Origin of the sequence: Lysinibacillus telephonicus, assembly GCF_039654155.1 — a bacterium.
Lineage (GTDB): Bacteria > Bacillota > Bacilli > Bacillales_A > Planococcaceae > Ureibacillus > Ureibacillus telephonicus.
This window is the reverse complement of record NZ_CP155468.1, coordinates 3,882,843-4,112,500: the sequence shown is the minus strand read 5'-3', so window position 1 is coordinate 4,112,500 and position 229,658 is coordinate 3,882,843. Positions and strand designations below refer to the sequence as shown.

The window sequence follows — 229,658 nt, the reverse complement described above, 5'->3', positions numbered from 1 at the left end:
CGACTGAGTCGAAAACCTGTTTTCGAACGAAGGCGCGAAATCAGCGTACGAGCTGGTGTTTGAAGCTAGACAATACGGAATGATTAAGCTTGGCTTAATCAACATTAACGTTTTGTGTTCAGTTTTGAAGAGTTCATGTAAATGAATTATCTTCAATTTAGTAATTTCGTTCTTTGAAAACTGGATAAAACGACATTGAAACAAACAAAGTTCAAGAAATTTATTGTAAGTTCTTAAGTCTTTTCTTTATAGAAAAGCTGTAACTAACTTCAAGGGTTTCGAGACACGAGCAGTACAAGGAAATGAACGAGTGAGGACCGGAGCGTACCTACGTACGTGAGGATTCGAACGAGTGAAATTGACGTAGTAATGCGATGTGTATCGGAAGCCGCAATTAGGTTAAGTTATGAAGGGCGCACGGTGAATGCCTTGGCACTAGGAGCCGATGAAGGACGGCACTAACACCGATATGCTTCGGGGAGCTGTAAGTAAGCTTTGATCCGGAGATTTCCGAATGGGGGAACCCACTGTTCGTAATGGAACAGTATCTTGACGTGAATTCATAGCGTCATGAAGGCATACCCAGGGAACTGAAACATCTAAGTACCTGGAGGAAGAGAAAGAAATTATTCGATTCCCTAAGTAGCGGCGAGCGAAACGGGAAGAGCCCAAACCAAGAGGCTTGCCTCTTGGGGTTGTAGGACACTCAATACAAGAGTTACAAAAGAATGAATTAGGCGAAGCGATCTGGAAAGGTCCGCCAGAGCAGGTAAAAGCCCTGTAGTCGAAAGTTCATTCCCTCTTGAGTGTATCCTGAGTACGGCGGAACACGTGAAATTCCGTCGGAATCCGGGAGGACCATCTCCCAAGGCTAAATACTCCCTAGTGACCGATAGTGAACCAGTACCGTGAGGGAAAGGTGAAAAGCACCCCGGGAGGGGAGTGAAATAGAACCTGAAACCGTGTGCCTACAAGTAGTTAGAGCCCGTTAATGGGTGATAGCGTGCCTTTTGTAGAATGAACCGGCGAGTTACGATTACGTGCAAGGTTAAGTTGTAGAAGACGGAGCCGCAGCGAAAGCGAGTCTGAATAGGGCGAATGAGTACGTGGTCGTAGACCCGAAACCAGGTGATCTACCCATGTCCAGGGTGAAGGTGAGGTAACACTCACTGGAGGCCCGAACCCACGCACGTTGAAAAGTGCGGGGATGAGGTGTGGGTAGCGGAGAAATTCCAATCGAACTTGGAGATAGCTGGTTCTCTCCGAAATAGCTTTAGGGCTAGCCTCGTGATTAAGAATACTGGAGGTAGAGCACTGTTTGGACTAGGGGGGCATCTCGCTTTACCGAATTCAGACAAACTCCGAATGCCAGATATTTATACACGGGAGTCAGACTGCGAGTGATAAGATCCGTAGTCAAAAGGGAAACAGCCCAGACCACCAGCTAAGGTCCCAAAGTAATCGTTAAGTGGAAAAGGATGTGGCGTTGCTTAGACAACCAGGATGTTGGCTTAGAAGCAGCCATCATTTAAAGAGTGCGTAATAGCTCACTGGTCGAGTGACGCTGCGCCGAAAATGTATCGGGGCTAAACGATTCACCGAAGCTGTGGATGGACATCGTAGATGTCCGTGGTAGGAGAGCGTTCTAAGTGCGTTGAAGTCAGACCGGAAGGACTGGTGGAGCGCTTAGAAGTGAGAATGCCGGTATGAGTAGCGAAAGATGGGTGAGAATCCCATCCACCGTATGACTAAGGTTTCCTGAGGAAGGCTCGTCCGCTCAGGGTTAGTCGGGACCTAAGTCGAGGCCGACAGGCGTAGACGATGGACAACAGGTTGATATTCCTGTACCACCTCCCCGCCGTTTGAGTAATGGGGGGACGCAGTAGGATAGGGTAAGCGCGCTGTTGGTTATGCGCGCCCAAGCAGTAAGGCGTGGAAGTAGGCAAATCCGCTTCCTAATACGCCAAGCTGTGATGGGGAGTTCGTATGAGCGAAGTACCTGATTTCACGCTGCCAAGAAAAGCCTCTAGCGAGGCGGGAGGTGCCCGTACCGCAAACCGACACAGGTAGTCGAGGAGAGAATCCTAAGGTGTGCGAGAGAACTCTCGTTAAGGAACTCGGCAAAATGACCCCGTAACTTCGGGAGAAGGGGTGCTCTCGTGAGAGAGCCGCAGTGAATAGGCCCAGGCGACTGTTTAGCAAAAACACAGGTCTCTGCAAAACCGTAAGGTGACGTATAGGGGCTGACGCCTGCCCGGTGCTGGAAGGTTAAGAGGAGGGGTTAGTGGCATCACGAAGCTCTGAATTGAAGCCCCAGTAAACGGCGGCCGTAACTATAACGGTCCTAAGGTAGCGAAATTCCTTGTCGGGTAAGTTCCGACCCGCACGAAAGGCGTAACGATCTGGGCACTGTCTCAACGAGAGACTCGGTGAAATTATAGTACCTGTGAAGATGCAGGTTACCCGCGACAGGACGGAAAGACCCCGTGGAGCTTTACTGTAGCTTGATATTGAATTTTGGCACAACTTGTACAGGATAGGTAGGAGCCAGAGAACTCGGAGCGCCAGCTTCGAGGGAGGCGTCGGTGGGATACTACCCTGGTTGTGTTGAAATTCTAACCCATACCCCTTAGCGGGGTAGGAGACAGTGTCAGGTGGACAGTTTGACTGGGGCGGTCGCCTCCTAAAAGGTAACGGAGGCGCCCAAAGGTTCCCTCAGAATGGTTGGAAATCATTCGTAGAGTGTAAAGGCACAAGGGAGCTTGACTGCGAGACCTACAAGTCGAGCAGGGTCGAAAGACGGGCTTAGTGATCCGGTGGTTCCGCATGGAAGGGCCATCGCTCAACGGATAAAAGCTACCCCGGGGATAACAGGCTTATCTCCCCCAAGAGTCCACATCGACGGGGAGGTTTGGCACCTCGATGTCGGCTCATCGCATCCTGGGGCTGTAGTCGGTCCCAAGGGTTGGGCTGTTCGCCCATTAAAGCGGTACGCGAGCTGGGTTCAGAACGTCGTGAGACAGTTCGGTCCCTATCCGTCGTGGGCGTAGGAAATTTGAGAGGAGCTGTCCTTAGTACGAGAGGACCGGGATGGACACACCGCTGGTGTACCAGTTGTCTTGCCAAAGGCATCGCTGGGTAGCTATGTGTGGACGGGATAAGTGCTGAAAGCATCTAAGCATGAAGCCCCCCTCAAGATGAGATTTCCCATTACGCAAGTAAGTAAGATCCCTCAAAGACGATGAGGTAGATAGGTTCGAGGTGGAAGTGTGGCGACACATGGAGCTGACGAATACTAATCGATCGAGGACTTAACCAAATAATTGAACGAATTCAATGTCTTTATCCAGTTTTGAGAGAACGAACTCTCAATTAAATAAAGGAACTTCGCCTAAGAGCGCAACATCCTGTTGCAACGGCGAAGCCAGCACATCCATGTGCAAGTGAAGTGATGATGGCAAAGAGGTCACACCCGTTCCCATACCGAACACGGAAGTTAAGCTCTTTAGCGCCGATGGTAGTTGGGGGCTTCCCCCTGTGAGAGTAGGACGTCGCTTCGCGCAAATGAAACCGCTGATATTCAGCGGTTTTTTTATATGTAGAAAAGGAAGCCCCCAACTACCAAAAACCGAAGGTTTGGTCGGCGCGATTAGTAAAAATAATTTAAACAGTAGTATTCGAGAAGTGTGAGGACCAACAAGGAATCAAGGAGGCACGAAGCGGAGTGTACTATGTACACGAGCATCGTACCGAGGAAGATGACGAAGGTTTCCGCAGTGTCATCACTCTTCGCAGATAGCGCCGATGGTAGTTGGGGGCACCCCCTGTGAGAGTAGGACGTCGCTTCACGCAAATGAAACCGCTGATATTCAACATTTTACTACAAAACCATAGGTTGGGAAAAAAGAAGCAAGTTTGACACGGGAATCCAGTGCGTTAATGTGCCTTGGGAGAGAGGGACATTGCTTTATGCCTTGCAATTAGATAGGGATTAATAATTTTTTTTAAGCATAGCATGTATATACTTATTTTCCTCTATTTTCCACGTTCTAATAAATAATATAACCAGCTTGCTATCAATTAATCAGTGAAAAAAATTACTAATATTTTTATAAAAAATATTGTAAAAACACCTATTTAATGCTATATTATTAGATGTCTGATAGAAACGGTCCCGTGGTGTAGCGGTTAACATGCCTGCCTGTCACGCAGGAGATCGCCGGTTCGATCCCGGTCGGGACCGCCATACTAATAGAATTTATGTCCTTATAAAGCATAGGCTTTATAAGGATTTTTTTATTGATAAAATAGTTTACAATTTTCAATTCGAAAGTTGCCTCCTTTTTCCCATTCTAAAACCCCACGATTCATTGAATGGCCCAAAAAATACGACTAAATATTCAAGAGATATGTAAAGTCACATGATTATAAAACTACATAAATATAGTAGTAGTATGTCATTTTTTGGGGTGATTTTTTTGAAACAACGATATCGGAGAAACATCTTAGTCCTTCTTTTTATAATAATTGCTGCGATTATCGTTTTAATTTATGAACATTCATATGAAGTAAATAAGATTTATAATATTGAAGATTCAAATGCATACTATTGGCAAAAATATATGAATGAAGAAGAGTTCGCAAAACTAAAAAATGGAATGTCGTATATGGACGTTGTTGGAATTGCAAAAGGAGGGGGCGAACAAGTTTCCGCAGGTGTTTTCAGATGGGATGATGAACTTCTTATGACACAAGGGTATGAAATTCATTTTGAGAATGATAAGTTAATTGATAAAAAAATTTATGAAAAACGTGGATACTCTACACGCTAACGATTTTGGAGGCACATCCCGAATCGTATTTTTAGGGATGTGCTGTATCTTTACTTGAAAGTATTACCAACCTATGCTGTGATCTACAAAATGTTTTCCTTAGCAGATGCAAATACTTTGCAACGAGGGAAAATTGATTTTTGAGAAATTAGGTAATACATTTTGAACATTTAACATTGTTTAGGTAAACTTAAGGTAATGTGATGGTGAGAGGAAAAAGTAAAATGATATTTGAAAAAGAGATAATGTCCTTAGAAGAAACTCAAAGCTTAGCACAAAATATTGCTGATTTACTTGAACCACAGGATACTATTACTTTAGAAGGCGATCTTGGTGCAGGTAAAACTACCTTTACACAGGCATTGGCAAAGGCTTTAGGAATTACAAGAACAGTCAATAGCCCAACTTTTACAATTATGAAACAATATGAAGGCAGGCTGCCGCTTAATCACTTAGACGTATACCGTTTATCTGATAGTGATGAAGATCTTGGTTGGGATGAAATATTTTACGGTGATGCAGTTACTGTTGTAGAATGGGCACATTTAATTAAGGAAGATTTGCCTGAGGAACGATTAGCAATTGAAATTTATCGTATAGATGATAATAAAAGAAAATTTGTATTAAAACCAATCGGAAAGCGTTATGAACGATTGTGTGAGGAGTTATTTTAAATGATTTGGTTAGGGATAGAAACTTCAAATTCACCGTTGTCGATTGCAATAGTAAAGGATGGACAAGTACTTGCTGAAGTAGTGCAAAATATAAAATTAACTCATTCTGTTACAGCTATGCCGACAATTGAGGAGCTTTTAAACAAAGTAAATATAAAACCAGCTGATATTGATGCAATCGCTGTATCAGAAGGACCAGGTTCATATACTGGTATTCGAATTGGCGTAACGTTGGCAAAAACGCTTGCATGGACGCTAAAAAAGCCATTGGTTGGGGTATCAAGTTTAAAAGTGCTTGCTGCAAATGCACAATTATTTAATGGGGTCATTTGCACCTTATTTGATGCACGCAGACAAAATGTTTATGCTGCTGCGTATAATGGAATGAATTTAGAAACTATAATTGAAGACCGTCATGATTCAATTGACGCGATCTTAGTCCAATTACAGCAATTGAATGAGCGTGTAGTATTTGTTGGAGTAGATGCAGCGAATTTTAAAGATCAAATAGTTCAATATTTAGGAGATAATGCATTTTTTGCACCGTTTTCTCTTCATTTGCCGAGAGCTTCAAAGTTAATTGAAATAGCGGAAAATGAACCACTGCTTAATGCAGCAGAAGTGCATTCTTTTGTTCCTAAATATCACCGTATTGCACAGGCAGAGGCAAATTGGGTAAAGGAACAGAAGAAGGGGCAGCAATAGTTATGGTACTTTATCGCAGGATGACTCCAGAAGATGTAGAAGCAGTTCATGCAATTGAAGTTGCCTCCTTTCCAACTCCATGGACGTTGGATTCCTTTCACTATGAAATGAGAGAAAACAACTTTGCGCATTATGTAGTAGCAGAAGATGACAATGGCAACATTATTGGCTTTTGTGGTATGTGGCTTGTCATTGATTCGGCTCAAATTACAAATGTTGCTGTATTAGAAGAAGCTCGGGGTAGAAAAATCGGAGAAGGACTGATGCGTGAAGCAATGGACATTGCAAGAAACCATGGAGTTGAAGTCATGAGTCTAGAGGTCCGCGTATCTAATACGGTTGCACAAAACCTTTATCGTAAACTTGGTTTTCAAGAGGGCGGTATAAGGAAAGGATATTATACAGATAACCAAGAGGATGCTCTTGTAATGTGGGTGAACTTATAATGGAAGAGTGTATTATTTTAGCAATAGAGACAAGCTGTGATGAAACTGCAGCAGCTATTATTCGAAATGGTAATGAAATTGTCTCAAATGTCGTAGCGTCACAAATTGAAAGTCAAAAAAGGTTTGGTGGTGTAGTTCCTGAAATTGCATCACGTCATCATGTTGAACAAATTACAATCGTTATTGAAGAAGCTTTGCAAAGAGCAAATATGGAGCCGTCGGACTTGACTGCTGTTGCAGTTACGGAAGGCCCAGGATTAGTTGGAGCACTGTTAATAGGTATTAATGCGGCTAAAGCATTTGCGTTTGCACATGGATTGCCTATTATTGGTGTGCACCACATTGCTGGACATATTTATGCGAATGCGCTCGTCCAACCAATGCAGTTTCCTTTGTTGGCACTAGTTGTTTCTGGTGGGCATACAGAATTAGTATTAATGAAGGAACATGGCAGTTTTGAAGTAATTGGAGAAACACGAGACGATGCAGCTGGAGAAGCTTATGATAAAGTAGCTAGAGTTTTGAATATGCCGTATCCTGGAGGGCCGCATATTGATCGAATGGCTCATGAAACTAATGAAGCTGTAGAGTTTCCTCGTGCATGGCTTGAGGACTCCTATGATTTTAGTTTTAGTGGATTGAAATCTGCCGTAATTAATTATAAGCATAATATGGATCAACGAGGGGAAGAAATTATCCCAGAGCAAGTCGCAAAAGGTTTTCAGGACAGTGTTGTGGAAGTACTAACAACAAAAACAGTTCGTGCGGCACGTGAATTCCAAGTGAAGCAAGTAATTGCAGCTGGTGGAGTTTCTGCAAATAAGGGCTTAAGGACAAATTTAGAACAAGCTTTTGAGGCAGAAAATATTCCTTTTACTGTACCACCATTGAAGCTTTGTACAGATAACGCTGCGATGATAGGTGCAGCTGCAGCTTATATGTATAATGCAGGTGTTCGAGGGGATTTATCCATGAATGGTCTGCCAGGTAAAGAACTGAAAAGCTGGATAAAATAATAAGTAGGAGGCATCCAAAAAGTCATAGTTGGATGCCTCCTTTTTTGAACAGTTTATAGAAAAAGTGTGGCGACCCAAATCGTATTCTAGCATCAGACAAAAAAAGTGCTTTCATCTCGGAATATGTATAAAAACGTTATATTAACATATTTAGTATCATACTCTAAACTTATTTGTAATTTCATTTTGTATAATTTTTCTGAAAACTTATCCACAGTTTCAACAATATTTTTCTTTAATTGTCAAGGCGAACATTCGTACTTATGCACAAATTGGGGATAACTTGTGGGTAACTTGTGGTAAACCTATATGTAGTGTTAGTTTTTACACACATAAATGTTGATAAGTCAAAATAGATTTGTGGATAATGTGGAAAAGTGTGTTGATAGGTTGATATTACTAAGATAATAATGTGAATAAATTTGTGGAAATAATTTATCGAAATTTGTCTATTGACCAAGATGTATGTAAAATATTTGCGAATAATATAAAAAGACATCTAAAAAGCAAGGGCAATTCGGTAGTACTTGAATGGTACTCCATTTTCTTAACCAGGATAAAGCAGTAATAGATGGCTTTTCATTTTTCATATCTTATTAGACAGCAAGTTAGGAGTATTATCCGTTCCTTTATACTTGAATAAAAAGAAGATTCCAAACACAGTTGCTGCATAAAGAAAAAGAGGGGCATGTTTAGAAAATTTTCTTTCTGGACATGCCCCATCTACTATTACAAAGTCATATTTTCAAGCTCTTCATTTAAATCCAGCCATTGTAATTCAATTTCTTCATGTTCTGATTTAACAGAATCAAGCTCCGTCTGAAGTTTCATTACTTTTTCGTGGTCTTTAAAAATTTCAGGATCACATAATTTCTCCTCAATAATTGCAATCTGTTCGGACAAATCGTTCATTTTTTTCTCAATTTCTTCAATTGCACGCCGGATTTGGCGCTCACGTTTTTTCGCATCTTTATCAATTTGAGAATTAGCTGATTTTGAAGGAGTAGGCGATTCTACCACTTGTGAAGATGAAGCAGCCTTCAAGTGTGCTAATTCCTCCAGCTCCTGTTTTTTCTCAATATAATAATCATAGTCGCCTAAGTATTCAAAAGAGCCTTTTCCTGATAACTCAACTACTTTTGTTGCAATTCGATTGATAAAATAGCGGTCGTGGGAAACAAATAGCAATGTACCAGGATAGTCTATTAACGCATTTTCTAATATTTCCTTACTATCTAAATCGAGATGGTTTGTCGGTTCATCGAGCACAAGTAAATTCGCTTTTTGCATCATTAATTTTGCTAATGCTAAACGTGCCTTTTCACCACCAGATAAAGAATTAACAGACTTTGAAACATCATCACCGCTAAATAAAAATCGGCCTAGAATTGTACGAATATCTTTTTCATTCATTAGCGGCCATTCATCCCAAAGTTCTTGAAGAACTGATTTATTTCCCGTTAGTTTAGCTTGTTCTTGGTCATAGTAACCAATTTGTACGTTTGCTCCATAACGAATATCTCCAGAGAGGATTGGTAGGTCTTTAACAATTGTTTTTAGTAGAGTAGATTTCCCAACCCCATTAGGCCCTACTAATGCTATGCGATCTTCACGGAAGATGCGCATTGAGATGTTCTGTGAAATTGTTTTTCCATTATAGCCAATTGTTAAATCATCAATTGATAGTACATCATTGCCGCTTTGGCGCTCGATTGTAAATCCAAAATTAGCAGAGCGTTCATTCCCATCAGGTGCATCCATCCATTCAGTACGTTCAAGTACTTTACGGCGGCTTTGAGCCATTTTTGTAGTGGATGCGCGGGCAATGTTTTTTTGTATAAATGCCTCTAACTTGGCTTTTTCATCTTGTTGACGTTCATATAATTTTAAATCTCTTTCATAATTTCTTGCCTTCTCTTCTAAATAAGCGCTATAGTTCCCCATATATTTTGTGACATGGGTTCTAGATACTTCATAAACAATCGAAACAACTTGATCTAAAAAATAACGGTCATGAGAAACGATTAAGATTGCTCCATCATATGCCTTTAAATAATTTTCAAGCCAACTCAATGTTTCAATATCTAAATGGTTGGTTGGTTCATCTAAAATAAGCAGGTCAGGCTTACTTAATAAAAGTTTTGCAAGAGCTAAACGAGTACGTTGACCTCCTGATAAGGAAGCAATTAGTTTATCATAGTCTTCTTGAAAAAACTGCATTCCATGGAGAACGGAACGAGTATCAGCTTCATATTGATAGCCACCAGCATCCTTAAAATCGTGCTGTAATTGGTCATATTCCGCCATTACCCTGCTGTATAAATCCTGATTTCCATAGACTGCTGGATCCGACATTTGAAGTTCTAGTGCACGTAAGCTCTTTTCTTTATCGCGCAGCGGTTTGAAAATGGTCATCATTTCATCCCAAATAGATAAAGTCGATTCTAAACCAGAATGTTGTTCCAAATATCCAATCTTCACATCTTTTGGGATAATAATATCACCAGAATCATATGACATCTGACCAGCAATAATTTTCAGCAATGTTGATTTTCCTGCTCCGTTGCGCCCAACTAACGCAACACGGTCTCGATGTTGAACTTCTAACTTTACCCCACTTAATATTTCATTTGTCACAAACGATTTATATAATTGATTTACTTGTAATACAATCATTTTTACACCTCAGTTCACTATCATTAGTGTACTGGAAGGGGAAAATGTACGCAATCGGATGCTTTACTTATTTGTACATGTTTAGTAAGATGAAAACGATTTCCAATTGCATATAGGGAGGGATTGTGTGAAACAAGAAATAAAAATTCCACAAGCAACGACAAAAAGACTTCCTCTTTATTATCGTTTTTTGCAAAACTTTGCAAATGAAGGAAAAAGAAGAGTATCTTCACAAGAACTAAGTGAAGCAATGAAAATAGATTCTGCAACGATTCGAAGAGATTTCTCCTATTTCGGAGCGCTTGGTAAAAAAGGATATGGATACGATGTTCTTTATTTGCTTGAGTTTTTCAGACAAACGCTGGATCAAGATGAAGGAGCAAATGTTGCGTTAATAGGTGTAGGGAATTTGGGGAATGCATTTTTAAAATATAATTTCCAAAAGAACCATAATACAAGAATTGTTGTAGCTTTCGATTCGAAAGCGCCTCATGACGGGGAAGTAGTAAATGGTATTCCTGTTTACCATCCGGATCGATTAGAAGAAATGTATCATGAATATCATGCGGAACTCGCAATATTAACAGTTTCGTCTCGCTCAGCTCAAGTAATGGCCGATCGTCTAGCTGCAATCGATGCAAAGGGAATTTTAAACTTTACACCGGTTCGACTTAATGTACCAGATTCGATGAAGATTATGAATATCGATTTATCGGTCGAATTAGAGGCATTAATCTATTTAATTCGCAATAGTGAATGACGAAAAGTATTCACAATATATAATTAGCAAATTGCGACAATATACGATAAAATGTACATAATATTAGAGGAGGTGGCTATCATGGTTGTGCATTTAAATGCAATTGGACCAGTAAGCCTAGTTATTATTGGTGTTGTAGCTTTATTAATTTTCGGGCCGAAAAAACTTCCAGAGCTTGGAAAGGCTTTAGGTTCAACACTTCGCGAATTTAAAAAAGGTACAAGCGGATTAATCGATGATGAGGACACTAAAAAAACAGTCATTGAGCATAAAGATATAGATAAAGATAAAGAAAACAAGTAAGTTAAGGATGTCAACTTATTATGAATCCAAAAGAACTCACTGTTATTGAACATATAGAAGAGTTAAGAAAACGTTTATTTATTTGTGCGATTTTCTTTGTTCTTGCATTAGTGGGAAGCTTTTACGTAGCAGAACCGATAATAAAATTTATTCAACATACGGGAGAAAAAGAGCAGCATTTAACATTAAACGCATTCAATGTAGGCGATCCACTTACAGTTTATTTAGAGGTAACCTTTATTGTAGCATTAATTGTCACATCGCCAATTATCCTGTATCAGCTATGGGCTTTTATTACGCCTGGTTTACATGAAACAGAACGTAAAGCCACTTTAAAATATATTCCATATGCCTTTTTATTGTTTATTGGTGGCCTTGCATTCGGCTATTTCATTCTATTTCCAAATATTATGAATTTCATGATGAATTTATCAAATGAGCTTGAAATTCAACAAACAATTGGTATAAATGAATATTTCTCCTTTTTATTTAAACTTGTCGTTCCTTTTGGTTTAATATTTCAATTACCGGTAGTGACGCTGTTCTTAGCGCGGCTCGGCATTTTAAATCCAAAGCTGATGGTGAAGTTCCGTAAGTACTCATATTTTGTATTATTTGTTTTAGCGGTACTACTTGCACCACCAGATCTTATATCAAATTTACTGATAGCAATTCCGCTATTTATTTTATATGAAATTAGTATTGTAATCGCACGAATTGGTTATAAAAAATATAAAATCGCGGAAGCAATACGTCAGCAGGAAGAGAAAGAAGAAGCTCAAAACCAGCAAGTAGAAGCATTGCTGGCAGAACAGCGGCGCCAAATTGAAGAGATGACAAAGCAACAATAAAAATTAAGCCTATTTTCGGACAAGAAGTTCGAAAATAGGCTTTTTCATTTTTAATTATTAAACTTTTAAAAGTCTTTCACATTAGAAAACAACGGAAAGCTGTTCCCAAAGCGCAATACTTCAAGTGAAATACGCTAGAAGTGGTTGATGATATTTATTTAGGCACTTGATCCATAATTTGTTGAAGCTTATCAGCATTCATTTGAACTAATGTAACAAAACCATTTAACATCATATGGGCAATAATAGATGTAAGTAATCGCTTCGTTTTATAATAGAGAAATGCAAAAATAAAACCGCTAATTGTATAAAGAATGATATGGGTAAAATCTAAATGAATTACAGCGAAAACAATGGAACTAACGATACCGGCCACCCAAAAGCTTTGAGTTTGTATTAACGAGCCAAAAACAACCCGTCGAAAAACTAACTCCTCTAAAATCGGACCAAAAAATACAGAGGCTAATATCATGATAGGGGCAATTTCCGTTACAAGCAATATGGTTTCCGTATTTTCCGAACCGAAGTCAATCCCAAGGGCTAACTCAATCATTGCTCCAATCGATTGACCTAGATATACTAGGAAAAAACCGATAATTCCCCAGCCGATTGAAACGGGTATAGATGCTTTTTCCCCTTTAAATATGTTCCAAAAATTTTTATTTTTATTAATTAAAATAATACAAACGATGAAAGCAATAATTGCCGATATAGCGGACCACCAGCCTGCTATCGCAATACCTGCCTCTGCCCCGTCTTTATTTATAAAATGAAGGAAAACCTTCCTCACAGGTGGAATAAGTACTATAAAGCCGGATAATTGAAATCCAATGTAAGTAAGCAATACGTAAAATGCAGTTTTTTGTGTTTGAATATTAGTAGTAGTACTCAATAGAGAAAATCCCTCTTTCTAAAAATAGAGTTTAAAACATAGTATAAGTAGATAAACTATCAGAGGCGTCTGAATAAGATTATCCAACTAAATTCTATTGTAGATGAATATGGAAAGAAAACAAAATTTTTTACGCTTCGTACTTGCAAAAATAAATTGAATTCTTTATTATAATAATTGTGTTAGCACTCATATGAAGAGAGTGCTAATAATGATATTTAAACTAAAATTTGTAGGAGGTTGTTTCACTTGTTAAGACCATTAGGTGATCGTATCATTATCGAACTAGTTGAGGTGGAAGAAAAATCACAATTCGGAATTGTACTTCCAGATTCAGCAAAAGAAAAACCACAAGAGGGTAAAGTTGTTGCTGTGGGAACAGGTCGTGTACTAGATAACGGCACACGTGTCGAGCCTGAAGTAAAAGAAGGCGATCTTATTATCTTCTCTAAATACTCAGGCACAGAAGTGAAATATGAAGGTAAAGAATATTTAATTCTCCGCGAAAGTGATGTACTAGCAGTAATCGGCTAAAAATGTAAAAAATGAATCTTAAGCAATGGGCGCCTTTACATACTATGAATTGTTTGGCGCTCGCATGCTACTTTTGATTTTTGAATAGAATATAAAATTTGGAGGTTAGCAAAATGGCAAAAGATATTAAATTCTCAGAAGAAGCTCGTACGCTTATGCTACAAGGTGTTGATAAATTAGCAAACGCAGTAAAGGTAACATTAGGTCCAAAAGGCCGCAATGTAGTATTAGAAAAAAAATTCGGTTCTCCATTAATTACAAATGATGGTGTAACAATTGCAAAAGAAATCGAACTTGAAAATCCATATGAAAATATGGGTGCAAAACTTGTTGCTGAAGTTGCTTCAAAAACAAATGAAATTGCTGGTGACGGTACAACAACAGCGACAGTTCTAGCACAAGCAATGATTCGTGAAGGACTTAAAAATGTAACGGCTGGTGCTAACCCAGTAGGTATTCGTAAAGGTATGGACAAAGCTGTTGCTGCAGCAATTCAAGAGTTGCAAGTTATTTCTCGTCCAGTAGAAAACAAAGAAGCGATTGCACAAGTTGCTGCAATTTCTGCTGCTGATGAAGAAGTAGGGGAATATATTGCTGATGCAATGGAACGTGTAGGTACTGACGGTGTTATCACAATCGAAGAATCTAAAGGTTTCACTACTGAACTTGATGTAGTTGAAGGTATGCAATTCGATCGCGGCTACGTATCTCACTACATGGTAACTGATACAGATAAAATGGAGGCTGTATTAGAAAATCCATATATTTTAATTACTGATAAAAAAGTTTCAAGCATTCAAGAAATTCTTCCTTTGCTTGAACAAGTTGTTCAACAAAGCCGCCCATTATTAATCATTGCTGAAGATATTGAAGGGGAAGCTTTAACTACATTAATCTTAAATAAACTACGTGGTACATTTAATGTAGTAGCAGTAAAAGCTCCTGGCTTTGGTGATCGTCGTAAAGCAATGTTAGAAGACATTGCAATTTTAACTGGTGGTCAAGTGATTACTTCTGATCTTGGCTTAGAGTTAAAAACAGCTGATGTAACTTCTTTAGGTCGTGCCGGTAAAGTAGTAGTATCTAAAGACTACACAACAATTGTTGAAGGTTCTGGAAATAGTGATGCAATTGAAGCACGTGTTAACCAAATTCGTTCTCAAATCGCAGAAACTACTTCTGAATTCGATAAAGAAAAATTACAAGAACGCCTTGCAAAATTAGCTGGTGGTGTAGCAGTAATCAAAGTTGGTGCTGCAACTGAAACAGAATTAAAAGAACGTAAACTTCGCATCGAAGACGCATTAAACTCAACTCGTGCTGCTGTTGAAGAAGGTATTGTATCAGGTGGTGGTACTGCACTTCTTAACGTATACGGTGCAGTTGAAAAAGTACTTGATGAAGTAGAAGGCGACGTAGCAACTGGTGTACGCATCGTGTTGCGTGCTTTAGAAGAACCAGTTCGTCAAATTGCAAACAATGCTGGCCTTGAAGGATCAATTATCGTTGACCGCTTAAAACGTGAAGAAGCAGGTATTGGCTTCAACGCTGCAAACGGTGAATGGGTGAACATGATCGAAGCTGGTGTAGTTGACCCTGCAAAAGTAACTCGTTCAGCTCTTCAAAACGCTGCATCTGTAGCTGCTTTATTCTTAACAACTGAAGCAGTTGTAGCAGATATCCCAGAACCAGCTACTCCAGCAATGCCTGACATGGGTGGCATGGGCGGAATGGGCGGCATGATGTAAGGCCAACACGAAGTTGGTCACTCGGACGTTGCGACACGATGTCGCGGTTTTAGTCCGAGTTCCTCTGCCCGTCAATGCCTTGATATATAAGGGTTTGTATGTAAAATGAAAGTGGTTTGCTAACATAGAGGATTTTAATCGAGGCTTCTCATTAGTTGTGAAAACTTTTGGGAAGCCTCTTTTTTCATGTCTATTGTAACGTGGGGATAGGTGTTTTTAGTGAACGAACCGGGGGCTTTATTATGCCCCCTATAGCTTTCTTCGTAGACAGGTTCTCTAGTCATTGAATCACTCGAGAGAGTTTACTCACAGGGCTTGGCTGCGAATTATGAAATAGTTCATCCACACCATTTTAAACTATTGTGCTTACCGTTTCTTAGTGGTGGTTAATGAAGTTTTAGTAGTTTTAGCAATCCAGCAGCTTTTAATTTGTGATTATAAGCTGCTGTCACTAGAACGATTGCGCGGCTTATTAAGTGCATCATCTACAAAATTGTGAAACTACGAAAATGTAAGAACTGTTTCTGTGAATATCTTACTTACTGAACGATTTTAAATTTTGCTTACCCCAATCATACATCATTAAAACAATGGGCATTAAGCTTTCGCCTAGTTCTGTCAATGAATATTCCACTCGTGGAGGAACTTCGGGGAAAACTCTTCTTTGAACAATACCATCTTCCTCTAACTCTCTAACTTGGGTTGTTAACACCTTATGTGTGATTTTGGGAAATAAGTGTTTAATTTCACTAAAACGTAATGTCCCATTAGTTCCTAAATAGTAAATAATCGTAATTTTCCATTTGCCGCTAATGATGGATAAGGTTAATTCCTTTTCACAATTAAATTCACCATTCTCAATTTTCTTTCTAACTTCCTTTCGTAAATCGTGCATAAAATACTTCTCCCCCTTTTTATCAAAAAGTATCCTTTAAGTAACTTTCTCACAAAAAAGTGCGTTCTTCCAAAGAAAGGAATCATTTTTTAGAATAAATTTAAGATAGGGAATATTCAAAAAACAGACCCTCTATAAAAGAGGAGAAAAAACTTTGATAACTCTATCAATGGGGATGTAAAAACTTCGTAGTTAAGGTAAGAAAAATGAAGGGGGAAAATGAATGACAGGAAACAGAGCCGTAGTTTATAGAGGGGCAGGGAAAGTAGCTGTTGAAGATATTGGCTACCCAGACTTGATCCTAAGAGATGGGCCAGGAGTAAATCCTTTAAATGTAGGTCGTAAGTGTGACCATGGCGTAATTCTAAAGGTTGTAACAACGAATATTTGTGGAAGTGACCAACATATGGTTCGAGGCCGGACCACTGCTCCTGAGGGGCTTGTTCTTGGTCATGAAATTACGGGTGAAGTCATTGAAGTAGGGCGAGATGTCGAATTTATAAAAAAAGGAGATCTTGTATCCGTACCATTTAATATTGCTTGTGGTCGTTGCCGCAGTTGTAAAGAACAGAATACACATATTTGCGAAAATGTTAATCCAGATCGTCCCGGTTCCGCATACGGTTACGTGGACATGGGTGGATGGGTAGGTGGGCAATCCGAGTATGTAATGGTTCCCTATGCAGACTTCCAGTTGCTGAAATTTCCAGATAAAGATCAAGCTCTGGAAAAAATCCTTGATTTAACTATGCTTTCTGATATTTTCCCAACAGGTTATCACGGTGCGGTGAGTGCTGGTGTAAAGCCTGGTTCTACTGTGTATGTTGCTGGAGCTGGACCAGTTGGCTTGGCTGCAGCCCATTCTGCCCAACTCTTAGGGGCCTCTGTAGTTATCGTTGGTGATTTAAATAGTGAGCGACTAGCACAGGCTAAGAGCTTCGGTTGTGAAACAGTAAATCTTAGAGAACATCCAAATCTTGGAGAACAAATTGAACAGATTTTAGGAAGTCCAGAGGTCGATTGTGCGATTGACTGTGTCGGTTTTGAAGCCCACGGACATGGTAAAGGGACCGGTGAAGCTCCAGCTACTGTATTAAACTCCATAATGGAAGTTACCCGTGCTGGAGGGCGACTGGGTATTCCTGGTCTATATGTTACAGGTGATCCGGGGGCAGTCGATGAGGATGCGAAAATCGGTACATTAAAGGTTCGTTTGGGGCTTGGATGGGCTAAAGCTCATACGTTTGTAACTGGTCAAACACCGGTTATGAAATATCACCGTGACTTAATGATGGCTATCCTGAGCGGGAAAGCGCAAATTGCTAAAGCTGTAAATGCAACACCAATTTCTTTAGATCAAGCACCAGCTGCATATGCTGAATTTGATCAGGGAGCTTCCAAGAAGTTTGTCATTGATCCTCATGAAATTTTAAATAAATAAGTTAGACAAATGGCCTATTATTATGAGTAATATTACATTAGATTTAGCTAAAAAATTATTTCAGGTGTGAGAAGCGAAAAATTTGAAGTTTCCATGGTTATTTCAATTGTTGATGAGGGTAGAAATTCACCGAGATGATGACTAATTAGTAAGCGCTGACATTGCCCCAAATAAGGCATGGACATCTGTTGCGTTAAAATGCCTTGTAACTCAGAGAGCATGCTGTAAGGCAAACAGTGTTTGAGCGGTTATCAAGAAGCTTGAATTAGCAATCAAACTTTAAATTAAATAGTATTACTCTTAACGCCATCTCTCAGCAATTAACCTAAGAGATGGTGTTTTTTTGATTTTCAGGCTTACTCATTCTAATAGAGGAAGGTACTGTTCTAATAGATCAGAGAAGGAGTCTTTTTCATTTAGCCATAGAACCTTCGTATTGCATTTACAATAGTATTTCTAGGAAGATTTAATTATCCCGATTATAATATAGTGCATAGTTTTTCCTGTAGAAAATAATAAGTATTTTGGTTTTATTGTCATAAATTATTGAAATTTGTATAATTACATGCGATTATTATAAGAGATGAGTTTAATCTTATATTTATGGAAGATAAAGGCAAACTATTCCGAAAGGGTAGGACGCAAAGCCTAGGGTCTAAGGTTTAGTAGGATGAATCAAAATCCTGCAATTTAAACGATGATCGCCTGGTTACCAAATTTACGGATTCTTACTAATTTAAATCCTTTGGCTATTCTATGAAAAATAGAGTAGTTTTTTTTTGGCAAGTTTTATTCCATAAGCTAGATGATTGCTAATTATAAAACAAGCTTTTGTACATTTATAATATTTAGCAATAACTTTGTGTAGTGAAAGTTTTAGAGAGGGATGATAACAGTTTATTGACGTGCAAGATGTGGAAATTCTAATAGTTTCACTAAAACAATAGAAAGGTTTGGCAATATGAATAAAAGAAGATTTTCATTTAAAGCAAAAGTTTTAATTTATTCTTTATTACTATCGTTAGTACCGATCATCTTTGTTGGATTTTTAGTAAATAATACAGTTAGCAAAATAACTGAGAAAGATTATCTCAATTTTAGTGAAAGAGAAATTAAACAGGTTGATAATGGAATTTCTATGTATTTTGAATCTATTAGGGAAAACGTGAGTTTACTAGCTACCAACCCATCTGTTATAAATGCTGATTCAAGTATTACCTCCTATATGGATGTAGCAGGGGAAGATTCAATTGACATGACTCCTTCTACTAATGGGGAAAAAGAGCGAGCAATATATGAGGTGTTTTCTCAATTTAGTGAGAGTCATCCAAATGCAGCTTATGTTTATATAGGCACATCGGATGGAGGTTATGTCCAATATCCAGAGGGTCCTGTGCCAGCAGGCTTTGATCCAAGAGATCGTCCTTGGTATACGACAGCAGCTGAAGATCCAGGAAAAGTAAAGTTAACAAGCGCCTATGCAGCAACTGGAATAGAGGGAATTATCGTAAGTAATGTTGTTACGATTGAAAAGGACGGAAAAGAAATAGGTGTGTTAGGTCTGGATGTAAGTCTAGATGGTTTAACAAATATGATTAAGGAAATCAGCATAGGAGAAAATGGTTATGTAATTCTAGCGCAAGAGGATGGAACAATCCTTGCAAATCCAAAGAATCCAGAACTGAATTTCCAACCAATTTCCGAACTGAATGTTCCGGAACTAGAGGATTTAAGTAAAGATGGTTCATTTGAAGCAATAATTGATGGAAAAGAATATGTATTAAACACAGTCACATCAAAAAATGAAGGCTGGAAATATATCACTGTCATCGAAAAGAGTGAACTTTTAGCGACGGCAAACTCCATCCGCACAAATATCTCTATTATTGGTGGAATTATTGCAGTAATAGCTATAATCGTTTCTATTTTCGTGAGTCAAGGTATAACACGAAGAATCAAAAATATTGGTGATGTATCATTAGCCATGTCTCAAGGTGATTTAACTCAATTAGTTGAGATTAAATCAAATGATGAAATTGGAGATATGGGTAAGAATTACAATATTATGTCTAATAGTTTAAAAGAAACGATTAAAAAGATTTCATTAGAATCTCAGGCATTATCAGCTACATCTGAGGAACTGGCAGCATCTTCTATTGAGAATCAAAAAGCCTCGAATCAAATATCTGATTCTATCCAAAGCGTCGCCTCTGGAACAGAAGAACAAAATGTGGCAATGAAGAATGCTGTAGGGATTATAAATGAAGTGTTTAAGCATGTTGATGATGTGTCAATGAGCATGGACAATGTAAGTCAGTCTGTTCATTTTTCAGCAGAAACTGCTAAACAAGGTAGTGATGTTGTTTATCAAACTGTAAAGCAAATGGGTGAAATAGATAAAAATGTGAGCTCTTCTGCTGAAAAAATTGGCCTATTAAATGAGAAGTCGAACGAAATTAGTCAAATTAGTTTGATGATACAGTCAATTTCAGAGCAAACAAACTTATTAGCTTTAAATGCTGCAATCGAAGCGGCAAGAGCTGGCGAACATGGAAAGGGATTTGCGGTAGTAGCAGACGAAGTACGAAACCTTGCAGAGCAATCTAGTCATTCAGCATTGCAGATCAATGAAATTATTAATGATATTAAAGAAGGAATTAAAGATTCAATGAGTCTTGTTAATCAAGGGGCAAACTCGGCTAAAGAAGGAATGAAACTTGTAAATGAAAGTGGAAGAGCCTTCGGAGAAATTAAGGATGCCGTACTTGATGTCACAACAAGAATATCTGATGTTAGTGTAGCAATGGGCAACATGAAAAAACATATAGCGGAAGTTGTAGCCCATATAGAGGAAGTTTCGAAAACAAGTTTAGAGGTTAACGATCATTCACAAAATGTTGCTGCATCATCACAACAGATGAGTGCCTCAATGGAAGAGGTTTCATTAGCAGCTCAAGAGTTAGCTAGAATGTCAGTTGAATTAGAGGAAGTTATACAGCAATTTAAACTATAAAAATCCACTTTACAGTACTTAATTTATTGTTAGATGATCTAATGATTCCTAATGATTAGATCATCTAGTTTAATAATCCAGAATATTTAAAAGTGTATTAGTTTACTATTTCGAATCATTATAAAAGGGAGGAAACACTATGTTTAAAACAATTTATCAGCTTAAAACCCTGATTGCTTTTATTTTTGTAATAGCGACGCTTCCATTAGTAAGTGTTTCTGCAGAAGAAATGGAATTTGATCCATTTGAAAAGAGTATTAGTGAAATTTCTGATGCTTTAAATAACAACCAAATTACTTCTGAACAATTGGTTGAGTATTATCTAGAGCGTATAGAGGCATATGACAAGCAAGGCCCAGCGATTAACTCAATCATTACAATTAATGATCAAGCTGTTGAGATTGCCAAGCAATTAGATGAAGAAAGACAAAATAAAGGTCCAAGAGGCATTCTTCATGGTATTCCGATTGTTGTGAAGGATAATATTGACGTAAAAGGAATGCCTACATCTGCGGGTTCTGTGGCACTAAAGGATGCTTATCCGACAGAAGATGCTTTTGTTATTCAGAAACTAAAGGACGAAGGAGCGATTATCCTAGCTAAAACAAATATGTCAGAGTTTGCAGCATCTTATGGCAGATTAGGATACAGCTCATTGGGTGGCTTAACTTTAAACCCTTATAATCTTAACCGAGATGCTTCAGGATCAAGTAGCGGAACGGCAGCGGCAGTTACAGCAAACTTTGCTGTATTTGGATTAGGTACAGATACATCTGCTTCAGTGAGAGGTCCAGCGAATGTAACTGGTCTAGTTGGTATAAGACCGACGATAGGTTTAATAAGTCGCAGTGGGGTAATTCCATCCTCGTTAACTTTTGATACAACTGGTCCGATAGCAAGATCAGTTGAGGATGCAGCGATTGTATTGAGTGTAATGGCTGGGGTTGATGAGAAAGACGCTAAAACGTTGCCTGCAAAGGAACACATCGTCGAAGACTATAGTAAATCCTTAGATAGCACTGCTTTACAAAACGCAAGAATCGGCGTAGCAGTTGACTTTTTTGGCGACAACGAAGAAGTGGATGCGATTGCGAATGAAGCTATAGCAAAAATGGAAGAAATGGGTACAGAGGCTATTCCGGTGTCTTTCTCAGAGCTAACTCAATATTTATGGACACCAATTGTTGGACCGATTAATGATGCGGACTTTAAGGTGCAATTAGAAGAATATCTTGCACAGCTCCCAGAGGGTCAGCCAAAAACACTAGAAGAAATTATCAAAATTAGTGAATCTCCTGAAGTTTTAAATTCGGCAACGCCAGTAAATCCAGGGCGTGTGGAAGGTTTTAAAACTTCGATGGAACAGGCAGAATTTAAAGACAGCGCAGAATACAATCAAATCATAACAAACGAAATGCCTAAAGTACGTGATGAAATTCAAGCAATTATGGAAAATGAAAATTTGGATGCAATCGTTTTTCCAACGATGTCATGTCCAGCGTCACCAAGATTTGATCAGGAAGACCCTACATATGTATGTGAAGCATATGATACTTATGCCGCTAGTTATGTAGCTTCAGCAACAGGATTCCCTGAAATTACTGTGCCAGCTGGTGTTACGAAGGAAGAGGTACCTGTTGGGATTTCTTTCTTCGGGCTAGCATTTAGTGAACAATCTCTATTAGATTTAGCCTATTCATTTGAACAAGCAACAAATGCTAGAACGTTGCCAAAAACAACGCCTAATTTCGCGGTTGATTTAGTTGATGAAACTAAATTTAAAGATGTTAATTCTTATGAAGATGAAATTGAGTATTTAACAGATAAAGGCATAATTCAGGGTTATGCTGATGGAACATTTAAACCAAACAATCCTATTACTCGTTTACAAGCTATAAAAATGATTTTAAGAGAAAAGGGAATTAAAGACTTTTCTAACGTTACAAATCCAGGATTTATTGATGTGAAGCCAGGCGATAATGGATATGAGGAGATTGCTAAAGCTGTAGAATTAGGTATAATCAACGGTTACGTAAATGCTCAGGGCCAAAAATACTTCGATCCAAACGGAAAATTAACTAGATCACATGCAGCTAAGATTTTAGTATTAGCCTATGACTTAGAGGGAACTAATCCAACCGAATTTAAGGATGTCCCAAAAGAGTATTGGGCATATGATGAAATTTCCGCACTAGCAGCAAATAATATAGCTGGTGGTTATGAAGATGGAACTTTTAAGCCTACTAATAATCTTTCACGTCAAGATTTTGCCGTATTATTGGCTCGATATTTAAATGATGATTTTAAGACATCAAAGTAAATCATAAAACAATAGTTAAGTATTCGTTATCTTTTGTCGAGATAAACTGATAGTTATAAATGCTTTGGAAGCTTCTCAAAAGTTAAAAAGACTTTTGGGAAGCTTTTTATATTTACTTTTTTATCATTTTTAAATTTTTAATACACTGATAAATCATCAATTAATCCTTAAACGTATGAAGGATATAAATTGGGAAAACCTAAAGCTTAAAGAAAAAGAAAGGAAGATGTTTTTTGAAGAGAACAAAAGCTTTTTTCATTAAGCTAGCTATGACTTTTGGGGTCTTATTATTAGTGTTAGGGTTATTCTTTGGTGTTTCTTTAGCAGATATTCTTATTATAACTTTCGTTTTAACAATCGTAGCATTTGTTGGAGATTTGTTTATCTTACCTAGAATTGGGGGAGCCTCAGCTGCAGGAGCTGATTTAGTACTCGCCTTCTTAGTTATATGGGCACTAGGTGCATTTCTATTTGATCCAGATATTTCAGTATTTTCAGCAGCATTATTATCATCATTATTTATTGCAGGTGGCGAATTTTACTACCATAAATATTTAGTGGATCATTTATTTGAAAATGAAACTGAACATGTTGTACGCACCCCAAAAGATAATTTAATTACACAAGCAGAGTTTTCAGAGGACTTTGATAAAGGTACAGATAACTATAAAGAAAAGCAACAAGATGATGCTAATATGAGTTAACTTGACCTTAGAAGTTTTCCTAAGTTCACTGAGCTAGGGGAAACTTCTTTTTTATTTCGCCGTACATTGACATGTATAGGTTATCGAAAAGGCTAAGTTTGTTCATAATACCTTAACCTAGAGTAATGGGTGAATTGTATTAGCTCTAATTAGAATAAGCGTTATTTAAATTATGATTTAGTCCACAGAATTAAAAAAACGCTCAAATGTTAATGTCAGGCCTATTCGAACAAAGTAATAATGGCTATAACCCATACACCAGCGACAATAATTAGAAACCACCATCCCATAAACACGAGGAATTTCTTTAGCAAAGGATTGTTGGTAAATTTCTTTGAAAAGGAAGTCGTTTTTAAGACACTATCAGTATTTTTTAACAATAAGTAAGAAAATGATCCAAAAATTAAAGTAAATAAAATTGCCACTATGAACATCTCCATTGATTTGCATCTCAACCTTTCTATATTTTTCTATAAGTAGTTTACAAGTACTTGAAGTAGTTTTCCAGTATATCATCAATAAAGGGGGACGGCAGGAGAAGTAAAGATGCCAAACTCCCATTAAACAAAAGCAAAAATATCAAGACAATTACCTAATGCAGGTAGTTGGCCTTTTTGATTTGAATATAGAAATTATTGTAGAAATATTCAATCTTTAATTATGTTATGATAATAATAATTTGATATAAAAATATTGCATTTACGAGTATGTATATAAAAACATCCATATTTATAGTTGGATCTAACAAATCAATATTTAAAAGAAGTGGTGAACGAAAATGGGATAACTGTAAAGGATTTGCTGCACTTGCCGTCCTTTAGGGGAGCGGAAGTTTTAACCGGAAAAAATAATCTTAATCGAACAGTCTCATCTTTATCTGTACTGGAAGTCTCTAATGTAGATTTTTTCTCACAAATTATCCAAACGGTTCAAGAAGAATGGTATGCTGAAGAACTTGTCATAAGCTCCTTTTACTCAATCAGAGATAGTGTTGAAAAACAGTGTGAAACCATTCAGCACCTACATGATTTAGGGGAATTGGGCTTAATTTTATATTATGTGGGAATTGTTTTGCCAGAAATACCAGAAGAGGTTTTGCAATTAGCAGAATCTAAAGACTTTATTATTATTTGTATGCCTAAAAACGATTATTCTCTTCGCTATAATGAAGTTATCTATGAAGTGATGGAAGCGATTATAAGTAATCAAACAGTAAATGATCATTTCGTGAAGGAAACTTTAGAAAAGGTTTCTTTGCTTCCAGAACATTTGCAGAGTGTGGAGATTACGCTTAAATTGTTATCAGATCGCCTAAAAGCAAATATTCTATTGACAAATACAAACTTTGAAATTGTAAATCAAGTGATGTGGCCCCGAAATTCATCCTTAGATGTTTTAAACGCTGTCCAGGAATTTTCAAAATATAATTTGAATGATGGAAAGAAAAAGAAAGAAATAGAAAGTAGCACCATTCCTTGTTTTATAGAATATAAGACGATCCATCAAAAAAACGGAGATTTGCTTTATTTATTTCTTATTAAAGAAAATACGAAATTACCAGGAAAAACTATTGAAAAAATAAGTGAAGTTGTACAAGTCGCTATTAATTTATGGGGCGATAAGCATGATGAAGTGAGTGAATATGCTTTAGTCAAAGCAATCATTAATGATGAAAGTGAAAAAATGCGAAGGTTAGCTAATCAACTTCATATCGATGTTTCTGCTATTCAAATAATGTGGCTAGTTTATATAAATGATTTATCCGAAGAAAAGGCAATTAGAGATGAGTTGGAAGAGCATCTTTCGAAATATTATAAAACGGCAGTAATTCAAACCATCGATCATTGTATTATTGTTCTTTTAGGAAATTGCTCATATAGATACAATGAATATGAGATTGCTAGTGAGTTTATCGAAACAACAAATTTTATTTCCCATATATCAGAAATCACTTATTCTCCTAGAATGAGAAACACTCAAGACGTACGCCGAATGTATCAGTTAGTAAATAATGTTGGAAAGAAGGTTCATTCGATCTTTAAAGACCGTAAGTTGTATACAGCAGCTGAAATTCGGTCGATGAAGCGTGCGATTGATTTCAGTACACAAGGGGAAGAAATGATTGAAGAAAGTTTATCAGTAATTGCCCCAATTCTAAATGATACAGAATCTTTAAGAACATTGATGACGTTTCTTCTAGATGCGAATGGGAATTTTGAAGAATGTGGGAAGCTTTTATTTATTCACAAAAATACAGTGAAATATCGGATTAAAAAAATAAGTGAACTTATTGGAAATGATGTAACGGTTTATTCCGAATTTTATGATGTATATATTGCATGTATGATATACCGATTAATAAATAGTTAGAATCATCCGAATTTTTGTCTAAAAGAACAAAAATTCGGATTTTTTTTTCAATTTTGAAAAAGACTTGTTCTTAAGCCTCCTTTTATAATAGAAAAATAAATTGTTCAGAACAAAGGAGGGTCAATATGAAAAATGATGGAGAGCATCAGTCTTGGTATAGTTTAGGGATTATTTGGGCTGGTGCGATGATAACGATACCAAGTTTATTAGTAGGGAATACACTTATTTCCGGAATGAGTTTATCAAAAACATTATTAGTAACTGTTATTGGGTATGCCGTTGTCGTTATACTCATGATTTTACAAGGAATTCAAAGTACTGACTTAGGAAAGCCAACAGTTCAAGTGGCAGGACAAGTTTTTGGTAAAAAAGGCTCTCGCACGATTATTTCAATAATTTTAGCTATTGCCTGCTTAGGTTGGTTTGGAATTCAAGCAAATGTTTGTGGGGCGGCATTAGCAAATTTATTAGCAGTATACGATATTATTGTGCCTATTCCATTAGCCTCTTTCTTTAGTGGGTTGGTGATGGTAATTTCGGCTATCTACGGAATTAAAGTACTTCGTGTATTAAGTTATATTGCTGTTCCTTTATTGGTTGTAATGTGTGTTATTGGTTTAGTACAAACATTGACAGGGGATAATTTACAGACCATTCAGGAGTATAAACCTAAAGGTAATATGAGTTTTATGGATGGATTAGCAGTAACACTCGGTTCATTTGCATTAGGGGCGGTAATAGCTGGTGATTATTCGCAATATTCCAAAAAACGTTCGGATGTGTTAAAAGCAGCAATCTTTGGCATCATACCAGCTGGGGTACTTATGATCGGCACAGGAGCTGTTTTAACGATTGCCTATCAAACTAGTGATATTACCGCAGTCTTTTTGAATATCGCCACTCCATTTATAGGTGGTGTTGTATTAATCTTAGCGACATGGAAAACAAATTTAGTCAATGCCATCTCGGGTGGAATTGCCTTAGTTAATGTGTTTAACGTTTCTAAGAAAAAAGAAAAAATGGCGGTTGGAATTGCTGGAACAGTAGGTACTCTGTTAGCGGTGGTAGGTATATTAAATTACTTTACACCGATAATGTCGATATTATCAGCGATGATTCCACCAGTTGCAGGCGTCATGATTGCTTCTTACTGGGTTATGAATAAGGGGGATAAAAATAACTGGAGAGAAGTTGATGGTGTAAACCGGTTAGGTATTGCTTCTTGGCTTGTAGGAGCTGTTATTGCCAGTACTCCTGTAGTTTTATCGTTATTTCCAAGCTTGCCGCAAGTACCCAATCAACCTTTAATAGGAATTGTTATATCATTTGTTATTTATTTTATTGGATATCGTATATCAGCACAAAACACTGTCATGTTGGAGGAAAATAGATGAGATATTTAGATAAAGAAGCGATTGAAAATATTGCTATAGGAGCAGCTTTTCTTGGAACAGGTGGGGGAGGAGACCCTTATATTGGTAAGTTAATGGCTCTTTCCGCTATTGAAAAAAATGGACCAGTAAAATTGTATTCAGTAGATGAAATAGAGGATGGAGACTTTTTTATTCCAGCCGCTATGATGGGAGCACCTTCTGTATTAGTAGAGAAATTTCCCCGCGGTGATGAATTTGTTAAGGTTTTTCAAAAACTAGCGAACTATTTAGGAAAAGATAAAATTGCTGGAACGTACCCGATGGAAGCAGGGGGAGTTAACTCGATGATTCCAATAGTGGTAGCCGCACAATTGGATTTGCCTCTCATTGATTGTGATGGGATGGGACGAGCATTTCCTGAACTGCAAATGGTGACCTTCCACTTAGATGGGATTCCGGCGACACCGATGGCTATAACTGATGAAAAGGGGAACATCGGTATTTTTGAAACCATCGATAATAAATGGACAGAGCGAATAGCTCGAGCAGCTACTGTTGAAATGGGAGCTAGTTCATTGGTTAGTTTGTATCCAACAACTGGTGCTCAAATTAAAAAAAGTGGTGTGCATAATATTATTACACTTTCTGAAAAAATTGGAGCAATTATTTCCTCAAAAGATAGAGATCCGAACGAAAAACTCGAAGAATTATTAAAGTTAGTTTCTGGATATGAATTATTCCAAGGGAAGATTGTGGATGTTATACGAGAAACAAAGGGTGGATTTAATTTAGGAAAAATGAATCTTGAAGGTATTGCGGTAAATAAGGAAGAAAATATGAAGGTTCATTTTCAAAATGAAAATTTGATAGCAGAAAAAGATGGTCAAGTTATAGCGATGACCCCAGATTTACTATGTTTAGTTGACTATGAAACTTTATTGCCAGTAACTACTGAAAGTTTAAAATATGGGAAACGAGTACGTGTGTTGGGGTTACCGGCCAATGAAAAATGGAGAACTAAAAAAGGAATTGAAACAGCAGGTCCGAAATACTTTGGGTATGATTACGATTACGTTCCAATCGAGGAACTTGTTAAAAAGGTGGTAGCGAAACATGTATAAAATAGGAATAGATGTTGGTGGAACAAATACAGATGCTATTATTTTAGATGAAAATCGTAATTTAATTCATAGTGTAAAATCGCCAACAAGTTTAGATATTAAAACAGGTATTGAAAAGGCTTTAAGAAATTTATTAAAAGAAGCGAATATCGATAGAACAAAAATAACTCACGCGATGTTAGGGACAACACAATGTACAAATGCGATTGTAGAACGCAAAAAGTTAGCTCGTGTTGGCGTCATTCGATTAGGATATCCCGCAACTGCTTCTGTCTTACCGTATACTGCTTGGCCCACAGATATGGTTGGAAAACTATCTGGGAATTATGCTTTAGTGCATGGTGGTTATGAGTATGATGGACAATTATTGGGACAACTCGACGAGACTGAGATAAAGACACTTCTAGAAAAATGGCAAGATAAAGTTGAATCCATTGCTGTGGTTGGCGTTTTTTCCTCTATTAAAAACGATCAAGAGCTTAAGGTTCGCGATATTATACAAGAAGTTTATGGAGAAGATTTTCCAGTTTCTTGTTCTTCATTAATTGGTTCTGTTGGTTTAATCGAACGTGAAAATGCGACAATTTTAAATGCTGCATTATGCAAAGTAATTGAAACGACAACAACAGGCTTTGCTCATGCTTTAGAGGAAGAGGGAATTTCCAATGTAGAGGTATACTTATGCCAAAATGACGGAACATTGATGTCAATTGACTATGCAAGACAATTTCCTATATTAACAATTGCGTGTGGACCAACGAATAGTATACGTGGTGCTTCTTATTTGGCACAAATTAAGAATACAATGGTTCTTGATGTTGGTGGTACAACTTCAGATATTGGGGTTTTACAAGACGGTTTTCCTAGAGAATCATCTGTAGCAGTTGAAGTAGGCGATATCCGTACAAATTTCAGAATGCCGGATATTATTTCTGTTGGTCTAGGTGGAGGAAGTATTGTAAGAGAAGACAATGGCAAAATTACAGTTGGGCCTGATAGCGTAGGATACAAAATCGGTCAGGAAGCTCTTGTCTTTGGAGGAAAAACTCTCACTACAACAGATATTGCTGTTCGATTAGGATTGGCTGATGTTGGGGATAAAAGTCTTGTTGCACATATAGAAGAAGACTTTGCTAGAGAAGTTTTAGTAGAAATCTCCTCTTTATTAGAACAAGCCATTGATAAAATGAAAACCTCTTCAGAAGACGTACAGCTTGTTTTAGTCGGTGGAGGAAGTATCATTGTTCCGGATACGATTCGAGGCGTATCAAATATTATAAAAGCTGAGAATGGTAATGTTGCAAATGCAATTGGTGCTTCGATTGCTCAAATTAGTGGGCAATATGAACAAATCTATATCTATTCGAAAGAACCACGTGAAGCTTCATTGAAAGATGCTCAAGAAAAAGCAGTGAAGCAAGCTGTATTAGCTGGAGCTGTTTCAGATACAATTGAATTAGTTGAAGTAGAAGAAACGCCGCTTGCATATCATCCAGAAAACGCAACAAGATTAAGAGTGAAAGTTGTAGGGAAAATGCAGTAACAGCGATGGGAACAAAAAATAACTAAATTTCATATAAAAGAGAGTCCCCAAAGTTAAAACGATAAACTTTGGGGATAATTTTTTTATTAAGGTTCTACAATTTAAATAGTTGTACTTAATTCTTTTTGATACGCTGATTTTTTACGGGTTATCATTCTACGTAGCTTTTGGAATCAATCTATATAATTTCTTTTAAAAAATAAGAATAAATTATTAACTATCGCCAAACTATAAATAGGAACTGAAAATATAAATTAATTATTACCCCCACATTTTTTTATATGTAAATAGCGCCAAAAAGCAATAGTGATTTCATTTGCTTCTGCCTCATGTGGTGTATTCTTAAATGGTTTACTAAAGGAGAGTAAAATTGCTTCTAATACGTATATTTTTTCCTCTGTACTTTGTAGTTCCTTTAATAAATAATTAGAAAGTTCGATGCCATTTTCAGGAAAATCATTTGGCAATTTTTCAATAAATCCTTGCAGTTGTTCTATTAACGATTCTTTTGTAACAAGCTGTTCTTCAATCTTTAGATGTAGTGCTTGGATAATATCCGGTGTTATCGTTAAATTTTTTGTTTCAAGAAGACGCGGAATCATAGCATCTATATAGTCTAATACAGATTTTATTACAGCTTCAGGTGAAACTAACTGATTTGTTGCAATGGTAATAGTGCGTATTGTTTGTTGAATCATTCCAGTTGTTTGGACAGCACATTCATAGGCGATATCTCGGATTTTTTCTCCATAAACATCGATAAATCTGCTAGCAAGCCATTCCAATTCAAGAATCATATGTTTTTCAAGTAAAGCTTTTATTTCTTTATCAGCATTACCAGCAAGGGTTTCAAATATTTGTACTAGATTTCGCTTTCGATTGACATGAATTAATAAAGAAATTTGCTTTATGAGAACCGTTTTATCATTTAGTTCTTTATTAACTGCAACTTGATAACGAGCACTGATCGTCTCTTCTCTCGTTTCTTCTAGAATTGCGATTAAGCACTCGCTTTTAGAAGTGAAATGGTTATAAAATGTACCTTTTGAAATATTGGCTGCGGAAATAATGTCATTTATAAATGTATTATTGTATCCTTTTTCAATAAAAAGTTGACGTGCTGCATGGATGATTTGTCGTTTCCTCGTATTCATATCTTCACCTTTTGACTATTTTTTATACTACGAGTATAGTCTGAAAACACTTACATTTCAACATTTTAAATTATGTTTGCTTTTTTATTGAAAAAAATAGACTAGGGGTATAGAATGTATTTCGGGGATTGAAATGAATACAAGAGAGAGAGTGACATACAAAAATGAATTCTGAACAGACGCTGAAAAAGCCCCCTTATTTAATGATTGCTATTTTATTTGTGGGTGCTTTTGTTTCTTTTTTAAATAACACGTTGCTTAATGTTGCTCTACCAACAATGATGGTAGATTTAGATGTTACTTATGCAACGATACAATGGCTTGCTACAGGGTATATGTTAGTAAGTGGAGTTTTAATTCCGGCATCTGCGTTTTTAATTACGCGTTTTAAGACAAGACCGTTATTTATCTTTGCGATGACAATTTTTGCTATAGGGACATTATGTGCCGCAATTGCCCCTAATTTTGCCGTACTATTGACAGGTCGTATGATTCAAGCAGTAGGTTCTTCAGTTATGGGACCTATTTTAATGAACGTTATGTTAATAAGTTTCCCTGTTGAAAAAAGAGGGGCAGCAATGGGGATGTTCGGTTTAGTTATGATAAGTGCACCAGCAATTGGACCAACATTATCTGGTTGGATCGTTGAACATTATGACTGGCGCGTTTTATTTGAAATGATTTTACCGATTGCGATAATTAGTTTACTTTTAAGTATTTGGAAATTGGAAAATGTTCTACCTAACCGAAAAGTTACATTAGATTATTTCTCAATAGTTTTATCATCTATTGGTTTTGGTGGGATTTTATATGGTTTTAGTACTGCAGGTAACGATGGATGGTCTGATCCGATTGTTCTTACAACGATAATCATCGGGGTAATAGGTGTAGTAGCTTTTGTAATTCGACAAATAAAACTGGAATCACCTGTATTAAATATGGAAATCTTTAAGTCTCCACTATTTTCATTATCGGCCATAATCAGTGCAGTTCAAGCAATGGCAATGATGGGTGGAATGATTTTAACTCCAGCCTACGTTCAAAATGTAAGAGGGATTGAACCTTTTGAATCTGGATTAATGATGTTGCCAGGTGCTATCGTAATGGCGATCATGTCACCAATAACAGGACGACTGTTTGATAAGTTTGGTCCAAGAATTTTAGCGGTGACTGGACTTATTATTACATCCGTTTCAACTTTCTATTTATCAAAGTTACAAATTGATTCAACTTATTTCTACATCATCTTTATTTATACAATTCGAATGGTTGGGATCTCTTTAGTTATGATGCCAATTATGACAAACGGTTTAAACTCTTTACCAAGTCGATTAAATCCACATGGTACTGCAGCTAACAATACGATTCAACAAGTAGCTGGTTCAATTGGAACTGCTATTTTAATAGCTGTTATGAATGCACGCACAACTTCTTCTGCCGAAGAATTGGCAAGAGAAGCACAAGCGGGAGCTACTGGTCCTGTGACAAAAGAACAAATGGCAACATTAAAAGCACAAATCACACAGCAAGCATTACTTGATGGAATCCACTTATCATTTATAGTAGCAACTTTAATTACAATTGTTGCTTTAATCTTGTCATTCTTCTTAAAACGAGCAAAAAGTCCAGACAAGATTGAAGCACAATAATTAAATAGAAATGTAAAGGGGCTGGGACATAACTAGCTTCAAATAAAGAGAAAGGTGAATTTGAGTTCCCTCAAATTCACCTTTCTCTCTTTTTTCACATTAGTTCTTCTGTTCCCTTAGTTAATGGCCGTGAATTTTCTTAAATTCACGGCCATTAACGCAAGACCCATTTCATTTTCAACCTTCGATTTTCCTCGCACAGAAAATCGAGTGAAACGCAAATTAGCCTTCAAGAATCCAAAAACTGGCTCCACATCGATTTTGCGTTTTCGGTAGATGGCACTCGTTTTCTCTTCTGAAAGCTTCATTCTTACATATTCTTTTTGTTGTTCCCATTTTTCATTTACTATTAATTTTCGATTGTTGCCTTCTTTTGCTTTTGTACACAATGAACGGAATGGGCATCCAGAACAGTCTTCGCATTCGTAGATTTTGAACTTCCGTTGGAAGCCTGTACGGTCATTACGGATAGAATCATATTGAAATTCAAGACGTTTCTGATTAGGGCATGTATATGTATCTGTTTCTTCATCATATTCCCAGTTGTCGGGATTAAATTTGTTCTGTTTGTACTTTTTCTTTTGTTCCTTCAAATACATGTTATACGTAATTAGTGCTTCTCGTTTTCTGTTCGAAAGGATATCATGATAATTTTGTTCACTACCATACCCTGCATCTGCGACAATGTATTTCGGTAGTTCGAAATAATGTTGCTCAATTTCATCTAGAAATGGAATTAACGTACGTGTATCTGTTGGATTTGAAAATAAACTATAGGCTAAAGCGTATTGTCCCTCTGTCGCGATTTGTATATTATAACCAGCTTTCAATTGCCCGTTTTGCATATAATCATCTTTCATTCGCATAAATGTCGCATCGCGATCTGTTTTAGAATAGCTATTACGTGCGCCAAAAGTTTCAAAGTCTTGTTGGTATTTCTGCTTTCGTAAGACAAAATCAATCAACTGATTACGCACTTGTTTCGGATATTTGCGTGCACTTCTTAAAATTTTTCGTTTTTGGACATCTGATGAAGCCTCAATTTCCTTATCATACTCGGTTACGATATCGTCAACTTGTTGAACCAAATGAGCGAGTTCTTTTAATGATAACTGTTCATCGCTTTCACGTTCGATTTCAGGGATAATTTCTTTCTCAAGTAATTCATTGTATAGCTGGTTGGACTTTTCAATTAAACTTTGATGATATTTCTCAATCGATTTCTTCCATACAAACGTAAATTTATTTGCGTTCGCTTCAATCTTTGTACCATCGATAAAAATGGCTTCTTGATGGATTAGTTTTTCTTCAATCAATTGGCACCGGAATTGGACGAAACATTGGCGAATCAATTCTTTTACTTTTGGATGGACACGAAAACGATTGATTGTACGGTAGCTTGGTTCATACCCTTGAGCTAACCACATCATCCGAATACTATCTTTTAATAACGCTTCAATTTTGCGTCCTGAGAAGACAGATTGTGTGTAGGCACATAAGATAATTTTAAGCATCATGCGTGGATGATAGGCAGGACATCCCTCATTTCGGAGAAATGGTTCAAATGCTTCTGGAGGAATACTTTCCACTAAATGATGCACGTGGTAAGCAATATCATTTTTTTGTAATTTTACTTCTAATTCTAAAGGCAAAACGATTTGATTCATGTTATAATTTTTAAACATAAGGATCCTTCTTTCTGTATAATTTTGTTGTGGTGACTTAATTTTATCAGAAGTGGTCCTTATTTTTTATTTAAAATAATCAAAGCCGGTGAAATTTTACTTATCGTAAAATTTCACCGGCTTTTTCATCAGAGACGGGTTTTGTCCCAGCCTCTAGATTTTGGCAAATTTATTATTTTAGAAGGGTATTGTCTTAATTCATATAGTAGTTCTATCAGTCGAATTTAAACAGGCAACTAATGTAATAAAATTAAATGATGCTACCAGGATAAGCTAAGGTGAATTAGTATGTTTTCAATTCAAAGGAGTTAGCTGTCCTTTCTTTTTCATAAACCTATTTATTCCTGATTAAATTATTATATAAAAATGATAATATGCTGTATCATTGAGTAAATTTACTAAAGAAGTTATTATTGAGGAAGAAAATTTCAAAGGTTGTAAGTTAAAGGATATATTATTTAAATATATCTAAATTTTTTGACATGAAAGGGGCATTTAAATTGGATTCAAAATATTACGAACAATTTTATAAAAATTCTCCAACAGCCTATTCATGTCAAAAGGTCATTTATGATAATGATGGAGTGCCAATGGACCTTGTCTTTTCTGACTATAATAAAGCCTTTGAAAATTTGATGGAATTGCAAGGCGCCGAAACTTTAAACAAAAGATTTATTGATGTCTTTCCTAACTGTTTGGAAAACATAAATGATTGGAACAAATATATTTTAGATGCAGTCATAAATAAAAAGTCTATTCAATTTGATATAATTCCTTTTTCCTCGCAAAAGTGGATTAGAATGATGATCTTTCCATTACAAAGGGACACTCTTGGGTGTATTTACTCTGATGTAACAAAAGAATATATACAGGACAATGAAATTGAGGGCTTTTTAAATGTAAATATTGATATGCTTTCTGTTGTGAATAGTAATGGCTATTTTTTAAGGGTCAACCAAGCTTTTGAAAGAATACTAGGATATAAAGTGGAGGAACTTGAAGGAAGCAGCTTCACAAAACTTGTTCATGAGGATGATTTATCTTCGACTTTAAATAGAATAAAAGATTTGCAAAACCAAAAACATATTTCTACGTTTATAAATAGAGTGCGTAGAAAGGATGGTGTTTATCGGTATTTAGAATGGCATTCACAACTAAATGGAAAATATATTTATTCATCAGCCAGAGATATTACAGAACGAAGAACATTAGAGGAACAGTTATTTGAAAAAAATAAAAATCTTGCTCAACTAACAGAAGAGTTAAAAGAAAAAAATAAAATATTAAAAACACTTGCACTAACAGATGAATTAACAGGGTTATATAATCGGCATTTTTTAGATCAGAAAATAGTTGATGAAATGAATCAATCAGATATAGATAGGCAATCTCTGTCTATGATTATTATTGATATTGATTTCTTTAAACAAGTGAATGACACTTGGGGGCATCCAGTTGGTGATGAGGTGCTTAAACAAACAGCTCAAATATTGAAAAAAATGCTGCGACATTCTGATACTTTAATTCGTCTTGGTGGAGAAGAATTTATGATTATATTACCAGATACAAACCTTGATAAAGCAATAAATATTGCAGAAAGAGTTCGCAAATCGATTGAACAATTTAAGTATCCTATCGCAGGTCAATTAACGGCAAGCTTAGGTGTTGCACAAAGAGAAATGCTTGAGTCGTTCAATGACTGGTATATAAGAGCGGATAATGCACTTTATAAAGCAAAAGAAATGGAAAGAAACTGTGTGGTAAAGGCGTAATTTAGAAAATAAAATTTATAAAAATTCAATCTACTGATTAAATAATCAATTATATTTATAGTATCATATAAACTTCACTTAAAGAATAAATAAATAAAATGTGTATTCTATAATCGAAGCACATTTGATTATGTTATATTTTGTGACACGAATTTTAGTGTATAATTGATGTAATAAAGTAGTCAGAATTTTTATGTGGGGGTTATATGGATGGATGTTCTGGATTTTTTAGATAAATTAGATGAAATCGACGTTTTATTTGAACCAATTTACAGTGCGGATGAACATGTAATTGTGGCGTACGAAGTTATTGGGGAATATACAAACGAGGGGATAACTTTTAACATTACAGATATTACATATGATGAGTCAATTCCTGCAGATATACGATCAGAAATTGAACAATTTTTAGTAATCAAAGCAATTGAAGCTGCAAAAGACGAGTTGTTACAAAAACAAGTAAAACTCTTTCTACCGTGCAATCCAAATTTATTAATGTTAGATTTCGGGGAAAAATACTTCCAAACTTTAAAAGAATCGATGGATGAAAATCTTTTAAGCTATATTTATTTAGTAATTCCTGAGCATAAGTTTAAAGGGGAGTTTGAGCAGCTTCAACATCCAATTCGTTATATTAAAACATACGGTGTAAAGGTAGCCTTGGACAATATTGGATCGGACAGCAACCTTGACCAAATATTAATGCTGGAACCAGCAGTATTGAAAATCAACGTAAGCCAGCTAAATTATAATGCATGGGGAGCTCAAAACCATGTTTTTACTACAATTCAATCACTTGCAGTAAAAATAGGTGCAGCATTAATGTTTGATAATATTCAAACAGACTATCAATTACATCATGCATGGAAAAGTGGAGCCCGCTATTTTAAAGGCGTTTATTTACAGCAGCCATCAAAACGTTTTATTCCAAGAGATACATTAAAAGAACGATTCCGCAATGAGTGTAAGCAATTTATTTCTGCAGAAAAACGATTATTAGAATTAAAGTATGAAGAAATGAAAAAATTACAAAGAACAATTGCAACAATCGTTGAATATACGAAGCCCGATAGTAACGATGTCGAAACATTGTTGCAACTAGCAAATCAATTAGAGAATTATGCATTCCGATTTTATATTTGTAATGATGAAGGTTTTCAGATTTCACCTAATATCGTTCGTAGAAATGGAAAGTGGGATGTTGAAGAAAAGGCTGTAGGGAAAAACTGGAGCTGGCGTCCATATTTCTTATTTAATATTATAAAGCTAAGAAATGATGTAAAAGGCGAGCTTTCTAGTATTTATAGTGATATTGAAACCGGTGAACTAACACGAACTTATTCAATGGCTTTAAATGAACATGAATATTTATTTGTCGATGTTACCTATGACTATTTATATGAGCATAATTTAGTAAACTAAAAATGGATAAACCTTATATGCTTCTCATAGTTTTGATGATTAAATCAAAAACTATGAGAAGTTTTTTTGTTAGATATTTTTTATCGGGAAGTTTCTTATAAGAATTTTAAAAGTATATAGGTGAGTGAATAGGCTTAGAGTCCAACACGATGTTGGTCATGGGAGCGATGTCGCATGGACGCGACGTTCTCTCTCCCCACATAAGCCGCAGATACTGAAACGTATTGATTAAGTAAAAGACAATCTAGTATGAACAATATTTATATGTGTAGACATTTTGTTGTTTTCTGATGTTATGTTCCGGGAAGCGGAAACATAGAATGATAGGTGTAATTACCAATGAACGACAAAAGGGAGGGAAATAAGATTCAAATACATGTTGTTCAACCGGGGCAGTCGTTATGGGGAATAGCACAAGCATATGGTTCAACGGTAGAAAACATTATTCAAGCAAATCAAATAGAAAATCCAGAGCGTTTAGTTGTTGGTGAAGCATTGGTCATTCCAATATACGGGAGCTTTTACTGGGTGCAATCGGGAGATACTTTATACTCTATCGCTCAGCGTTTTGGCGTAAATTATACGACCTTAGCTCAAATCAATGGCATCAACCCGGATGCACCATTAACTGTTGGGATGCGCTTATATATACCACCGATGCAAAGACGAGATGCAGAAGTAAACATTTATATTGAACCAATTGGCGAAACTGTAAGCGAGGAATTATTAAATGAAGCAAGAGCAGTAGGTCCATACTTAACTTATTTAGCGCCGTTTAGTTATGAGGCAAGAAGGGATGGCAGCCTAGATCCTATACCGGTAGAAGGGATTCCGGAAGCTGCAGCTGCTTCAGGAACCACGTTAATGCTTGTTGTCACGAATTTAGAGAATGGTCAATTTAGTGGCGAACTAGGTAGAGCGATTTTACAGAGCTCGGCAGTTCAAGATGTACTTCTTGAGAATATTGTAGAAGAAGCAAGAAGAATCGGAAGTGTTACAGATATTCACTTTGACTTTGAATTTCTTCCGGGAGATCAACGCGAGGCATACAATAACTTCTTAAGAAAAGCGGCGGATTATTTGCATGGAGAAGGGTTTATGATTTCAACTGCTCTAGCGCCAAAAACAAGTGCAGAGCAAGCAGGTCAATGGTATGAAGCACATGATTATAGGGCACATGGAGAAATAGTTGATTTTTCTGTATTAATGACATATGAGTGGGGATATTCGGGTGGCCCACCCATGCCAGTATCGCCAATTCAAGAGGTTGAAAGAGTGTTGGACTATGCTTTAACTGAGATGCCAGCAAATAAAATTATGATGGGGCAAAATTTATATGGATACGATTGGACTCTTCCGTTTGTAGAAGGGGGTCAATATGCGAGAGCTCTAAGTCCTCAAAGAGCAATCGAGCTTGCTAAACAACATGATGTTGTCATTCAATATGACTATACGGCCCAAGCTCCTCATTTTAATTATGTGGATGATGAAGGAAATGCGCATAAAGTTTGGTTTGAAGACGCACGTTCAATCCAAGCAAAATTTAACTTGATGAAAAGATTAAATCTTAGAGGAATTAGTTTTTGGAAATTAGGATTCGCATTCCCGCAAAACTGGCTCTTAATTAATGAAAATTTCAATGTAGTAAAGAGATAGATAACATAAAATTGAGCAGTCACTTAGGCTGCTCTTTTTTAACGCTTATAATAAAACTATTAAGCTTAGTCTTTTTGTAATTCTTAATGCATAGGATAAGTGGGATGAAAATATAAACAGAAATTCCTATTTTTTATCCTAGATAAATATAATAGAATGTTACTAACAAATATTAGGAGGGTTATTTTGGTGAAAATAAATAAAATTGGATTCTCAATAACAGCTGCGGTAATGTCTTTTGGTATGATGTCAGCAGCAAGCGCTGACACAAATAGTGTTGAACAGCCTAAACAAATCGAAATTAAAGTGGCGTCAACGGAAAACACGGTTACTAAAAATGACTTAATAAAAAAATTAAATGAAGTTTTTCCGAATAAATTCAACTTTTTATCAGCAAGCGATTTTCAAATGAGTAGAGGTCATTACTACCCTGAGGATAAGACAGTACGATATGATTTAAACTTTTCGAAAAAAGTACAGGGCAAGGATGTTTATGGCTATATCACCTTTGTAGGTGAGGATTTAGAAATTGAAAATTTTGATTATCAACCTGCAAATGTTGCTGATGCGCTCTTCCCAGCAAAAATCTCTAAGGAAGAAGCACAAAAAATTGCAGAGGATTTTATAAAGAAGTTTCCGAACGGGGAACAATATCAATTTGATAAGAATAATAGTGACTCATACTCTTATTATTCAAATAATCTACTGACGGAGCCAATTCGTTATTCATTTTCATTTATACGCACTAAAAACCAAGTTGAAATTTTTGATCAAAGAATACATGTAACTGTACTTGGCAATGGTGAAATAGTTCAATTTTATAGCTATCCTATGGCAAGTAAGTCTGTAGGATTTGATGATGTTCAAAAAGTGAAAAATAAAGATGAAATATTGGAGAAGATAAAAGAGAATCTTCAAGTTCAATTGCAATATCAAATTAACTATGAATATCCATATGATAAACGAACTGTGGAACTAGTGTATAGTCCATCAGGCCAATTTACCGGTGTACATGCTTTAACAGGACAGTGGCAGACGGAAAGCGGGTTCACTCAAGACTTGCCGAAAGCTAAAGAAATTGAAACAATTGTCCCTAAACCATTAGCGCCAAGACAAGAAGGTATTACTCCTGATGAGGCAAAAAATATTGCAGAAAAACTGCTTAAGGTGGATTCAGATGAAATAACCTTAACAATTGATAGTGTTGAAGAACAAACAGATTATAACGGTAGAGAAGTTTATAGTATTAGTTACATGTATAACTACAAAAATGGCGGCCATGGGACAGTACTGCAAATTGATAAAAATACAGGAGAACTAATTGACTATTACGATATAAAAAATGATGTCTTAGGAGAGCTTGGAAAAACGGATAATAAAAATAAAATAACAAGCGACCAAGCGTTAACAAAAGCAATAAATTATTTAAAAGAATATGCGCCGTCTTATCTACATGAATATGCTTTACCGATCAATGAGCCGTATGCCGATGAAGTAAGTGGCATCTATAATTTTTCATTCCCAAGAGTTGTGAATGGAATTATTGTGTCAGGGGATGGAATCCACATTGGAATTAAATTCGATGGTTCATTAAACAGTTTATCTATAAGTCATCTAGAATTTGAAAATTGGCCGTCAACTAGCAATATTATTTCCGAAGAAGAGGCACTACAACGCTTTAAAGATGGATTAGGTTTGAAGCTTCAATATATAATGCAAGGAAGTAATGATGAAGAAAGTCATTATTCTCTAGTTTATACACCTATCTTTAATGACAAAGGCACAAACTCTTTTGATGCAACTAACGGAGAATGGACAAGCATGTTCAATGAAAAAGATTACCCTGTAATTTCGCATCCAACTGCAGAGCAGGAATTAAATTATCTAATTCAAAATAACATTTTAGAAGTAAAAGATAGTAGCTTTAATGCAGATGCTACGATTACAAAAGGGGAAGCGTTAAAAACAATCGTAAAGTCTTTAACGTATTTCTATGATGAGTATAATATTAGATATGAGGAGCAGGTACATCCTCAAACATTTGAAAACATTGGCCCTGACCACCCTTATTATAGTGTTGTTGAACAAGCTGTATCTATGGGGATTCTAAATCCTAATAACCAAGATTTAAATACAAGCGCCCTAGTTACTCGTGAAGAGCTTGCCGTTTGGTATGTACGAGCACTAGGTTTAGAGCAAGCAGCATCACATAATGATATTTATAAGCTTGATATAAAAGATGCAAAAGAAGTAACTTATACGGGTTATGTTGCATTGGCAGATGCACTAGAATTATTACCAACAGAGAATGATTTATTTAAACCGAAAGAAAATGTTACTTATGCTGAACTAGCAGTTTCAACAATCCGTCTAGCACACAAAGTTTATGAAAACCGAGTTAATGGTTACCGATACTATTAAAGTAAAAATTATTTTAAAAATTTGTTTTACAATTGAGAATCTGCTCATCCTAGTTTTTGAGGATGTGCAGATTTTTCGCCTATTTAGGACTCGTTTATGGAGAATTTTGGCCGAAAATGAGAAGTCTAAATTCGGAACGTTTTATAACAGATTTTTTTCTTATAATTGGTAAAATTAAATGGACAGAATGAACTTTTAAGAATAAAATATTCATATATGAATACATAATCATATACGAATTTATAAAAGGAAGAGGAGATTCAAATTGGAAGAAATGAAAGTTAATCCTCATGATTTAGATGAAGAAACATTGTTTCTTGTATCGCAAACGTTTAAAGCATTAAGTGATCCAACTCGAATTCGTATATTAAATTTACTCTTTAATAAAGAGTATTCAGTAAATGAAATTGCTGAAACATTGGATTTAAGACAATCTACTGTTTCGCATCAGCTTCGTTTTTTAAAAAATTTGCGATTAGTGAAATATCGTCGTGAAGGGACATCTTTATTTTATTCATATGACGATGAACACGTAATGAACATGTTAAAGCAAACGATTGAGCATGCTATTCATAGTTAAATTAAAAACAAACTAACAAATATGATTATATGAACATATAATAATTTATAACGAAGGAGGAGTATCATGGGACATGGACACGACCATGCACATCACGATCATTTACATGGCGCAAATAAAAAAACATTGACAATAGCGTTTTTTATTATAGCTGTTTTTATGTTACTTGAAGTAGTTGGTGGTTTATTGACAAATAGCTTGGCACTGCTTTCTGATGCAGGACATATGTTAAGTGATGCTATCTCACTTGGAGTAGGTGTTTTAGCGTTTAAATTTGGCGAAAGAGTAGCTAACTTTAGTAAAACATATGGATATAAACGATTTGAAATATTAGCTGCGGTTTTTAATGGAGTCACATTAATACTTGTTTCTGTTTTTATTTTTATCGAAGCAATTAAGCGATTTACGTCTCCTCCTGAGATTGCTTCAACTGGAATGCTAGTCATTGCAATTGCAGGGTTGCTTGTAAATATATTAGTTGCTTGGATTTTATTACGTGGTGGGGATACTAAAGAAAATTTAAATTTACGTGCAGCATTTCTTCACGTCGTAGGGGATATGTTAGGTTCTGTAGGTGCTATTGTTGCAGCACTTCTTATAATGTTCCTTGGATGGGGATGGGCGGATCCGCTTGCAAGTATAGTGGTAGCGATAATTGTCCTTATGAGCGGATATAGAGTTACAAAAGATTCCATCCATGTTCTAATGGAAGGTGTACCAAGCAATATACAAATGGATGAAATTATTCGTGTTTTTAAAAATAAAGCTGGTGTAATAGATATACATGATTTACATGTATGGTCCATTACAAGTGGCCAAAATGCGCTTTCCTGCCATGCTGTTGTCGAAGATGATTTGTCGCTCCATGAAAGCCAAGCGCTCTTAAAATCAATTGAACACGATCTAGCCCATTTAGGAATTGGTCATATAACGGTTCAAGTTGAATGCAGTCACCACTCACACGAAAACTCGATCTTATGCAAACACGATAGTTCATTAAATCATCATCATGTTCATAGCCATTAAACATAAACATTAATCTCCACAAACTTGTGGAGATTTTTTCTTTGGAAAACGTAGCCCAACTTATAGATTTTAAGTAATTTGGATAAAATTTGTTTGTTAGAGTATTTGATTAAGGGTGAGCGATGTTATGCAAAAACGGAAAAGTCATACTGATATATCGTTTAATATTTGGTCGGGAATATTTTTTGGTTTAGGGGCTGTTGCTTTTATAGATGAAGCTGTTTTTCATCAACTTTTGCATTGGCACCATTTTTATGATTTATCTACAACTAGTATAGGTCTGATATCAGATGGCTTGTTTCATGCTTTTAGCTGGTTTGCAACAGTTGCATCACTATTTATGGTTGCGGATTTAAAAAAGAGAAGGGTGTTTAATTTTAAACTGTGGATGGGTGCAGAATTATTAGGTGCTGGTTCATTTCAATTGTACGATGGAATCATTCAACATAAGTTAATGAGGATTCACCAAATTCGCTATAATGTTGAGATTATTTATTATGATATTGCTTGGAATGTATTAGCAGCAATTCTTATTGTAATTGGATTTGTATTAATTAAAAAACAAATAAATCTAATCAAAAAGTAGGCGAGGTTTAATGCATACACATCACCAACCAATTTCTGAGAATAATGTATTTGATACTATTATTTTAAGCATACCATTTATGTTTATTATTTTTATATTTATAATGGCTGTTTACATGGCGAATAAAAAATATCAAAGATGGCCTGTTTATCGAATTGTTTTTTTTATTGTTGGGATTCTTTGTATTGCTTCTGCATTAATAGGGCCAATTGCAGAACGTGCCCATACAAGTTTTCAAGCACATATGATAATGCACTTGCTCCTTGGAATGCTGGGGCCGCTGTTAATTAGTCTATCAGCACCGATGACGCTTGTATTAAGAAGCTTATCTATAAAGCATGCAAGACGGCTTAGCAAATTGTTAAAAAGCGCTTATGTGCAATTTATTTGTCATCCGATAACTGCCACGATTTTAAATATAGGCGGGCTATGGGTGTTGTATACTACTGACTTATTTTCGATGATGCATTCTTCAATAATTATTTACACGCTGGTCCACTTGCATATATTTTTAGCTGGATATGTATTTACTATTTCCATGATTTATATTGACCCGACACCACATCCGACAAGTTTTTATTTGCGTGCTTGTATTTTAGTAATTGCAATGGCAGGCCATAGTATATTATCAAAATGGATTTATGCAAATCCCCCAGCCGGTGTCGAAAGTACTGATGCAGAACTGGGTGGGATGATGATGTATTATGCGGGAGATGCAATTGATTTAGTTATAGTTGTAATATTATGTTATCAATTTTTTAAAGGAAATAGTTATTGGGCTAAAAAAGCACACTTGTTATCTTAAAAAGATAATAGTAAAAACCTCCACAGGCCGATGGAGGTTATTTCTTTTTTATAAGCTTTTGAAGAGAGGTTAGTACTGGTTTGAAGTTTTGCACTTTGCCAATTTTAAAGAAATCTTTAAAAGGATCGCCAATTGAATTAATTCGATCTAGTATAGCAGGGATTGGAAATAAGCTTGGGTTCAATTTTTCATTTACTTCATGCCATTGTATAGGTGTTGCAATTAGTCCTCTTTCATTTCCTCTTGGGGAATATGGGGCAATAATTGTTTTCCCTTCAGCATGTTGTACATAATCTAAATACAATTTATTACCACGGTTCTTTTTCAAACGCTCAGTCGTAAACCAACGGGGTTCCTGCTCGCATAAAAAATTACAAACAAACTCTGTGAAAACCCGAGTTTCATCGTAAGAAAATGTATCCTTCGGCAAGGGAATATATACTTGCAATCCTTTTCCACCAGACGTTTTAATAAATGACAGCAGCTTAAAATTATCAAATATTGATTTCATTCTTAAGGCCGCCTCGATTGCAAGCGAAAATTCTTCAACTGATGGCGGGTCTAAATCAAAAACAATTTCAGTTGGATATTTCGTGTCAATCGTTTGAAAAGGTATATGAAATTCTAATGCCAGTTGATTTCCCAACCATAATAAAGAATCAATATCATTACATACAATATAATCAATATCCTCTTCCCTTTTTGTTTCAATAAAATCTGGTATATAGTCAGGCGCGTTTTTTTGATAAAAGCTTTCTCCAGGAACACCATGTGGAAATCGAATGGCTGTTAGTAGTCGATTGTTTAAAAATGGTAGAAAAAATGGAGAAACTTGCTGAAGATAATAAATATAATCATCCTTTACTAAGTTAAGGACAGGCCAAACTGGTTTATCAGGATGAGTAATCTCTACTTTTTCTGGGATTGGATTTAATTGCCGCAGCATCGTTTTCCAAGTTACCTCAGTAGGGTTAACATCAAACCGAAACCCTGCAAAGCGCGGTTCTCGCAACTTATCACCTGTAAGGCTAATACAAGCAACATCAACACAAATGGAAGGTGGAATCTCCCAAGTCATTGAGGAGGTTTGTTTGCCGTTAGATTGAAAAAACTTTGCTAAAGTTTTTAACTCTTCATCAGATAGTCCGTGGCGAAAAATTGTTACTTCTTCTAAGGTTTCTCCCCCAAAAACCGCTCCATTAAAATAGCCATTCTCTTGATCATACTTTGTTAGTACAACTGTAACAATAAGCCAATTTTTCACTTTCAGCCATTGGTTTGAGCGTTTTCCAATTTCCCATAAACTTGTTTTTTTCTTAGCAATTACACCTTCGCCATTATATTTTTTTACTTCATTCCAAACCAAGTTTTCATTTTCAAATATTTCTATCGACTGGATTTCTCCCTTAACTTGAAAATTTGGTTGAAGCGAAAATTGTAATAATTGAAAGATGTCAGTTAAAACCTTTTTTCTTTCTGTTAGTTGGGATTGAGTTAAATCCTTTCCTTTATAACGGAGGACATCAAACACAATTAGACTGCAAGGGAATGTTTTGCTTGCCTCGGTTATTGTTTTTTTTGCTCTCATTTTCCCTCGAGATTGAACAATCGAAAAGTTACTTTTGAAATTATTCACTAGGTAAACAATCTCTCCGTCGAGTGTAATTGGCAACAGAGGAGCGATTCGTTCATATTGTTCATTACAAAATTGAACAATTTCGGGAAAAAGGTGTGTAAGCTCTTTGCCGTTGCGACTAATGAAGATTGGCCCATTTTCTTCTAAATGCAGGATGCATCTATAGCCATCATATTTCACTTCATAAATCCAATCATTTCCGTTAGGTAATGAATCAGCAGAAGTTAAAAGCATTGGTTTCATATTAAAATCCTCTTTTTTCTCTTAGTTTTTTGACTGATTTGCTTCTGTTATACATAGAAAAGAGGTATATGCGTGCATAATAAGAAAAAAGAAGGTGAAGTTTATGCATACAGTGTGGAAAGGCAGTATTAGCTTTGGACTCGTGAATATCCCAGTAAAGCTCCACACAGCAACAGAAAATAAAGATATAAAGCTGCGCCAACTGCATAAAGAATGCAATAGTCCAATCAGTTATCAAAAGGTTTGTCCTGTTTGCGATAAAGAAATTAAAAATGAAGATATAGTAAAAGCATATGAGTACTCAAAAAACAAATTCGTAGTACTTGATGATGAAGAGTTAGAAAAGCTAAGGAAAGAAAATGAAGAGAAAGCTGTAGAAATTATTGAATTTGTAAAATTGGAAGAAATAGATCCGATCTATTTTGAACGTAGTTATTTTTTGGCGCCTGATAGTGGTGGAGGGAAAGCGTACGCATTGTTAAGAAAGGCATTAAGCGATTCAGGTAAAATAGGTGTCGCAAAAATAACAATTCGTTCAAAGGAGCAGCTGGCAATTGTTAGAGTTTATGGACAAACTCTGTTAATGGAAACAATCCATTTTCCTGATGAAGTTCGTAATGTTGAAGAAGTACCGAATATTCCAAGCGAGGATAAAGTTGTTCAAAAAGAACTTGATACTGCATTAATGTTAATTGATCAGCTGACCGCAAAATTTGAACCAGAAAAGTATCAAGATGATTATCGCACTGCATTGCTTGAATTAATAGAGCAGAAGAGATCAGGAGAGGTTACAGTTACAGCTACTGAAAAAGAAGCGGTAGTGCCATCTGATATGACAGATTTGATGGCTGCATTACAGGCTTCTCTCGATAGAACATCAAAAAAGAAACCTACTGTTCGAAAAAGAAAGACAAAAGAAAAGAAGGAAGCATAAAGATAAAAGGTGTAGAGAGAAGCAAATATATTTTTGCTTCTTTCTACACATTATAATTTTAAATTTATTAGAGGAAATAACGTAGTCCAAAAGTGCTATTTTTAATAAAATATAAAAATATTGTAAAATATACTTTTTAGAAATATTTCCTAATAAAAGTATAAAAAATACATACTAAATAATTATTTGATCTAGACATATATATGTTAATTATTTAAGTGAATAAGCTAGAAATTGTCTCTGAAGGTACGCTATTACCTTTGGGGATTTTTTTATTTCTTATATGAAAATTGTAAATGAAGGTACTCTATCTTTACAAATTCTTCACAATAGATAATCGCTTATTAACGTTTAAATGTAACCTATAATTTATATTTACACATTAAAAGCATTGTTTTCTATTGAAATAGTTGGGTTAAACAATTTATTATAATTTTCACTATATTAGAATAATAATGCGTGATGGTGCATAAAAAAACTGATTGAAATCTTTTGACGATTATGAATAAAATAAAAAATATAAAAACTCGATTTCAAATTTTGAATTACCGATTTCACATTTTGAAATCGATGCCCGGTTAATTAGCATATAATGATTTAATTTAAAGATCTAAAAAAAGATTGCAATATGTAATCTTCTTATTTAAGGGGTGAATCCTATGACAGAAAGTGTACTGCAAGTAAAGGAATTAAAACTTGGAATAAGCAATGGCAAGCATAAAATTCCAATTGTTAACGGCGTATCATTTAACTTAAATAAAGGCGAGACATTAGGAATTGTTGGTGAATCAGGCTGTGGCAAAAGCTTAACATCACTGGCATTAATGGGACTGTTGCCTCCTGGGATTGAGTGGCAGGATGGGGATATAAAAATAACTGAGCAAAGTATGAAGGGAGTAAGCCATAGAGTTTGGCGCTCTGTTCGCGGACAAAAAGTTGCAATGATTTTTCAAGAACCAATGAGTTCATTAAACCCTGTTTTTACAATTGGAAATCAAATAGTTGAAATGATACAAAGCCATAACAAAATGCCGAAAGAAGAAGCGAAACAACATGCAATACATATGTTAAAAACACTTGGTATACCAAGAGCCGAAGCAGTTTTTAATGAATACCCCCATCAACTTTCTGGTGGGATGAGACAAAGGGTTATGATTGCGATGGCACTATCTTGTAACCCTGATATTTTAATAGCAGATGAACCAACAACTGCTTTAGACGTAACAATCCAAGCACAAATCTTAGAATTAATGAAAGATCTACAACAAAAAATGGATATGTCCATTATTTTAATAACCCATGACTTAGGGGTTGTAGCAGAAATGTGTGACCGTGTAATTGTTATGTATGCAGGTGAGATTGTAGAACAGTCCACAGTTGTAGAAGTGTTTGATAATCCTAAACATCCTTATACAAAAGGGCTACTGGCTTCCCTGCCAAAAATTGAAGAGAGGAAGGAATATCTATCCTCTATCAAAGGTGTAGTTCCAACAGCAGGAAATATGCCGGGGGGATGCAGATTCGCTCCAAGATGTACTGCAAGACATGAAAAATGTGATGTAAAACCTGTTTTAAGAAATTATAATGATCAGTCCATGGTTCAATGCTGGCTCTATTCTGATAATTAGGAGGTGTTTGATGGTGACGTCCATAAAAGAAAGAGAAACTTTGTTAAAAGTAGAGCATCTTTCAAAGCATTTTATCGTAAAGAAGGGCTTTGGCAAGGAAAATGTCCAAACGATTAAAGCGGTAGATGATGTTTCATTTGAAGTGAAAAAAGGAGAAACATTTGGAATCGTTGGTGAATCGGGCTGTGGAAAAAGTACAACGGGAAGAACGATTCTTAGATTATTGGAACCTACTTCAGGAAATGTAATTTTCGATGGTGAAAATATCGCAGCATTAAATAGTAAAGAAATGCGTTCTAAAAGAAGGGATATGCAAATCGTATTTCAAGATCCATTTGCTTCTTTAAATCCTAGAATGAAAGTTTATAACATTATTGAAGAACCACTAATAAATTTTGGAGTAAAAGATTCTACTGAAAGAATGAAGAGAGTCTATGAAGTAGCTGAACATGTTGGATTATCAAAAGCACAGCTAGATAGACTTCCACATGAATTTTCCGGAGGGCAGAGACAAAGAATTGGAATTGCGAGAGCGCTTGTTTCTCGACCAAAATTAATAATTGCAGACGAACCTGTTTCAGCTCTTGATGTTTCGATTCAATCACAAGTATTGAATTTAATGAGGTCCCTTCAAAAGGAAATGGATTTAACATATATCTTCATTTCCCATGATTTAAATGTTGTAAATCATTTCTGTGATCGAATCGGTGTTATGTATTTAGGGAAGATGGTAGAAATTGCAGATAAAGATGAGTTGTTTAAAAATCCTATGCATCCATATGCAAAAGCGTTGTTTTCTGCACTTCCTAAGTCCCATCCTTTGCAAAAAAAGGAGAGAATCGTATTACAGGGAGATGTACCAAGCCCTGCAAATCCACCTAGTGGATGTATGTTCCATACCCGTTGTTTCGAATGTATCGATAAATGTAAAACCGATATTCCAGTATTGAAAGCAATAAACAATCAACATAGAGTATCATGCCACCTTTATGCAGAATGATAAGAGAGTAGGGGTTGCTCCATGAGTAAAACACTGGAAAAAGCAATTCAATTATTTGATCTTTTTACAAACGAAAAACCAACATGGACAATGGATGAAATCTCTGAATATACGAAAATTCCAAAGCCAACAGTTTATCGTCTATTAAAAATCTTTGTAGAAAATGGGTTTTTACAAAAAACGCCTTTTGATAAATCTGAGCAAAGTTCAGAAGGTTACCGATTTTCACTGGGATTGAAGTTTTTAGAGTTGGGCAATATCGTGTCTGCAAATTTAGATGTTCGCAATATAGCATTACCACATATGAAATCCCTTCAATTAGTATTTAATGAAGCAGTTCAACTTGCTTTTAAAGATGGACATGAAGGTATCTATGTTGAAAAGGTAGAAAGCACGAGGCCAGTGCGTTTATACACAAGGACCGGAAGAAGGGCTCCCCTCTATGCTGGAGCATGTATGAGGACTATTTTAGCTTTTCAATCGAAAGAAGAAATTGACCAAATTCTATCCGAACCACTTACTAATTATGCAAGTGGAACACCTAAAACAAAAGAAGAAGTGTACAGGCTTTTAGAATGCTGTCGAAAAGAAGGATATTCTTACAGTGTATCGGAGCTTGAGGAAGGAACGGTATCTATAGCAGTACCGGTATTTAATCACGAAGGTAAAGTGTTGTATTCGTTAAGTATTGCGGGGATCATCACATCTATACCGGAGAAAGATAGAAAGTATTTTGTTCAAGAATTATGGAATGCTGCTGCTATCATTTCATCACTTATTGGTTATAAACAACCTTATCCATATGGGGTTTTATAATAAAAAACTAAATATCATATTTAACAAATAGGGAGGAAAGAGAAGATGCAAAAAATGAAACATTTATTTTTGTTATGTTCACTATCAATAGTTTTAGTTCTAGCTGCTTGTTCTGGAGGAAACTCTAGTTCGTCAGAAGCCGGCGATAATGCTGCGGGTTCTTCTGAAAACCCAGCGAGTTCAAGAGGAAATGAACTAGTAATTGGGGTATCATCTGAACCGCAAAACTGGGATCCAATTGATACGTTCTTACTAGATTGGAGCACAGTTGCAACATCAGTATTTGAAGGTTTAGTAGATCGCAATAATGATTTAGAAATTCAACCAGGATTAGCGGAATCATGGGAGTATGTTGATGATAAAACTTTAGTATTTAAACTTCGCCAAGGTGTAACATTCCATAATGGTGAAGCTTTTAATGCAGATGCAGTTAAATATACATTCGATCGTTTATTAGGAGAACAAGGTCAACAAGGACCGCAATATTCAAACTATACATCTATTGAGAGTGTAGAAGTAAATGATGAATATACTGTTACTTTCCACTTAAACACGATTGACCCTGTAATACTAACAAAATTAGCTAGTTATGGAGCAGTAATAGTTCCTCCAGGCTATATTGAAGAAAATGGCGAGGAATATTTTGATACACATCCAGTAGGTACAGGGCCATTTAAAATGACTGGTTATGAGCGTGATCAACAAATCGTTTTAGAGAAAAATGAAAACTATTGGAAAGAAGGATTACCAAAGTTAGATAAGGTAACATTTAAAGTTATCCCAGAAGCTTCAACTCGTTTAGCTGAATTACAAACAGGTTCAATTGACATTATGAAACGAGTAGAGGTATCACAAGCAGAAACGGTTAAATCGACTGATTATTTAGAATTAATGGAAACAGGTACTCCAACAGTATTTGCGCTGCGTTTTGATACTAGTATAGAACCTTTTGACGATGTGAAAGTGCGTCAAGCATTTAACTATGCAATAGATCGTAATGCGTTAATTGAAGAGATTTTAGGCGGATATGGAATACCAATTGCAACTTTCCAAAGTGAATTATCATTTGGTTATAACCCTGACTTAGAACCATATCCATATGATCCAGAAAAGGCGAAGCAATTATTACAAGAAGCCGGCGTTACAGAAGGTACAACTGTTGATGTTTATATCCCTGGTTCTGACGGGAACTTTAAAGAAATAACTCAGGCGGTTGCTTTCTACCTAGAGCAAGTGGGTATTAAATTAAATATTAATACTGTTGATGTAACTACTTTGAACTCTGATTTAATTCCAAATGGCAATGCTGGAGGTATGTATCGTAATGGTTGGGGAGGCTGGACTCTAGACTTTGATAATACAGCGTACCAAATGTACCACTCCGGTGAATTTTGGAATCCAACATTCTATGATGAAGAAATTGAACGTTTGTTAGAAGAACAACGAAATTCAGTTGACCAAGAAGAGCGTGAAGCAATCTTTAAGCAATTAACACAAAGACTATATGAATTAGCTCCAGAGGTTAACCTTTATCAAGCAGTAGATTTATATGCAGTAAATAAACGTGTAGTGGACTTCAACCCTCCACATGATGACCGTCTACGTTTAGAAGAGGTTAGTGTGCAATAGGTTTTAAAACTGGAGAGATAGTATGGTTTCACCGTACTATCTCTTTTATTCCATCAAGTAAGGATGTGAAAGTGTTGCTATCTTATATTGTTAAAAGAATTTTTCATGCAATTTTAGTTGTAATTGTTATTTCACTTATTGTGTTCTTTTCAATACGACTAACAGGAGACCCTGTAGCCATAATGTTTGGAGCGGGTGAGCCAAGCCAGGAAGCAATAGATCAGTTAACTGCAGAATTAGGTTTAGACCAACCATTACATATTCAATATGGGCTGTTTATGAAAGGATTGTTAACTTTCGATTTAGGGGAGTCTTTTAGAAGTGGTATTCCTGTAATGACGCTTATTGCAGAAAGAGTATGGCCGACTATGCTGCTGGCTTTTGGTGGAATGGTAGTAGCACTGTTAATTGCATTTCCAGTTGGTATTATTTCTGCAGTTAAACGGGATACTTTTTTAGACTTCGGTGGTCGAGTATTTTCACTTATTGGTATATCGTTCCCAAACTTTTGGCTTGGTATTATGTTAATTTTAATTTTTGCAGTAAATCTCCAATGGCTGCCTGCGTCTGGGTTTGAAGGATTTAAATACTTAATCTTACCATCGATAACGCTTGGACTTATTTTATCTGGTGTATTGGCTAGGTTGGTGCGTTCCTCAATGTTGGAAGTATTAAACCAACAATATATTCGTACAGCAGAATCAAAGGGAATCAGTAAATGGGTAGTCATATTAAAACATGCATTTAGAAATGCATTATTACCAACTACAACATTTATTGGACTTCAATTTGGTGCGCTATTAGGCGGAACAGTTATTATAGAGCAAGTATTTGCTTGGCCGGGAATTGGCCGTTTAATTATTGATGCTATCAACCAACGTGACTATCCAGTTGTTCAAGGTGGAGTCGTATTTTTAGCACTTGTAATGGTAGTAGTTAATTTAATCGTCGATCTAAGTTATTCACTTATTGACCCTCGAATTAAAGCTGGAAAGGGGAAATAGATATGGAACAAGTAGCTGAAGTTACAAATTCTTCTCCTAAGAAGACATCAATCCTTTCAAAGATTTTTAAATTTATAAGAAAAAATCCTATAGGAATTTTAGGGATGATACTTGTTGCGGGAACGGTGGTTTGTGCTGTTTTCGCACCATGGATTGCACCCTATGATCCATCTCAAGCAAGCTTAACTGCGAGATTAGATGTTCCTTCTTTTACTGATGATACAGGAGAGTCACAGTATCTTCTTGGTGGAGACCAATTGGGTCGGGACTTATTAAGTAGAATGATTTATGGAGCAAGAATATCACTAATTGTAGGGATATTTGGTGTTCTTATTTCTCTTGTAATCGGAACGATAATGGGATTAGTATCAGGTTATTTTGGTAAATGGCTTGATGACCTAATTATGCGTATAGCTGATATTCAATTGGCTTTTCCATTTATGTTATTTGCCATTGTTGTAATGAGCGTTTTAGGTACTGGAATATGGAAAATTGTCATTATTTTAGGTCTCACATATTGGGTTGGATTTGCTCGCCTCATTAGGGGACAAGTAATTTCATTAAAGGAACAAGAATTCGTACAAGCAGCAAAAGCAATCGGTGGATCGAATACACGTATAATTTTGAAACATATTTTACCGAATGTGTTATCGTCAATTTTAGTTCTTAGTACGATGTATATCGCAGAATTTATTTTACTGGAAGCTTCCTTAACGTTCTTAGGTTTAGGTGTAGACCCTACAATTCCTTCTTGGGGAGGAATGTTAGCAGACAGCAGAAATTATATTACGACTGCATGGTGGACTTCTGTATTCCCTGGTATTTCAATAATGCTGACAGTTCTAGGATTTAACCTGCTTGGTGATTGGTTAAGAGATAAGTTTGACCCTAATTTAAAGACGTAGGTGATGAATATGGAGGATTTATGGACATTAGAAGGCTTGCTGCTCGATAAAAATAATGATGGAGTACCTGATGGTGTTTCACTTTATATTGATTTACCCGATAATCTATATCCATTAGGTTTATTAGATTTTATGGTGAGAGTAGGACTTGAAACTACTGCCTTGTCTTTTAACTTTTTTGAGTTTACAAATCAAAAAGTAGTCATGAGTTTTGAGAAAAATGAAACTGAAACAAGAGCAAGTTTTGAATCAGGAAAACTTCATATTTATTATACATCTGAAGAAGCACTTTCCAGTCTATTAAGCTCAATTGCTGGAACTGAATTGAGAGAGAATTTAGTTAAGGACAATGCACAATCATCTATTACTAGTATAAGTGACATTTGGACATTATCTGGATTTGGTTATTTACAAGAGGCAAGCCCACAGCAGCATCTTAATATTAATATAGGCTGTGAAAAATGGAACAAGCAGCTATTTAAAGCAACATGTAATTTTGCAGCAAGATTGGGTTTAGTAAGTACTTCTATTACTTTGCCAATTGCTCAAAATAAAAACGCAGAAATCCAGTTTATTATTCAACAGCACAATCAATCATTTATTGAAGTGCCAAAAGAAAATATTATCCAATTAAATGGTTCACTAGACCAATGTGCAAATATGATGGAATGGTTAGCGAACGAAAGAAGCTGGAAAGAGAATGGGGTTTTAGGTGCCTGGGAAAATGCATTTCATTACGCTCATTTTAAAAATAAAGAAGAAACAATGCTTGAAGTAAAGTGGGATAACCCCTCTGAAATAGAACTTGCTGAAAAGCACTTGGAATCTTTGGCAAATAATCAAATTCAGAAAGTAGAAGTTTATGTCTCGGAGCCTTTAGAGATTAGAAGCTTACTAAAAAATAAATGGTCTGAAAAATATAAAAATATTCAAGAGATTACTGTAAGATCATCATTCAAGCCTGGTTTTCATTGGATAAAAGAAGAGCTGATCCATCAAATACCTGCCAACGCAAAAAAGATAAAGATAAAAGTTAAAGAACATCATTTAGAAAATAGTCTTGAGCTGCCGATTCGTTGGATTCAAGAACTTTACCCTATCGATGCCATTATTGAAAACGAAACATCAATTAGTAAAGAAAATGTTCAATTCGAACTAGATAATCAATTAAAGCACACTTATGAAGTAGTCACCTTATTAGATGATGGGACGGTCTATCATTTAGGAAGTTTAGATGTTGAATGCAGCAAAGTTCCTTATGTGGATGGAGAGAGATTTGCTGCACCAACGACAAGCTGTATTGTATTTAGTTCTGAAACAGGTAAAGCGGTAATGCATTTCCCATCAGATCGGGAACGTTTTTATCAATTTTATCTGACAGATTTTTTACCTCAATTATTAGATGGAATCGGTGAAATAAAAGGGGAAAAAGGACTTACACAGCCTCTATTTGATCAAATGGAAGTAGAGGTTTGGATGAGTGAAGAGGAAGAAAGACTTTCAGTTAATGAAGAAAGAACATCTCCTTTAGAAGCGCTCTATGAAGATATTTATTTTAATACGTTAGATTACTTCGAAGATTTAGGAACAAAATTAATTGGAAAACCCTACATAGCGGTTGGTGCTGTTGTTCCTATTATGCATGTTGCAAAAGGTGAGAATCCTAGGGCGTCAATTAAAGTAACAAAATGGCACCAATTAAATAAAAATGAAGTTAAAACAAAAGAACTTTTCTTCGAAAAAAATGTGCCAACAAAGGTTAGGTTAGAAGTTAATGGCCATATCGATTTGTGGGATATTGATGAATTATTAACAATGTGGGAACAAACAAAAATTGATGATACAACAGTACCCAATAGTGTATTAGTTGATTATTCGTTTCGAGGGCGTCCAATTCATGTAATAGAAAAGTATTTACCATCAAATGAACAATTTGATAATCCTTTAAAAATGACTCTGTTTAAACCTACAGTGTTAATTGAATGTGCACATCATCCTAATGAAGTTTCAAGTAATATTGCAGTTCATAGATTATTAGAACGGTTAGAATCCAACAATGAACTGCTGAAAAAAATTAATATCGTTGCAATTCCATTGGCAAATCCTGATGGACATTATTTACTAAAAAAATTAACAAAGGAACATCCAGAATGGAAACATCATGCTGCTCGTTATAATGCAGTTGGACTTGAATTCGCCCATATCAGATATAAAAATACTATCTTTGGGGAATCAAATGTTCTGCCGGAATTAATGAAAAGATGGGCACCAGACGTTGTCATTGATAATCATGGAATTCCTGCTCATGAATGGGTACAGCCATTCGCAGGGTATAATAGCCCTCCACGTTTCCCAGTGTCATATTTTATTCCGAGCGCTAAAATATACGGAATTGGTAGATATTCAAATGAACTTGGTACAGATGTAGCCCGAGAAAACCTAGAGAAAATTGTAAAAGACATGAGTGAAATCTATGAAACAACTAATATTCCTAAACAAAATGAATATTGGAGAAGTAGATTCCGTAAATATGGCCATGATTGGCTGCCTGAGATATTCCCTCTCGAAGTGCATGGCAACATTAACTTCTATAAAGAGAGAATTGTAACACCTACTTACTCTGCAGTAAGTATTTTAAGATATCCTGAATGGGTAGCAGCAGATATTATTTCTGAAGTGGCAGATGAAGTAGTATATGGTGACGTGCTGGAGGAATGCGTAGAAGCACAGTATTTATTTAATTTATCAATACTTCAAACAGTTTCAAATTCGAATGTAGACATGAAACGTAACGGAAATACCTTATACAGAGAGAGACCACTAGAAATAACAATTAGGGGGGAGTACATATGAAAAAAATACTTTTAACAGGTTTTGAACCTTTTCTAGATTATAAAATAAATCCAACTATGACAGTTGCTAAGGAATTGGATGGCAAAACAATTGAAGACTATGAAATTGAAAGCTTTATTTTACCTGTAGATTTTAATCAATCTGAAAAACTTATTATAGAGAAAATGGAACAATTAAAGCCAGATATTGTAGTTTCCCTTGGTTTAGCAGCTGGCCGATTTAAAATTACACCAGAAAGAATCGCGATTAACGTAAAGGATGGAGATCGCGATAATAATGGTTTTGCTCCTTTAGATCAATTGATTAATAGCAATGGTCCAGATGCTTATTTTTCAACTTTACCGGTTAGATCAATTATCAATAATCTAATTGAAAATGGCTTCCCAGCAGAAATGTCAAATACTGCAGGAACATATTTGTGTAATAACATTATGTATAGCGTATTAGATTATATTAAAGTCAATGACTTACGTTGTAAAGCTGGTTTTATTCATATGCCTGCTTGTCATGAATTAGCTATTATACATGGTAAAATTCCTAGCTGGTCCCAAAAAGATTTAATATCAGCAATTGAAATTAGTTTAGAAGTGATAGCTAAAGAGGGGGATTAATGTGATTCCTGTCATATCAATACAGGATAAAACAATTGCCTCGTTCATTTTTGGACAAGAAATTAATTTATCAACTTTTCAATTAGTAACAGCATTTGACCAATTTATTAACAAAAATTGTAAACGGTATATAATTGAAACAGTACCAAGCTATCATATGGTAACCGTTTTTTTTAATAGGACTATTTCGAGTGATCTACTAACAAAAGAAATTTTAGCAATGTGGGAAAAATATCCTGTTGGAAATGCTTTAAATACTACAAAACAAATTACAATACCTGTTTGCTATGAGGAACCTTTCGCTTTAGATTTAGATCGAGTATCCAAAGAAATCAATTTATCGAAGGAACAGATCATCGAAAAGCATTGCGAACCACTCTATACCGTTTTTTTTATTGGCTTTTTACCTGGTTTTCCTTATCTAGGGGGGCTACAAAAAGATTTATATATTCCTAGACTTGAAATACCAAGAAAAAATGTACAAAAAGGCAGTGTAGGGATAGGGGGACAGCAGACGGGAATATATCCAGTAGACTCCCCTGGAGGGTGGAATATTATTGGCAAAACCCCTATTGATTTATTTAATGTGAAAAGAAAGCATCCTTTTTTATTGCAAGCAGGTAATCAACTAAAATTCGAAAAAATATCGAAAGAACAATTTGATGAACTTGAACAACAACTAAGTAAGGATTCAGAATATGTTTTTGAATTATTAAAAATGAATTGATTTTTGTTGACGCATAGTTGAAGTAGAAAGTGGAGATAAAAGTGAAACAGTTACTTAAGGTTTTGAAGAAGGGGGTATTTTGTTCATTACAGGATAATGGACGATTTCATTTTCGAAAATTTGGTATACCTACAGCTGGTCCAATGGATAAGTTATCTTTTGAATTGGGAAAAAAAATTTTAGGTAACGATAATAATATAACTGCTTTAGAAATCTTTTATGGGGGAATGTCATTTGAAGCACTATCGAAACATGAATATGTGTTAGTAGGCGCTGATATGAATGCTAAAGTTAATGAAAAAGAAATTGAGTCTTGGAAAACTTTTATTTTAAATGAGGGGGATATTTTAAAAGTTCAATTTTCTAAACAGGGGTCAATCGCTTACTTAATACCAATTGGTGGATTTAAGGAAGAATCTATTTTAAATAGCTGCTCAACATACCTAAAGGCGAATTTAGGCTGTAATATTCAAAATGGAACCATTTTATATGGAGAGGATTATCCAATTTTTAAAAATCGTCGAGGACTATTTTATAAATTTATCCCTCAATTTCCAAGCCACCATCAAGTAAGAGTTGTTCCTAGTTATCAGCTGAATTATTTTGAAGAAAAGGATGTCAATCGCTTTTTTTCTGAGGAATTTCAATTGTCCTCCGGTGATCGAATGGGATATTTTTATAAAGGTCCAAAATTGAAAATGAAATGTAAAAAAGACATTCTCTCTGAACCGACAATGTTTGGTACTATTCAAATTCCGCCAGAAGGGCAGCCAATTATTTTAATGGCTGATGGCCAAACGGTAGGAGGATACCCGATTGTAGGGAAAATACTTGATGACGATTTATGGAAGGTAGCTCAACAACGGTATGGTGACCGAATCTCGTTTATAAGGGAGAATATTAATGAATAAACAATTAACGATTGATTTAAATTGTGATTTGGGTGAAAGCTTCGGTATATATAAAATTGGCAACGATAAAGAAATGATGAAATATGTTTCATCTGTAAATATAGCATGTGGGTTCCATGCAGGAGATCCATCTGTAATTAGAAAGACAGTAAACCTAGCATTAGAGGCAAATGTCGCTGTTGGGGCACATCCTGGATATCCGGATTTACAAGGTTTCGGTAGAAGAAACATTAATTATACACCTGAAGAAATTTTTGATTTAACTTTATATCAAATAGGTGCTTTAAAAACATTAGTAGAAGTTGAGGGAAGTAAATTACATCATGTAAAACCTCATGGAGCACTCTATAATATGGCTGCGAAAAGTGAAGAAATAGCAAATGCAATTGTACAAGCGATATTAAAAGTAGATGAAGAACTTATTTTATATGGATTATCTAATAGTTATTTAATTTCAGAAGCGAAGAAATTAGGGTTGAGAGTTGCAAATGAAGGGTTTGTTGATAGAACATACAATGAAAATGGACAATTAACCCCTCGTACACATCAAAATGCTGTCATTACTGATGAAGAAGCTTCATTAAAACAAGTGATTAAAATGATTTCTGAAAAGAAAGTTATTGCGACGTCAGGAAAAGAGATAAATATAGAAGTCGATACATTGTGCATCCATGGTGACGGTGCAAAGGCAGTTGAATTTGCTCAAAATGTAAGCAGTATTTTAAAAGGAAATAATATAGAAATAAAAACAATTTAATATTAATGTTTTCCATAACAAGGGAATAGCGAGAAGTCTTCTTCTAGAAAATAGATATTAAAGCATTATAGAGATTATTTCGCCTTATAAATATCGAAACAGTAGCAATAGGTTTGATTTCTATTGCTACTTTTCATAGTTATAGGGCATTTTTTATCCTTTAGTTAGTGATCACTTAAAATCATTTATAATAGCAAAAAGCAAAGCGTTTTAAATTTAGTTACGCTTTGCTTTTGCTATATTTATAGAAGTCCTTTTAAACTATCATTCATAATCCAATTTATAATCTTCATCTTTAATCATTTTAAGCTTCTTCTTAAATACGTAAATAAAGAATAGATTTAAAATCAAAGGTAAAATAAGGAACATGCCAAGCATGATGGCGATGTTTGTTGCAGTCCATCCACCCTCAGCTAATTTAATATAATTCAATGGTCCAACTAATCCAGATAAACCAAATCCAGCACTATACGGAGTACCTTGTACATTTAATACCCCAGCGAGTCCACCAAGGATTGCCGCAGTTATTAACATTGGGAAGGCAATGGAAGGTTTCATAAAGAAGTTGCGCATCTGGATTTTTGGTGAACCTAAAACATGGGCTAATGCTGTTCCAAGCGAATTTGCCTTGAAGCTTGCAAAACATAATCCCATACCAACAGCTACAATTCCTAAGTTTGCAGCACCTGAACCGATGCCAGATAGCATAATTACAGTAGCAACACCAACAGTTGAAATTGGCGATAAAATAATAATTCCGAAGACAACTGCGATTAACGCACCCATAATCACAGGTTGTAAATTTGTTAAGTAGGCTACTCCTTGACCAACTAACCCTGCACTTGTTTTTACAAAAGGTAATATCATTGCACCAATCATGCCTGGAATTACTACTGTTAATGTGGGAACAACTAGGATTGAATATTCTCTTAATCTCTCACCTACTAATTGAACAAATAATACTGCTAATGCAGCAGTAATCCCTGAGTTAATTACTACACCAATTCCGCTAATTGTAAATAATCCATCTGCAGTTTTACTAACAACGCCGCTACCTATAATAGTTGCAATTCCAACACTAGCAGTTTGAATCTGAGTTAATTTAAATTGCATACCAACTAATATCCCTACTAATATTGGCAGCATGCTCATAACAATCACTGTCGCATCTAAAAGATGCTGCAGTACTGGTACAGAAGGAATTATTAATTTTAATATTTCCCCTAATAGTGCATTTGGAATGAGCGCACAAACGATAGCGATGCTCATACCGTTTAATAATTTACTGAAGAAATCTTTCACATTGATTGCCTCTTTCTATTAATAATTTATTAGAATAATTATATAGAATATTGTGAATAAATCAACAAAAAAATTTAGCGATTCAACGCGCTAAATCGAAATTGGTAAACTTTTCTACTAATTTAAAGAAATTTTATTTAAATTAAGGGATAAATTTTTCACTTTAAAGGAGAAAATAATTAGTGTATTTAATCTTTTGAAGGAGAGGGAAAGAATGAATAAAGTAAAATTTCTTTTAATGATAATGTTTACGCTTGGTATCTTATACGCTTGTAATAATAATGATGACCAAGAAGAAGTAGTGACAGAAAACAAGCAAAATAACCAAACAGATGAAATAACAGAAGAAATTGAAAACAATACAGCTCTTCAAGCAGATGAAACGATGGATCCTGACCAAACGGTGGCAGATAAAACACAAAATGGCGGCTTAAGTTCGAAGTTCACTAATTTTGATTTAGACGTAGAATATAAAAATGATATTTCTTTTGATGTTGAATATACGAATAACCAAAATAAAGTAACAGCAGAAATTGAAGATGAAATTAACAATGTTCATTTACAAGGTGATGAAGCCAATAAAAGATTAATGGAGGCTTTTGAATTACTCAATTTTGAAGAAAATACAAATGATGAGGAAGTAAGAAGTCAAGTATTAGAAGCCTTTAATTTAGATGAAAATTTTAAGGAATTCGAACTTGAAATTAAATTCGAAACCGGAGAAGTGAAAAAATATAATTTTAATAATAACTCAGGGCAATAAAGAATTAGTATTCTAAGAAGCCCTTTATGCAAGGGGACCCTAAAAGATTTTTAGGACGTCCCCTTGTTTTTTATACAACGAAAAATATATAGTTAAATTGAAAATACATAGAAGGGGCGTTTTTATGAATATTCTATTGTTAATAGGAACATTACTTGCTTTTTTAGGTGTGGCTCTAGGTGCCTTTGGGGCACATGCCCTAAAGGATAAATTTCCAGAACCACGATACGAGCAATATTGGAATACGGCAGTACAATATCAAATGTACCATGCACTTGGAATTATATTACTCGCAATTCTTTCAATGGACTCGTTAGTAGGGCCAACAGGTTTGATTGTTTGGGCAGGTTATCTAATGTTTGTAGGTGTGATTTTCTTTTCAGGTAGTTTATATGTTCTTTCCGTTACGGGCGTTAAGAAGCTTGGGGCAATTACACCAATTGGAGGAGTTTTATTTTTAGTTGCATGGGTGCTGGTATTTATCGAGGCTATAAATTAAAAACTGCGAGGGCTCATTAGCTGAGACCTCGCTTTTTTACTGAAAGACGTGTATAACACTAGTTCCTGTAAGGACTAAGAAGACTCTCCCGCTTTTTGGTTAAAGGTGGGTTAGTAACCAGTATAAAGAAATGGCATCAACCCACTTTTTGGTGCGAGTTGTGTATTTCTATTTATCGTTCGTGAACTTTATTTCCTTGAATCCAGACTTGTTGAATATTTTCAGGGCGTGCAAGATAAATAATTTTTTGGAAAATATCGTATAGATCGTCCCCGAAAATAGGTAGCTTAGCAGAAGGAAGTTTTGTATTAATAATTTGTACATCCCAAGTATAGTTTTCTTCAATTCGGCCGATTGGCAAGCTTAAAGATTCTCCTCCACCGGCAGTTGCAAAATAAAATGCTTCATTCGTTGTTAGACGTGACGAAGGTACTCCCCGATTATCTGCTGAAACAGTAGTGTCCACACCCTCTTCCAGCATTCTTGAAGAGATGACAGCCTGCCTTACATTATCAAAAAGGCTAGGAGAGAAGCCGCCAGAAATATCTGTACCTAATCCAATATCTACGCCTTTTTCGTGCAAATGTGCGGCAGGGAGTACACCATTGGAAAAGAATACATTTGAAACCGGGCAGTGGCTTATTGCCGTCCCTGTTTTTGCAAAAAGTTCTGCATCTTCATCATTTAAAAAGTTACAATGCGCCATAATCGATTTTTCTTGTAAAAGACCGAAATCGTTTAATGCAAATGCATCATGTTTTTGAAAACGATCAATCACATATTCATGCTCCCAATCGCTTTCGCTGCAATGCGATTGAATATACGTATCGTATTTTGCAGCGAGTTCTCCTAAGCCTTTTAATGCTTCGTTCGTACAACTTGGGATAAAACGAGGCGTAACAACTGGATAGACGCCTTGTTTTGTTTGCTTGTTAAGTTGTTGTACAGCTACAATAAATTCTTCTGTTTGTTGTAAAGCAGTTTTTGTATCCGCATCTCGATAATAGTCAGGACATTGATCTGGATTATCCATCACTACTTTTCCAACCAAGCCGCGTTGACCAAGTTTAGCGCAAATTTCCGCAAGCAAAAGACTAGACTCCTTATGTACCGTGGCGAAATAAAGAGCAGTCGTTGTGCCGTTTGCAATTAAAGTTTTAACTAAATCTTGGTAAACAGTTTGAGCATAGTCAATGTCGGAAAACTTTGATTCAACAGGAAATGTGTAAGTGTTCAGCCAATCGTATAGAGGAAGGTCTAGAGCAGTGCCTAATTGAGCCCACTGAGGCGCATGAACATGTAAATCAATAAATCCAGGGAGCAGGTATTCTCCATCTTCTAAACGGTGGAAATTTTCCTTCCCCTCATAAGCGCCTAATAGTGCAAGGTATTGTTCGTCATCAGGAGAGACCATTTTTTCAATAAATCCATCTTCATTAATACAAAAAATAAAGTCTTTTAAAATGTTTACTTCTTGAAACGTCTTGCTGGAAAATGCAGTTCCTTGAAAAACGTGGGCATACTTTTCCATAAATGATCCTCCTTTAATTTCCATATTTAGAAAGCTTATTGTCATTATAGAGGATTAAGAAATTAGAGTCTAACAAATAACTATTTCGGAATATAAACATTTCTAAATTGCAGACCTGTAACAAAGTTTGCCGTTTAGGGTATTCTTAAAATAAAAATCTTTATTGAGGACGTGTCTTATTTGTTAAAACATTTTTATGCGGATTTACATATTCATATAGGCCGGACTGAAAGCGGCAGGGCTGTAAAAATTACTGGAAGCAAAAATTTAACGTTAACAAATATTTTGCATACAGCAGCCTCTAGAAAAGGTTTAGACTTAGTTGGAATAATTGATTGCCATTCGCCAGAAGTGATAAACGAGCTGGAAAAACTCATAGTTGAAGAAAAAGTTACTGAGCTTTCAGGTGGAGGATTGCGCTATGAAGAGACGGTATTAATTCCTGGCTCAGAAATTGAAATTTACGATGAAAATTGCCATGGACCTATACATGTACTTGCATTCTTTCCAACGCTTAATACAATGAAGCGGTTTTCTAATTGGATGAGCAAGCATTTAAAAAATATTCACTTAAGCTCTCAAAGAATTTATTGTGATGGGCGAACTTTACAACTGAAAGTTCATGAACTAGGTGGGATTTTTATACCTGCTCATGTGTTTACTCCTTTTAAAAGTCTTTATGGAAAAGGCGTTGTAAAAAGTTTAACTGAGGTTTTTGATCCAAATAGAATTGATGGAATTGAACTTGGTTTAAGCTCGGATACTTATATGGTAAATGGAATAAGTGAATTAGATCCGTATACTTTCCTAACTAACTCAGATGCCCATTCTCTAGGAAAACTTGCTCGTGAATACCAAAAAATTCAGCTGGAAGAAGCGAATTTCCAGGAATTAAAAATGGCGCTGCAGCAAAAAGACGGTAGAGAAGTTATTGCAAACTATGGCTTAAACCCGAAGTTAGGAAAGTATTATGAAACGGTTTGTGCGAATTGTGGAGAACAGGCTACGGAAACTTTCCATAGATGTCCGTACTGCGGAAAGGAACATTTCATAAAGGGCGTATTGAAACGTATTAAGGAGCTATCGGATGTAAATCATTTACAACGTAGACGGCCGCCTTATATTCATCAAATACCATTAGATTTTATCCCTGGAATAGGACCGAAAACAATTGATAAAATGCTCGATGTATTTGGAACAGAAATGAATATACTTCATCATGCGTCTGTTGAGGAGTTGCAGCAGGTAATTCCGAAAAAACATGCCCATACTATAGACTTAGCGAGAAAAGGACTTCTTGAAATAACGGTTGGTGGTGGTGGGACTTACGGGAAGGTTCAGCAAGGAGAGTAAAATTTGAATATAGCTAACATTTGGACAAGCACCATCGTTTGAAAATAAAAAACAAGCTGCAAAATAAGACGGGGAATCTTAGTCGCAGCTTGTTTTAAAGGGATGTATGTCACTAGGACATATATTTTATAGCAAATTGGGGAATCTGCGACTTTGGCTTAGCCATTTGCCGCATAAATTTGCTAGGGGATACATTAATAATATGGACAAGTTTCTTAAATTTCATATCATGAAATTTAAAATCTTATCTTAACTTGCTGTAAAGTACTTTATTCTTTCCATTTAAGTCCTTCAAAGAAATGATAAATTTCTTCAAAAACAAGTTCACGTTCTTCATCAAGAGTAAGAATATGCCCGGAATTAATAAAGCTTTTAACAGATTTGATTCGTGATTTCACAGAGTTATAAATTAAATCTGCACTTTCACAGTAATAATCATCATCTCTTAATCCACGTAATATATGGACTGGAGTTTGAATTGTTTCTAATTTTGAACTAGTTTCATTAATCATGCCTTGTAAATACTCTAGTGAAGGCATGCGGAATTTTTTTGCAAGTTCTTGTGGGCTATCAGTATCTTCATTAAAAGTTCCTGATAATTTTTTATATTTAATCGTATAGTCAATAATACGATTTTGTAAACTATCTACACTTTTTGCAAGTGCAGGAGCAGACATTGCGACGATTGCTTTTGTTGGTCGTTCTTCACCAAGCTTTAAAGAGAATATTCCTCCTAGTGAAACACCGGCAACTGCGATTTCTTCATAACCTCTGCTTCTAAGTTCATCATAACCTTCAAGAACACTGTTCCACCATTCGATTGGGTCTGTTTGAATTAACGTGTTAGGATCGCCACCGTGTCCTTTGTATAATGGGGCGTGTACAGTATAATTACGCTCTGATAAATATTTACCTAAACGTTTAACATCATTAGTATTTCCAGTAAAACCATGAAGTAAAAGAACGGCACGTTTACCTTTCTCAATTGTAAATGGTTTTGGCGGAATAATTTTCATTTTTTTGAACTCCTTTAATTTCTTACTTGTGACAAATATAAGGAAATTTTCTGAAAAGTATTGTTTTCTTTATTAGAATTTGATATGCAAACTGATTGTTTAACATTATTATAGTGTTAACGATACATAAGTACAATTTATTGTTTTTATCATTTTCATTCCAAACAGTTATCAATTAAAGAGAGGTTTTCAAATATGGAAATTCAGCAGCTAGAATATTTTAAAACCGTTGCGGAGATGCAGCATATGACACAAGCAGCAGAGAAGCTTAATATCTCCCAACCAGCTTTAAGTAAATCAATTTCGAACATCGAACAAGAAATTGGAGTGCCTCTTTTTGATCGACAAGGCCGTTCAATTAATCTAAATCGCTACGGTAAACTTTTTTTGGAAAGTGTTGAAATTATTTTAAAGGAATATGAAAAGGCGAAAGAGGAAATAGGCGGTCTAGTAATGCCAGGGTATGGGGAAGTTGCATTCGGATTTATTCATACTCTAGGAATGGAAGTTGTACCAGAGTTGATGGCACATGTCCCTGACAAATATCCTAATATGAGATTTACACTTACCCAAGCAACTTCTTATAATCTACTGAAGGGACTTGAAGAAGGGGTTATTGATTTATGTTTATCTCAAAGAATTGAATCGAAAACAATAGACATCGAGTGGATTGAGCTGTGGAATGAAGAATTGTTTGTTATTGTACCTAAAAACCATCGATTTGCTAATCGAGAAACAATTAGGCTTGAAGAAATAAAAGATGAATCGTTTATTTCTATTAAAAGAGGAAATGCGCTGCGACAAATTGTCGATAAATTTTTTAAACAAGCGGGTGTAACAACAAATATTACATTTGCCGGGGAAGAAATGCATACTGTTGCAGGATTCGTTGGTGCGGGGCTTGGAGTATCACTTATTCCTAATATAAAAGGTTTAAATGAATACAATGTGTGTAAAATTCGAGTAAGTGATCCAATCTGCGAAAGAAAAATCGGAGTATCATGGTCAGGAGGACGTTATCTATCCCCTGCAGCAAATCAATTCAAAAATTATTTAGTTGAATATTTTAAAGGAAAATAAGCAATAAATAGAAAACTTATTAATTACTTATAAAAGGTGAAGATAACGTTGCAGTATGATCGAGAAATGTTTGAACAATTGCTGTATGAGCATAAACATATATTTAACAATGAAGAAATAGAAATGGCTCTTGCATTTTATAATCTCGCAATAGATGGAGATGTAGACTCTATGATTGAAATAGCGCATATTTACCGACAGCTTGAAAATTTTAGAGCGGCAGTTTTCTGGTTGAGCGAAGCGACCGTCGAAGGGAATATAGAGGCAATGTATGAGCTGGCAAATTGTTATTTTGAAGGACTTGGTGTAGAAGAAAACTATACAGAGGCATTTAAATTATATAAAAAAGCCGCGGAAAAAGGCCATGCAGATGCGGCGAATAATTTAGCAGATATGTACTTGAACGGGGAAGGTGTCCCGGTTAATGAGAAGGAGGCGTTATATTGGTTTGAAACCGCTGCAAAGCATAATGTAGTTGAGGCTATGTTTACACTTGGAATTATTTATGAGCAGGGAATTGGCATTGAAGCTGATGAAGAAAAGGCTTTAAGCTACTATTTAGCATCTGCTGAAGGGGGCTATAATGAAGCACAATACCGAGTTGGTTCCATCTATTTAGACGGACTGCTAGGACAGCAAAGCAACATTTCTTTAGCTTTAGAATGGTTTGAGAAAGCTGCGGAATCTCACCATATTGATTCTATTTATAATCTTGGCTTTTTATTTGAAAATGGTATAGGTGTTGCTAGAAATGGCAAGAAGGCGCTCCACTATTATAAAAGAGCGGCTCTTATGGGCGATTATCAAGCAAAACTAAATATCGCCAGTATTTACGAGCAGGGATTAGATGTGCCTAAGGATAAAAAAGAAGCTGCACGTTGGCGTAAATCGGCTATGTATCAAATGAAAAGTACGGAATAGAAAATATTTTAATTTGAATTGAAATAAGGGATGTACAGAAAGAGGAATTTCTGTACATCCCTTTTCTTCGTTATAAAGTGAAAATTTAAAGGCTATTTCTTCTTCATCAGCAACAGCCATATTCTTTGTACTAATTTTGTAAAGTAACATACAAGCTCTATATTGAAAAAAAGTTTATACTATTAGTAAGAGTTAAATTGTTCGGATAGGGAGTTGTAATGATGAAAACGGTTGTTGTAGTTGGAGGCGGAATAACAGGATTATGTACAATGCATTATTTGAGAAGATATGCCCAAGAATTAGATGCACCTATTCGTCTTATACTAGCGGAAAAAAATGATTATTTGGGCGGTAAAATGCATACTGAATATGAGAATGGCTTCATTATGGAAACTGGTGCAGATTCTATAGTAGCCCGTTACCCTGGAGTGCTGGACCTTGTTAAAGAGCTTGATTTTGAATCGGAGCTTGTATATAACGAAACAGGAATTTCTTATATACATACAAACAACGAATTGCATGCAATACCAGCAGGGTCAACCTTTGGAATTCCTATGGATATTGATTCATTAAATGCTAGCACATTGATTTCAGAAGAAGGTAAAAAAAGAGTATTAAAAGATTTTGAGTTGCCGAATACAAAGTTTACGAAAGAAAGCTCTATAGGGGAATTTTTAGAATACTTTTTAGGGAAAGAAATTGTTGAAAAGCAAATAGCGCCTGTATTAGCTGGTGTTTATTCAGGCGATCTTTATCAGCTTTCTCTAGCATCAACATTGCCTTACTTAGTTGATTATAAAAATAAATATGGAAGTATTATAAAAGGCTTTGAAGCAAATCGAGAGCAGTTCGAGAAAGCCGCAAATAAAAAATTCATCTCGTTTAGAAATGGTTTAACTGCATTAATTAATCGACTTGAAGAATTAATGCCAGAAGTAAAGTTTTATAAAAATACTGCAACAATTAGTGTTGAAAAGCATAATAACGGTTATGAAGTGTCATTTGATAATCGACCTTCCGTTTTGGCTGATGCTGTTGTATTAGCTGTACCGAACCAAGTTGTTCGATCTGTACTGAACGATAAAGAATTAGATAACCAATTATCAAAATTTACAAATGCCTCTGCAATTACTATGTATTTAGGGTTTGATGTACCTGACTCAATATTGCCAGCTGATGGAACTGGTTTTATTGTTTCACACAATAGTGATTTAGTATGCAATGCATCAACATGGACAAGTCGTAAATGGAAACATACATCAGTGAATGGCAATTTACTTATCCGCTTGTTCTATAAAAATAATAATCCAAAGTATGAAGAACTTGCTGCTATGTCAGAAGAGGAGCTTACAAAAGTAGCTCTAAATGATGTGAAAAGAAGCTTGAATATCGAAGAAGAACCTGTTGTTGTTAATGTTGAGAAGTGGATTGATTCAATGCCTAAATATGATTTGGCGCATAATGAAGCTTTGCAGGTTGTTCAGAATGAACTTGAAGATAAATATCCTAATCTTTTCATCGCTGGCTGCTCTTACTTTGGCGTAGGAATAGGTGCATGTATTGAAAATGGAAAAAATACTGCAGAGAAAATTTCTAACATATTATTGCAATGATTCACAAAAATCTGATTATAGTATTGACGAAAGAGCTATTTCAAGATATGATTCAACTTAATATAATAAAAAACAACTCTTATCAAGAGAAGCAGAGGGACTGGCCCGATGAAGCTTCAGCAACCAACAAAATGTAAGGTGCTAAATCCAGCTGGCAAAGAGCCGAGAGATAAGAAGGAAATCTAATTAGCATGCTAAGCCTTCTTTTCGAAAAAAGAAGGCTTTTTATTTTTTGAAGTTTAACGGATGAAGGAATTCTCTAAGTTGAAGTCTACTCCTCCGTAAACGCAAAGGCTCTTTCATATAAGAGGAGTAAACGGCGGTATAAGGGTCAAGCAAAAGCATAATATTACGTTTAAGATGCATAGCTTTAGGAGTTTATGCTTTTCTCGTAAAGAGACAGAATTTTTTAAAAGTAACCGATGGGGGATGAGTGAAAGAAATGAGATTATTGGAAGCTTTAAAATCAAAAGTTTTAACTGCAGATGGTGCAATGGGAACACTATTATATTCGTATGGACTAGATAATTGTCATGAAGAAATGAATCTCGTAAAGCCTGACGTAATTGAAAAGATTCATAGAGAATATATTGCAGCTGGAGCAGATGTCATCCAAACGAATACATATGGTGCGAATGCGATTAAGCTTGCACGCTATGGACTTGAATCGAAAGTTGTAGAAATAAATGCAGCCGCAATTGCAATAGCAAAAAATGCTGTTTCAAATGGAAACCAATTTATTGTTGGTTCAATCGGGGGCATTCGAGGAGTTCGAAAGAGTGATTCTACTTTAGAAGAAATATTAGCATCGGTTCGAGTTCAAGCAGAAGTATTAATTAATGGCGGTTTAGACGGTCTATTATTAGAAACGTATTATGATTTTGAAGAATTATCAGAAACTATAAAAATGCTGCGTATTATAACTGATATACCGATTATCGCTCAGGTTTCGATGCATGAACCTGGTGTTTTACAAAATGGGCTCCGATTGAATGCTGCATTAAATGAACTAGAGAGTATTGGGGCGGATGTAGTTGGTGTGAACTGCAGGCTAGGACCGTATCATACAATACAAGCATTTGAATGTGTAGAGCTTCCCGAAAACGCGTATTTATCAGCATATCCCAATGCATCGTTATTAGATATAGAAGATGGTCGTGTCATTTATGAGTCAGAGGTCGATTATTTTGCGCGTGCATCTGTTCAATTACGAAATCAAGGTGTTCGTTTAATAGGCGGATGCTGTGGTACGACGCCAAAACATATTGAATCTGTAAAGAAGAAACTGGAAAAACTAAAGCCTGTTGAATCGAAAGAGACTAAACTGCAACAAGAGATCTTTATACAGGATCCAGAACCGCGTAAGCTTGAGCCACTTCATGAAAAAGCGAAGCGGGAGCGTTCAATTATTGTGGAGCTTGATACTCCAAGGCATTTAGAAATTGACCCCTTTGTAGAGGGGGCAAAGGCGCTTTACGATGAAGGTGCGGATATTATTATGATGGCAGATAATTCACTTGCTTCCCCTCGCATCAGCAATATTGCCATGGGATCAATTTTAAAATTGCAGCATGGTATTCGTACAATGCCGCATATTACTTGCCGAGATCGAAATTTGATTGGGCTGCAATCTCATCTTATGGGGTTAAATGCATTAGGTTTACACGATATTTTAGCAGTTACAGGCGACCCGACAAAAGTAGGGGATTTCCCAGGAGCAACAAGTGTTTATGATGTTTCATCCATGGAGTTAATCTCGTTAATTAAGCAATTAAATGAAGGGATATCTTTCTCAGGTAAAACATTGAGAAAAAAAGCAAACTTCTCAGTTGCCGCTGCGTTTAACCCAAATGTTCGTGTGATTGACAGAGCTGTAAGCAGGCTAGAAAAGAAAATTGAACATGGAGCAGATTATTTTATTTCCCAACCTGTTTATTCAAAAGAAAAAATCGTAGAAATTTATGAGGCAACAAAACATATAGAGGCGCCTATTTATATTGGAATAATGCCGTTAACTAGTTTCCGCAGCGCGGAATTCTTACATCATGAGGTTCCTGGTATTAAGCTTTCTGATGAAGTGTTGGAAAGAATGAAAGCTTGTGAAGGGGATAAAATTCGTGAGGCGCAAGAGGGAGTTGCAATAGCAAAAGAGTTATTAGATACAGCTGTTCAGCATTTCAATGGTATATATTTAATTACTCCATTTTTACGATACGATTTAACAATACAACTAATGCAATATATCAAACAACTTGATGAGCAAAATAAAGGGGTAAAGGTAAATGTTTAACCATCCGATAGAAGCACAATTGCAAAAACGCATCTTAATTATTGATGGTGCAATGGGAACGATGCTGCAGCAAGCAAATTTAACAGCAGAAGATTTTGGCGGAGAAGAATTAGAAGGTTGTAATGAAAATCTAGTACTAACAAGGCCAGATGTTTTAACAAATATTCATCGTGCTTATTTAGAAGCCGGTGCTGATATTATTTGTACAAATACGTTCGGCGGGACACCGCTTGTATTAAATGAATATAATTTAGGACATAAAGCTGAGGAAATCAATAAACGTGCGGTAGAACTAGCGTTAGCAGCTGTAGATGAGTTTTCAACAGATGAATGGCCTCGTTTTGTTGCAGGAGCGATTGGACCAACAACAAAGACACTATCAGTAACTGGAGGAATTACATTTGATGAATTAACGGAGAACTTTTATGTCCAGGCGAAAGCATTAATCGATGCTGGTGCACATTTACTTCTACTTGAAACGAGCCAAGATATGTTAAATGTAAAAGCAGCGTCCCTTGCTGTAAATCGCGCTTTTGAAGAAACTGGAAAGAAACTGCCGATTATGGTTTCAGCAACGATTGAACCGATGGGAACTACACTTGCTGGTCAAACGATCGAAGCATTTTACATTTCAATTGAACATATTAAGCCGCTTTCCATCGGACTAAACTGTGCTACTGGTCCAGAATTTATGACCGACCATATTCGTTCATTATCGGATTTGTCAACAAGCTATATAAGCTGTTATCCAAATGCCGGACTGCCAGACGAAGAAGGGCATTATCACGAAACACCAGATTCACTATCTATTAAACTACGAGGTTTTGCAGATAAAGGCTGGCTTAATATTGTAGGAGGCTGTTGTGGAACAACGCCTGATCATATTAAAGCTATTCGGGAAGCAGTTGATGGATACGCACCAAGAGCACTTCCGGAACAAACACATGGCCATGCTGTTTCAGGAATTGATCCGCTATTATACGACGATTCGATGCGCCCGTTATTTATCGGTGAACGTACAAACGTCATTGGTTCTCGCAAATTTAAGCAATTAATTATTGACGGGAAATTTGAAGAGGCAGCAGAAATTGCACGTGCTCAAGTGAAAAATGGAGCTCATGTTATTGATATTTGTTTAGCGAACCCGGATCGTGATGAGTTGGAAGATATGCGCAATTTCATGCAAGAGGTTGTGAAAAAAGTAAAGGTTCCTTTAGTAATTGACTCTACTGATGAACGTGTTATTGAGGAAGCATTGAAATATTCCCAAGGGAAAGCAATTATTAACTCAATCAATCTTGAAGATGGTGAAGAACGATTTGATGCGGTCATGCCGATTGTCAAAAAGTATGGTGCATCCATCGTAGTTGGAACAATTGATGAAGAGGGAATGGCTGTAACGCGTCAAAGAAAGCTGGAAGTTGCACAACGATCTTATCAATTATTAACGGAAAAATGGGGTATCGACCCAGAGGATATTATATTCGATCCGCTTGTTTTCCCTGTTGGAACAGGTGACGAGCAATATATAGGAGCGGCGGAAGAAACAATCGAAGGGATTAGGTTAATTAAAGAAAAATTCCCCAAAGCATTGACGGTGCTTGGTGTAAGTAATGTTTCATTTGGATTGCCTCCAATAGGTCGTGAAGTATTAAACGCTGTCTTTTTATATCACTGTACACAGGCTGGATTAGATTATGCAATTGTAAATACAGAGAAATTAGAGCGTTATGCGTCAATTCCAGAAGAAGAAATAGAGCTTGCGAATGATTTAATCTTCAATACAAATGATGAAACACTCGCCGTATTTACTGATTTTTATCGTGATAAGAAGAAAGAGAAATCTGTAGCCAATATTCCTGCAACGGTGGAAGAACGTCTTGCTTATTATATCGTTGAAGGAACAAAGGAAGGGTTAATCCCAGATTTAGAGGAAGCTAGAAAGATGTTTGATACGCCATTGGATATTATTAATGGTCCTTTAATGAAAGGGATGGCGGAAGTTGGTCGACTCTTTAATGATAATCAATTAATTGTTGCTGAAGTATTGCAAAGTGCTGGCGTGATGAAGGCTGCCGTTGCTCATTTAGAGCAGTATATGGAAAAATCAGATGAGAGTGCAGGAAAAGGCAAAATTGTACTTGCTACTGTAAAAGGTGATGTACATGATATTGGGAAAAATCTTGTTGACATCATTTTAAGCAACAATGGCTACAAGGTTGTAGATCTTGGCATCAAAGTTACACCTGCCCAGTTAATAGAAGCAATTCGAAAAGAACAGCCTGATTTTGTTGGGTTGTCGGGATTGCTTGTTAAATCAGCACAGCAAATGGTGTTAACGGCACAGGACTTTAAGGAAGCTAATATAGATGTGCCAATATTAGTTGGAGGAGCGGCATTATCAAAGCGATTTACTGAAACGAAAATTGCTGCTGAATATGATGGTCCTGTTATTTATTCAAAAGATGCGATGCAAGGGTTGGAGCATGCAAATCGTTTAATTGATGTGAAGGAGAGAGAAGCATTTTTACAGGAGCTTCGAGAATCACGGGAAAAACGCCTGCTTGCAGATGAGAAACGCGCGGCTAGACCAGCAATAGAACGTACTGAAAAAGCGGTAAAGACAGTTGAGGATGCACCAGTCTTCAAACCAAAGGATTTAATACAGCACATTAAACGCAACTATTCTGTTGCTCACTTGCAGCCGTATGTCAACATGCGTACATTAATTGGTCATCATTTAGGCTTAAAAGGCAATGTGGAAAATCTATTAGCAGAAAAGGATGAACGTGCTACAGAATTATACAATCTAGTTAGTGGTTATTTGAATTCAGATTTACTAAAGCCATCTGGAATGTACCAATTCTTCCCTGCTCAAGCTGATGGTGATGATGTTGTCATTTATAGTCCGGAAGATGGCAAAACGGAAATTGAAAGATTCCATTTCCCTCGACAAAAAGAAGCGCCTTATCTATGTCTTTCTGACTTCTTAAAAACAGTAGAAAGCGGTGAAATGGATTATATCTCTTTAATGGTTGTAACTGCTGGTCATGGAGTTAAAGATGCAGCAGATGAGTTAAAAGAGCAAGGCAAATTTTTAGAAAGCCATGCATTGCTTGCAACGGCGTTGGAACTTGCAGAAGGATTCGCTGAACGTTTACACCAAGAAATTCGTGATGTATGGGGCTTCCCAGATGCTACTGACTTTACGATGCGGGAACGTTTTGCAGCAAAATATCAAGGACAGCGATTCTCCTTTGGCTATCCTGCATGCCCTAATTTAGAGGATCAAGAAAAGCTATTTAAATTGCTGCAGCCTGAGCAAATCGGCGTTCAATTAACTGAAGGCTATATGATGGAACCAGAGGCAAGTGTTTCAGCCATTGTCTTTGCACATCCAAACGCAAGATATTTTAATGTATAATTAAAAAACTGACCATGGAATGGGCTGTTCAGAAATATCTGGACAGCCTTTTTTCATGGTTTTACTTTTTATGCATAAAATGAAATTTTATAAGAATATATTAAGTAAACAACTCAGAGTTAAAGAATTGTAGATGTAGCAAGAAAATTATTGAGGGGAGGAAATGTGTGAAAAAGATAATATGTTTTTTGCCATTCATGTTTGTCTTGATCGTATTAGCTGCTTGTACGAATAATTCATCAACCGAGAATGAACAGTCCGCTGAAACAGAGGAAGGCACAAAGGAAACTGGGACAACTTCTAATGGGGAAAGCAAGGAATTAACGATTGCCATAGGATCTGACATGCTAGGATTTGATATTCATAACCATAACAATACATCGACTGAATCTATACATCAAAATATGTTTGATTATTTATTTAAACGCGATGAGAACAATGAATTACAGCCTTGGCTGGCCGAATCTTATGAAATTCTCGATGATATGACAATTGAGGTTAAATTAAAACAAGGTGTTAAATTCCATAATGGAGATGAATTCAAGGCAGAAGACGTGAAGTTCACGTTAGAACGTGTAGCAACTGATGAAACATTGAAAGAAAATCCAAATTATAAGCAAATTAAAGAAGTGAAAATTATTGATGATTATACAGTGCAAATTATTACACATGCCCCGGAACCATCTATCATTCACCGACTGTCACGTTTAGGTTCGGGAATGTTGCCAAAAAAATATATTGAAGAAAATGGCTGGGATTATTTCTTAGAGAACCCTATTGGTACAGGGCCTTATAAATATGTAGAGTGGGTTCGAGATGATCGAATTGTTATGGAGCCATTCGAGGATTACTTCCAGGGAAAAGTGGGAGAATGGGATAAAGTAACATTCCGTATTATCCCTGAAGATTCAACACGAGTTTCGGAACTATTGACTGGAGGAGTGGATATTGCAACAAATATTCCTCCAGCTGATTGGGAACGTGTAGAAAGTAATGAAGGAACATCGCTAAAACAAGAAGTTTCAAATCGAACACTTTTCATTGTTCTCCGTGCTACAGAAAGCTATCCAACTGCTGATGTTCGAGTGCGGCAAGCTATTGATTATGCAATAGATGATGGAACTTTAACTGAATTCGCTCTACAAGGAGCTGGGATTCCAACACTTTCAATGGTGGGACCAGGAAACTTTGGCCATGAAGCAAGTTTGTATGATACTTACAACTATGACTTGGAAAAGGCAAAACAATTACTTGAAGAAGCTGGATATTCGGATGGGTTCGAAATGACGCTGCATGCTCCGAAAGGGCGTTATTTACAAGATGCTGAAGTAGCAGAGTTAATCGTCGGTATGCTTGCTCAAGTAGGTATAACAGTTAACCTAGAATTCATGGAATGGAGTAACTTTGTTGAGCTGCGTAATGCAAATGAAAACAAGGATGCATATTTATTGGGATTAGGAAACTCTATGTATGATGGGGCTTATTCTGTAGACTGGTATCGTTCTACTCGTATGGAGGGACATACGGATTATAAAAACGAAGAGATTGACCAGTTATTAGCAGACTCTCAAGTAAATATGGATCCTGCAACCCGAGAAATACAAATTCAAGAAATCCAGAAAATTGTTGCAGAGGATGTACCTCATATCAATTTATACCTTGAAAAAATTAATACAGGTGTCAGCGACCGTATTAATTTTACGCCAACTTCTGATGAGATGTTGTATGTTCCAACAATAACGAGAAATTAACGAACGATAAGAGGTCAGAGGTAGAGGACGCCTCTGACCTTTCCTTACTTCATAAGAAAGGTTATAAATTTTGAAGCCAATCTTGCGCAAGCCAGCAAGCCCCTCGAGGTCGCCATCTCTTTTGACAAAGAAAAATAGCGCCTTCTTTTGAAGGAGACGTTGCAGCTGTTAAGACTTATACGAGGTGAGGTATATCGTGCAGCGGCATGTTTTGCCTACTCAGGGTTATAGAATGCTTACGCTTTTTTATAAAGGGGGGGAAACATGATTAAATTTTTAATAAAACGGTTGTTGGAATTTATACCAGTATTATTAATTATTTCATTTATTGTCTTTACATTAGTTTTTGTAGCCGGAGATCCAGTTGCCTTGCTATTGCCAGAGGATGCTAGTCAAGAAGATATTGAAAATTTACGTGAAGCTTTAGGCTTAGACAGACCATTTATCGTTCAGTATGGAACTTATTTAAGCGGCTTATTGCAAGGAGACTTTGGCAAATCGTTCCGCTACAATTCTGATGCATTGCCCATTGTACTAGAGCGGTTGCCTGCAACTATCGAACTTGCCCTTAGTGCAATGGTAGTTGCTATTATTATTGCAATTCCAATGGGAGTATGGTCCGCTTCGAAACGAAATTCATTTGTCGATCTATTTGCAACAGGTGGTTCTGTTTTAGGGAAGGCAATGCCAAATTTTTGGTTGGGTATTATGTTAATCTTATTGTTTTCTGTAACCCTCGGATGGTTGCCTGTATCTGGTAGGGGCTCATGGATGCATTTAATTTTACCAGCTATCACTCTTGGGACTGGAATTGCTGCAGAGATGACTAGACTCATCCGATCCAGCATGCTTGAAATTTTAAGTCAGGATTATATTCGAACAGCAAAAAGCAAAGGTTTGCGTAAGTTTCTTGTCATTTATAAACATGCTTTTCGTAATTCTTTAATACCTGTTATAACAATTACCGCTCTTCAAACCTCTACTTTAGTAGGTGGAGCTCTAGTGACAGAAACGGTTTTTTCTTGGCCAGGCCTTGGTCAATTATTAATTCAGGCTATCAATACAAGAGATATGGCAATTGTACAGGCAAGTGTATTTGTTATTGCGATATTAGTAATCTTAATGAATTTAATAGCAGATATATTATATCGTGTTCTAGATCCGCGTATTAAATATAATTAAGGGGTGATGCTATGACGCTAATTAGAAGTAAAACAGAAACACCGAATACTCAAAAATTATCAATTAGTCTATTAAAATCCCTTTTAAAAAGTAAAACTGGAATTGTCGGTTTTATTATTCTCGTCGCAGTTGTAGTCGTTGCAATATTTGCTCCCATACTAGCCCCATATGATCCTACACTTATAAACCCAACAAAAATGTTAAAGCCACCTTCCTGGATAGAGGGAGGTGATCCTAGTCATCTATTTGGTACAGATAATCTAGGACGAGATATTTTAAGTCGAATTATATACGGTTCCCGTGTTTCATTGCTTGTTGGAATTTCTGCAGTAGTATTAGCAGGAATAATTGGTATGTTGGTTGGATTAGTCGCAGGGTTTTATGGGGGCTGGGTTGACATGATCTTAATGCGGCTTGTGGATTCATTTTTAGCAATTCCTAATATTTTATTTGCTCTTGTGTTTTTGGCTGTTTTTGGTCCAAGTGTACCTACACTTATTATAGTGATTGGCGTTACGAATTGGGTTGCATATGCAAGAATTGTGCGCGGAGAAACGCTGTCTGTTAAGGAAAGAGAGTTTGTTAAAGCAGCTCGGACGATTGGTGTCAAAAATTCACTTATTATAGTACGCCATATATTACCTAATGTTATGTCATCATTTATTGTCATCTCAACGCTAAGTGTAGCCTCTACCATAATTTTAGAAGCCTCTCTTAGCTTTTTAGGGTTAGGCATTCAACCTCCTACCGTTTCATGGGGAGGAATTTTAAGTGATGGACGAGATTATTTGGCAACGAGTTGGTGGCTTGCAACATTGCCTGGGTTAGCAATCACTGTGACAGTACTTGGAATTATCTTTTTAGGCGACTGGCTGCGGGATGTATTAGATCCTAGAACAGAACGATAGGGAGGGGGTTCTATGAGTGAATCAAATGTTGTTTTAAATGTACAACAATTGCATACTTCATTTAAAACGAATTCAGGATATGTTCAATCTGTAAAAGATGTCTCTTTCCAAGTGCAGAAGGGGGAAACATTAGCGATTGTTGGGGAGTCGGGGTCGGGAAAAAGTGTAACTGCACTTTCTATAATGGGACTCATTGAAAAGCCAGGAGTAATTGAAAAAGGAAAAATTGAATTGGAACAAGTTGATCTAACCAAAATCAATGATAAAGAATATCGAAAATTAAGAGGCAATGATATTGCGATGATTTTTCAAGAACCGTTAACCTCATTAAATCCACTCTTTACGATTGGCAATCAAATTGCTGAGGCGATTAAACTGCATCAAGGATTAGATACTAAACAAGCGAAAGTTAACGTCATTGAATTATTGAAACGAGTAGGCATTCCAAGAGCAGAAAAAGTATACTACTCTTACCCTCATACATTAAGTGGGGGAATGCGACAGCGTGTAATGATAGCAATGGCACTAAGTTGCAAGCCGAAGCTATTAATCGCAGATGAACCAACTACTGCATTAGATGTAACGATTCAAGCTCAAATATTAGAGTTAATGAAAAAACTAAAAGATGAAAATAACACTGCCATTATTTTAATTACACATGATTTAGGTGTTGTAGCTGAAATGGCTGATTCTGTTGCTGTAATGTATGCAGGGCAGATTGTAGAATTTGCAGATGTTTTTACTATTTTTGCTGATCCAAAACATCCGTATACACAAGGGCTTTTAAATAGTACACCAAAGTTCTATGAAAAAAACGAAGTATTACAATCGATTAAAGGAACAGTCCCTACATCAAATTCAATGCCGATTGGCTGTAGATTTAACCCTCGCTGTCCTTACGTTACTCAAAAATGCTTAAACGAAAATCCTTCCTTAAAGAAATTAGATTCGGGAAGACAAGTCCGTTGTTGGCTTGTTGAAGAAGAGGGGGAGACTTTAGTATGAAGGATGTGCAAAGTCAAAAAAATATTTTGTTGGATGTTCAAGGATTAAAAAAATACTTTGAAATAAAAGAAGGTTTTTTTAAAACTCAATTATTAAAAGCTGTCGACGAAATTAGCTTCCGAGTATATGAAGGAGAAACTTTAGGCATTGTAGGGGAATCGGGGTGTGGAAAATCAACTACGGGAAATATGCTCATTCATTTGATTGAAAAAACAGGAGGAACAATTGTCTTTGACGGAAAGAATTTTGATGACCTGACAGCCGAAGAAATGAGAAGTTTGCGCAGCGATATTCAAATGATTTTTCAAGACCCCTTCTCCTCCTTGAATCCAAGAATGAAAGTAAAGGAAATTATTAGTGAACCAATCAGGACACATACAAATAAGAGTAAGGAAGAAATTGAACAAGACGTCCATAACTTAATGGAAGCAGTTGGTCTTGATAAATCCTATGCAAATAGGTATCCACATGAATTTAGTGGTGGTCAACGTCAACGGATAGGTATTGCCAGAGCCATTGCATTAAGACCAAAACTTGTCATCTGTGATGAACCAATTTCTGCCTTGGACGTTTCAATTCAAGCGCAAATTTTAAATTTATTAATGAAACTTCAAAAGGATTATCAATTAACATTTATTTTTATTGCTCATGGTTTACCAGCAGTAAAATATATAAGTGATAGAATTGCAGTTATGTACTTAGGAAAAATAGTTGAAATTACAACAAGAGATCAATTATTTGAAAAGCCTTTGCACCCTTATACAGTAAGCTTAGTCTCAGCAGTACCGCTGCCAGATCCTACAATAAGAGATGTTCGAAAGAGAATTATATTAGAAGGCGATGTTCCGAGTAATGTGCATCTGCCTTCTGGCTGTCGTTTCCATACACGCTGTCCATTTGCAACTGAGAAATGTAAAATGGAGTCGCCTGAATTAGTTGAACATGAACAAGGGCATGAAGTGGCATGTTTCTATCCTTTAGCAAACTAGAAAGCTCTTAATAGAAAGGAAATGATCTTTTGATTGACTATTTGCAGTCTAAAGAACAGGAAATGTTATTTATGCTTGAAAGGCTTGTTAACAAAGATTCCGGGAGCCACTATAAAAAGGGTGTAGATACAGTTGGAAAAATTCTAAGTAATGAATATAAATTATTAAATTTTAAAGTAGATATTGTAGAGCAAACGGATGTAGGGAATCATTTACTGATACGCCATAAGGATGCAACATCACCAAAGATTATTATATTGGGGCATTTAGATACTGTTTTTAAAGAGGGAACAGTAAAAGAAAGGCCATTTAAGATTCGCGGCTCAAGAGCATATGGCCCCGGCGTAATTGATATGAAAGGAAGTCATGTAACACTTCTCTATGCATTAAAGGCTTTAATTGAAAGCGGCTGTGAAGAAGCATATAAAAATGTTCATATTATTTATAATAGTGATGAAGAGATTGGCTCCACCACCTCGCATGTATTGATTGAAAATATTGCCCTCGGAAAACAGTATGCATTAATAATGGAACCTGCTCGTCCTGATGGCTCCTTTGTAAGTGCTAGAAGAGGCGGCGGTCATTATGATTTAAAAATTTATGGAAAAGCAGCACACGCAGGTATAGCACCAGAGGACGGGATTAGTGCAATAGAGGAAATTTCTCATAAAATTATAAAATTACAAAAATTAAATCGAATTCAAGAAGGAATTAATGTTAATGTAGGAATAGTAAAGGGTGGAGAATCAGCTAATGTTATTTGTCCTTACGCAGAAGCAGTTATTGATATTCGAATCGATAAATTGGAGCAGGGGTTAACTATTGATCAAGAAATTAGGGAGATTTGTAAAAAAGCAGATGTGCCGGGTGCCATCATTGAGTTAGAAGGTGGGATTAATCGTTCCCCTATGGTAAAAAATGAAGGAACGGTAAAGCTATTAAAAATGATTCAAGAGGTATGTGAGGAACTTGGACTGCAAATAACGGATGTTTCTACAGGCGGTAATTCAGATGCTTCCTTCACTTCCAATGTAGGAGTTCCAACAATTGATGGTTTAGGGCCAATTGGAGGAAATGCCCATAGCGAGGATGAGTATCTTGAAATACCGTCATTAGTTGAACGCACTTTACTATTATCAAAAATTATTAAACGCTTAAGTGAATGCGAGAATAAAAGCTAGAAGAAGGGGATTTTTAAATGATTAGACCAATGACTAAAGAAGATTTAGCGATAGTAAATGAAATCTATAATGATGCAATTTTAACAACCACAGCTATTTATAAATATGAGCCAGAAACTATAGAGCAGCGTGAACAATGGTTTTCAGTAAAAAAAGACAATGATGATCCGCTCTTTGTATATGAAGAGAATGGGGAGGTAGTTGGTTTTGCTACATTCGGTCCGTTTCGTGCATACCCTGCCTACAAATATACTATTGAGCATTCGGTTTATGTTCATAAAGACCATCATCGAAAAGGAATCGGAACGAAATTAATGAAACATTTAATTGCAGAAGCCGAAAGACGTGAAGTAAAAACAATGGTGGCATGCATTGATGCAGAAAATAAAGGCAGTATTCTTTCCCACGAGAAACTAGGATTTTATTACACAGGAACAATTAAAAATTCGGGCTATAAATTTGGTCGTTGGCTAGACCTAGTTTTTTTACAACTTGACCTAAAAGGTCCAGTAAATCCTAAGGAAAATTAATAGTTAAGAACTATCCTAAATACTATTTTTAGGATAGTTTTTTTATGCAAATTAATTACCCCGTCATATGACATTTGTAATCATTAATATATGATGTTTGCTTCTATCCCGCAATTGCTTCTTTCTTTAAGATTAAACTAATGATATTCGGGAAAGAGGGTAGTTAAATTGGCTATGACCGATGCTGAAAAAACAAAAAAATTACGTAAAGATGTTGCTTCATTTGCAAAATCTGAGATGAAAAAAAGTATCTTTCAAATAATAAATACAATTCTTCCACTTCTTTTTATTTGGGGAGCAGGTTATTATTTACTGCAATATTCACCTTGGTTTACTGTGGTTTGCAGTATCCTTGCCTCAGGTTTTGTTGTTCGTACTTTTATTATTTTTCATGACTGTACACATGGTTCGTTTTTTAAAAGTAAGAAAGCAAATGATTTAGTTGGGAATATTACAGGGATTTTAACTTCATTCCCATATGAAAAATGGAAGAGGGAACACTCGATTCACCATGCTACAAGTTCAAACCTCGATAAGCGGGGTATCGGTGATATTGATATGTTAACAGTTGATGAATATTTGAAAAAATCAAAGCTTGAGCGTTTAGGGTATCGTTTATACCGAAATCCACTTGTCATGTTTGGATTAGGGCCGCTATACATGGTATTAGTGTTAAATCGCCTAAATCGCAAAGATGCGAAGAAGAAGGAACGTTTAAATACGTACTTTGCTAATGGCATATTACTTGTAGCCTGCGTAACGCTTATCTTAATCTTCGGATGGCAGACGTTCTTGCTAGTACACGGACTAACACTATTTATTGCTGGATCACTGGGTATTTGGTTATTTTACATTCAACATACGTACGAAGATTCGTATTTTGAGTACAATGATGAATGGGATTATGTTAAAGCTGCAGTAGAAGGAAGTTCGTATTATAAATTACCAAAACTATTGCAATGGATAACAGGGAATATTGGTTTCCACCATGTCCATCACCTAGCGCCAAGAGTGCCAAACTATAATTTAGAAGCTGCGCATGATTCAATTACTCCATTGCAGCGAGCAACAACGATTACATTAAAAACTAGTGTTGAATCGATCCGTTATAAATTATATGATCCTAAAAATAAGAAGTTCATCTCATTTAAAGAGGTCGAACAAAGCTTACGTTTAAATAATAAAGCCATTCAAGTGAAGAAACGTGCTAGCACCTTGTAGCTCATTTTTGCTAAACGATAGCACCGCTTGTCTACCCGATACTACTCACTTTAAGTGAACTGCAAGAGCTTATTCAAGTGAATGTCCTTTATTGCCTTGTTGAAGGAGTCTTAAGGGAAGAAACACTTAAACTAGACACTCTTAAAGAAATCTTATACGTTAGTAAAAAATGTCCCGAGAGTATTAATACTTAAGGGGCATTCTTAATTTAGAAGATGTAATGACGTTCTTCTTATAGGTGAGATTCTATAAGTAACATCGATTTTTGATATACTAAAGAAAAACTAAGGAAACTGTGGGGAAAATCATGCAAAGCTGGTACACAACATTACCGAAAAACCGGTGGGTAAGCATTTATGTTTGGATTATTTTTTGTATACTGCCATTCTACTTCATTATTCGATCTTATTCATTTATTCAAATTACAATTGGTATTGTTTTAATATTACTTTATTTTCTATCGCATCGTTTCTCTTCCAAATCGAAAAACGGACTTGTATATATGTGGGTAAGCTTTGAGATGGTATTAAACATAGCCATGACATTAATGTTTGGGTATGTTTATCTTTCATTATTTACTGCTTTCTTTATTGGCAATATTAGAAATACAGTTGGGTTTTATATTATGTATGGCCTGCATATCGGGTTTACAGTGCTTTCCATTGTAGCTGGATACTTTATAAATTTGGAATTATTCCTTTCAGAAACACCTTTTATTATTATTACAGTAATTGGCGTTGTGCTCCTGCCGTTCACCTTATACAGTAAAAATAAGCAGGAGAACCTAGTGGGGCAGCTTGAAACGGCAAAAGAAAGAATTGCAGAACTAATAATTCATGAGGAACGTCAACGAATCGCAAGAGATTTGCATGATACGTTAGGACAAAAGCTTTCAATGATTGGGTTGAAAAGTGATTTAGCTAGTCGACTCGTTACAAAAAACCCGGGGCAAGCTATTCAAGAAATTAGAGATATTCGCCACACTGCAAGTATAGCATTAAAGGAAGTTCGAGAACTTGTCTCACATATGCGTGCAGTGAAACTGAATGAAGAGCTTATAAGAGTCGAAGAAATATTAAAGGCTGCACAAATAGATTATGAAATTATTGGTGATACCGAATCGTTAAATATCCCTGTTTTAGCAGAAAATGTATTGAGTATGTGCTTAAAAGAAGCGATTACGAATGTTGTAAAGCACAGTGGAGCAAAAAATTGTAAAATAACAATAGAACGAAATGATAATGAAGTAATGTTAACTGTTTTAGATAACGGGAAAGGTCTAAAAGAAAAGCTGAATGTTGGAAATGGTTTAAAAGGAATGCAAGAACGTTTGGAGTTTATCAATGGATCACTAACTGTTGAGAATAAAAAAGGAGTAAAACTTATTATTCGTGTGCCATTAGCCATAACACACCAGAAAGGAAGTAAGTGAAATGATTCGAATAGTTATAGCAGAAGATCAAGGCATGTTGCTCGGAGCGATGAAGTCACTGCTTAGTATGGAAGAAGATATGGAAGTTGTAGGGCTTGCAAAGAATGGTGAAGAAGCGATTGCGCTAGTGCAAGAGCTAAAGCCTGATATTTGTATTTTGGATATTGAAATGCCTGTTAAAACTGGATTGGACGCTGCTGAAGAATTAGTTGAGCAAAAGGATTGTAAAATTATTATCTTAACAACATTTGCAAGACCAGGATATTTTGAGCGTGCAAGAAAAGCTGGTGTGCGTGGTTATTTATTGAAAGATAGCCCAATTGAAGAGTTGGTTCATTCAATTCGTGTAATTATGGATGGACGTAGAATTTATGCTCCAGAGTTAGTGGACTTTGTTTATGAGGATGACAGTGAAAATCCTTTAACAGAGAGAGAAAGCCAAGTTTTAGAACTAGTTGCTGAGGGAAAAACAACAAAGGAAATTGCTGCAGAACTATTCCTGTCTGCAGGAACTGTACGAAATTATATCTCCACAATACTTGATAAACTCGGAGCAGGAAATCGTATAGAAGCCATCTCCCGTTTTAGAGAAAAGGGATGGAATAAATAATAGTACTGCTTTAAAATTGGAGACATATTAATACCCATACAAAAAGGATGACAATCTATTTAACAAGATTGTCATCCTTTATTTTTATCTTATCGATTTTTTTTAGTTAAACGACCTAGTAAGAACGCAGCAGCAGTTAAACCGATAACTGTGTTTGTTTTCTTAGTGAATACTTGTTTTGTAACAAGTTTTACGTTTTGCGGACGTTCAGCTAAACGACGCATGAAATAACCATACCAGTCATTACCGAATGGTACATAAGTACAGAAGTTGTAACCTTCTTTTGCAAGCTCTAATTGCATTTCTTTACGGAATCCGTATAACATTTGGATTTCAAATTTGTCATTTGGAATGTTGTTTTCCTTAACAAATTGTTTTACGTGGTTAATAACGTTATGGTCATGAGTTGCGATTGAAGTAAATTTACCATGTAATAAGTGATATTCGATTAATTCAATAAAGTTTAAATCAATATCATTTTTATCTTGGTAAGCTACATTTGCAGGCTCTTTATAGGCACCTTTTACAATGCGAAGACGGTAGTCTTTGTATTTTTCAATGTTTTCTTTTGCGTTGAAGAAGTAAGCTTGAATAACAGTACCAACATTGTCATAAGTTTCAGATATTTTTTCCATCAAATCAAATGTAGGTTGAAGACGGTCAAGAGTTTCTTGGTCTAGGTTGACATGCATATTGTATTCGTGTGCTTTTCCTACGATTTCCATTAAGTTGTCAAAGCAAAAATCATAGTCAATGTCTAAACCAAGTTGAGAGGGTTTTACAGAAATGTGTGCATCTACACCATGTTCATGAATAGCTTCGATTACATCTAAAATCTGATTTTTTGCTTTTGTAGCCTCAGATTTTTCATAAACGAACTCACCTAAGTTATCAACTGTACAAGAAATTCCATGTCTGTTTAATTCTTTAATGCTTTCGATAACTTCAGGAATATTTGTTCCTGCAACTACACTTTGTGCACCAAGTTTTAGACCGTACCTTTGAGCAGCACTATTTAATAATTGGTTTTCAGATAAGTGGATGAAAAAATCGCGTAATACTGGCATAATTAGTACCTCTTTCTTTTTTGAAAATAATTATATCACAGAACAAAATAATATTAAGTGATTTCAAATAGTTTAAATATTCTAATATTAGTATAATATTTTCCTTAGTATTTGCATGCGTTCATTAAATAATGTAGGGTAACTTAAAAAACCTATTAAAATGCTCGTTAATGTCGCTGTTGTTAACAATCCGAAAATAATTAAAAGTTGAAATTGAACTGCTTGAATAGGATCTGCACCCCCAATTATTTGTCCGCTCATCATTCCGGGTAATTGAACTAGGCCGATTGTTTTTTGACTTTCTATTGTGGGAATCATACTTGCTCTTATTGAATCAGTCAGCTGCTTTTGAATTGCTTGCTTTGGTGTTCCTCCAAGTGACAAGATTAATTCAATTTCATCGCGGCTTGTTTCAATTTCTGCAGAGAAACGATTTAAAAATAGTATAGATAATACCATGGAATTCCCGATTAACATCCCGCTGATTGGAATAATATATTGTGCAGTAGCGGGAACAATATTAAGACCGAGTAAAATACCTTGGGTCACTACCTCAATCATAATGAAAGTAACTGCTATTTTCCATGTTATCCCTTTAATAGCTTTCCCTTTTTTTCTAGCATTTAACGTTGCAGCAATAATTATTAATGCAATCATTAGCAGTATATAAATATTACTATTTGCCTCAAAAACAAATTTTAATACATAACCTACAGCAAGTAATTGAATAACGGAACGAACAGTTGCAATAACTGTATCTTTTTCAAGACCTAATTTTAAAGATTTTGAAAGGATTAGGGGGATAAGTACAAATATTAATGTTAAAGATAATGCAGTATAAGTCATTCCTTTTCCCCCCCAACAGCAAATTGATGAACCAGTTCGTTTGATGAATTACTTAAAATACTGCTTTCACCACTTTCCAATAATTGCCCCTCCATCATAATCCAAGTAAAATCGCCGAGCCGTTTAGCTTGATCGATATTGTGAGTAATCCAAATGATTGTTGCATTATATTTTTTGTTAATTTTTAAAATGAGCTGTTCTATCTCATGTACAGATGTAGGGTCAAGTGCAGATGTAATTTCATCTAGCAACAAAATTTGCGGTCGATTAATAAGTGTCCTTGCGATTGATAATTTCTGGCGCTGACCACCTGATAAATCTGAAGCTTTTCTATATAAGAGGCTGCTATTAAGGCCAACTCCTTCCAATGAGTTGAATGCGTCTGCCTCTGTGAATTTTTTGTTTTGCAGCTTAAATGGCAAAGCGAGGTTGTCATAAACGGTACCTCTAATAATTGGTGCACTTTGCAAAACGATGCCGACACTTTTTCGAAGAGATGTTGGCTCAAAAGAAGTTATTGGCTGGTTTTGGATAAAAAGTTCACCTTCTGTTGGGGAAATTAAGCCGTTGCACATTTTTAATAATGTTGTTTTCCCAGCACCAGATGGGCCGACGAGTGTTGTAATTTTGCCTTTATAAAATACCCCCGTAATATTATTCAAAATCGATAGCTGATCAACTTCATAACAAACATTTTCAAACTTAATTGCTGTTTCATTAGGTTGTGTCATATTTTACTCCTAGAATAATTAAATGGCTTTTTAAACCTATTATAACGATTATTGTTAAGTTTGAAGATAAAATATTGAAAAACGAATTAGTATATAAGTTATCTGCAAGTAAGTTTTTGTGCTTAGCTTCTTGCGTAATATGTAATTTAGTTTGTCGAAGATTTATAAAATTATTATACTTGCAATGCTTCCTTCTATATTAAAGAAATAATTTCAGAGGACAGAAAAAAGCTAACTCGCAAAAATTTGGGGGCACGAGTTAGCTTAAAGGTTATATTGATAACTAGCTTGCTAAGGGGAACAAGACTAGTAATCTACAAAGAGGAGATAATAACACATTAAGAAGAAGGGAGAGTTAGAAGATGGCTAAGTATACTTCTAACCCTGATAGGAGTTAATTCGTCTTACCCATTATTTTTATGTGTTATTACATCTAACATGATAATAGCTTTAAAGAAAAAAATCAATAGATAATTTAAAATTTATGTTAGGAAATATAACGTGAAATAATGTGATTTTCTAAAAATCTAGTATTAAATAAGATGGTAGCGTTAACATATGACGGAAATTTGTTCTGAAAAAATAACTGGAATTTTTTGCTTGGAATTTTTGTGTGAGAAAATGTAACATATAATGGTGTGGCGAAGGAAATGAATGGAGTATAAATCAATATTTCGTTTAATGTTAAATAGTGTATACTATGACTAATTATGAAACTGGAAGAAGGGGCATCAGATGAAATCGAATTATGTTGATGACAGTTTAACATTACACACGGATTTATACCAAATAAATATGGCAGAAAGCTATTGGGCAGATGGAATTCATAACCGAAAGGCGATTTTTGAGTTGTATTTTAGAAAATTACCTTTCGGAAATGGTTATGCAGTGTTTGCAGGATTAGAACGTATGCTTCAATATTTACGGAATTTCCGTTTTTCTGATACAGATATCGCTTATTTATCTGAAGAACTTGGATATAAGGATGATTTTATAGAGTACTTAAAAAATCTCCGTTTTACTGGTTCTGTATATTCTATGCTGGAGGGTGAGCTTGTTTTTGCAAACGAACCAATCGTACGGATTGAAGCTCCGCTTGTAGAAGCTCAGTTAATCGAAACAGCACTATTAAATATCGTGAACTATCAAACGTTGATTGCAACAAAAGCGAGCCGCATTAAACAAATTATTAAGAATGAAAGCGCAGCGGAATTTGGAACACGTAGAGCACAGGAAATGGATGCTGCAATTTGGGGGGCGCGAGCTGCCATTATTGGAGGGTTTGATTCAACTTCCAATGTGCGTGCAGGCAAAATTTTTAATATTCCTGTGTCAGGTACACACGCTCATGCATTAGTGCAAGCGTATAAAAACGATTATGATGCATTCCATTCTTATGCTAAACGACATAAAGATTGTGTATTTTTAGTTGATACGTATAATACTTTGAAGTCTGGTGTTCCGACAGCCATTCGAGTTGCGAAGGAATTGGGAGATAAAATTAATTTCATCGGAATTCGATTGGATAGTGGGGATATTGCATTTTTATCTAAAGAAGCAAGACGCATGTTAGATGAAGCTGGATTCACAAACGCAAAAATTATCGTATCAAATGATTTAGATGAATATACCATTTTAAACCTAAAAGCCCAGGGTGCAAAGGTTGACTCTTGGGGCATTGGAACAAAGTTAATTACTGCTTATGATCAACCTGCTTTAGGCGCAGTTTACAAAATGGTTTCCATTGAAAATGAAAACGGTGAAATGGAAGATACGATTAAAATTACAGCAAATGCTGAAAAGGTGTCTACACCGGGGTTGAAAAAATTGTATCGAATAATTAACCGTGAAAATGGGAAAGCAGAAGGCGATTATATTGCCATGTCAGATGAAAATATACATGAAGAAGAACGAATTAAAATGTTCCACCCTGTTCATACGTTTATTTCAAAATTTGTAACGAACTTTGAGGCAAAGGAACTGCACCATAAAGTAATTGACGAAGGTGAAATTATATACGAAAGCCCTTCGGTAAATGAAATGCGGCAATATGCATTTGATAATTTAGAGTTATTATGGGATGAATATAAACGTTCATTAAATCCTGAGGAATATCCAGTTGATTTGAGCCAAAAATGTTGGGATAACAAGATGAAAAATATTCAAGAGGTTCGAAATATGGTTCATGATATTGAAAATCTTTAAAGGAGTGATGATTAGTGGGAGACTTGCAAAAACAAATAATAGAAGAATTGAAAGTTTTGCCAGAAATTAATCCAGAAGAAGAAGTTCGTAAATCAGTTGATTTTTTAAAGAAATATGCAAAAAGACATTCTTTCTTAAAAGCATTTGTTATTGCAGTAAGTGGCGGACAGGATTCAACACTAACTGGAAAGCTGGTGCAGATTGCAGTTGATGAATTAAATGAAGAGGCTGGAGAACAAAAATATTCTACATTTGCGGTACGACTTCCGTATGGAGTGCAGGCGGATGAGCAGGATTGCCAGGATGCAATCGCATTTATTCAGCCAACAAAGGTCTTTACAATTAATATTAAGAATGCTGTTGATGCTAGTGTTCAATCATTAGCGGATGCAGGAGTCCGCTTAAGTGATTTTGCAAAAGGCAATGAGAAAGCCCGTGAACGAATGAAAGTTCAATATTCTATTGCAGCAATGCATGGTGGAGTTGTAGTTGGAACAGACCATGCTGCAGAAGCGGTTACTGGATTTTATACGAAATACGGGGATGGCGGGGTTGATTTAACTCCTATTTTCCGACTTAACAAACGCCAAGGAAAACAAATTTTAGCCCATTTAAATTGTCCGGAGCATTTATATTTAAAAACACCTACTGCAGATTTGGAAGAGGAAAGACCTGCCCTTCCTGATGAAGCGGCATTGGGTGTAACGTATGAAGTGATTGATGATTATTTAGAAGGTAAAGAAGTTCCGCAGGAAGCTAGAGAAATAATCGAAGGTCATTATTTAAAATCTCAACATAAACGTCATTTACCGATTACGATTTTTGATCATTTTTGGGAATGATTTTTCATATAGTGTAGATAAAGGGCTTAAGACTTTATCTACACTATTTTTTGTTGTAAAATAAAGTAAACGGAAATAGTTAACATGTCTTAAATTTTAATTTTTATTGCCGATAATAAAAAATAATATAGGAAAAAAGATATAAGGAAGGGAGGTAAGTGCTAATTGAAAACGACAAGAGTTCAATCAACACCAAGCAGTATTTTTAGAAATTCAAAGCAGTATTTACAATCGAATGAATTATTTTATCGTGCAATGGAAGAAGGAGCTTTTCAACAGTCTTCTAAACGTAAAAATGAACGAAAACAAAAAAAGACGCAGCAAAATAACAATCAAAATCAACAAAAGGTAGTAAGAAGTAATTCAAATAATTTGGTTGTAAAGGGGTTGCAGTTTGATGGAGATTCGGTAGCAGAGGTTTGCAACAGTCTGCTGGAACACTCTGTTAAAATAACAACTGCTAGAAGTAAAATATCACGAAATAGCACTTACCGAACTTCTATATAAAATAAAAGTTAATTGCTGAATAATTGATTGAATAGATTGATTCAATACATGTTGAATCAATCTATTTTTTTGTAAATTTTATACATAGCTAATGACAATTAGTTGTATTATGAATAACATTTCGTTTATGCTGTAGTTATATTTTGTGTATATTCTGACTATTATCGCTATAGTTTGGGAGGTTGTGACTGAATGCATAAACAAATCGAAGGAATTATAGAAAATATAGAAAAAGTAATGATTGGAAAACGAGAGGTTGCAGAATTAAGTGTAGTTGCGCTGCTTTCAGGAGGTCATGTCTTACTAGAAGATGTGCCTGGGGTAGGGAAGACGATGATGGTAAGGGCTTTAGCAAAGTCTGTAAGTGCAGAGTTTAAACGAATCCAATTTACTCCTGATTTACTTCCATCTGATGTACTAGGTGTTTCTATATACAATCCGAAAACGCTTCAGTTTGAATTTAGACCTGGACCGATAGTAGGGAATATCATTTTAGCTGATGAAATTAATCGGACATCCCCTAAAACGCAATCAGCATTGCTTGAAAGTATGGAGGAATCTTCGGTAACAGTCGATGGGGAAACATTACAGATTCCAAAACCTTTTTTTGTAATGGCCACTCAAAATCCGATTGAATATGAAGGGACTTATCCTTTGCCAGAAGCGCAGCTCGACCGATTTTTATTAAAAATAAAGATGGGTTATCCAACTGCTCAAGAGGAAATTGAAGTGCTGCGTAGAGCTGAAAAAACAGAACCAATTACACAACTTTCACCTGTAATTTCTATAGAAGAGCTTATAGAACTGCAAGAAGAAGTGCTCAATGTTTATGTAGATGATTCAATCAAAAGCTATATTGTGCAGTTGGCTAGGGCAACAAGAAAGGTGAGTGAGATTTATCTTGGGGTAAGTCCACGTGCTTCGATCGCATTAATGAAAGCATGCCAAGCATATGCAAAAATGAAAGATCGGGATTTTGTGAAACCAGATGATGTACAATATTTAGCTCCATATGTTTTCGGACATCGCATTATTTTAAAACCTGAAGCGAGATATGAGGGTGTTACTGTAGAAGGTATCGTAGACCGTATTCTCTCGAATGCAGTTATTCCAATTAAAAGGTATGCTGAAAAATGAATAAAATAAAAGGGGTATTAGGCGATGGGGGACGCCTTGTCGTCATTATTTTACTTATTGTCATTACCTTTAGTTATGCGATGTTCCAGGGAGGGTTTGTTAGCTGGTTTATTTTTTACACAATTGCCCCGTTTTTGATTTATTCATTATTACTAATATTTGCCCCAATTCAAGTAGTGGAATTTCAGAGGGAAATTGAGCCTTCGAAACTTCAACGCGGTGATAATGCTAGGGTCACGGTTCGCTTTAAAAATAAAACATGGTTTCCTCTAATCTTTTTGACCGTTAAAGAAATGGGAACGCTAAATAATGAACATGATCAGTTTATTGAACTATCAAATCAAATATTTTTTGTAGGATGGAAAAGGAAATTTGAGTGGACATATAATTTTCAAAACGTAGGGCGCGGGCATTTGCAATTCAGTGGACTAAAATTAACTTTTACAGATTTTTTTGGATGGACTTTACGGACGAAATTTATAGAAGAGGATAAGACGGTTGTTGTTTATCCCCGAATTTCCGAATTGAAATACAAACCTTTGAACATGCAATTTGAGCATGGCGGGGTTCCATCGCCATATACAATGGTGAAGGATGCTTCGTTAGTAACTGGTGTTAGGGAATATCAATCGGGTGATAAATATTCATGGATTCATTGGAAATCATTTGCGAAAAATGAAACATTACGTACAAAAGAGTTTGAAGATCGTCAATCTCAAGAACTTTTTCTTATAATTGACCAATCATCTAATATAAATTTTGAATATAGTGTTGATTTAGCTGCATCAATTTTGCAAAGTGTTATAAAAAGTCATGGTGATATTTCATTTCTTTCCACAGGGGAAAACTACCAATACTTTCAAAAAATCAAAACCCAAAATCAGATGGAAAAAGTAATGCAGCATCTCGCGATTGTAAAACCTGATGCAAAAAAGTCATTGGATTCGTTTCTTGCTAATGAAATTGGATTAAACAATTCTGCAACAATAACTCTAATTACCGGAGAGCTTTCTGAATCGGTGGAGCGTTTTTTAGTAAATAGTACAAAGTTGACACAAGGAATCATTTGCCTTGTTATTACGGATCAAAAAGACAAATTATTAGAATCTCGAATTAAACTGCCAACTGTGAAGGTTATCCCAATATCGAAGACGAACTTCGAAAAGGTATTCACGGAGGTGATGAAGCCGTGAAAAAAAATAATTTTAAACGATTAGAATTAGCGCTTTATTATGTTGTCGTTTTCTTTATTTTACGAGAGTGGCTTGTTCCTATTATGGAGTTGACTGGAACAGGATATACAAGTTTAATCCTCCTTTTCATTGCTATCAATCTTGTGCTTAATTTATTTAAAGTACACTATTCTATCTCGTGGGTTATTAAACTTGTGTATATGTCATGGTTTATAGTTTTTGTTTATAGTGGACAATCTATTTTATCGGTAGATGGTTTTCTCTTTTTATTAGATATTTTTAAAACAAATAGCGCCATCATTATCCAATCCGATTGGGTGCATGTAACAGATCCATTCCGGACATTACTGTTTTTTATTTTAATATGGATGTTAATTTATTTAATTCATCATTGGATAACGGTTCGAATGACGATTTTTTATTTCATTGTACTTACTGTATTTTTCATTGCGACCCTCGATACATTTACTGAATATGATGGCTCAAATGCCATTATAAAAATTGTATTGCTCGGTTTAATGATGACTTCTATTTTATTTATTAAACGGCTTCTTTCACAATCGAATGTTCATATTGCCTGGTTTAAATATATAAAACTCGTAATGCCTATTGTGTTTTTAATAGGACTTTCGGGGATTGTTGCGATTTTATTACCTAAATCTCCTCCTCAATGGCCTGACCCGGTTCCATTTATTAAATCTGCTGCTGGTCAGGGTGAGGAAATCGACAACCGGGATGGTGTTTCGAAGGTTGGCTATGGAGAAAATGATAGTAGGCTTGGAGGCTCTTTTATAGCAGATGATACTGTTGTATTTCTTGCACAAGCTGAAACAAAACAATATTGGCGTGTAGAAACGAAGGATATTTATACTTCAAAAGGGTGGGAGAAATCGGATTACTTTGTAGGAACAGCGAGTGTATACCTTCCTAATGAACCGATTTATCACTCCTTGCCAGTTGGACCAGAAGAAGAGACTCAAAGTGCATCGATTCAAGTCTTATACCCATTTGAATTTATAATTCAACCATACGGTTTAAAATCGATAGAGGTTGATGGAACAGCGGATGGAAGTATTGAACTTCATATGGATGATAACTCGGAGAAACTTATTCCGAAAGTAAATAATAGTACTATTACTTTAGATAATTACTTAGTTCAATACAGTAAACCGGTTTATCTTTATAGTGAACTGAAAAATCCAACGGAAGAGATGAATCCGTTTATTCAGGAACGATATTTACAGCTACCAGAGACGCTGCCTTCTAGAGTAAGGGATTTAGCGGAAGAGATTGTTGCGGGGGAAGAAACGCCGTACGATAAAGCTCGAGCAATTGAAATGTACTTTAGACAAAATGGATTTCGATATTCGACGGATAATGTAGCAGTTCCCGCTGAAGACCAAGACTATGTCGACCAGTTTTTATTTGAAACGAAAATTGGCTATTGCGATAACTTTTCAACTTCGATGGTTGTATTATTGCGTTCAATAGGAATTCCTGCTCGATGGGTAAAAGGATTTGCAGGTGGAGATGTTATTAATACTGATGGTGCAGTGAAAGAATTTCAAGTAACAAACAATGATGCACACTCATGGGTAGAAGCATATATCCCGAATGTAGGATGGATTAACTTCGAACCAACAATTGGCTTTAATAACACTCGAACTATTAATTATGATGTGCAAACAAATGCTTACCAACAAGAGGAATTAACGGTTGATGAAGAAACTGAACCTGATGAAACAGTTGAAGAGGAAGAAGAGGAACAACAAAAGACAACAGAAAAAAATAACATTTTATCTACTTTTGTAGATTTTGTTAAAGAGCATAAGGTAGTACTTATTTTTGTATTTATTGTCCTAGTTCTTTTCGCATTTTCGCTTTACAAGCTTCGTCGTAAATGGCTTCCGAAGGTTTATGTAAGAATGAATAAACAAAAACAGTTTAGTGAAGCATCGTTTGAAGCAATGTATTTGCAATTGCTAAAAATTTTAGAGTTGAAAGGCTTTAAAAGACTAGAGGGACAAACGTTGCAATCGTTTGCTGCTGAAGTGGATGCTTATTATAGTACGAAGCATATGTCAAACATTACAAAGGCGTATGAACAATTTATTTACGCAAAAGATTTAAGAGAAGTTGACTTTGATGAAATGAAAGAAAGTTGGGAATATTTAATCAATCGGACAACTAGTTGATTTTAACTGATACTAAGAGTAAAATTTAGAAAAATAATAAATAGGCTGCCTTCATATAAGTCCGATAATATGGTTCGGATGTTTCTACTAAGTTACCTGAAATAACTTATCTATGACGGCGGGCATTGCTATGTATTTCTAGGTGTGCCCGTCTTTATAGTTAGAACATGAACGCGTCAGAAAGTATTCTTTTTGAACGCGTTTTTTTAACAATATAAGTACTTTTCGAAAGATAAAAATTATATATCTATTTGAGTAATGTCTAGCTCCAGTGCCCAGCCCCTCGAGATCGCTTCGGTACCTTCCCGCGTGTGAAACCACACTCGTCAGGTCCCTCCAGCGCTTGTCGGGGCTAAGCAAAATGCCTTTTTGCGACGAAAGCGTAGCAACAGGAGCAGGGCACTTACGCTTTTCTTATATTGTTAAAACCTTCAACGGTTGTTGAATTCGTATTAATATGAATTTAAAATTTTGGCCGTGGTATATTAATGTTGATGAAACGAGGAGCCTTCAAATTTTAGAAGAGGTGTAAAAGCGCATGACAACTCCATTGTTAAAAGAACAAGAAAAAATTGTCGTTCTAGATTTTGGTAGCCAATTTAACCAATTGATTACTCGTCGTATTCGTGAGTTTGGTGTTTTCTCTGAATTACATCCACACACAATTACAGCTGAAGAGATCAAAGAAATGAACGCAGTGGGTATCATTTTCTCTGGTGGACCAAATTCAGTTTATGACGAAAAGGCATTTAAAGTAGATGAAGCCATCTTTGATTTAGGATTACCGATCTTAGGAATTTGCTACGGAATGCAATTAATGTCATATTCATTAGGCGGAAAAGTTGAAGGAGCTGACCACCGTGAATATGGGAAAGCGGAAATCAACGTAACGTTAGACAATAAATTATTCGGCAACCTTCCAAAAGAACAAGTGGTATGGATGAGTCATGGTGACCTTGTAACTGAAGTGCCTGAAGGATTTGAAGTAATTGCAACAAGCACATCTTGTCCTATTTCAGCAATGCAAAATGTTGAGCGCAGTTTATATGCTGTACAATTCCATCCAGAAGTACGCCACTCTGTCTACGGTAATGATCTTTTGCGTCAATTCGTATTTGATATTTGCCATGCAAAAGGCGACTGGTCAATGCAAAACTTTATCGAATTAGAAATGAAAAAAATACGTGAACAAGTTGGCGATAAGCAAGTTCTATGCGCGTTGTCTGGTGGAGTAGACTCATCAGTAGTAGCTGTATTGATTCATAAAGCAATCGGTGACCAATTAACATGTATGTTTGTGGACCACAATCTTAACCGTAAAGGCGAAGTTGAGCAAGTTATGAAAACTTTCACAGAGGATTTTGATATGAAAGTTATTAAAATCGATGCTCGTGAACGTTTCATGAATAAACTAAAAGGCGTTTCGGATCCAGAGAAAAAACGTAAAATTATCGGAAATGAATTTATTTACGTATTTGATGAAGAATCTTCAAAATTAGAAGGTATGGACTTCCTTGCGCAAGGAACTCTTTATACTGATATCATTGAATCAGGAACTACAACAGCTCAAACAATCAAATCACACCATAACGTTGGTGGACTGCCAGAAGATATGAAGTTTGAGTTAATTGAACCATTAAAAACATTATTTAAAGATGAAGTACGTGCTTTAGGTTTAGAATTAGGCTTACCTGAAGAAATCGTATGGCGTCAACCTTTCCCAGGCCCTGGTTTAGGTATTCGTGTACTTGGTGAAGTAACAGAAGAAAAATTAGAAATAGTTCGTGAAGCGGATTATATTTTACGTGAAGAAATTAAAAATGCTGGCCTTGATCGCGACATTTGGCAATACTTCGCAGTGCTGCCTGACATCCGTTCGGTTGGTGTAATGGGTGATGCTCGTACGTATGATTACTCAGTAGGTATCCGTGCTGTAACATCAATAGACGGCATGACTTCCGACTGGGCACGTATTCCATGGGATGTATTAGAAAAAATCTCAGTTCGCATCGTAAACGAAGTAAAACACGTTAACCGTGTGCTGTATGATATTACATCTAAGCCACCAGCAACGATTGAGTGGGAATAAGTTTAAATAATTATTCACGGATAGAGTCATATCACCGTTTAACCGCGATTTATGTTGATATAAAATGTTCACCTACAACGATTGACTTTCAAAAATTTACTCTCTTTTATTTACGTTTTTTTAGTAAATGAAAGGGAGTTTTTTTATAACTAAAGTAGTTCAGTTAATCGAAATTAATCGAGAGAAAGATTATCATATTTCGTTCATACGCCCCTAATTCACTATCGCAGCCATAACTTCACCTCTACGCCTTCCTGTCCACGTTAGTACATACATATCAAATTTCATTCCGTTAAATATATCTCTGGCAGTATGATTTGAATTCGGATAGATTATATATTTTAATCTTTTTTAGTATTTTGAATGTTGGTTCTGTTTGTTCTCTTCTTTTTTTATTTCGAGACTTCCTCCTTATATCGTATCGATTCCTTTCATGGCTTAATAATCCTTCTTAATTGAGTGTTAATCCACTTCACCTTTGTAAATTATAATTCAACTTTCCTATCTAGCCAGGTTAGCTTTTATCTAAAAGAGTAGTAAATGGGAGAGAGTTATTTTAGTGTATAAGAATATCCTTCCTGTAAGGGGGAATTTAGGGTTCATTAGGGGGAATGAAAAGAACGATGTTGCATCAATAAAAAGGGGGAACTTTTTGGGTAAGTATATAAATGTATTTCTAGAATTTCATGTGTCCATAGAAAAAATACGTAATCCTTTAAGGTGAGTAAGTATTAAGTAAGGATGAGCATTGCTGTATTCTAAAAATTAAGGCGGGGAGTATATATGAGTAGAGACAAAAAACTAAAAAAACCGGTAGTAAGTTTTATTTTACTAACCAATATCATTTTTTGGCCGCTTTTTCTTCTTGTAGGAGTCACGAGGTTATTAGAATTTCCTATATGGTTCTTTGTTGCAATGCTCTGTATATCTGCTTGGTCTTCAACTTTTGCTTTTGGATTGCTGTTTAAAAGGATCTATCCTGGACAGAGTTTTATTCAATTTGTAAAAAATAAATTTCGAACTAAAATTAAATTTTCTGTAGTTCTTTCTGTAAGTATGGTTCAACTCTTCATATTTTTGATAATTTTGTTTATCGTGTCTAGTAATAGCGAAGCAGATTCTATTTTTAATAGGACTACATCGGGAGTATTAATCTACTACTTTATTAAAACCTTTTTGTCAGGACCACTAGGAGAAGAACTAGGGTGGAGAGGTTTTGCACTAATGGAGCTTCAGAAAAAATATTCACCATTAAAAGCTTCGATAATCATAGGGTTTTGGTGGGGGATATGGCATTTACCTATATGGTTTACTACAGGGTTTACAGGCTTTGATTTAATCAAATATATGCTGTTCTTTATGATTGCAATCATATCCACTACAATCATCATGGCAGCATTCTATAACTTAAATCAAAATTTAATCGTTCCAATTATTATCCACTTTTTCTTTAATCTATTTATTGGTTTAATAAATGGGAAATTAATCGAATTAATTATGTACAACGCGGTTTTTTATTTGATAGCAGCAGTGTTAATTATCGTTATAAATCCGAAGAAGGTATTGTATGGGAAGAAAGTTTGTAAACCTCATTAACGATAAATATTCTTGATATAGGATGTTTACCGTTGTTAATAAAGAATTCAATTAACTATGGGTACTCACTATGTAAATATTGTGTGGGAATAGGAAATAAAATAATCAACAATTAAATATTCAAAATAGCTCTCTTTTATTTGCCCGAAATAGCAATGAAAGAGAGTTTTTTATTGTCGAATAAAAATAAATAGGAATTATTACGATTTAAAACAAATACTATATTATGAGATGTCTATTTTCTAAGTTTTGAATTTTGGACAACCGTTAAATAAAAATCTAAGCAATAAAGAAAGAGGAGATACGATGCAATCAAGGCAGAAGCAATCTGTAAATTTCTCAACAGTATTTGTTTTAGGGATATTATTAGTTTTACTAATCCCGCTACTTTTAAGGGGTAAATCGTTAGCAATTCCGAATTCCTTCCAACAATTAAATACGATTTTTCTCAGTATATTAATTGAGGCCATTCCATTTGTGCTAATTGGGGTGTTGATTGCTGGGTTTATTCAAATCTTTATTACAGAAGAACATATTCGAGCTTGTATACCGAAAAATAAATTTCTAGCAGTATTAATGAGCTGTGTTGTAGGGGCGGCATTTCCAGCTTGTGAATGTGGAATTGTTCCGATCGTACGTAGATTAATTGGGAAAGGCGTTCCTTTATATGCAGGAGTCGGGTTTCTATTAACTGGTCCACTCATTAATCCAATCGTTATTTTATCAACTTACATGGCATTTGGTAATGATATGGAAATGGCTTTGCTGCGCATGGGGGTTGGATTTGTTGCGGCGTTGGCAATTGCTTTAGTGATTAGCATCTTATTTAAATCGAACCAATTGAAAAAATCCAAGGGAAGCCATCATTTAGATGCTCGAGTGAACAAAAAGCAGCCATTTATTACAAGGGTTAATGATATGTTAAAGCATTCTATAGATGAATTTTTTGATATGAGCAAGTATTTAATTGCAGGTGCATTTGTTGCTGCCTTCTTACAAACTTATGTATCTACACAATCTCTATTGCTGTTTGGTGACAATCAGGTGCAGTCAACTATCGTTATGATGGCTCTGGCATTTGTTCTTTCTTTATGTTCTGAAGCGGATGCCTTTATTGGTGCTTCCTTTAGAAATGTATTTCCAACAACCTCGATATTAGCTTTTTTAATTTATGGACCGATGATTGATTTGAAAAATACGATTATGTTATTAAGTGTGTTTAAGGCGAAATTTGTTTTTGTTTTATTTTTACTGATCACAATAATCGTCTTTATATTTGTAAATTTAGCGAGCTTTATATAGGAGGTGTGGTATGAGATTTCATTTTCAACATTTTTTAAAAGCCATTTTATTAGGGTTATTTACTTTGTTTTTTACTAACCTCCATATTACAGGTGATATCACAAAGTATATTAATCCAAAATATGATTTTATGAGTAAAATTGCTGCAGTCTTTTTTCTAGTTCTGTTCCTAATCCAACTTTCTCGTATATGGCAGAAAAAGCATATTCACCATGTTTGTTCTCATGGGTGCAGTCACGATCATGGCAACGATTATTGGAGTTTAAAAAGAGTAGTTGGCTATAGTATTGTTGCCTTTCCGATCATAACCGGATTTACGCTGTCACCTGCCACATTAGACTCGTCTATTGCAGCTAATAAAGGGTTCCTATTATCTCAAGGCAGCAATGAGGAAAAGGTGGACAGTTCAGATAAAGATTCTTTAATGGAAGATGCAGAGTCCTTAGTGGAGAAAGAGAATATTGATATTTACTCAAGTGAACATATTCCTCTGCCAAATAATAACTATCTTTCTGAAGAGGAATATAATGATAAGTTTAGATTGCTTCAGGAATCAGAAACGATACAAATGACTGATGATATGTTCAGTTCCTATTATGGAGAGATTAACGAGAACCCTCAGCCTTATGTTGGAAAAACTATTAAAATGAGTGGTTTCGTATTTAAAGAAGATGGATTTACTAATAATCAACTAGTCATTTCAAGATTTTTGATTACGCACTGTATAGCGGATGCAAGTATAATTGGATTTCTAGCTGAATTTCAGGGGGCAGAAACAATTGAAGAAGATACGTGGATTGAAATTGAGGGTGTTATAGATATAGGTACCTATGGTGGATATGAATTACCGATTATTAAGGTAACAAGTCTAAACGTTGTTGATGAACCAAGTGAACCGTATATCTATCCGGTGTTAACATTATTAGAGTAATACAGCTTTCTGGCGTTGTGCAAGAATATAATCATTATCTTCGTTATGATGGTTTCATTCTCAGAGCAAAAGGGTCCGTCCTAATAGATGGACCCTTTTATATTATGATAAAGTGTATAGTTTCCTATTATTTGAAAAAAATTAAACTTATTTCCGAACTTTTATCTACTTATTTAATAAAATGTTCGTAAAAATGGTTGAAATAGAAAAGAGGAGGTGGTATATTACTAACGTAAATTAAATATTTAGTCGTATAATGTCGAGAATATGGCTCGAAAGTTTCTACCAAGCTACCTTAAATAGCTTGACTACGATTTGGAATAAATGATGGATTACTATGGTTATACTATGGTTATATAGTAATTCGCCTAAATCGTAGACATGCAACTTTTAATAGTAGCGTGTCTTTTTATTTTGACATTGTAACGACAATACGGAGGAAGAAAATGAAGAAGTATTTCCAGTTTGATCAACTAGGTACAACATATGGTCGTGAAATTCTAGGAGGTTTCACTACATTTTTAGCTATGGCTTATATTTTAGTTGTTAACCCTTTAACGTTGACTTTAGATGATGTAAAGGACCTTCCAGATGCTTTACGTATGGATTATGGTGCAGTCTTCGTAGCAACCGCAGTTTCAGCAGCAATTGGATGTTTCATCATGGGGTTCTTAGCAAAATATCCATTGGCACTTGCTCCTGGTCTAGGTCTTAACGCATTTTTCGCATACACAGTAGTTTTAGTAAATGGTAGTCCTTGGCAACACGCTTTAGCAGCAGTATTTATTTCAGGTGTATTTTTCTTATTATTAACATTGACTGGTTTACGTGAAAAATTAATTAATGCCATTCCGATGGAGTTAAAATTAGCGGTAGGGGCTGGTATTGGTTTATTCATCGCGTTTATCGGTATGCAAAACGCAAAAATTATTGTTAATAACGATGCTACTTTAGTTGGTATCGGCAACTTCCACAATCCACAGGTTTTACTTGCAGTATTCGGTATTATTATTACAGTTGTTTTATTAGTTAAAGGTTTAAAAGGCGGCGTATTCTACGGAATGGTCATTACTGCTATTGTAGGGATGATTTTTGGTTTAGTTGAATTGCCTAGTGGTGTATTTTCAGCACCGCCAAGCATCTCGCCGACATTTGGTGCTTTATTCAGCGCATTCTCAGACCCAGAATTCTATTCTTTATCAATGCTTTCTGTAATTCTTACTTTCTTATTTGTAGACTTCTTTGATAATGCAGGAACATTGATGGCTGTTGCGAATCAAGCTGGATTTGTTAAAGATAATCGTTTACCTCGCGCAGGTAAAGCATTAATTTCCGATTCAATTGCTACTATTATTGGTTCAATTTTTGGTACTTCAACTATAACATCTTATGTTGAATCTTCATCAGGTGTAGCAGCTGGTGCGAGAACAGGCTTTGCTTCGGTTGTAACAGGTGTATTATTCTTATTGGCATTATTCCTTTCTCCGTTGTTGTCAGTAATAACTTCAGCGGTTACAGCACCAGCTTTAATAGTTGTTGGGGTATTGATGGTTGCTTCACTTGGTCAAATTGCATGGCATCGCTTTGAAATAGCAGTACCGGCATTTTTAACAATGATTATGATGCCATTAACATACTCAATTGCAACAGGTATCGCGGTTGGTTTCGTCTTCTATCCATTAACGATGATTATTAAAGGAAAAGCGAAAGAAGTAAGTCCAATCATGTATATCTTTGCGGTAATCTTCTTGTTATATTTAGCGGCGTAGTGATTTTCAATATTTAGATAGAAAAGCGATAATTAGCAACTAGTTTGTTGTTTAATTATCGCTTTTTCTATTTAACTAGTATTTTTTTAGATTTTAAGTTAATGGAATAAAGGGGGGAAATAACACAAGAATTATTGTAGTCGAGAAGTCTATAGTTTTAACAATCAGGCTGATTAATTATATTCTTTAATATGGAGTTTAAAATTTTATATTTGGGGAAAATTATTGTTACATTTAAAATGAAACATGTACAAAGTAATTGTAAACTTTTGTTTGGGATATTTTAAGTGATTATAAAACTATTATTATAGAAGAAACTCTTATCTAATTATTTAAATAAAACTAAATTGTTTTACTTTTAAATTTTAACTTGTTAATTGTTTGTTATGGTGATATAGTATTAAACGTTGCTTCTGAGATGAATACTCATTTCAAAAGTAATAAAGGTTTAAAAAACTATTGACACAATAATGTTATGGTGATAATATTGTAAAAGTCGTCTCTGGCGAAAAGTTAGTTTGAAATTAAAAACTGTTGACTTTTCCGTTTGAAGATGATAAGATATAAAAGTTGCTGTTAAAAAGCAACGAAAAAAGCATTGACAAAACATTATTATAGTATTATAGTAATATAATAATAAAGTATCGAATGAACCTTGAAAACTGAACAACAAAACGTTAATGAAATATAGTTTTTAGTAGCTGACCCTCGTCGGTGAACGAAACGAGATTTTGGACATCAAATATGATGCCAGCAAATATTTGAGCTATATCAAATTTTCTTTTATGGAGAGTTTGATCCTGGCTCAGGACGAACGCTGGCGGCGTGCCTAATACATGCAAGTCGAGCGAACTGATGAGAAGCTTGCTTCTCTGATGTTAGCGGCGGACGGGTGAGTAACACGTGGGCAACCTGCCCTATAGTTGGGGATAACTCCGGGAAACCGGGGCTAATACCGAATGATTCATTTCATCTCCTGATGAAATGCTGAAAGATGGTTCTGCTATCGCTATAGGATGGGCCCGCGGCGCATTAGCTAGTTGGTGAGGTAACGGCTCACCAAGGCGACGATGCGTAGCCGACCTGAGAGGGTGATCGGCCACACTGGGACTGAGACACGGCCCAGACTCCTACGGGAGGCAGCAGTAGGGAATCTTCCACAATGGGCGAAAGCCTGATGGAGCAACGCCGCGTGAGTGAAGAAGGTTTTCGGATCGTAAAACTCTGTTGTAAGGGAAGAACAAGTACAGTAGTAACTGGCTGTACCTTGACGGTACCTTATTAGAAAGCCACGGCTAACTACGTGCCAGCAGCCGCGGTAATACGTAGGTGGCAAGCGTTGTCCGGAATTATTGGGCGTAAAGCGCGCGCAGGCGGTCCTTTAAGTCTGATGTGAAAGCCCACGGCTCAACCGTGGAGGGTCATTGGAAACTGGAGGACTTGAGTGCAGAAGAGGAAAGTGGAATTCCAAGTGTAGCGGTGAAATGCGTAGAGATTTGGAGGAACACCAGTGGCGAAGGCGACTTTCTGGTCTGTAACTGACGCTGAGGCGCGAAAGCGTGGGGAGCAAACAGGATTAGATACCCTGGTAGTCCACGCCGTAAACGATGAGTGCTAAGTGTTAGGGGGTTTCCGCCCCTTAGTGCTGCAGCTAACGCATTAAGCACTCCGCCTGGGGAGTACGGTCGCAAGACTGAAACTCAAAGGAATTGACGGGGGCCCGCACAAGCGGTGGAGCATGTGGTTTAATTCGAAGCAACGCGAAGAACCTTACCAGGTCTTGACATCCCGCTGACCGCTATGGAGACATAGCCTTCCCTTCGGGGACAGCGGTGACAGGTGGTGCATGGTTGTCGTCAGCTCGTGTCGTGAGATGTTGGGTTAAGTCCCGCAACGAGCGCAACCCTTGAGATTAGTTGCCATCATTCAGTTGGGCACTCTAATCTGACTGCCGGTGATAAACCGGAGGAAGGTGGGGATGACGTCAAATCATCATGCCCCTTATGACCTGGGCTACACACGTGCTACAATGGACGGTACAAACGGTTGCCAACCCGCGAGGGGGAGCCAATCCGATAAAACCGTTCTCAGTTCGGATTGTAGGCTGCAACTCGCCTACATGAAGCTGGAATCGCTAGTAATCGCGGATCAGCATGCCGCGGTGAATACGTTCCCGGGCCTTGTACACACCGCCCGTCACACCACGAGAGTTTGTAACACCCGAAGTCGGTGAGGTAACCTTTTGGAGCCAGCCGCCGAAGGTGGGACAGATGATTGGGGTGAAGTCGTAACAAGGTAGCCGTATCGGAAGGTGCGGCTGGATCACCTCCTTTCTAAGGATTTTAACGGAATAGTTGATTTGATCAACTAACATTAACGTTTTGTGTTCAGTTTTGAAGAGTTCATGTAAATGAATTATCTTCAATTTAGTAATTTCGTTCTTTGAAAACTGGATAAAACGACATTGAAACAAACAAAGTTCAAGAAATTTATTGTAAGTTCTTAAGTCTTTTCTTTATAGAAAAGCTGTAACTAACTTTAAGGGTTTCGAGACACGAGCAGTATAAGGAAATGAACGAGTGAGGACCGGAGCGTACCTATGTACGTGAGGATTCGAACGAGTGAAATTGACGAAAGTATATGATGTGTATCGGAAGCCGCAATTAGGTTAAGTTATGAAGGGCGCACGGTGAATGCCTTGGCACTAGGAGCCGATGAAGGACGGCACTAACACCGATATGCTTCGGGGAGCTGTAAGTAAGCTTTGATCCGGAGATTTCCGAATGGGGGAACCCACTGTTCGTAATGGAGCAGTATCTTGACGTGAATTCATAGCGTCATGAAGGCATACCCAGGGAACTGAAACATCTAAGTACCTGGAGGAAGAGAAAGAAATTATTCGATTCCCTAAGTAGCGGCGAGCGAAACGGGAAGAGCCCAAACCAAGAGGCTTGCCTCTTGGGGTTGTAGGACACTCTATACGGAGTTACAAAAGAATGAATTAGGCGAAGCGATCTGGAAAGGTCCGCCAGAGCAGGTAAAAGCCCTGTAGTCGAAAGTTCATTCCCTCTTGAGTGTATCCTGAGTACGGCGGAACACGTGAAATTCCGTCGGAATCCGGGAGGACCATCTCCCAAGGCTAAATACTCCCTAGTGACCGATAGTGAACCAGTACCGTGAGGGAAAGGTGAAAAGCACCCCGGGAGGGGAGTGAAATAGAACCTGAAACCGTGTGCCTACAAGTAGTTAGAGCCCGTTAATGGGTGATAGCGTGCCTTTTGTAGAATGAACCGGCGAGTTACGATTACGTGCAAGGTTAAGTTGTAGAAGACGGAGCCGCAGCGAAAGCGAGTCTGAATAGGGCGAATGAGTACGTGGTCGTAGACCCGAAACCAGGTGATCTACCCATGTCCAGGGTGAAGGTGAGGTAACACTCACTGGAGGCCCGAACCCACGCACGTTGAAAAGTGCGGGGATGAGGTGTGGGTAGCGGAGAAATTCCAATCGAACTTGGAGATAGCTGGTTCTCTCCGAAATAGCTTTAGGGCTAGCCTCGTGATTAAGAATACTGGAGGTAGAGCACTGTTTGGACTAGGGGGGCATCTCGCTTTACCGAATTCAGACAAACTCCGAATGCCAGATATTTATACACGGGAGTCAGACTGCGAGTGATAAGATCCGTAGTCAAAAGGGAAACAGCCCAGACCACCAGCTAAGGTCCCAAAGTAATCGTTAAGTGGAAAAGGATGTGGCGTTGCTTAGACAACCAGGATGTTGGCTTAGAAGCAGCCATCATTTAAAGAGTGCGTAATAGCTCACTGGTCGAGTGACGCTGCGCCGAAAATGTATCGGGGCTAAACGATTCACCGAAGCTGTGGATGTGCATCTTGATGCACGTGGTAGGAGAGCGTTCTAAGTGCGTTGAAGTCAGACCGGAAGGACTGGTGGAGCGCTTAGAAGTGAGAATGCCGGTATGAGTAGCGAAAGATGGGTGAGAATCCCATCCACCGTATGACTAAGGTTTCCTGAGGAAGGCTCGTCCGCTCAGGGTTAGTCGGGACCTAAGTCGAGGCCGACAGGCGTAGACGATGGACAACAGGTTGATATTCCTGTACCACCTCCCCGCCGTTTGAGTAATGGGGGGACGCAGTAGGATAGGGTAAGCGCGCTGTTGGTTATGCGCGCCCAAGCAGTAAGGCGTGGAAGTAGGCAAATCCGCTTCCTGTAACGTTGAGCTGTGATGGGGAGTTCGTATGAGCGAAGTACCTGATTTCACGCTGCCAAGAAAAGCCTCTAGCGAGGCGGGAGGTGCCCGTACCGCAAACCGACACAGGTAGTCGAGGAGAGAATCCTAAGGTGTGCGAGAGAACTCTCGTTAAGGAACTCGGCAAAATGACCCCGTAACTTCGGGAGAAGGGGTGCTCTCGTGAGAGAGCCGCAGTGAATAGGCCCAGGCGACTGTTTAGCAAAAACACAGGTCTCTGCAAAACCGTAAGGTGACGTATAGGGGCTGACGCCTGCCCGGTGCTGGAAGGTTAAGAGGAGGGGTTAGTGGCATCACGAAGCTCTGAATTGAAGCCCCAGTAAACGGCGGCCGTAACTATAACGGTCCTAAGGTAGCGAAATTCCTTGTCGGGTAAGTTCCGACCCGCACGAAAGGCGTAACGATCTGGGCACTGTCTCAACGAGAGACTCGGTGAAATTATAGTACCTGTGAAGATGCAGGTTACCCGCGACAGGACGGAAAGACCCCGTGGAGCTTTACTGTAGCTTGATATTGAATTTTGGCACAACTTGTACAGGATAGGTAGGAGCCAGAGAACTCGGAGCGCCAGCTTCGAGGGAGGCGTCGGTGGGATACTACCCTGGTTGTGTTGAAATTCTAACCCATACCCCTTAGCGGGGTAGGAGACAGTGTCAGGTGGACAGTTTGACTGGGGCGGTCGCCTCCTAAAAGGTAACGGAGGCGCCCAAAGGTTCCCTCAGAATGGTTGGAAATCATTCGTAGAGTGTAAAGGCACAAGGGAGCTTGACTGCGAGACCTACAAGTCGAGCAGGGTCGAAAGACGGGCTTAGTGATCCGGTGGTTCCGCATGGAAGGGCCATCGCTCAACGGATAAAAGCTACCCCGGGGATAACAGGCTTATCTCCCCCAAGAGTCCACATCGACGGGGAGGTTTGGCACCTCGATGTCGGCTCATCGCATCCTGGGGCTGTAGTCGGTCCCAAGGGTTGGGCTGTTCGCCCATTAAAGCGGTACGCGAGCTGGGTTCAGAACGTCGTGAGACAGTTCGGTCCCTATCCGTCGTGGGCGTAGGAAATTTGAGAGGAGCTGTCCTTAGTACGAGAGGACCGGGATGGACACACCGCTGGTGTACCAGTTGTCTTGCCAAAGGCATCGCTGGGTAGCTATGTGTGGACGGGATAAGTGCTGAAAGCATCTAAGCATGAAGCCCCCCTCAAGATGAGATTTCCCATTACGCAAGTAAGTAAGATCCCTCAAAGACGATGAGGTAGATAGGTTCGAGGTGGAAGTGTGGCGACACATGGAGCTGACGAATACTAATCGATCGAGGACTTAACCAAAATTTTGAACGCATTCAATGTCTTTATCCAGTTTTGAGAGAACGAACTCTCAATTTAATAAAGAGGATTTCAAGAAAATAATTCTTGGAAGCCAAAAAGTGAAGTGATGATGGCAAAGAGGTCACACCCGTTCCCATACCGAACACGGAAGTTAAGCTCTTTAGCGCCGATGGTAGTTGGGGGCTTCCCCCTGTGAGAGTAGGACGTCGCTTCGCTAATGAAACCGCTGAGATTCAGCGGTTTTTTTTATGTAGAAAAAAAGCCCCCAACTACCAAAAGCCGAAGGCGAGTTCGGCGCGTATTAAAATTGAAAAGAGAATGACAAGGAATAAAGAAATAAGTATTGATTCGAGAAGCGCGAGAACCGAGGAGTCCAAGGAAACGAGGAAGAGCGGAGCGCAGCGTACATAGTACGTGAGCACCGCACTGACGAAGTTGACGCAGGAATCCGAAGTGTTATCGCGCTTCGAGATAGCGCCGATGGTAGTTGGGGGCACCCCCTGTGAGAATAGGACGTCGCTTCGCTAATGAAACCGCTAAATATTACGTCAGGTGCTATGTTGCCATTAATGTATGATGATAACCAACTGGGGGGACAACAGTAGATGAAGAAGTTTGTTTCCGAAGGATGCAAGACTATATGTTGATTCCCATGGAAAAGCCGTTTTTTATGTAAGAGCTGTTGGTTTGAAGTCTAGTGATACTGTTAATATAAAATACAAGATTAGATGCTTTTTCCTATTTCCATAATTTCAATTGAAAATGTATTAAGACCATTTTGTTGTGAAATTGTATTAACGATGTTAGTTATTTTAAGTATTTTTTCATCGTCAATATCTGACCTTGGTAATGAAAGTGTCAGTGTTTTTTCATCTGCTGAATAAATCGTATATTGTATTCTTTTATCTGGAGAGAAGCCGTTTTTTGTTAACTCATTTACTATTTTTTTTGTTAATTCAACTTTGTCGATTGTGTTGTTTATCTCTTGTATTTCTTTTAAGCCCTTGTCAGTAGTGTAATAGGGGAGATTCTGATTTTTTTGATCGTATGAATTAAAAATCAGAATGCCAATTACAATAAAAGAAAGAAATAAAATGAAATAAATATTCTTTTTAATGTTACTACCTCCTTTTTAATTAAGAGTATGCTGAAGAAACGTTTTAAATTAAGAAGATAAATCGGTAAGGAGCGGTAAAGTGCTGCTCTTTTTATTATTGGCTCTTGCCTCCCTAACACTTTCTTAAAACAAAATTTGAGTAAATAATAACATTCTACTAAATCGTTATTGGTATAACTGGCTTTATAGTTATTAGATATACATAATCAAAATAGGTAGTAGACTGATTGAAGTCAACTATGAAGAAGTTTTGAGTGGTGTTGTATACCACTCTTTATCCTGTACTTGAGAAAAGTTATTCTAAAATTAATAATTAAACAGAATAAAGAGAGGATGAAAAGCTTGGAGAAATCAATTGATGAATTTTAAAAAAATCAACTTATTTTTCTACCTTTTTGCACCAGTATTCAGCAGTTTTTTTATGTACTAACTGCTAAGCATTTAAACACCACTGAAAATCCAGTGGTGTTTTTATCTACTAGTTAAAAGGAATTAATGTCAGTATAGATTGAGCAAATCACTTTAAGGAAGGAAGAAATTTAGCGAACAATTTTAATTAGCAATGAATAATAACAGTGTCAATACTAGAATTGGTAAGCCAACAATTAAGGAAAGGATAGAAATGGCTGTTCTAATTCTATTTTCATCTTTAAAGAGTTTTTCAAACATTTTATAGAATGCCAATCCTATAAATCCCCCCATTACATTTAAAATGATATCATCAATATCTAATGCACCTAGAGCGAAAATAAATTGGGTTGCTTCTATAGCTAAACTACTTAACAAAATTATAAATAAATTTTTCATGATAGACCTATGTTTTTTATGAAGAATTATATATATCCCTGCTGGTACAAACATTAAAATGTTTCCCCAAATATTCATATCAACAATTCGAACTTGTCCAAACCCATTGTCTACCATTATAAATTCTTTAATCGAATTAAAAGGAATTAAATTAACACTTCTTAAGGATTCCCTTGAAATAAATACTGTATCAACTAATAAAAAGACATAAAAAAGCAATATAAACCAATAGCAAAATCTCAGTACTTTTTGCATTTTATAACCCTCTCTAAATTTAAATCTATACTAATATAGCAAAAGATTCTTAATAAAAAGGTATTATAAATCTTATGAAAATCTTAATTTTACTTTTGTGATTAGAAAGGGGTTGTATTTTGCAAGATAAAAATGCAGAGAATTGCAATGAAAAATACAGAGTGTTGCCACCCAATATTTTTACTGTTTTCTCGACAACGCATTGGCTAAACGGAAGCTCTGTCCCGTATAAGAAATAATATGGGCATGGTGAATCAAACGATCCACCAGAGCTGCCGTTAAACGTGAATCTGAAAAAATACGATTCCACTGACTAAATTCTAAATTTGACGTGATAATCAAACTCTTCTGTTCGTAAAATTCAGAAATGATTTGAAAAAGTAACTCCGCTCCTTCTTTACCAAATGGAAGATAACCCATTTCATCCAATATCATTAAATCAATTTTCTCTAATTTATTTCGAAATTGCTTTAATTTCCCCACATGTAAAGCCTGTTCCAATTCTTCTACTAAATGCGAAACTCGATAAAAACGTACTTCAAAACCTTGCTCACAAGCTTTTCTACCCAGTGCTGAAGCTAAATGTGTTTTACCAGTTCCAGGCGCCCCTACTAGAATTACATTCTCTTTTCTTCGAATAAAATCGAGCTGCACTAGTTCTTCTTTCGATAGATGACTAGGTAAACAAATATCTTTGTGCCATTCGTAGCCCTCTAATGTTTTCGTATCGATAAATCGGGCATTCTTTAAGTTTCTTGCGATCCTTGCTTGTTCCCGACCATCTTGTTCTTTTAATAAAAGTTGGTAAATATATTCTTCAGGTGTTGTAAATGGAACATCATGTATTGCTTCAGCGATATGAGCTAACCGCAATTGCTTACACAATTGTAAAATGGCATTATTCATGACTTGAAGCCTCCATTCCTTTAGGAGATAGCGCATCATAATCAGTCCATTTTACACCGTAAGGATGTTCTTGATCATCGCTATTTTTTCCAATAAGTTCATAAAAATTCTGGTCAATTTCTTTCATATCATGAGTCACTAAAAGAGTGAGTAATTCATTTAGACGCTGTTTCCTTAATGCCAAGGATGGAACTGTTAAATACTCCTTTATACGAGTCGGTAAATAAGGGGTATAACGTGAATGCCCAATAACACGAGGCTTTTTTAACCAATCTTTTAAAATATCTTTCCATGGAATGAAACGTCGTTTCTTCATATAAGGTCTTGCATCTGATAATAAAATTTCTCCCTCATTTGTAATCACTTTGAATGAATCCCAATACGTAATGCAATATAACTGCACATAGTTACGCGCTCTAGGCACATGAATAAAATGCTTGTCTAACTTAAACTCATTATACTTATTAAACTTAATCGGAAACTGCTTAAATACTGGATACGGATCTTCTGGTAATTTTATTAATTGCTTTTGCTCTTGCTGCCATAAATCCTCAATGAGTTCTTCTTTTTCATAATGTGGTCGGTCACGATCTTCCTTCAGTTGTTGCTTTAATTGTTCCGTTAAATCTTCAAAGTCTTTTATGACTGGTGGTAAGCTAAAGAAGTTATATCGTACATAGCCTACTTTATTTTCCACATTTCCTTTTTCATTACCTCTGGATGGATTGCACACTTGCACTTTAAAGCCATAATAGTTTTGGAAATGGCGAAATGCTTCTGTTAATTCAGCTTCTGTATCACCTTTGCGTACTTTTTTGACCGCAGGTGTTAAATTGTCAATTCGAATACTAATTGGCACTCCACCAGCTTGCTTAAACAGCTCTTGTAACCCACCTAGGAAACACTCCAAATTTTCTCCAGGCATCGGTATCGCAAAACCAGTATTACTAGCTGGGAACGTCATAACTAAAACATGAACATCGACAATCTCTCCGTCTTGAACAGCCTCCATTACGCCAAAATCTAGTTGCGCTTCACCTTCTGGATGTTGTAATCGCTCATGCCCTTTACTTACTTCATCATCTTCTGTCGCACGCCATTCTTGAATAAAGTTACAGACCGTTCGATACGATCCTTTAAACCCCATCCTTTTTAAATCCGCAACTATTTTTTTATTTGTTCGACGTAGTTTTTTCTTTAGTTTGAGATCTTCTTCAAGCCAGTCTATAACGATTTCTCCCCATTTTTCTTCGTACATCATCCCTTTTTTAATATGCTTTTTTTCTTGAGGTAACTGATTGCCATCACCATACTTTTTGGCGGTACGCCAATTTACATTCATAGTTTCTGCAATTTTAGAAATAGACAATCCTTTTTCATTTCTTAAAGTTTTGATACAATTAATTTCAGACATTGCTAGCATCCTTTCAAACCTCCACTGGTAAAATTCGACACTTTAACAGTAGAGTGACTTGGGGTGGCTGGCAAGTCTATTTTTTTGCACTAAAAAAGTGCTAGACTCTGTACAAATTCGTTGCACTAGTCTGCACTTTTATTATGCAATACACAGGGGTACTGAATCGAAATGTTTTCAATCAACTAAAGTAGATAAAATTATTTGTAGATATTTTGACTTTTGGTAAAAATCTTTGAAATTGATATGATGGAAAAGTTTTTATATTTGGAGGAAATCCTTCATAATATAACTTAAAAGATGTTAATAGGAGTAATAGAAACATGATTGAATCTTTCCGTTGGCTTTATCCGGATATGGTTAAACCTACTTTGTCAGACATTATTATTTTTCTAACCATCATTGTATTAGGATGGGTTCTTCAACACTATTTATTAAAATACATCATCAAAAAAATTTCCCGCTTTTTTGAAAGAAAAGCTAAATTGATGACTGCACGAATAATCGAACATTTTAGTAGGGAAATCCGACATGCATTTTTTACAATCATTTTATTCTTTGCGGCTGGATTTTTAATTGAAGTATCTCTTTTTTCTAAATCACCAATGAGCAACTTTTTTAATTCATTAATGGTTTTCTATTTCTTTAAGGGAATGTACGATGTATTAACTTACTATGCGAATCATCCTGAATCGTTTCACCTAAATGAAAGTAAATCTACTAAATTAACACCACTTAAATTAAGAATAATTAATGCATCTTTAGCAGTTGTTGCTATAGTGTTAATTGCTTCATTGTGGAACTTTAACTTAAACGGATTTCTTACAGGAATCGGGCTTACAAGTGTTGCATTGGCGTTTGGTGTTCGTGATACGTCTTCGCATATTTTTGGAGGACTGTCGATGACATTCGACAAGCCTTTCGAAGTAGGGGACTTTATTTCAACGGAGGATCATAAAATTGAGGGAGTTATCCAGGATATTAATCTTCGCTCTACTTTGATTTCTACGTCTGATAAAGGGATTGTTTATGTTCCAAATGCTTATTTAATGAACAGACCTATTTATAATTTCTCAAAGCGTGAAAAGCGAAAAATTGAAACATTTGTTTTTTTATCTACGGATAATACTGAGCAATCAATTCGAAACGTTTGCAACGAAATTAATAAACAAATAATTTTGCATCCTCAAATATCAAAAGAAGATTTAATACTTGTGTATATAGATGAGTATCATACAGATTATTATCGAATGCTGATTAGCTTTTACATACCAACGAATGACATTCGTGAAAAATATTCCGTACAACAAGACATTTTATTTGTGATTAAACAAATAATGGACGAAGAGAACATGAAAGTAGTTGATCCTAACAAGGTGAAATTAAAAGAGTTGATAGAAATATAAGTGATATTTAAAAGCAATCCTAATGTTCGTCAATATAAAAATGGGTGACTCACTATTTATAAGTCACCCATTTTTAACTTTGTATTTATATTAAATTAGTCATCATAACGATCATCATCGTCATCATCGTCATCGTCGTCATAGCGGTCGTCAAAATCATCATCGTCATCATCATCATAACGGTCATCATCATAACGATCGTCGTATAAATCGTCTAAGTCATCGTAACGGTCATCATCATAATAATAATCATCATCAAATCTTGGTTGAACTACAGATTTTTGAGTTGTTGAAGTTGTTGCACTTGATTTTTGGCTTGTATTTTCATTGCCAGCTGTAGCTTTCGAAGTTTGGCTAACTGTGCTATTCTTTGCAGAAGTTGAATCATCGCGATTATCATTTAAGCTAGCATCAGTAGTGTTGTTAATTAAAACTTGTTTATATGAAGCTTTAATAATATCGTCCTTCTCAAGTCGCTCTTTTCGTTTCTTTAATAATTCGCCTGTAAAAGCATCAAACTTCAAATCATATTCAGCATCTGAAGTAATTATTTCAACTTCGTAATAACTTCTTGTTCCTTCTCTTTCAAATTCAAAATCAGTAATTGTTCCATTTACCTCTGCCAGCGCTTTTTTTTCAATCTCACTTGCTGACAATTTTTTAGGGCTGTCTGCTGAACCAACAATATTTCCCCCTGCAACCGCAATAATACCACCAATTCCCATTACACCTAATAAAGCAGGTACTAAAATAACTTTTCTCATATTTTCACTCCTTAGTTATTTGATACCTCTATAGTAAGTGTGAAAAATTATAAGAATCGAAGAGGATGATTAGAAATTGATGAGAAATCCATTAATAATCTTTAATCATCATCATCGTTTTCATCGTTGTCCTCGTTTTCTTCAGCATCATCATCGCTTTCGTCGGAGTCATCATCATCCGAATCATAGTTTGGTGTTACGGATAAAACTTTACCTGAAACAGCATGTATTTGGAAAACTGCTTCATTATCTTCACCGTCAACTTCAACTAAGTAATATCCTCCATCGCTTGATTCTTTGTAAACGACATATTCAATAGATCCCCTTAGTTGTGAAAGGGCAATTTGCTTTGCTTTTTCGCTTGTAATAATGACTGGGTTATTTGATTCCGTTGCATTTTGTTCTTGGATCTTCTCTGAGAGAATTTCACCGGTTTGAGCATGTACGACTATTGTTTTAAGTGCTTGGTTGTCTGAAATTTCAACGATATATTGTTGTTTGTCATCTTGGTTTTGTAAAGTAATAGATTGAATTGTGCCTTTATTTAAGGACTTTATTAAAGCTCGAATCTCATCAATTGTCTTTAGACTTGCAGTTTGCTCAGTGTCAATTTCTTCACCTGTTTTATTTACTTTTAAAACAACGCCTGTCTCAGCATCCATTTGAAGGTTATATAGCTGATTGTTCCGTTTAATGGCCATATAAAAAATAGCATTTTTTTGTTCAAAGGATTCAATCGTTCCTCCATATAAAGACTCAACCTTTTGAGAAGCTTCCTGGATGGAAATTTCATCTGATTTAAAAAAGCGGTCTTGAATAAGCCAAATGACAAGTGCTGTTATTGCTAGCATTAAACTAACTAAAGAAATCATCCATTTTGTATAGGTCGTCATTTGCTATCCACCTCGCTGAAGTCATCGTTAATTGGTATAAGCAATGTAAAACAAGTGCCATAACCTACTTTACTCTCGACTTTTATTTCGATATCGAGGCGTTCAGCTAATTCTCTTGCGATCGCAAGACCTAAACCTGTACCGCCAGTTTTTCTGTTGCGGTCCTGATTGACGCGGTAAAATCGATCAAATAAATGTGGAAGCTGCTCTTTAGGAATTCCTACTCCAAAATCTTCGATAGCAACTGATATAAAGTGTTCATTTTTAGTTGCTGTTACAATAACTTTGTCATCGCTGTATTTACGTGCATTATCTAATAAAATGAAAAACAGCTGTTTTATTTTTTGTGAGTCTGTATAAGCAAAAAGATTTGAATCTCCATGTAATTCAAATTCTCTGCTATATGCTTGGTGCATTTGTAAAAGGGTATTTTCAAGCAGTTGTGAAAGATTAATCTTATCAATTGAAAGAGACATATTTTCTTTGTTTTTTGCTAATTCCAGCATTTGTACAATTAACTCATTCATTCGGGATGACTCATTTACAATTGCTTCCAGCGCTTCTTTTGCAACTTTTTCATTTGTAAACCCACGCCGCAATAATAGTTTCGAATAACTTTCTATAACAGTAAGCGGGGTCTTTAACTCATGTGATGCATTTGAAACGAACTGTTCTTGTTTTTTGTAGTTCGTTTCCAGAACTTCCATCATTCCATTAAATGTACGACCGATTTCAGCAAGCTCATCCTTTCCAACATCTACATGATCAATCTTTTCATAAGTACCGGTAGAACCGCTTTTTTTCATAGCTTCACTTAACCGTTCCAAAGGTTTTAAAATGATTCTACTTAGTGCCATATTTGATAGTAAAAGAGGGATTGCTGCTAAGACAGTAACCGCTACTAAGATTAGTTTCAACAATGATTGGTTCGCTGCCAGCTCGTCAAGTCGTTGAATAAGTTGCAGTTTAACAACATTTCCATCTATCCAAATTGCTGGCATCTCAGTCATAATAATAGGGGAACCATTTATTTCACTTTTTATATAAGACTCACCTTGTTTCATCTCTAACTGAATGTTTGCCATTGATAGAGAGGCTTCAACCGAAGTAATTTCTTCCCCGGCTTCATTTTTAACACGTACGGCTCCAGCGGTGGGCATATATGCACGTAAAATCATATTCGGATTTGTTTCTTCTGTAACTTGGTTTAACGCCGTTAAAAGCTCTTCACCGCGTGATTTCAGCTGCTTATATTCAGTATTAATAGAGAGTTGTTCATATAACAAATAAACGCCGATATTCATCAAAATTAATAAAATTAACATTAGCAACGTTGTAAAAAGATGAATCTTCGTTCTAAGTTTCATGAGTAGACACCTTTAAGACATAACCAACACCACGAACTGTTTGAATAATTGGCGTAGTGTTAGATGCCTCAAGCTTTTGACGAACGTATCTTATATAAACATCGACGACATTTGTATCTCCATAATAATCAAAGCCCCAGACAGCCTCTAAAATTTGATCTCTCGTTAATACTTGCTTTGGATGTTTTAATAAAAATAACAATAAATCATATTCCCGTGGAGTTAGTTCGACTGGCTTTTCAAAGTAAAGAACTTCGCGTGTATGCTCATGGATAGAGAGATTCCCATAGGAAATTAGATATTCGTCTTTTTGTTGGTTGATTTTGGCGGTTTCACGAGTCTTTGCAAAACGAATGGCAGAGCGTATTCTCGCGAGTAATTCATCAATTTCAAAAGGTTTTGTAACATAATCATTTGCCCCTAAATCGAGCCCCTTCACTTTATCCTCAACTTCGCTTTTTGCGGTCAATAAAATAACTGGTGTTGCTTGTTCTGTAGCGCGTATACGTTTCAGTACATCAAGACCGTTCATTTCTGGCAACATTAAATCGAGAAGAACTAAGTCAAAATCCCCTTCACGATACTTAATTAAACCTGCTGTTCCAGTATGTGCCACATCTGCAGCGTAACCTTCAAACTCTAATTCTAACTGTAAGACGCGGGCAATATTTTCTTCATCTTCAATAATTAAAATTCGATGCTCCATTTCAAATCAACTCGCATTTTTTATTTTCATTCTTTATAAGAAGATAATACATAAGCAACATTAAAAAATGATGAGGAATATTTCTCTTTTTCAAATAATTAATGAACTTTTTACTTATAATTCTCAGTTGCAAGTATTCCTCACTTTTCATTCTTGCCAATTCGTATTATAGTAGCTACAAATGATGAAAGGAATTTTCTATGGGTAAAAAACAAATTTGGTTTGAAGTGGAAGAAAATGAAACTATTGAAGAGTGTTTAGAACGAATGAAAAAAGCTGGTTATCAGCCGTGCGGACGTAAAGAAGAGCCGATTTTTCATCTAGTTGATGGAGAACCGACATACTTGCGTCAAAAAATCATGTTTAAAGGGATTCTAATAGAAGATTAAAGGTGATTCGACTCAAAAACCGAACATTTATGTTTTCTGAAAATTTATCGTTCGCATTTTACCATTGATTTTCTTCTCCTGCCTTGTTAAAATGTGAACAGGAAAACATTTAACATCTTAAGTTTAAATGACTATTCATTATAAAATATTAAGACCTCCCACATATATGCTAGAGAATATGGCTCTAGTGTCTCTACCCGACACCGTAAATGTTGGACTATGCGGGAAAGCAACTTTTGGCATGTGAAAGGTGTGTGAGTACGTACTTATGCGATTCACAACATTTTCTTACATAAAAATGTCCTCAAGTATTCTGCTTTCTTCGCAATAGAGAAAGTGGATTATTTGAGGACTTTTTTATGTGAATAGATTAGGAAATATAAGGTTCAATAAATTTACATCAAAACGTAAATGTTTGAAGGAGAGAAATAAATGAATCCAAAAATTGGTGTGATCATGGGAAGTTCAAGTGACTGGGAAACGATGAAATTTGCATGTGATATTTTAGATGAACTGCAAGTGCCGTATGAAAGACAAGTCGTTTCTGCACATCGTACGCCAGATCTTATGTTTGAATATGCGGAATCAGCACGTTCAAGAGGAATAGAAGTTATTATTGCAGGTGCAGGTGGAGCAGCTCATCTTCCAGGAATGGTTGCAGCTAAAACAACATTACCTGTAATTGGTGTGCCGGTTCAGTCAAAAGCATTAAATGGATTGGATTCATTATTATCAATCGTACAAATGCCTGGTGGTGTACCTGTAGCAACAGTGGCAATCGGCAAGGCTGGTGCAACAAATGCAGGTTTACTAGCGGCTCAAATTCTATCAATTAGTGATAGTGAACTAGCTAATAAGCTTGAAGAACGTCGAGAAATGATAAAGCAACAAGTGTTAGAAAGTACAGGTGACCTACTGTGACAAAAGTGATTTATCCTGGCCAAACGATTGGCATTATTGGCGGGGGGCAATTAGGTCGTATGATGGCCCTTGCTGCTAAAGAAGCTGGTTATAAAATTGCAGTACTTGAACCGTCTATGGACTCTCCATGCGGCCAAGTAGCAGACATAAGAATTGTAGCTCCTTATAATGATGACGCTGCATTAGAAGAATTAGCAGAAGTCAGCGATGTCATTACTTATGAGTTTGAAAATATAGATTATGAAGGTTTAAAGAGATTAACAGAGAAAGCTTACGTTCCACAAGGTGCGGAGCTAGTACGCATAACACAAAACCGTGTGACAGAAAAATCCGCGATTGAGAGCAGCGGCTGTCCAGTTGCTCCATATATAGTGGCTAATAATTATGAAGAATTAGTGAATCAGATTGAGAAAATTGGGTATCCATGTATTGTGAAAACAGCACGTGGTGGATATGATGGTAAGGGTCAACAACAATTAAATTCAAAAGAAGACTTGCCTCTTGCACAAAAGCTTTTGGAGCATTTTCAATGTGTTGCTGAAGGGTTTGTCCCATTTGAAAAGGAAATTTCCGTCATTGTTCAGCGTAATGGAAATGGTCAAAGCTATTGTCTTCCGGTTGGAGAAAATATTCATGTTCATCACATTTTACACGAAACGATTGTACCAGCCCGTATATCTGTTGAAACATATAACAAAGCGATAGAAGCTGCTAAAAAAATTGCAGATTATTTACAGCTTGTTGGTACGTTAGCAGTTGAAATGTTTGTGTTAAAAGATGGACAGATTATTATTAATGAACTAGCACCAAGACCACATAATTCTGGCCATTACTCTATTGAAGCTTGTAATGTATCACAATTTGCCCAGCATATACGTGCTGTTTGTGGTTGGCCGCTTCGCAAACCAAAACTATGGGCGCCATCGATTATGGTGAATTTGTTAGGGCAGCATGTCGTGCCATTAACAAACTCCATCACAAAATATCCTGATTGGTCAGTTCATCTTTATGGCAAAGCTGAAGCAAAAGTGAATCGTAAAATGGGTCACGTAACAGTAATGACGGAAAATATCGAGGAAACATTAGAACAAATAAAAAATTCCGGCATTTGGTCGGAATAAAAGGAGAAGGAAACATGATTGAACGTTACACACGTCCTGAAATGGGCGCAATTTGGACAGAAGAAAACAAATTTAAAGCTTGGTTAGAAGTTGAAATTTTAGCTTGTGAAGCTTGGGCTGAACTTGGTGAAATTCCAAAAGAAGACGTAGCATTACTTCGCCAAAACGCTTCATTCGATATTAACCGCATTTATGAAATCGAACAGGAAACTCGCCACGATGTAGTAGCATTTACTCGTGCGGTATCTGAAACTTTAGGCGAGGAACGCAAATGGGTTCATTACGGCTTAACATCAACTGACGTGGTAGACACAGCATTATCTTATTTAATCAAACAAGCAAACACGATTTTACGCAAAGATATTGTGAATTTCATCGATATTTTAACTGAAAAAGCGAAAGAACATAAATATACAGTAATGATGGGACGTACGCACGGTGTTCACGCTGAACCGACAACTTTCGGTTTGAAATTGGCACTATGGCGTGAAGAGATGAAGCGTAACTTAGAACGTTTCGATACGGCAGCAAAAGTAATCGAAACTGGGAAAATTTCAGGTGCGGTAGGAACTTACGCTAATATCGATCCATTCGTTGAACAATATGTTTGTGAAAAATTAGGACTAGCAGCAGCTCCAATCTCTACACAAACTTTACAACGTGACCGTCATGCACAATATTTCTCAACATTAGCATTAATCGCAACTTCAATTGAAAAATTTGCGACTGAAGTACGTGGTCTTCAAAAATCAGAAACTCGTGAAGTAGAAGAAGCCTTCGGTAAAGGTCAAAAAGGGTCTTCCGCTATGCCGCACAAACGTAATCCAATCGGTTCTGAGAACATGACTGGCATGGCACGATTAATCCGTGGATACATGTTAACGGCTTATGAAAACGTATCTTTATGGCATGAGCGTGATATTTCACATTCATCAGCAGAACGTGTCATTATTCCAGATGCAACAATAGCACTAAACTACATGTTAAACCGTTTCGGTAATATTGTGAAAAACCTAACAATATTCCCTGAGAATATGAAACGTAATATGGACCGTACTTTCGGTTTAATTTACTCACAACGTATTTTACTTGCGTTAATTGATAAAGGGCTGGCTCGTGAAGATGCTTACGATACAGTGCAGCCATTAACTGCTCGCGCTTGGGATGAACAAATTCAATTCCGTCCATTAGTAGAAGCGAATGAAAAAATCACTTCTTTATTAACTAAAGAAGAAATCGATGATTGCTTCGACTACAACTATCACATTAAAAATGTGGATATGATTTTTGAACGTCTTGGATTGAACTAATTTAAATTCTAATAAACATTCATCTCTCATCTAAATGGTGATGAGAGATGAATGCAAATTAATTGGAGGCTCACGTCATGAATAAAGGTCAGCTTTTATATGAAGGAAAAGCAAAACGTTTATATGCAACAGAACAAGAAGATATTTTGTTCGTTGAATATAAAAATAGTGCTACTGCATTTAATGGTGAGAAAAAAGCAGAAATTGAAGGAAAAGGCGTTCTTAACAATCGCATTACAACTTTAATTTTTGAAAAATTAAGAGAATATGGAATTGACTCACACTTTGTAGAAAGAATTTCAGAGCATGAACAACTTGTTCGTAAAGTAGACATTATTCCGATCGAAGTGGTTGTCCGCAACATTGCTGCTGGTAGTCTTGCGAAACGACTTGGGGTTGAAGAGGGGACTCCTTTAAAACGTACAATTGTAGAATTTTACTATAAAGATGATGCTCTTGGTGATCCATTCATCAATAACGATCATATCGACATTTTAGGCATTGCAACAAAAGAGGAAGTTCAATCTTTATATGAACTTGGTTTAAAGGTTAATAATGTACTTCAACCAATCTTTGAAGAAGTTGGAGTTATATTAGTAGACTTTAAGCTTGAATTTGGACGAGATAAAAATGGCAATATATTACTTGCTGATGAAATCTCACCTGACACTTGCCGCCTATGGGATGCAGAAACAAAACAAAAGCTAGATAAAGACGTGTTTCGTCGTGATTTAGGAAGTTTAACGCAAAGCTATGAAATCATTCTTGCTAGACTTGGAGGAAAATAGAAATGACTAAAGTTAAAATTTACGTTACATTACGCGAAAGTGTGTTAGATCCTCAAGGTTCTGCTGTACAGGACTCTTTGGCGAAAATTGGCTATAACGAAGTAAGTGATGTACGTATTGGTAAATATTTAGAGCTTCAAATCGGAGAAACAGAACGAGATATCGATACGTTAGTGAAAGAAATGTGTGAAAAACTTCTTACAAACACAGTGATTGAAGACTATCGTTACGAAGTCGAGGAGGCTAACTAATTATGAAATTCGCAGTACTCGTTTTCCCTGGGTCAAACTGTGACATCGATATGTATCATGCAATTAAGGATGAGCTAGGCGAAGAAGTTGAATACGTTTGGCATGATGCAACTGATTTAAGTGAATTCGATGGCATTTTAGTTCCTGGTGGTTTCTCTTATGGTGACTATTTACGTTGTGGTGCAATGGCTAACCAATCGAACGTAATGGCTGAAGTAAAAAAAGCTGCTGAAGCGGGAAAACCAGTTTTAGGCGTATGTAATGGATTCCAAATTTTAACGGAAGCAGGACTACTTCCAGGTGCCTTATTAAGAAATAAAAACTTAAAATTCATGTGCCGTACAGTTCAATTAAAAGTAGAAAATAATAATACTATTTTTACAAGCCAATATGAACAGGGGCAAATTATTAATATTCCAATCGCTCATGGTGAAGGTAACTATTTCTGTGACGAAGAAACATTAACTGCTTTAAAAGAAAACAATCAAATTGTTTTTACTTATTCAGGTGAAAATCCAAATGGCAGTCTTGAAGACATTGCAGGGATTGTTAATGAACGCGGAAATGTACTAGGCATGATGCCGCATCCAGAACGTGCAGTGGATGCATTGCTCGGCAGCAGCGATGGACTTGCACTATTTAAATCAATTGTAAAACAGTGGAGGGAATCACATGTCAGCTAAGAACGAACCAACAGCACAGCAAATTAAAGAACAAAAACTTTATGCTGGAATGGGAATGTCAGATGAAGAATTTGCGATGGTGGAAAAGATCTTAGGTCGTCTTCCAAACTGGACTGAAACAGGGTTGTTCTCTGTAATGTGGTCAGAACACTGTTCCTATAAAAATTCCAAGCCTGTATTACGTAAATTCCCTACAAAAGGTCCTCAGGTTCTTCAAGGTCCGGGTGAAGGGGCTGGGATTGTAGATATCGGTGATAAACAAGCAGTAGTATTCAAAATGGAGTCGCATAACCATCCATCTGCTATTGAGCCTTATCAAGGTGCAGCAACTGGGGTAGGTGGAATTATTCGCGACGTTTTCTCAATGGGTGCTCGTCCAATTGCGATGTTAAACTCTCTTCGCTTTGGAGAGCTGCAAACAGAGCGCGGTAAATATTTATTTGAAGAAGTTGTTGCAGGTATCGCCGGCTATGGAAACTGCATTGGTATTCCAACAGTAGGGGGAGAAATTCAATTTGACCCTTGTTATGAAGGAAACCCACTTGTTAACGCCATGTGTGTCGGCTTAATCGATCATAAGGATATTCAACGTGGTATTGCAGCAGGTGTCGGCAATACAGTGATGTACGTTGGTGCTAAAACAGGTCGTGACGGGATTCACGGAGCAACATTCGCCTCCGAAGAACTGTCAGAAGCTTCTGAAGAAAAACGTCCAGCAGTTCAAGTAGGGGATCCATTTATGGAGAAACTTTTACTTGAAGCTTGTTTAGAAGTTGTAAAATCTGATGCACTTGTCGGCATTCAAGATATGGGGGCTGCAGGACTTACATCATCTTCAGCAGAAATGGCATCAAAAGCGGGTTCTGGTGTAGAAATGAACTTAGACTTAGTACCTCAACGCGAAACAGGTATGACAGCTTACGAAATGATGTTATCTGAGTCACAAGAACGTATGCTGCTTGTTGTAAAAAAAGGGCGTGAAGATGAAATTAAAGCAATCTTCGATAAATATGGCCTAGATGCAGTAGCTATTGGTCGCGTAACAGACGATAAAATGCTTCGTTTGCTACACAAAGGTGAAGTAGTTGCAGAGGTTCCTGCTGATGCACTAGCAGAAGATGCTCCTGTTTACCATAAACCATCAAAAGAGCCTGCTTATTTCGCAGAGTTCCAAGCGGTTGAAAATAGTGAACCGGAAGTTGCAGATTTAAAAGAAACTTTAAAATTATTACTGCAAGCGCCAACTGTTGCTTCAAAAGAATGGGTATATGATCAATACGATTACCAAGTTCGTACAAATACTGTTGTAGCTCCAGGTTCTGATGCAGCTGTATTACGTGTACGCGGTACAAATAAAGGTCTTGCAATGACAACTGACTGTAATTCACGTTATATATATTTAGACCCTGAGACAGGCGGGAAAATCGCAGTAGCAGAAGCAGCTCGCAACATCGTGGCATCTGGCGGACAGCCTCTTGCTATTACAGACTGCTTAAACTTCGGTAACCCAGAAAAACCAGAGATTTTCTGGCAAATTGAAAAATCAGCTGACGGTATCGCGGCTGCATGTACTGCATTAAATTCACCAGTTATCGGTGGCAACGTATCACTTTACAATGAACGTTCGGGTGAAGCGGTATATCCAACACCGACAATTGGGATGGTTGGTTTAGTAGAAGACTTAACACATGTGACAACACAACAATTAAAACAAGCTGGAGACATCGTTTATTTAGTCGGTGATACAGCAAATGAGTTCGGTGGCTCTGAACTTCAAAAATTAGTGTATGGAAAAATCTTTGGTAAAGCTCCTCACATCGATTTAGAAGTTGAGGCGTCTCGTCAAACTGCAATCTTAACTGCAATTCGTAAAGGGCTTATTCAATCGGCGCATGACGTTTCAGAAGGCGGGGTAGCCGTTGCACTTGCTGAAAAAACTTTTGCTGCTGAAGGCTTAGGTGTATTTGTAACTCTTGATGGCTCGGCTGTCACAGTGTTATTCAGCGAATCTCAATCTCGTTTTATCATTACGGTTAAAGAAGAAAATGCTGCTGCATTTGAAGAAATCGTATCAGATGCGAAGAAAATCGGTATTGTAACAGATGATGGAAAAATCACAATCAACGGTAATACTGGCATTCTTGTAGAAGGTACAGTGGAGGAATTCCGTTCTGCTTGGAAAGGAGCAATCCCATGCTTGGTGAAATCAGAGGCTTAAATGAAGAATGCGGAGTTTTTGGAATATGGGGGCATTCTGAATCAGCACAATTAAGCTACTATGGTCTTCATGCACTTCAACATCGTGGTCAAGAAGGAGCTGGTATCGTCGTAACAGACGGTGAAGCTTTGCGCGCGGTTAAAGGCGAAGGACTAGTTAATGATGTTTTTAGTGAAGAAAATTTAAAATCTGCAAAAGGTCAAGCAGCAATCGCTCATGTTCGCTATACAACAGCTGGTGGAGGCGGAATTGAAAACGTACAACCGTTGCTTTTCCGTTCTTCGACTGGCAGTATGGCAATTGCTCATAATGGAAATTTAGTAAATGCCAATCATTTAAAACAGCATTTAGAACGTTCGGGGAGCATTTTTCATTCTTCTTCCGATACAGAGGTAGTTGTACATTTAATTAAGAAAAGTAAAAAGCCTGGTTTCCGTGCTCAAGTGAAAGAAGCTCTTTCATTACTAAAAGGCGCCTTTTCATTTTTAATACTTACAAAGGATTGTATCATGGTTGCGCGTGACCGCAACGGGTTGCGTCCTTTATCTCTCGGCAAGCTAGATGATGCTTGGGTTGTTGCTTCTGAAACTTGTGCATTTGATTTAATCGGTGCAGAATTTGTCCGTGAAGTTGAACCTGGTGAACTATTAATCATTTCAGATAAAGGTATTGAAGAAGATCGATTTGTAGAAATGGAACAACGTGCAATGTGTGCAATGGAGTATGTTTATTTTGCGCGTCCTGATTCTAATATCGACCAAATTAATATCCATATGACTCGTAAACGTATGGGGAAAAGACTTGCACAAGAGTGTGCTTGGCTGGAAGCAGATGTAGTAACAGGAGTTCCAGACTCATCTATTTCAGCGGCGATTGGTTTTGCTGAGGAAAGCGGCATCCCATATGAACTTGGACTGATTAAAAACCGATACACAGGCCGTACATTCATTCAACCTACACAAGAGCTTCGTGAACGCGGTGTTAAGATGAAGCTTTCACCGGTTGTTCAAGTTGTAAAGGGAAAGCGCGTTGTCATGGTAGATGATTCAATCGTACGCGGAACGACATCTAAACGTATCGTAAACATGTTAAAAGAAGCAGGAGCAACTGAGGTGCATGTAGTAATTTCATCGCCGCCAATGAAAAATCCTTGCTTCTATGGAATTGATACATCTACACATGAAGAATTAATTGCTTCAAGTAAAAATGTGGAAGAAATTTGTGAAGCAATCGGTGCAGATTCATTGACCTTCCTTTCAGTTGAGGGCTTAGTAGAAGCAACGGCCCGTCCATTTGATGATGAAAATCGCGGTCTTTGCATGGCTTGTTTTACTGGCGATTATCCTACAGAAATTTTCTCAGATACAGTCTTACCACATGAAAAAGAAGTAGTTAGATAAGACTTAATAACACAATCTTATCTTCCGCCTCCGACGTAGTCATATAATTTCTGTCGTAATTTATGACCGAAATAAAGACACAGTTTCGTCGGGGGCGCAATTGATTATCTAAGGAGGATATTAAAATTGTCAAAAGCATATGAGCAAGCAGGCGTAAATATAGAAGCTGGATACGAAGCAGTAAAACGTATGAAATCACATGTTGAACGTACAAATCGTTTGGGTGTGATGGGGACGTTTGGCGGCTTCGGAGGCATGTTTGACTTGTCCTCTTTAAACTTAAAAGAGCCTGTTCTAATTTCAGGTACAGATGGTGTTGGGACAAAATTAAAACTTGCATTTATGGTTGATAAACACGATACAATTGGTGTGGATTGTGTTGCAATGTGTGTAAACGATATCGTTGCACAGGGTGCAGAACCGTTATATTTTCTAGATTATGTTGCTCTTGGCAAAGCTGAGCCTGCGAAAATCGAGCAAATTGTAAAAGGAGTAGCAGATGGCTGCGTACAAGCTGGTGCTGCATTAATCGGTGGAGAAACAGCAGAAATGCCAGGACTTTATGATGAAGATGAGTATGATCTAGCTGGTTTTGCCGTTGGTGCTGTAGAAAAATCAAATGTTGTAACTGGTGAAAAGATTGTTGAAGGTGATGTTCTTATTGGTCTTTCGTCCAGCGGTGTACATTCAAATGGCTATTCTTTAGTTCGTAAAATCGTATTTGCAGATAACAGTTTAGCTGTAGATGAAGTTGTAGAAGGTTATGAAGATCTTGGTCCGATAGGGGAAGCTCTTCTTACACCGACAAAAATTTATGCAAAGCCTGTCCTTGAAATGCTCAAACAAGCAGAAATTCATGGGATGGCACACGTTACCGGCGGAGGTTTTTATGAAAATCTGCCACGTATGATGCCAGCAGGTTCAGCTACTGAAATTGACTTAGGATCTTGGCCGGTTCTTCGCATCTTTGAATTTTTAAAAGATAAAGGAGAGCTTGCTGACAAAGATTTATATAATGTGTTCAATATGGGAATTGGCTATGTACTTTCTGTACCTGCATCTGAAGCTGACAAAGTAATTGGGATTGCTGAAAAAAATGGTGAAAAAGCATACAAAATAGGTCGTGTAGTAAAAGGTGAAGGTGTAATATTTAATGGTGAACATGACGGGAGTTTAAAGTAATGACAACGAAAATCGCTGTGTTTGCTTCAGGAAGCGGAAGCAACTTCCAAGCAATTCAAGAGGCAATCTTGAATGGTAAATTAAATGCTGTAATTGAGCTCGTCGTAACAGACAAACCAAATGCATTTGTTATAAAACGGGCTGAAAACTTTAATATTCCAGTGTTTACATTTACACCTAAATCTTATGAATCAAAAGCGGCATATGAGCAAGAGATTGTGAATGTTTTACTAGAAAAAGAGGTTGAATGGATTGTTCTCGCGGGGTATATGCGTTTAATTGGGGGAACATTACTTTCAGCTTTTGCTAATCGAATTGTTAACATTCATCCCTCGCTTTTACCATCATTTCCAGGTAAGGATGCCATTGGACAAGCAATGGATCACGGAGTGAAAATTACAGGAGTAACAGTTCATTTTGTTGATGAAGGTATGGATACGGGGACAATTTTGGCTCAAGCCGCGGTTGAAGTAGTTGACGGAAATAGGGCAGCAACAGAAGAACGTATTCATATGATCGAACATGAACTTTATACAAAGACATTATCACGATTATTTGAAAAATAGATATGGATGAAGAACATTTTAGGAGTATTCATTCTAATTAGTATATTGGAGGTCTTTTTCGTGACGAAACGTGCACTTATTAGTGTTTCAAACAAAGAAGGTATTTTAGAATTTGCAAAGGAATTAGCAGCATTAGATTATGAAATTTTATCGACAGGCGGTACGAAAAAAATGTTGCAAGACAACAATGTTCCTGTAACAGCTGTTGATGAAGTAACAAAATTTCCTGAAATTCTTGATGGACGTGTAAAAACATTGAATCCAATGATTCATGGAGGTCTTTTAGGAAAGTTTGACGATCCTTCACATCAAGCTCAAATGAATGAGCATGGCATTGAGCCAATTGAAATTGTTTGTGTAAATCTTTATCCGTTTGTAGAAACAATTTCAAAACCAAATGTAACATGGGATGATGCAATCGAAAACATCGATATCGGCGGTCCAACTATGCTGCGTTCTGCTGCCAAAAACCATCAGTATGTAACGGTTATTGTCGATTCTAACGATTATTGCCAAGTTCTCGAAGAATTAAAAGCACAGGGTTCAACTACAATTGAAACACGTCGTCGTCTCGCTGCAAAAGTATTCCGACATACAGCGGCATATGATTCTTACATTTCAAATTATCTAACAGAAGAAGAGTTCCCTGAGAATTTAACGATGACATATGAGCTAAAACAAACTTTACGTTACGGTGAAAATCCACATCAAAAAGCTGCATTCTATCAAAAACGTTTAGGTTCAGATTTCTCATTGGCATTTGCAACTCAATTGCATGGGAAAGAATTATCTTACAACAATATTCAAGATGGCAATGCTGCACTTCAAATCGTGAAAGAATTTGACATGCCAGCTGCCGTTGCAGTAAAGCATATGAATCCGTGTGGGGTAGGAACTGGTGCTGGCATCGAAGAAGCATTCGATAAAGCTTACGAAGCAGATCCGACTTCTATTTTTGGCGGCATTATTGCCTTAAATCGCGAAGTAGACTTAGCTACTGCTAAAAAATTAAGTGATATTTTCTTAGAAATTATTATTGCACCTTCTTTCACTGAGGAAGCATTAGAAATTTTAACGAAAAAGAAAAATATTCGTTTAATGACAATCAACTTCTCACAAGAAAAACAAGATCAATTTAAAATGGTTTCAGTTGAAGGTGGTCTTTTAGTTCAAGAAGATGATAAATTTGGCTTTGCTGATGCTGACATTAAAGTGGCAACTGATCGTGAACCAACAGAAGAAGAATGGAAAGCATTGAAGCTTGGCTGGGCAGTAGTAAAACATGTAAAATCAAATGCGATTGTTGTAACTGATACACAAATGACTTTAGGTGTCGGCGCAGGTCAAATGAACCGTGTTGGGGCAGCTAAAATTGCATTAGAACAAGCTGGAGAAAAAGCAAAAGGTGCTGTGCTTGCATCGGATGCATTCTTCCCAATGAGTGATACTGTAGAAACTGCAGCAGCAGCTGGCATCACAGCAATTATTCAGCCAGGCGGATCCATAAAAGACCAAGATTCAATTGATAAAGCAAATGAGTATGGTATTGCTATGGTATTTACAGGTGTGCGTCATTTTAAACATTAATCTTAATATTAAGTTTACATTTTCACATATGTGCAGGAAATCGCACATAAACCTGAGAGAATCGCACATAATTTGGTGAAAACCGCACATAAAGCCAAGAAACTCGCACATAAACATGTCAAACTCGCTCATAAACTAAAACTCGAAAAGAGAAATGAAAAACCCAACAGGAGGGCTTTAATAAAATGAACATCCTTGTAATCGGCAGTGGCGGTCGTGAACATGCTATTGCTAAGAAGTTCAATGATTCTCCATCCGTTGAAAAAGTATTCGTTGCTCCAGGAAATGATGGAATGCGTACGATTGCTCAAGTTGTTCCAATTGATGCGATGGATTTTGCTGGATTAGCCCAATTTGCAAAAGAAAATGAAATTGATTTAACATTTGTCGGACCAGAACAACCATTAGCGGCAGGAATTGTTGATTTCTTCCAAGCTCGTTCTTTATCGATTTTCGGACCTACAAAAGCCGCAGCACAAATCGAGGGCAGTAAATCATACGCAAAAGAAATAATGAAGAAATACAATATTCCTACAGCAGCATATGAAACATTCACTGATGCGGAAAAAGCAATCCAATATGTAAAGCAACAAGGTGCACCGATTGTTGTAAAAGCTGATGGATTAGCAGCAGGCAAAGGTGTTATTGTTGCGATGACTGAACAAGAAGCTTGCGACGCCATTAAAGATATGATTGGCAATCAACGTTTTGGCGAATCGTCTTCTCGAGTTGTAATCGAGGAATTTTTAGATGGTGAGGAATTCTCCTTTATGTCGTTTGTTCATAAGGGGCAAATCTACCCAATGGTGATCGCACAAGACCACAAGCGCGCTTATGATGGTGATAAAGGGCCGAATACAGGAGGAATGGGAGCATATTCTCCTGTACCGCAAATCCCTCAAGAATTAGTTTCCCGTGCTTACATTGAAATCGTAGAGCCGACAGTAAAAGCGATGGAAGAAGAGGGAGTTTCCTTTACAGGAATTTTATATGCAGGCTTAATTTTAACAAACCAAGGACCAAAAGTAATTGAGTTTAATGCCCGTTTTGGCGACCCAGAAACACAAGTGGTTTTACCTAGAATGACTTCTGATTTTGGTTTATTTATGAAAGCTTTAATGGAAGAAAAATACTTTGATTTACAATGGTCCAATGAAGCGATGTTAGGTGTTGTAATTGCAGCGGATGGTTATCCAGGGGATGTTGAAAAAGGAAATCCTCTACCGGATTTGAACGAGTTAACTGAAACCTATGAAGTATATCACGCTGGAACAAAACTAGTTGATGGGAACTTTGTCGGCAACGGTGGCCGTGTTTTATTAGTTGCTGCTAAAGCAGAGAACTTAAAAGAAGCACAAGAAAAAGTTTATGCTGGTATCGAAAAAGTGAAGTGGGATAATTTCTTTTATCGAAAAGATATTGGTTGGAGAACTTTTCAATAAATAATTAAATGGCAAGCGTCGAAAAATAAATCGACAGGCTTGCCATTTTAAATAAACACAAGTGCTTAACTCTTCAAAGAGGGGGGATTAACTTGATTGGCCACTTTGTGAAGAATTATTTGATTTATTTTTGTTTTGCTGGCTTTGAGTTCCAGAAACAGTATCTGCCGCAGTTTTTATTGCTTGTGAAGCGCTTTTTACCATTGTGCCGCTTGGAGCAACATTAGAAACAGTTTGAGCAACTTGCGAAGCTGTATTTGCAACATTTTTCATAGTTGAATTATTTTGTCCAGTACTGGAATTTGATGAATTGCTGCCACTTTGGGAGCTCCCGCCACTCCATTTATTGTTATATGCTTGATTGTAAGCATTCATTAAGCTATCGCCATCTAAAAACTCATCAAATGTTGTAGCCACTGCTTCTCTTACATTTGAGTTAATTAATGCTTTTGTAGGACAGTAAAGGAAAATGCCTTCTGCAATTTTCATTGCTCCTGCAGCTACAAAAATTGACCCTAATGTTCTATTGCCAGATTCTTTTGCTAAATGTGCGATGCCACATGCTGTTAAACCTGTTCCTAAAGCTAAACGTACAAAACCGCTTCTTTCAGAGATATTCTCCTCCATCATTTTTCACCACTCCTTTAAAAGTAAAATTGTTCCAGTGTAAAAACTTTAATTTAAGAAATTGCTGTGATACGATAAAATCAACAATCAATTACTCCTCGAAGTTGAGGTTAAGTGCGAATCTTCTATTGTGGAACTTCGCTTTCGTCGCAAACAATACTGAATGAAGATAAATAAATCGCACAATTTATGAGCAAAGTTAGTATGTGCGTATAAAATTTAAATAACCAAAATAAATTTTATAAGTAATGGAAGGGAGTGTTATAAATGCCAGAGCCTATCTGGAAAATACATGAGATAAGGAAACAGGTTGCCGTTATTGATGGTCAAGAAGCACCAACAATGGTTTTAAAAAATGCACGTTATTTACATAGTGTGCTTAAACAATGGATTTCAGGCAATATTTGGATTTTGGGAGATCGAATCGTTTATGTTGGACAGGAATTACCTTCTAATACAATAAATACAGAGGTCGTAGATTTACAAGGGAAAATAGTTGTTCCAGGATATATTGAGCCGCATGTTCACCCATTTCAATTATATAATCCACAATCGTTTGCAGATTTTGCAGCTCAAACAGGAACAACAATGTTTATCGCAGATAATATGACATTTGTGCTATCACTCCCAAATGAGAAAGCGTTTTCAATTTTGGATCAATTAAAGAAACTGCCATTTTCATTTTATTGGTGGGTTCGATTTGATTCTCAAACTGAACTCGAAAATGAGGATGAACTGTTTACAAACAAATCTATTTTCGAATGGCTTGAGAGAAATGATGTAGTACTTGGCGGGGAGTTAACTGGATGGCCGCGCTTAATACAAGGTGACGACTTAATGCTTTACTGGATACAAGCTTCTAAAATGAAAGGAAAGAAGATTGAAGGACATTTTCCTGGTGCTTCCGAAAAAACAATTGCACGAATGAAACTGTTTGGAGCAGATGGCGATCATGAATCCATGACAGTAGAGGAAGTAGAACGTCGAATTCTTCATGGTTATGCAGTTACATTAAGACATTCATCTATTCGACCTGATTTGCCTCAACTTTTAAAAGGCATTGTCGAGAAAAAATTAAATATATTTGATCATCTAATGATGACAACAGATGGATCGACACCTAATTTCCATCAAGATGGAGTTATGGACAAATGTATCCGCATCGCCCTTGAAAGCGGAGTTTCTCCAATCGATGCCTATAATATGGCTTCCTATAATGTAGCTCGCTATTATGGCATGACTCATTTGCACGGATTAATTGCAACTGGTCGTTTTGCAACATTGAATATTTTAAAAGATGAATTTACACCGAATCCTGAAGCTGTTTTATCTAAAGGTGTATGGCTAAAACAAAATAATGAAAAAGTCTATGCACTGCCAAAAATTGATTGGAAAAACTTCGAGCCATTTAACATTTCATTTAACTTAAAAGATGAGGATTTTCAATTTTCAATGCCAATTGGAATCGAAATGATTAATGATGTTATTACAAAACCGTACTCCATTAATCTCCATATTAATAAAAAGGAGCTTCCGCTTGGTAATGATGAAAGTTATTTGCTTCTTATTGATCGTCAAGGAAAATGGCGAGTTAACACAATTTTCAAAGGTTTTGCCACTCATGTGAAAGGATTTGCCTCCTCTTACTCGAATACAGGAGAAATAATCATAATTGGTAAAAGTATAGAGGATATGAAAGCAGCATTTGAAGAAATAAAGCGAATGAACGGTGGAATTGCACTTGTTGAAAACAATGAAGTAATTGCTTCTCTTCCGCTAACAATTAATGGAACGTTATATGAAGGTGCTGTAGAAGATCTTATTGAAAAGGAAACTGCTCTTAAAACAGCTTTAAGAGATAGAGGATATAGACATTCGGATGCTATCTATACTTTACTATTTTTACAATCAACACATTTACCATATATCCGTATTACGCCTAGAGGCATATTTGATGTAATGAAAAAGAAAGTGATGTTACCAGCTGTAATGCGCTAAAGGGGAGAAAAAGAATGTTTGGCAAAAAAGGATTGTTGTGCTGTGCAATCGCATGTTCAGCAGTTTTAATTGTAGGATGCGACGAAAAAGAAGAATTAGTAGAAGATACTAGTGTAATAGAAGAACAAACTATACCAGCAACAGCAGAAGTAGAGTTGCCTTATGTCACTCCATTTACAGGAGAGAAGATTGCAGATGAAATAACAACAAGACCTATCATTGCAACCATTAATAACCATCCGGCTGCACGCCCGCAATCTGGCATTGGTTCTGCTGATGTTATTTATGAAATGCTCGCAGAAGGAAATGTTACGAGATTACTAGCTTTATTTCAATCAGAAATACCAGATAATATAGGACCGATTCGAAGCGCCAGGGATTATTTCATTGAAATTGCAGATGGACTAGATGCATTTTATATTGCCCATGGCTATAGTCCAGAAGCTCAAACAATGTTAACAAACGGCGTTGTAGATAATATAAACGGCATGCAATATGATGGCTCGATTTTTAAACGTTCATCGGATCGAGTTGCACCCCACAATTCCTACATTGCAGGTGAAAATATAGAAACAGCTGCAGAAAAGGTGAACGCTTCACTTCTTTATCAGAAAAAAGTATCGTATACTTTTTATGAACCTGATGAACATGCTAAAATAGGAGTGCAAGCAAATTCAGTAAGTGTTAAGTACAGTAATTACGATTCATTTAATAGTCTGTATACTTATGATGCAGATACGAATACGTACTCTCGACAATGTGCAGATGAAATAACGACAGATTATTTAACAAATGAGCCGATTGCATTATCAAATGTATTATTTTTTGAAATGAACCATTCCATTATCGATAACGCAGGACGCCGTAGTATTGATATTACTTCTGGTGGAACAGCGTATGTGTTCCAGGAAGGGTTGATGCGAGAGGTTCGTTGGGAAAACATTGATGGTGTATTGAAAGCTGTAGAAGAAGACGGTAGTGAAGTAAAATTAGTTCCTGGACATACTTGGATTCATTTTGTTCCAACAAATCCAGGAATAGCTGCCTCCGTAACATATTCGTAGTGAAAGGATGAGACGAATGCAAATCGACAAAATTCGAGGGCATCAAACAGATCAATTATTTAAAGCAGTATTAGAGTTGAAAAATATCGAAGAATGCTATAAATTTTTTGATGATCTATGTACGATAAGCGAGATCCAATCGTTGGCGCAACGCTTTGAAGTAGCACATTTATTACGTTTAAAGAAAACATATGAAACAATAAAAAAAGAAACAGGAGCTTCTACCGCAACAATTTCACGTGTTCGCCGCTGCTTCGATTATGGAAATGATACGTATGATGAGATGCTAGGACGCTTATATCCGGATGAAAAACCGTTCCAAGCGTCTAAATAACAATTTACAAATAAGGCTGTCTAGTAAGTCAAAAATGAAGACTATTAGACAGCTTTTTGTATTTGTTAAGGACTAATAGCATCGAAAATGAGCCACTTTGCCCCTAAGGTTGTGCTCTACTCTCGGTTATAACTGGAAAAGCTATCGATTCCATCCTTTCTTTGAAAAATGGATATACAAATGCCGACAATGCCATACGATATGGCGCCCTCGCCTAGGTGGAGCTAAGCAAAAGATCTTTTGTAGCGAGTAAGAACAGGATGCTTACCCTTTTCTTTGCAGCAAGATTGAAAACTTTTTCGCTTTCGCAGACTTTACGATATACTTGTAGACGGATAATCGTACATAAAAAATTATGAAATCATTGATAGGTGGGAAAAGAATGGATTATAAAAATTGGAGGCATGTATTCAAGATAGATCCAGCGAAAACTATTTCGGATGAAGCATTAGAAAAAGTTTGTGAATCTGGAACGGATGTCATTTTAGTAGGTGGAACTGACGGTGTCAACCTAGATAATGTCATCGATATTTTGGTTCGTGTTCGCCGCTATACAGTCCCAATTGCATTAGAAATTTCAAATATTGATTCTGTAACAGCCGGTTTTGATTATTACTTTATCCCATCCGTTTTAAATAGTACGGAAACAAAATGGGTGAAAGATTTACATCACCAAGCAATAAAGGAATACGGAGATGTAATGGTGTGGGACGAGCTTGTTGCTGAAGGGTATTGTGTACTTAACCCAGACTGTAAAGTGGCACAGGCAACAAATGCTGACACAAACCTAACAAAAGATGATGTCATTGCATATGCAAGACTAGCTGAAAACTATTTTAAAATGCCGATTTTTTACATTGAGTATAGTGGTGCTTATGGCGACAAAGAAATGGTAGCTTCTGTTAAAGAAGTTTTAAATGATACAAAGCTCTTTTATGGAGGAGGCATTACTACTGCAGATCAAGCAGCAGAAATGGCACGTATAGCAGATACAGTAGTAGTAGGAAACATTATATACGATGATTTAAGACAAGCATTAAAAACAGTTGAAGCTGTAAAGAGTGTGCCTATTTAACAGAAATTTCAAATGCGATAAAGAATATAATCTAGTATAATGTAAGAACAAATGTTTGTATAAAGGCGGTGCATCATGGAGCAAATAACGAAAAACTTACTAAACGGAATGAATGCACAGCAAGAAAACGCTGTGAAAACAACAGAAGGTCCATTGCTTATTATGGCGGGTGCTGGCTCAGGAAAAACAAGAGTACTTACACATAGAATTGCCTATTTAGTAGTGGAAAAAGAAGTGTACCCATCTAAAATTTTAGCGATTACATTTACGAATAAGGCTGCCCGTGAAATGCGTGAGCGTATTGATGGCTTACTCGGTAATGGAACAACAGAAAGTATGTGGGTATCTACATTTCACTCAATGTGTGTAAGAATTTTACGGCGTAATATTGATCGAATCGGGATTTCAAAAAACTTTTCGATACTAGATTCTGCAGATCAATTATCTGTAGTGAAAAATGTTATGAAACAGCTAAACATCGATTCAAAGCGTTATGAACCTCGTGCTATTTTAAATGCAATTAGTTCGGCAAAAAATGAATGCATTACTGCTGATATGTATAAAGCAAATAGCAATCCAAATAATCCATATGAAAAGGTTGTCGTACAAGTTTACGAAGGTTACGAAAAAAGACTTCGCAAAAACCAGTCGCTTGATTTCGATGATCTTATTATGACGACAATTACACTGTTTGAACGAGTTCCTGAGGTGCTGGAATATTATCAAAATAAATTCCAATATATTCATGTTGATGAATATCAAGATACGAACCATTCTCAATACAAGCTTGTTCAAATGCTTGCACAAAAATTTAAAAATATTTGTGTAGTAGGCGACTCTGATCAGTCAATTTATCGTTGGCGTGGAGCCGATATTGGAAATATTTTATCCTTTGAAAAAGATTACCCAAATGCAAAGGTTATTTTACTTGAACAAAATTACCGTTCTACAAAACGTATATTACAGGCAGCAAATGATCTTATTGAACATAATGAAAGCCGCTACCCGAAGAAATTGCGTACGGATAACTTAGAAGGGGAGAAAGTAGTACTTTATAAAGCATCCACTGAACAAGATGAAGCTCAGTTCGTTGTTCAAACAATTCAAAAATTGATGGAAAAAGAAAATCGCTCATTGGACGACTTCGCTATTCTATACCGCACGAATGCACAGTCTCGTGTAATGGAGGAAGTTCTCGTTAAATCAAATATGACTTATCAAATTGTTGGAGGAACGAAATTCTATGATCGCAAGGAAATTAAAGACTTATTAGCTTACTTGCGATTAATTGCCAACAATGATGATGACCTGTCCCTTGCACGCATTATTAATGAACCGAAACGCAGCATCGGTGCAACTTCATTTGAAAAAATCGCAACGTACGCAATTGAACAAGACCGTTCGATTTTTGATGCAATGAAGGATGTATTATTTATGGGGCTAACTTCAAAAGCAGCAAATGCAGTTGACAAGTTCCGTGAGTTAATCGCAGGCTTCACCCAAATGCAGGAATATCTTTCTGTAACAGAACTTGTGGAGCAAGTCATTGACAAATCCGGCTACCGAGAAATGCTTCAAAAGGAAAAAACAATAGAGGCAGAGAGTCGTTTAGAAAACATTGAAGAATTTTTATCTGTTACAAAAGCATTCGAAGAACGCAGTGATGACAAATCACTTATTGCTTTCTTAACAGACTTGGCTTTAGTTGCAGATATTGATGCTCTTGATAAACAAGATACATCTAAAGGCAGCATTATTTTAATGACAATGCACTCAGCAAAGGGCCTTGAGTTTCCTGTAGTATTTATCATAGGAATGGAAGAAAATATTTTCCCTCATTCAAGATCTCTGGATGATCCAGCAGAGATGGAGGAGGAACGCCGCCTAGCCTATGTAGGGATAACGCGGGCAGAACAACGTCTTTATTTAACATGTGCCGGATCACGGACACTCTATGGACGCTCTAGTTTTAATATGCCTTCTCGCTTTTTGCGTGAAATCTCAGAGGATGTAATTGAGCAAATTTCGAAAGCTGCAAATCAAATTGAACCTGATGATTTACCATTCAGTGCAGGGCGAAATAGCCGTAAACAAAGCCATCGCCGTACGATTGGCAATGTGCAAACAAAAACTCAAATTGCTGACCTTCAATCTACGGGGGGAGACCAGCTTGCCTGGAAGGCTGGAGATAAAGCTGTCCATGGAAAATGGGGTACTGGTACAGTTGTTAGTGTGAAGGGTGAAGGAGATGGGCTTGAACTTGATATTGCATTTCCTAATATAGGGATTAAACGTTTGCTGGCTAAATTCGCACCGATTACGAAGGCTTAATAAATTTTTATAATGATGGACGACCAAAGGTTTAGGGAAAGTGTCATTGATTTTATTTTTGGAGGAATATAATGAACGATATTGAAAAACGAGTTGCAGAGCTAAATAAACTTCTTCATGAATATGGACATGCCTATTATGTGCAAGATAAGCCAATTGTTTCCGATGCGGTATATGATCAGCTTTTACATGAATTAATTGCATTAGAAAAAGAAAATCCATCGTTAATCTATCCTGATTCGCCAACTCAACGTGTCGGAGGAGCTGCTGCTGAGGGATTTCGCAAAGTTACACATACGTACCCAATGTTAAGTTTATCAAATGCGTTTAACGAAGCAGATTTGCGTGATTTTGACCGGAAAATCCGACAAGCAATTGGCGATGATTTTTCGTATGTTTGTGAGCTGAAAATCGATGGGTTAGCAATATCGTTACGCTATGAAAATGGGATATTTGTTCAAGGTGCAACACGCGGTGATGGAGTAGTCGGAGAAGATATTACGACAAACTTAAAAACAATTCGTGCAATCCCACTTCGATTAAAGGAACGAGTGACAATTGAAGTGCGCGGAGAAGCATATATGCCTAAAAAATCATTTGAAGCCTTAAATAATGCACGTGCTCAAAAAGGAGAAGAACTTTTTGCGAACCCGCGTAACGCAGCTGCTGGCTCGCTACGCCAGCTTGACCCTAAAATTGCTGCAAGCCGCAATCTTTCTACATTTATTTATGCTATTGGCGGCGATGGAGAAGCATACGGAATTGATTCACATGCTGAGATGCTCGATTATTTAGAGGGACTTGGTTTTCCTTCAAATAAGGAACGGGAAAAGTGCGCAACAATTGATGATGTATTGGCGTTTATAGAAAAGTGGACTGAAAATCGTCCAAATCTTGCATATGAAATTGATGGTATAGTTGTTAAGGTTAACCGTTATGCACATCAAGATGAGCTAGGTTTTACAGCAAAAAGTCCTCGCTGGGCAATTGCCTATAAATTTCCTGCAGAAGAGGTCGTTACTAAACTACTTGATATTGAATTAACAGTTGGGCGCACAGGTGTTATTACACCAACCGCAATACTAGAACCAGTCCAAGTAGCTGGGACAACAGTGGGACGAGCATCTCTTCATAATGAAGATTTAATTCGTGAAAAGGATATCCGTATTGGAGATACAGTAATAGTGCATAAAGCAGGAGACATTATCCCAGAGGTTATTGGCGTTATTTTAGAGCAGCGTCCAGAAAATTCTGTTCCATATGAAATGCCAACACACTGCATTGCTTGTGGTAGCGAATTAGTGCGTATAGAAGGAGAAGTAGCATTACGCTGTGTAAATCCGACCTGCCCTGCGCAAATTGCTGAAGGTATTAAACATTTTGTATCACGCAATGCAATGAATATAGACGGTTTAGGTGAAAAGGTTGTTGAGCAGCTTCTTCGCGAAAATTATATTAAAGATGTTGCCGACCTGTATCATCTTGAAGTGGAACAATTGATGAAGCTAGAGCGAATGGGAGAGAAGTCAGCAACTAACCTAGTAGATGCAATTGAGCGCTCTAAAGAAAATTCGATGGAACGACTGCTATTCGGATTAGGGATTCGCCATGTAGGTGAAAAAGCTGCAAAAATATTAGCGGAGCAATTCGAAACAATCGATGCACTAATGGATGCAACAGAAGAACAATTAACTTCTATTTTTGAAATTGGTGCGAAGATGGCGGACTCGGTTGTTACTTATTTTAATAATGAAGAAGTGAAAGAATTAATAACTCGGTTAAAGCAAGCTGGCGTTAATATGACATTTAAAGGGAAAAAAGTGCAGGTTGAGATTGGTGATAGTCCTTTTGCAGGCAAAACAATTGTATTAACGGGTAAATTAACGCAATTGACACGCAACGAAGCAAAGGCGAAAATAGAAGAGTTGGGCGGAACAGTAACAGGAAGTGTAAGTAAGAAAACGGATCTTGTTATTGCCGGTGAAGATGCTGGGTCAAAATTAGCTAAAGCTAGAGAACTAGGTATCGAAGTATGGGACGAAGACCGCCTAATAGAACAATTACAACAGTAAAGGAGTTTCAAATGATGAAACGATTTCGCTGGATTCCGGCAGCAGTCGTTGTTGCATTGCTGGCAGGTTGTGTACCTTCGATTAAAGAAGATACAGAAGTGTTGCAAAATACAGATGAAACCAAAGAAGTGGTTGAAACTACAATCATTCCAAGCATGCAATTAAATGATAGATATTATAGAACTCTTGTACCGTATAAAGAAAGTGCGAGTCGAGGGTTAGTCGTATCAAATATTTATACAAAGTATGATATTAAAGAAGTTGAAGAAGGCTTAATGCGCCTTTCTCAAAATGAATTTAGTACAGAAGATTACTTTTTCCAAGAAGGACAATATTTAGATTCAGAAACATTAAGCAATTGGCTCGCTCGAAGCAATCAAACGGAGGATGGGCTAAATCCGGCAGCTCCTGAAGGAATGGACCCGGAAGTACGTGCAAAAGAAGCCCCTATCTATTTGGCGCATATCGTTGAACAAAACTACTTAATAAAAACTGATGATAATAAGGTTAAGCTTGGCGGCATTTCAATCGGGCTAGCCTTAAATTCAATTTACTATTATCAAAAAGAGCAATACGGCGAATATTATGAGGAACCGATTCCAAATAGTGAATTAGAGAAAAAAGGAAAAGAAATTGCTGCGGAAGTTATTACACGTTTACGTTCCCAATCAGGTTTAAGTGATATACCAATTGTAATTGGTCTATTTAAACAGGAAGCAAGAAATTCGATTGTACCGGGAACATATTTTGCGTACAGCGTATCAGAGGCAGGGCAAAATGGTTTAAGTGACTGGACAGCAATTGATGAAGAATATGTTACGTTTCCAATGTCTTCTCCAGAAGAGCAATATCGTGATATGAATACGAGCTTCCAAAACTTTAAGCAAGAGGTTGATAGATACTTTGCAAATTATACTAGCGTTATTGGCAGAGGATTTTATCAAAATAACACAATTCAAAAATTATCAATAGAAATTCCTATTCAATTTTACGGTTCAACTGAAATAATTGGATTTTCACAATACTTATCCGGAATAATTTTAACGCAATTGCCGGCGGATTTAGATATCGAAGTAAGTATTACATCAGTAAACGGACCAGAAGCGCTTATCCTAAAAGAAAGAAATGACCAGGAGCCATTCGTTCATATCTATCAATAATGAAATAAAGTACGGGGCTGTCTATAAAAAAAACAGCCCCTCTACATCGTTATCAAAAATAACTTTTCAAACATTAAGAGTGGATGCGATTTATAAGATAGGTTTGAATTTATAAAACATAGGGCGATAATATAAATTGATTCCATACATCAAAAGTTTATTAATGTTTTTATCAATTTAGTGATTTTCTATATTGACATCAGTGTAAGAAAAACCGTTGATATTCGCTATTATTAGCGAAAACCGTGTCTTTCTAATGAGAAAAATGGTATTATTAATGATTATTGCCACGTAGAATATCGGAGGTGTAGAAGTATGGCGAAATTATCAAAAGAAGAAGTAAAACATGTTGCACATCTTGCGCGACTTGCTATTACAGATGAAGAAGCAGAAAAATTTGCAAACCAATTAGGGAAAATTACAGATTTCGCAGAACAACTTAACGAGTTAGATACAACAGATGTAAAACCAACATCGCACGTTCTACCAATCGTAAATGTAATGCGTGAAGACGTAGCACAAAAAGGTTTAGATCGTGAAGTAATGATGCTAAACGTAAAAGAACAAGAGGCTGGTCAAGTAAAAGTGCCGCCAATTTTAGAAGACTAATCCCCGAAAAGAAGGAGGTAAACTCATGACGTTATTTGAACGTTCATCAAAGGAATTACAAGAAGGTTTACATAACGGCGATTTTAAAATTGCTGATTTAACTAACGAAGCTTTTGCTCGCATCGAACAACTTGATGGCGATGTACAAGCATTTTTAGCTTTAAATAAAGAAAAAGCAACAGCTCAGGCTGAAGAAATGGATAAGGTTCCATTTGAACAACGTGGCCCATTATTTGGTTTACCAATCGGTGTAAAAGACAACATCGTAACAGAAGGGCTTGAAACAACTTGTGCTTCTAAAATTTTAGAAGGATTCATGCCAATTTATGATGCAACAGTAGTGAAAAAACTACGTGAAGCAGGTATGGTGACAGTTGGTAAATTAAATATGGATGAATTTGCAATGGGTTCATCAAATGAAAACTCTGCGTTCAAAACTACGAAAAATCCTTGGAACCTTGATCATGTACCAGGCGGTTCTTCTGGTGCCTCTGCTGCTTCAGTAGCTGCTGGCGAAGTACCATTTTCATTAGGTTCTGATACAGGTGGGTCTATCCGCCAGCCTGCAGCATATTGCGGTGTTGTTGGGATGAAACCAACTTATGGACGCGTATCCCGTTTTGGTTTAGTTGCATTTGCATCTTCTTTAGACCAAATTGGGCCAATTACACGCAACGTATATGATAATGCACTTCTTCTTGAGGCAATTGCCGGTGTAGACCCTAATGACTCAACATCAGCTAACATACCTGTACCAAACTATGTATCAAAGCTAGATGGCGATATTAAAGGTTTACGCATTGCAGTACCAAAAGAATTCCTTGGTGAAGGTGTTAATGAAGAAGTAAAAAATTCTGTTCTTGCTGCACTTGAAGTATTAAAAGGATTAGGTGCTACTGTAGAAGAGGTTTCACTTCCTCACTCTAAATACGCATTAGCTGCATATTACATTCTTTCATCTTCAGAAGCATCATCAAACCTTTCTCGCTTCGACGGCATCCGTTACGGTTTCCGTGCTGAAGGCGTGAAAAACTTAATGGAACTTTATAAAGAAACACGTGCTCAAGGTTTTGGCGACGAAGTAAAACGTCGTATCATGCTTGGTACTTATTCATTAAGTGCAGGTACTTACGATGCTTACTACAAAAAAGCACAACAAGTTCGTACTCTTATTAAAGAAGATTACGATAAAGTATTCGAGAACTATGATGTAATTGTTGGTCCAACGGCGCCTACTCCAGCATTTAAAGTTGGACAAAACATAGATGATCCTTTAACGATGTATGCAAATGACATCTTAACAATTCCAATTAACTTAGCAGGTGTTCCAGCAATTTCGATTCCATGTGGTTTCGAAAATGGATTGCCACTAGGGTTGCAAATCATCGGTAAGCATTTCGATGAGGAAACAATCTATCGTACAGCTTTCGCATACGAGCAAGCGACAGATTTCCACAAACAAACTCCTCAAATTTGGGAGGGTAAATAATTATGAACTTTGAAACAGTTATCGGTTTAGAAGTACACGTTGAGTTGAAAACAGATTCGAAAATTTTCTCTCCAGCACCAAACCATTTCGGTGCAGAGCCAAATACAAATACAACAGTAATCGACTTAGGTTACCCTGGTGTATTACCTGTATTAAACAAAAACGTTGTTGATTTTGCTATGAAAGCTGCCCTTGCACTTAACATGAAAATCAACCAAGAAACAAAATTTGACCGTAAAAACTATTTCTATCCAGATAATCCGAAAGCTTATCAAATTTCTCAATTTGATAAACCTATCGGCTATGATGGCTGGATTGAAATTGAAATTGAAGGCACAGATGGTCAACCAGGTTATACGAAAAGAATCGGTATTACACGTCTTCATATGGAAGAAGATGCTGGTAAATTAACACATGGCGACGGCTACTCACTAGTTGACTTCAACCGTCAAGGTACGCCGCTTGTAGAAATCGTATCTGAGCCAGATATTCGCACTCCAGCAGAAGCGTATGCTTATCTTGAAAAATTAAAAGCAATTATTCAGTACACTGGTGTTTCTGATGTTCGTATGGAGGAAGGTTCACTTCGCTGCGATGCAAACATCTCTATCCGTCCTTATGGCCAAAAGGAATTTGGTACTAAAACAGAGCTTAAAAACTTAAACTCTTTCAACTTTGTACGTAAAGGTCTTGAGTATGAAGAAGTACGCCAAGCTGAAGTATTAATGTCTGGCGGAGAAATTAAGCAAGAGACACGCCGTTTTGATGAGAAAACGGGCAAAACAATTTTAATGCGTGTTAAAGAAGGAACAGACGATTACCGTTACTTCCCAGAACCTGACTTAGTTGATCTTCATATTGATGATGAATGGTTAGAACGTGTACGCCAGTCTATACCTGAACTACCAGATGCTCGCAAAAAGCGCTATGTTGAACAACTTGGCTTAAACGATTACGATGCAAGTGTATTAGTAGTTAACAAAGAGATTTCTGATTTCTTTGATGAAATGGTAGCTCAAGGTGCGGATGCAAAACTTTCAGCAAACTGGTTAATGGGTGACGTTTCTGCATACTTAAATGCTGAGCAAAAAGAAATTGGACAAACTGCATTAACACCAGAAAACTTAGCAGGTATGGTGAAATTAATTGCAGATGGTACAATCTCTTCTAAAATTGCGAAAAAAGTATTTACAGAGTTAGTGAAAAACGGTGGCGACGCTGCGAAAATCGTAAAAGACAAAGGATTAGTTCAAATTTCTGATCCAGCAACGTTATTAGGTTTTGTAACTGAAGTGTTAGATGCAAATCCACAATCTATCGAAGACTTTAAAAACGGTAAAGACCGTGCGATTGGCTTCTTAGTAGGTCAAATTATGAAGGCTTCTAAAGGGCAAGCAAACCCACCAATGGTAAATAAAATCTTGCTAGAAGAAATTAATAAACGATAACGTTTATGTGCGCCCATAAGTAGCAATGCTTAGCTTATGGGCGTTTTTTCATCTTAAGCTAAAGCAGAAATGTAACTCAAAAATCAAATCAATTGTAATTATCTTATCCCACATGCAAAATGGAATTATTAAGAAATTGGAGGGATACCTTTTGAAAACAGAACAACAGTATTTTGAAGAATCGATGTCCATGGCAGAATATATGGAACAAATGACAACAAACTTAAAAGAACCAAGTTTTGAGGTTTACAAAAACTTCAACGTGAACCCAGAAGATAAAGTATTCCAATTACTAAAAGAGAAAAAACCTCACATTCTAGCCATCACAGAGGACTGGTGTGGAGATGCAATGCTGAACAATGCAGTCATTCGAAAAATTGCAGAGGAAGCAGACCTCGACATACGATGTGCTTTCCGTGATGCAGATACGGATTTAATTGACCGTTATTTAACAAATGGAGGAAGAGCGATTCCGATTTATCTGTTCATAAGTGAACAAGGAGAAGTAATTGGAAAATGGGGTCCACGTGCACCAGAGCTGCAACAATTAGTAGTAGATATGAGAGCAGAACTGCCTGAAAAAGAAGACCCAACATTTGAAGAAAAGCAAAAACAATTGTATACTTCTTTGCAGAAGAAATTCGTAATAGACCCACAATGTGCACAATGGGTTTATGAAGATATGAAAGCTGTTATTACGAAAACGCTGTCATAAAAAGATAAGGTGAAAGTTCTCTTCAATGCTTTAATAAAATTTTTTTAGCCTGGAGAGAACTTTCCTTTTATTAATTGCGTTTTATACATAAATAAGTATAGGATGGACGATACGATGAAAAGAGCAAGAATCATTTATAATCCAACATCAGGAAGAGAGCTTTTTAGAAGACACTTACCTGAGGTGTTAGAGAAACTAGAAATCGCAGGCTATGAAACATCTTGCCACGCAACAACTTGTGAAGGTGATGCAAAAAAAGCAGCTGCTAATGCAGTTGAACGTGGCTTTGATATTGTAATTGCTGCTGGTGGGGATGGTACGTTAAATGAAGTAGTTGCTGGAATCAGCCCATATGATAAAAGACCAAAACTAGGTTTAGTACCAATGGGAACAACTAATGATTTTGCCCGTGCGCTGCACATTCCTCGAAAAATTGATGAAGCAATCGATATTATAGTCAAAGGTGATACAATACCTGTAGATGTCGGTTTAATAAATAATGATCGCTATTTCATTAATATTGCAGCTGGAGGACGTATTACTGAGCTAACCTATGAGGTGCCAAGCAAAATGAAAACGGTCCTTGGGCAACTGGCCTATTACTTAAAAGGAATTGAAATGATTCCATCAATAAAAGCAACAAACATGCGAATTGAATATGATGGAGAAGTATTTGAAGGCGAAGCAATGATGTTCTTATGCGGCCTGACAAATTCTGTGGGTGGCTTTGAAAAAATAGCACCTGATGCAAGTATTAACGATGGTTTATTTACGATGATGATTTTAAAAAAATGTACGATTGCTGATTTTATCAAAATTGCATCACTCGCATTACGAGGTGAGCATTTAAACGATCCGAATTTAATTTATAGAAAAGCAAGTGTAGTAAAGGTGTCTCCAATGGCAGAAGATGAGACAATTCACATCAATCTTGACGGCGAGTACGGTGGAGATGCACCAGTTACCTTTACAAACCTAAAACGACATATTGAAGTCTGTGCTCCAATTACTGATATTCGGGAATTGGATAGAGTTGAATAAAGTAGGTTACCTATATAAACGTTGGAAAATACCGACGATTATATAGGTTTTTTTATTCACATTTAATGTAAATATGAGTCCGAAACCAATTACGCAAAGACGTAATTGATTTGGATTAATTCTTTGTTTTATTTTCGTTCAACAATTGTATAAATGGGTATACTAAAACGCAAAGGAGCGTTTAATCATGTATAAAACACAAGAAAAATGGCTAATTTACTTAAGCTTTGGAGTTGCACTGATCATGCTTCTATCCATCATTGGAAGATTATTTTCTAGTTAGGAGGACTTATTTTGATTAACGAGTCAGCAGTGTTTTGGAGTCGAGTACTAACTGAAGTGACACTGTCGTTCCATATTATTTATGCAACTATTGGTGTAGGAATTCCGCTAATGATAATGATTGCTCAGTGGGTAGGCTATAAAAATAACGATGAACATTATATTTTGCTTGCAAGAAGATGGACGCGTGGATTTGTCATTACAGTAGCAGTAGGTGTTGTAACAGGAACGGCAATCGGGCTGCAGCTTTCTTTATTATGGCCCAACTTCATGGAATTAGCTGGACAAGTAATTGCTCTTCCACTATTCATGGAAACCTTTGCATTTTTCTTTGAAGCAATTTTCTTAGGCATTTATTTATATACTTGGGATCGATTTGATAGTCAGAAAAAGCATATGCTTCTTCTTATCCCAGTTGCAATAGGTGCATCGATGTCCGCAGTTTTTATTACTATCGTGAATTCTTTTATGAATGCACCGCAAGGATTTGAAATTTTAGATGGAGAACTTGTGAACATTCAACCATTAATTGCAATGTTCAATCCGGCAATGCCAACAAAAGTTGCACATGTATTAGTGACAGCCTATATGACCTCCGCCTTTATACTTGCATCTATTACAGCAGTCAGATTTTTAAAAGGATCTGATCACATTTATCATAAGAAGGCGATGTATTTATTGATGAAGTTAGGGCTCATTTTTTCAATAGCAAGTGCACTAATTGGAGATTTCTCAGGGAAATATTTAGCTAAATATCAGCCAGAGAAACTTGCTGCTGCAGAATGGCATTTTGAAACGGAAAAGGGAGCACCACTAACCCTATTCGGGGTCTTGGATGGAGAAGAAATTAAATATAAAATTACGATTCCTTATGCTTTAAGTATATTGGCTCATAGCAATCCAAATGCTGAAGTAATTGGGCTAAATGAGTTTCCAGAAGATGAAATTCCGCCTCTCTACATTCATTATTTGTTTAATATTATGGTGTTTATTGGAATGCTTATGGTGCTCGTTTCGCTTTTGTATTTAATGGCGAAATCACGTCGTTGGGCATTTATCAAAACGAAATGGTTTAACTGGGTTGTTGTTTTGGGAGGACCTTTATCAATAATAGCTATAGAAACAGGTTGGTGGTTAGCGGAAGTAGGTAGACAGCCATGGATATTACGAGGTCTAATGAGAACAGAGCAGGGTGCAACAACAAGCGACAATGTAGACCTTATGTTAGTACTATTCTGTATTTTATATCTCGTATTAGGAATAGGAAGTATCATTGTATTAAGAAGAATGTTCCGTTCCAATCCAATTGAAAAAGAAATTGCGGATCGAGAGTCTGAGAAGGGTGGCATAGCGCGATGAATCTTGAAATATTAGGAATTTCGGTGTTATGGATTTTTCTTTTCGGGTATGTCATTGTCGCTTCGATTGATTTTGGAGCGGGCTTCTTTAACGCGTACAGCTTGTTGACGAATCGTTCACATATTTTAACGGAGATTATTAAACGATATCTGTCTCCTGTTTGGGAAGTAACAAATGTATTTCTTGTTTTCTTCTTTGTAGGGATTGTGGGCTTCTTCCCACAAACGGCCTTTTATTATGGGACGGTCTTACTCGTTCCGGTGAGCATCTCGTTGATTTTATTAGCGGTACGAGGATCCTATTACGCCTTTGAATCATATGGCTCGACTGGACATAAAGGGTATGCGTTTGCATATGGCGTTGCAGGTTTACTAATTCCAGCATCTCTTTCGGTTGTTTTAACAATTTCTGAAGGTGGATTTATAGAAATAGTAAATGGAAAACCAGTGCTCGATTATTGGAAATTATATACGAATCCACTCTCATGGAGTATTGTTCTTTTAAGCATAGCTGCCGTATTGTATATTTCAGCCGTTTTTTTAACGTGGTATGCATGGAAGGCAAAAGATAAAAAAGCATCGGACTTAATGCGAAGATATGCTCTAATTTGGGCTGCACCACTAATAATTACAGCAGTTGGAATAGTAATAGAAATGCGCGGTCATAATGAAGAACACTATGAAAGAATGGTATCTCTATGGCCTATGTTTGGATTGTCAGGCATTCTTTTCTTATTAACGGTTTGGTTTATTTGGAGGAAGCGCAATTACGGCTTGTCAGTAATTTTACTTATTCTGCAATTTGCACTTGCCTTCTTTTCATACGGAGCTTCACATTATCCATATTTGTTGTATCCATATTTAACAATTCATGATGGATTTACAAACGAGGAAATGGCAATAGCTCTTGTCATTGCATTTATTGCAGGTCTATGTTTACTGCTGCCATCCATATATTTATTGTTCAGATTGTTCTTGTTTAATAAGGATTATGTGACTGGTGAACGAAACGATCATGCATAGGAGGAATGAACAATGAATGATTTTATGATTTTCGTAGCACCATTTATAACGGTCATCATTTCGATTGGGCTAGCTTTTTATGTAGCACCGAAAGACGGGAAGAGTAAGTCTGATTAATAGAAATATGATTAATTGAAGCTGAAAATTTTAATCTCGAATGAAGTTGAGGATTTTTTCCGTGCTTTTAGTGTTTTTTACGCGGTATCAGGCAATATTTACGCGGTTTATATTTTTACGCGATTTCATGCGGTATTTACGCACTTCAGTTAAATATTTACGTGATTTTAAGAATTTTTTACGCGGTATCAGGCAATATTTACGCAGTTTTTATTTTTACGCGATTTCATGCGGTATTTACGCACTTCAGTTAAATATTTACGTGCTTTTAAGAATTTTTTACGCGGTATCAGGCAATATTTACGCGGTTTATATTTTTACGCGATTTCATGTGGTAATTACGCACTTCAGTTAAATATTTACGTGCTTTTAAGAATTTTTTACGCGGTATCAGGCAATATTTACGCAGTTTTTATTTTTACGCGATTTCATGCGGTATTTACGCACTTCAGTTAAATATTTACGTGCTTTTAAGAAATTTTTATGCGTTATCAGGCAATATTTACGCGGTTTCAAATTTTTGCGTGATTTCGTAGACAATTAATTTATCCGTTTTCATAAGTACTTCGTTTTCGGTGCAGAAATACAACTAAACCTCAATTTATTGTTGAGGTTTCTTGTATTTTACTCCACTCCGTTTCCCAACTTAAAAATAGAAAAACTTTTCATCCCCATGATACAATAGAAGAACTGAAATGGAGGACGGAACATGGTAGCACCAGTGAAGAAAAATGATCGAAAAACAGTTTATATAGAAGATTTAACACATGATGGGAATGGAGTCGCTAAAATTGACGGTTATCCGTTATTTATTCAAGGCGCTCTTCCAGAAGAAACTGTAGAAGTCCACGTATTAAAAACATTGAAAAACTACGGCTTCGCAAAAATTGTAGACATTCTTAAGGAATCGCCTGATCGTGTAAAAGCGCCATGTATTTACTTTGGAAAATGCGGCGGCTGTCAGCTTCAACATCTATCATATGAAGGTCAGCTAAAGTGGAAAGAAAATATGGTTCGAAACGTTATGAAACGAATCGGTAAAATTGATGCACCAGTACTTCCAGTGAAAGGGATGCAAGATCCGTGGAATTACCGCAATAAATCACAAATTCCATTTTCTATGACAGAAACAGGCCCTATTGCTGGCTTCTACAAATCAAAAACACATGAAATAGTCGACATGGAGCGCTGCTTAATTCAAGTAAGCGAAGCAGATGCAATGATGGCCAATTTGAAAAAGGAATTAATGGAGATTGGCGTACAGGCATATAACGAACAATCACATCAAGGAATGCTGCGGCATGTCGTTGTTCGAAAAGGGCGGGCAACTGGGGAAGTGATGGTTGTGTTAGTAACGAATAAGCACAAATTCCCACAAAAAGAAGCAGCTATTGAATTAATTCGCAAGCTTGTTCCAAATGTAACGTCAATCGTTCAAAATATAAATATCGAAAAAACCAATGTTATTCTTGGAAATGAAACTGTAACACTTTGGGGGAAAAATTTTATTGAAGATACAATTGGCGGGGTTCGATTTGAAATTTCAGCTCGCTCATTCTACCAAGTAAACCCTGTGCAAACAGAAGTGTTGTACAAGCAAGCATTAGATTACGCACAACTAACGGGGGATGAAATTGTGATTGATGCATATTGTGGTATCGGGACTATTTCACTCTTCTTAGCACAAAAAGCAAAAATGGTAATGGGTGTTGAAATTGTAGAGCAAGCCATTGAAGATGCAAAGCGTAACGCAGAATTGAACGGCTTCACGAACACATATTTCGAAGCTGGTCCAGCAGAAGAAGTCATCCCTCGTTGGTATTCTGAGGGCAAAGAAGCAGATGTACTTGTTGTCGATCCGCCACGTAAAGGGTGTGATGAGGCACTTCTAACAACGATTATTGAGCAAAAGCCAAAACGAGTAGTTTACGTATCATGCAACCCAGCAACACTTGCAAGGGATTTGAGAATTTTAGAAGATGACGGTTATAAAACTATGGAGATTCAGCCTGTGGACATGTTCCCGCAGACGACACACGTGGAAGCGGTCGCACTGCTGGAGTTAAAATAAGATAAGAGACGAGACCCTTGAGAATGGCTTGTTTAGGCTGTTTTCAAGGGTTGTTATTGTTTCTAGAGAAAAAGATTGTTTATGAATTTGAGATGTGTTTCAATGCTTAATTGCATTTGCTTGCAATTGGATACAGTGCATATCATTTCATAATGGGACACCTGCTATTTTGACGATATCCTGGTACCCAAACAATAAAATTCACTCTAGCAGAAGAGTCATGAGTAATGCTGTAGAGTGTCTTGCAATTGCTTGCGTATAGTATCTATAATTTCCTGTGGCTCGATTACTTTTGCATTTTTACCTAACTGAAGAAAAAAATTAGAAGCAAATTCAAGCTCGCTCTTATCAATTATTATGTCAATATAGCCATGATCTTGACCAGCAATTTTGATGTGAGGCTCTAACCAATGTTGACTATTGCATTGCCGTATTCCCTCTCTAGTCAATTCTACATATAAACGTAAGGGATCACTTGGTTCTTGTGTTATAAGATTATCCAGCCATTCGTTAAGATTTATTGCGGGGTTATGCCTTTCTCGTGTATTTTTCAAGGCTAAAATACGATCCAAACGGAAAAGTTTGATTTCATTATGGTTTAAGTCAAGAGCAGGCATATACCAGAAACCATCATAAGCATACACACCTAAAGGTGATATTTCTCTTTTTGAGTTTTTGTATTTTGATTTATACTCGATATAAAGTTTATTATTTTCTAAGGCAGCCTCTATGATCTCCTTTATAAATGGAGAAGGAATGCCTCTTTTTTTATTCCAAAACGACAAAACAGAATCAAGATTATCGATTTTATTTCTTGTGTCAGATGGAAGACCTGCATATAGTTTTCTGGAAACAGAGTTAATATCAATTTCAAAGGGTAATGATTTATAAAATTTCAGAGACTGAAAAGCAAAAAAGATAGCAAAGGCTTCATTTTCGTTAAAAATAATTGGTGGTAGTACTCTATTGTTAAGTATGCGATAGCCACCGTTACGACCAGGTTCGGTATAGAGAGGGACACCTATCTCGCTTAATTCCATTAAGTATCTATGAGCTGTTCTAACTGAAACATTAAATTCATGTGCCACATCCTCGGCGGTAAAACTACGCTTTGTATTAACATACATGATCAAATCAAATAGTAGTTTTGTTTTAGACATTTCTTTCACCCCTTCCTAAACTATGACAATTTCTGTCATGGTTTTAGTGTATATTTTTTAATTGTAGATTAGCAATAGGAGGAGGAAGGTTAAGTGAAAGCTGTAGTTCTTGATAGATTTGGAGGACCGGATGAACTGATGGTGAGAGACATTTCAATTCCAAGCATTGGAGATAATGAGGTGCTTATTCAAGTTCAATATGCGGGAATTGGACAGTGGGATATCTTTGAAAGAGAAGGCGGATATGATGAAATGCTAGGATTACATTCGAAATTTCCGTATATATTAGGTTCAGAAGGTTCAGGTACTATTTATGCTAAAGGGAAGAATGTAGAAAGTATTGCTATTGGAGATAAGGTTTACGCACCAGGTTTTCTTAATCCCAAAGGCGGCTTTTATGCAGAATTTGTTGCCATAGATTCAAAATATGTATCTAAGATTCCGGAATCTATAACATTGAAGGAAGCTAGTGTAATCTCTGGAGTAGGATTAACAGCGTTGCGTGGGCTTGAAGATGTATTAGAACTTGATAAAGAAGAATCAATCATGATTTTGGGCGCCAGTGGAGGAGTTGGACACTTGGCTGTACAACTTGCAAAGAATATGGGGGCTCGGGTATTTGCGATAGCGTCAGGTGAAGATGGGGTTGCTATGCTAAAAAAGTTAGGTGTATGCACTGTAGTGGACGGAACTAGAGATGATGTATTTTCTGCTGCAAGGAAATTTGCACCGGAGGGATTTGATACTGCACTGTTTACAGCTGGTGGGGAACTAGCAAACTCCATAGTTCAGTGTGTTCGAACTGGTGGTCGTATAGCATATCCAAATGGGATATATCCGATTCCAGAAACAAAATCGGATATTAGTGTAACTAGTTATAATGGTGAACCCGAACCGGGAATTATACTAAGATTAAATAATTGGATAAGTTCTGGTAAATTAAAAGTTCATATCGATGAAGTGTTTTTATTGGAAGATGCTTATAAAGCACATCTGGCTCTCATAAATCATTATGTGGGTAAACTTTGTTTTAAAGTCAAAGATTTTTAAGATGTTAATGACTTAGTATGGATAATAAATTTAGCTATATTAATGTGTTTATTGAAAGAAACATGAAATAAAATCAAATTGACATTAATGTGAATGAGTTTAACCTTTTAGACAAATTTACCAAAGGTATATTAAAGCCTTTCGACCAAATCTTTTACTTTAATCTGAAGTTCATTATTCTATTTGCTAGAATGATAAAATTTCAATTTTACCTCACGCTGAAATATATTGTCAACAAAAAGTTTGTGTGAAGCTTGAAAAAATGTTATACTAGTCCTACAGTTGTTTACTCAATCGTATTCCGAATTCCAATGTATTTTATTGCAATAGAATTAGGGATACGATTTTTTTATTTTTATGGCAAGAAGAATTAAACAATTATGTAGCTTTTCGTAAGGGTAGTCGAATAATATTTGAAATTACTAACAATTAATAAACATTTTTTATTCCACAAGGAGGATTAGAATAATGAATCTAATCAATAAGAAAGTTACACATAAGCGTTTTGGATTGGGTAGTATAGTTAAACAAAATGATTCTAGTATCGAAATAAATTTCGCATCGGAAAATAAAAAGTTTGTTTTTCCTGATGTATTTGAAAAGCACTTAACACTGCATGATAAAAGTATTGCTGATTTACTTGATAAAATAATACAAGAAAAGGAAATGGAACGAAAGGAAGCTGAACGGAAGAAGGAAGAGGAAAGAGTTATTCAACGAAAAAACGAGGCACTTCGTTTGGAACATGAAAAACTTATGAAAAATCATAAACTTCATCCCGAATCACAATTAGTTTTTTGGTGTGACAAAGATGAACAACATAGTTCTTTTTCAGAGTGGAGGGTTTTCTTAGGTGAGGTAAAAAGCGGAAATAACAAGGGGAAACCAAATAAACCGAGCCGCTTGTACCGAAATAGTGCTGTCCTATTAACATCAGTAGATTCCAGCTTGCCTGAAGAAAACAGACGTATTTTAGGTATATATATGGTGAATGAAAATTTCATCGGTAAGCTTTGTGAAGATGGATATATCCCTGCACATTCAAAATACAAAATCCAACTTACAGAACAGGAATCGAATCAGATGCAATTCTGGAAATATTATTCAAATGACAAATCTCCTCACCAAATAACATGGAAATCAGGTAAGTATCGTTATTTTGATAACTCATGGATGGCTCAGATTTTGCTTGATATAGTGTCGTTGAAGAATGACCCAAAGGAAAAAGAGTTGGCACAACAATTTTTTAAATATTTTTGTAAAATGAATAAAATATTAGCTCAAGAGTTACCAAAACCTAATGGCGCATTAATGCGTAGTTAGAAGTTACCTCAAAAATATTAAGAATCGCTGTAAATGACATATATGGTTCCAAAGGCATCCAAATTTAGGATGCTTTTTTTATTGCCACCAGTTACATAATCCTTTAACAGTAACTTCTAATAGGTCTTCAAAGTGGTACTTATGGCGAGTAACCCTATTTTTATAAAAATAGGAAATTAATAAACGTTTTAATCGGGGAGGATTAATTTTTTAATCCCTTATTTTTTTGTGATTTTTATATTGGATTCTTTAAATGCCAACAATTCATAATAACCTACTAGTAGGAAATACTGTATAAAACAGCTTGCAAAATGGAGGATAGGATTATGCCGGAATTGCCAGAGATGGAAACATATAAAACATTACTGGGGTCATTAATAGGCGGGCTTAAAGTTACAAATGTTGTGATAAGACGGGAAAAATCTATTAACGTACCAGTTGACAGCTTTACTAAGCAAGTTACAAATCAAACTATAAAAACAATTAATAGAAGAGCTAAATATTTAATTTTTCAACTACAGGATGGTTCATGTTTACTGTTGCATCTGATGCTTGGTGGATGGATGTTTTTTGGCAAAGAGGAAGACCAACCCGATAGGACCATTCAAGTAAAACTATCCTTTGGAGAACAACATTTATTTTTCATTGGATTGCGCTTAGGCTACCTGCATCTTTTATCACCTGAAGAGGTTAAGGAAGAGTTTAAAAAGCTAGGACCTGAAGTGTTGGATCCTCAATTTACAATGGATGCCTTTCAACATCTGATGAAAAAAAGAAAAGGAACGATTAAAACTACATTAATGAATCAAGAGGTACTTGCTGGAATAGGTAATGGATATTCTGATGAGATTCTTTGGCATGCAGAAATTCGCCCTGATAAAAAAATTAATGATATTGACAATCAACAATTAAGCCGGCTATATCATTCGATTCAATACATCCTTAAAAAGGGAATTGAACAAGGTGGTTATATGGAAAACCCTCTATATAAGGGAGATGGCAAAACAGGAGGCTACCAATTTTATGTTTATGATAGAGAGGGTAAAGAATGTTCCCGTTGCAATGCTACTATTATTAAAACAAAAATCTCTTCAAGGAAAACCTACTTTTGTCCCAACTGCCAGCATTAAAGAAAATAAAGAATAATATGGAGCTGGTGAATTAACAAATAAATAGATAAAGCACAAATATTACTTGTTTAGCAAGAACAGTTAGTACAAGTCTTAAGTGTGTTTTAATAAACCTACCGCCTCCACATAATCGCCATATGTGAGTGTGTCTTAGTTTATTTTAAAAGGCAGCTAACCCTATATGGGCGTTGCCATTATTAATTTTACCAGATTTACAACCATTCCATGAAGAAGGGGATACTAAAGTTGAGAGGTAGATCATATTGATTTGAGTTTATAAAAATACCATTTAGGACGAATTTTCGTTAAAATAAACATTGCGGATTTTCACAAATTATTAATATCCTTGTGTTTGATAATAAGTTATCAACCATGATATAAGTGTAAAAGAAGTTGAACATTTAGATTGAGAGTTTAAAGCTTTACCCATAATGAGAGGATTTGAGTTTGAAATGATAGATAATTTTTGGCGTGATTTACCGCGGCCATTTTTTGTACTTGCACCAATGGAAGATGTAACGGATGTTGTATTTCGTCATGTGGTAGCTAAAGCTGGTAGACCGGATGTATTTTTTACGGAGTTTACAAACACGGAGAGTTATTGTCATCCAGAAGGTATGAAAAGTGTGCGCGGGCGTTTAATTTTTACAGAAGACGAACAGCCAATCGTTGCACATATATGGGGGGATAAGCCCGAATATTTCCGTCAAATGAGTATTGGCATGGCAGAGTTAGGATTTAAAGGCATCGATATTAATATGGGTTGTCCTGTACCAAATGTTGCATCTAGAGGAAAGGGAAGTGGCCTGATTCTTCGACCAGATGTAGCTGCTGAAATTATTCAAGCAGCAAAAGCGGGTGGACTGCCAGTAAGTGTGAAAACAAGACTTGGCTATACCGAAATAGACGAATGGAAGGAATGGCTAACCCATATTTTAAAACAAGATATCGCGAATCTTTCTATTCATTTACGGACAAGAAAAGAAATGAGTGCTGTAGATGCGCATTGGGAGCTGATTCCGGAAATCAAAAAGCTGCGTGATGAAGTGGCCCCAAATACCTTGCTTACAATCAACGGAGATATTCCTGATCGTCAGACTGGTCTTGAGCTTGTTGAGAAATATGGTGTAGATGGTGTGATGATTGGGCGCGGCATTTTCAAAAATCCGTTTGCCTTTGAAAAAGAGCCAAAAGAGCATAGCAGTAAAGAGTACTTGGACCTTTTAAGATTGCAGCTTAATCTTCATGATCAATATAAAGAAGAATTGCCACGTCCAGTCACAGGGCTTCATCGTTTCTTCAAAATATATGTCAAAGGATTCCGCGGTGCAGGTGAACTAAGAAACCAATTGATGAATACAAAATCAACAGATGAAGTACGTGCATTGCTTGATAATTTTGAAGCAAACAATATTGATTGATGCTGGATAGTAAGATAAGGTAGCTCAAAAAATTAAAGAAAATGAATCCAATCAACTCAGGCAGTAGTTGGAGTTAACAGCGTAAAGGATTAATAACACTGCCTTCTATATAATTGTGTATAATATGTGGATAAGGCTGTGAATAAGTTTAAGAATAAAAAGATGGGAACTACAATCCCATCTTTTTTAATACAGAAAATCATTCCCTACTACCTTTCGAGCGAAAAAGTAAGAGGTTCCTATAAACCTCATCCTAAAAATATCCAAAATTCCTTATAAAAAATTTTTACTTTTTCAAGCATAAAAGTTTTCTAGTATGGAGTAAATATAGAACCCTCACTTCAAAGCACTAATTTGCCACGCTACTATTTTCATTAATATGAGGCCAAACATAGCAATATAAGTCAAAAAAGATCTTGCTTTTTTTGTTATCTTTTTTGTAAGGAGGTTCAGACAATGAGTTACAGTCCCATCATACAAAAAACGATTGAGTATATAGAGAAAAACTTGCATGAAGAACTATCCTTAGAAAGTATTGCTCAGTTTGTCGGATTTTCAAAGTATCATTATCATCGTATTTTTCAAAAGGAGGTTGGTGTAACTTTAGCTGAATATATTCGATATCGGAGAATTGCCAATTCAGCTAATATGCTCCTCTATACAAATGAAAAGATAATAGATATTGCTTTCTATTATCGCTTTGAAACACAGGAATCTTTTACTCGTACATTTAAGAAATATTATAATTTACCACCAGGACAATACCGAAAAATTATCGGCAAATTAACTTTACAAAGGGAGGAAATCATATTGGAAAATGAGAAGTTATTAAAAGGATGGAAATTAAGCGGTAGTCATCCGTTTAATTATCAGATGGGAATTGATAGAGAAAATTTCCATAAAGGAAAAGCATCTGGATTCCTTAAATCTGTTAATGTCCAATCCCATGGTGAATTTGCAACAATGATGCAACAATTCAAGGCGGAAAAGTATCTTGGTAAAAGGATAAAACTTTCTGGTTTTATTAAGTCAAAAGATGTGGATGGATTCTGTGGATTTTGGATGCGTGTAGATGATGCACTTGGGGATGTATTGCAATTTGATAATATGAGTGACCGTCAAATTGTAGGGAGTAATGAGTGGAATTATTATCATATTGTTTTAGATGTACCTAAAAATAGTGTAGTAATTGCCTTTGGTGTTTTGCTTTCAGGAAATGGGCAAGTATGGATTGATGAACTTAAATTTGAGGAAGTTGATAAACAAACACCAACAACCAACATAGATTTTTCTGATGACCTTTTAGATGAGCCTACCAACTTAACTTTTGAAGAGTAGGAGAAAATAATATGTTTGGATATGGCATCAATGACACGTATTTAATTATGAATTTGAAGCCTGCATGTTCTTAAAAAATTTATAAACCTTATAAAAAGTTTTAATGAAAGATGAAACCTGTCATAAATGAGCACAGATTAGCAGGAATAACCAAACAGTTGTTGGTACATTGAATGTAGAAAGGAGAGATATAACATGGAGGGACTTCAACGAATGCTAGATAGCTTAGAGTATATAGAAAGGAATTTAGACAATAACCTTTTGATTGAGGATATTGCTTCTATTGCCTGTATGTCTAAGTTTCACTTTCAACGCATGTTCAATATGCTAACGGGATATACAGTAAGTGAATATATTAGAAATCGCCGTATTACAGTAGCTGCTCAGGAACTGATTAATTCTAATTCTAAGGTTATTGATGTTGCGTTCAAATATGGCTATGAAAGTCCTGAATCTTTTACAAAGGCATTTCGAAAAATTCAAGGCATTAGTCCGTCAGAAGCTAAGAAAAATAGTCAATTCTTGAAGGCTTATCCAAAACTCTCCTTTCAAATTCAATTAAAGGGTGATGTTGAAATGGATTATAAAATTGTAGATAAGTCTGCTTTTAATGTTGTAGGAAAAAGCATACGTACAACAACAATTGGGGGAGAGAACAACCGAAGAATTGATGCTTTCTGGGTTGAATCGAATCAGAATGGATTAGTTTCAGAGCTTGCTAAAAACTGTGGACCTCTTGGGTTAATTGGAGTTTGCATGGACTATGACAAACAACATGAAAATTTAACCTACTTAATCGGCGTTGAAAAAAATATTGAGCATATTCCATCTGATTGGGAAGAAAGGCAGATTCCTTCTGCAACTTGGGCCGTTTTTCCGGTTCATGGCGCAATGCCTGATGCAATGCCAAAGGTGTGGGATAGAATCTTTTCGGAATGGTTTCCATCAACTGGATATGAGCATGCTGGTGGACCAGAGATTGAGGTATACCCAAGTAATGCTGATCCTTCCTCAGAGGATTATTATAGTGAGATATGGATACCTATTAATAAAAGACAGCAAGATATTTAAGGAATTCGAGTTGCTAAAGAGTTCGAATTATTCTATTTGCTCGCGGCTCCGCTCCCTTAAGTAACTGACACCTATATTTCAGAGAAAATCAAAAAGCAAGTGGAGAAGAACTATTCGTTTTTCTTCACTTGCTTCCTTATAGGACAGCTCTTTTTCAAAATCAAAAAAAGATGTATTCTAATCAATTTGATCACTTATATGGAGGAAATCTTCAACCGCAAATGCAGAAACTCCAAGTGCTGTTGAGTGTGTAGAGAGTTTAGAAAAATCTATTATGTCTGCTTGGTGGTATATTAAGGCCTGTTTCCTTACAGAATCTACAATTGGCTTTTCCAATAAATGCTTTGCCATTGCTAGTCTATTTCCGATAATAATTTTTTGTGGATTGAAAGTCTTGATTAAATTACTAACACCTGTTCCAATATAGAAGCCTATATCTTGAAAAAGTTCAATAGTATCAGTATTCTTTTCTTCGGCTTTTTGAATTAACTCTTCTAATGTGGGGGTTGAGGAAATTCCGCAATTTTCTGCATTTTTTAGCAATGCATGTTCCGATGCATAAGCTTCCCAACAACCTAAATTTCCACAGGTGCACTTTTCTCCATTTGCAACTATAACCATATGGCCGCTTTCACCCGCATAACCATTTATTCCACGATACAATTCGCCGTTTAGTATAATTCCTAAACCAATTCCAATACCATTACTTACATATAAGATATTAGTACAATCTTGACCAACACCAAATCGCATTTCTCCGTATGCACCAGCATTTGCTTCATTTTCAATCGTTATTGGATAATCAAATTCCTGTTCAATTATTTCTTTCAAATTAACATCTTTCCAATTTAGATTTGGAGCATGAAGCACTTTTCCGCTTTTATCAACAATACCTGGAACACCAATTCCAATACCTATAACACCATATCTGCTTTGAGGTGTATTTTGAATAAGTATATGAATTGTTTCCTTAACCAGTGAAATATGTTCTTTAAATGAAAGGTTTCTAACTGTTATATTTTTTTCAAATATTATATTTCCCATTAAATCTGTTACTACACCCAGAATATAGTTTACACCAATGTCAATACCTATCGAGTAGCCGGCACGTTCATTAAACAACAGCATAACCGGTCGTCTGCCTCCACTAGATTCGCCTGGTCCAGATTCATAAATAAATTCTTCGTCAATAAGTTCATTCACTAATGAAGAAACAGTGGCTTTATTTAAACCAGAATTTTGAGCAATATCTGCTCGGGATAAAGGTGCTAGTGACGTAATCGTTCTAAGAACTAATTCTTTATTTTTCTTTTTTACCACATGTTGATTCCATGAATTATATGTCAATAGTTCTCCCTCATTTCATTTCATCTTAGTTTATACTATACTACAAAACTTAGTTTATTGGGTAGACAAACTAAGTTTGTGGTGGTAAAATCTTTTTGAAGTTAATTTTCTGAATATTCAAAAGGGGATGATGTTTATGAAAAATTGTAAGGGGTTTCTTGTAGGGGTTTTTGCTTTAATTACTCTTTTTGTATTAGGAGCTTGTGGGCAGGATGCTAATACAACAAATGAAAGCGGTAACAATGATGCGGAAAATGCAAATCAGGAAGCATCTGATGATTCACTGAAAATTGGACTTTCTGTTTCAGATTTAACATTAGAACGTTGGCAACATGATCGTGACTTCTTTGTAGAGAAAGCAGAAGAATTAGGTGCTGAAGTATTAGTTCAATCCGCAAATGGTGATGAGGCAGAACAATTATCACAAATTCAAAACATGCTTTCGCAAGATATCGATGCTTTAGTAATTATAGCGATTAATTCAGATGCACTATCAACAGTTGTTGAGCAGGCAAAAAGTGAAGGGATTCCTGTTTTAGCATATGATCGATTAATTAATGGTGCTGAGATTGATGCGTATGTATCATTCGATAATGTTAGAGTTGGTGAAATGCAGGCAGAATATTTAGTAGAACAAGTTCCTGCAGGAAAGTATTTCCTAATGGGTGGTTCACCAACAGATAATAATGCCAAGATGTTTAGAGAAGGCCAAATGAATATTATCCAGCCGTTAGTAGATAGTGGAGATATTGAAATTGTTGGTGATCAGTGGGCGAAAGGATGGGACGCGAACGAAGCATTGAAAATCATGGAAAATGCATTAACAGCTAATAACAATGATATCGATGCAGTAGTAGCATCTAACGATAGTACAGCGGGAGGAGCTATTCAAGCACTTGCTGCTCAAGGTTTAGCAGGTAAAGTAGCGATTTCAGGCCAAGATGCTGACTTAGCAGGTGTTCAGCGTATTGCAGAAGGAACTCAAACAATGACTGTATATAAACCTATTAAAGCCATCGCAACAAAAAGTGCTGAAGTAGCAGTACAGTTAGCTAAAGGCGAGAAGATTACAGGTGATTCAACGGTTAATAACGGAAAAGTTGATGTACCTTTCGTAAAATTAGATCCTATTAAAGTAGGCAAAGAAAACCTAATTGATACAGTAATCGCAGATGGATTCCATTCCTATGATGATGTTTATAAAAATGTTCCAGAAGCTGATCGTCCAGCACGTCCATAATAATTTAAAAAGCTGAAAGCAATCATAGGGGGATAATTTTCCCCCTAATTTGCTAAGCAATTTACCTTTCTATTAGGTGGTGTTAGTCAAAATGGGAGAATATGCACTACAAATGCAAGGAATTATAAAAGAGTTTCCAGGTGTACGTGCCTTAGATAACGTTACATTTTCTGTACGTAAAGGAGAGATTCATGCTTTATGCGGGGAAAATGGTGCAGGGAAATCAACTTTAATGAAAATATTAAGTGGAGTTTATCCCCACGGAACTTATGATGGGCAAATCTTGGTTAATGGGCAAAAGGTTCAGTTTAAATCAATTAAAGAATCACAAGATGCAGGTATAGCGATTATTTACCAGGAGCTTGCATTAGTTGAAGAAATGACGGTTGCAGAAAACTTGTTTTTAAGTCATGACTTAATGAGGGCAAAAGTAATTAATTGGAACAAAATTTATGTAGAAGCTCAAAAATGGTTAGACCATATTGGGCTAAATATAGATCCGCAAACAAAGGTTGGCGATTTAACGGTTGGAAAGCAACAATTAATAGAGATTGCCAAAGCATTAACAAAGGAAATAGAAATATTAATTTTAGATGAACCAACTGCAGCATTAACTGAAAGTGATGTAGAAATCTTAATAAACCTTTTAAATGATTTACGGTCTAAAGGGGTTACCTGTATTTACATATCCCATAAACTTGGTGAAGTTATGACTCTAGCGGATACAGTAACTATTCTAAGGGATGGTCAAACAATTAGTACGGATCCAATCGAAGAATTAACTGAGGATAAAATTATTACGAAGATGGTAGGCCGTGAGCTAACTGAGCTCTTCCCATATGAACAACGAGAGATTAGTGATGAAAATGTTTTAGAAGTGAAGAATTATTCTACAGTTGATGAAACGGGGAAAAAAGTTATAAATAATGTTTCCTTTACACTCAAAAAAGGGGAAATACTTGGTTTTTCTGGGTTAATGGGTGCAGGAAGATCGGAATTATTTATAAGCTTGTTTGGTGGATTTAAAGGAAAGAAGTTTGGGACAGTTTATATTGATGGCAAGGAAACAAATATTAAAAAACCAGCAGATGCGATTAAAGAAGGATTAGCATATGTTTCCGAGGATCGTAAGCGCTATGGTCTTGTTTTAGGAATGGACATCACGAAAAATACAACTCTAACTGCTTTAAATAAAGTGATGAAGTTGAAAGTAATTGACCAAGCACTAGAAATAAAAAGTGTTAGTGTCATAACAGATAAAGTGAAATTGAAAGCCCCAAGTTTAGAGGCAAAGGTTGGCCAATTAAGCGGGGGGAATCAACAAAAGGTTGTTCTTAGTAAATGGTTAATGAATAATCCGAAAATTTTAATTCTCGACGAACCAACAAGAGGAATTGATATAGGTGCAAAGTATGAGATTTATAAGATTATTAATGAACTTGCCAGTCAAGGTGTTGGTATTGTTATCATATCGTCGGAATTGCCAGAAGTTTTAGGAATGTCTGATCGGATAATTGTCATGTCACAAGGAACAATTACGGGAGAATTTTTAAGAGATGAGGCTACACAAGAGAATATTATGACGTGTGCAACAGGAGGGAAGAAACGTGAGCAATCACTTGTCAACAGCTGATGAAGCAACTCAATCTAATAGAGGTTTAAGTTTTAAGGTTGATCTTCAATCGTATATGCTTATTATCGCATTAGTTTTGATTGCAGTCATATTTGGAATTTTTACGGGCGGTGAATTTCTATCCTCTCGAAACCTCTCTAATTTATTTACCCAAATGTCAATAATCGCTGTACTTGCAATAGGAATGACACTTGTAATTGTTGCAGGACATATTGATTTATCAGTTGGTTCATTAGTTGGATTAGCTGGTGGCGCTGCAGCGATATTACAAGTTTGGTATGGCTGGAATACAGTTTTAACTGTAATTGCTGCAATTGTAGTTGGAGCAATATTTGGATTATGGCAAGGCTGGTGGGTTGCTTACCGAGCGGTTCCAGCTTTCATCGTGACACTTGGTGGAATGCTTATTTTCCGAGGAATCTTAATTGGAATAACGAATGGTCAAACGATTTCCAATCTAGATGAAAGTTTTAAATTAATTGGAACAAGCTATTTCCCATATATTCCAGGTTACATTCTTGCTGTAGTATGTATTGCTTTACTTGTTTTTGGGACAGTGAGAAAACGTTCTAAAAGAAAGAGTATGGGACTATTGCTTTCTGCTCCAATGTTTGATTATGGCAAGGTAGCAATTTATTCCTTCTTTATTTTATTAGCTACTTATCTATTAAACAGATATCTTGGAATTCCAGTTCCGATTTTAATTGTAGCATTATTAGCGGTTATTTTTATCTTTATCTCAAATAATACAGCGTTTGGGCGCTATGTTTATGCAATTGGTGGAAATGAAGAAGCTGCAGCACTTTCTGGTATAAACATTAAACGTAATGTGTTGTGGGTATTCACTACAATGGGTGCTCTTGCTGGAGTAGCAGGTGTTTTATTAACAAGTAGACTTAATGCTGCAACAGTTAGTGCTGGTAGTAACTACGAGCTGGATGCAATTGCTGCGTGTGTGATCGGTGGAACAAGCCTAGTAGGTGGTAAAGGGAAAATTGTTGGGGCACTAATTGGTGCTCTAATTATGGCTAGTATTGATAATGGTATGAGTATGATGAATATTGAAGCTTTTTGGCAATATATTGTTAAAGGTTTAATACTTATCGTAGCTGTATGGATTGATATTTCAAGTAAGAAGTAAATCATAATTAATAGGAAAATATAATTTTTTTCCTACGATAATAGGAGGCGATTAAATGGCTTATTTTGAAAATGTAAACCATATTAAATTTGAAGGACATAAATCAACAAATCCGTTGGCGTTTAAATATTATAATCCAGAAGAAATAGTTGCAGGTAAATCGATGGAGGAAATTCTCCGTTTTGGTGTGGCCTATTGGCATACATTTACAATGGATGGATCGGATCCATTTGGCAATGGAAACATGATTCGTTCTTGGGATAAGTTTACGGGAATGGACCTTGCAAAGGCACGAGTTGAAGCTGCATTTGAATTCTTTGAAAAATTGAACGTCCCATTCTTTTGCTTCCATGATATTGATATAGCCCCTGAAGGCGATAATCTAAAAGAAACAAATCAAAATTTGGATGAAATTGTAACAATGATTAAGGAATATATGAAAACTAGTAAAACTAAATTGCTTTGGAATACAGCGAATATGTTCTCACATCCACGCTTTGTTCATGGAGCTGCCACAGCCGTTAACGCAGATGTGTTTGCGTATTCCGCTGCTAAAGTAAAAAAAGGATTAGAAATAGCAAAAGAATTAGGCGCTGAAAACTATGTTTTTTGGGGTGGACGTGAAGGTTATGAAACGTTGTTGAATACCGACATGAAACTTGAACAAGATAATCTTGGACGCTTTTTCCATATGGCAATTGATTATGCAAAAGAAATAGGCTTTACAGGGCAATTTTTAATTGAGCCGAAGCCAAAAGAACCAACAAAACATCAATATGATTTTGATGTAGCTACGGGATTAGCATTTTTACAAAATTATAATCTACAAGATTACTTTAAGTTCAATATTGAGGCAAATCATGCGACATTAGCTGGCCATACTTTTGAGCATGAACTGCGTGTTGCCCGTATTAATGGAATGTTGGGATCTGTTGATGCAAACCAAGGAGATCCTTTACTTGGATGGGATACTGATGAATTTCCAACAGATTTATATTCTACTACTCTAGCAATGTATGAAATTTTACAAAATGGTGGACTTGGCCGTGGTGGATTAAACTTTGATGCAAAAGTTCGTAGAGGATCATTTGAGCAAGAAGATCTTTTCCATGCACATATTGCAGGGATGGATAGCTTTGCAATAGGATTGAAAGTTGCCCAAAAATTACTTGATGATAAAGTTTTAGAAAACTTTATTGAAGAGCGTTATAGTAGTTATTCTTATGGAATTGGCAAAGACATCGTAGAAGGAAATACTGATTTTCATAAATTAGAGGAGTATGCGCTGCAATTAGATGAAATTAAAAACACATCTGGCAGAACAGAACGTCTAAAATCGATAGTTAATCAATATTTATTAACAGTTCTTTCAGAGTAATTTAACAAGAATTTAGATATACCAGAGTGAAATTATAATAGTGTTTTGTTCAAAGAGGAAAGTAAAGTTCAATGAAGCGAAATCCTACTGACCATAGTAGATAATATACTTGGGGACTAAAGGAGAAGCTGTCTATGAAAATGCTATTACTAGATAATTTGAGCATCCTCTAGTAGTTCTGGTATATCTTTTTGTTTATTACCTCTAAGGTGAGAAATAAATACTGATTCTGCGTTTAGCAACTTGCTGACCTACCACGATCCTATAGACTGGATGTTGGTTAACTAATTCGCGATTGATATAAAATGAGGTGGACAAATGAAATATGTAATTGGTATTGATTTAGGAACAAGTGCTGTAAAAGTACTACTGATGAATCAAAACGGCGAAGTGTGTATGGAGATTTCAAAATCATATCCACTTATTCAGGAAAAATCGGGTTACAGTGAGCAAAATCCATCTCATTGGGTAGAAAAAACAAAAGAGGCATTATCTGAACTAGTCAAAAAGTTTGACGATAATGTTGATAACATTGAAGGGATAAGTTTTTCTGGACAAATGCACGGGCTCGTTTTATTAGATGAAAATTGTGAAGTTCTGCGTCCTGCAATTTTATGGAATGATACAAGAACTACTAAACAATGCGAGGAAATTTATGAAATCGTAGGGAAAGAAAAGCTGCTTTCTATTACGAGAAATCCAGCATTGGAAGGATTCACATTACCAAAGCTTTTATGGGTAAAGGAACACGAAAGCGATATTTTTAAAAAAGCTTCTGTGTTTATGCTGCCGAAAGATTATTTGCGTTTTCAGATGACAGGTAATATTCATAGTGAATATTCCGATGCTGCCGGCACATTATTATTAAATGTTAGTGAGAAAAAGTGGAGCAAAGAAATATGTGAATTAACAGGAATTGATTATTCACTATGTCCACCACTTATAGAATCCCATGATTGTGTAGGCACAATAAAAACTTCATTTGCAATGGAAACAGGGCTTTCCAAAGAGACAAAAGTATTTGCAGGCGGTGCTGATAATGCCTGTGGAGCAATTGGATCTGGGATTTTATCAGAGGGGAAAACTCTTTGTAGTATTGGTACTTCTGGGGTTATTCTATCTTACGAAGAAAATAAGGATCGAGACTTTCAAGGGAAAGTCCATTACTTTAATCACGGAAAAGAGAATGCATTTTATACAATGGGCGTTACATTAGCAGCAGGTTATAGTTTAAGTTGGTTTAAGGATGTTTTTGCCGAGAATGAAACCTTTGAGGATTTACTTGCTGGAGTTGACGAAATTCCAATTGGAGCAAATGGATTAATCTTTACACCTTATTTAGTTGGAGAACGAACACCACATGCTGATTCGGTTATTCGCGGAAGTTTTATTGGAATGGATGGAGCTCATACGAGAAAGCACTTTGTCCGTTCTGTATTAGAGGGGATTACCTTCTCACTTTATGAAACTATTCATATTTTCAGAGAAAACGGTAAAACAATAGAGAAAATTGTTTCCATTGGTGGGGGAGCAAAAAATGAAGAATGGCTGCAAATGCAGGCAGATATATTTAATGCAAACATTGTAAAACTTTCAAGTGAACAAGGTCCAGGCGTTGGAGCCGCAATGCTTGCAGCTGTTGGGAGCGGATGGTTTGAATCGCTGCAAGAGTGTGCAGATGTATTTATCGAAGAGGTTAAAACATATGAGCCTATAAAGGAAAATGCTGAGAAATATAAAAAACTTTTTGCAATTTATAAGCAAGTATACGAACAAACCACAGAATTAAATGAATCCTTACAAGCCTTTAGAAAATAAATTTTTCCAATATTTAAATAATTAGGAGGCTATAAAGTGAATAAAATTCGTTGGGGAATTTTAAGTACGGCAAATATTGCACAAACAGAATTAATTCCAGCAATTTTTCGTGCAAAGAATGCAGAAGTAATCGCAATTGCTAGTAGAGGGAGCAAGGTGTACCAAGTTGCATTAGATTTAAACATCCCAAAAGCATATGAGAATTATGATGAACTTCTTGAAGATGAGAATATCGATGCTGTTTATATACCACTTCCAAACCATTTACATAAAGAATGGGTTTTTAAAGCAGCAAAACAGGGCAAACACGTACTTTGTGAGAAACCAGTCTCTTTGACTGCTGAAGAGGCTCATGAAATGGTGCAAATTTGCAAGGAATATAATGTTAAATTTATGGAAGCATTTATGTATCAGTTTCATCCTCAACATGCACGAGTGAAAGAAATTATTTCTTCAGGTGAGATTGGTGAGGTAAAAATGATACGATCAAGTCATTCATTTTATTTTCAAGATAGAGATGGAGATATTCGAATGAATAAAGATATGGGCGGCGGAAGTGTATATGATGTAGGCTGTTATTCTATACATGCAATTCGCAGCGTCCTACAAACAGAACCTATTAAAGTACATGTATATGCAAAAATTGATAGGGACACAAATGTTGATACTTCGGCATTTGCATATATGGAACTTGAGAATGGTGTTACAGCCCTAGTTGATTGTAGCTTTGATATGGTTGAACGAAATGAATACGAAATCATTGGGACACAAGGATCGATTAAAGTACCTTATGCCTTCCGACCAGATAGAAATGGAGGGGGAGGTCATGTCATTGTTAAAATTGGAAATAAATTAAGAGAAGAAATATTTTATGGTGATATATATTGTTTAGAAGTTGAACACTTTTCACAAGCTATTTTAGAGGATTTTCAGCCCTCTTATTCCGGCGAATCTGCAGTAAATAATATGCGAGTCATAAATGCTTTTTATGAATCAATTAAAACAGGACAGAGTGTGAATGTTAAACGGTAATTATATATACATGGTTTCAAGTAAGCCCTTTTGTAGAGAGAAGAGAATTTTTAATAAATCGTAGAAGGTGATGGGGATGAATGAAAGTTCTTAAGAAACAATTTGGTATTAAGGATAACCAGCCAGTTTATATATTTACAATGAAAAATAATCATGGTGTGGAAATAACCTGTCTTAATTATGGCTGTATTATTACAAAGATTTTAGCCCCGGATCGCAATGGTGATAGTGAAAACATAGTATTAGGCTTTGATAATTTTACAGATTATGAAGTGAATTCACCTTATTTAGGTGCTATAGTAGGCAGATTCGCAGGTAGAATTAGTGAAGGAACATTTCAATTAAACGGAAAAAATTATATAGTTGCACAAAACGAGGGTAGCAATCATATACATGGCGGAATTAAAGGGTTTAGTCATGTATTATGGGACGTGAAAATTATTGAAAAAGAGCATGAATTGTCGTTGGATTTTTTTTACCATAGTCCTGATGGTGAAGAAGGGTATCCCGGGAACGTAGAAATGAAAGTGACGTATACATTAAATAATGATAATGAATTTATTATCAGTTATTATGGTGTTTCTGACCAAACAACCTTATTGAACGTCACAAATCATACTTATTTCAATTTAAGTGGGAACTTGAAAAGAGATATTTTAAAGCACGAATTAACCATTGACAGTAATGCGTTCCTTGAATTGCAAGAAAACCTATTGCCAACGGGGAATATTATTAATGTTGAAAATACTGTTTTTGATTTTCGAAATGGGAGAGAGATTGGAGAAGGGGTCAAATCCAATAATATCCAAAATATGATTGCTCATAACGGTTATGACCATCCTTTTTTACTGAATAAAAATCATCAGCAAGAAATTATTCTTGTTGAAAAAGAAAGTGGTCGTAAGCTTATTGTGGAAACAGATGAACCGTGTGTTGTTTTATATACGGGAAATAATTTAGGCAATGAATTATCATTTTATGGAACGCCTTCTCGAAATTATTTAGGTTTATGCTTGGAGACTCAACACCCACCAGATTCAATCAATCATCCTCAATTCCAATCGTCAATATTACAAGAAAAGCAAGTGTATCAGACGAAGACAAAGTATCTATTCACTACAGAATCATAATTTAGATTGCTGCTCTATAAACTGGAATCACTAAAAGGGCTGTATAAATAAGCAAAAAGGGATCGAAACGGATTCCTTTTTGCTTATTCTGTATATAAAAATTTAAGATGGGTTAGTTATGATTATGCTAGTCTAGTATTGTTACCTTTAATTGTTTAACTCCAAAGTCTGCTGCATCCTGTTTCGAAGGAATAAAGACATCGATTTTATTACCTTTAATGCTTCCTCCAGTATCTCCGGCGATTGCTTCACCATAGCCTTCTACATAAACTTTACTGCCAAGCGGAATAACAGAAGGGTCAACTGAGATGACTTTTGCATCTGGATTTTCTTTAAGATTAATACCAGTTGAGGTAATACCAGAACATCCCTCGCATGAAGCTGTATAAGCTGTAGCTTCCACTGTAATTACCTTCGAACCTGTGCTGCTTGCAGCAGGAGCAGTAGCCTCAGATGTACTTTCCTGTGCGGCTTTATTACTTTCAGCAGGAGTGGTTGCCTTAGGTGCAACTTTCTCTGAAGTCTCATTGCTTTTAGCAGGAGCGGTTGCTTTAGGTGCTTCTTCTTGTGAAATTTCATTATTTGCAGCAGGAGCAGCAGTCTTAGGTGTACTTTGCGTTAAAGCTTCATTTGATGGAGCCTTCGATTCAGGTGTACTTTCCTTTGGTGCATGCACTGCAGGAATTTTTGCACTTTCACTATTTTTTAAACCTTCAAAAATTACTAGATTTAAACCAGGGTGAATGAGATCAGTATGTAATTGGTTCCATTCCTTTATTTGTGAAACTGTTACTTGATAAGCTATAGCTATGTCCCATAATGTATCCCCCTGCTTAACGGTATATTGTTTTTCCGGCGCAATGGTTAAAATATCTCCGGGATGAATAAGGTCTGTAGTAAGATGATTCACTGCTTGAATATTTTCTACAGATGAATTATTTGCACGTGCTAAATCCCAAAGTGTATCTCCTTTTTGTACGGTAATTGTTGCAGCTTGTACATTTGCACTAACAGTTAATGTGAGTGCAGCAAGTGGTACAATTGACATCATTTTTTTAATCATTTATTTATCCTCCAAGTTCTTGTTGCTAATTTTTAATAATCCTAACATAGATTTTTCTGACAAAAAGCACAGGAAGGTGATAAATCGATTACGTCCATGACATTTATATTGCAATAATATTTTTTATATAATTTTAGGTAATATTAGTATATTTCGGTTAATGAACAATTTGTAAAGTTCACTTTTATAAGTAAAAGATGTTTTAGATTTTCACAATGTAAGATACGTAACTATATGTCATATTTAAAGTTATTGCTAGTTGAATCGTAGGTCAATTATTAGAAATGTTTCGAGTGAAACGGGAAATTTGTAAAAAGTTAAAAGTGGCTAACCCCCTTGATAATAGCGGACTGGCTTGATGGTCGAGTCCTTTTTTTTATGCATTTTATTGATTTGTGGAAGGGAAAATCATATAACGTAAATGGCACCGAAAAAGCAGATGCAGAAATGGCAAAATCATCTTGCAAGGAATAGAAGGGAGGTTAAAAATTAATGCGATGCCATTATTGGTTATTTATGTAAATCGTTAATTAATTCGTGTGCTATGATAAATAGATATTAAACTATTTCCTGCTTATAAAAAGTTTTGTGTAAGAATATTAAATTGATGGAGAGATGTTATGGAAAATAAAATGAAATTTGGACAGTTTATAGCCAAGAAGAGGAAAGAGCAACAGATGACACAAAAAGATTTTGCATCATCATTGTATGTTACAGAATCAGCGGTTTCTAAATGGGAGCGTGGAGTTTCATATCCGGATATTTCACTTGTTTCTGAAATTTGCCGAGTACTTCAAATAACGGAACATGAATTGATTACTGCCAGTGAGGATTATCACCAAAGACAATTGGAAAAGCGAGGGGATTATTTCCTGAATATTGTAAAAACTTACTCTGCTATTTTATATGGAGCTTACCTAATATCGCTCTTAGCTTGTTTTATTGTTAATTTAGTTATAGAGCATAAATTAGATTGGTTTTATATTGTTTTAACTGCAGAGCTGCTAGCTTTCTCACTTCTTAATCTTCCGCTAATTGTGAGCAAAAGGAAAGGGTTGTTTACAGTTTTAGGAAGTTTTATTTCGCTTAATCTGTTATTACTTGTTTGTTCTTGGTACACGGGAGGAGACTGGTTTGTTATTACATTTGTATGTACACTTACATTTTATGCCCTAGTATTTCTTCCAATAATTTTACGAAGTGAAATGAAGCCATTTGGTATAGGAAGTAATAAAGCACTATTATGTTTTATTATAGATACAGTTTTAGTCTATATTACAGTAATAGCATGTGTTCTTCTGTCAGGCTCTATGGATATTCAAAATGTGCTTGAAATAGCAATTCCTTTAGTTAGTATTGGAATCATTCTTCCTTGGGTTTATCTATTGGTTATTCGCTACACTACATTTAATAACTATTATAAAGCTGCAATATGTTTAAGTATTAGTGGAGTTTATTTTTATATATTTAATAGTATCGTCGATATGATTATTGATAAAAAGGACTTTTCAATGCCAGTAGTTAATCTAGCAGTTTGGAATAACACTTATATAAATGGCAATGTAGGTTTGATTATTTTTGTTAGTGCAATTTTACTTGGCGTTGCATTTACAATAGCTGGAGTCATTTATAGCCAAAAAAAGAATGTAGTTGATTCTTCCTATGAAAGTTAATATAAGATTATTTCAACGGATTCCTATGTGGAATTCGTTTTTCTTTGGTTAATTACTTATTAATGAGAGGGATAATTAAGTACAATGTTTGTTTTATCCATAATATTATTGATAAACAATATTAGGATCTTTTTAATAGTTCTTACCTATAATAAGCAAATTTTAAAATGGGATTATCTAAGGCATTATTCAACCTTATTAGTGATAAATTATAGAACAATGGTTGAATCTCTCTACTATATCGAATCTTTTAAAGCTTTCTTTAATCGCGTTTGATGAATGGTAAAAAAACCACGATTACTTGTTCTCTTTACCATTCCTTCTGAAATTAAATCATTTAATAATTCTGTTACAGTTTCACGAATGCTTCCCATCATACTGGCCAATTCTTGATGTGTAACCTTCACACCTATTTGAATCCACCCACTTTCGTCCTCACTCTCTTTTAAAGGTTCTCCGAATTTATCTGACAATCTATTTAGTAAAAAAAGCAGTTTGCTTCGTACACTCCCATAAGCCATTTGCTCCATCATCTCTTCCATCTCTTTTAATCGAGAGGAGAGGATTGTTATTATCTTTAGTGAGATATCTGGCTTTTCCATTATTATTTGTTCAAACTGGGTCTTATCTATTGAACAAATAACTGAATCCTCTATCGCTATAGCGTACATATGGTGGAACCCAGGGGAAAACAGGCTAATTTCCCCAAATATATTTCCTGAGTTCAATACATCAATAGTAAGTTCCTTTCCACTATTAGAAATAGTATACATGCGTACCTTTCCCTTCTTTATTAAATACAGTCGTTCTTGACTGCGACTGGGAGAGGTTATTAAAGTACCTTTTTTAGTTACTGTAATCGGTGTAATGGATTCCATTTGTTGTAGTTCTTTTATATCCAAATCATGAAATAAATTGATTCTTGATAAGTATTTAACTTTATCCACAAAATGCCTCCTTATTAAATAGATTGGTAGGCTAGACTACAGATTATTATTCCATTATTAATTATAGTGCTTTTAACCAATAAATGTTTTTTGTATAGGGGGTGTTATTAATTGGAGATACTTTTAATTATTGCTCAGATTATTTTAGTATGTATATTTACAATATCTGCTGCCATCAAATTTTTGCGTAAACCAATGATGGTGCAGCATTGGAATGAGTATAAGTACCCTATGTGGTTCATGTTTATCATTGCTGCACTAGAATTGATAGGTGTACTAGGTATATTAATAGCATTTTTGTTTCAGAAAATGTTGATTTTTGCAGCAATTTTATTTGCTATATTGATGATTGGTGCAATACATGCTCACCTTTTCCGTGCAAAACATAGCCCGTTGATGACCATTAATGCTATGTTTATGTTTCTTTTATCTATTGCTGTAATTATTTTGAGCAGTTAATGAGTAAAAAAAGAACCTTTTAAAATGAAAGTTTTGTTGAAGTATGTTAAGAATGGCAAACTTAGTTTTAAGTAAACAAAGCATTTTTCATAAGACCAACTAACTTCTAATTAGTCACGAGCAGCACTCCGCATATGATGAGGAGTGAGTTAGTATTACAATAAAAGGACGAATTCCTAATATGGAATTCGTTTCAGACTGTTGACAAACGCTTTCATCCTACGTTACTTGTCTCGCTCGTCCGCTCATGAAGGCAACTTCTATTCGCGTCTTCACTCGCCTTCGTGCCTTGGCTGGCAAGCGTTTTCAAGACAGTCTGGATATTCTTTACTTTTTAAGAATTACCTAAAAATACGTGTAGACAAAGTCGATTTTCGACTTTGTCTACACTCTGGGACGAATTCCTAATATGGAATTCGTTTTTTTTTCATCTTATAAATTTAACAAAACCATGGAACTTGTTAAGAAGTATTATCGTTATATTAAAAATGTAAATGTCTTTTAAAAATTAAGAGGTCATTTTTATATTCAAAGCGATTCTACAAGTCTAAGTATTAGTAAGGTATAGGAAGTAAGATATAGGAGAAAATAGCAAACTAGGTTATTATATTCTCTTGACAGAGACCGGGACTAAGATGTAGTCTGTATAAGCTTGAAAAATTATCGGTAAAAAATAATTTTACCAAGTTAATGTAAAGATTAATAATTATTTTTTTAAATAATTGTTAAGTTTATAATAGTCATATTTTAGTCTGTTTGACTATTAGGAAGGTGAAATAAAATGGAAAGTTTAATTAATAAAAAAGCTGGTTTTTTAAATAAGTTTTTTGGTCTATATTTATTAGCTGTTCTTATGCTATGGATTAAAACGTATATTACGCAAGTAACTCAGTTTGATTTAGGAGTACAAGGGGCACTTCAACAATTCCTTTTATTATTAAATCCACTAGGCTCAGCTATGTTATTTCTTGGGGTTGCCTTCATTTTTAAAGGACGAGGAAAATATATATTACTAGTTGTAATTTATACTCTTATGTCCATACTTTTATATGCAAATGCGGTTTACTATCGATTCTTTAGTGACTTTATTACATTACCAACAATTTCTCAAACTCAAAACTTTGGGGACTTGGGCGGTAGTATTATTTCTTTACTAAAACCTTATGATATTTTATTCTTTGTAGATGTATTTTTGTTAATTTACTTATGTTTATCTAAAAAAATAAAAAAAGATTATCGTAGAGTTGGATATAAAAAAGCAATTGCTGTAATTGCTTTTGTAATAGGAATTTCAGCTGTTAATTTAGGGCTTGCTAATGCCGATCGACCACAATTATTAACTCGTGGTTTTGATAGAAACTATATCGTTAAGTATTTAGGTATGTATAACTATACGATTTATGACGCTGCAGAAACTTTAAAAGCATCTTCACAAAGAGCTTTAGCTGATAGTGATGATATGACTGAAGTAATTAACTATACAAAATCCAACTATGCAGAACCTAATCCAGAATATTTTGGTGCAGCAAAAGGAATGAATGTAATCTATATACATTTAGAGTCCATTCAAGACTTTTTAATGAACTATCAATTAAACGGTGAAGAAGTAACACCATTTTTAAATTCATTAATTAAAGATCCGAACACACTTTACTTTGATAATTTCTACCACCAAACGGCTCAAGGTAAAACTTCAGATGCTGAATTTATGTTAGAAAACTCTTTATTTGGTTTACCACAAGGATCTGCCTTTATTACAAAAGGTCAAAATACGTACCAAGCAGCTCCTGCTATTTTAAAAGAGAGTGGTTATACATCAGCGGTGTTCCATGGTAATAACGGAACTTTCTGGAACCGTAATGAGATTTATAAATCCTTCGGTTATGACCATTTCTTTGATGCAAATTACTATGACACAAGTTCTAAAGAAGAGATGGCTGAATATGGTTTGTTAGATAAGCCTTTCTTTGAGCAATCAATGGATCTTTTAAAATCTTTACCTAAACCTTTCTATACGAAATTTATAACGGTAGGGAACCACTATCCATACAAAATTGATCAAGAGTTAACAACGATTGGGAAAGCGACTACTGGTGATCCAAGTGTAGATAATTACTTCCAAACGGCTCGTTATGCCGATGAAGCTATTGAACAGTTCTTTGCACAATTAAAAGAATCAGGTTTATATGATAACAGTATGATTGTTCTTTATGGTGATCATTATGGTATTTCAGAAAATCATAATAGAGCAATGGAACAAATTATTGGAAAAGAAGTAACACCTTATGAAAGTGCTAATTTACAACAAGTACCTTTGATTATTCATGTTCCAGGAATGGAAGGTGAAGTGAATCATACTTACGGAGGTCAAATGGATCTTCTTCCAACTTTATTACACTTACTTGGAATTGATTCACAAAATTACGTTCAATTTGGTACAGATTTATTATCAGAAGAACACAATGAATTAGTACCGTTCAGAAATGGTGACTTCGTCAGCCCAACGATTTACTCAATTGATGATAATCTTTATGATGCGAAAACTGGTTTACCATTAACTGAAGATGATAGTTTATTGGAAAAAGCAAATGAGTTTGAAAAAGAAGTAGAATACAAACTACAGTTATCTGATAAAGTCGTAAATGGTGATTTATTGAGATTCTATACGCCAATAGGATTTACACCCGTCGATCCATCTCAGTACAATTATAATAAAGATGCTATAGAAAAAACTGATAACAAATAAACATAGAGACATTTAAATAAAAGGGGTAAGATGTACAAAGTTCCATTTGGCATCTTACCCCTTTTTAATTGTCTCTTTTTATTTAAGTGTAGTGATAGTTAACTAGAGCGAAGATTTTTTGCCAGTTTATTAAATTTATTTCAATTCATACTTTACCAATAAGTTTTTATGTATTATAGTTATTGTTGGTTCATAAATTAAAATAAATTAAACATCTTAAGGAGGAGACCGTATTGAATACAATTTTAGTAATCGTTAATATTGCTATACTTATTGCAATTATTATAGGTTTATATATAATGCAAAAGAAACATGTTAAATTCTCAAAACGAGTATTTGCAGGGCTTGGTTTAGGTATTTTATTTGGTTTTATTATTAATCTGTTATATGGAACGACATCCGATGTAACTACAACTACAATTGAATGGTTTAATATTGTAGCATCAGGTTATGTAAAATTATTGCAAATGGTTGTTATGCCATTAGTGTTTATCTCCATTGTTGGGGCATTTACAAAAGTAAGTATTTCAAAAAATCTTGGCAAAATTAGTGCTTATGGCATCGGTATTTTATTACTTACAACAGGGATTGCAGCAGCAGTTGGCATCGGCTCTGCTCTCGGATTTGGTTTAGAAGGAATTGAATTGCAAGCAGGGGATGCTGAAAATGCTAAAAATGCGGAACTAACAGAGCGAATTGCAACTGTCGAAGATATGACGATTCCAGAACAAATTCTTTCCTTTATTCCAACAAATCCATTTTCAGATTTGGCGGGTTCTCGTTCAACATCTACTATAGCTGTTGTTATTTTTGCATCATTTATTGGTATTGCTTATTTAGGTATCAAACGCAAACAGCCAGAACAAGCTGAGCTATTTGCTAAAATTGTTGATGCTTTTTATGCCATCATTATGCGTGTTGTAACGTTAATCCTACGTATAACACCATATGGAGTGTTGGCGTTAATGACAAAGGTAGCTGCTACAAGTGATTTTGAAGCGATATTGAATTTAGGTAAATTTGTTGTAGCTTCTTATGTAGCTCTTATTGTTATGTTCTTAATACACTTAGTATTTATTAGTCTAGCAAAATTAAATCCTAAAACTTATGTTAAAAAAGGTATGCCAGCATTAACGTTTGCATTTACATCCCGTTCAAGTGCAGGTACTTTACCACTTAATATTAAGACTCAAACAGATGGATTTGGTGTATCTGAAGGGGTAGCAAACTTTGTTGGCCCATTCAGTTTGACAATCGGACAAAATGGATGTGCAGGAATTTACCCGGCAATGTTAGCGGTGATGGTAGCACCGACTGTTGGAATCAATCCATTAGATCCAAGTTTTATTTTGACTTTAATCGTAGTAGTTATCATTAGTTCGTTTGGAGTTGCAGGTGTAGGTGGTGGGGCAACATTCGCTTCACTAATTGTACTTTCAGTATTGAATCTACCAGTTGCAATCGTCGGCTTATTAATTTCTGTGGAACCGCTTATTGATATGGGACGTACAGCTTTAAATGTAAGTGGAAGTATGACATCTGGTATTTTAACAAGTAAAATAACTGGCGAATTTAATGAAAAAGTATACAATGAAAAAACTGGTTTAGATGAAGTAGTTGAATCATAAATATCAACTTTTATTAAGTTAGTTTTAGATATAGAGAACCGCACATATAGTAAATCATTTTTACTAGGATGTGTGGTTTTTTATATTGTTTAAAATTTTTGCATCGCTATAAAGTTAGTATAAAAAAGCCAAAGTAAACCAGACTACTTATAAATAAAATGAATTGGGGGAGAAATATGTCAAATCAAAAACAACCAAACCCAGATAATAGATTTAATAATGTTGAACGGTTGCATGATATGATTGAAAATACACAAAAAAAGCTACAAGAAGCCGAGGTTAGTATGGAATTTGCAAATCCAGAAGAGCGTGAAGTGATTAAACATAAAAACGAACGTCGCAAGCAATCTATAAAAGCTATGAAGGAAGAAATGAAAGAAGAAATGGATGCCCGTATAAAAGGTGAGATATGAAATAAAGACTGAGTCACAAGAAATATGTGCCTCAGTCCTTTTATTTACTGATAAAAGGACCTATAAAGTTACATTTAATATAATTTTTTGTTGTCTATTTCATATTTTATGGATAATTAAAAATATTCCTTAAATAATGAATGTTTAAATAGCGAACTTTACTAATATAAAAAATTAATCCAGTTGTAAAATTATAAAACCCTTTATCATCAACGGTTATCAGTGTATAAATCTATGACGAAAGTAATTGGAAAAATGATAGGCTTTACTTATTTTAATATATATTGATATAATTTTAATGTTGCAAAAATATTTATATATTTTCGGATAAGTATAATAATTCGAATTTATAGTTAGTTGCTTGATACTATTAAGTAATATGTGTTGCTCATATTTAGTTAAATTAAGAGGAACATTCCAATGAAATGTAAGCGTTCGCTTTAATTTAATTATTTTGTAGTACCTAATTTTTTAAAAAGTCGATCATTAAAAAGGGGGAAATTTATGAACGGGTTTGACATTCTATTACAAAATTTAAATACTTTTCTTTACTCAAAGCTTTTAATTATTCTATTAGTAGGAGCAGGACTATTTTTTACTTTAAAAACAAAGTTTATTCAATTCAGATTAATTCCTGATATGTTTAAGCTTCTGACAGAGAAATCTGCAACAGATAAATCAGGAAAAAAAGGAGTATCATCCTTCCAAGCCTTTACGATTTCTGCAGCATCCCGTATTGGGACAGGTAATATTGCAGGAGTAGCGACAGCAATTGCCCTTGGGGGACCTGGTGCAGTATTTTGGATGTGGATGATTGCATTAATTGGTGGAGCATCTGCTTTAATTGAAAGTACTTTAGCTCAAGTATATAAAGTGAAAGACGGTAGTTTGTACCGTGGAGGCCCTGCCTATTATATGGAAAAGGGTTTAAATAAGCGATGGATGGGTATTCTTTTCGCAGTTGTTATAACATTAACTTATGGATTTGTTTTTAATGCCGTACAGGCAAATACAATTACAATTGCTTTTGAAGAAAGTTTTGGTACAAGCCGAATTGTTGTAGGTGTTATTTTATCTCTTTTAACAGCAATTATTGTTTTTGGTGGGCTAAAGCGTGTTGTAAGTGTTACTCAAGTTATTGTACCAGTTATGGCAATTGCGTATATTGCTATTGCATTACTTGTCGTGATTTTAAATATTACAGAATTACCAAATGTGTTTATCCTTATCTTTAAATCTGCTTTTGGATTGGAAGAGGCTTTTGCCGGAGTAGTAGGGGCAGCTATTTTGAATGGAGTTAAACGTGGCTTATTCTCAAATGAAGCTGGTATTGGTTCGGCGCCTAATGCAGCGGCAACTGCTGCCGTTTCTCACCCAGTAAAACAAGGATTAATTCAAACATTAGGTGTGTTTATTGATACACTGCTAGTTTGTACTTCAACGGCTGCAATCGTATTATTAAGTGATGCGTATCTTCAATCAGATGCTGCATCTGTAAATCTGACACAAGCTTCATTGGTAAGTAATTTAGGAGATTGGGCAGGAATATTTTTAGCGATAGCTGTCTTTCTATTTGCCTATAGTACAGTTATTGGCAACTACTACTATGGTGAAACAAATATTGGTTTTATTAAAGAATCAAAAACTTTCTTACAAGTATTCCGTGTTTTAGTAGTAGGCTTTGTCATGTTTGGTTCAATTGCAAAAGTACAAGTTGTTTGGGATTTAGCTGACCTTTTTATGGCTATTATGGCTGTCATTAACTTAGTAGCAATTCTACTACTTTGGAAAGTTGCTAAACCTGTAATTAATGATTATTTAGAACAGCGTAAAAAAGGCAAGGATCCTGTATTCTACAAGAAGAACGTACCGAACATCGGTGAAGTAGAATGTTGGGGAGACGATGAAGAAAACCGCTAATAGAAAATTACACTTGTAGTAGATAAATTCTCATTGTGGTATACAAAAAAATATAAAAATGTAAGCTCGAAAATTCAAAGTTGAATTTTCGAGCTTTATTTTTTACAATTTCTTCAACTCCAACGTTTGTCTTAAATTCATTACTCTGCTCTCTCAACAATCACTTAATTAACATAAATTTGAATAACAATTAATAGCATAGAAACAGCGACTATTGGAATAAAGGGGATAATTATCCATACTTTTCCCTATGACAAAATATTTATTTATTACTTACACTTATAAGCTATTTAATGGTTATATGGTAAAATGATATCATTGAAATCCTATAATAAGTAATTCATATCAATGGAAGTGCACTGCTGAATGATTACTCGATAATTATTTGCAGAACATAAATTAACTTATATTGGTATTTTTATAGCACTTTCGTATTAGTTGTATAGGTTTTGTAGAGGTTGCTCTGTTATTTTGGAAAATAACGTCTTTAATTTACCGCTTTGTTATGAAGAAAAAGGAGATTGCAATGAAAGTATTAGTTACGGGTGGATATGGTTTTATTGGTTCTTTTGTTGCTGAAAAGTTTTATCGGGAAGGTCATGAAGTTCACGTCCTCGATAATCTTTCAACAGGAAAAAAGAATAATATTAACTTCCGTCATCATTCCTATTTACTTCACGTTGAGGATGAACAATGTGAACAAATCTTTCGTACCAACAAATTTGATGTAGTTATCCATTTAGCAGCACAAGTCGATGTTGAAAAATCAATTGAGAACCCAGCTGGAGACTCGAAAGTAAATGTGTTGGGCTTGATAAATATATTAGAGCTTTCAAAAAAATATGGTGTTTCAAAATTTGTTTTTGCGTCATCAGCTGCAGTATATGGAAATAATGAAGAAATTCCATTAAATGAAGAATCCAGATGTGCACCATTTTCACCCTATGGAATAAACAAAAAATTAGGAGAATACTATTGTCAAAAGTGGAACGAAATCTATCAACTAGATACACTCGTTTTTCGTTTTTCAAATGTCTATGGACCTAAGCAGGGTAGCAAGGGTGAAGGCGGAGTCATTTCAATTTTTACCGAAAATGTTTTAAATAATGAGGCTTTGAATATATTTGGTGACGGCACACAGACGAGGGATTTTATCTATGTGGAAGACGTTGCTGAAGCTATATTTCGTGCAGTAGCCAGCGATATTTCCGGATTAATGAATTTATCTACTAATACTGAAACGAGTATTAATCAATTAGTCGATTATTATAAGGATATTACCGAAATCGCAGGTGTTGTTCATAAAGAGGCTAGAAAAGGCGATATTCAATTTTCGAGATTAGATAATCGAAAAGTAAAACAAGAGGTAGATTGGATTCCTAAATATTCTTTAGAGGAAGGGTTAAAGAAAACTTACGATTGGTTTAAAAATCAAAAAGACAACCATATTGATAAAGAAAATACTTATAACGAAAAAATTCGCTCTAAACCAATTTTCAGTGAATTAGGGAAACCCTATTTTCCTTATATAGAGAACGTACTTATTTTTATCATTATCGCTTTCCTTCATATTAATATTGGAGACTTCTTTTTTAATATTGATTTATTGCTGATATATATTTTGATTGTTGGAATTATTTTTGGGAAAGTTCAGGCTGTAATTGCTTGCTCTTTGTCGGTTGTTTTATATAGTTGGCAAGGATTAGCGAATGGAAGAGAGATAGTTGCGCTATTCACCGATCATACTACTTTAATACAATTTGCTGTATATCTATTTGTAGCTTTACTTGTTGGTTATGTGATAGACCGTAAACATTTAAGAGAAGAAGCTGCAAAAAGTGAATTGCAATTGTTTAAAGAGAAGTATTTATTATTAGATGAAATATATACGGAAACTAGAAAGGTAAAGGAAGAATTACAAACACAAATCCTTTACTCGGAAGACAGTGTAGGAGAAGTATATTCGGTTATTAAAAAGATTGATAGCTTAGAGCCGGATGAAGTGTTTAATGGGGTTATTAGCGTACTTGAACAAATTATGAAAACAAAAGAAGCAGCTATTTATCTAGTTGGTCAAGGCAATCGATATTTAAGACTTATTTCAAAATCCAATGCTGTTAGCTCTAAGTTTCCTACTTCTATAGAGGTAGTTCCAAACAGCCCATATGCAAAAGTTTTAATAGAAAATAAATCAATAATTAACAGGGAGTTGGATCCGAATCTTCCGATGATGATTGCACCAATATGGAAAGAAGATAAACCAGTTGCCCTAATTTGTATAAATGAAATGGATTTTGATAAGCTAACTCTCTACCATGAGAATTTGTTTTATGTTGTAACAAACTTAATTACTTCTTCAGTTGCTCGGGCATATGAATATGTAAATGCAACACATCATGACCGCTATATTGAGGGAACGTCAATATTAAAAGCTGAGTACTTTAAAAAGATTTTAGAAAGCAAACAAAAAGCTCAAAAGCAGCTAAATATTCCTTATTCCTTAATCAGGCTTGAGCCAGTAGAGGAAATGGAGCAAGTAATTGAAAAAATTTCTGCTTTATTAAGAGATACGGATTATATCGGTATTGATGAGAAGGGTTCATATTGGATGCTTCTTTCCAATACGAATAAAGAAAGTGCAAGAGCAGTGATCAATCGTTTTAAATCGTTTGCTGATCAGTGTTTCTTTAAAGAGGAAGAAGTTTATGTTTAATGTTCTAATGGTGTACTTTTTGATTGTATTCATCTATTTAATAATTGAATATCGAAAAGATCAAAAGAACTTTACTGTCAAGATGCTTATTGCCTTCTTCTGTCCATTTATCGGGTTAATCATATTGTATTTTATGTTCCATCATATCAAAAATGAGGAACGCTCTATTCCTGATGGATTAATAAAAAAGGTGAAGAGCAGACAGAAATATTACGTATGGTAGATGTTGAAAAAGAGACTAGCATAGTTCCTATGAAGGACGCGTTATTACTAAATGATCATCAAACGAAACGTAAAATGCTGTTGGATATTTTAAAAAATGACACATTCCATCATATTGGTATACTTCAATCAGCTTTGGAAAATGATGATACTGAGACATCGCACTATGCTGCAACAGCTATTCAAGATATAAAGGGAAAGCTTCAAAATTCCATACGTCAATTGGAATATCAAATTGAGAAGCAGCCGGATGATGTAGATGTTTTAATCTCATTTTCCCAAGTGATAAAGCAGTATTTAAATACGGGCTACTTAGATGAACGAACAAAAAAACAATATTCTTACAGGTATTCACAAATACTTGGAAAAGTTATTGAAGCAGTGCCTCAAGAAAAGAAATATTATATTGAAAAAATTAACTGTGATCTTCAATTAGGAGAACTCGAAACAGCTGAAAAGTATAGCCAACTCTTCCTAAAATTTTGTGCTAACGAGGAAGAAGCATATTTTATGGCCATGAAGCTCTATTATTCATTGAAAAATCAAATGAAATTTAAAGAAGTTTTGCAAATGCTTAGAGATTCTTCTGTAAGACTTTCTCCACAAGGGTTGAATAAAATAAGATTCTGGTTGCATGGTGATACAAATGGATACTAAATTTCGATTAGGCGGAACAATTTATTTTGTCATCGCATTTGTTTTTATTATTGGTCTTCTATTAGGTGTTATCAATTCAAATTTCATGCTCAAGTTTTTACCTAATGAAGCTAGTTTAGGATTAAATGACAACGGGGCAAATATTACAAGGTTACCAGAGGAGACTCTTAAAAACCTGGAAAAAGAAAAATATTTAATTATTTATAATGAGAACAATCCATACAGTGTCGAATTAATGGATAACATCAACCAAACGTTGGAATATATGAAGAAAGAAGTAACGCTCTCCTCATTATCTGAAATTCCTTCATCATTTAATGATTTTCATAACGTGATTGTCGCACTTGAAGAAGTAAGCGAAATTTCGAATTTAAGAACACTGGAAACTTATACTGCTGAAGGAGGACATGTTTTCTTTGCGATTCGCCCAGAAATAAATGGTTCTTTACAAAATTTATATCGGAAATTAGGAATCTATGAAGTAGGAGAATTTATAATTCCTAACGGGATGAAGCTTACGTCAAATGTATTAATTAAGCAGAATCAACTTGTGATGGAAAAGGGCGAAACAGGAGATAACTCCTCTCTATCTATCGGAATTGATGATCGAAGTACGGTTTATATAGAGTCTATTGACCAAGTTCCATTATTATGGGACATTCCTTATGAAAAAGGAAAATTTATGGTTTTTAATGGAACAATGCTTGGGTGGAAGGAGAATAGGGGCCTAATAGCAGGTGCAATCAGTTTATTAAATGAGAATTTCATTTACCCAATAATGAATATGAAAATTGCATATATTGATGACTTCCCTGCACCAATTCCAGAAGGGAAAAACGAAAAAATTTATGAGGAATATCGTAGAGACATACCGAGTTTTTATCAAGATATTTGGTGGCCTGATATTCTAAAAACTTCCGCAAAATATGATGTTAAGTATACCGGTGCAGTAATCCAGAATTATGGTGACAAAGTAACTCCTCCATTTGATATTACTGAACAGGATCGAAATACATTTATCCAATTCGGTCGTGAACTATTAAAAATGGGCGGAGAGATTGGAGTTCATGGCTATAACCACCAATCATTGACTGTTAATCAAGAGGCAGTTGATGATTTAGGATATAATGCGTGGAACAATCAAGCTGATATGGAAGAAGCGCTTAACAAAACAGTAAGCTATGTAAAAGATATTTTTTCCAACTATGATTTCACAACTTATGTTCCACCTTCAAATCGAATTGATGAAGTCGGAGAAGCAGCCTTAAAGCAGGCGATTCCGTCGGTTAATGTGTTATCATCCTTATATTTGCCAGATGGCAGTCCATATACTACTGTTCATGAATTTGACCGAAGTAATGAGTTTATTCATATTCCAAGAATAACAGCTGGTTACGAATATACAGATAAAACAAAATGGGCATTGGTAAATGGCATCACATCAATTGGTGTGTTCTCTCACTTTATACATCCAGATGATATTTTAGATGAAGAACGTTCATCAGGGAAAAAGTGGAGTTTGCTTGAGGAAGAATATGATCACTTATTGAGCGATACTTATGAAGACTATCCTTGGCTGAAGAGTATGACTGCAAGAGGTGCAGGACAACAATTAACAAACTACTTAAATGCTGATGTTTATATAAAGGAAGAAAGTAATAGGATTGTAGTTCAAATTGATAAGTTTCCAGGTGAGATGAGCTTCATTCTTAGAACTAAAAAAAATATCGGAAAGCTGAAAGATTGTACAGTGCAAAAAGTGGATGAAGATGTTTACTATGTAAAGGCGAAAAAAGCAACAATTGAGTTAGGATTGGTTGATTAAAATGAAAATTTGTATCATTGCAGAGGGTTCCTACCCCTATGTTACAGGGGGCGTCTCCAGTTGGATTCAAACAATTATAACCAATATGCCTGAGCATCAGTTTATTATTTATTCGATAGGTGCTGAAAAAAAGGCTAAAGGGAATTATAAGTATCAGCTTCCAGCAAATGTTATACAAGTTGAAGAAGTTTTTTTAGATGACTTTGCTGAGGAAGAAGACAAGTGGGGACGTACCTATAAATTAACAAATGAAGAGAGAAAAGCGCTTAAATCTTTAATAGATAGCAATCAACCAGATTGGGAAACGCTTTTATCTATGTTCTCTGGGAATAAAATTGATTCAGCTATCAATTTCCTTAAAAGCAGAGACTTTTTCGATATAGTTCATGAAATTTGTCTAGAGAAATATGATCAAGTTCCATTTACAGATATGTTCTGGTCGATACGTTCAATGGTGTTGCCCCTATTCCTTTGCATTAAACATCCACTCCCGCAAGCAGATCTTTACCACAGTGTATCAACAGGATACGCAGGAGTTCTCGGCAGCCTAGGGAAATACATGAATCGTAAGCCATTTGTTTTGACTGAACATGGAATATATACGCGGGAAAGAGAAGAAGAAATTATTAAAGCACAATGGGTTAAGGGGTATTTTAAAGATTTATGGATTCAGTATTTTTATAATTTATCAAATTGTGCTTATAAACATGCCGATAAGGTAGTTACGTTATTCCAAAAAAACAAGGAAATTCAAATAGAGTTAGGATGTTCCCCAAACAAGATTGTTATTATACCAAACGGTGTAAATCGTGAAGACTACATTGATTTGCCTAAAAGGGGATACCGCAATCGCGGGGAGCTTTATATAGGGGCAATTGTTCGTGTTGTTCCAATCAAAGATATTAAAACAATGCTGCAGAGCTTCGCTATCGTGAAACAGGAATTGCCAAATGCAAAATTCTTCATAATGGGCCCAACTGATGAAGATGAAGAGTATTATAACGAGTGTATTCAATTAATAGAAAGTCTGCAGATTGAGGATGTTTTTTTTACAGGTGAGGTAAATGTTAAAGAATATATTAATCTAATGGATGTGCTAGTGCTTTCAAGCATTAGTGAAGGACAACCGCTAGTACTGTTAGAAGGTATGGTGTGTGGAATACCTTTTGTTGCAACAGACGTAGGTAACTGTAAAGGAATTCTATTAGGTGAACTAGATGATTTAGGAGAAGCGGGAATCGTTGTTCCAGTCATGCAATATACCGAAATGGCAAGAGCAATTATTCAACTATGCCAGGACGAACAGAAGAGACAATTGATGGGGGAAATAGGAAAAAGGCGAGTGGGACTCTTTTATACAAAAAGGAGTTTTATCAAACGTTATCAGAAACTTTATGAAGAAATGGTGAAAAGTGTATGGCAGGAATAGGGTTTCAATTAAAAAAAATGTTTAATGAGCGCGGTTTTTTAGCCAATGTTCGTGCTTACAGCTATTCAGCGATTGTTACAGTAGGACCGTTGGCATTATGTATATTACTAATGACCTTCGTACAACAATTGCTTTTAGCTGTCGATACACCATATGCAGAAAGAGAGTTGTTTTTGGCCGCATCCGAATATGCATTGATTTTTTCACAAATTATTACAGGCGGATTTAATCTTATTGTATCAAGGTATGTAGCAGATCAAATTTACCTAGAAAAATATGAAAATATACTATCTTCTATGTATGGTGTTATGAGCATCTGTGTTTTGCTCGGCGGAGTTAGTGCATTTGTTTTCTTCTTATTCTCACCGTTAGATCTTACATTTAAGTTTGTTACATACATCTTTTTTATTGAACTTATTATCGTATGGATTCAATGTATGTATGTATCTGCACTAAAGGATTATATGAAAATTGTTAAGAGCTTCTTAATAGGTGTAATAATTTCTGGAGCAGCGATTTTTATTTGCATTAAATTTTTACACATCTATAGTGTAACAGCAATGATGATTTGTTTAAATATTGGCTTCTTGTTTATGCTTGTAAAATTTACACAGTACATTAGAGAATATTTTAAGGTAAATAATTATAAATATTTTCTATTCCTGGCCTATTTTAAAAAATACCCCTTGCTTTTTGTTTGTGGTTTCTTCTATACATTAGGATTATATGGCCATAATCTTATTGTCTGGCAGGGACAGTATCAGCACACGGTTGCAGATACGTTTGTCATTGCACCTTTTTATGATGTTCCTGTCTTTTTTGCTTATTTAAGTGTGCTGCCAGCCATGGTTTTATTTGTTGTCTCTTTAGAAACGTCTTTTTATACAGCCTATAAGACGTACTATAATCGTATTTTAAATTCTTTTCCATTGAGGGATATATTGTCAGCGAAAAAGGACATGTTTAAAATACTCTCTTTAGAGCTTGCATTTATCGTGGAAATTCAGTTGTTTACAGCGATTTGTTCGATTGCTTTGGGGTTGAAATTTCTCCCATTATTAGGGTTGACATTTGAGCAAATCCAACTCTTTATTATTTTGGTTCTTGGTTACCTTTTTTTCATTGTTATGTACACAGTCGTACTTCTATTACTTTATTATGATGATCAAAAAGGAGCATCTATCACTACGGTAATTTATACTGTGGGCAGCATGGTACTTACATTTGTTTTTGTGCCATATGACAATAATGGTTTCTCAGTATTTATTGCTGCATTAATTAGCTTACTGTTTGGCTTATGGAAACTAACCCATTACTTGAATAATATTGACTATTACACATTTTGCTCACAACCACTCATACCGAAAAAAAGAAGAGGAGATTTACGTGGGAACTGATAAATCAGATTAAAAAACAGTATTAGTGTGTTGGAGGATATGAAAAGATGAACAAACTACTTATGATGGCTTTTATCGTTTTTATGTTGATTCTTTCAGGTTGTACGAATGAAACAGGTGAGGCAGATGGCGGCAATGTGGAAGCTCAGCAAAAACAAGTACAAGAAACGGACAGTAACCAAACTATCGATGAGGATCCTAGATTATATGATTTTGAGAAAAAGAATTCTATTGTTACATTTTATATCACGATTTCAGATAAAAATGATACATCTTTTTATGAATTAAACAATTGGTACAGTATTCACAATAGTAATTCGAAATCTCCTAAGCTGGATATTACGATTCAAGAGGGTACAGAAGAAGGAATTGAAGACGGTTTATTTGGATTTGATGAAACAGATGTTAATGCATCGATTGAACTTAGAGGGAAATCAACTAGAATTGCTGCACAAAAGTCCTTTAAAATTAAATTATATGATAGTGCTGGGCTGTGGAAAGGTCAAAAAACATTAAATTTAAATAAACATCCTTATGATGCAACTAGAGTAAGGAATAAGCTTTCTTTTGATTATTTTACACTAATCCCGAATCTGACAAGTATGCGTACACAATTTGTCCATTTGTATGTAAAGGATTTAACAGATAAAAATACAAATGGTAAATTCGTAGATTATGGATTATACACCCATATTGAACAAGGAAATGAACGATTTTTAGCATCACATGGTTTAGATTCTAATGGGAATTTATACAAAGCAGCATTTTTCGAATTCTATCGTTACCCTGATCAGTTGAAACTTGAATCAGATCCTTTATTCAATAAGGACGAATTTGAAACAATATTAGAAAATAAGGGAAGTAATGATCATCGCAAGCTGATTGATATGTTAGATGATGTAAATAATTATTCTTTAAACATTAATGACGTAGTAGAACAGCATTTTGACAGAGAAAATTACCTAACATGGATAGCAACTAATATACTGATGGGAAATCGAGATGTTATTACACAAAACTTTTATTTATATAGCCCATCGAATTCTGAAAAATGGTACTTCCTCCCATGGGATTATGATGGAGCTTGGAGATCTTCATCTACAATAGAAGAGCATACAAAAACACCTGAGTGGCAAAATGGGTTATCAAATTATTGGGGTTCTGTTCTTCATAAACGCTTTTTCAAAGATCCAAAGAATGTTGATGATTTGACTAAAAAAATAGAGGAGTTATCTTCAATCATTAATCCCGAGAATACTAAAAAACTATTAGATGAGTATTATCCAGTGGTAAGCAAATTTGTAAAAAGGTCACCTGATAAAGACCATTTAGATATAGACATTTCAGACTATAAAGACGTATATTTTGGAATGGTACGAGAATCGGAGGTTAATAAGGAGATATATTATAAAAACCTGGAAAAGCCGATGCCATTCTTTTTAGATTACCATATAGAAGGCAAGCAAAATGTATTTTCATGGGATGCTTCTTATGATATCCAGGGTGACGATATATTCTATACATTACAAATAAGTACAGACCCTGCCTTTACACAGATTGTTCATGAGAAAAAAGATATGATTGAAACAACATATACCTTAGATCAATTAGAAAAAGGTACTTATTATTGGCGGGTCATTGCTAAAGATACAAAAGGAAATGAGCAAATGGCTTTTGATGAATTGGATGAGGATGGAATAGTTTACTTTGGAGTTAAGAAATTTAGCGTTAATTAATAATTGATGCAGTAAATGATCCACATAGATGAAAGCAATTTCATTTGGTTAGGGTCTTTTCACCTCCTGCATACTTGTTCAAGTACATGAAAACATTACAAATACTATTTAACAATGCCTAATAATAAAGGAAGCTAAAAATGAAGAAGCTACGACATGAGTTGAAATTCTATATTAATATAAGCGAATATGAACTACTGAGAGAAAAATTGCAAATTGTTTTAAAAAGGGACAAGCATACAGTAAATGATGAAGGGTATCATATTCGCAGTCTTTATTTTGATAATGTTTATGATAATGATCTGTATGAAAAAAACTATGGAATCTATCGCAGGAAAAAATTTAGGATTCGAATCTATAATCATAGCGACAGTGTGATTAAGCTTGAGAAGAAGAATCGATTTGGAGAAATGATCAACAAAGAATCTCTCTCTATTTCGAAGGATGAATATCAACGATTATTAGAATGGGACTACGATTTTTTACAGGATAAAAATAATCAAACCGCAAAAGATTTTTATTTATATATGAGGACGCAGCATATGTCCCCTAAAGTAATTGTTGATTATGTTCGCGAAGCATATATGGAAGATATTGAAGATGTAAGAATTACATTTGATAAATATTTAAGCGCTGGCGTGAACTCTGTCGATATTTTTGAGAAGAATCTAGTTACAGTTGAAGCTTTAAAATATCCCTTTATGATTATGGAGGTAAAGTTTAATTCTTATTTACCAGATTATATTCGTGATATCCTTCAGCTGGACAGTCACCATCGCTCGGCTATTTCAAAATATGTTATTTGTCGGGAACAAAGTATGATGTACTATAAGCAATAAGAGAGGACAATTAAATATGGATGAACGAATAAATTTTAACGACATTATTAAAAAAAGTTTTTTAAACTCAGATACGTTTACAAGTGTATCAATTTTGCAGATTTTAATTGGAACAATTGTTTCATTTCTAATTGGACTATTTATATATTTTGTCTATAAGAAGACTTTTCGAAGTGTCGTTTACAGTCACAATTTCAATGTTACATTAGTGCTCATGACAATGATAACTTCACTAGTTATTATGACAATTAGTACGAATATTGTACTTTCTTTAGGGATGGTCGGTGCACTAAGTATCGTCCGCTTCCGAACTGCATTGAAAGATCCGCTTGATATCGTCTTTCTATTTTGGGCTATTTCAGTTGGTATTGCCGTCGGGGCATCTATTTATGCAGTTGCAATTTTCGGATCCATTTTCATTGCGATTGCAGTGTTTATACTATCAAAAAAGAAATGGAAGGATGTAACGTATTTATTAGTCCTCCACTATGATGAAAAAGCATATGATGAGATTAAATCACAGCTTGTTAAATTCAATTATGAGTTAAAATCTAAAATTGTACGAAATAATTTAACAGAGCTAACATTAAAAATTAAGCTTAAAGTTGATAATACTGCATTTGTTCATAAACTATCAAATATTGATGGTGTAAAAGATGTATCCCTCGTACAATATAGCGGGGATTACGCGGCATAATTTGTCCATAATATTTAATAAAGGGTCGTTCGAAAATTCCTTTAGAACGGCCCTTTAAATATTAAACAAGGAACTACTGCACAAGCAAGGTGAGAAAAGTATACTGTGATGATGATATGAGCAACGTTACTAAGCCTCCTACCGTTAGTCAGAAAACGAAATTCGAAAGTGTAATTTTTGATAGCTATATATGTCCTAAATAAATAGAAGGACTATCCAGAAAAACAATCTTTCCGAATAGTCCCTCATATATAACTAGTTATATATGCTGTTTGAATTTTTATATGGAACAAATCCATACTTTTTACTGTATTTAAAACTTTTTGTATCTGGAGTAACAGTAAATACTGCAATATTTTCTTCACTCTCTAGTGTTTGGAAGTATTGAATCCAATCTTGACCCCATTTACTAGTTTTTAAGCGGTTTTTATCAAAGTCTTCCCACATAATCGCATCAACATAATCTTTTGAAGAGGTTTCTAATGTCTCAAAACCCCAATTTTGCAATAAAAGCAACTCATTATGTTTATCAGTAATGGATTGTAAAAGTTCAACATAACCATTTCTTAAGTAAGACGCCATTTCTTCATCATCGTGATAGAAATCATCGATATCCCCAACTGTATCTAAAAGAATGCCATCAAATTGTTTTTCAATAATTTCTTCTTCAATTTCATCGAGCAGAAGCTGTTGGTAATGGGGATTTGTAATATCCATTAAGTAAGTATCCCAATCTTCAACGTATACTCTCTCGCCATCATCTAATAAATAATCGGAGTCCTTTACTTTTTCAACAAACTCTTCGTCCCATGTCTGTAACTCCATAATACTAATATAACCTAGAGCAATAGTGCCCGCTTCCTTAATTTCAGAAACGTGTTCTTTTGTTGTTTCATGGGGTTCAATAACTACCATGTCATAATTGCTAAGTTGTTCAGCTTTTGAATCATCTATTTCACCGTAGTAAATTTTATAGCTATTCACATCTAATAAAGGGTTATGTACATGGCCCATCGTAGGATAGCATTGAGTTAAGAGAAGAGGAAATGCAAGGTTGAAGGCAAGGAATGTTTTTTTGAACATAAGTATTGCTCCTTTACGATTTATCTCTAAAAGAGAAAATTACGGTAACCCAGCCACCATAGCAATATACCTTAGGCCTGTAGTTTTGCGTCTCAATTTTTCAATTGATTTGCCATTATAATCATTATAATATAGCTTTCTGTATTTTGACAATTTTCACTTTTCACTTTTTATATTTTTGGCCGATATTAATCTAGCAAAAAAATATATGTAACTTTATAATGTTATAAATACAATATTCTATAAAATGGTATTAATTGGTCAAAATGGTAGTAAATTTGTAGAACGAATTTTGTACGTATTATGAGTACTAGGAAAGGGGATATGCTTATGAGAGCGATTTTAATCGATGATGAGCAATTGCCTTTAATGTATTTAAAAAAAGTGCTGGAAAATAAAATTGATGGTGTGGAAGTTGTTGGAGTATATCAAGATCCTATTCAAGCCTATGAAAACATAAAAACAGATTCACCAGATGTAATATTTATTGATATCCATATGCCTGAGATGAATGGACTAGAAATGGCAGAACGCATTCAGGGAGCTTTTCAAAATATAGAGATTGTATTTGTGACAGGGGATGATAGACATGCTCTTGAGGCGTTTGATTTATATGCATTTGATTACATAATGAAGCCACTTCAAATAGAACGTCTAAAAAAAACTGTGGAACGTTTGCAGCGAAGACTAGATAATCATCAAACAAATAGTAAAGAAAACAAAGTTGAGAATACCCTACTTTACACTTTTAATCAACTTAAGTACCAGAGAGCAGGTTGTGAACCTGAAATTTTTAAATGGCGTACAACCAAGGTGCAAGAATTGTTCGCATATATGTTTCACCATAGGGGAAAAATAGTAGATCGTGAGACATTAATTGAAATGTTGTGGCCTGATTTTGGAATTGAAAGAGGGGCAAAACAGCTTTATACCGCCATTTACCACATTCGTCAAACAATTAAGAAGGCAGGAATTCCTTCCATTTCAATAAGTAGTGTAAACAATTTATATGGAGGATACATAATGCATATTGAAGATATTCTAGTTGATACAAATGAATGGGAAACAAAGCTAAACAAATTAACTCCTCCAAAAAATGATAATATCCACGAACATGAAATCGTATTTAGTGAGTATAAAGGAGACTATCTTGGTGATTACGACTATTTATGGGCTGAGGGGGAAAGGGAAAGACTTCGCCGCCTATGGCTGAATCATGGCTTGATTTTGAGTAGATTTTATCGAGATACTGAGAATATTCAAGCGGCAATTAAAGTAAACCAACGAATTCAACAAATGTACCCAGATAAAGAAGAAAGTTACTTTGAACTGATGAGGCTGTATGCGTCAATAAACAGCTCAACTGCTGTTGAAGAGCAATATAGGCTATTAAGATCTGTACTAAAACAAGAATATGATAGTTTGCCAAGTTTTAATATTACAAATTGGTATGAAAAATGGAAAAGTAAATCCTATTCTTAATACTATGAACTAAATAGAAATATCGAAACTTAACTGAACGGATATAAAGACTAGAGGGGGCTGTCCAGAATGTGTAAATTCTGAGCAGCCCCCTTTACAAATAGTTTATTTCTGCAGAGCAGAAGATTATTTTGCCCATAGTACAATGTAAGGGTGTGTTCTCGAGCGGCGCTGATCACTAAGTAACAAAGGTTGTACAAAAATTTTAAGAATAATCCATTGTTTTAAAGCTAAGGAACATAGTTTTGGGAATTTGTATAGATTTTGTATATATAAAATTGATAAAATATAATTTTGATAATTATTCTCAAGGTTTGTGAGTATTTGTTGAGAGATGGGAGAGATAAAGGTGTATTTGGAAGGAAACTACAACTATTATATTGTTGCGCTTTCGGTTGTGATTGCTATATTAGCATCATACTCTGCACTAAGTATTGCGGCGAAAATTTCTCATTCAAACGGCCGAAGTCGATTTTTTTGGCTACTAGCGGGCTCGTTTATAATGGGAACTGGCGTCTGGTCAATGCATTTTGTCGGCATGCTGGCAATGCATTTTCAAATGCCAGTGAAATACGATGTACCAATGACGTTACTCTCAATGTTAGCAAGTATGATTTCTTCGTTTATTGCATTTTACATAACGAAAGAAAAAGATATTCACTGGTATAAAATTGGAATTGGCGGTTTGATAATGGGAAGCGGCATTGTCACGATGCATTATATGGGAATGGAAGCAATGATTATGCCTGTCGAGCTTACTTATGACAAAGGGTGGTGGGTATTGTCTGTAATGATTGCTTTTGCTGCTTCCTTTGCAGCTTTATTTCTATTTCTACGCTTTCGAAATAATCAATCGCCATTCAGTTGGTTAAGGTGGATGTCCGCGGTAGCTATGGGGTTTGCTATTTGCGGTATGCATTATACAGGAATGAAAGCTGCCAAATTTCATTCTCACTCGGAAATGATAATGGAAAGTGATCCTTATGCAAATTTCTTCCTATTATATGGAGTAACCATCACCATTTTTATTATTCTATTTGTATCATGGGGAGCAGTATTCTTTGATCGGCACGTATTGGAAAAAATGGCTTACCAAGATGGAATTACAGGGCTACCAAATCGCAATGAAATGAATCGCTTTTTTGATACTTATATAGGCGATGAAAAGATTGGTGTTTTATTTCTTGATCTAGATCATTTTAAGGCGATTAATGATACTTTAGGACACCATACAGGTGATTTGCTCATTCAGGAAGTTGGCCTTCGCTTGAAAAAGTTTATTAAGAAAGATCAGCAAGCCTTTAGGATAGGCGGAGATGAATTCTTAATCATCGTAAAAAATTGTGATCAGAAACGAGCTGAACGATTAGCAGAGGAGATATTGCTAAGTATTAAGGAAGTTTATCAGATTGACGGAAATGAACTATATATCACGGCAAGCATTGGCATTAGCATCAGTTCGATAAAAGATTCCGAACGTTCTATGCTGCTTAAAACTGCAGATACGGCGATGTATAAAGCAAAAGGGTTAGGTAAGAATCAGTATTGTGTTTATAACGATACAATGGGAATGAAAGAAATACGTAAAATGGAATTGGAAAAAGACCTACAGAGAGCACTTAAAGATAAACAATTTTATCTGATGTATCAGCCAAAGTGGAATGTTAAAACGAATAAACTTGCAGGGTTTGAAGCACTATTGCGCTGGAAACATCCAAGACTAGGGGTGATTTCTCCAGCTGAATTTATTCCAATTGCAGAAGAAACGGGACACATCGTACCAATAACTAGATGGACTTTAGAACAAGCTTGCATTCAATGTAAAGAGTGGCAAGAGAAGGGGGATATTCATCCAATTTCAGTGAATATTTCTATTAGGCTTTTTCAAACTGACAAGTTAGCAGATTTCGTTCAATCGGTGCTTGAAAAGGTAGAGCTGGATCCCAATTTGCTGGAGCTTGAAATCACTGAATCTATGGTGCTATTCGACGTGGAAGACATAGTTAGACAACTTCAAAGTATTCGAGCTCTCGGAGTGAAAATATCAATGGATGATTTCGGTACGGGGTATTCCTCTATCGGACTGCTTGATCGTCTCCCTATAGACTCACTAAAATTAGATCGGTTATTTACGAATGATTTAGAAACTCCAAGTAAACGTGCTATTATCAATGCAATCCTTTTAATGGCAGAAAACTTGCATTTAGATGTTATTGCAGAAGGTGTTGAAAGTCGGGAGCATATTGAATCATTAACACAGTTAGGTTGTAATGTGATGCAAGGCTATTATTATGGTAAACCGATGGAAAGTGAAGATGTTGATGATTGGGTTAAAAACAATAAAGAAAGAGCTTTAGATTTTGTTGCAAATACAGTCAGCGAGCTGTAAGTCTATAGATAAATAAATGCTAAAACTTTATATTAAATTTTCGCTTTCTAATATGGGGGGCATTTAAAAAAAATAGAAGTTAGACGTCGGAGGTTCATACTGCTTTCAGTAGTAAATAACCAATTTGGTAGTTAAATATTTTAAAAACTAACTAATATAAGCAAATCCTGAAAATTAAAATGAACTTTCGGGATTTGTATTTTTATATTCAATTGTAATAGATTACTTCTCTCTATTAGCATTTAAATGAAGTGTTTTTTATTTTATATATCCATGAATAGTATCCGCCAAGAGTGAGGTTTTGGTAAATATTTACCACCTATGAACAGCACTTCTTATATGGTAATATCATAGTTGGTTAATTTGTTGATACTTGTAGGAGGAAACACCTTGTTTTATATTAAAAAGCTCATTTCCTTTTCTCAAAAACAGAGTAGTATTAAAAATATATTTGATAATCAGGTGCATGTTCATTATGATGAATTACTTTTATTTTTAAAAGAACAAGGAGGCAATCATGCTTCGCATTTAATATTTTTAAAAGATAAAGAACAATTCTGGACTAAAGATAGAAATGCACTTATTGTTTATAAGCAAATCTTCAATAAATTGGTAGTACTTGGTGATCCTATTGGAGATGAATCATACATACATAATGCAATTAATGAATTCAATGAATATTGTAAATTGAAAAATTTGAAACCAATCTTTTACCAAACGAGCCCTCGATATATGCAATATTATCATGAGTCTGGATATCGCTTTGTAAAGTTGGGGGAGGAGGCGATTGTAAAACTTGCGGGATTTTCTCTCGAAGGAAAAAAGGGAGCAAAATTACGAACTAGAATAAATAAATTCTCCCGTAATGGGTTTACATTTCGTGTTGTAGAACCTCCTTATTCAAAAGAACTTCTTTTAGAGTTAAAAGCAATTTCTGATTCATGGTTAGGTGGAGGAAAGGAAAAAGGATTTTCAGTTGTTTCTCACCGAGAAGACTATGTTGCTCGTTTCCCAATAGCTCTTATGCATGATCCAGAAGGAAAAATTATTGCATTTGCCACCTTGGCAACAGATTACAAACAAACCTTGATAATTGACCTTATGAGAAAATGTAAACAAAGTCCGCATGGAACGATGGATGTATTATTTTTACATATTTTTGACTGGGCAAAAAACAAAGCCTACCAAAATTGTAGTTTAGGAATGGCCCCATTATCGAATGTAGGAAATTGCAAGCATTCATTTATTAGTGAAAAAATCATTCGTTGTATCTATCTTTATGGAAATAAAAAGTACAATTTTAAAGGGTTAAGAGAGTTTAAAGGTAAATTTGCTACAGAATGGGAACCAAAGTATTTGGCATATAAAAAATCATTTTTACCAATTATTTTCCTTCAACTTGTTTTATTAATAAATCGTAAACAATCATCCAGAGAACCTTTTCCAGGCAAAGGGAAAGTTATTGCGAAAAAAGGTAATAAGTTGCGTTATGAATAAAGAAATAGAATTCTTTGTAGTGCGTTTATAGAAGGATTAGAACTAGAAAAATTTTGAGAGGGAAGAACGGTGTTGTTGGGTAAAGGTTTATTTCAAAAGTTTATTAAATATAGTTTTGTAGGTTGTATTAGTACGTGTATTTACTTTCTTTCTGTTTTTGTTTTAGTAGAACGATTTCACAATGAACCTGTAATTGCTTCAGCTATTGCCTTCATTATAATGACTATTGTTTCGTTTTTTTTGAATGTACGTTATACATTTGGTAGTAATGTTACATATCAGAAACTATTGCGTTTTTTTATTGTATCCACAATTGGTTTTACACTGAATTTCTTGCTAATGTTTTTTATTGTACGTATCCTTGATTATCACTATTTTGTAGGGGAGTTAGTTACAATTTTAGTAATCCCTATTGTTAATTTTATATTAAATAACTATTGGACTTTCCAATCACAATATTAAAATGTACTTAATCCTTAATTGAAAATAATAAATTTTGCATTCTAACATCACGATGATATATACATAATGATTTGTAATTCTCGGACACTCTTTATAGGGTGTCTTTTTTGTTCATTTTAGTTAATTATATATATTTGGCTTCCTAATAAAGTAAATTAGCATTTATTATTTCACATTTTTAAAAGATGATTAGTAGTAATATTCTATCTATTCAGAATTAATAAAATTAGAAAAATGACCCAATCCACATGGTATTATTACGTCATAATGTAAATAATTACAATAAAAGCAAACTCATTGAAAAATGAGGACGCAAAGCTTCAGGTCTAAGGTTCATTGCTATGACGGCTGGGTTGCAATCTATTATGAATACAATTTTTTTCTAACATTTTGCAACCCTTTTTTCAAAGGGCTTTTTTTTGTAAGTAAATGTTTTTTATTTTAAATTTCCAATTTATAAAGAACGTTTATAAAAGGCTTTAAAATAAGCAATTGGAGGAATGACAATGGATTTTAAAAGTGTACAACAACTATTTCCAAGTGAGGATGGAAGCAAGCTTCAACAAAAGGCATTCTTAAAAAATATTGAAAACTTGGTAATGAACATCGACAATTTAAAAAATCCTAACAAATCTACGTTAGGTACTATTCAAGAAAAAAGTGATGATTTTTATAAAGAACTTATAGAGAATACAAATACACCTCAAACGGGAATTGAAATGGAACAAGTTGTCCATGAGTTAATAAATCTCTCAAAGGGAAGTCCTTATCAAACAAGAAACTATGTAACTAATTCTATTCCGCTAGCAAGTATTCCGGGAGTTATCGGCCAATTAACAGCATCTTTATTAAACTCAAATAGTTTGTGGGATGTTTATGGACCAGCAGCGACAGAAGCAGAGGTTAGAGTTATTTCGATGATGTCAAAGATAGTGGGATATGATTATACAAAAAGCTGGGGCTATACGACATGGGGTGGTCAAGGAGCTGTATTTAACGGCTTGCGGCTTGCGATTGTTAAGCAATTTCCAAACTCAAATAAGGAAGGCATTCCAAATAACTTATATTGCTTTGCTTCTGAAAATGCTCATTATAGTTTACTAAAATCTGTTGAGGCAACTGGAATTGGGAGCAATCATTTAATAACTGTTAAAGCAGGATCAGATCATTCCATGGACTTAGATGATTTAAGATTAAAACTGGAAAAAGTCATTCAAAATGGAGGAATTCCAGTTTATATTGTTGCAACTACAGGAGCAACTGATAGTTTTGGAATCGATGATGTTAAAGCAATTAAAGAAATAGCTGCTGAAATAGAAGAGAAATATCAATTAAAACCAATTCATATTCATGCGGATTCTGCGATGGGCGGATTTTATAGCTTTTTCCGTGAATATGATTTTATGAACAATCCACTTCAATTTGAAGAAGAAGTATTAACAAGTCTGAAGAAAATAAATAATCGAATGAAATATATTCATCTTGCTGATAGTTGTTGTTTTGATTTCCATAAACTTGGACAAAACCCTTACAACGCAAGCCTTTATTTAGTTAAAAATGGACAAGACTTTGGCTTACTTGACCTAGAGGAATTTGATACACCGTATGTAGGCAATCGAGGCTATGGAAGCTACCATACAGGATATACTTTAGAATGCTCGCGAATGGGAAGCGCAATTTCCATCTATGCATCATTATTAGCTTTTGGTGTGGAAGGTTATCAACAATTACTAGCTAACTATATTCGTGTAAATTTAGCTTTCCGTAAAAAATTAATAACAAATTTCCCTAGAATAGGTATTACTAATAGCGAAACAATCGGACCAATTACTACTTTTAGATTGTATGAGAATAAAGCAAAATGGGATCTTGAAATAAGCGGAAAATTAAAGGTCGATGAAATTGAAAAAACAAACGAATTAAACGATCGATTATTTGAGATTTTAGGTAAAAATCGTGAAGATGTATTCTTTGGAGATACAAAAAAACAATGTATGGTATATGCTTCAGATTCAAAAGAACGACTTCCAGTTTATGTAGCAAAGTTTTTCTCAATTTCTCCTTATACAACAATAGAACATTTAGACCATATTACCACAGCTCTAGACAGTGCTATTAAAGAACTGGAGGAAATAGAAAATGAAGTTCTTATCTAAATTTAAACATTCTATTCTTATGAAATATGTTTTAAGTTTTGTCATTCCTATTGCAATATTTTCAATTTGTTTTAGCTTCATTCTATACACATTTTCACAAAGTATCGTAAATAACCATGTGCTAGTGCAATTTGAAAAAAACCTTGAGTTATTAGTACAAGAGGCGCAGTTGGAAATTGACCCATCTGTTGCGGAGGCTGCGGATGATGGAAATCAACAACAATATCAAGAACTTTTAAACCTTCTAAATAATTTTGCTGAAAAACATGATTCGATTCAGTTAATATATATTTTGACACAAAAAGATGGTAAAAGTTATATCGTTGGAGTTAACGGTGATGACTTATATGGAACAGAATATGCGATAACTGGGGAAATGAATAAAACATTCACGGAAGGTTCAACTGAAATAAGTGATATTTATGAAGATGAATATGGGGTTCATAAATCCATCTCTGCCTCTCTTGAAGGAACGAATATGTTAATAGGGATAGATATTGATGCATCGTTCATTCAAAAGTTGTTGTCAAATATTTTAGCTGTATCCATTATTACATCCTTGGTATTTATTATAATCGGAGTGGCTATTGCTTTCGTAGTAAGCAAGAAAATTATCAATCCACTTATTTTAATTCGAAATTATGTAAGCCGTGTAGCTGACGGGGATCTATCTATGGATGAGCTCAACATAAAAGGGAAAGATGAAATCGCTCAATTAGCTGAAGGTATTCAAAGGATGGTGCAAAGTTTAAACGAATTAATTGCTTCCATCTCAGTAAACGCAGACACAGTAGCTGCTACCTCTGAGGAACTTATGGCCGGTGCAGAGCAAACAAGTCAATCTATTAACCAAATTACTGGGGCAATTCAAGAAGTATCTAGTGGTATGGAAAATCAAGTATCCCATATTGAAAATATGAACGATAGCGTATCGAATATTTCTAGTAGTATGCAACAGATTTCTGAGAATATAGGTATGGTTGCGAACAATTCACAAAAAACAACTAATATTGCGGAAAATGGCAGCAAGGTTATTGAAAATGCTGTGGAAAAAATCCATTTCACTTATAAGACAATACAAGAAACTTCTGATGTAGTGAACCGTTTAAGTGATTATACGAAAGAAATTAGTGACATTGTAACAATCATAACTGAGATTACAGATCAAACAAACTTACTGGCATTAAATGCTTCAATTGAGGCAGCACGTGCTGGTGAACATGGGAAAGGGTTTGCTGTTGTTGCCGAAGAAGTTCGTAAACTGGCTGACCAATCTAAAGATGCTGCTAACCATATAAGAAGCAAAATTGAAATAATTAAGGATGAAGCTGCAAATGCGGTTGAATCCATGGCTGTAGGCTACAATACTTTAAAAGACGGTGTTTCATCGTTCGAACATGTCGGTGTTGACTTTGGTAATATTTTGGAGTCGGTTAATAGTGTCAACAATCAAATTATAGGGATTAATCATGCAATCGACGAGATGAACAAGGGAATACAACTTATTTCAGCTTCAATGAACGAATTAAGTGCTATTTCCACTCAAACATCTGGAAATATTCAAAACGTTGCTGCTTCTTCTGAAGAGCAATCAGCAACTATGGAAGAAATCTCTTCATCAGCAAATAGTCTTTCTCAAATGGCAGAAAACTTAAATGAGGCAGTAAATCGATTTAAGTTATAAAATCTAATCAGGATAGCGTATTTTGGAAAACGAATTGGGATAAAAGGGGAAATATTTCCTAGAGAAAGGAAAAGAATAAAAGTGTAGAAAAGGATTTTTTACTTTTCTTCACTTTTTTAAATCTCGCTAGACTATGAAATTCCAGTCCTGTCTATTTGTCTACAATGGCAGCAAAAGAATGTTAGCTTGAAGGTTCATTTGCTGTCTCTATATTTTTAGATGAATTCAATAATACAACTCCTCCAATAATCATTAATATTCCAAAGACCTTTAGTGAGGTAATAACTTCTCCCCATACAACTACACCAATTATGGCAGTTAACGCTGTTCCTATTCCCGACCAAATGGCGTATGCTAAACTTAAGGGGACTGTTTTAAGACACATGGATAAGCAATAAAATGACAATGCATAACCGGCAATTACCCCAATAGAAGGGGAGACAATGGTAAACCCCTCAGACATTTTTAGCATTGTAGTAGCAAAAATCTCTCCAACAATAGAGATCGCCAAAAATATATATCCTTTCATCTATCTTCCTCCCATTCTAGAATTAATGGGTTCCGCCCATATTTAATAAAATTACTCCGAAAATAATTAAAACTAACCCAAATAGTTTTTTGTTATTAAACTCTTCTTTGTAAATGATAATGCCAACTATCGCAGTAAGTGCTGTTCCCACACCTGCCCAAATAGCATAAGCTACTCCTAGTGGCAGCGTCTTCAAAGATAAAGATAAAGCATAGAAAGCAATACCATATCCAACGATTACCCCAAGAGAGGGGAAGAGATTTTTAAAGCCGTTTGTTATTTTTAACATTGAACTGCCGAACACTTCACTAACAATAGCTAAGATTAATAGTAAATATGCACCCATGAGGATTCCTCTCTAGTCACTTGTAATAGATATGAATTTTTCCTTTAGTAATGATTGATACAAAGTTTATTGTGCAGTCTAGATGTTTTTTTGTAAAGCTTAGTAAACACGTCAATGTTTTGAACGAGGGAAAATTAATCTTTTAATTCTTCTTAATTTTGGTTGATCTTGGGTATGGTAATACATTAACATTCATATATGATTATATGTTCATATATGTATTTTTGGAAGGTGGGACTTTAATGTATAACACAATTGTAATAGGAGCGGGACAAGCAGGTCTTTCAATTGGGTATTACTTAAAACAAAATAGTGATAAATTTATAATATTGGATAAAGGGCAGGAAGTCGGAGATAGTTGGAGAAATAGATATGACTCATTAGTTTTATTTACACCTAGAATGTATAACTCTTTACCAGGTCTAGTGTTTGAAGGAGAGACACATGGATTTCCATCGAAGTTTGAAGTTGTAAATTATTTAAAGCGATATACAACTACATTTAACCTGCCTATTAACCTTGAAACTGAAGTAGTAAAAGTATCTAAAATCAAAAATGTTTTTTACGTAAAAACTAATCAAGGCGTTTTTAAATCGAAAAATCTAATTATTGCAACTGGAGCATTTCAATATCCAAAGATGCCACTATTTTCAAGGGATTTGTCAAAAGAGATTTATCAAGTTCATTCTTCCCAATATAAAAATCCTAGCCAGCTAAAAGACGGAAATGTACTTATTGTCGGTGGTGGGAATAGTGGGGCGCAAATTGCAGTCGAGCTATCGAAAGAAAGGGAAACATACTTAGCAATCAATAAAAAAATATCGTACTTGCCTTTAAGTATCCAAAATAAAAGTATTTTTTGGTGGTTTGACAAACTGGGTATTTTAAAAGCGAATACAGATTCCTTTTTGGGTAAAAGGATTCAAAAAAGAGGCGACCCTATATTTGGCTATGAATTGAAAGATGCTATTAAAAGAAAAGAAGTAACGATAAAATCAAAAGTAATTGCTGGGAAGGATAATCAAATTACCTTTGGAGACTTGTCTACTTTAAATGTGAATAATATTATATGGGCTACTGGTTTTGAGTCAAAGTATCCTTGGCTAGAGATAGAAGAAGTGTTTAACGAAAAAGGACAAATTATTCATTCTAGAGGTGTCTCAAATATAAAAGGACTTTACTTTATCGGTCTGCCTTGGCAGTATCGTCGGGGATCAGCGTTGATGCAAGGAGTAGGATTTGATGCAGAGTTTATTGTTCAACATTTAAAACATTTTTCAGAATAGTAGTAGATTTTTTATATAAGCGTGTAAATTACATGTTGAATGTTAAAAACGAACAAAGTAAACTTCTTGATTTTAAAACGAGGAACATATATTTAAATAATCACAATTATATAGATCTCAAAATAATCGTGTAAGGTCTATTATTTGAATGGATAATTTTACTGAAAGAAGGTTGAATAGTGGAATTGGAGATTCAGGAAAATGATGCAATTGTAGAAAGAAAAATCTGCTATGATTCAAAAATAGTTGAGCATAAATGTAAACTACTACTAGCAGAGCAGCAAAGGGTAGTACTTTTACATAAAATCGAACACTCTTTTTCTATGATGGCTGGTCAAAAGAAAAAAACTATCCCTAAAGGCAGTTATACAATTGCGTATTATTGGATGGACAAGCCTTATAATCTATATTTTTGGAAAGATGAAAAAGGAAATTATATAGGAGCTTATTTTAATATTGTTAAAAATACAAAGTCCTTAGATAAAATAATTGAATTTGAAGATTTGATTATTGATGTTTTAGTCCTTCCTAATGGAGAGTACTTTATTTTGGACGAAGATGAGCTGCCGGAGCCTTTGGAGCAATTTGAGAATGGGTACGTACAAAAGGCTTTAAACTCTTTATTGGACGTAATAAGTGAACTTATTCAGAATGTAAAAGCAGAAACGGAAATGTTACTAAAAATGGATAGAAGCAATAGTCTTACTGCAATAAAATAGTTTTTTTATCTCTACCTATATTCAAGTTTCAATATTAATTAACTTGATTTCAACTTGGAGTGAATTTTTAATTAGTTATTTAATATTTCGAAACTAAAAACAATCTCTTCCACTATGTGAATGTAGGAAGAGATTGTTTTATATTTGAAGTTAAATTGCCCAATCCCCATTACGGAAAATTGGTACAATTGTGCCGTCTTGCTTAATGCCGTCGATATTCATTTTATCGGAGCCAATCATGAAATCAACATGAACCGTTGATGTATTCATACCCTGTGCTAACAATTCTTCTTGGCTCATCGATGTTCCTCCTTGAATTGTCGTTGGGTAAGCCGAACCAATTGCTAAATGGTTTGATGCATTTTCATCATATAGCGTATTAAAGAAAGTAATGCCTGATTGTGAAATAGGGGATGGATCTGGAACGAGTGCTACTTCACCTAAACCAGTTGCTCCTTCATTTTCAAAGACTAATTTCTTAATTGCTTCATCGCCTTTTTCAGCAAAAATTGCAATGATTTTACCATCTTTAAAATGAACTTCGATTCCTTCAATCAATGTCCCTGCGTAACTGAGCGGCTTAGTGCTGCGAACTACACCTTCCATACGGCGAGTATCAGGAGCTGTAAACACTTCCTCTGTTGGCATATTGGCAATAAATTCTTCACCTTTTGGATTATAGCTTTCAGCACATGTCCATATATGATTTTTTGGCAAGCCTAAGGTTAAATCAGTACCAGGAGCTGTATAGTGAAGTGCATCAAACTGGATTTCATTTAGTTTTGCAGCTTTTTCATTTAATGTCTTTTTATGGAGATCCCATGCAACAATTGGGTCTTCTTCATATACCCGACATGTTTTGAAAATTTGATCCCATAATGCATCAACCTGTTCTTCAGATGTTTCAAGGTTGGGGAATACTTTAGCAGCCCATCCTGCACCAGCAGCAGCCGCAACCGTCCATTTCAAATCGTCATTTTGAGTAGCTTTTCGTTGGATATGGAAGGCTTTACTAGAAACATTTTGGTAAGCAGCAACCTTAGCAGGATCTACATCATTTAATAGACCCGGGTCACTTGAGATAATTGAAAGTCTGCTAACACGGTGATTTAATACATGATCTTCTGATTCATCGATTTCATATTGCGGAATATTCGTCAGCACTTCTGTAGGCTGATGAAGGTAATGCAATTTGCTAATTTCATCGTCAGCCCATTTCACAATGACTTTTTGTGCACCTAAAGCGTAGGCTTCTTTCGTTATTAAGCGTGCTAAAGGAGCCTGATCTACAGCAATTGTCATCTTTACCCAATCTCCAGGCTGCACGTTAATTCCTTTTGCAACTAATAACTTTGCGTATTTTTGTAAATTTTCCTCAAAATTCGGTAACATATTTAATTCCTCCAATTTTTATATCTACTACTTATATTGTACCCGGTTCACACATAATTCAGAAACAATTCGGCACTACTTAAACCGATTGTATAATAGCCCTGTAAAATAGTTGCATATTATTTTGTGAATCGATTTGCATAGCAGCTTGCAACAAAAGAATCCGGTTTGATCTTCGCCTTTAAACCAATGGAATTCATTCGTGAAATCATTTCCTTTACAAAGATTCGCGTTTTATTTCTTTCTCCTGAGCCTATGTCAATATGTCCTTCAATCGTTAAGCTTGCACCTTTATAAATGTTTGGCAGAACAATTTGTATAAGCTGTTCCTTTTTATCTTCAGTAAATAATGAAACGACTTCTTCTGTTAAGGTGGTTTCATATGAAATTCGTTCATGCAAGTTTTCCATTTTTCTAGGTAAAATGACTTTTCGAAAGCAAGCCCAAACTCCTTTTCGCTCCTGCTGAATCACAATACCTGTAATAAACTTCGTTTCTCTACTATAAACCTGTGAATCTGTTCCGAACATAAGCTTGAAATTTCCGGTGGGATCTTTCTCCATAAACTGCAATATATTTAAAAAGACTTGTTCAAAAGGCATGTTTTTTTGACTTAAATTTTGAAAGGTACCATTAAATACATTATCGTTTATCATGTTCCCTACCTTTCTCTTCTTAGTCGATTAATTAATATAGTTTATGTAGGAAATATACTTAGTACAATACAATTAATGAAATAGAAAAAAGAAAAACAAAAGGGGGCGTCTCATAATGATATGGGACGTCCCCATTGTGCGATGAAAGGCAAGACCGTATTTGTACCAAAAGTGGAGCGGCAGATACAATTTATCTGTATCGAAAACGAAGTGACAGATACAATTTATCTGTATCGAAAACGAAGTGACAGATACAGAAGTTTTAAAGGACTTTTATAATATAAAGAAATTGCCCCAGAAGTTTGTAATACTTCCGAGACAGCCCCCTTCTTTCTTTAAAATTCTCCTATGCCATTGAATGGAATATAACTTATAACAGTGCCAGGATTATCTAACTGAGGTTAATTTCCTTAATAATTTATACATAGGCTAAATCTTAAATGGTTGAACATTTTCTGGATATTAAAGGAGTAATGCTGAAATTATTTCATTGACTAATCGTATACAAAAGTATACGATAATATCAGAGGTATACATTTGTATACGGAGAGGAGTTTGTGTTTTGAGAGGAAGATATGATAGAAGGTATCGAAGAGATGATAAACATTTTGCAGATGGACTCAATTGGGAAGAACATCGTCATTCAAGGGGTGGCGGCCATAGGAAAAGAGAACATCATCGAGGTGCAAAAACATTTCGTCGGGGAAGAGCAATTGAATTTTTAAACAGACTGAATGTAAAGCGTTCAACATTAAAGCAGCAATTAGAATCACCGGAGCTGCAAACTATTAATCCTATTATAGTAGGTGAATTAAAGGCTGTTGAAATGATTATTAATGAATTTACTGAGCTGTTTGAAATTCATGAAGATGAAATTAATCAACAGAATTCAATTGAAATTACAAGCGAAGAACTTGGAGATAACTCTTCAGAAGTGTAATTTTCGAAGAGCTTCGGAATACATTTGGATTATATAGAAGATTGGGGATATGTATATGTTTGTTCAATTAAGAAAAATGACAGTATCAGAAGGAAACTCTGAGAAAGTAGTAGAGCGCTTTAGCAAAGCTGGGATACTTGAAGAACAGGAAGGCTTTGTTGACCTAAAAGTACTGGTGAAGAAAGTTAGACGTGGTGAAGAAGAGGTTATTATTTTAGTAACTTGGGAATCAGAAGAGTATTGGAAGCAGTGGGAAAAAAGTGATGCTCATATTGCAGGTCATAAAGCAAACTTGAATCAGCCGAAGCCAGATTATATTTTAAATACTGAAGTAGGTAAATATGAAGTAAGAGCAGTAAAAAAACCAATAATAAAAGAGGATTAATCATTTAATGGCATAGTCAATTTGTTTCCTTTATGTAGGGGAACTAAGTCCAGCGCGATGCATTTTTTTAGATTATGGGTGCTAAACATCTATTTATTGTTTGGTTAGTTATTCGGCATTTAAAATCTAAGTAAAAGGGCTTCTCTTTTAGCCCTTTTTATGCATTACTAAACCTTTTTACTATAATGAATTCTGAGTGCTGCTTGATTTTTTCTAAAAGACACACTAAAATGATACTAGATTTATTGAGGAGGGTTATTAAAAAATGACACATTCTATGAGACTTCGTTTCCCAAATTTGAACCAGTAATTAAATACGGTCAAATGCTCTGTTTTTTTTGATGCAGAGTTAAGGGATTAGTCTGTCCTTTTTTAATAATCTTCAAAATACTTGAGGAAAGGTAGATTATTCTGCTTTTCCTTTTTATCTGCCCTTTTTATTTTAAGTGGATTATTTAATGTGGCAGTTATCTAAATATAAATGGAAAATTCCTTTACTCTAAATCACAGGCATTTGTCTGTGATTTTTTTAATAAAAGGCAGGAGGAAAAACCATGCAATTTTTATTATTCTTTTAATACGAGCTTGAATTAGAAGCTCGTATCGATCCTAGCTATCGATACGAAATCACAATATTTCGGAGGTAGCAATAATGGAACAAATTTGTTTTGAATTAGAAAATATAGAAGTTATTTATTTAGATAAAGAAATTTTAAAGATTGACCGATTAGCAGTACATCAATTTGACAGAATCGGTATAGTTGGAAAGAATGGCGCTGGGAAAAGCACATTAGTGAAGTTAATGGCAGGGATTGTTCAGCCAACAAATGGGAAGGTAAAACGCCATGTGGAAAGCGGATATTTTGAGCAACTTGAAGCTCCAAAAGCCCGGGATGCAGATCCAGCCTTACTTGGAAAGTTATCCGTTCCGCAAAATTCTGAGCAGCTAAGCGGTGGAGAACAAACAAGGATGAAGCTGGCACAATTGTTTACTCAATATTACGAAGCTTTACTCATTGATGAGCCTACAACTCACTTAGATCAAGATGGCATTGCATTTTTACTTGAGGAGCTAAAATATTATTATGGAGCACTCATATTAATTAGCCATGACCGTACTGTTCTAGATGAACTCGTAACAACAATTTGGGAAGTACATGAAGGTCAGGTGCGTGTTTATTCAGGGAATTACAGTGATTATATTGTACAAAAGCAGCTAGAGCGCGAGCAGCAGCGTCAAGCTCATGAACAATTCATGAGAGAAAAGATCCGACTCGAAAAAGCGGCACAAGAAAAAATGAAAAAGGCTGAAAAAATTGCTCAAGCAGGAAGTATGTCAAAGAAGGAATCAAAGGCAAAGGCGAATCGCATGTTTGAAACAAAATCTAAAGGCACAAGCCAAAAAGCCGTTCAACGTGCTGCAAAAGCAATCGAGCATCGAATGGAAAGACTTCAAGAAGTGGAGGCTGTACAAGAGGACAAGAAAATTGTGTTCCGTCAGTCTAAAGCTTTAGAACTGCATAATAAATTTCCAATTATGGCAGACCGACTGACACTGCAAATTAATAAAAGAGTATTATTAGAAGAGGTAAGCTTCCAACTGCCGCTTGGATTGAAAATAGCAATTGGAGGTCCAAATGGCTGCGGGAAAAGTACATTACTTCGCCATATTATAAATAATGGTCCAGGGTTAACTATTTCCCCAAAAGCAAAGATCGGTTATTTTCATCAAATGAGTTATCAATTTACAACAGATGAAACAGTCCTACAATTTGTGAAGAATCGTTCCGACTATGATGAAGGTTTATTACGAAGTGTTTTATACTCAATGCAATTTATAGGCACTGATCTACAAAAAAATGTGAAGTTATTAAGTGGAGGAGAAGCAATAAGACTTCAACTTTGTCAATTATTCTTAGGGGATTTTAATATTCTAGTGTTAGATGAACCGACTAACTTTTTAGATATTCATGCAATTGGAGCCTTAGAACAGTTTATGGATGCATACGAAGGAACAATTATTTTTGTTTCCCACGATCAAGCATTCATTAAAAAGGTGGCCGACGTAAAATACTTGATTCATAACAAAAAATTAAAGCAAGAGTAATTTAAGTCAAATCTGTGTAAACAGTCAAAGGTGGCGATGGAAATACTACAGTTTTTTCACCGCCACTATTTTTTTCTTTTAGTTTACAGAGATAATAATTAATGATTCCATTTTTTGTGGGTGAGCAACAACAGGGTTTTTTCGGGTTCACAATGGAACGATATGGTTTTACTAAAATTAAAGATTTTGGCCACTTCATATTAGATGTTGCGGTTGTTTATTAGAAAGTTCTATTTATATATTATTAATTTGGATGGGGTTGTCATTTTTTGTTGTTATTATTGAAGTATTTATTTGACATAAATCAAACAAAAAACTAATTCCATTAAAAGGGCACTTTCCTTTCATTACGGGGAAGATTAAGTGTGTATTATAGGTTTTTTTTGTGGTAAAATTTGGATTGAATTGTGGAAAGTATATAACCAAGTGGAGATTACATAATGGAAATGGGATTAAAAATATTAAGTTTCTTAATTACAATAGCAATTACATTTATAATTTGGAAATCCCCATCAACATGGGAGGAAGAAAAGCCTTCAAAGAAAATGAATAAAAAAATTTGGTTGCTTATTGGAATAGACATAATCCTATTTGTATTAATAATTCTAATATAACTTCACGAATTTTCATTTTTATGCCAGCTAATAAATAAACCTGATTGTGAAGTAAAAGACTACATCTATTGAAATATAGATCTGGGGGAGTTAAAAAATGCAATTATACACAGAGCATTATATTTCTATCTTACTCTTAATTTCATTTGGTTTTTTTTATATTACTACAGCCTTGTTCACAGGAACAAATGAACCATATAGAGATTTGTTAATTACAATTGCAGTTGTCCACTATGTTATGTCGAAACTAATAACTATAAAAACGTACGAAAAAAACAAGAGAAATAAGAGAAATTAAGATGGGAGAAGAGATTAGTCTCTCAGAAAATTAATATCTAACAAAACTCTAAGTATTTAATTTAGAAAGTTATTTCTTAAAAATAAAATTGGATTGTATAAAAAGGTCATACCGTTTTGAAAAAAGATGAACCTGAATTTCTATTCTATAATAAAAGAATTGTTATCAGCTGCCCTTTATAGATAATAGTGACGTATCGTAATGATTAGTTGGTAAATAATGGGAGGATTTTATGGCTTCAAAAATACCTATATCAGTACAAACTATTTTAAGTGAGTATATTTCCTTATTTCATGAACGAATTCCCAATACTCTTGAAGGATTATATTTACACGGTTCAATTGCCCTTAACGCTTATATTAACGGGTCTAGCGATATTGATTTCATTGCAATTGTAAACAGTGATTTAACTGAAAAAGAGGTAAAAGTATTATCTAATATTCATCGAGAATTAAAAAATAAATATAAAAAAACGGGAATGGACGGATGCTATCTCCTTTGGGAAGACATAGGAAAGAAACAAACAGAAACAAAAAAGTGTTTATATGTAAACGAAGGAAAAGTAGGTAGGAGTAATCATGTTATTAATCCGATTACTTGGTGGATTTTAAGAGACAAAGGGATTAGCATTATTGGTCCTGAAATAAAATCGTTCCACTTTGATGTTAATGAAAGTGATCTTGTGGATTACGTACTAAACAATATGAACACTTATTGGTTAAATCGATTAAATACAATTGAAAGGTTTAAAAGAATAGCGTTTTTATTCCCAAATAATCTTGTGGAGCGTGAGGTACAATGGTCTATAACCGGAATTTTACGGCAATTCTATACACTCAGAGAACGTGGAATTATTTCTAAAGTAGATGCAGGTAAATATGCACTTAATTATATACCAGAAAGTTGGCATGCAATCATTAAAGAAGCGATAAGTATTCGAGAAGGATTAAACATACGTTACTGTGATTCTAAGAAACAAAGGATTAATGACACAATACAATGTATGAAATACATAATTAATTATTGTAATAAAATGTATAAGAAATGAAGGAAATACTATGACTTTACCATTTACACTAATGCTGCACTAGTTGCAATTAAGCTAATTGAGCGAGACTAATATATATAGTCCAGGAGATGAGAATAAGTTGAAGAAGTTTTTTATTTTACTTGTATTACTGCCATTGTTAGTAGCATGTCAAGAGAGAGATGAACTCCTTTTTATTGGAAATAGTAAAAACTGGTCAGTAGAATTAGTTGTGAGTGTAATAAATGGTTCTGAAAAAAATCAGCTTGAAATAAGATACAATGGAAATAATTTGAATTCAATTGAATCCTTTGATTATTTTGTTGAAAACAATAGGAGGGAAACTACATTTGGAGCAGAAAAGGTTAACTTAGATAAAGATGGTTCTTACAGAAACAATGCCTTGAGCTCTAATAGCCCTTCAACCAAGTTAGAAGATACTTTTAATATTACAATAAATTGGAATGGTTATAGTGAAATCTTTGAATTGAAGAAGAAATAGCTCTTCTTAAAATTTGTGTATATAAGGGAATACCGGCTGTGTAGATTTCCACCACTAGAATAAATAGCACTAAGTTACACAGTTTCAAGGGAAGTTTGCATTTCTCTAAGAACATCCAGTGCCTTTAACACAAAGTAGAATTATTTTTTCACTAAGACAAGTGATATTCAATTTTCAGACGCAATTGTAGAATTAGCCTTAGACTTTTAAACGACAAGTAGCATGCCTCAAAAATTAACCCCGTTCAAAATTTAGAACGGGGTTAGTCATGTTTTATAACTAGTAATCTAATTAATGGCTATTGAGATTATTCTTTTGAAAGCATGCTTTCTATATTTTTTGCTTTCATATTAAAGAGCGGCAGCATTGCAGTAAGACCGATAACAAAAAGAACCGCGGATGTTTCTACAACAGTAACAATTGAAAATTGCTCCATCATTTTACCGGAGATACTCATTGTTAATACCATTGCCCCAGTGAAAAGCGGGCTCAATGTTCCGTTTACTCTTCCAATAAATTCAGCATCCGTATTTTGCAGAATCATCGTATTGATTCCTATTTGAATACAAGGGAAGAGCAGCCCGCAAGCAAATTGTGCTGCGAGTGTAATTGAAAGGTTAGTGGAAAAGCCGATGATGCTCATTCCGATAGCATTTACAAGCATACCAATCATCAATAATCTTTGTGGAGGCACTTTCTTAGAAAATAAGACAGAAGCAGCTCCCCCCAAGATCATCCCAATACCATTTGCTACTAGAATCCATTGTAAGCTTTCCTTTGCTAATCCTAATCTTTCCGTTACAATAAAAACATTAAGCGGTTGAATCAATCCTAAAGCGAGTCCAGCTGATAAAAAACATAATCCAAGAAGCTTCAATTCTTTTTTTCTCAATACATAACGAATTCCGCTCTTCATTTCATCGAATAATGAAGTTTTCTCCTTATCTGTTTCCATTGAATGATCTTTTGGTATAAAAGCAAGCATTAAAGCTGATAGAAGGAATGCAATGCCGGTAATTGCAATTGATACTTCAATCCCAAATTTCTGATAAACTATTGTACCGACTACAGGACCGAACACCATGAATACCGCAAATATTGTTTGATAAATTGACATAGCTGATTGTATCAGTTCAGCACCTAAATGCATTTTAAAAAGCTTCATACCTGATGGCTGAGAAAATTGCGATAAAATTGCTGAAATCAATGTTACGAAAAAGATAATTTTCCATGATCCAAAATGAAGTGTAACAAGTACAGCAAACACGGATATTGCACTTAAAATATCACACCAAACCATCGTTCTCTTTGGCCGCCAGCGATCGGCAAATGTCCCCCCTATAAAGGAGAAAACGAAGATGGGAACAAATTCAGCGACAGAAATCATAGAGACAGCAAATGGGTCTTCATTCGTCTTCTCCATAACAAATAACAGAATAGCAAAATTTCGAACCCAAATTCCCACTTGTAGAAACAAAGCGGAAAGTAAAATGGCGCGAACGAAACGATTACTTAATAATTGACTCATATTATTCCTCTTCTCTTATATATAAAGTGGATATTCTATCTGGGGTTATATATTAGAAAATAAAAAAGACCTCCTATCCGTCATTTTTTGGATAAGAGGTCTATATAGCCACAGAAAAAGACATAGTATACACCGAATACTAAGCTTACGATGATCCTTTTCTAAAAATTATAGACTAATCCCATTCAAAAAATGACTTCGAAATTTTATAAACGAATGTATTTTTTAGAATAGAATTAGTAAATCATCGCCCCATGGTCACCCTTTCGTGTTTAGTGAGTTAATATTACACTGTATTGGATTATTTTACAAGTGTGAAATTTAAAAGAATTTGTAAAGTTAAGAATCCAGGATTTATATTTATTAATGAAAAAAATCCTAACTCACAAACAAGTGAATTAGGATTTTAATAGTTAATCCGAAAATTTAGCACATCATCAAATGAAAAGTAGAAAGAAAAGTGAAGATTAGATTACTTTCCCTTCCTTACGCTTCTTCGCAATATCAGCAGTTGCAGTAAACAGCACGTCAGAAGATGAATTCAATGCAGTTTCACAAGAGTCCTGCAGTACACTTATGACGAAACCAACACCAATTACTTGCATTGCGATGTCATTTGGAATTCCAAACAAACTACAAGCTAGCGGAATCAATAACAGTGATCCACCGGCAACACCTGAAGCACCGGCAGCAGAAACCGCAGAAAGCACCATTAGAATAATAGATGTCCAAATATCTACTTCGATACCCATCGTATTCGCGGCAGCAAGAGTTAGGACAGAAATTGTCACAGCTGCACCAGCCATATTAATCGTTGCACCTAAAGGAATTGAAACGGAGTATGTATCTTCATCCAACCCTAATTTTTTGCACAATGTCATATTTACTGGAATATTCGCAGCTGAGCTACGAGTAAAGAAGGCAGTCAGACCACTTTCTCTTAAAGTTCTTAATACAAGCGGATAAGGGTTTTGACGTGTAAAGATAAATGAAATAATAGGATTTACAACTAGTGCAACAAAGAACATACAGCCAAGTAATAGTACTAGTAGTTGAACGTATTCCTTTAATGCTGAAAGACCGTTTGTTGAAATTGCATCATAAACTAGACCCATAATTCCAAGTGGTGCTAAATCAATGATCCACTTTACAATATTTGTGATTGCGTCAGAAAAATTAGCTATCACTGTTTTAGTTGTTTCAGCAGCTTTTTTCAGTACCAGCCCAAGAAGGATTGCCCATGTTAAAATCCCGATATAGTTTGCGTTTAATAATGCATTGACTGGGTTGTCCACAATATTAAAAAGTAAAGTTTTAAGTACTTCTAAAATACCGCTAGGGGGTGCAACGTCTTGAGCACCTGTTGAAAGCGATAGGTTAACTGGAAATAGGAAGCTAGCAACAACGCCAACAACACCAGCTAATAATGTACCTAATCCATAAAGGACTAGAATCGTTTTCATATTTGTCTGTTTACCACTTTTATGTTTTGAGATGGCACTCATAACTAGGAATAACACTAATATTGGTGCAATGGCCTTTAAAGCACCAACAAATAAAGAACCGAAAATTGAAACCCATTTTGTAGAATCAGGTATAGTAACTGCCAGTAGAATTCCGACAATCATACCAATTAGTATTCGTTTAACTAAACTAATTTGATTCCACTTAAGCATGATGTTTTTCATGATGTTCCCCCGATGTAATTTAGTAAAATATTCTTTTATAACGTACAAATGTATTGTCCAAAAAGACAGTTTAATCAAAAATAGTTTAACATGGTTTTTTAAATTATGAAACAAGTATTTATATTTAAATATACTATTTTTTAAAAAAATCTGATTGTTTTGAGGATTAAGTATAAATAATCCATTTTCAAACTTGCTAATAAATACTAACAATGATTTGATTTCATATTTATCATTTGTCCTTTATAATGAGATAATGTGTATTACTGGATATGGTAGCTAGATTTATTAATCTATAAAAAACGATATTCTTAAAATATAAAAGAAACTAGGTAGTAAATAAGGAGGAGCAAGAATTGACCATTATGAAACAAGAAAAAATGGTTGTTGAAATAAACAGACTTGATGAAAAAGGTTCGGGGCAAGCTGTCATTTGGCGTGAAAATGAACTTGGAAATCCGAAAAAACTAAGATTTACTATCCCACAAACATTGCCTGGAGAAAAAGTGAGTATTCTTGTGGACGTTGATCAAAAATTCAAAAGAAGAAGAAAGGTAATGGCAGAAGAAATTCTAGAAGCACATCCGCAGCGAATTGGTCCTGCATGCCAGCATTTTGAAAAATGCGGTGGTTGCGTATGGCAGCATTTAGAATATGAAGGGCAGTTGCAAGAAAAAACGAACCATGTGAAACAAGTACTTGAGGCACAGGGATTCGACCCAAGTTTAGTACGCGATACTATGGGGATGGATCAACCTTGGCATTATCGCAATAAAATGGAGTTTACTTTCTCTCCGGAAGGTACGCTTGGTTTGCATGAACAAGGTAACTTCCGAAAAATTATTCCACTTGAAACATGCTTAATTGCAGGGGAAGTAATGGTAGATGCAACGATGGAAGTGGCAAATTGGGCAAAAAACCACCAGCTATCAGGCTATAATAAAGACGCCCATGAAGGGTTGCTTCGCCATTTAATGGTTAGACAATCATTTGCAACAGGGGAAATTATGCTTGCTCTATTTGCAACGGAGGCACCAGCTGATCACCTTGCACAAGCAGCAGAGGATTTAGTTAATCGCATTACAACTAAGTTCCCTCAAGTAAAAAGCTTATTGTGGCTTGAAAATACACAATGGGCAGACCGAACGCAATCAGAAGAAACTCATGTGTTGGCTGGGCGAGACTTTATTTATGATGAGATGGATGGATACCGTTTCCGAGTTTGGTTTGATACATTCTTCCAAACAAATCCAACACAAGCTCAAAAACTTGTTGATTTAGCTGTTGAAATGGGACAGCCAAAGAAAACAGAAAAAATGATCGATCTTTTCTGTGGTGTAGGCACGTTCTCACTACCGTTCGCTAGCAGAGTAGGAGAATTAGTAGGTATTGAAATCGTTGAAACATCGATCGAGTCGGCAAAACGTAATGCAAAGGATAATGACATAGACAATGCATCGTTCTTAGCTAAAGATGCAAGAAAAGGTCTTGATCAAGTATTAGAGTATTTTGGTAGACCAGAACTATTATTATTAGACCCACCACGCTCAGGTGCAGGTGGAAAAGTAATGCGAAGAATCGGCCGTTGCCAGCCAGAACGCATTGTATATGTATCATGCAACCCGGATACTTTTGCAACCGATATTAAGGAGCTTGAACCTTTTGGCTATACATTAAAAACAGTTCAGCCGGTAGATTTATTCCCGCATACGACACATGTAGAGTGTGTGGCATTGCTAACTTTAAATGAAAAATAAGATATGGTTTTGATTTATTTAATAATATAAAAAGGGTGTGTACAGTAATGTACACACCCTTTTTATATGAAAAAGTTCATAATTTTATAACATGTTAAGTTACTTATCATATAATTAGTATTTTGAATTATTTATAAATTCCCAATTTTAATTTAATATTATTGATGAGAGCAAAATATAACCATTTGATTTTGTTCCATAAAATTAATTGGGGTAATATTAAATGCAGAATAATTTAAGAAGAGCAATTTGGAAAGCTCATAATAAAAAGTGTTTTTATTGCGATGAATCTGTCTCAATTAGAGAACTACAGATTGACCACTTTATACCCAAAAGTACTGATAAGGATTTAAAAGAAGAAATATTAAAAGAATTAAACCTAGATAGTAATTTCGACTTTAATGGCTTGAAAAATTTAGTTCCCTCGCATACAACTTGTAATAATAATAGAAAAGGTAAGTATGTTCCAACTGCAAAAAGTTTTTCTGGGGTGCTTGTGATTACTGAAAAACTTATGTCAAAAATATTAAGCATAAAAGAGGAACTTGACCAAGAGGAAAAATATGATGAAAATATTTCAAAAATTGATACGTATATTGAAAAGGGGCATACATCCCCAGAAGATTTATATAATTATTTTAATAAAGACGAGTCCGATTTTGAAGAAGAGGAAAGATTTGAAGGTAATTATGTACGAGTTAGTACCAAAAATGTAATGATTCAATGCTTCTTGCCTAAATTCCCCGAACTTAATGGGTCAATGCTCATTACATTCCGCAGTTTACGTATTAGAGATTGTATGATTACATTTAATCATACAGAAATTGTTAATGAAATATTCCAAGGAATAGGTTCGTTACCAGAAGACAACTATAGAGGATTTATAGTATATAACGATGTTAGTGAAAATAGTACTATGATACAGTTAGGAAATAATCGATTTACTATATCGCTAGATGAAGCAAGGCAATTATGTAAGCTTATTGATAAAATAGCGCCTAAATATATTGATAGTATTAAATCTACTGAAAGCATATTAAAGACACGTGATTATACATATTCAAGGAGTGGGAAATTTAGGATTCTTAAAATATCCCGTTTATTATGGAGAGAAATACTTGAGTTTGCAGCTGAACATGATTATGAAAATGGAACGACAGAATGGCATATTTTCGATGGGAGAGCAAGCTATTTAAAAGTTTATTGCGCAACACCTGAAGAGAGCATAAAGGATTACCGAACATTTATTTATCCAGAATTAGTTGATGATTATCTATGGCAGGATTTCTCATCTTCTGATAATGAAGTTTGGTTATGTTGGGAACCATCTATACTGATTGATAATGAGGATGATATTGAAAAACTTCAAAATAATATCGTTTGGAGTGCAGAGTATACCTATAATTGGTTGACTAAGTGTTTAATCCCAACTGTTACTATGTATAGTAGAAACAAAGATAAGTCTGTTATGAGGAGGTTTGGTCAGAAGGAAAAATTCCCTTCGCCATTTGATAATTCTAAATTTACCAAAAGTCAAACATCTCCCCAATTACTATCCGATTTTAATAATATAAAGTCTCTAAGCAAATGGGTACGTAAAGTGCAAAGTTTTTTTGCAGTTCATTCAAAGCATTACTTATCTGTTCATGCTATTAAAGGTGTATTTGAATCTATTTTGGTTTGCCTGAAACTTTGTAAAATAGATATTGAAACTTTAGAATATATCAGTGGAAAAATTAGTGGAAATGATTCAGTCGAATCGGTTATAACAAGTGTTGAAGAAAAAGTAAAAGAATTAAATAATAAAAAAGGGGTTAATGGAAGTAATTTAGAATATGCATTGAGACCACTAATCGCCTTACTCGAAGAAGGCGATTATAAAGAACAGAATGAGGTAATGCTAATTAATGTTCTGGGTTCTTTCCTAGAAGTACTTCAAAAAGAATATATTGAACTCTTAGATTTGGAAAGAGCAAGATTGTTATCGAAATAAATAACTTAGAAATATGCGGTATAAAAATAAAAGGTGACGTTATCGTTACCTTTTTTTGAGTATCTAATGAATTGGTTTTTATATGCCTATCTTCCTTCAAATAAAGGCATTTCAATTTTATTTTTCTATTATACTAATACATACTATTTATGATAGGTTGTTTATATTTTATTCATAGGATAATGACGTACTAACAATAATTTTCTAGGAAAATAGGGGTTTGAAACCCCACAAGCAGAAGCAGCAGGGTTCACCTACACCCAAGACCAACAAGAAGCTTTAAGCTACATCAACTCAATTCGGAAACAAATGGGGTTATCACAAGTAACACTAGACCCATTCTTACCAGAAGCAGCACAGAACCATGCGAATTACGAAAAGCTAATGGTACTGCTTTCGGTCATGATGAAGTAAAAGGAAGTACAGGTTACACAGGTAGTACACCTGCCGAAAGGTTAGATGCACTTGGTTATACTCAAACTGGTGTAAATGGAGAAGTTATATCTCCTGCAGCAAAAACAGTTAAAATAGGCTTAGAAGATTTACTATATGCACCTTATCATAGAGCTATCCTTATACAACAAGACTTAGACACAGTAAGAGTGGAGTACTCAGGAAGTAGTTTAGTTATTACAACTTCAAGTGATAGTCGAATATCTTCTGAATATAATAAAGGGGAGATTTAGTTCAAGGACGTTCTAAAGTGAACAAAACAGTAAATTATTTCATCAAGAGAAAGGATATAAAAAACGTATTAAAACTGATGAAAACGATTGGATTTATTGCCGAAATACTCATCAATTTTAAAAATCCATTACTAATGGGGGTTTAATTCGCTCCCCTTTAATTTTATCAATATTAAAACAGTTTACACATGTTGAGTGTGTGGCATTGCTGGAAAAATTATAAATTGTAGAAAAGCTCGTTTAAATCGTTTATGATTTAACGAGTTTTTTTGTTTTTATTCAACTTTCCACAAGCCTTTTCCACCATGAATCCTTTCAATACCTTGTTCACAAACCCCATAGGAACGCCATGAGCATGTTTCGCAAATAGAATGTATATCAGTGGGGATAACATGTTTACGTACGCGTGATTCAATTTCTTCCCATTTTAGAATTTGACCGATTTTAAGGTCCATTTTCTCTAAGATAACAGCATCTCTTTCGTAAATATTTTGATCCTGGCAATGGTATTCACCAGAGTTGGGATACTTTTCACACAACTGGTCAGGACCTTTTACAAGCTGAACTAAAGTATTTGGATTACTTTTCAAAGTTTGATGAATATGCGTCATATTTTTAACATATTCCTCCGAATACCCCATTCCTCGGTAACCTAGAAGACAAAATAGATGATGACCACGTAGCTTATACATAAACACTTCCACCCAATCTAAAAAATAGTAGGTTAACTAATTCTATAATAAGGTTAACTATATTGATATCATAACATATAGGCAGAGTGTAAAAATAGAGAGTTTATGGAAAAATTGTAAAACATGATTTAACAGTATTCTTCTATTTCTAGAGCGTTTTTTCTGAGATAGTAAATTATCATAAATGGATTATAAAATAATAAATCCTAACTCAAAGATTCAAGAGTTAGGATTTTACTTTTATTAAAGGTTACCAATGATTGAATTTTTCACTTCTGCAAGAGTAGCAGTGCCGCCTAAATCACCTGTTTTAACACCGGATGCTAATGTCTTTTCAATCGCATTTAATACTCGTGTTCCAGCTTCGTAATGACCTAGGAAATCAAGCATCATTTTTCCAGTCCAAATTTGCCCAATTGGATTGGCAATTCCAAGTCCAGCAATATCAGGAGCTGAGCCGTGTACAGGTTCAAACATCGATGGATATTCACGCTCAATATTTAAGTTTGCAGCAGGGGCAATTCCGATACTTCCCATAATTGCGCCTCCTAAGTCTGTTAAAATATCGCCAAATAAATTTGAAGCAACGATAATATCAAAAGCTTGTGGCTTCATAACAAAAAAGGCAGCCAAGGCATCGATATGATTTACTGCTGTATCAATATCAGGATAATCCTTTTTCACTTCTTCAAATACTTCATCCCAAAATGGCATTGAATAAGTGAGACCGTTTGATTTTGTTGCGCTTGTTACATGCTTATTTGAATTTTTTGCTAGTTCGAAGGCGTAACGCATTGCGCGCTCAGTTCCTTTACGGGTAAAAATTGCATTTTGAATGGCAATCTCATCTGCCCCATTATGGATTCGGCCGCCACTATCTGAATATTCACCTTCAGAATTTTCTCGGACAACTGTTATATCAAAATTTTGAGGGTTTTTAAGCGGTGACTCTAATCCTGCTAAAAGCTTTGCTGGTCTAACATTAATAGACTGTTTTAAGCCTCGACGAATCTTTATAAGTAAGCCCCAAAGAGAAATATGATCGGGTACTATATTTGGCATTCCAACTGCACCTAAAAAAATTTGATCGTATTGCTTTAATGTTTCTATTCCATCTTCTGGCATCATTTCTCCATGCTCTAAATAGTAATCACATCCCCAAGGAAAATATGTCCATTCAAATTGAAAGCTTCCATCAAGCTTTGCAACAGTATCTAGCACTTCAATTGCTGCAGGTACAACTTCTTTTCCAATGCCGTCTCCCTCAATGACAGCTATTTTATATGTATTCATTATTCAAACACCCCTGTTTATAGAATTTTCAATTTATTTAACTATAACATAATTTAGCAAATAGTTTCGATAAACTTTATTAAGATAGTATTTTCAAGGTTCACTAATATTTTTTAAATATGTCGAATAAAGTGGTAAAAGAGAAAACCAAAGGAGATGATACAGGCTTGGACAATTATTTAAAAAGTGCTGTTTTTGAACACAGGTTTTGGCTTCAGGTGCTAGGAGACCATTCTCGTTTTATTCATGATTCACTATATCCCTCTGAAAAGGAGGATATTGCGAAGGCTAATTATTTTATTCAACATTTTGATAATCTTCTTTCGCAAGTTGATGAGATAAACACATCTAATGCAATTGCTTTTGCGGAAAATGTTGAAGCCCTAGTTAGTCAATTGAAAGAATTTAAGCTATCTATCATAAAACGTCATTTATTAAGTCAAATGAATATCCATCTTACACCAACCTTTATCAATCATATGGTAAATGAATTAGAGGAGTATCAACGAGTTCTAAATTATCTTAAAGCAGGAAAAGTTCCTCCAATTTTTCATGAATTACATCATCATTTACTTTGGCTGGCAGATGCAGCAGGCCATGCGGGAGCAATTGACGTACGAATGGATGATGTAGAAAAAAGACTAAAGGAAAAAAGTCAAAACTTTACCAAACACTTTGAACAATTTTATTTAAAGGCAGTAGAATTAACTGGTTATCTTCGCTCGAATGTGAAGAAATTCCCAGCACTAAATAAATTTAATAATGATGTAGAAATTGAAATAGAGCTGTTTAAAACGTTTTTGAAAGAACTAGAAGAATTAGAATTAAGTGCTGAAGTGCTAGGTATATTTTCTGCCTCAATGGCTGATCACATGTTAAGAGAAGAACAATATTACTTAATGAAACTAGCTCAGTCAGCAAGTGTATAAAAATTAAAAAAAGAGCGCATTAATTTAAGGCGCTCTTTAAATTTTATTATAAATTCACTTTCTCAAATGTATTTAAAACATTTCGCAATGTATTTAATTCTTCCTCTTCTAAAGGAATCATCGGCAAACGTACACCGCCAACTGGAATTCCATTTAGATTAAGTGCAGCTTTTACAGATGTTGGGTTAGGTGTAGCAAATAAAATTTTCATTACAGGCAATAATCTGCGATGGTCCCGAGCTGCTTCTTGAACATTTCCGATTTGGAATTTCTTAATCATTTCCTGCATTTCATTGCCGATAATGTGGGAAGCAACTGAAATAACTCCTGCTCCACCTATTGATAGTACAGGGATTGTTAAACCGTCGTCGCCACTATATAGGGAGAAATCGTCTGGCGTTTTTTCAATCATTTCAGCCATTGCATCTAAA

The 229,658-nt window shown here is 35.6% G+C and carries 179 protein-coding genes, 1 tRNA gene, 5 rRNA genes and 7 riboswitches (1 of these 192 only partly in view); of the genes, 151 read left to right on the top strand and 34 right to left on the bottom strand.

Going from position 1 to position 229,658, the window contains the following annotated elements; genetic code table 11:
* The first annotated feature begins 397 nt into the window (after window positions 1–397).
* The 8 genes from MKY04_RS19785 to tsaD all read left to right on the top strand — a co-directional run bounded on the left by MKY04_RS19785 (window position 398) and on the right by tsaD (window position 7,673).
* Window positions 398–3,319, top strand: a 23S ribosomal RNA gene (locus MKY04_RS19785).
* A gap of 125 nt (window positions 3,320–3,444) precedes the next feature.
* Window positions 3,445–3,560 (top strand): 5S ribosomal RNA (gene rrf / locus MKY04_RS19780).
* A 610-nt stretch (window positions 3,561–4,170) separates the two neighbouring features.
* Window positions 4,171–4,246, top strand: a tRNA-Asp gene (locus MKY04_RS19775).
* 232 nt (window positions 4,247–4,478) lie between these two features.
* Window positions 4,479–4,832 carry a hypothetical protein gene (locus MKY04_RS19770; protein ID WP_126293796.1) on the top strand — a complete coding sequence of 118 codons (354 nt, stop codon included), beginning with the start codon at window positions 4,479–4,481 and terminating at the stop codon, window positions 4,830–4,832.
* Window positions 4,833–5,056: 224 nt separating this feature from the next.
* Window positions 5,057–5,506 carry a tRNA (adenosine(37)-N6)-threonylcarbamoyltransferase complex ATPase subunit type 1 TsaE gene (gene tsaE, locus MKY04_RS19765; RefSeq protein WP_126293795.1) on the top strand — a complete coding sequence of 150 codons (450 nt, stop codon included), beginning with the start codon at window positions 5,057–5,059 and terminating at the stop codon, window positions 5,504–5,506.
* Window positions 5,507–6,211, top strand: a complete 705-nt coding sequence (gene tsaB / locus MKY04_RS19760) for a tRNA (adenosine(37)-N6)-threonylcarbamoyltransferase complex dimerization subunit type 1 TsaB (protein WP_126293794.1) — start codon at window positions 5,507–5,509, stop codon at window positions 6,209–6,211.
* Between the two features lie 2 nt (window positions 6,212–6,213).
* Window positions 6,214–6,657: a ribosomal protein S18-alanine N-acetyltransferase gene (gene rimI / locus MKY04_RS19755; protein WP_126293803.1), complete on the top strand. Its 444-nt coding sequence runs from the start codon at window positions 6,214–6,216 to the stop codon at window positions 6,655–6,657.
* On the top strand, window positions 6,657–7,673 hold the full coding sequence (gene tsaD / locus MKY04_RS19750) for a tRNA (adenosine(37)-N6)-threonylcarbamoyltransferase complex transferase subunit TsaD (RefSeq protein WP_346235018.1): 1,017 nt from the start codon (window positions 6,657–6,659) through the stop codon (window positions 7,671–7,673). Before rimI ends, tsaD begins: the two co-directional genes overlap by 1 nt.
* A gap of 729 nt (window positions 7,674–8,402) precedes the next feature.
* Here the strand turns inward: tsaD and MKY04_RS19745 are convergent.
* A complete protein-coding gene (locus MKY04_RS19745) occupies window positions 8,403–10,349 on the bottom strand; it encodes an ABC-F family ATP-binding cassette domain-containing protein (RefSeq protein ID WP_346235017.1) in 1,947 nt (648 codons plus the stop codon).
* 127 nt (window positions 10,350–10,476) lie between these two features.
* Here MKY04_RS19745 and MKY04_RS19740 point away from each other — a divergent pair, with 127 nt between their 5' ends.
* The 3 genes from MKY04_RS19740 (at window position 10,477) to tatC (ending at window position 12,263) form a co-directional block, all read left to right on the top strand.
* A complete protein-coding gene (locus MKY04_RS19740) occupies window positions 10,477–11,109 on the top strand; it encodes a redox-sensing transcriptional repressor Rex (RefSeq protein ID WP_346235016.1) in 633 nt (210 codons plus the stop codon).
* 81 nt (window positions 11,110–11,190) lie between these two features.
* A complete protein-coding gene (locus MKY04_RS19735; RefSeq protein ID WP_126293790.1) occupies window positions 11,191–11,412 on the top strand; it encodes a twin-arginine translocase TatA/TatE family subunit in 222 nt (73 codons plus the stop codon).
* 20 nt (window positions 11,413–11,432) lie between these two features.
* Window positions 11,433–12,263, top strand: coding sequence for a twin-arginine translocase subunit TatC (gene tatC, locus MKY04_RS19730; protein ID WP_346235015.1), 831 nt, complete (start codon window positions 11,433–11,435; stop codon window positions 12,261–12,263).
* Between the two features lie 154 nt (window positions 12,264–12,417).
* Here tatC and MKY04_RS19725 read toward each other — a convergent pair whose 3' ends face one another.
* On the bottom strand, window positions 12,418–13,155 hold the full coding sequence (locus tag MKY04_RS19725; protein ID WP_346235014.1) for a type II CAAX endopeptidase family protein: 738 nt from the start codon (window positions 13,153–13,155) through the stop codon (window positions 12,418–12,420).
* Window positions 13,156–13,404: 249 nt separating this feature from the next.
* Here MKY04_RS19725 and groES point away from each other — a divergent pair, with 249 nt between their 5' ends.
* Together groES and groL are read left to right on the top strand one after the other, a co-directional pair.
* The gene (gene groES, locus MKY04_RS19720) at window positions 13,405–13,689 is read left to right on the top strand and encodes a co-chaperone GroES (protein ID WP_126293787.1); all 285 of its coding nucleotides are present in this window, start codon (window positions 13,405–13,407) and stop codon (window positions 13,687–13,689) included.
* Window positions 13,690–13,802: 113 nt separating this feature from the next.
* On the top strand, window positions 13,803–15,437 hold the full coding sequence (gene groL / locus MKY04_RS19715; RefSeq protein ID WP_126293786.1) for a chaperonin GroEL: 1,635 nt from the start codon (window positions 13,803–13,805) through the stop codon (window positions 15,435–15,437).
* 535 nt (window positions 15,438–15,972) lie between these two features.
* Here groL and MKY04_RS19710 read toward each other — a convergent pair.
* Complete coding sequence (locus tag MKY04_RS19710; RefSeq protein WP_126293785.1) at window positions 15,973–16,332, bottom strand: winged helix-turn-helix transcriptional regulator; 360 nt, start codon at window positions 16,330–16,332, stop codon at window positions 15,973–15,975.
* Between the two features lie 223 nt (window positions 16,333–16,555).
* On the opposite strand from MKY04_RS19710, the gene fdhA reads away from it, so the two are divergent.
* From fdhA to MKY04_RS19670, 8 genes are all read left to right on the top strand, one after another.
* Complete coding sequence (fdhA, locus tag MKY04_RS19705; protein ID WP_346235013.1) at window positions 16,556–17,773, top strand: formaldehyde dehydrogenase, glutathione-independent; 1,218 nt, start codon at window positions 16,556–16,558, stop codon at window positions 17,771–17,773.
* 605 nt (window positions 17,774–18,378) lie between these two features.
* A riboswitch (cyclic di-GMP riboswitch) is annotated at window positions 18,379–18,490 on the top strand.
* A 244-nt stretch (window positions 18,491–18,734) separates the two neighbouring features.
* The gene (locus tag MKY04_RS19700) at window positions 18,735–20,786 is read left to right on the top strand and encodes a methyl-accepting chemotaxis protein (protein WP_346235012.1); all 2,052 of its coding nucleotides are present in this window, start codon (window positions 18,735–18,737) and stop codon (window positions 20,784–20,786) included.
* 139 nt (window positions 20,787–20,925) lie between these two features.
* Window positions 20,926–23,106 (top strand): amidase family protein, encoded by a 2,181-nt coding sequence (locus tag MKY04_RS19695; protein WP_126293782.1) that lies wholly within the window; start codon window positions 20,926–20,928, stop codon window positions 23,104–23,106.
* Between the two features lie 233 nt (window positions 23,107–23,339).
* Entirely contained in the window at window positions 23,340–23,810 is a 471-nt protein-coding gene (locus MKY04_RS19690; RefSeq protein ID WP_126293781.1) for a DUF2512 family protein, read from the top strand.
* Window positions 23,811–24,578: 768 nt separating this feature from the next.
* A complete protein-coding gene (locus tag MKY04_RS19685; protein ID WP_346235011.1) occupies window positions 24,579–26,180 on the top strand; it encodes a PucR family transcriptional regulator in 1,602 nt (533 codons plus the stop codon).
* 125 nt (window positions 26,181–26,305) lie between these two features.
* Window positions 26,306–27,574 carry a cytosine permease gene (locus tag MKY04_RS19680; RefSeq protein WP_126293779.1) on the top strand — a complete coding sequence of 423 codons (1,269 nt, stop codon included), beginning with the start codon at window positions 26,306–26,308 and terminating at the stop codon, window positions 27,572–27,574.
* A complete protein-coding gene (locus MKY04_RS19675) occupies window positions 27,571–28,674 on the top strand; it encodes a DUF917 domain-containing protein (RefSeq protein ID WP_126293778.1) in 1,104 nt (367 codons plus the stop codon). Before MKY04_RS19680 ends, MKY04_RS19675 begins: the two co-directional genes overlap by 4 nt.
* The gene (locus MKY04_RS19670; RefSeq protein WP_126293777.1) at window positions 28,667–30,217 is read left to right on the top strand and encodes a hydantoinase/oxoprolinase N-terminal domain-containing protein; all 1,551 of its coding nucleotides are present in this window, start codon (window positions 28,667–28,669) and stop codon (window positions 30,215–30,217) included. Before MKY04_RS19675 ends, MKY04_RS19670 begins: the two co-directional genes overlap by 8 nt.
* A gap of 254 nt (window positions 30,218–30,471) precedes the next feature.
* Here MKY04_RS19670 and MKY04_RS19665 read toward each other — a convergent pair whose 3' ends face one another.
* Complete coding sequence (locus tag MKY04_RS19665; protein ID WP_126293776.1) at window positions 30,472–31,371, bottom strand: TetR/AcrR family transcriptional regulator; 900 nt, start codon at window positions 31,369–31,371, stop codon at window positions 30,472–30,474.
* Between the two features lie 164 nt (window positions 31,372–31,535).
* On the opposite strand from MKY04_RS19665, the gene MKY04_RS19660 reads away from it, so the two are divergent.
* Window positions 31,536–33,020 carry a DHA2 family efflux MFS transporter permease subunit gene (locus MKY04_RS19660; RefSeq protein ID WP_126293775.1) on the top strand — a complete coding sequence of 495 codons (1,485 nt, stop codon included), beginning with the start codon at window positions 31,536–31,538 and terminating at the stop codon, window positions 33,018–33,020.
* Window positions 33,021–33,136: 116 nt separating this feature from the next.
* On the opposite strand, the gene MKY04_RS19655 is transcribed toward MKY04_RS19660, so the two are convergent.
* On the bottom strand, window positions 33,137–34,705 hold the full coding sequence (locus MKY04_RS19655) for an IS1182 family transposase (protein WP_346234597.1): 1,569 nt from the start codon (window positions 34,703–34,705) through the stop codon (window positions 33,137–33,139).
* A 500-nt stretch (window positions 34,706–35,205) separates the two neighbouring features.
* Between MKY04_RS19655 and MKY04_RS19650 the strand changes: the two genes are divergently transcribed.
* The 8 genes from MKY04_RS19650 (at window position 35,206) to MKY04_RS19615 (ending at window position 44,973) form a co-directional block, all read left to right on the top strand.
* Window positions 35,206–36,477 (top strand): diguanylate cyclase, encoded by a 1,272-nt coding sequence (locus tag MKY04_RS19650; protein WP_346235010.1) that lies wholly within the window; start codon window positions 35,206–35,208, stop codon window positions 36,475–36,477.
* Between the two features lie 210 nt (window positions 36,478–36,687).
* Complete coding sequence (locus MKY04_RS19645; protein WP_346235009.1) at window positions 36,688–37,899, top strand: EAL-associated domain-containing protein; 1,212 nt, start codon at window positions 36,688–36,690, stop codon at window positions 37,897–37,899.
* Between the two features lie 366 nt (window positions 37,900–38,265).
* The gene (locus tag MKY04_RS19640; protein WP_126293801.1) at window positions 38,266–39,555 is read left to right on the top strand and encodes a LysM peptidoglycan-binding domain-containing protein; all 1,290 of its coding nucleotides are present in this window, start codon (window positions 38,266–38,268) and stop codon (window positions 39,553–39,555) included.
* 189 nt (window positions 39,556–39,744) lie between these two features.
* A complete protein-coding gene (locus tag MKY04_RS19635) occupies window positions 39,745–41,976 on the top strand; it encodes a YcdB/YcdC domain-containing protein (RefSeq protein WP_185807672.1) in 2,232 nt (743 codons plus the stop codon).
* Between the two features lie 274 nt (window positions 41,977–42,250).
* Entirely contained in the window at window positions 42,251–42,556 is a 306-nt protein-coding gene (locus MKY04_RS19630; RefSeq protein ID WP_126293800.1) for an ArsR/SmtB family transcription factor, read from the top strand.
* A 66-nt stretch (window positions 42,557–42,622) separates the two neighbouring features.
* Complete coding sequence (locus tag MKY04_RS19625; RefSeq protein ID WP_126293771.1) at window positions 42,623–43,582, top strand: cation diffusion facilitator family transporter; 960 nt, start codon at window positions 42,623–42,625, stop codon at window positions 43,580–43,582.
* Between the two features lie 127 nt (window positions 43,583–43,709).
* Window positions 43,710–44,168 (top strand): DUF2243 domain-containing protein, encoded by a 459-nt coding sequence (locus MKY04_RS19620; protein WP_126293770.1) that lies wholly within the window; start codon window positions 43,710–43,712, stop codon window positions 44,166–44,168.
* Between the two features lie 10 nt (window positions 44,169–44,178).
* Complete coding sequence (locus tag MKY04_RS19615; RefSeq protein WP_346235008.1) at window positions 44,179–44,973, top strand: cytochrome c oxidase assembly protein; 795 nt, start codon at window positions 44,179–44,181, stop codon at window positions 44,971–44,973.
* A gap of 37 nt (window positions 44,974–45,010) precedes the next feature.
* Here the strand turns inward: MKY04_RS19615 and MKY04_RS19610 are convergent, their stop codons facing one another.
* The gene (locus tag MKY04_RS19610; RefSeq protein ID WP_346235007.1) at window positions 45,011–46,852 is read right to left on the bottom strand and encodes a DNA ligase D; all 1,842 of its coding nucleotides are present in this window, start codon (window positions 46,850–46,852) and stop codon (window positions 45,011–45,013) included.
* A gap of 103 nt (window positions 46,853–46,955) precedes the next feature.
* Here MKY04_RS19610 and MKY04_RS19605 point away from each other — a divergent pair, with 103 nt between their 5' ends.
* From MKY04_RS19605 to MKY04_RS19550, 12 genes are all read left to right on the top strand, one after another.
* Complete coding sequence (locus tag MKY04_RS19605) at window positions 46,956–47,786, top strand: Ku protein (protein WP_126293767.1); 831 nt, start codon at window positions 46,956–46,958, stop codon at window positions 47,784–47,786.
* Between the two features lie 659 nt (window positions 47,787–48,445).
* On the top strand, window positions 48,446–49,414 hold the full coding sequence (locus MKY04_RS19600) for an ABC transporter ATP-binding protein (protein WP_346235006.1): 969 nt from the start codon (window positions 48,446–48,448) through the stop codon (window positions 49,412–49,414).
* A 10-nt stretch (window positions 49,415–49,424) separates the two neighbouring features.
* Entirely contained in the window at window positions 49,425–50,414 is a 990-nt protein-coding gene (locus MKY04_RS19595) for a dipeptide ABC transporter ATP-binding protein (protein ID WP_346235005.1), read from the top strand.
* Window positions 50,415–50,435: 21 nt separating this feature from the next.
* Window positions 50,436–51,230: an IclR family transcriptional regulator gene (locus tag MKY04_RS19590; protein WP_346235004.1), complete on the top strand. Its 795-nt coding sequence runs from the start codon at window positions 50,436–50,438 to the stop codon at window positions 51,228–51,230.
* 54 nt (window positions 51,231–51,284) lie between these two features.
* Window positions 51,285–52,859 (top strand): ABC transporter substrate-binding protein, encoded by a 1,575-nt coding sequence (locus tag MKY04_RS19585; protein ID WP_126293799.1) that lies wholly within the window; start codon window positions 51,285–51,287, stop codon window positions 52,857–52,859.
* A gap of 74 nt (window positions 52,860–52,933) precedes the next feature.
* A complete protein-coding gene (gene nikB, locus MKY04_RS19580; RefSeq protein WP_346235003.1) occupies window positions 52,934–53,863 on the top strand; it encodes a nickel ABC transporter permease in 930 nt (309 codons plus the stop codon).
* Window positions 53,864–53,865: 2 nt separating this feature from the next.
* Window positions 53,866–54,768 carry an ABC transporter permease gene (locus MKY04_RS19575; protein ID WP_346235002.1) on the top strand — a complete coding sequence of 301 codons (903 nt, stop codon included), beginning with the start codon at window positions 53,866–53,868 and terminating at the stop codon, window positions 54,766–54,768.
* Window positions 54,769–54,777: 9 nt separating this feature from the next.
* Window positions 54,778–57,621: a M14 family metallopeptidase gene (locus MKY04_RS19570; RefSeq protein WP_185807671.1), complete on the top strand. Its 2,844-nt coding sequence runs from the start codon at window positions 54,778–54,780 to the stop codon at window positions 57,619–57,621.
* Window positions 57,618–58,232 (top strand): pyroglutamyl-peptidase I, encoded by a 615-nt coding sequence (locus MKY04_RS19565; protein ID WP_126293760.1) that lies wholly within the window; start codon window positions 57,618–57,620, stop codon window positions 58,230–58,232. The genes MKY04_RS19570 and MKY04_RS19565 overlap by 4 nt, the downstream gene beginning before the upstream one ends.
* 1 nt (window position 58,233) lies before the next feature.
* Window positions 58,234–58,959 carry a 5-oxoprolinase subunit PxpB gene (gene pxpB / locus MKY04_RS19560; RefSeq protein ID WP_185807670.1) on the top strand — a complete coding sequence of 242 codons (726 nt, stop codon included), beginning with the start codon at window positions 58,234–58,236 and terminating at the stop codon, window positions 58,957–58,959.
* A 41-nt stretch (window positions 58,960–59,000) separates the two neighbouring features.
* Entirely contained in the window at window positions 59,001–59,870 is an 870-nt protein-coding gene (locus tag MKY04_RS19555) for a biotin-dependent carboxyltransferase family protein (RefSeq protein WP_185807669.1), read from the top strand.
* Window positions 59,863–60,627, top strand: a complete 765-nt coding sequence (locus tag MKY04_RS19550; RefSeq protein WP_126293757.1) for a LamB/YcsF family protein — start codon at window positions 59,863–59,865, stop codon at window positions 60,625–60,627. The genes MKY04_RS19555 and MKY04_RS19550 overlap by 8 nt, the downstream gene beginning before the upstream one ends.
* Before the next feature lie 264 nt (window positions 60,628–60,891).
* Here the strand turns inward: MKY04_RS19550 and MKY04_RS19545 are convergent, their stop codons facing one another.
* A complete protein-coding gene (locus MKY04_RS19545) occupies window positions 60,892–61,929 on the bottom strand; it encodes a PTS transporter subunit IIC (protein WP_126293756.1) in 1,038 nt (345 codons plus the stop codon).
* Window positions 61,930–62,143: 214 nt separating this feature from the next.
* Between MKY04_RS19545 and MKY04_RS19540 the strand changes: the two genes are divergently transcribed.
* A complete protein-coding gene (locus MKY04_RS19540; protein ID WP_346235001.1) occupies window positions 62,144–62,692 on the top strand; it encodes a YusW family protein in 549 nt (182 codons plus the stop codon).
* 124 nt (window positions 62,693–62,816) lie between these two features.
* The gene (locus MKY04_RS19535; RefSeq protein ID WP_126293754.1) at window positions 62,817–63,191 is read left to right on the top strand and encodes a DUF423 domain-containing protein; all 375 of its coding nucleotides are present in this window, start codon (window positions 62,817–62,819) and stop codon (window positions 63,189–63,191) included.
* 172 nt (window positions 63,192–63,363) lie between these two features.
* Here MKY04_RS19535 and guaD read toward each other — a convergent pair whose 3' ends face one another.
* Entirely contained in the window at window positions 63,364–64,722 is a 1,359-nt protein-coding gene (gene guaD, locus MKY04_RS19530; protein WP_126293753.1) for a guanine deaminase, read from the bottom strand.
* Between the two features lie 180 nt (window positions 64,723–64,902).
* Here guaD and MKY04_RS19525 point away from each other — a divergent pair, with 180 nt between their 5' ends.
* On the top strand, window positions 64,903–66,075 hold the full coding sequence (locus MKY04_RS19525; protein ID WP_126293752.1) for a TIGR00375 family protein: 1,173 nt from the start codon (window positions 64,903–64,905) through the stop codon (window positions 66,073–66,075).
* A 269-nt stretch (window positions 66,076–66,344) separates the two neighbouring features.
* Here MKY04_RS19525 and MKY04_RS19520 read toward each other — a convergent pair whose 3' ends face one another.
* Window positions 66,345–67,091 (bottom strand): alpha/beta hydrolase, encoded by a 747-nt coding sequence (locus MKY04_RS19520; RefSeq protein WP_126293751.1) that lies wholly within the window; start codon window positions 67,089–67,091, stop codon window positions 66,345–66,347.
* Between the two features lie 195 nt (window positions 67,092–67,286).
* Here MKY04_RS19520 and MKY04_RS19515 point away from each other — a divergent pair, with 195 nt between their 5' ends.
* The 15 genes from MKY04_RS19515 (at window position 67,287) to MKY04_RS19445 (ending at window position 87,228) form a co-directional block, all read left to right on the top strand.
* Window positions 67,287–68,171, top strand: coding sequence for a LysR family transcriptional regulator (locus MKY04_RS19515; RefSeq protein WP_126293750.1), 885 nt, complete (start codon window positions 67,287–67,289; stop codon window positions 68,169–68,171).
* Window positions 68,172–68,219: 48 nt separating this feature from the next.
* On the top strand, window positions 68,220–69,092 hold the full coding sequence (locus MKY04_RS19510; RefSeq protein ID WP_126293749.1) for a tetratricopeptide repeat protein: 873 nt from the start codon (window positions 68,220–68,222) through the stop codon (window positions 69,090–69,092).
* Window positions 69,093–69,313: 221 nt separating this feature from the next.
* A complete protein-coding gene (hemG, locus tag MKY04_RS19505) occupies window positions 69,314–70,705 on the top strand; it encodes a protoporphyrinogen oxidase (RefSeq protein WP_126293748.1) in 1,392 nt (463 codons plus the stop codon).
* Between the two features lie 76 nt (window positions 70,706–70,781).
* Window positions 70,782–70,881, top strand: a riboswitch (SAM riboswitch).
* A gap of 266 nt (window positions 70,882–71,147) precedes the next feature.
* Window positions 71,148–72,995 carry a bifunctional homocysteine S-methyltransferase/methylenetetrahydrofolate reductase gene (locus tag MKY04_RS19500; protein ID WP_346235000.1) on the top strand — a complete coding sequence of 616 codons (1,848 nt, stop codon included), beginning with the start codon at window positions 71,148–71,150 and terminating at the stop codon, window positions 72,993–72,995.
* Window positions 72,988–76,419 (top strand): methionine synthase, encoded by a 3,432-nt coding sequence (metH, locus tag MKY04_RS19495; protein WP_346234999.1) that lies wholly within the window; start codon window positions 72,988–72,990, stop codon window positions 76,417–76,419. The genes MKY04_RS19500 and metH overlap by 8 nt, the downstream gene beginning before the upstream one ends.
* Before the next feature lie 167 nt (window positions 76,420–76,586).
* Window positions 76,587–78,170 carry an ABC transporter substrate-binding protein gene (locus MKY04_RS19490; RefSeq protein WP_346234998.1) on the top strand — a complete coding sequence of 528 codons (1,584 nt, stop codon included), beginning with the start codon at window positions 76,587–76,589 and terminating at the stop codon, window positions 78,168–78,170.
* A 264-nt stretch (window positions 78,171–78,434) separates the two neighbouring features.
* Complete coding sequence (locus tag MKY04_RS19485; RefSeq protein WP_346234997.1) at window positions 78,435–79,352, top strand: ABC transporter permease; 918 nt, start codon at window positions 78,435–78,437, stop codon at window positions 79,350–79,352.
* 11 nt (window positions 79,353–79,363) lie between these two features.
* Complete coding sequence (locus tag MKY04_RS19480; RefSeq protein WP_126293744.1) at window positions 79,364–80,260, top strand: ABC transporter permease; 897 nt, start codon at window positions 79,364–79,366, stop codon at window positions 80,258–80,260.
* A 12-nt stretch (window positions 80,261–80,272) separates the two neighbouring features.
* Window positions 80,273–81,265: an ABC transporter ATP-binding protein gene (locus MKY04_RS19475; protein ID WP_126293743.1), complete on the top strand. Its 993-nt coding sequence runs from the start codon at window positions 80,273–80,275 to the stop codon at window positions 81,263–81,265.
* Complete coding sequence (locus tag MKY04_RS19470; protein WP_346234996.1) at window positions 81,262–82,254, top strand: oligopeptide/dipeptide ABC transporter ATP-binding protein; 993 nt, start codon at window positions 81,262–81,264, stop codon at window positions 82,252–82,254. Before MKY04_RS19475 ends, MKY04_RS19470 begins: the two co-directional genes overlap by 4 nt.
* Before the next feature lie 29 nt (window positions 82,255–82,283).
* On the top strand, window positions 82,284–83,435 hold the full coding sequence (locus MKY04_RS19465; protein WP_346234995.1) for a M20 family metallopeptidase: 1,152 nt from the start codon (window positions 82,284–82,286) through the stop codon (window positions 83,433–83,435).
* A gap of 17 nt (window positions 83,436–83,452) precedes the next feature.
* On the top strand, window positions 83,453–83,965 hold the full coding sequence (locus tag MKY04_RS19460) for an N-acetyltransferase family protein (RefSeq protein ID WP_346234994.1): 513 nt from the start codon (window positions 83,453–83,455) through the stop codon (window positions 83,963–83,965).
* A gap of 174 nt (window positions 83,966–84,139) precedes the next feature.
* Window positions 84,140–85,186: a fatty acid desaturase gene (locus MKY04_RS19455; protein WP_185807674.1), complete on the top strand. Its 1,047-nt coding sequence runs from the start codon at window positions 84,140–84,142 to the stop codon at window positions 85,184–85,186.
* Window positions 85,187–85,493: 307 nt separating this feature from the next.
* Window positions 85,494–86,618 (top strand): sensor histidine kinase, encoded by a 1,125-nt coding sequence (locus tag MKY04_RS19450; RefSeq protein WP_346234993.1) that lies wholly within the window; start codon window positions 85,494–85,496, stop codon window positions 86,616–86,618.
* A 1-nt stretch (window position 86,619) separates the two neighbouring features.
* The gene (locus tag MKY04_RS19445; RefSeq protein WP_126293738.1) at window positions 86,620–87,228 is read left to right on the top strand and encodes a response regulator transcription factor; all 609 of its coding nucleotides are present in this window, start codon (window positions 86,620–86,622) and stop codon (window positions 87,226–87,228) included.
* A gap of 89 nt (window positions 87,229–87,317) precedes the next feature.
* Here MKY04_RS19445 and MKY04_RS19440 read toward each other — a convergent pair whose 3' ends face one another.
* From MKY04_RS19440 to MKY04_RS19430, 3 genes are all read right to left on the bottom strand, one after another.
* Entirely contained in the window at window positions 87,318–88,295 is a 978-nt protein-coding gene (locus MKY04_RS19440) for a proline dehydrogenase family protein (RefSeq protein WP_126295820.1), read from the bottom strand.
* A gap of 87 nt (window positions 88,296–88,382) precedes the next feature.
* Complete coding sequence (locus tag MKY04_RS19435) at window positions 88,383–89,141, bottom strand: ABC transporter permease (protein WP_126295821.1); 759 nt, start codon at window positions 89,139–89,141, stop codon at window positions 88,383–88,385.
* The gene (locus MKY04_RS19430; RefSeq protein WP_346234992.1) at window positions 89,138–89,872 is read right to left on the bottom strand and encodes a phosphate ABC transporter ATP-binding protein; all 735 of its coding nucleotides are present in this window, start codon (window positions 89,870–89,872) and stop codon (window positions 89,138–89,140) included. The genes MKY04_RS19435 and MKY04_RS19430 overlap by 4 nt, the downstream gene beginning before the upstream one ends.
* Window positions 89,873–90,607: 735 nt before the next feature.
* Here MKY04_RS19430 and MKY04_RS19425 point away from each other — a divergent pair.
* The 14 genes from MKY04_RS19425 (at window position 90,608) to rrf (MKY04_RS19360) (ending at window position 111,439) form a co-directional block, all read left to right on the top strand.
* Window positions 90,608–92,077, top strand: coding sequence for a nicotinate phosphoribosyltransferase (locus MKY04_RS19425; protein WP_346234991.1), 1,470 nt, complete (start codon window positions 90,608–90,610; stop codon window positions 92,075–92,077).
* A 14-nt stretch (window positions 92,078–92,091) separates the two neighbouring features.
* Window positions 92,092–92,919, top strand: a complete 828-nt coding sequence (gene nadE / locus MKY04_RS19420) for an ammonia-dependent NAD(+) synthetase (protein ID WP_346234990.1) — start codon at window positions 92,092–92,094, stop codon at window positions 92,917–92,919.
* Window positions 92,920–93,084: 165 nt separating this feature from the next.
* A complete protein-coding gene (locus MKY04_RS19415; RefSeq protein ID WP_126295825.1) occupies window positions 93,085–93,426 on the top strand; it encodes a hypothetical protein in 342 nt (113 codons plus the stop codon).
* Window positions 93,427–93,618: 192 nt separating this feature from the next.
* Entirely contained in the window at window positions 93,619–94,563 is a 945-nt protein-coding gene (locus tag MKY04_RS19410) for an AAA family ATPase (RefSeq protein WP_126295826.1), read from the top strand.
* Window positions 94,560–95,756 (top strand): DUF58 domain-containing protein, encoded by a 1,197-nt coding sequence (locus MKY04_RS19405; protein ID WP_346234989.1) that lies wholly within the window; start codon window positions 94,560–94,562, stop codon window positions 95,754–95,756. Before MKY04_RS19410 ends, MKY04_RS19405 begins: the two co-directional genes overlap by 4 nt.
* Entirely contained in the window at window positions 95,753–97,951 is a 2,199-nt protein-coding gene (locus MKY04_RS19400; RefSeq protein ID WP_346234988.1) for a transglutaminase domain-containing protein, read from the top strand. The genes MKY04_RS19405 and MKY04_RS19400 overlap by 4 nt, the downstream gene beginning before the upstream one ends.
* 31 nt (window positions 97,952–97,982) lie before the next feature.
* A riboswitch (purine riboswitch) is annotated at window positions 97,983–98,084 on the top strand.
* A gap of 405 nt (window positions 98,085–98,489) precedes the next feature.
* Window positions 98,490–100,040: a glutamine-hydrolyzing GMP synthase gene (guaA, locus tag MKY04_RS19395; protein ID WP_346234987.1), complete on the top strand. Its 1,551-nt coding sequence runs from the start codon at window positions 98,490–98,492 to the stop codon at window positions 100,038–100,040.
* A 783-nt stretch (window positions 100,041–100,823) separates the two neighbouring features.
* On the top strand, window positions 100,824–101,636 hold the full coding sequence (locus tag MKY04_RS19390) for a CPBP family intramembrane glutamic endopeptidase (protein WP_126295830.1): 813 nt from the start codon (window positions 100,824–100,826) through the stop codon (window positions 101,634–101,636).
* A gap of 306 nt (window positions 101,637–101,942) precedes the next feature.
* Complete coding sequence (locus MKY04_RS19385) at window positions 101,943–102,938, top strand: permease (RefSeq protein ID WP_126295831.1); 996 nt, start codon at window positions 101,943–101,945, stop codon at window positions 102,936–102,938.
* Between the two features lie 10 nt (window positions 102,939–102,948).
* Entirely contained in the window at window positions 102,949–103,869 is a 921-nt protein-coding gene (locus MKY04_RS19380) for a TIGR03943 family putative permease subunit (RefSeq protein ID WP_126295832.1), read from the top strand.
* 229 nt (window positions 103,870–104,098) lie between these two features.
* Window positions 104,099–104,200: riboswitch (purine riboswitch) on the top strand.
* 115 nt (window positions 104,201–104,315) lie between these two features.
* A complete protein-coding gene (locus MKY04_RS19375) occupies window positions 104,316–105,638 on the top strand; it encodes an NCS2 family permease (RefSeq protein WP_346234986.1) in 1,323 nt (440 codons plus the stop codon).
* A gap of 782 nt (window positions 105,639–106,420) precedes the next feature.
* Window positions 106,421–107,971, top strand: a 16S ribosomal RNA gene (locus MKY04_RS19370).
* Between the two features lie 333 nt (window positions 107,972–108,304).
* Window positions 108,305–111,224, top strand: a 23S ribosomal RNA gene (locus tag MKY04_RS19365).
* Between the two features lie 99 nt (window positions 111,225–111,323).
* A 5S ribosomal RNA gene (rrf, locus tag MKY04_RS19360) occupies window positions 111,324–111,439 on the top strand.
* The 16S, 23S and 5S rRNA genes sit together here, the layout of an rRNA operon.
* Window positions 111,440–112,893: 1,454 nt before the next feature.
* Here the strand turns inward: rrf (MKY04_RS19360) and MKY04_RS19355 are convergent.
* The 3 genes from MKY04_RS19355 to istA all read right to left on the bottom strand — a co-directional run bounded on the left by MKY04_RS19355 (window position 112,894) and on the right by istA (window position 115,732).
* Window positions 112,894–113,403, bottom strand: coding sequence for a VanZ family protein (locus MKY04_RS19355; protein WP_346234985.1), 510 nt, complete (start codon window positions 113,401–113,403; stop codon window positions 112,894–112,896).
* A gap of 180 nt (window positions 113,404–113,583) precedes the next feature.
* Complete coding sequence (gene istB / locus MKY04_RS19350; RefSeq protein WP_036180664.1) at window positions 113,584–114,309, bottom strand: IS21-like element helper ATPase IstB; 726 nt, start codon at window positions 114,307–114,309, stop codon at window positions 113,584–113,586.
* On the bottom strand, window positions 114,302–115,732 hold the full coding sequence (gene istA, locus MKY04_RS19345) for an IS21 family transposase (RefSeq protein ID WP_346234451.1): 1,431 nt from the start codon (window positions 115,730–115,732) through the stop codon (window positions 114,302–114,304). The genes istB and istA overlap by 8 nt, the downstream gene beginning before the upstream one ends.
* A 314-nt stretch (window positions 115,733–116,046) precedes the next feature.
* On the opposite strand from istA, the gene MKY04_RS19340 reads away from it, so the two are divergent.
* Window positions 116,047–117,129, top strand: coding sequence for a mechanosensitive ion channel family protein (locus MKY04_RS19340; protein ID WP_246020255.1), 1,083 nt, complete (start codon window positions 116,047–116,049; stop codon window positions 117,127–117,129).
* Window positions 117,130–117,224: 95 nt separating this feature from the next.
* On the opposite strand, the gene MKY04_RS19335 is transcribed toward MKY04_RS19340, so the two are convergent.
* From MKY04_RS19335 to MKY04_RS19320, 4 genes are all read right to left on the bottom strand, one after another.
* Entirely contained in the window at window positions 117,225–117,893 is a 669-nt protein-coding gene (locus tag MKY04_RS19335) for a PepSY domain-containing protein (RefSeq protein ID WP_126293872.1), read from the bottom strand.
* Window positions 117,894–117,994: 101 nt separating this feature from the next.
* Window positions 117,995–118,786 carry a PepSY domain-containing protein gene (locus MKY04_RS19330; RefSeq protein ID WP_126293873.1) on the bottom strand — a complete coding sequence of 264 codons (792 nt, stop codon included), beginning with the start codon at window positions 118,784–118,786 and terminating at the stop codon, window positions 117,995–117,997.
* Complete coding sequence (locus tag MKY04_RS19325) at window positions 118,783–120,153, bottom strand: sensor histidine kinase (protein ID WP_126293874.1); 1,371 nt, start codon at window positions 120,151–120,153, stop codon at window positions 118,783–118,785. The genes MKY04_RS19330 and MKY04_RS19325 overlap by 4 nt, the downstream gene beginning before the upstream one ends.
* Window positions 120,143–120,859, bottom strand: a complete 717-nt coding sequence (locus MKY04_RS19320) for a response regulator transcription factor (protein ID WP_126293875.1) — start codon at window positions 120,857–120,859, stop codon at window positions 120,143–120,145. Before MKY04_RS19320 ends, MKY04_RS19325 begins: the two co-directional genes overlap by 11 nt.
* 200 nt (window positions 120,860–121,059) lie before the next feature.
* Here MKY04_RS19320 and MKY04_RS19315 point away from each other — a divergent pair, with 200 nt between their 5' ends.
* The 13 genes from MKY04_RS19315 (at window position 121,060) to purD (ending at window position 134,717) form a co-directional block, all read left to right on the top strand.
* On the top strand, window positions 121,060–121,248 hold the full coding sequence (locus MKY04_RS19315; RefSeq protein WP_126293876.1) for an NETI motif-containing protein: 189 nt from the start codon (window positions 121,060–121,062) through the stop codon (window positions 121,246–121,248).
* A 140-nt stretch (window positions 121,249–121,388) separates the two neighbouring features.
* Window positions 121,389–121,488, top strand: a riboswitch (purine riboswitch).
* Between the two features lie 192 nt (window positions 121,489–121,680).
* Entirely contained in the window at window positions 121,681–122,169 is a 489-nt protein-coding gene (purE, locus tag MKY04_RS19310; RefSeq protein ID WP_126293877.1) for a 5-(carboxyamino)imidazole ribonucleotide mutase, read from the top strand.
* On the top strand, window positions 122,166–123,290 hold the full coding sequence (gene purK / locus MKY04_RS19305; protein WP_126293878.1) for a 5-(carboxyamino)imidazole ribonucleotide synthase: 1,125 nt from the start codon (window positions 122,166–122,168) through the stop codon (window positions 123,288–123,290). Before purE ends, purK begins: the two co-directional genes overlap by 4 nt.
* A gap of 14 nt (window positions 123,291–123,304) precedes the next feature.
* Entirely contained in the window at window positions 123,305–124,600 is a 1,296-nt protein-coding gene (purB, locus tag MKY04_RS19300; RefSeq protein ID WP_126293879.1) for an adenylosuccinate lyase, read from the top strand.
* Between the two features lie 77 nt (window positions 124,601–124,677).
* On the top strand, window positions 124,678–125,388 hold the full coding sequence (gene purC / locus MKY04_RS19295; protein ID WP_126293880.1) for a phosphoribosylaminoimidazolesuccinocarboxamide synthase: 711 nt from the start codon (window positions 124,678–124,680) through the stop codon (window positions 125,386–125,388).
* 2 nt (window positions 125,389–125,390) lie between these two features.
* Window positions 125,391–125,639: a phosphoribosylformylglycinamidine synthase subunit PurS gene (gene purS, locus MKY04_RS19290; protein ID WP_346234984.1), complete on the top strand. Its 249-nt coding sequence runs from the start codon at window positions 125,391–125,393 to the stop codon at window positions 125,637–125,639.
* Between the two features lie 2 nt (window positions 125,640–125,641).
* Window positions 125,642–126,322 carry a phosphoribosylformylglycinamidine synthase subunit PurQ gene (gene purQ / locus MKY04_RS19285; RefSeq protein WP_126293882.1) on the top strand — a complete coding sequence of 227 codons (681 nt, stop codon included), beginning with the start codon at window positions 125,642–125,644 and terminating at the stop codon, window positions 126,320–126,322.
* Window positions 126,312–128,540, top strand: coding sequence for a phosphoribosylformylglycinamidine synthase subunit PurL (purL, locus tag MKY04_RS19280; protein WP_346234983.1), 2,229 nt, complete (start codon window positions 126,312–126,314; stop codon window positions 128,538–128,540). The genes purQ and purL overlap by 11 nt, the downstream gene beginning before the upstream one ends.
* Window positions 128,516–129,940 carry an amidophosphoribosyltransferase gene (gene purF, locus MKY04_RS19275; protein ID WP_126293884.1) on the top strand — a complete coding sequence of 475 codons (1,425 nt, stop codon included), beginning with the start codon at window positions 128,516–128,518 and terminating at the stop codon, window positions 129,938–129,940. The genes purL and purF overlap by 25 nt, the downstream gene beginning before the upstream one ends.
* 126 nt (window positions 129,941–130,066) lie before the next feature.
* Window positions 130,067–131,122 carry a phosphoribosylformylglycinamidine cyclo-ligase gene (purM, locus tag MKY04_RS19270; protein WP_126293885.1) on the top strand — a complete coding sequence of 352 codons (1,056 nt, stop codon included), beginning with the start codon at window positions 130,067–130,069 and terminating at the stop codon, window positions 131,120–131,122.
* On the top strand, window positions 131,122–131,688 hold the full coding sequence (purN, locus tag MKY04_RS19265; protein WP_126293886.1) for a phosphoribosylglycinamide formyltransferase: 567 nt from the start codon (window positions 131,122–131,124) through the stop codon (window positions 131,686–131,688). Before purM ends, purN begins: the two co-directional genes overlap by 1 nt.
* Window positions 131,689–131,748: 60 nt before the next feature.
* Window positions 131,749–133,275 (top strand): bifunctional phosphoribosylaminoimidazolecarboxamide formyltransferase/IMP cyclohydrolase, encoded by a 1,527-nt coding sequence (gene purH / locus MKY04_RS19260; protein ID WP_126293887.1) that lies wholly within the window; start codon window positions 131,749–131,751, stop codon window positions 133,273–133,275.
* 185 nt (window positions 133,276–133,460) lie between these two features.
* Window positions 133,461–134,717, top strand: a complete 1,257-nt coding sequence (gene purD / locus MKY04_RS19255; RefSeq protein ID WP_346234982.1) for a phosphoribosylamine--glycine ligase — start codon at window positions 133,461–133,463, stop codon at window positions 134,715–134,717.
* Between the two features lie 87 nt (window positions 134,718–134,804).
* Here purD and MKY04_RS19250 read toward each other — a convergent pair whose 3' ends face one another.
* Window positions 134,805–135,347, bottom strand: coding sequence for a hypothetical protein (locus MKY04_RS19250; protein WP_346234981.1), 543 nt, complete (start codon window positions 135,345–135,347; stop codon window positions 134,805–134,807).
* Window positions 135,348–135,611: 264 nt separating this feature from the next.
* Between MKY04_RS19250 and MKY04_RS19245 the strand changes: the two genes are divergently transcribed.
* The 16 genes from MKY04_RS19245 (at window position 135,612) to rlmD (MKY04_RS19175) (ending at window position 155,531) form a co-directional block, all read left to right on the top strand.
* Complete coding sequence (locus MKY04_RS19245) at window positions 135,612–137,342, top strand: adenine deaminase C-terminal domain-containing protein (RefSeq protein ID WP_126293890.1); 1,731 nt, start codon at window positions 135,612–135,614, stop codon at window positions 137,340–137,342.
* A 14-nt stretch (window positions 137,343–137,356) separates the two neighbouring features.
* Window positions 137,357–138,406 carry a DUF3048 domain-containing protein gene (locus tag MKY04_RS19240; protein WP_126293891.1) on the top strand — a complete coding sequence of 350 codons (1,050 nt, stop codon included), beginning with the start codon at window positions 137,357–137,359 and terminating at the stop codon, window positions 138,404–138,406.
* Between the two features lie 16 nt (window positions 138,407–138,422).
* Window positions 138,423–138,740: a YerC/YecD family TrpR-related protein gene (locus MKY04_RS19235; protein ID WP_126293892.1), complete on the top strand. Its 318-nt coding sequence runs from the start codon at window positions 138,423–138,425 to the stop codon at window positions 138,738–138,740.
* A 382-nt stretch (window positions 138,741–139,122) separates the two neighbouring features.
* Window positions 139,123–139,815: a heptaprenylglyceryl phosphate synthase gene (locus MKY04_RS19230; RefSeq protein WP_126293893.1), complete on the top strand. Its 693-nt coding sequence runs from the start codon at window positions 139,123–139,125 to the stop codon at window positions 139,813–139,815.
* A 75-nt stretch (window positions 139,816–139,890) separates the two neighbouring features.
* Window positions 139,891–142,146: a DNA helicase PcrA gene (gene pcrA, locus MKY04_RS19225; RefSeq protein WP_126293894.1), complete on the top strand. Its 2,256-nt coding sequence runs from the start codon at window positions 139,891–139,893 to the stop codon at window positions 142,144–142,146.
* 71 nt (window positions 142,147–142,217) lie between these two features.
* The gene (gene ligA / locus MKY04_RS19220) at window positions 142,218–144,218 is read left to right on the top strand and encodes an NAD-dependent DNA ligase LigA (RefSeq protein WP_126293895.1); all 2,001 of its coding nucleotides are present in this window, start codon (window positions 142,218–142,220) and stop codon (window positions 144,216–144,218) included.
* Between the two features lie 14 nt (window positions 144,219–144,232).
* Window positions 144,233–145,378, top strand: a complete 1,146-nt coding sequence (locus MKY04_RS19215) for a CamS family sex pheromone protein (RefSeq protein WP_126293896.1) — start codon at window positions 144,233–144,235, stop codon at window positions 145,376–145,378.
* Window positions 145,379–145,693: 315 nt separating this feature from the next.
* Window positions 145,694–145,987 (top strand): Asp-tRNA(Asn)/Glu-tRNA(Gln) amidotransferase subunit GatC, encoded by a 294-nt coding sequence (gatC, locus tag MKY04_RS19210; RefSeq protein WP_126293897.1) that lies wholly within the window; start codon window positions 145,694–145,696, stop codon window positions 145,985–145,987.
* A gap of 25 nt (window positions 145,988–146,012) precedes the next feature.
* Window positions 146,013–147,476, top strand: coding sequence for an Asp-tRNA(Asn)/Glu-tRNA(Gln) amidotransferase subunit GatA (gatA, locus tag MKY04_RS19205; protein WP_126293898.1), 1,464 nt, complete (start codon window positions 146,013–146,015; stop codon window positions 147,474–147,476).
* Window positions 147,477–147,478: 2 nt separating this feature from the next.
* On the top strand, window positions 147,479–148,924 hold the full coding sequence (gatB, locus tag MKY04_RS19200; protein ID WP_346234980.1) for an Asp-tRNA(Asn)/Glu-tRNA(Gln) amidotransferase subunit GatB: 1,446 nt from the start codon (window positions 147,479–147,481) through the stop codon (window positions 148,922–148,924).
* 151 nt (window positions 148,925–149,075) lie between these two features.
* Window positions 149,076–149,639: a thioredoxin family protein gene (locus MKY04_RS19195; protein ID WP_346234979.1), complete on the top strand. Its 564-nt coding sequence runs from the start codon at window positions 149,076–149,078 to the stop codon at window positions 149,637–149,639.
* A 114-nt stretch (window positions 149,640–149,753) separates the two neighbouring features.
* A complete protein-coding gene (locus MKY04_RS19190; protein WP_126293901.1) occupies window positions 149,754–150,680 on the top strand; it encodes a diacylglycerol kinase in 927 nt (308 codons plus the stop codon).
* A gap of 294 nt (window positions 150,681–150,974) precedes the next feature.
* Window positions 150,975–152,321, top strand: coding sequence for a cytochrome ubiquinol oxidase subunit I (locus MKY04_RS19185; protein WP_346234978.1), 1,347 nt, complete (start codon window positions 150,975–150,977; stop codon window positions 152,319–152,321).
* Entirely contained in the window at window positions 152,318–153,343 is a 1,026-nt protein-coding gene (locus tag MKY04_RS19180; RefSeq protein ID WP_126293903.1) for a cytochrome d ubiquinol oxidase subunit II, read from the top strand. The genes MKY04_RS19185 and MKY04_RS19180 overlap by 4 nt, the downstream gene beginning before the upstream one ends.
* Window positions 153,344–153,355: 12 nt before the next feature.
* Entirely contained in the window at window positions 153,356–153,460 is a 105-nt protein-coding gene (cydS, locus tag MKY04_RS22330; protein ID WP_400195155.1) for a cytochrome bd oxidase small subunit CydS, read from the top strand.
* A 709-nt stretch (window positions 153,461–154,169) separates the two neighbouring features.
* A complete protein-coding gene (gene rlmD, locus MKY04_RS19175; RefSeq protein WP_346234977.1) occupies window positions 154,170–155,531 on the top strand; it encodes a 23S rRNA (uracil(1939)-C(5))-methyltransferase RlmD in 1,362 nt (453 codons plus the stop codon).
* 218 nt (window positions 155,532–155,749) lie between these two features.
* Here rlmD (MKY04_RS19175) and MKY04_RS19170 read toward each other — a convergent pair whose 3' ends face one another.
* Window positions 155,750–156,691 carry a YafY family protein gene (locus MKY04_RS19170; RefSeq protein WP_346234976.1) on the bottom strand — a complete coding sequence of 314 codons (942 nt, stop codon included), beginning with the start codon at window positions 156,689–156,691 and terminating at the stop codon, window positions 155,750–155,752.
* Between the two features lie 93 nt (window positions 156,692–156,784).
* On the opposite strand from MKY04_RS19170, the gene MKY04_RS19165 reads away from it, so the two are divergent.
* From MKY04_RS19165 to MKY04_RS19140, 6 genes are all read left to right on the top strand, one after another.
* Window positions 156,785–157,741 carry an NADP-dependent oxidoreductase gene (locus tag MKY04_RS19165; RefSeq protein ID WP_346234975.1) on the top strand — a complete coding sequence of 319 codons (957 nt, stop codon included), beginning with the start codon at window positions 156,785–156,787 and terminating at the stop codon, window positions 157,739–157,741.
* A gap of 468 nt (window positions 157,742–158,209) precedes the next feature.
* Window positions 158,210–159,064 carry a malate synthase gene (locus tag MKY04_RS19160; RefSeq protein ID WP_346234974.1) on the top strand — a complete coding sequence of 285 codons (855 nt, stop codon included), beginning with the start codon at window positions 158,210–158,212 and terminating at the stop codon, window positions 159,062–159,064.
* A 326-nt stretch (window positions 159,065–159,390) separates the two neighbouring features.
* Complete coding sequence (gene mutM, locus MKY04_RS19155; RefSeq protein ID WP_346234973.1) at window positions 159,391–160,194, top strand: bifunctional DNA-formamidopyrimidine glycosylase/DNA-(apurinic or apyrimidinic site) lyase; 804 nt, start codon at window positions 159,391–159,393, stop codon at window positions 160,192–160,194.
* 452 nt (window positions 160,195–160,646) lie between these two features.
* Complete coding sequence (locus MKY04_RS19150) at window positions 160,647–161,615, top strand: tRNA dihydrouridine synthase (protein ID WP_126293035.1); 969 nt, start codon at window positions 160,647–160,649, stop codon at window positions 161,613–161,615.
* A 456-nt stretch (window positions 161,616–162,071) separates the two neighbouring features.
* Entirely contained in the window at window positions 162,072–162,953 is an 882-nt protein-coding gene (locus MKY04_RS19145; RefSeq protein ID WP_126293036.1) for a helix-turn-helix transcriptional regulator, read from the top strand.
* A gap of 195 nt (window positions 162,954–163,148) precedes the next feature.
* Window positions 163,149–164,024: an AraC family transcriptional regulator gene (locus tag MKY04_RS19140; protein ID WP_346234972.1), complete on the top strand. Its 876-nt coding sequence runs from the start codon at window positions 163,149–163,151 to the stop codon at window positions 164,022–164,024.
* A gap of 177 nt (window positions 164,025–164,201) precedes the next feature.
* Here MKY04_RS19140 and MKY04_RS19135 read toward each other — a convergent pair whose 3' ends face one another.
* Complete coding sequence (locus MKY04_RS19135; RefSeq protein WP_126293038.1) at window positions 164,202–165,371, bottom strand: ROK family transcriptional regulator; 1,170 nt, start codon at window positions 165,369–165,371, stop codon at window positions 164,202–164,204.
* 136 nt (window positions 165,372–165,507) lie between these two features.
* Here MKY04_RS19135 and xylF point away from each other — a divergent pair, with 136 nt between their 5' ends.
* From xylF to MKY04_RS19100, 7 genes are all read left to right on the top strand, one after another.
* The gene (xylF, locus tag MKY04_RS19130; RefSeq protein WP_346234971.1) at window positions 165,508–166,611 is read left to right on the top strand and encodes a D-xylose ABC transporter substrate-binding protein; all 1,104 of its coding nucleotides are present in this window, start codon (window positions 165,508–165,510) and stop codon (window positions 166,609–166,611) included.
* A gap of 91 nt (window positions 166,612–166,702) precedes the next feature.
* Window positions 166,703–168,244 carry a xylose ABC transporter ATP-binding protein gene (locus MKY04_RS19125; protein ID WP_346234970.1) on the top strand — a complete coding sequence of 514 codons (1,542 nt, stop codon included), beginning with the start codon at window positions 166,703–166,705 and terminating at the stop codon, window positions 168,242–168,244.
* The gene (locus MKY04_RS19120) at window positions 168,219–169,385 is read left to right on the top strand and encodes a sugar ABC transporter permease (RefSeq protein WP_246020165.1); all 1,167 of its coding nucleotides are present in this window, start codon (window positions 168,219–168,221) and stop codon (window positions 169,383–169,385) included. The genes MKY04_RS19125 and MKY04_RS19120 overlap by 26 nt, the downstream gene beginning before the upstream one ends.
* A 55-nt stretch (window positions 169,386–169,440) precedes the next feature.
* The gene (gene xylA, locus MKY04_RS19115) at window positions 169,441–170,763 is read left to right on the top strand and encodes a xylose isomerase (protein ID WP_126293041.1); all 1,323 of its coding nucleotides are present in this window, start codon (window positions 169,441–169,443) and stop codon (window positions 170,761–170,763) included.
* Between the two features lie 318 nt (window positions 170,764–171,081).
* Window positions 171,082–172,581, top strand: a complete 1,500-nt coding sequence (xylB, locus tag MKY04_RS19110) for a xylulokinase (protein ID WP_126293042.1) — start codon at window positions 171,082–171,084, stop codon at window positions 172,579–172,581.
* Window positions 172,582–172,617: 36 nt separating this feature from the next.
* Entirely contained in the window at window positions 172,618–173,613 is a 996-nt protein-coding gene (locus MKY04_RS19105) for a Gfo/Idh/MocA family protein (RefSeq protein WP_126293043.1), read from the top strand.
* 80 nt (window positions 173,614–173,693) lie between these two features.
* Entirely contained in the window at window positions 173,694–174,743 is a 1,050-nt protein-coding gene (locus MKY04_RS19100; protein ID WP_126293044.1) for an aldose epimerase family protein, read from the top strand.
* Between the two features lie 127 nt (window positions 174,744–174,870).
* Here MKY04_RS19100 and MKY04_RS19095 read toward each other — a convergent pair whose 3' ends face one another.
* Entirely contained in the window at window positions 174,871–175,806 is a 936-nt protein-coding gene (locus tag MKY04_RS19095; RefSeq protein WP_126293045.1) for a 3D domain-containing protein, read from the bottom strand.
* A 620-nt stretch (window positions 175,807–176,426) separates the two neighbouring features.
* Here MKY04_RS19095 and MKY04_RS19090 point away from each other — a divergent pair.
* Window positions 176,427–177,479: a helix-turn-helix transcriptional regulator gene (locus MKY04_RS19090; protein WP_346234969.1), complete on the top strand. Its 1,053-nt coding sequence runs from the start codon at window positions 176,427–176,429 to the stop codon at window positions 177,477–177,479.
* 236 nt (window positions 177,480–177,715) lie between these two features.
* On the opposite strand, the gene MKY04_RS19085 is transcribed toward MKY04_RS19090, so the two are convergent.
* Entirely contained in the window at window positions 177,716–178,426 is a 711-nt protein-coding gene (locus tag MKY04_RS19085; RefSeq protein WP_346234968.1) for a Crp/Fnr family transcriptional regulator, read from the bottom strand.
* A 111-nt stretch (window positions 178,427–178,537) separates the two neighbouring features.
* Between MKY04_RS19085 and MKY04_RS19080 the strand changes: the two genes are divergently transcribed.
* From MKY04_RS19080 to MKY04_RS19015, 14 genes are all read left to right on the top strand, one after another.
* Window positions 178,538–178,885, top strand: coding sequence for a DoxX family protein (locus MKY04_RS19080; RefSeq protein ID WP_126293049.1), 348 nt, complete (start codon window positions 178,538–178,540; stop codon window positions 178,883–178,885).
* Between the two features lie 781 nt (window positions 178,886–179,666).
* Entirely contained in the window at window positions 179,667–181,631 is a 1,965-nt protein-coding gene (locus tag MKY04_RS19075; protein ID WP_346234967.1) for an LTA synthase family protein, read from the top strand.
* 233 nt (window positions 181,632–181,864) lie between these two features.
* The gene (locus MKY04_RS19070; protein WP_346234966.1) at window positions 181,865–183,259 is read left to right on the top strand and encodes an L-cystine transporter; all 1,395 of its coding nucleotides are present in this window, start codon (window positions 181,865–181,867) and stop codon (window positions 183,257–183,259) included.
* A gap of 176 nt (window positions 183,260–183,435) precedes the next feature.
* Entirely contained in the window at window positions 183,436–183,672 is a 237-nt protein-coding gene (tlp, locus tag MKY04_RS19065) for a small acid-soluble spore protein Tlp (RefSeq protein WP_346234965.1), read from the top strand.
* A gap of 504 nt (window positions 183,673–184,176) precedes the next feature.
* A complete protein-coding gene (locus tag MKY04_RS19060; RefSeq protein ID WP_346234964.1) occupies window positions 184,177–185,592 on the top strand; it encodes an alanine/glycine:cation symporter family protein in 1,416 nt (471 codons plus the stop codon).
* Between the two features lie 526 nt (window positions 185,593–186,118).
* Window positions 186,119–188,305 (top strand): NAD-dependent epimerase/dehydratase family protein, encoded by a 2,187-nt coding sequence (locus MKY04_RS19055; protein ID WP_185807634.1) that lies wholly within the window; start codon window positions 186,119–186,121, stop codon window positions 188,303–188,305.
* Window positions 188,298–188,528, top strand: a complete 231-nt coding sequence (locus MKY04_RS19050; protein WP_346234963.1) for a hypothetical protein — start codon at window positions 188,298–188,300, stop codon at window positions 188,526–188,528. Before MKY04_RS19055 ends, MKY04_RS19050 begins: the two co-directional genes overlap by 8 nt.
* Window positions 188,522–189,184, top strand: coding sequence for a hypothetical protein (locus MKY04_RS19045; protein ID WP_346234962.1), 663 nt, complete (start codon window positions 188,522–188,524; stop codon window positions 189,182–189,184). Before MKY04_RS19050 ends, MKY04_RS19045 begins: the two co-directional genes overlap by 7 nt.
* Window positions 189,174–191,009, top strand: a complete 1,836-nt coding sequence (locus MKY04_RS19040; RefSeq protein WP_346234961.1) for a DUF2194 domain-containing protein — start codon at window positions 189,174–189,176, stop codon at window positions 191,007–191,009. Before MKY04_RS19045 ends, MKY04_RS19040 begins: the two co-directional genes overlap by 11 nt.
* Window position 191,010: 1 nt before the next feature.
* Complete coding sequence (gene pelF, locus MKY04_RS19035) at window positions 191,011–192,438, top strand: GT4 family glycosyltransferase PelF (RefSeq protein WP_126293125.1); 1,428 nt, start codon at window positions 191,011–191,013, stop codon at window positions 192,436–192,438.
* The gene (pelG, locus tag MKY04_RS19030) at window positions 192,426–193,835 is read left to right on the top strand and encodes an exopolysaccharide Pel transporter PelG (protein WP_346234960.1); all 1,410 of its coding nucleotides are present in this window, start codon (window positions 192,426–192,428) and stop codon (window positions 193,833–193,835) included. Before pelF ends, pelG begins: the two co-directional genes overlap by 13 nt.
* A gap of 47 nt (window positions 193,836–193,882) precedes the next feature.
* Window positions 193,883–195,571, top strand: a complete 1,689-nt coding sequence (locus MKY04_RS19025) for a CotH kinase family protein (RefSeq protein WP_126293058.1) — start codon at window positions 193,883–193,885, stop codon at window positions 195,569–195,571.
* A gap of 140 nt (window positions 195,572–195,711) precedes the next feature.
* Window positions 195,712–196,410: a polyphosphate polymerase domain-containing protein gene (locus tag MKY04_RS19020; RefSeq protein WP_126293059.1), complete on the top strand. Its 699-nt coding sequence runs from the start codon at window positions 195,712–195,714 to the stop codon at window positions 196,408–196,410.
* A gap of 16 nt (window positions 196,411–196,426) precedes the next feature.
* On the top strand, window positions 196,427–197,107 hold the full coding sequence (locus tag MKY04_RS19015; RefSeq protein WP_126293060.1) for a DUF4956 domain-containing protein: 681 nt from the start codon (window positions 196,427–196,429) through the stop codon (window positions 197,105–197,107).
* A gap of 255 nt (window positions 197,108–197,362) precedes the next feature.
* Here MKY04_RS19015 and MKY04_RS19010 read toward each other — a convergent pair whose 3' ends face one another.
* Window positions 197,363–198,190 carry a putative glycoside hydrolase gene (locus MKY04_RS19010; RefSeq protein WP_126293061.1) on the bottom strand — a complete coding sequence of 276 codons (828 nt, stop codon included), beginning with the start codon at window positions 198,188–198,190 and terminating at the stop codon, window positions 197,363–197,365.
* A gap of 40 nt (window positions 198,191–198,230) precedes the next feature.
* Window positions 198,231–198,314, bottom strand: a riboswitch (cyclic di-GMP riboswitch).
* A 206-nt stretch (window positions 198,315–198,520) separates the two neighbouring features.
* Here MKY04_RS19010 and MKY04_RS19005 point away from each other — a divergent pair.
* From MKY04_RS19005 to MKY04_RS18985, 6 genes are all read left to right on the top strand, one after another.
* Window positions 198,521–199,672 (top strand): response regulator, encoded by a 1,152-nt coding sequence (locus MKY04_RS19005; RefSeq protein ID WP_126293062.1) that lies wholly within the window; start codon window positions 198,521–198,523, stop codon window positions 199,670–199,672.
* Window positions 199,673–200,027: 355 nt separating this feature from the next.
* The gene (locus MKY04_RS19000; RefSeq protein WP_346235892.1) at window positions 200,028–202,061 is read left to right on the top strand and encodes a bifunctional diguanylate cyclase/phosphodiesterase; all 2,034 of its coding nucleotides are present in this window, start codon (window positions 200,028–200,030) and stop codon (window positions 202,059–202,061) included.
* Window positions 202,062–202,451: 390 nt separating this feature from the next.
* Complete coding sequence (locus tag MKY04_RS18995; RefSeq protein WP_346234959.1) at window positions 202,452–203,558, top strand: phosphatidylglycerol lysyltransferase domain-containing protein; 1,107 nt, start codon at window positions 202,452–202,454, stop codon at window positions 203,556–203,558.
* Window positions 203,559–203,627: 69 nt separating this feature from the next.
* On the top strand, window positions 203,628–204,020 hold the full coding sequence (locus MKY04_RS22325; protein WP_410798363.1) for a GtrA family protein: 393 nt from the start codon (window positions 203,628–203,630) through the stop codon (window positions 204,018–204,020).
* Window positions 204,021–204,297: 277 nt separating this feature from the next.
* A riboswitch (cyclic di-GMP riboswitch) is annotated at window positions 204,298–204,381 on the top strand.
* Window positions 204,382–204,526: 145 nt separating this feature from the next.
* Window positions 204,527–206,176, top strand: a complete 1,650-nt coding sequence (locus MKY04_RS18990) for a pyridoxal phosphate-dependent decarboxylase family protein (RefSeq protein ID WP_346234958.1) — start codon at window positions 204,527–204,529, stop codon at window positions 206,174–206,176.
* Window positions 206,160–207,860 carry a HAMP domain-containing methyl-accepting chemotaxis protein gene (locus MKY04_RS18985; RefSeq protein WP_346234957.1) on the top strand — a complete coding sequence of 567 codons (1,701 nt, stop codon included), beginning with the start codon at window positions 206,160–206,162 and terminating at the stop codon, window positions 207,858–207,860. Before MKY04_RS18990 ends, MKY04_RS18985 begins: the two co-directional genes overlap by 17 nt.
* A gap of 181 nt (window positions 207,861–208,041) precedes the next feature.
* Here MKY04_RS18985 and MKY04_RS18980 read toward each other — a convergent pair whose 3' ends face one another.
* Window positions 208,042–208,389, bottom strand: coding sequence for a DMT family transporter (locus MKY04_RS18980; RefSeq protein ID WP_126293067.1), 348 nt, complete (start codon window positions 208,387–208,389; stop codon window positions 208,042–208,044).
* A gap of 22 nt (window positions 208,390–208,411) precedes the next feature.
* A complete protein-coding gene (locus MKY04_RS18975; protein WP_126293068.1) occupies window positions 208,412–208,735 on the bottom strand; it encodes a DMT family transporter in 324 nt (107 codons plus the stop codon).
* Between the two features lie 242 nt (window positions 208,736–208,977).
* Here MKY04_RS18975 and MKY04_RS18970 point away from each other — a divergent pair, with 242 nt between their 5' ends.
* Window positions 208,978–210,021: an NAD(P)/FAD-dependent oxidoreductase gene (locus MKY04_RS18970; RefSeq protein WP_346234956.1), complete on the top strand. Its 1,044-nt coding sequence runs from the start codon at window positions 208,978–208,980 to the stop codon at window positions 210,019–210,021.
* A 179-nt stretch (window positions 210,022–210,200) separates the two neighbouring features.
* Window positions 210,201–210,740 carry a DUF402 domain-containing protein gene (locus MKY04_RS18965; protein ID WP_126293069.1) on the top strand — a complete coding sequence of 180 codons (540 nt, stop codon included), beginning with the start codon at window positions 210,201–210,203 and terminating at the stop codon, window positions 210,738–210,740.
* A gap of 150 nt (window positions 210,741–210,890) precedes the next feature.
* On the opposite strand, the gene MKY04_RS18960 is transcribed toward MKY04_RS18965, so the two are convergent.
* Together MKY04_RS18960 and MKY04_RS18955 are read right to left on the bottom strand one after the other, a co-directional pair.
* Window positions 210,891–212,132, bottom strand: a complete 1,242-nt coding sequence (locus MKY04_RS18960; RefSeq protein ID WP_346234955.1) for an aminopeptidase — start codon at window positions 212,130–212,132, stop codon at window positions 210,891–210,893.
* A gap of 119 nt (window positions 212,133–212,251) precedes the next feature.
* Window positions 212,252–212,788 carry a ribonuclease H-like YkuK family protein gene (locus tag MKY04_RS18955; protein ID WP_126293071.1) on the bottom strand — a complete coding sequence of 179 codons (537 nt, stop codon included), beginning with the start codon at window positions 212,786–212,788 and terminating at the stop codon, window positions 212,252–212,254.
* Window positions 212,789–213,350: 562 nt separating this feature from the next.
* On the opposite strand from MKY04_RS18955, the gene MKY04_RS18950 reads away from it, so the two are divergent.
* From MKY04_RS18950 to MKY04_RS18920, 8 genes are all read left to right on the top strand, one after another.
* Complete coding sequence (locus MKY04_RS18950) at window positions 213,351–213,728, top strand: hypothetical protein (RefSeq protein ID WP_346234954.1); 378 nt, start codon at window positions 213,351–213,353, stop codon at window positions 213,726–213,728.
* A 55-nt stretch (window positions 213,729–213,783) separates the two neighbouring features.
* On the top strand, window positions 213,784–214,113 hold the full coding sequence (locus MKY04_RS18945; protein ID WP_346234953.1) for an antibiotic biosynthesis monooxygenase: 330 nt from the start codon (window positions 213,784–213,786) through the stop codon (window positions 214,111–214,113).
* A gap of 265 nt (window positions 214,114–214,378) precedes the next feature.
* Window positions 214,379–214,423: an erythromycin resistance leader peptide gene (locus MKY04_RS22320; RefSeq protein ID WP_126293129.1), complete on the top strand. Its 45-nt coding sequence runs from the start codon at window positions 214,379–214,381 to the stop codon at window positions 214,421–214,423.
* Between the two features lie 342 nt (window positions 214,424–214,765).
* A complete protein-coding gene (locus tag MKY04_RS18940; RefSeq protein WP_346234952.1) occupies window positions 214,766–216,220 on the top strand; it encodes an Msr family ABC-F type ribosomal protection protein in 1,455 nt (484 codons plus the stop codon).
* A gap of 440 nt (window positions 216,221–216,660) precedes the next feature.
* A complete protein-coding gene (locus MKY04_RS18935) occupies window positions 216,661–216,834 on the top strand; it encodes a hypothetical protein (RefSeq protein ID WP_185807638.1) in 174 nt (57 codons plus the stop codon).
* A 97-nt stretch (window positions 216,835–216,931) separates the two neighbouring features.
* Window positions 216,932–217,132, top strand: a complete 201-nt coding sequence (locus tag MKY04_RS18930) for a hypothetical protein (RefSeq protein ID WP_346234951.1) — start codon at window positions 216,932–216,934, stop codon at window positions 217,130–217,132.
* 232 nt (window positions 217,133–217,364) lie between these two features.
* Complete coding sequence (locus MKY04_RS18925) at window positions 217,365–218,180, top strand: aminoglycoside adenylyltransferase domain-containing protein (protein WP_126293076.1); 816 nt, start codon at window positions 217,365–217,367, stop codon at window positions 218,178–218,180.
* A gap of 100 nt (window positions 218,181–218,280) precedes the next feature.
* Window positions 218,281–218,661, top strand: coding sequence for a hypothetical protein (locus MKY04_RS18920; RefSeq protein WP_346234950.1), 381 nt, complete (start codon window positions 218,281–218,283; stop codon window positions 218,659–218,661).
* Between the two features lie 307 nt (window positions 218,662–218,968).
* Here MKY04_RS18920 and MKY04_RS18915 read toward each other — a convergent pair whose 3' ends face one another.
* Both MKY04_RS18915 and sstT read right to left on the bottom strand, forming a co-directional pair.
* Window positions 218,969–220,189 (bottom strand): MFS transporter, encoded by a 1,221-nt coding sequence (locus MKY04_RS18915; protein WP_126293078.1) that lies wholly within the window; start codon window positions 220,187–220,189, stop codon window positions 218,969–218,971.
* Between the two features lie 467 nt (window positions 220,190–220,656).
* Window positions 220,657–221,877 (bottom strand): serine/threonine transporter SstT, encoded by a 1,221-nt coding sequence (gene sstT / locus MKY04_RS18910; protein ID WP_126293079.1) that lies wholly within the window; start codon window positions 221,875–221,877, stop codon window positions 220,657–220,659.
* Between the two features lie 365 nt (window positions 221,878–222,242).
* Here sstT and rlmD (MKY04_RS18905) point away from each other — a divergent pair, with 365 nt between their 5' ends.
* Together rlmD (MKY04_RS18905) and MKY04_RS18900 are read left to right on the top strand one after the other, a co-directional pair.
* Window positions 222,243–223,634 carry a 23S rRNA (uracil(1939)-C(5))-methyltransferase RlmD gene (gene rlmD / locus MKY04_RS18905; RefSeq protein ID WP_428833909.1) on the top strand — a complete coding sequence of 464 codons (1,392 nt, stop codon included), beginning with the start codon at window positions 222,243–222,245 and terminating at the stop codon, window positions 223,632–223,634.
* A gap of 223 nt (window positions 223,635–223,857) precedes the next feature.
* Window positions 223,858–225,627, top strand: a complete 1,770-nt coding sequence (locus tag MKY04_RS18900; RefSeq protein ID WP_346234948.1) for an HNH endonuclease signature motif containing protein — start codon at window positions 223,858–223,860, stop codon at window positions 225,625–225,627.
* A 961-nt stretch (window positions 225,628–226,588) separates the two neighbouring features.
* Here MKY04_RS18900 and MKY04_RS18895 read toward each other — a convergent pair.
* Together MKY04_RS18895 and MKY04_RS18890 are read right to left on the bottom strand one after the other, a co-directional pair.
* The gene (locus MKY04_RS18895; RefSeq protein WP_346234947.1) at window positions 226,589–227,005 is read right to left on the bottom strand and encodes a DUF1284 domain-containing protein; all 417 of its coding nucleotides are present in this window, start codon (window positions 227,003–227,005) and stop codon (window positions 226,589–226,591) included.
* A 243-nt stretch (window positions 227,006–227,248) separates the two neighbouring features.
* Window positions 227,249–228,298 carry a tartrate dehydrogenase gene (locus MKY04_RS18890; protein ID WP_346234946.1) on the bottom strand — a complete coding sequence of 350 codons (1,050 nt, stop codon included), beginning with the start codon at window positions 228,296–228,298 and terminating at the stop codon, window positions 227,249–227,251.
* 167 nt (window positions 228,299–228,465) lie between these two features.
* Between MKY04_RS18890 and MKY04_RS18885 the strand changes: the two genes are divergently transcribed.
* Complete coding sequence (locus MKY04_RS18885; RefSeq protein WP_346234945.1) at window positions 228,466–229,227, top strand: DUF2935 domain-containing protein; 762 nt, start codon at window positions 228,466–228,468, stop codon at window positions 229,225–229,227.
* 46 nt (window positions 229,228–229,273) lie between these two features.
* Here the strand turns inward: MKY04_RS18885 and dapA are convergent, their stop codons facing one another.
* On the bottom strand, window positions 229,274–229,658 hold the 3' portion of the coding sequence (gene dapA / locus MKY04_RS18880) for a 4-hydroxy-tetrahydrodipicolinate synthase (protein WP_346234944.1). The gene runs 500 nt beyond the window's last position; 385 of the gene's 885 nt are visible here — the last part of the coding sequence; its start codon lies off the right edge, out of view; its stop codon occupies window positions 229,274–229,276.

What these genes read in the sequence shown, in the direction of transcription:
- tsaE (WP_126293795.1), top strand. Translation starts at nt 5,057, where the DNA reads ATGATATTTGAAAAAGAGATAATGTCCTTAGAAGAAACTCAAAGCTTA.
- tsaB (WP_126293794.1), top strand. Translation starts at nt 5,507, where the DNA reads ATGATTTGGTTAGGGATAGAAACTTCAAATTCACCGTTGTCGATTGCA.
- rimI (WP_126293803.1), top strand. Translation starts at nt 6,214, where the DNA reads ATGGTACTTTATCGCAGGATGACTCCAGAAGATGTAGAAGCAGTTCAT.
- tsaD (WP_346235018.1), top strand. Translation starts at nt 6,657, where the DNA reads ATGGAAGAGTGTATTATTTTAGCAATAGAGACAAGCTGTGATGAAACT.
- MKY04_RS19745 (WP_346235017.1), bottom strand. Translation starts at nt 10,349, where the DNA reads ATGATTGTATTACAAGTAAATCAATTATATAAATCGTTTGTGACAAAT.
- MKY04_RS19735 (WP_126293790.1), top strand. Translation starts at nt 11,191, where the DNA reads ATGGTTGTGCATTTAAATGCAATTGGACCAGTAAGCCTAGTTATTATT.
- tatC (WP_346235015.1), top strand. Translation starts at nt 11,433, where the DNA reads ATGAATCCAAAAGAACTCACTGTTATTGAACATATAGAAGAGTTAAGA.
- groL (WP_126293786.1), top strand. Translation starts at nt 13,803, where the DNA reads ATGGCAAAAGATATTAAATTCTCAGAAGAAGCTCGTACGCTTATGCTA.
- MKY04_RS19710 (WP_126293785.1), bottom strand. Translation starts at nt 16,332, where the DNA reads ATGCACGATTTACGAAAGGAAGTTAGAAAGAAAATTGAGAATGGTGAA.
- fdhA (WP_346235013.1), top strand. Translation starts at nt 16,556, where the DNA reads ATGACAGGAAACAGAGCCGTAGTTTATAGAGGGGCAGGGAAAGTAGCT.
- MKY04_RS19700 (WP_346235012.1), top strand. Translation starts at nt 18,735, where the DNA reads ATGAATAAAAGAAGATTTTCATTTAAAGCAAAAGTTTTAATTTATTCT.
- MKY04_RS19695 (WP_126293782.1), top strand. Translation starts at nt 20,926, where the DNA reads ATGTTTAAAACAATTTATCAGCTTAAAACCCTGATTGCTTTTATTTTT.
- MKY04_RS19680 (WP_126293779.1), top strand. Translation starts at nt 26,306, where the DNA reads ATGAAAAATGATGGAGAGCATCAGTCTTGGTATAGTTTAGGGATTATT.
- MKY04_RS19675 (WP_126293778.1), top strand. Translation starts at nt 27,571, where the DNA reads ATGAGATATTTAGATAAAGAAGCGATTGAAAATATTGCTATAGGAGCA.
- MKY04_RS19670 (WP_126293777.1), top strand. Translation starts at nt 28,667, where the DNA reads ATGTATAAAATAGGAATAGATGTTGGTGGAACAAATACAGATGCTATT.
- MKY04_RS19665 (WP_126293776.1), bottom strand. Translation starts at nt 31,371, where the DNA reads ATGAATACGAGGAAACGACAAATCATCCATGCAGCACGTCAACTTTTT.
- MKY04_RS19660 (WP_126293775.1), top strand. Translation starts at nt 31,536, where the DNA reads ATGAATTCTGAACAGACGCTGAAAAAGCCCCCTTATTTAATGATTGCT.
- MKY04_RS19655 (WP_346234597.1), bottom strand. Translation starts at nt 34,705, where the DNA reads ATGTTTAAAAATTATAACATGAATCAAATCGTTTTGCCTTTAGAATTA.
- MKY04_RS19645 (WP_346235009.1), top strand. Translation starts at nt 36,688, where the DNA reads ATGGATGTTCTGGATTTTTTAGATAAATTAGATGAAATCGACGTTTTA.
- MKY04_RS19630 (WP_126293800.1), top strand. Translation starts at nt 42,251, where the DNA reads ATGAAAGTTAATCCTCATGATTTAGATGAAGAAACATTGTTTCTTGTA.
- MKY04_RS19625 (WP_126293771.1), top strand. Translation starts at nt 42,623, where the DNA reads ATGGGACATGGACACGACCATGCACATCACGATCATTTACATGGCGCA.
- MKY04_RS19620 (WP_126293770.1), top strand. Translation starts at nt 43,710, where the DNA reads ATGCAAAAACGGAAAAGTCATACTGATATATCGTTTAATATTTGGTCG.
- MKY04_RS19615 (WP_346235008.1), top strand. Translation starts at nt 44,179, where the DNA reads ATGCATACACATCACCAACCAATTTCTGAGAATAATGTATTTGATACT.
- MKY04_RS19610 (WP_346235007.1), bottom strand. Translation starts at nt 46,852, where the DNA reads ATGAAACCAATGCTTTTAACTTCTGCTGATTCATTACCTAACGGAAAT.
- MKY04_RS19605 (WP_126293767.1), top strand. Translation starts at nt 46,956, where the DNA reads ATGCATACAGTGTGGAAAGGCAGTATTAGCTTTGGACTCGTGAATATC.
- MKY04_RS19600 (WP_346235006.1), top strand. Translation starts at nt 48,446, where the DNA reads ATGACAGAAAGTGTACTGCAAGTAAAGGAATTAAAACTTGGAATAAGC.
- MKY04_RS19595 (WP_346235005.1), top strand. Translation starts at nt 49,425, where the DNA reads ATGGTGACGTCCATAAAAGAAAGAGAAACTTTGTTAAAAGTAGAGCAT.
- MKY04_RS19590 (WP_346235004.1), top strand. Translation starts at nt 50,436, where the DNA reads ATGAGTAAAACACTGGAAAAAGCAATTCAATTATTTGATCTTTTTACA.
- MKY04_RS19585 (WP_126293799.1), top strand. Translation starts at nt 51,285, where the DNA reads ATGAAACATTTATTTTTGTTATGTTCACTATCAATAGTTTTAGTTCTA.
- MKY04_RS19575 (WP_346235002.1), top strand. Translation starts at nt 53,866, where the DNA reads ATGGAACAAGTAGCTGAAGTTACAAATTCTTCTCCTAAGAAGACATCA.
- MKY04_RS19570 (WP_185807671.1), top strand. Translation starts at nt 54,778, where the DNA reads ATGGAGGATTTATGGACATTAGAAGGCTTGCTGCTCGATAAAAATAAT.
- MKY04_RS19565 (WP_126293760.1), top strand. Translation starts at nt 57,618, where the DNA reads ATGAAAAAAATACTTTTAACAGGTTTTGAACCTTTTCTAGATTATAAA.
- MKY04_RS19550 (WP_126293757.1), top strand. Translation starts at nt 59,863, where the DNA reads ATGAATAAACAATTAACGATTGATTTAAATTGTGATTTGGGTGAAAGC.
- MKY04_RS19540 (WP_346235001.1), top strand. Translation starts at nt 62,144, where the DNA reads ATGAATAAAGTAAAATTTCTTTTAATGATAATGTTTACGCTTGGTATC.
- MKY04_RS19535 (WP_126293754.1), top strand. Translation starts at nt 62,817, where the DNA reads ATGAATATTCTATTGTTAATAGGAACATTACTTGCTTTTTTAGGTGTG.
- guaD (WP_126293753.1), bottom strand. Translation starts at nt 64,722, where the DNA reads ATGGAAAAGTATGCCCACGTTTTTCAAGGAACTGCATTTTCCAGCAAG.
- MKY04_RS19520 (WP_126293751.1), bottom strand. Translation starts at nt 67,091, where the DNA reads ATGAAAATTATTCCGCCAAAACCATTTACAATTGAGAAAGGTAAACGT.
- MKY04_RS19515 (WP_126293750.1), top strand. Translation starts at nt 67,287, where the DNA reads ATGGAAATTCAGCAGCTAGAATATTTTAAAACCGTTGCGGAGATGCAG.
- hemG (WP_126293748.1), top strand. Translation starts at nt 69,314, where the DNA reads ATGAAAACGGTTGTTGTAGTTGGAGGCGGAATAACAGGATTATGTACA.
- MKY04_RS19500 (WP_346235000.1), top strand. Translation starts at nt 71,148, where the DNA reads ATGAGATTATTGGAAGCTTTAAAATCAAAAGTTTTAACTGCAGATGGT.
- metH (WP_346234999.1), top strand. Translation starts at nt 72,988, where the DNA reads ATGTTTAACCATCCGATAGAAGCACAATTGCAAAAACGCATCTTAATT.
- MKY04_RS19485 (WP_346234997.1), top strand. Translation starts at nt 78,435, where the DNA reads ATGATTAAATTTTTAATAAAACGGTTGTTGGAATTTATACCAGTATTA.
- MKY04_RS19480 (WP_126293744.1), top strand. Translation starts at nt 79,364, where the DNA reads ATGACGCTAATTAGAAGTAAAACAGAAACACCGAATACTCAAAAATTA.
- MKY04_RS19475 (WP_126293743.1), top strand. Translation starts at nt 80,273, where the DNA reads ATGAGTGAATCAAATGTTGTTTTAAATGTACAACAATTGCATACTTCA.
- MKY04_RS19470 (WP_346234996.1), top strand. Translation starts at nt 81,262, where the DNA reads ATGAAGGATGTGCAAAGTCAAAAAAATATTTTGTTGGATGTTCAAGGA.
- MKY04_RS19460 (WP_346234994.1), top strand. Translation starts at nt 83,453, where the DNA reads ATGATTAGACCAATGACTAAAGAAGATTTAGCGATAGTAAATGAAATC.
- MKY04_RS19455 (WP_185807674.1), top strand. Translation starts at nt 84,140, where the DNA reads ATGACCGATGCTGAAAAAACAAAAAAATTACGTAAAGATGTTGCTTCA.
- MKY04_RS19450 (WP_346234993.1), top strand. Translation starts at nt 85,494, where the DNA reads ATGCAAAGCTGGTACACAACATTACCGAAAAACCGGTGGGTAAGCATT.
- MKY04_RS19445 (WP_126293738.1), top strand. Translation starts at nt 86,620, where the DNA reads ATGATTCGAATAGTTATAGCAGAAGATCAAGGCATGTTGCTCGGAGCG.
- MKY04_RS19440 (WP_126295820.1), bottom strand. Translation starts at nt 88,295, where the DNA reads ATGCCAGTATTACGCGATTTTTTCATCCACTTATCTGAAAACCAATTA.
- MKY04_RS19435 (WP_126295821.1), bottom strand. Translation starts at nt 89,141, where the DNA reads ATGACTTATACTGCATTATCTTTAACATTAATATTTGTACTTATCCCC.
- MKY04_RS19430 (WP_346234992.1), bottom strand. Translation starts at nt 89,872, where the DNA reads ATGACACAACCTAATGAAACAGCAATTAAGTTTGAAAATGTTTGTTAT.
- MKY04_RS19425 (WP_346234991.1), top strand. Translation starts at nt 90,608, where the DNA reads ATGAAATCGAATTATGTTGATGACAGTTTAACATTACACACGGATTTA.
- MKY04_RS19410 (WP_126295826.1), top strand. Translation starts at nt 93,619, where the DNA reads ATGCATAAACAAATCGAAGGAATTATAGAAAATATAGAAAAAGTAATG.
- MKY04_RS19405 (WP_346234989.1), top strand. Translation starts at nt 94,560, where the DNA reads ATGAATAAAATAAAAGGGGTATTAGGCGATGGGGGACGCCTTGTCGTC.
- guaA (WP_346234987.1), top strand. Translation starts at nt 98,490, where the DNA reads ATGACAACTCCATTGTTAAAAGAACAAGAAAAAATTGTCGTTCTAGAT.
- MKY04_RS19390 (WP_126295830.1), top strand. Translation starts at nt 100,824, where the DNA reads ATGAGTAGAGACAAAAAACTAAAAAAACCGGTAGTAAGTTTTATTTTA.
- MKY04_RS19385 (WP_126295831.1), top strand. Translation starts at nt 101,943, where the DNA reads ATGCAATCAAGGCAGAAGCAATCTGTAAATTTCTCAACAGTATTTGTT.
- MKY04_RS19380 (WP_126295832.1), top strand. Translation starts at nt 102,949, where the DNA reads ATGAGATTTCATTTTCAACATTTTTTAAAAGCCATTTTATTAGGGTTA.
- MKY04_RS19375 (WP_346234986.1), top strand. Translation starts at nt 104,316, where the DNA reads ATGAAGAAGTATTTCCAGTTTGATCAACTAGGTACAACATATGGTCGT.
- MKY04_RS19355 (WP_346234985.1), bottom strand. Translation starts at nt 113,403, where the DNA reads ATGCAAAAAGTACTGAGATTTTGCTATTGGTTTATATTGCTTTTTTAT.
- istB (WP_036180664.1), bottom strand. Translation starts at nt 114,309, where the DNA reads ATGAATAATGCCATTTTACAATTGTGTAAGCAATTGCGGTTAGCTCAT.
- istA (WP_346234451.1), bottom strand. Translation starts at nt 115,732, where the DNA reads ATGCTAGCAATGTCTGAAATTAATTGTATCAAAACTTTAAGAAATGAA.
- MKY04_RS19340 (WP_246020255.1), top strand. Translation starts at nt 116,047, where the DNA reads ATGATTGAATCTTTCCGTTGGCTTTATCCGGATATGGTTAAACCTACT.
- MKY04_RS19335 (WP_126293872.1), bottom strand. Translation starts at nt 117,893, where the DNA reads ATGAGAAAAGTTATTTTAGTACCTGCTTTATTAGGTGTAATGGGAATT.
- MKY04_RS19330 (WP_126293873.1), bottom strand. Translation starts at nt 118,786, where the DNA reads ATGACGACCTATACAAAATGGATGATTTCTTTAGTTAGTTTAATGCTA.
- MKY04_RS19325 (WP_126293874.1), bottom strand. Translation starts at nt 120,153, where the DNA reads ATGAAACTTAGAACGAAGATTCATCTTTTTACAACGTTGCTAATGTTA.
- MKY04_RS19320 (WP_126293875.1), bottom strand. Translation starts at nt 120,859, where the DNA reads ATGGAGCATCGAATTTTAATTATTGAAGATGAAGAAAATATTGCCCGC.
- MKY04_RS19315 (WP_126293876.1), top strand. Translation starts at nt 121,060, where the DNA reads ATGGGTAAAAAACAAATTTGGTTTGAAGTGGAAGAAAATGAAACTATT.
- purE (WP_126293877.1), top strand. Translation starts at nt 121,681, where the DNA reads ATGAATCCAAAAATTGGTGTGATCATGGGAAGTTCAAGTGACTGGGAA.
- purB (WP_126293879.1), top strand. Translation starts at nt 123,305, where the DNA reads ATGATTGAACGTTACACACGTCCTGAAATGGGCGCAATTTGGACAGAA.
- purC (WP_126293880.1), top strand. Translation starts at nt 124,678, where the DNA reads ATGAATAAAGGTCAGCTTTTATATGAAGGAAAAGCAAAACGTTTATAT.
- purS (WP_346234984.1), top strand. Translation starts at nt 125,391, where the DNA reads ATGACTAAAGTTAAAATTTACGTTACATTACGCGAAAGTGTGTTAGAT.
- purQ (WP_126293882.1), top strand. Translation starts at nt 125,642, where the DNA reads ATGAAATTCGCAGTACTCGTTTTCCCTGGGTCAAACTGTGACATCGAT.
- purL (WP_346234983.1), top strand. Translation starts at nt 126,312, where the DNA reads ATGTCAGCTAAGAACGAACCAACAGCACAGCAAATTAAAGAACAAAAA.
- purF (WP_126293884.1), top strand. Translation starts at nt 128,516, where the DNA reads ATGCTTGGTGAAATCAGAGGCTTAAATGAAGAATGCGGAGTTTTTGGA.
- purN (WP_126293886.1), top strand. Translation starts at nt 131,122, where the DNA reads ATGACAACGAAAATCGCTGTGTTTGCTTCAGGAAGCGGAAGCAACTTC.
- purD (WP_346234982.1), top strand. Translation starts at nt 133,461, where the DNA reads ATGAACATCCTTGTAATCGGCAGTGGCGGTCGTGAACATGCTATTGCT.
- MKY04_RS19250 (WP_346234981.1), bottom strand. Translation starts at nt 135,347, where the DNA reads ATGATGGAGGAGAATATCTCTGAAAGAAGCGGTTTTGTACGTTTAGCT.
- MKY04_RS19245 (WP_126293890.1), top strand. Translation starts at nt 135,612, where the DNA reads ATGCCAGAGCCTATCTGGAAAATACATGAGATAAGGAAACAGGTTGCC.
- MKY04_RS19240 (WP_126293891.1), top strand. Translation starts at nt 137,357, where the DNA reads ATGTTTGGCAAAAAAGGATTGTTGTGCTGTGCAATCGCATGTTCAGCA.
- MKY04_RS19235 (WP_126293892.1), top strand. Translation starts at nt 138,423, where the DNA reads ATGCAAATCGACAAAATTCGAGGGCATCAAACAGATCAATTATTTAAA.
- MKY04_RS19230 (WP_126293893.1), top strand. Translation starts at nt 139,123, where the DNA reads ATGGATTATAAAAATTGGAGGCATGTATTCAAGATAGATCCAGCGAAA.
- pcrA (WP_126293894.1), top strand. Translation starts at nt 139,891, where the DNA reads ATGGAGCAAATAACGAAAAACTTACTAAACGGAATGAATGCACAGCAA.
- ligA (WP_126293895.1), top strand. Translation starts at nt 142,218, where the DNA reads ATGAACGATATTGAAAAACGAGTTGCAGAGCTAAATAAACTTCTTCAT.
- MKY04_RS19215 (WP_126293896.1), top strand. Translation starts at nt 144,233, where the DNA reads ATGAAACGATTTCGCTGGATTCCGGCAGCAGTCGTTGTTGCATTGCTG.
- gatC (WP_126293897.1), top strand. Translation starts at nt 145,694, where the DNA reads ATGGCGAAATTATCAAAAGAAGAAGTAAAACATGTTGCACATCTTGCG.
- gatA (WP_126293898.1), top strand. Translation starts at nt 146,013, where the DNA reads ATGACGTTATTTGAACGTTCATCAAAGGAATTACAAGAAGGTTTACAT.
- gatB (WP_346234980.1), top strand. Translation starts at nt 147,479, where the DNA reads ATGAACTTTGAAACAGTTATCGGTTTAGAAGTACACGTTGAGTTGAAA.
- MKY04_RS19190 (WP_126293901.1), top strand. Translation starts at nt 149,754, where the DNA reads ATGAAAAGAGCAAGAATCATTTATAATCCAACATCAGGAAGAGAGCTT.
- MKY04_RS19180 (WP_126293903.1), top strand. Translation starts at nt 152,318, where the DNA reads ATGAATCTTGAAATATTAGGAATTTCGGTGTTATGGATTTTTCTTTTC.
- cydS (WP_400195155.1), top strand. Translation starts at nt 153,356, where the DNA reads ATGAATGATTTTATGATTTTCGTAGCACCATTTATAACGGTCATCATT.
- rlmD (WP_346234977.1), top strand. Translation starts at nt 154,170, where the DNA reads ATGGTAGCACCAGTGAAGAAAAATGATCGAAAAACAGTTTATATAGAA.
- MKY04_RS19170 (WP_346234976.1), bottom strand. Translation starts at nt 156,691, where the DNA reads ATGTCTAAAACAAAACTACTATTTGATTTGATCATGTATGTTAATACA.
- MKY04_RS19160 (WP_346234974.1), top strand. Translation starts at nt 158,210, where the DNA reads ATGAATCTAATCAATAAGAAAGTTACACATAAGCGTTTTGGATTGGGT.
- mutM (WP_346234973.1), top strand. Translation starts at nt 159,391, where the DNA reads ATGCCGGAATTGCCAGAGATGGAAACATATAAAACATTACTGGGGTCA.
- MKY04_RS19150 (WP_126293035.1), top strand. Translation starts at nt 160,647, where the DNA reads ATGATAGATAATTTTTGGCGTGATTTACCGCGGCCATTTTTTGTACTT.
- MKY04_RS19145 (WP_126293036.1), top strand. Translation starts at nt 162,072, where the DNA reads ATGAGTTACAGTCCCATCATACAAAAAACGATTGAGTATATAGAGAAA.
- MKY04_RS19140 (WP_346234972.1), top strand. Translation starts at nt 163,149, where the DNA reads ATGGAGGGACTTCAACGAATGCTAGATAGCTTAGAGTATATAGAAAGG.
- xylF (WP_346234971.1), top strand. Translation starts at nt 165,508, where the DNA reads ATGAAAAATTGTAAGGGGTTTCTTGTAGGGGTTTTTGCTTTAATTACT.
- MKY04_RS19125 (WP_346234970.1), top strand. Translation starts at nt 166,703, where the DNA reads ATGGGAGAATATGCACTACAAATGCAAGGAATTATAAAAGAGTTTCCA.
- xylA (WP_126293041.1), top strand. Translation starts at nt 169,441, where the DNA reads ATGGCTTATTTTGAAAATGTAAACCATATTAAATTTGAAGGACATAAA.
- xylB (WP_126293042.1), top strand. Translation starts at nt 171,082, where the DNA reads ATGAAATATGTAATTGGTATTGATTTAGGAACAAGTGCTGTAAAAGTA.
- MKY04_RS19100 (WP_126293044.1), top strand. Translation starts at nt 173,694, where the DNA reads ATGAAAGTTCTTAAGAAACAATTTGGTATTAAGGATAACCAGCCAGTT.
- MKY04_RS19095 (WP_126293045.1), bottom strand. Translation starts at nt 175,806, where the DNA reads ATGATTAAAAAAATGATGTCAATTGTACCACTTGCTGCACTCACATTA.
- MKY04_RS19090 (WP_346234969.1), top strand. Translation starts at nt 176,427, where the DNA reads ATGGAAAATAAAATGAAATTTGGACAGTTTATAGCCAAGAAGAGGAAA.
- MKY04_RS19075 (WP_346234967.1), top strand. Translation starts at nt 179,667, where the DNA reads ATGGAAAGTTTAATTAATAAAAAAGCTGGTTTTTTAAATAAGTTTTTT.
- tlp (WP_346234965.1), top strand. Translation starts at nt 183,436, where the DNA reads ATGTCAAATCAAAAACAACCAAACCCAGATAATAGATTTAATAATGTT.
- MKY04_RS19060 (WP_346234964.1), top strand. Translation starts at nt 184,177, where the DNA reads ATGAACGGGTTTGACATTCTATTACAAAATTTAAATACTTTTCTTTAC.
- MKY04_RS19055 (WP_185807634.1), top strand. Translation starts at nt 186,119, where the DNA reads ATGAAAGTATTAGTTACGGGTGGATATGGTTTTATTGGTTCTTTTGTT.
- MKY04_RS19050 (WP_346234963.1), top strand. Translation starts at nt 188,298, where the DNA reads ATGTTTAATGTTCTAATGGTGTACTTTTTGATTGTATTCATCTATTTA.
- MKY04_RS19045 (WP_346234962.1), top strand. Translation starts at nt 188,522, where the DNA reads ATGGTAGATGTTGAAAAAGAGACTAGCATAGTTCCTATGAAGGACGCG.
- MKY04_RS19040 (WP_346234961.1), top strand. Translation starts at nt 189,174, where the DNA reads ATGGATACTAAATTTCGATTAGGCGGAACAATTTATTTTGTCATCGCA.
- pelF (WP_126293125.1), top strand. Translation starts at nt 191,011, where the DNA reads ATGAAAATTTGTATCATTGCAGAGGGTTCCTACCCCTATGTTACAGGG.
- pelG (WP_346234960.1), top strand. Translation starts at nt 192,426, where the DNA reads ATGGCAGGAATAGGGTTTCAATTAAAAAAAATGTTTAATGAGCGCGGT.
- MKY04_RS19025 (WP_126293058.1), top strand. Translation starts at nt 193,883, where the DNA reads ATGAACAAACTACTTATGATGGCTTTTATCGTTTTTATGTTGATTCTT.
- MKY04_RS19020 (WP_126293059.1), top strand. Translation starts at nt 195,712, where the DNA reads ATGAAGAAGCTACGACATGAGTTGAAATTCTATATTAATATAAGCGAA.
- MKY04_RS19015 (WP_126293060.1), top strand. Translation starts at nt 196,427, where the DNA reads ATGGATGAACGAATAAATTTTAACGACATTATTAAAAAAAGTTTTTTA.
- MKY04_RS19010 (WP_126293061.1), bottom strand. Translation starts at nt 198,190, where the DNA reads ATGTTCAAAAAAACATTCCTTGCCTTCAACCTTGCATTTCCTCTTCTC.
- MKY04_RS19005 (WP_126293062.1), top strand. Translation starts at nt 198,521, where the DNA reads ATGAGAGCGATTTTAATCGATGATGAGCAATTGCCTTTAATGTATTTA.
- MKY04_RS18990 (WP_346234958.1), top strand. Translation starts at nt 204,527, where the DNA reads ATGGATTTTAAAAGTGTACAACAACTATTTCCAAGTGAGGATGGAAGC.
- MKY04_RS18985 (WP_346234957.1), top strand. Translation starts at nt 206,160, where the DNA reads ATGAAGTTCTTATCTAAATTTAAACATTCTATTCTTATGAAATATGTT.
- MKY04_RS18980 (WP_126293067.1), bottom strand. Translation starts at nt 208,389, where the DNA reads ATGAAAGGATATATATTTTTGGCGATCTCTATTGTTGGAGAGATTTTT.
- MKY04_RS18975 (WP_126293068.1), bottom strand. Translation starts at nt 208,735, where the DNA reads ATGGGTGCATATTTACTATTAATCTTAGCTATTGTTAGTGAAGTGTTC.
- MKY04_RS18970 (WP_346234956.1), top strand. Translation starts at nt 208,978, where the DNA reads ATGTATAACACAATTGTAATAGGAGCGGGACAAGCAGGTCTTTCAATT.
- MKY04_RS18960 (WP_346234955.1), bottom strand. Translation starts at nt 212,132, where the DNA reads ATGTTACCGAATTTTGAGGAAAATTTACAAAAATACGCAAAGTTATTA.
- MKY04_RS18955 (WP_126293071.1), bottom strand. Translation starts at nt 212,788, where the DNA reads ATGATAAACGATAATGTATTTAATGGTACCTTTCAAAATTTAAGTCAA.
- MKY04_RS18945 (WP_346234953.1), top strand. Translation starts at nt 213,784, where the DNA reads ATGTTTGTTCAATTAAGAAAAATGACAGTATCAGAAGGAAACTCTGAG.
- MKY04_RS18940 (WP_346234952.1), top strand. Translation starts at nt 214,766, where the DNA reads ATGGAACAAATTTGTTTTGAATTAGAAAATATAGAAGTTATTTATTTA.
- MKY04_RS18935 (WP_185807638.1), top strand. Translation starts at nt 216,661, where the DNA reads ATGGAAATGGGATTAAAAATATTAAGTTTCTTAATTACAATAGCAATT.
- MKY04_RS18930 (WP_346234951.1), top strand. Translation starts at nt 216,932, where the DNA reads ATGCAATTATACACAGAGCATTATATTTCTATCTTACTCTTAATTTCA.
- MKY04_RS18925 (WP_126293076.1), top strand. Translation starts at nt 217,365, where the DNA reads ATGGCTTCAAAAATACCTATATCAGTACAAACTATTTTAAGTGAGTAT.
- MKY04_RS18915 (WP_126293078.1), bottom strand. Translation starts at nt 220,189, where the DNA reads ATGAGTCAATTATTAAGTAATCGTTTCGTTCGCGCCATTTTACTTTCC.
- sstT (WP_126293079.1), bottom strand. Translation starts at nt 221,877, where the DNA reads ATGAAAAACATCATGCTTAAGTGGAATCAAATTAGTTTAGTTAAACGA.
- rlmD (WP_428833909.1), top strand. Translation starts at nt 222,243, where the DNA reads ATGAAACAAGAAAAAATGGTTGTTGAAATAAACAGACTTGATGAAAAA.
- MKY04_RS18900 (WP_346234948.1), top strand. Translation starts at nt 223,858, where the DNA reads ATGCAGAATAATTTAAGAAGAGCAATTTGGAAAGCTCATAATAAAAAG.
- MKY04_RS18895 (WP_346234947.1), bottom strand. Translation starts at nt 227,005, where the DNA reads ATGTATAAGCTACGTGGTCATCATCTATTTTGTCTTCTAGGTTACCGA.
- MKY04_RS18890 (WP_346234946.1), bottom strand. Translation starts at nt 228,298, where the DNA reads ATGAATACATATAAAATAGCTGTCATTGAGGGAGACGGCATTGGAAAA.